The organism is Nitrosopumilus sp. (assembly GCA_029862745.1).
GTDB lineage: Archaea > Thermoproteota > Nitrososphaeria > Nitrososphaerales > Nitrosopumilaceae > Nitrosopumilus.
The window spans coordinates 1-230023 of sequence record JAOTWS010000003.1 but is presented as its reverse complement, the minus strand read 5'-3'; the positions used below and the strand labels follow the sequence as shown (position 1 = coordinate 230023).

The window sequence follows — 230023 nt, the reverse complement described above, 5'->3', positions numbered from 1 at the left end:
TACATCGTCAAGTGGCAATCTTTCAATTTCTGACATTGATTTTACATTCACTTTATTTTTTAGACCTTCCTGAACAAAAACCGGACATATGAAATCTTTTGAAGATAATGTTGTTTGTTGAACTAACTCTCTCATTTTATCTGATATTCTTAGTCTCCGAAGACGTCTAGTGGGAAATGACATACTGAAATTCTCTTTGGGTAAAATATAATCCTAGTCTAAACCAAAAAGTTTAGATTAAATATCTGCATGTCATTTTTTTGCATTGATCTTGGCAGTGGGAATTGGATCTGTGTCTTCAGATAGATGTGAACTAGTTGACCAAACCTCTCTCAATATCTTGCAAACAGTTTAAATCTTAAACACGTCAAAAATAGATGAAAGCGTAGGTCATCTAACGGTTTGGCATAGAACACGTCCTCGGTACTACATCCTGGATGATAACGTGTATGAGGTGAAACTCTGCATCAAAATTTGATGGGTAGTAAGAATACGTCCCTAACCTGATAGTGTATCTTTAGTGGGATGGGAATGTACGGTCAGAAATAATCAATGTCAATCAAAAATGATTATAATGATATTGACAAACAAAGAAGTGGATTTGACATATGATTCATCACTAAATCCTAAACTATTCTTTGACAAAGGCACGATTAGGATTGAAGATGGTGAACTCATACAAATACCGAGTACCAAATACGATGACAGAACCAAAAATCTTAGATCTTATGCTCTTAACTATCGAGAAATTATTGAGTATTTGAAAAAAAGTGATTTAGATTTTGTTGATAATGTACCTGATTTTATCCCATCTCCTGTGTTTCAAATAAACAATTTAGAATTACGAGATTACCAAAAACAAGCTATCAAAAATTGGGAAAAATCATCTATGAGGGGATGTGTTATTTTACCTACTGGTGCTGGAAAAACGGCTATAGGTATAAAGGCCATCCAAAAAGTAAATGCTTCTACACTTGTTATAGTTCCAACAATTGATTTAATGGAACAATGGTCAAATAATATCTCTAAATACTTGTCAACTACTATCCAAAATCAACAAAACATTTCTGTTGGGAAATTAGGTGGAGGTGAAGATGACCTTCAAGCAATTACTGTGGCAACATATGATTCTGCCTATCTTAGAACATCTTCGATAGGAAATCAGTTCAAATTCATAATCTTTGATGAAGTACATCACCTTCCTGCACCTGGATATCGCTCCATCGCAGAACAGTTTATTGCACCATACAGATTGGGTTTGACTGCAACAATAGAAAGAGAAGATGATTTGCATGAATTAATTCCGTATCTTACTGGTGGAGTTGTTTTTCGTCTTGGTTCACAAAAACTCTCGAATCAAAAATATCTGGCAGAATATGTTGTTGATACAATACAAGTCACCCTTACTACAGAAGAGCAAAAAGAATATGAAATCAATTATAAAAAATTCTTAGCAAACCTTAGACAGTTAGGATTCAATATTCCATCAATGCATAATCTTAAACGATTAATCATGATGTCAAATAAAAATAAGATTGCAAGGGAGGCAATGCTTGCAAGAAATAAAGCAAATGAGATTGCACTAAACAGCAAAGCAAAGATAGATGAATTAAAAAACATTTTACAACAAAATAAAAATACAAAGACTATAATTTTTACACAGAATAATAAAATGGTTTATGATCTCTCAAACCAATTCTTGATTCCATGTATCACTTATAAGACAGTAAAAGAAGAAAGGCAAAATGTATTGGATGGATTCAAGTCTGGTATGTATAATGCGGTTGTAACCTCTAGAGTATTAGATGAAGGAATAGATGTCCCAGATGCAGAATTAGGAATAATTATGAGTGGTACAGGTAGCGGACGGGAATTGATACAAAGACTAGGTAGAATTTTGAGACCAAAACAAAATGGAAGAAAGGCAAGACTAGTTGAATTGGTTTCAAAAAATACACGGGAAACAAATACCAGTGCAAAAAGGATTACTGCATTGAAAAAAAATTCTTCTGCAAATACAGGTTCAGAGTAATCTGAGAGTTGATACGATGTATAAAAAAATAACAAAACCGATTGAGGCTATATCCTAATGCTTTCATCTGAACTTTTGCGTACGAGGGTTAGTCAAGGCAAGATAATCCCCTTATTTTGTAATGTCGCTTTTGGTAACGGTACCGATTACGAACTTGCCAACAAACTTATTGTATTTTTTATTGATGCTCAAAAAAACATACAGCGTAAAGGTGACTTATTACAAAAGGTTAGGCTACTTGAATCTGAATATGATTACAAACTAGTACGAGGATTATTTACATTGTTGGAGAGGCGTTCTGTTTTTGGACGATTAGACTCATCATCTTCTATCCTGACCCCAATGCTCATAAGACAGAAATTGTTTGAAGAATCCTCCAAGCAAGGTTGGGCTTTATCTGATTCACAACGACAAACTATTATCCAACAACTTGCAAATCAGATGCATATCACATCTAATGAAATTGAAACCATGATGTGGAGTGATAAAGATGAGAATCTTATACTAACACGATTTGAGCCCATCACTACTAAAGATCTAATTTTTTGGTATAATCTTTCATTATTTCAAACTCTTCTTTTCAAATGTACTCGGTTGGAGTTTTATGTGAAAGGTGGTATTTATTGGAAACATGTTTTACGTAATGTAAAAAAATATGGTATGATGTATACTTTGGAACATAATTCAGGAGTTAAATCTGATGATGATTCCATAACATGTGTTTTAGAAGGGCCGCTTAGTCTTTTTAAGATGACTTATAGATATGGTGCATCGATGGCAAAATTATTACCTTCAATTTTAAATACACCAACTTGGAAAATCAATGGCTCAATAGTAAAAAAGACAGACGATGGACAAAAAATTTATTCATTTGAATTGAAAAATGATGATGCCCAAGAATTCCTTCGTTCTACAATAGAAACAACATATCAAAATAATGACTATGGGATAAATGATGACTATGTTTATGATAGTTCTATAGAAGCAGCATTTGCAAAGAGATTTTATCATCATTTTGATCAAAACGACAAGTTTGGATGGAAAATTTCTCGAGAACCTGATCCTTTGATAGCAGATGGCAAGGCTATGATTCCTGATTTTCTGTTTGAGCGGTTTGGACGAAAAGTATACTTGGAGATTGTGGGTTTTTGGACAAAAGAGTATCTTGACAGAAAAACTGCTAAACTTAAGGCATTATTTGATAATCATAAAAAAAAGAAAAATAGCAGAAGTATTGACTTGTTAGTTGCGGTAAATTCGGAATTGTCATGTTCTCAAATAGAGATGATTTCTAAATATCATGTTTTCACTTTTAAAAAAGATGTTCCAATAAAACCCATCCTAGAATACTTGAAAAGAATTGATACTGAAATTACTAAAGAAAAGATGGATGGTATTGAAATTAAATTAGATAAAAATAATTTGCAACTAATCTCTGTAACACAAATTGCGTTAGAACATGCTATTCCGGAAACTGCAGCTTTGAAGATTATCAATGCTAATTATCCTGATGCATACATTACTGTTGGTTCATATTTGATTTCAAAAGAAAACGCTGATATTGTAAATGCTTCTCTTGAGGGTATCTCTAAATTCATTCAAGCATGCACGATTATGAACTCACATGGTATTCCTGATTCATGTCATGCTGATTTGTTGTCTAAATTAGGATATGATGTAGTTTGGAATAGTTTAGATCCCGATGATGCAATAATAATTCAAAAATAATTAAATTTTTATCTGTAACTTATTTTCTTAGTGTAATCCTTAAACTTCATTTGTATATTGTATTCCTGGTGTGTGCCTAAAAGGTTATTTTATTTCATAGAACTACTAATCTTTGATAATCCATCTACAATAATGTGTGAATTACCTACTGCTACTTAATCATTACATGAATCTATCTAACTAGCATAGTTTTTCCCAAACACATACAAATACCAATGAACTAATTACGCACTATTCATGGATTATCTATAACTGAAATATGTCATACATTGTTTTAGATATATTTGAAATGCTCAAATCTTGTGTTAGTCAAAACAAATACTATAAACTGTAATTCTACTCTACGTTATCATGTTTTTTATAGTCGAATAGCTTACTTGCAAGTTCTACTACATACGGATTACCTGCTTCTGATGCTTTTCTTATGTTGTTCATTGGAGTTGAAACAATGCTTTCTACTACTGCTTTAGTTAATTCTTCTATTATTTTGATCTTCTTTTCATCTTTCTCATCAAGCATTTGAAGTGCTTTCTGTAATTCTTTTTCTCTTAGATTCTCTATATTCTTGAATACCTTTTTCACAAGTGGTTCTGCTTCTAATCTTTTCATTGAGGCTTCTAGTACACACACTTCCTCATTAATTATATTTTCAACTGCTTTCACCTTGTTTAATCTGGCATTCATGTTTTTTTCCACCATTTCTGCAATTTGATCCAAATTCATCAATTTCACCCCTTTTATGATTGCGACTTTCTCATCAACTGTTCTTGGATTTGATAAATCAAGAATCATCATTCCTTCCTTCTTATCTTTCATTGCCTGAGTTATTCTCTCATTTGTCACAAGAAAGTATGGTGCAGTAGTTGCAACAAATATCACATCATAATAATGAAATCCTGAAAGAATCTGCTCAAATTTAATTGGATTTCCTCCCATTGCTTCGCAAAATGCTTGAGATCTTCCAATGGTTCTACTTGTAACATCAAAATTATATCTACGTCTTTGTAGTGATTTTGCAACAAGGGTTGATACTTCACCAGTTCCAATTAGTAGAATTTTCTTTGTTTTTAATTCATCTATGTTTTCTTCTGCAAGTTTAACTGCCATAGAACCAACTGAAATACCTCCTGCACCAATTCCGCTTGAATTTCTTATTCTAGTTCCAATTCTAATTGCCTTGTCAAATAATGTGTTAAGGTGTTGCCCTGATGCTTTGATTTCCCTAGCTGATGTGATTGAATTTTTTATTTGTCCTAAAATTTGTTCTTCTCCAAGTACCATAGAATCTAATCCAGAGGTTAATTTCAATAAATGGTAAAATGCATCTTTATTTTCAACATATTCCATGTTTTCATGAAATATTTCTTCTTCAAGCCCAGTGATTGATGCCCATGTTTTTTTAATTTTGTTTAAATCATTCATTTTTGATTTTCCAAACAATTCTATTCGATTGCATGTTTGAATAATTACACACTCATCTAATCCTGAATGTTTTTTAAATAACTCATATGCATTTTCTATGTCTTTAATCGTAAATTGTTCTAGAATATGGATTGGTGAATTACGAAAAGTTACCCTTGCATTGATGATATTTTGATTCATTTCCAATTCCTCAATATTGTAATTGCCCGTTTTTCAGCTTTTTTCATTTGACCGTCTTTTATTAACTGATCAATATCATTGTCGGCCATGATGCTATGTAAATATTCTCTTCTTTGAGTTTGGGTATGGATCATTTCTTTTGCCAACTTTCTTGCGATATTTTGAATCTTGACTTGAGCTATGTCTTCTTTTGAAATTATTTTCTTGAATATTTCTTCTGATTTGGCTTTGATTTTTTTTGACATGATTGGACTTTGACCTCCTGTAAAAATTGCGATCTGAATAGTGCTTTCCAAATCAATTATTGCAGGATTTGAGAAGTCACTGTCTTCAGGATTATCTGAACTATATGTGATGATTTTTTTCTTTTTTGCAGCATTTATTATATTTTGATTTATTTTTTTATCATTTGTTGTTGTAATGATAAGATCTGGTTTAAATTTTGAAATAAATTTTACATCTTTAATTCTCTGTTTTTCAAATTTAATTTTTTTTGCTTTTGATAATTTGGCAATTTCTGTATTGATTGAATCACTAATTACTGTTATTTTACAATCTTGTTTTAACAATGAATTAATTCTTTTTTGAGCCTCTTTTCCGCCTCCGATGACAATTACTGTCTTATCGTGAATATTTAGATCAACTATCATCGATCAGATGGGCTAGAGTTTCTATTTATGTATTAAAAATCAAGGTGTAAAATACCAGCTACATTTTTAATTGAATAGGCAAGTTATTGTCATAGTGACTTCTATGGATGAATCTGATAAAGAACTCTTAAATGAAATTCAATGGACATTTCCTCTTGTGACTAGACCTTTTGATGCTATTGCTGAAAAATTCAACACTACTCCTGAAGACATCAAAAATAGATTAAATAAACTCAAAGAAATTGGGGTTCTAAGACAATTGAGTGCAATATTTGATACTCGTAAACTTGGTTACACCAGTTCTCTTGTTGCAATGGAGATTGAAGATGATCAATTGGAAAATGTCGCAAATCAAATTAATCGTCATCCTGGTGTTAGTCATAACTATGAACGAGATCATCAGTTTAATCTTTGGTTCACTTTGGCTGTTCCACCTGGTTCTGATTTGAAAGAAGAACTTGCTAAATTCAATGTTCTTAAAGGAATTAAAAAAGTTAGAATGCTTCCCACTTTACAATTGTTCAAGATTGGTGTAAAATTAGATATGGTTGATGATAAGAAACATGAGGTTGCACCAACAGAGGTAAAAAAAGAGATCAAAAATATAAAATTTAAAGCTACTGAAGAAGACAAAAAGTTTATCCGTGAATTACAAAAAGATATGGCAATAATTGACGAACCATTTGTAAAATCTGCAAAAAATCTTGGTATTACTGAAAAAGAGTTATTTGAAAAAATGAAATATTATGAAGATATAGGTGTGATGAGAAGATTTGCTGCTATCTTAAGACATAGGCAAGTTGGGTTTACTGCAAATGGTATGATTGTTTGGAAAGTACCTGAAAATAGAATTTCTAAAGTTGGTGAAACCTTAGGGTCTTTTCCACAAGTAAGTCACTGTTATGAAAGGCCAACATATGATGATTGGCCATATAATGTATTTTCAATGATTCATTGTAAAACTCATGATGAGGCAAATATGATGGCAAAAACAATTCAAGAACAAATACATGTTGATGACTATAAGATTCTCTTCAGTTCACGCGAATTTAAAAAAACACGTGTGGAATATTTTGTAGAGAATTCATTTAGTTTGGAAGAAACAATATCTTCTTAGAATTCATTTTCATCGTGACCTACTATGTGTACCGTGCAAAAATATTGATCATTCATGTTGCAATAGTATAGGGAATCTCTCCCACAAGCATTACATGGCGGTTTCTTATCTTGTTTTGACAATTTTGTGTGGTATATTTTACTTCTGCTAGTTATGCTTGAATCTTTGTAAATTCGTGTTAAATTCGTATAATATTCAGATTCTCCAGAATTTAATGGCTGCTCATTTTTTATTTTTTTGATAATTTGTTTCCATTTTTTGTAATTGCCTATTTTGGCAATTTTCATTCCTTCAATTACTTCTAATGTTTTTTTAAAATCTATTGGGCTGTCCATTTACAAATTAATTTGCTTGAGGTGTTGCCTTTAATTCATAGGAAGGCCATGTATTGTACAGCTCTTCAATATCTTTCATGTCTGATGCTGGAATGTAATTGCCCTTGGTCATCTCTACGTAATTTGTTATCTCTTCTTCACTTATTACTGTAGGAAATACTGATGCAAATCCTTTCTTTGACATGATAAACTTCATTGCTAACTCTGTAATTGTTAATCCATTTCTCTGTGCAACTGGTTTGAGTTGTTCCACTTTTTCCAATGATTCTTTAATCCATTCACCTTTTCTTACTGATCTATGATCTTTTTCATCTATCTTAGTATCTGCATTAACTTTTCCAGTTAGAATCCCTGATGCCTCTGGAACTCTGACTAGGATTCCGACATTCTTTTCTTCAGCTTTTCGCATTAATTCATTTCCTGGGGTTTGCTCTATGATGTTATATACTGTTTGAACTGCACTGACATTCGGTCTGTCCATTGCTTCAAGACCTTCTTGTGTCCATCCAATTGCAGGGCCTAATGCAACTTGGTATGTTTTGATTGATTCATCTGCAATAAACCTATCAAGCACGTCAAAAATGGAATTGTCTCTTATGTGTCTCAATTTTGGATTGTGTAATCCATACATATCAAGATGGTCTGTTTGTAATCTCTCTAAACTATTTTTTAGTGCTTTTTTTGTAAATGCTTCATCAAACTTCTGTGGAAGTTCACTATGTCCAATTTGTTCAACTTCTGAAAAATCATATCCATATTTTGTGGATATGACAATTTCGTTTCGCATATCTTTGAAAACTTCTCCAATTAGCTTCTCACTTTTTCCTTTCCCATACATATCACCTGTTTCAAAAAAGTTGATTCCCAAATCATATGCTTTTTTGAGCATCCTTTTTGCTTCTTCTTCTTCAATTTTTTTACCCCACCAATCAAGTGCAATCGACCACGCACCAAATCCCAATTCTGATACTTTGATGTCTGTTTTACCTAGTTTATTGTATCTCAATTTTTACTCTCCGACTGTTTTGAGTTTGTCTCTATATATTTCAAAACTGTTTTTTTAGTTAAAATTTAAACATTTATGTCTATCCAAGATGTATCCTTATGATATTTTAATTAAGGTGAAAATTCGTATTTGTTTATTGGTTTATCCTAAACTGGAAATAAGCGGTACGATATCTTTTCTTACACATACGATCATTGGGATGTCATTTTTGACATATGATGATACTTGAGTTTCTCTTAAATCCATGATGAGATCTTGGAAATCTCTGATGTTGTCTACTTCAAATGCTAGCATGAAATCCTCATCATGTATGCCAAATGAGTATGTTGTGTTGAGTATTATTTGTGGATATTTTCTACTTACTTCAATATGTTCATCCATTATTTCTTGACGTTTTTCTTTTGGTAGAAGATACCATTCTCTTGTCTTTGTAAATGGATATACGATGACATGTTTCTTTGATTCATTTCCTGTAATAAATCCCTGAGCTTTTTGTTCTTGTATGTACACTGATGGTCGTGTACATGACAAATATGTTCTAGATGGAACTATGTATTTCCCAAACACTGTTTTGTATATCTTTTCAATCACAATTTGGATTTCTTCAACTGATTTTGATACAAACCAAAACAAAAAATCTGCGTCATCTCTTAACCCTAAATTTGAGTATGATCTAAACATTATTCCTGAATTCCTTATTACATTTTCGACTTCTTTTGCGGATTCTTCTTTTGCAAGATCTGCCATCCATCTCCATTTAGGATCTACTTTGAAAAATGAGAAATTGAAATAATATTGATTGTTATCGTCTGACATACTCTATTCCATTTTGAAACCCTATTTAAATAAAAAACTTGATTCTCTATTACCAAATCTCTATTGTCCTCTTTTGTGATTTATAGACTAATTTTATTTGATCTTGTGATGATGACACTCCTAAATGATTTGTAATTTTACTAATAATTTCTTTATTTACTTTGTCTTTGAGTAGTTTTAATTTTATACTAATGTTTTTTTCAATTTTCTTTTGTTTCTAAAAATTCTTTGGATAATTGATATAACTATTTGCGAATTTTTATTCTAAAAAATCATTTCGGTTAAATTTGATTATGCTGTCTGTTCTAATACCCAATCGTATCCTTCAGCTTCTAATTTATCTGCAAGTGAAGCATCACCTGTTTTCAACACTCTTCCTCTGGCAAACACATGTACGTAATCTAATTTATCTAAGAATTTTAAAATTCTAGCATAGTGAGTAATTACGATAACTGTTGCATCCTTGCTTGACACTTTACTAATTGCTTTAGCTACTGATTGTACAGCATCAATATCTAATCCTGAATCTGGTTCATCTAAAATTGAAATCTTTGGTTTTAGGACAGCCATTTGTAAAACTTCTGCACGTTTTTTCTCTCCGCCTGAGAACCCTTCGTTTAGGTATCTTGAAAGGAACTCTTCTTTTAATCCTACTTTTTCGAGATTTTCTTTTAGATATTTTTGAAACTCTCTGACTGTAATGAATACTTCTCTGTCTTCTCCTTGAAGTGCTTTACTTAATGAATTGTATGCTGTTCTTAGAAAGTGAGAGAAGCCTACGCCTGAAACTTCAGTTGGGTATTGAAATCCTAAGAATAATCCTTTCTTTGCTCTTTCATCTGCTGTTAAGTCTAAGATACTTTCACCATCCAATAATATGTCACCTTGTGTGACTTCATATTTTGGATGCGCAAGTAATGTATAAGCTAATGTGCTCTTTCCTGAACCATTTGGACCCATTATGGCATGTACTTCTCCTGGACCTGTTTTCAAATTAACTCCTTTTAGAATCTCTTTACCTTCTCTTGTAACATGAAGATCCTTGATTTCTAGTACTGCCATATTACAAATTATTTTGTTTCTCTATATAATACCGACGAAATTTAGCTAATCCTAATCACACCGAATAGTGCCCTTTATCTACTAAATTGCAAAAAAATCATAATTTCATATGTTTTCAACAAATTTTTCCCATAAGCATAGCATGAAAAATAAGTTTAGCAAAAAAAGATTATTCCTAAATTTAGATGTGATACAAACTCAAATTCACGTTATTGCAACCTAGATTGTTTTTAGATCATTTCTAGAATCCTTGGTGATTGATAGGGATGAACGAATTATTCTTGAACCTTTTATTCTTACTTTACAATAACATGATATGCAAACCACAACAGTCTGGAAATGTTATCGATGTGACATGACATTCAAGCAGGAGCCAATATCTGTCATCCATAGAGACATTTCACATCATCCAATCAAAAAGATCAGAACTGTCTTGATTGCATAGTTTTATCTTAAATAAACTATATCTGTAATTTTGTGAAGCAGATCAAGATTTATCTTTCAATATTTCTATTTTTCCTCCTTGTTTGGTAAGTGGCTATTTTGATTACTCTATGAGATTTTTTATGAACAATTTATCAGTTCTACTTGTTCCTTTTATGACATTTTGGTATTATGCTTAGTATGGAAATAGGCATACCAATACCATGTCCAAAATGTAATGGCAAAATGTATTGTGTATCTTATGATGTAACCTTAAATGTTCTAAAAAAGAGAAGTTGGCAAGTTTGTAAGAGTTGTAACTATCAAATTAGTACAGAAAAGTTCAAACAGTCAATATGTTGTATTTGATTTAATTTGTTTTTAATTGAATTCTCCAGATTCTAATAATGATTATTAGATGCAGGACGGTGTTTGATTTAACTGAATCTTGAATTGTGAATATCTTATTGGATATAATTCCAATTACTGATAGTATTGATGTTTACATTTTTTTACAGTATCTCGATGATCTGGTATTTGAAGTGCATTAACATATCAATATCTGTCACCAAATCTTTCTGGATAAGAAATGTTCCACATTTGGCAGACTTTATTCTGTCATTAACTCTAAACTAATACGATTTAGAATTAGGATATGCCCAAAAAGTGCGTTAAGTTTGAATGAATTTTTGATTTTTAATGTGATTTTTGTGATGAATGCATAAATCCTAACGTGCATTCTTAATAAAATGAAAAGAGAGGGGTGGGTGTTAATATTTGGCCAGAGACGGTCTCAATGTTATTTTGAGCTTGTAGCATGTTAGAATTTCTTTACATCTGTTTCTGATAGTAACTTCTGTAACTCCTGCAATACTTGAAACGTCTCTTTGGAGTACGTTTTGTCCAAGCAAGGCAGATGCCACATATAGGTATGCTGCTGCAATTCCGTTTGGAGCTTTTCCATCTGCAATACTACTACCTTTAGTTTTTTCTGCAATCTCCAAGGCAAGTCTTTCAACTCTTACCTCGGTTTGTGTCATGTTTGCTATCTTTGAGATATATTTGTCCATGGTTACTACTGGAGCAGTTAAATGACCCATCTCCATTACCATGGTTCTATAGTATCTTGCCGCAAGTTTTGTTTTTGATTTAACATCTTTAGATGGACAAATTCCGCGAATGATTTCTTCAAGAGATCTTACTACTTCACATTGCTTGCATGCCATGTAAATTGTAGCCGCAGTAATGCTGGCTACTGATTTTCCTTTTACTTCTATATGGCCATCCAAACCTCTGTATATCATAGAAGCTGTCTCTAACACATTCTTTGAAAGATTAAGACCATTACATGTTTCACCCATTTTTGTTAAAACATTTGCAAGCCTTCTTTCTCTTGGTGATGAAACTCTTACTCTTTGTTGCCATTTTCTGAGATTGTGCATTTGATTTACAACATCGTGATTTAATGTTTTTCCACTAAAATCCTTTGTACTGATTGAAATCTCAGTTGTTATTCCCAAGTCATGTTGAGAATAAGTTGTCTGGCCTGTCGCTCTTGCAAGCTTCATCTTGTCTTCAAAACTTGAACTTATTGTTTCTGGACCAAAATCTGAAATCTGATCATCGACTACTACGCCGCAACCAGAACAGATTATTTCACCATTCTGCATGTCATCTACTAATGAAGATTGACATTCAGGACAGCTTTGTTTTTCTAGTATGTTCATTTTTGTTTTCTCCTAAATTTTTTTGGTTTATTTACAGGAGATTCTTCTGATGCGAAAACATTTTTGCCAATGTACTTTTTGATGCTATTTGTTAATGGCATTGCTGAAGCAAATGGTCTTTTTACTGGACCTATCATTTCCATTACTTTTGCAACTCTAGTACCCTTTTCGTCACAGAGTATCTGTCCTTCAACTAGTTCCTTTGATAGTTGAATGATTACCCTTCCACTGGCGGCTAGGTGCATTATTTCGCCTACCTCCTGCAATTAGCATTCTTAATTATGGTACTATTATCATAGACTTCTGTCAACTTTACTTTATCTAAGAGCTAGATTTCATTTTATTTTGATTGTTTCGTTCTCTTGGCAACTAATTTTTCTGAAATTTTGTTAAGAATTTTTGTCTTGGGGGAATTTTTTGGTATTATAACATATCCTGACCTCACAAATGGTCTTTTTGGATACCTTACTTTGTCGTTTGATTCTGTAATTTCAAATCCTCCTGATGTTGTGGCATCCATTAATTCTTTCAATGAGGGGTCATAAACACATTTTTCTAACCCTAGTCTTCTGCCTTTTGATTTTTTTAAATTCTTGTTGAAATAATCCAACCAGATTACGACATGCTCGTAATCTTTCATTTTATTCCTTTAGTAAAATTGCGTTAACTATTCCGTTTTGTCCGGGCTTTGAAACCACTTTGCATTTTCCCTCTTGCGTCTCTAAGATTGCCCCTTTTGTAATGATGCCTCGTCTTTTGTAATCATTGTTTGTTGCATTTTCTAATACTTTGATGATTTTTGATTTTTTTACCTTGTCTCTACCTGTTGCTAAATTGACAAAATCAATTGTTTTCAAAGCTGTTTTTTTATTATTCCCACGAACCCGTCTTGTTACTGTTATTTGGGCGCCATTAACAGGCTCATTTGGGTATCTATCAATTTCATATTTTCTTCTAATTCTAAGCGGATGCCTTCTGCCGCCTGTAATCTTACTAGTTGCTAAATTCTCTACTGATTTTCTCACAGATTCGTGTCTTACTTACTCTAATTTATACAAAACGCAAAATTTAGCCATAAATTAAAAAAAAACTCAGTTTAGTTTTGTGACCATTTCTTGGCTAGTTTGTCTATTTGCAGTCTTTCTCACCTTGGAGAATAATCTTTGTTTAAGATCTTCTACATCTCCTTGAATTCCAAAATACTTTTGGAATTTTTCAGTTGTCATGTAAATTTTTAATCTTCCTACATTTTGATGACTGATGTAATCTAACTGTCGTAATTCTTTTAGATGCGAATATACTCCAGACCCTCTTGTTTCTACAAGCTGTTTTGATGATATAGGTTGCATATATGCAATATATGATAGCGTCTTAAGTGTAGCATTTGGAAGAACAGGTTTTGAAGCATACTTCTTAATTGTTGCACTGTACTCTGGTTTTAGTTGCATTACATACGATCCATCTGGAAGAATAACAATTTCTAGTGCTTTAAATGCTGATTTTGTTTTTTTCATAATGTTCTCTAGCAATCCAATGGTTTTTGTTCTTGATTCTGTACCTGATGCTCTGATTATATCTTCAATTTTAAGAGGTCTGCCTGCTGAATATAGTGCAGCCTCGATTCTTGCTGTTGCCTCATCGGTATTTTCAATTTTTGTCAACTATTTATGTCTCCTCTAAATTCTAGTTAAACTATTCCTTCATTTTTGATCAGTTTGTTAACTCTTCTTTTACTAAGATAATCCTAATATCTTCATCACTTTGCTCCAAGTCTACTTTCTGATCTCTTGCTAAAAACAATGCTGCAAAGAAGCATCTGATAGAATCTACCTGATCTAATTCAGCAATGATTTCTTGAAGTACTCCAAACCCTGTTAATGATATTTTCTTCATTATCAAATCCTCGTACTTCCCAATTATACTTTCAAGTGATATGAAATAATCTTGGAAATCTGGTGCTTCAATTGGCTCAATTCCTATTCCTTTGTTTCTTCTTGATTGAGGATTTGCAATTGTGCCAATAAGATTTTGAAGCAATCCTAACAAATCATCTAATGATACTGGATATGTTGATTCATGCCTGTATGGAATATCTATTAGTTCTATATCTACGTCTGTTCTTTGACGCATTGGTTTTTTCTCCATTGCCGCTTTTTGTAATGCAAAAATACTTTCAACTTTCATCCTATAAATCAAGGACGATGACAATGCTGCCATTCCTGCAACTTTGAGATCTTTCCTATCTGTCTTTTCAAGAATTTTCATTAATAAATTCAAAATCTTGATTAGATCAATATCCCAAACATCTTTTTTTGCATTAGATAATGGACTGAATAGAATGTTTATTGGCTCTTGAGAAATACTAGTAGGATTTGGTACTTCACTCACATTTCTACTCTATGTTTATTCAATAATATCTAAGGGCTCTATTTTTTTCTCATTTCCAGTCAACTCTTATATTATCAATATGAAAAATTAATTTATGAAATCTGCTAGGATTACAGGCCCAAACGAACCTCTTGCTGTATCTTCAATAGAGACTCCAAAGCCTCATGGTGATCAGGTTTTAGTCAAAGTAAAATCTGTGGGAGTTTGTCATAGTGATCTACATCTTTGGGAAGGTGGTTATGATCTTGGAGATGGTCAATTTATGAAAGTGACTGATAGAGGTGTAAAATATCCTGTAACTCCTGGACATGAGATTGTTGGTGTTGTTGAAGATTTTGGTAATGATGTATCTGGAATTTCAAAAGGAGATGAAGTTTTGGTATTTCCTTGGATTGGTTGTGGAGAATGTCCTGCGTGTAAAGTAGAGAATGAAAATCTATGTGATTCCCCCAAATCTTTAGGTGTTTTTCAAGATGGCGGATATTCTGATTATGCTATGATTCCTAATTCTAAATATTTAGCAAATCTTGATGGTGTTAATCCAGATGCTGCAACTTCGCTTGCATGTTCTGGACTAACTGCATACACTGCAATTAAAAAATCAAATCAAAACTCTCCAAAATTTCTTGTAATTGTTGGTGCTGGTGGACTGGGATTAATGGGTGTACAAATTGCAAAGGCTATCACCAAAGCCAAAATTATTTGTGTTGATTTGGATGATGAGAAATTGGAAACAGCTAAAAAAATGGGAGCTGATTTTACAGTTAACTCCAAAGATTCTGAGACGGCTAAAAAAATTCTATCTATCTGTGATAATAAAGGTGCAGATAGTGTTGTAGATTTTGTAAATGCACCACCAACTGCAAAACTCGACTTTGCAATTCTTAGAAAGCGAGGTAATCTTATTCTTGTTGGTTTGTTTGGGGGATCATTCGAATTATCTCTTGTAACAATTCCTCTAAAATCTATCATGATTCAAGGTGCATATACTGGGAATTATCGTGATATGGTAGAACTGCTTGATCTTGCAAGAAAAGGAATCATAAACCCTGTAATTTCAAAAAGATATACTCTTGATGAGGCAAATACTGCCTTGGAGGATCTTAAGGCACGAAAAATAATTGGACGTGCTGTAATTAATCCCTAGTTTAGTGCGTTATTGCAAAATCTTGTTGCCTAAAAAATGCATCTTCTTAATATGCATAAAACCGATTTGTAAAATTTTATCCAGTCTTAATCTAATTTCTTAAAGACAAAAAATTCACTACAAATTAAGTTAAAAATATAATCATTTAATTAAATTTTAAAAAACCCTGTCTGAAAAAGACAAGGAGAAAATTCTACTATTCGGATCCTTTTCTCTTCTTTTCTTTCTCAGTTTGTAATTTAGCTAATTCTAATTCTTCATTAGTATGTTTGAATTTCTTCATTCTAATTATGCTTGGAAATTTAGATATAAAAACTGCACATATTGCAGATCCTAAACCTATGCCTGAAAGTCAATACCCTACTGAATAAATTGGTTTTTTCCCCTCTATTCCAAGATTCAAATTTTTTATCGTGATCTCTGCCATTTTAGTTCTAGTTTCTTTTGTAGAACTCCCTATATGGGGTGCAAGAACGACATTTTGTAATTTTACTAATGGGTGATTTCTTCTGATTGGTTCCTTTTCATAAACGTCCAATCCTGCACCTGCTATCATTTTTTTCTTTATTGCTGTAACAAGATCTTCTTCGTTGATTACTTTGCCTCTTGCTGTGTTGATCAAAAATGATGTTTTCTTCATCTTTTTAAAAATTTCTATATCTAAAAGATGCTCTGTTTCCTTTGTATAGGGTACATGAATTGAAATGACATCGCTTTGAGTTATCAATCTTTCAAATGAAACATATTTTGCATTCAATGACCTCTCTTTACTTTTTGAAACATGCTTTCTGTTATGGTAAATTAATTTCATATTGAATGCTTTTGCTCTTTTTGCTAGTGTTCCACCAATTCTACCAAGACCTAAAATCCCAAGTGTTTTCCCTTGAAGATCAACCCCTACATAATCAGATGCACCATAAATCACATTCCATTTTCCTTTTCGAATAATTCGATCTCCTTCTGAAACTCTTCTTAAAAGATCAAGCAACAATGAGAATGTTAAATCAGCTGTCGCATCAGTAAGTACGTCTGGAGTATATCCTACACGAATTTTGCTCTTTTTTGCATATTCGACATCTATGTGATCAAAACCTACACTATAGGTACTGATAACTTTAAGATTTTTTGCTAATTCTATTGTTTTTTTGTCAATTTTATCGTATGGGAAGCAAATTAATCCATCAATCTCTTTGATCTTTGATTGAAGTTTTGATTGAGGAATAGGAATTTTTCCAGAATGGATTTCTATCTGATATCTTTTTTTTAACTCATTTAATGCAAAATCGTGTAAAGTTCTTGTAAGAAAGACTCTCTTTTTCACTAGTCTTGAGATTTATCTCAAACCATTTATACGATTTCTTTGTAAATTATACATGTCTTCTAAAGTTGAAGAAGAGGAATTTGCTATATGTGTTGAATGTGGGAACTCTATTGAAAAATGTATGTGTGTATGTCCTTATTGTGGTGAGCGTGATAAATGTGAATGTGCATTATTTGATGCTGCGACAGGTGGCTAGGAAAGTTAACCGGATACTATTAATTTTCAGGAAATGGTATACTTTCTATGAGTTCTATTGATTTTTCTTGGTTAATTGGAGGTCCACAAGGAAGCGGTGTTGAATCTGGCGCAAATGTGTTCTCAAAAGTTTGTGCTGCGATGGGTTATCAAGTATTTGGTAAAAGAGAATTTTATTCAAACATCAAAGGAGAACATAGTTACTTTACAGTCAGAATAGCTGACAAAAAAATTCATTCAAACATTAATGATGTGACCCTGATGGTATCCTTTGATGCTGAAACAATCTTTCGTCACTTCAATGAGGTTGCATCTAATGGTGGAATTATCTATGATTCCGAGTTGGAGGGTATTGATACTGAAAAAGTTCACACTCTTGATGCACCATTTAAAGATAGACTACACCAATATCTTGAATCAAAAAATAAACCCTTTACTATAGCCGGAGTACTTGAAATTGCTAAAGAAAAAGGCATTACACTTTATCCCGTGTCTTTTAAGAATATTCTTGAAAAACTATCTGAAGAAGTAGGTAACCCAAAGTTGCGGGGTCTTGTAAGAATGTATAATGTGCTTGGAGTTTCTTTATCTTTGGGATTAATCAAAATGCCTGCTGATCCATTACTCAATTCACTTGATGATATATTTTCAAAAAAACCTAAAATTGCTGAAATAAATAAACAAGCTGCAAATTATTCCTATACTTACGCAAAAAACAATTTTCAAAATTTTAATTATACGTTAACTGGAACACAAAAAGAATCTGGAACTATACTGGTCCAAGGCTTTCAAGGAACCGCTTTAGGGAAAATGGTATGTGGTTGCAGAATGCAGTCATACTATCCAATTACACCAGCTTCAGATGAATCTGTTTATCTTGAATCCAATGAAATTTTGGAAATCATCGATGATAGACCTGGGTCTACTGTTGTAATTCAAACAGAGGATGAAATCTGTGCAATAGGAATGACTATCGGTGGCGCATTAACTGGAACACGTTCTGCAACATGTACTTCTGGTCCTGGATTTGCATTAATGACTGAAATGCTAGGATGGGCTGGGATTAATGAGGTTCCTGTTGTTATAACAAATTATCAAAGAAGCGGACCTTCAACTGGACTTCCAACTAGACATGGTCAAGATGACCTACTTTTTGCAGTATTTGCAGGACACGGTGATTTCCCAAAAATTGTTTATGCTTCAGGTGATGTTGAGGAGAGCTTTTATGATACTGGAAATTGTTTTAACTATGCAGATATTTTCCAAGTTCCTGTAATTCACATGATGGATAAGTTCCATGCAAGTTCTGTACTTACATGTGATCGATTTGATCCTCAAAAAATTTCAATTAACCGTGGTAAACTCTTAGAAAAAGTAGATAATGACTATAGACGATTTGAATTTACTGATGATGGGGTGTCTCCTCGTTCTAGATTGGGGATTGATAATGGGGTGTTTTGGAATACTGGTGATGAATCCGATGAGTATGGTCATATCTCAGAAGACCCTGTTTTACGTGTAAAAATGATGGACAAAAGAATGTCTAGATTGGATTTGATCCTAAAACAGATTCCACAATCAGAGCAAGTCATATCATTTGGTGTTGAAGATTATACTGTCATTTCCTGGGGTTCTGCCAAGGGTCCTATATTGGATGCAATTGATATGCTCAAAAAAGAAGGAATTTCAATTGGGTATATCCAGCTAAAACTAATACATCCATTTCCAGCATATTACGTTAGTACATTATTAAAAGATACTAAAACAATAATCGATATTGAAGCTAACCATTCAGGCCAGCTTGGAAAAATATTCAAACAAAATGTTCAACGTGATATTGATTACTTTATCTTAAAATACTCTGGAAGAGCAATGACTAGTACTGAAGTTTATGATTCACTTAAGAAAATTATTGAGAATAAAGCCAACAAACGGGAGGTTCTAATGCATGGCGCTTAAACTTGCTGATTATAAAACAGATGTACATAATGATTGGTGCCCTGGATGTGGAGATTTTGGCATAGTTAACGCTATCCAAATGGCATTAGCTGAGATGGGAATTGAACGTGACAAGGCTGTTATGTTTTCTGGTGTTGGCTGTTCTGGTAAGACTTCACATTTTATCAACACTTATGGTATTCATACATTACATGGACGAGTTTTGACCTTTGCACAAGGTGCAAAGATTACCAATCCTGAGATGACAGTAGTTGCAGTGGGTGGTGATGGTGATGGTTTGGGAATTGGTGCTGGTCACTTTGTTGCAGCTGGAAGACGAAATGTGGATATGACTTACATAATTTTTGACAATGGTGTTTATGGTTTAACAAAAGGACAAGCATCTCCTACTCTAAAACTTGGAGAAAAAACAAAATCTCTACCTTCTCCAAATACAAATTCTAATGTTAATCCAATTGGTTTGGCAGTTGCAAGTGGTTTTACATTTGTAGCTCGTGGATATTCTTATGATGTTAGGCATCTGAAAGATCTAATAATTAAAGCAGTAAATCACAAAGGTCTTTCATTTCTGGATGTTTTACAACCATGTCCAACATACAATGATCTTAACACTAGAGACTGGTATGCTGGAGCCGATTTAGTTGAAGAGGCGCAACAAAGGCATTCTAGAATTTATAAACTAGAAGAGCAAGGATATGAGCCAACAGTTCATTATAATTCTGAAGTTGAAGTAAACGAGAAACTGTCCCAAGCACTGATTAAATCCCTTGAATGGGGAAATAAAATACCTATAGGCATATTTTACAAAAATGAACTAGTCTCGCCATATACTGTGAGGTTACAAGATAAAATTCCTAATTATCTTGAAAACCCTCCTGCAAAACAAAATATTTCTAAAAACGGTCATCCTAATACTGATATTTCAAAAATATTGGATTCGCTAGAAGTTTAAACTGTTGTCTTTAACCTAATAAGTTATAGGCAAGTTTCATAGAACAATATTTTGCATTTGAATATCAATGAATCTAATAAAATATTTAGAAAATCCATTATCAAAGGATTTTTTGAACCTCAACTTGTTAATCTTGATTTTAAAAAATCTGCAGTAAAACACCCTACAATAAATGATGATGGCTTGATGCAATCTGATCTTCTTCATGTATTTTTTGATATAGATACTGGGTCTGATTACCCCGATGGAGATGAATGGTTTATTGTTGAAATGCTTTTTCCTCATGATGTAAAACTCCCTGATAACTTGAAAGGCATAGATTATTTTACCACTCTTTCAGTTGGAGATGGGAAAAAAACTTTCTGGCATCATCGTGAATTAATTCGCTACAAGTACGGAAAATCAAAAAAATTGGATGATGCACTAGAGTTTTTAGAATCAAAATACAAAGAACTTCATGGATTATTAGAACCATTACAAAAAGATCTCAAGTGATCTCATTCCATGAATTTCCTCTGAATTCAAATTTCTTATTTTTGGATGTTGCTGTATTCAGACGCCATCTAATTGATTCCGAATCAAACTTGTAGATTATTTCTGTAATCTCTGATGGTAATTTTTTCGGATCTAGATGATATGGTAATAATTCTAAAACAAAATCAATTTTTTCCATGGCATTATCAAACCATTGTCTATCTTCAATATCTATTGTAAATACGATTCTAGGACTCCCAGAAAAATTAATTCTGATTTTCAAAGCATTACCACTACCTCGTCTACGTTTCATCTCTTTGAAAACTGCCTTGACTTTTTCCCATCGCTTAAAATCAAACCATTGAAAAAATTCTTCATTAAATGGAAGCGGAATTTCCATATCTAATGAACTCACAAAATTATCATCATCAGAATCAATTTCTTCTTGAATTATAGTAAAATGTGAATTTAGAAATCCATAAAGAACTTCAATCTCCCATGGCGAAATTCCATAATATCTTAATGTAGTTTTCAAATCTTCAGTCAATAGATAAAAATCATCAAAATTGTAATTAAATCTTCAGTAGTAATGAAAAATAGTCTAAATTCACCTTAAAATTAAAATTATATGTAATGATGTGATAATTCGGATATGAAAAAAGAATATGTTGTAAAAAGTATTGACTCTGCACCTGATGGAGCACCATATGTAGTGATCTCTTTGTCCTCAATTAAAGATCTTAAAGAAGGGACTCAAAACCCACCATCACCTTTCGGTGCCCCAAAAGTAATGGGATTTACAAACATGAATGACATGATGAAAGATCTAAATAAGATGATGTCAGGAATGGGTGGTGGATTTGGAATGCAGTCAGGTGTTACTCAATTAAAACTTGAAATGCACGAATACAAAGATATGGGTCTCTCAGTTGGAGATAAAGTCTATCTAGAGCTAAGTAAGGCTGAAACTCTTGGTGTATAGATTTTACCAGATTGTGTTAAAATACTTCCAACCGTAGAAAGCAGTAATTGTTCCAATTACAAATAACATTGGTTTCCATGCAAATACTGGAATGCTTGGTGTCGCTAGTTTAACTTTGTAGTTGTCAACTATTGCATGGATGTTTTTCTTAATTTTGTTATGCCAAATACTATATTCTACTTGATATTTTTTCAGAATTTCTTCTACTTCATAAACAACTGGAGTTCTTTGAGAGAACAAGTGTTGCAGGTAATCTCTTGAAACTTCTACTTCCGCATGAATTCCAATCAATCCTTTCTTCAAATCAACCAATCTTATATGCATCTCCCATGGTTTTTTTAATTTTAGATTGAGACCATTTCCTATTTGTCCTGGTTGTTTATGTTCAAACTTAACTTTGGTAAATCCTTCTTCTTTGAAAATTTTCATTAATTCTTCAAAACTTTTTTTCACAACAATGTGTAGTTGTTCTACGCCTTCTTTACTATCTGCATCAATCTTATGTTTTAATCCATCAAAAAATGAAATTGTCTTGGGATATGTTGTAATATATTCCATTGCTAATTCCAGAAAATACCAATATTTAAAGCAGAAGTAAATAGGCAGTTAACTGCTTGGAGGGTTTGACAAACCTCTTACATATACACATTGATCTGGTGATATTGCAGTCTCTGATGGTAATATCTTTTTGTCTGTAAGTTTTGCCTCTGAATTTCTTACTATGGCAAATGGTTTTGATTCTCCTCCCTCACCCATCTTGTGATTTCCAATTGTTGCAAGATTGTCTACTACTGCCTGGAATGTAACCTTTAGCGGGTTGCCCTCAAGATCTTTTTTTGCTCTCATATCCAAAACTGGTTCAATTCCTGCACAGGCAACTGCAACCCCTGATGTACCGATTCTTGCAGGCATTAGTCTGCTGTCTACTAAAATAACCCCAACATGAATGAATAATTTTAGAAATACCTTTCTACGAATTTGTTCTGCAATAAGATATGGGTCATTTGGGTATAGTATCACACTGCCTTTTTTTGCATTTGACTTGTCAATTCCAGCATTTGGCGCTATTATGTTATCTGAAGATGTAATTACAAATCCTCCTATTCCGCCAAAAATTTTATCTGATTCCCTAACTATGACCTCTGCAATTTCTATTTTTAACTGATATTTTTTTGAAATCTTCATACCTTGCTCAGACACTCTGATCTTTTCTAATTCTACAATTCGTCCCTGTGAATTTGAAATGTATTTTGTTGAAATTACTATGACATCTCCTTCTTGCAATTTTGTATTGTTTTTATCTAGTGTATTTAACAATGCATCAAAAACATCAAATTCTGATTCCATTCTGTCAGCTAAAAGAGGTATTACAGTTAGGCTCATGATTATTTGATATTCTTCTTTTCTTTTTACTGTTATGAATTAAACTTCAAAATTATGACCTGTTGAGGAATTTTTATTATGATGAATACTACAAAATTCTAATTGTTTTTTGTATTGTTGGAGGTCTGTTTATGATTATTGAATGGGCTAAGTCTGATTTTGATGTATACAGGATCTTTTCTTGCAACAAATGTAATGTCTGATTATGAAATTCCTCAGTTTCTAGTATCTTTCTCCCTTGCACTTAGTTCATGACTGTTAGAGGAATCTGTGTTTTTTGGAATCCAATATTTTTTGTCTGGCAACTCTTTCCTGCTTATTGGCACTGGATTTGTTTGGTCTGTTGCTCATTTATTTAGTTCAGGTAACTTTACAGTTGAGATTCTGGCATATGGAATATTTTTGCTGATTGTGTTAATAGCCTTGATGTGAATAATCATAATCATAAATTTAGGGTTTAATGTCTGGTAGTGTAGTAAAAGCAGAATTTACATGCCTGATAATATCTTGAACGTTTACATCTCTTTCGGCAGATATTAAGACAAGATATTCATTAGTTGGAATACTTATCATGGTAACATTACTTCTTCTTGAAACGATATAGTCTACAGACCCTAAGTGTTTATCAAAATCTTTTCTCATCATATATTCTAACATTAACTGAACATACATCCTACGATTCTCTTTATCTGGTAGCAATGATGTGATTCCTTCTTTAAAGTCCCCTGCAATTTTCCTTCCCATTTTATTTAATACTCCAACAAATCTAATCTTTGGAAGACCTAAAACTTTGTGACAAGCTTGCTCTAAATTTTCAATTGAAGACATGATATTATATCCATAGTACATAGATAAAAAGAATATAATTTCATTATCAAATTAAATACAATGTCTAGAAATTAATTTTTTTGATTTTTTTACCCCTTTTTGAAATATTTAAAATCTTGTTTTTATACTTTGAACTTCTTTTCAATTTTAATTGAAATTTAATGCTTTGGAACCAACAAAAATAGGCATAAAAATAAGCGTGGTTATCTATAATCCGTATTTTTTCCAGGATATCGATGTTTCTGATTTTATATATTTCGTTATCCATTTTAATACCAAAAAATAAACTATTGTCCAAAAATTGATACCAAAGAAAAGTATCATTTTATCTGTAGTTTTAAACAAAGATCAGAAATTTCTAAAGAAGCATTTGATATTCACCAATTCCAAAATATAGAGCAGCCTTAAATCAAATACTTTAAAACTATTTTTTTTGAAGATGGATAAAACACTAAGTTCATAATGAAAAGTAGTTAGAAAGTATTCTATACGGATATTTGTTATGGAATTAATTTTCAATTTTTTATTTGTAGGAGGCGGTCTGGCTATGTTATACTTTGGAGCAGATTGGTTAGTCAAGGGCTCCATTGCCATCTCAAACAAACTAGGAGTAAGTCAATTGGTAATTGGATTAACTGTAGTAGCTTTTGGAACCTCTGCTCCCGAACTTGCAGTGAGTATATCCTCTGCAATACAAGGCCTATCTGATGTTGCTTTAGGGAATGTAGTTGGAAGTAATATTGTAAACATTGGAGTAATTCTAGGTGTTTCAGCAGTCATTAGCCCAATAATAGTTTCAAAATCTACAATTAGGAAGGAAATCCCCTTGATGATTGGAATTTCATTTCTGTTATTTGCAATAATTCTAGATGGTAAAATTGATTTTATAGATGGTGTGTTGCTTGTTGTAGGTATTATTATTTTTACATGGTACAGTTATCGTAGCTCAAAGAAAGATGCTGATATTGAAAAAATCCCTGTTGCACAAGTATTACAAAAAAATGTCTTTTCAAAATCCATTATATTTATGATGGCCGGTTTATTGCTCTTAATTGGAGGATCCTTTCTTACTGTTGACAATGCAGTAATTATAGGAACAAGTTTTGGAATATCAAAATTATTCATGGGATTAACAGTAGTTGCAATAGGAACATCATTGCCAGAATTGATAACGTCAATAGTTGCTGCACGAAAGGGGCATGCAGATCTTGCTGTTGGAAACATTATAGGAAGTAACATCTTCAACATCATGGCAATACTAGGAATTTCATCACTAATTTCAGGTATAACTGTTAGTGAACAAGTACTAATTGATGTAGGGATAATGTTGGCATTTAGTCTTGTATTAATCCCAATAATGCGTAGTGGTTTTATCATATCTAGAAAAGAAGGTATTTTTCTGATTGCAGGATATGTAGGTTATGTAATATTTTTGTTTTATAGACAGTAATTGTTTATTGTTGAGTGCAAATTTATGTTAAATTTACTTTGAATTCTTAAATTCTAAATTAATTTGATAACTAGACTTCAGAGCATTATAGTCTAATTGCAAATATTATCTAATTTGAAAATTATACCATATTCAACTCTGGGAAACTTATCTAGTTATCTTTACTTTGAAGTCCTGAGCACATATGCATTGAATAACTATGGAATAGTTAACATTATTTCTTTATTCTCTTAGTTGATTTTCCTGATAATATTGTCTGAATCTTGTGCGCTCTATTGCAAGTAGGTATGATCTGTTTCTTGTCTTTAACATGGAATGAATTTCGTTAATTACTGGTATTTACCTGATCTTTTCTTGTCTTCTGTGAGGAATGTGTGTGTTATTCAAGGCAGTCTCTCTAAAAAGAATGTCCTATTGATTTTTTTAAGCATATTTTGGATGTAGATCTCATATATGACATTCTTGAATCAGACACAAGTCGATTCTGTAAAGCTTTTAATCTGTAGAACAAGTTTTTTTAATTATGAATATAGTTGAGAAGATTCTTGCACGTTCGTCTGGTAAATCCAAAGTGTCCCCTGATGATGTCGTTTTTGCCAATGTTGACAAGGTTATGATGCATGATGTATCTGGTCCAGGTGTAATTAAGGTCTTTGATAAACTAAAGAAACATGGTATCTCAGTTGATAAACTATGGAATTCTAAAAAAGTTTGGGTAGCTGAAGACCATTTTGTTCCTTCAGCTGAAAAAATATCTGCTGAAAATATTGTCAAATTGTCAAACTTTACAAAACAATATGGGATTGAAAAACATTTCAAATACGGAATGGGTCAGTATGGAATTTGTCATACTATATCTCATGAAGAGGCAATGGTAATGCCTGGTGATGTTTATGTTGGTGGTGACTCTCATACAAACACAACAGGAGCACTAGGTGCTTTTGCATGTGGATTGGGGCATACTGATATTGCCTATGTCTTATTGAATGGAAGAATTTGGTTCAAAATTCCAGAAACTTTTTACTTTAAGTTAAATGGCAAATTGCCTGATCATGTTATGGCTAAAGACTTTATTTTAAAAATTATTGGCGACATAGGAACTGATGGTGGTGCATACAGAACAATGCAATTTGGAGGAAGTGGGATTGATGAAATGTCTGTTCAAAGCAGATTAACCATGTGTAATATGACTACTGAAGCAGGGGCAAAAAATGGAATTGTCGAGCCTGATCAAAAAGTAATTGATTATCTTACTCGTAGAGGTGCTACAAATATTAATTTGGTAAAAGGCGATGATGATGCTGAATACGAAAAAATATTTGAATATGAGGGATCTGAGATGGAACCAATTGTTGCAAAACCATTTTCTCCTGCAAACATCTCAATTGTAAGAGAATCTCCCTCTGTTGAATTAGATAAATGTTATATCGGTTCTTGCACTGGTGCAAAATACGAAGATTTGGAAGCTGCTGCAAGAATCCTTAAAGGAAGAAAAGTAAAGATTAGGACAGAAATATTACCTGCGGCAATCTCGATTTATCAACGTGCCATGGAAAATGGATTATTGAAGATTTTCCTAGATGCAGGTGTAACTGTTGGACCACCTACATGTGGAGCTTGCTGTGGTGCACATATGGGAGTGTTAGCAAAGGATGAAATATGCATTAGTACTACTAACCGAAATTTCCCAGGGCGAATGGGTCATGTTGAATCTCAGACTTATCTTTCATCACCTTTAGTAGCTGCAGCATCTGCAGTAACTGGAAAAATCACTGATCCGAGGGATTTGAAATGAAGGGCAATGTGATAAAATACGCACAGGATAACATAGACACTGATGTGATTATTCCAGGGCAATACCTAAAAGTACATGATTATACAGAACTTGCAACTCATGCAATGGAAGGACTTGATCCTAATTTTCATTCAAAAGTAAAAGAAGGTGATTTTATTTTATCTGGAAAGAATTTTGGTTGTGGTTCATCACGAGAACATGCTCCTATTGCTTTGTCTCATTCTGGAATAAAAGCAGTACTTGCATTATCTTTTGCAAGAATCTTTTACCGAAATGCAGTTGATGGTGCATTTCTATTACCAATCGAAATTGAACAAGACGCATATGATGAAATTTCAGAAGGCGATGAAATTGACATTGATATATCTACTAACAAAATTGAGAATATAACAAAGAACAAAATATACAAAATGAAGCCCTTTTCAGAAATTATTGGAAAAATAATTTCTGCAGGAGGTCTCTTCAAATACCATCCAGATCGAGATTGAAATGGGAAGGACTCTATTTGAAAAAATCTGGGAATCTCACATTGTTGTTGAAAACCAAAACCATCCCTCTTTAATTTATGTGGATAGACACCTAGTCCATGAAGTGACATCTCCTCAAGCATTTGATGGTTTGCGCTTGAACAACAGAAAAGTTCGTCGACCAGATCTCACTATTGCGACCATGGATCACAATGTTCCTACTAATGATAGGTCTCTTCCAATTTTAGATCAAACTTCTGCAATTCAAATTCAGACGTTGGAAAAAAACTGTAAAGATTTTGGAATAAAATTGTTTGATATTAACAGTCCTAATCAGGGGATTGTACATGTAATTGGCCCTCAACTAGGAATTACTTTGCCTGGAACCACTATTGTCTGTGGTGATAGCCATACTTCTACACACGGAGCATTTGGAGCCCTTGCTTTTGGCATTGGAACTAGTGATGTTGAGCATGTATTGGCATCTCAAACTTTGTGGCTAGAAAAACCTACTCCCTTTGAAATTAGAGTTGAGGGAAAACGAAGGAACCCTCATGCGGTAACTGCCAAAGATATCATATTGTCTATTATCAAGCATATTGGAACTGGTGGCGGTACAGGTACTGTGATTGAATACCGTGGTGAAGGAATCACTGATCTTTCTATGGAACAGAGAATGACGATTTGTAACATGTCTATTGAAGCAGGTGCCAGAGCAGGTTTGATCGCACCTGATGAAAAAACATATGATTATCTTAGAGGCCGAAAATACACCCCTAAAAATTATGAATCTCTAATAGATTCATGGAGAGATGTTTTAAAAACTGACAGTGATGCAAAATTTGAAAAACAATTTATCTTACATGTTGATGATATTGCACCTCAGGTTAGTTGGGGAACAAATCCTGGAATGACTTGTGATGTAACTGATTCTGTTCCCTCTGCAGATGACTTCTCTAAAGGAGATCCAAATCAAAAAAAGGGAGCTGAAAAAGCACTTGCATATATGGATCTTATACCTGGAACCCCTCTTGAGGATATTAAAATAGATAGAGTGTTTATTGGTTCATGCACTAATGCACGGTTAGAAGATCTTATTGAAGCATCCAAAGTAATCAAAGGGCAGAAAATTTCTCCACATGTCAGAGCTATGGTTGTTCCAGGATCACAGATGGTAAAAAAACAAGCCGAAGAGATGGGTCTTGATAAAATTTTCATTGATGCAAACTTTGAATGGCGTGAATCTGGTTGTAGTATGTGTCTTGGAATGAATCCTGATATTTTATCCCCTGGTGAAAGATGTGCCAGTACATCAAATAGAAATTTTGAGGGTAGACAGGGAACTGGCGGGCGTACACATTTGGTAAGTCCCGTGATGGCAGCAGCAGCCGCAATCAAAGGACATTTTGTTGATGTTAGAAAACTGGATTTGAGTTAATATGGAATCCTTTAAAAAAGTGACAAGCGTTGTAACACCACTTGATAAGATCAATGTAGACACTGATCAAATTATTCCAAAACAGTTCTTAAAATTAATTCAAAAATCTGGATTTGGGAAATTTTTGTTCTTTGATTGGAGGTATGATGAAAATCAAAATAAAAGGCCTGATTTTGTATTAAATAATTCTCAATACGCTAATTCTAAAATTCTTGTAACTGGTGATAACTTTGGATGTGGGTCAAGCCGAGAACATGCAGTTTGGGCTCTGCTTGATTATGGTTTTTCTGTAATTATTGCCCCTTCTTTTGCAGATATTTTTTTTAGTAATTGCTTCAAAAATGGGGTTTTACCAATTTCTTTGGATGAAAAAACAGTTGAGAAACTTCAGCATGAAGTTAGACAAATTACAATAGATTTAGAAAAGCAACTCATCATAACTCCTTCTGAGAAAATATCATTCAAGATTGATCCTCACAAGAAAAAAATTCTCTTGGAAGGATTAGATGATATTGCACAAACTTTGCAATATGAAGACAAAATAACTGAATTTGAGAAAAATTCTAACATTCCATCTATTTTGATTGATAATTGAGTAAAAACTTGTGATTTCTAGTAGTAGAGCATACCTCGTATTTATTTTGATTATTTTTTGATGTTTATTTTATTGTGGTTTCAGTGTTACCCATTTTTTGTTCTTTTCTATATTCCATCTTTAACCAAATTGGCGTTATGATGGTTGTAACTGCTACCATAATTATGATTGTTGAATACACTTCTGAAGTTAAAACTCCTGCAGTGACACCGACTCCAGCAACAATCAGTCCTACTTCCCCTCTTGAAATCATTCCTATTCCAACTCGCATTCCTTGTCTCTTACTTTTCAAAAACATCATTGCAGGAAGTCCACACCCAAACAACTTTGTTACAACTGCAACTACGATTATTACACCACTTAACATCAAAATATTCAAATCAACTGCTCTAAGGTCTACCTGTGCTCCAATTATTGAAAAGAATAATGGTGCAAAAATTAAACCAATTTTTCCGACATAGTTTTCTACTTTTTCAAATACTTTTGTAGTGGACAATGCCATTCCTACTGCAAATGCTCCTACAATGGGTGAAAGTCCTATGGATCCAGCTAACGCTGCTGCGCCAAAGAATGATGCAGTTGCTATCCCTTCAACACTACCCTTTGCTTTCCAAAGCCTTGGTGTAATTATTTTTGGGATTATGACTACTGCTACTATTAACATTATTGCAAAGAATCCTAATACTTGCAAAATTGTAAACATGATTTCAGAAATGTCAATGTTATCTATTCCGCCGTCAGATCCTGCAATAGATGTTACAACTGATAATACTGCTATTGCCAAAATGTCATCTACTACTGCTGCACCAATAATGAGTCTTGCCTCTGGTGTTTTGATTTTACCAAATTCACTCAATACTTGAATTGAAATTGCAATACTTGTAGCTGTGAGTGCTGTTGCAATTAACATTGACTGTAATGCGTCAAAACCAAACATCTGAAAAACAACAAGACCTGCAAAGAATGGGACTACTACTCCAAGTGTACCTACTGTAAATGATGCTTTTCCGCCTTTGAGAAATTCTTTTGGTGTCATTTCTAATCCTGCCATGAACAAAATTACAATTGCTCCCATTTCTCCAAGTATTCTTATTTCATCGTTAATCTGCAGCAGTTGTTTCCCATCTATAACGAAAAATCCGCCTAATGCAAACGGACCTACAATCATTCCTGCCAAAAGCTCTCCTAAAACAATTGGAAGTTTTAATCTGAGGAAAAGTTCAGCCATGAGTTTAGCTGCAAAAAGAAGAATTCCTACACCGATAATTGTTTCAATTAAGTGAGCCTCTGCTGCCATCTTTCTCTTATTATGCTTAAGAAATCTATCATATAAGCTAAATTAGGTTAAAAATTATTTTGTTATTATTAAATTAAGCAATTTTTTTTGAGTTTACAAAAACTCCTTTATTTGAAACTATTCTTCCTATCTCTTGACTTAAAATTTTGTATTTTTTGAACGTTGATTTGATCCGTGTAACCTGATCTTTTGGTGCAATTACACAGAATCCAACTCCCATGTTAAACGTCTTGTACATTTCTTCATCTTTGACTCCTTGTTCTTCTACTAATCTCATTATTGCTGGTGTTTTTGGTAGAGAATCTATCTCGTAACCTATTGTTTTTAGTCGTAATAGTTTGGTAAATGCACCACCTGTGATATGTGCAAGACCGTTAATTTTACATTTTTGAATCATTTCTAGAACTGGTTTTGTGTATATTTCTGTAGGTTTTAACAATGCATCTCCTATGGTCCCAACTCCTTTGACTTTATCCTTTACAGAGTATTTTCCAAGAATCGCTTTTCTTGCAAGTGAGTATCCATTAGAATGAATGCCAGAACTATTTGCACCTATTATTATATCTCCTGGTTTTATTTCCTTTCCAAGAATCATGTCTTTTTTTTCTAGTAATCCTACTACCATTCCTGCTAAATCAAATGCAAATCCCTTCCCTTCAATCACATCTGGCATTATCGCTGTTTCACCACCAACTATTGGCATCGCAGATTTCTTTGCACCTGTTACTAATCCCTCCATAATTTTTTTAAATATGGTTACATCGTTTTTGTTTGCAGCTATATAATCTACAAATGATATTGGTGTTGCACCGATACATATTATATCGTTTACATTCATTGCAACACAATCAATCCCTATCGTATTGTATTTTTTCATCATGTTTGCAATTACTACTTTGGTTCCGACTCCATCAGTATGTGTTGCTAAAAGTTTACCCCCTGGAATTTCTACAATCCCTGCATAATGTCCGAATCCATGTGTTATCTTTGCTTTTCTTTGAAGATTATGAGTTGATGCAATTAATTTACCAATTACTTTTTGACTTTGTTTGATTTTAGAAATATCTACACCTGCTTTCTTGTAGGTTAGTGTCATAGTTTGATGCGTATTTGATATGAATAAAAGAATTTGCCTATTTTAAATCACATATACATTCCGGCTATCTCTTCTCTATGTTCTACATATTTCTGAGATAATTTACTAAATTCTGAATGAATCCTATCTTTATCTTTTCTTAGCTCTGATGTATCGATCTTCATATCATAGAATTTGCTAAGTGCTTCAATTAATGTTGCAGCTGCGGCAGAATCTGGTGATACACTATTTGCTTTTGCTAATAACGTTAAACCTTGAATTTCCCTTACTAGACATTCATTTAGTATGCCTCCTGGTATACCTGTGATGAATCCCTGTGGGATCATTCTGATGTCTTTTTCTGCCATAGTTCTTACTAGATCTTCTTCAGCTGCACAATATGCCTTATCATCGTGTTCTGTACTTGCAACTCCATCTAAAATCACTATTTCTTTAGAACCTTTTTGCTCTGCCCAATCCAAAATTGAAGATACTAGTGAATACAATCCCTTCATGTGCAATGTTATCTCACAAATTATCGTACAAATTGTTCCTTCTTGATTTGCATAAAATCTGAATGGATGACGTAATCTACCTCTCATAAAAACTGTTGATGGTGGAAGATACTTTGATCTCATCACTCCGATCTCTGACATTTTTAACTCTATAATTATATGGTTTATCGCAACTGGGCCTACAAGACCTGCACCTACAAAACCTGCAAAAATTATTGGACTCTTTAATTCTATTTTCTTTAACTCAAATACTTCTGCTTCTGGAAACTCTCTTTGCATCTTTTTACTTTTTTTATTATGTTTAATTGCTTTAACCACTAACTTTTGAATGCTTTGAGTCAGTTGCTTTTCAGTACTTTTCTTTTACTTCTACCCAAATTTCAGTTTATACATGATCAAAATTAAATAAAAATTAACATTCCAATCTGGCTCTATCTTACAATGCTAATTTTTGGAATTGTTTTCAAACAGTTGCACTATTTTGGTAATTCTCTTTATGTATAAAGAGATTTAACATGATCCTTCCTTTGTCTGTAATCGTGTATATCATGTTTGATCCAACTGCTTCTTTTTTTATAAATTTGTAATCCACACATAGATGTAGATAGCTTAGGAATGATTTTTTCATTCTGATTTTTGATTTTGAATACAAATCAGAAAATGTCATGGGATTTCCTTTAAGCTGATACAATAATTTTAACAGTGACAATGTACTGTAATCTCTTGTCCTTGCTTTTACTGCATCGAGAATTTGCTCATCTCTTTTTATGATGAAATCCTCGAATTGATCTGCTACCTCTAGCGGGACATATGTTAGTCTTGCTCGCATCATACCGTATAGTACGGTACATTACCTTATTAGTCTTTAACTTGAGTTTTATTGATCTTTACATCTGATTTTTTTATACCTAATTTCATTGATAATTGTGTTTTTGCTTAATTGCGATCTAATTTTTATGCTTGATAACAACCTACTCTCATAAATAGGGCTTTTTTTTCAAAATTATTTGTGAAAAAAATAGAGGCTGTGAATAACTAATGATCTAATTTTCTGCCTCATTACTGTGATTTTTCTTTTGTAGCAATATCATATGATTCCTCTATATTGGTGACAAATATTTTACCATCACTTTTTTTACCTGTGTGAGAAACTCTGATGATCTCTGTGATTACTTCTTTGATCTTAGAATCTGGAACTACGGTCATTACCACATCCGTTGAATTGAACTCAATTTGATGTCCTCCTATTTCTGGACGTTCGCCTTCACCTTGTCCTAATGATTGAATCATTGTTACTCCTTCAACTCCTATTTTTCTAATTGCGTTTACTACTTGTTTTGAAACTTCACTTTGAACAATAGCTTCTACTTTCTTCATAATTTTTGTCTTCTAATCTAGATTTAAAAAGGTACTTTAGATTTGCCGTATTTTTTATTTAATTTGAATGTAAACGCTGAAATATTGCTAAAATTTCAGGGTATAAGGAGATAAGTCTTGAGTGAAAAATATGACCAATTATGTGAGCAAGTCATTCAATTAGATCCCATGATTCGATTTGCAGGTATTGCAAATAGCAAGGGTGAATTGATATCAGGAGGTCAAAAAGATAACATTGATCAAATATTGAGTACTGATGAGATGAAGATGTCAATTCATTATGCCTTACAAAAACGAGATCTTTATACTAATTTGGCATATAGAATTGGTCATGAAAGATCTGCTATCACTGAATATGATAAAGTTTCTTTAATTAGCATACCAATTAATTCTAATGATCTGTTTATGATTAGCACTGAACCTAGAGCAGATTATTTAAAAATAATTGATTATGTCCATTCTACTCTTGAATCTTTAAAAGATCCAAAATAATTATCTGTCTTACCAAAATCTGTAATAAATTGTATCTGAGACACTTTTACGATTGACTGGAAATGCTAGACTTGTAAAATAATTGATTATCATTTCATTTAAACTACCATGCATTGAAATCTTCTTGTGGAAATTATTCTAAATGGCGTTTTGACAATAGTTGGAATTGCGATGTTATGTTTTGGTGGAAACTGGTTAGTTAGTGGCGGTGTAACTATTGCAAAAAAATTCCGTATAAATAATCTTATTATTGGAATGACTATTGTAGCATATGGGACTTCCACACCTGAGCTTGCAGCAAGCATTGCCGCATCTGGAGAACACAGTGCAATTATTTTGGGAAATATAGTTGGAAGTAATATTGCAAATATTGGACTGGTGGTAGGTTTAGCTTCAGTTCTTGTCCCATTAGCGGTAAGCAAATCTTCATTAAAAAATGACATCCCAATCATGTTGGCCGTTTCTTTCTTACTCGTATTGATTTCAATTGATGGTGAAATTTCACAATATGATGGAATTTTATTACTTGGTGTGTTGGGTGTATTTGCATTTTATACTTACAATGATGCAAAAAAACAGCGAGAAAATAGTCTTGAAGAAATTGTTTTAGAAAAAAATAACATTTATTTGAAATCTGCAGGTTTTATTGGACTTGGTATTGTTCTTTTGTATGTTGGTGCTATGCTAACAGTTGACAATGCAGTGATTTTGGCAAAAGAATTTGGCCTATCTGAAAAAATTATAGGTTTAACTGTAATTGCAATTGGGACTTCTCTGCCTGAACTAATCACATCTATGATTGCAATAAAAAAAGGTCATACTGATATTGGTGTTGGAAATATTATTGGAAGTAATATCTACAATATTTTAATGATTATGGGTGTAGGTGCTGTTCTTGGTGGAGTGATAGTATCATCTGATGTCTATATTGATTATGCTATCATGATAATTTTTAGCGCATCTCTATTAATTGCATTAAAAACTGGGTTCATCAATAGGACTATGGGTATATGTTTGACTATAGGTTATTTTGCATATCTTATTGTTACTTTTTTCAAATAGCATTTTGCTTCTCGCACTAAATATTGTTGACTGATATGTTTTCTACTTTAATTGATGGTGTTATTGATGGAAGTGATGCCCATTGAATTGTATTTCGTGTATTGTCTCCGATTTCTGAAATGTTTTTCAACAATATTGGAAGATTATGTATTATTCTCACTGATTTACATGCTCCTTTGATTTCACCGTTCTTGATTACTCTGATTCCACTTCTGGCTGTACATGAAAAATCTCCTTTGATTGGATTAATTGCATATGTGTACCATAGTCTTCCTACAACTAGACCGTGTTTTGTATTTCTTATCATTTCTTCTTGTGAACTATTTCCAGAATCAATTTTGAGATTATGTGGAGCTGAAATTGGTATTGGTTCTGAACTCCTCCCCAATGGAGATCCTATTCTTAAACCATTTCCTGTAGATTTATCCCCTTCTTTATAGCTGTCAAAAAGATTTGAAAAAGTATTTTTGAAAACCCCTTTCTCAATTAAATTATTTTTCCTAGTTTCCATACCTTCATCATCTATTGATTTAGTTCCAATTCCTTCTGCAATATGTGGATCATCAATCATGGTAAATTCGTTAGTTGCAATATCTTTCTCAAAATCCTTTGAAAAACAACTTTTTTTTTCTGAAACTGTTTTAAAATTAAAATTTGGTGCTACAACAAATGCAAGTAATTCTCCAACAGAATACGGTTCAAAAATTATCGAATATGTTCCAGAATCAATTTTTTGTGGATTTATTGATTCTATACACATATTTTTTGCATTATTTCCGATTTGCTCTATATCAAAATTTACTAGTGTTCTTCCACAATCATATCCAATTCCTGATACTGGTGTTCTTCCATGTTCTGATTCTGCATTTATGATTCCTGAAATGTATGTGGCTTTCTCCTCATAATACAATCCGTTTGAATTTCTTAATTCAAAATCTTCTGATACAATGTTAAGTGATCCTGTAATTGTGTCTATTTTATTATTATTGGATGAATTTATCATACTTTGTGCGATATCAATTACTTTTGAACCTGAAATCTGCTCTAATTCTTTATCAAACGTTCCCTTGAGTATTTTATGATGTACTGAATACGGTAATCCTTTCCAAAATTCTCTGGATTTAAGATTTGTCAATGATTTTAATCCTTCATCTATTGATTTTTCTATCTCTTTTTCATTTGTAGTTTGAACTGCTGCAATTTTCTTATCTTGGATTAGTCTGATCCCAAAATCTCTGTTAAAATTTTCTTTGATTTCTACAATTTCTGAATCTGTAATTCTGACTGTGATGATCTTTTTTTTAACACTTGTTATTTCACATTCATCAACTTCTCTTTTTTGTGAATGTTTTAATGCCTTTTCTAAGGCAGACAATTACTCGCCTCTTGGATTTTTATATTTGAATTTTTTAATTTTTATTAGTTCAACATACGAACCAAACTGCGAATTTTTTACTTTGTCCAATTTTTCATCCGTTTCATTTTCGTCCTCAAACTTTTTTAGAATTTCATAATGTGTGTTTCTTTCAGCTGGAATTCTTCCAATCTCTCTTACTCTTCTCTTAATCTCTTTTGGTCTTAACAACTGACCATGTTCGGATCCTGCTGATGTTGAAATACTTTCATTGATTAGTGTTCCTCCAAAATCATTTGCTCCCCACATAAGTAATAACTGTGACATTTTTTGACCCTCCTTTACCCATGACATTTGAATATTGTTAATGTGATTATTTAGCATAATCCTTGCAATTGCATGTGTGAGTAATACATCATTACCACTACCGCCCTGTCTAATTCCTTCATGTATTTGGTGTTTGTACATTGGTGCTTCTATATGAATAAAATTTAGAGGAACAAATTCTGTAAATCCTCCTGTTTCTTTTTGAATCTCTCTTAATTTTACAATATGTTTTACTCTGTCTTCTAGTGTTTCCAAATGTCCAAACATCATAGTTGATGTGGTGTTAATTCCTATCTTATGTGCGGTTTTGATAACTTTTTCCCAATCTTTGACGCTAATCCTTCCTGGGGATATCTTATCTCTCAACTTTTGATCAAGAATTTCAGCTGATGTACCTGGAAGTGTGTTTACACCTGCTTCCTTCATTCTTTTAAGAAAATCTTCTATTGATGTATTTGATCTTGATGCTCCGTATAAGATCTCCTCTGGAGAAAACCCATGAATATGAATATCTGGTATTTCTTTTTTGATTTCTCTACAAATATTTTCGTATAATTGACCATCCATATCCGGTGGTAGTCCTGCTTGGATGCAGACTTCTGTTGCACCTAATTGATATGCTTCTTTTGCTCTTCGTACAATCTCTTCGGTTGGTAGAAAGTAGCCTTCTTCTTCTCTAAAATCTCTACTAAATGCACAAAACCCACATTGTTTGATACAGACATTTGTAAAATTGATATTTCTATTTACTACATATGAGACAATATCTCCTACTCTTCTCTTTCTTAATTCATTTGCAACCATTCCTACTAAATGAAAGTCTAACCCTGTAGTTTTGTATAACTCCAATCCTTCTTCTGTTGACACTTCTTTTTCTGATAATGCCTTGTCTAAAATTTCAGATACAATTGGGTCTGCATTTTTAAAAAGTGCTTCTATGTTATTTATCATTTCCAATACTCCTCTTTTACTAGTCCCTCATCATTTTCAATTGTTATCATCTTGTCTCTTAACTCTTTACTAATAAATGAAAAAAATTCGGGATATACTGGGAATCTGCATTTTAATTCAAATCCTACTTTTTTGGAATTCTTATCGACATCATTGATTTTTGGCCAAGAAAATTCAGGATTTACAAAATCTGGAGTAAGTGGTGAGATTCCACCCCAATCATTAATTCCAACTGATAAGAAACTCTGATATGATCTCGGAGATAAGTTTGGTGGGATTTGTATGTTCATTTTTGGCATGATTATTCTTGTTAACGCAACCACTATCTTGAAATATTTTTCATCAGCTGATGGTTCATTTTTCATTAAAGTGTCTTCTTTAGGTTGAAAATTTTGTAAAATAATTTCTTGAATATTCCCATATTTTTGATGTAAATGTTTTATTGCAAATATGGAGTCTATGATTTCATGCATCGTCTCTCCTATTCCTACTAGTATTCCTGTAGTCATAGGTATTCCTAATCTTCCAGAGTTCTCTAGCACTTCTAATCTTGCTTTTGGTCTTTTACTTGCTGCCAAATAATGCGGCATTCCTCTTTTTGTTAATCTCTCGCTAATGTTTTCAAGCATTATTCCCATTGATACATTTGATTTCTTTAACTCCTTCATCTCTTCAAAATTTAAGTTTCCTGCATTAGTGTGAGGGAACAATCCTGATTCCAATGCTAGTTCTGATGCATGAATTAGATACTCTGCCGTTGAACTAAATCCATTTTTCTTTAACCAATCTCTTGCTTCTTGATATTTTTGTTCTGGCTGTTCACCTGTAACAAAAAGTGCTTCAGTGCACCTGTATTTTTTTGCAAGTTGTAGTAATTCTGAAATTTGTTGTTTTGACATTAGAGAAAGTTTTTGTTCTCCTGGCTCAGATTTGTATGTGCAATATGAACAGGTATCTTTACAGAGATTAATTATATTGAAAAATGCTTTTTTCGAAAATGTAACTGAATTCTTCTTGAATTTCTCTCTCAATTCCTGCGCAGTAGAAAAAAGTTCATCAGGATTCTCTATTGAATTTTTATACACTTCAATGATGTCTTGCTGTGAAATTTCTTTATCCTCTAAAACACGACTTAATTCCTCAGAGTCTAAAATAAGATCATTCAACAGAAAGGATTCTTACAAAGTGGTATTTATGCTTGTTTTGTTTTAATTACCATTTGGTCTTTCTTGAAGTACTATTATTACGTTTGTTGTTCTACTGTCTCTGAGTATTTCTAAAACCATTTCATCCCCAACTGACTTTGATCTTTGTAAGTGAATCAGTATGTCGTCAATCTTTCTGACTTCAATTTTGTCAACTGATAAAATAATGTCTCCTCCAATTGGATATTTTATTCCTTCCACCTCAATAGTTTTCTCAGATCCGATCAAACCTGCTTTAGCAGCTGGACTATCGTCTACTACAGTTACAACTAAAAATCCTATGGCATCTTTGAGATTCAAAATTTTTGCTAGATCAGGATCTATGTCTCTTCCAGCAATCCCGATCCATGGATGCTTGTATTCTCCTTTTTCAATCAGTGTTGGAACAATTTTGGCAATTGTTTGCGATGGTACTGAAAACCCTACACCTGTAAATTCCCCAGTAGCTGATTGAATTGCAGTGTTTATTCCTACAACATCTCCTCGCATATTTAGTAGTGGTCCACCTGAATTACCAGGATTAATGGCTGCATCTGTTTGTATTACATCTGGAATTGAATATCCTAAACCTGAAGGAAGTAATCTTCCCAACTGACTTACAATTCCTGAAGTCATAGAACCTGATAATCCAAATGGATTTCCAATTGCAGCTATCTGTTCTCCAACTTTAAGATTTGATGAATCTCCTAGTGAAAGTGGGTGTAAGAGACTCAAATCTGCATTTACTTTGATCACTGCAATGTCTGTATATTCGTCAACACCGATGATTTCTGCATTATATGATCTACCATCAAGGAATGTGACTGCCATTTTTACTGCATTTTTAATAACATGAGCGTTTGTTATTATATGTCCTTTTTTATCAAACACAAAACCTGAACCAACCCCTCCTACTCTCTCACTTGTATCATTTCGTTGTACATTGACTCTTACTACTCCTGATTCTGATTTTTCAAAAATTTCAATTAGCGATAACCCCGAATAATTTGGCGATATTTCTGCTAATGCACTAGATGTATTTTCTTTGCTAATTACAATATCTGATTTTTGTGATATTGGCGGTGAAACAAATAGTGCCGCAACAATGACTACAACTATTGCTGCTCCAACAACTCCACCTACAAATACACTTGATTTGTCCACGATTTTTTAATTTCTTGTTTTCTATCTAAAAGGCTTGCTATACACTGATTGAACTTTGAGTATGATCTTTCATTGAATAATTTCTTCCTCTCCATGAAACTGATGATGATTTTTTTGCCTGAAGTAATCCGCTCAAAAATCCTAAAACCACCACCAAACCTCCTAATGGGGCAAATAATGCATGGATTAATCTTAATTCGAGTAAAAATTTGGTTTCAATAATTGCAGCCACATAAATCAAAAATGATGCAAGAGCTGCTGCAACACAAAGCATTTTTGCAGATATTGTTTCTGCAGGTAAAAGCACTGAAGTTACAAATATTGGAAATGGCACAAACAACAAAAATAATGTTGCAAAGAAACTTCCTATCGCAATCTTTTCACTTTGAAGATACAGAGGAACCATTAATCTTTTTAATGCATTCCATAACGTGATTTTATCTCGTGCCCAAACAGCATGAATAAGGTGCTCTCCTCTAACTATTTTTATTTTATATCCAAGATCCTTTGTTTTTTTACCAAGTGCACCATCTTCAATAATTTCGTGTTTTACTCCTTCATGCATTCCTATCTCATCATATGTATTTTTTTTCATGATGAAAAAACTTCCAAAGAAATATGCTGTTTTCTTTGAAGGATTGTTTACATTTAGTGCAGAAAATCTAGTGTGTAAAAATGTGGATATCATTGGAAGTGATATTTTTGTCCAAAAATCAAATGTTAACATTTTTGGAATGGTAGACAATGCATCTAAATTAAATGAAATTAAATGTGCTACTGCTAACGATATGGTATTTTTAGAATGTTTTGTGTCTGCATCTGTAAATAACAAAAGTTCTCCAGTTACTTTTCTATATCCTTCCATACATGCCCAGTTTTTACCCATCCATCCTTCAGGTTTTGGTCTTGCAGACACATGAATTATTTTGGAGTTTTTCTTAGCATATTGGCAAATTATTTTTCCTGTAGAGTCCTCTGATGAATCATCTATTACTATGATCTCATAATTTTCATAGTCTTGTTCTAACAATGATTCTAAACATTTTCCTAGAAACTCCTCCTCATTTCTTGCTGGTAGAATAACTGAAACTTTGGGAGTTGATCTGGACGTATTCTCAAATTTATCTAGATATGGTGTTAATTTCACTGATTCAATAATGGATTTGATGAGAAATATCCAAGCTCCAGAAATTCCAATTAAAATTGCCGTTAATCCATAATTGAAAAAATCTAAAATTATTTCCATATATTATCACTCTGCTTCTTTTTTGATGCTTTGCATTGCTTGTTCTGTACCACTTTTGATGTGATTTTTTATAATTCCTGTAAACATTCCCATCATACCTGATAATTTGACATCCCAAATTGTACGAAGTAAAGTTTTTTCTCCTTTAGGCATTAACACAATAATCTTTTCTCCGTTTATGATGCCTTTTGTAAATTTGACTATTATCTTTTCTTTTGGTTCAAGTTTAACCTCCTGTAGGCATTTTTGATCTCTGAAAACTATTGTAACTTCTCTGTTGATGATGTTTGCGTCTTTGGATATGTTTCTAACTTCTTTTGTTCCTTTCCAAAACTTTGGTTCATTATCCATGTCTGAAACAATATCCCACACTTTGTCTACTGAGGCATTAATTTCCACCTCAACTTCTATTGTAGCCATGTTTTATACTAATTCCGCATTAAATATATTAGATTCCTGTACGACTTGTAGTAGACTGTGATGGGCAACATGCCTAAAATCCGGAACAGTAACTCCAGTTCCAATGGCGTTTGCCACTCTTCCGTCACAGTCACTTTAAATTTAAAAGAAAATGAAACCTACAAAATACATGCCAAAAATTGAAACTTTTGATGGTGCTGGGTTTTGGAAAAATGCGTATGCTCATCAAAGAGGGAAATTACTAGCAAAAGTTCATGTTCCTGAAGACCAAATAATCGAACTTGTCAACAAAAAATACATGGAAATGCCGGCAGCATTAAGATATGAAATTGAAACTTCTGGGATTAACAAAAAGGAATTACAATAAATTGGAAATTGATTTTAAGCGGGAAAATTAGGGTTTATTATGTTGACTATATCGTATGATGACTTTGCAAAGATCGACATTAGAGTTGCAAAAATCATTGCAACTGAACCCATAGAAGGTAAATCCAGGATCGTTAAAGGTCTAATTGATTTGGGAAATGGTGATCAACGTGATGTGATAATTGGTGGTGCACAATACTATAAACCTGAAGATATTGTGGGTAAAACCGTCATTGTTGTTGCAAATCTTGAACCAAAAAAGATGGCGGGAGTTGAATCAAATGCAATGTTACTGGCAGCTGATGTTGATGATAAGCCCTTTTGGTTAACTGTGACAGAAGATGTTCCTCTTGGAAGTCCAATAAAATAATTTATTTATTTTTTGAAAAGTAATTTTGAATAGTCTAATTCCAAGATCAAGATTGATCTTGGTTTGTACCTTGTCTATGTTGCTATGTGTTAATTCTTTGAGTTTTAATTAAATAATATAATATTGATTTTATGCGATCAGTCATAAATCATCAAATCTTTTTCTTCGAGTAACGCATGCAAATTATTTACTGATCTATATACATCTGGTTCTTGTTTAGCACCTGTACAAACAAGTTTCCCTGATGAAAATAACAAAATTACTGTTTTTGGGTCTAGCATTCTATGAATTAGTCCCGGAAACTGTTCTGGTTCATACATGCTTCGTGGCAATGTTCTTGCTGCTTGCTCTAAGTGAATCTTTCCACCTAAATTGATTGAAGCTACAATGTTTTGAATTGTAACTACTGCGTCTTTTTTTACTTTGATGCCTCCTTTTCTGAGTTTCTGCACAACTGTTTTCACTGCTTTTCTTGCCATTTCTTCAGATTTGGAGCCTGTACATACCATTTTACCTGATGTGAAGATCAATGTTGCCGTTTTTGGAGTTTTTAGTCGAAAAACCAGTCCTGGAAATTGATCTGGATGATACTCCACATCTGGAAATGTTTTTGTAATTTCATTCAAATCCATTTTTTGCATAACGTCTGCGGATGCTACAACATTTTCCACGCTTATGATAGGTTTTGTTTGTGGCATATTCGGATTTTTTTATATTTGAACTATAATAAAAGCACTCGCCATTATTTTGACTCTTGTTATTCATTTTTTACTATTTTTTACCCTTCTGACGAATGGTTTAATTTGGAATTGGCAGGTGATGAATTTAGTGAATTTTACAAATTTTGATTTTGATCAATTGTTTGCAATGAATGATGAAACAAATCCTATAATGATGCTAATTTGGATCCTTCCAATAGTTCTTTTTATTTTTTATGGTCAAAGAATTCAATTACTTGTTACTTCTAATGAACTCAATAAAGCAATCAAAAAACTAGATGGTTTTAGATCCGAATCTCGTTCTGAATTAATTAATTATGTAAAAAATAATTTGAATCCAAAGAATGATCCTACAAAAAAAATTGATCAATTTTTAGATTATTTTACAATCATGCCAGTTGATATGGATCCTAATGGTATAGTTGACAAAGTTAGACATACTGTTAGATCAAGAGAGGACTATAGTAGAGAACATGTAAAATTACTTTCTCCAGAAATCAATAATTATGAATTAGCCAAAGTTCAAACTTTACTTGAAATATCTTCCTCATTACAAATGATCTATAAAATAATCAATCACATGTTTCTGACTGCAAAAAAACAAAACAATTATCCGCTGATTTTACCTCTACAGATGATTCTCCCATTCATAATGGAACAGGCAGAGGCCATGAGGGATGCAATTTCTCCATTTAAACTGGGTCAACCAATTGGAGATGGAATAGGTCCAATGGTTGTCGGAAAAATGATGTTAAATAATTCCAAAGAATCAATCGCATTTCAGACCAGTCTTGCAAAAATTGATTTCGAGGATAGAACATTATTTCTTTTAAAAGCTGAAGGACCTAGCTCTACAGTGGGTAGGCCTGCTGATGCATTGGAAAATCTTATTTCTAGAAACAAACTTGATGCAATAATTATGATTGATGCTGCATTAAAATTGGAAGGTGAGGATTCCGCATCTGTTGCAAGAGGTTTTGGTGCGGCAATAGGTGGAATTGGAACTGAAAGATTTCAGATTGAAGATATTGCCACATCTCATCAGATACCAATCTTTTCTATTGTGATTAAACAATCTGTAAAAGAGGCAATAACTTTGATGACAAAAGATATAGCTGATACTGCAGATAATGCCCGCTCACAACTCTATGAGATGATTCGCGAAAATACTAAACCTGGCCAATCTCTGGTGATAATTGGTGTAGGTAATACAGTAGGAGTTCCACAATGAATTTCTCAAAGAAAAAAAAAATTGTTATGGCATTTACTGTTGAAAAATGTACTAAATGCAATGCTATGAAAAAACGAGCATTCTCAGAGGGTGATACATTATTCACTATGTCTTCAAAATGCATTTCATGTGGTAATCTCACTAGTATTGAAAAAATATTTGGCGAACCTTTAGATGGATGATTGGATTATTTTGTTCTAAATTTTACATTACATGAAGGACAAAACCATGATATGCTCTCTCCTTGTTCTTTGAACATAAATCCCCCACATTGCGGACAAGGTCTTACTTCATCACTCAAATTATCTCATGTACTTTTGTATTTTTATTGGATCTGAGTTGTAACTGTTGCCCCGTTTTCATTGGGTATGAATGTATGTTCTGCTTGAGCAACTTTTTGTTCGTTTACTTCGATCAGAATTGGATATGCTTGAACAGCTTTCTTGTTAATTAACACATGTAATAATTCTCTTGCTTTCTTTTCTTCCCAATCTTTTACTAGCCATCTCAAAGCAAATGGCAGCATGTTAAAATTATTCCAAATAAAATCCAGAAGTTTATCTGCTTCTTCGTTCTTTGTTTTCTTTCGTGAATTAAGCGCAAAAATATTTTTTATTTTTCCGTTTCTTACAAACCCTCCTCCTTGTTCTGTTGTTACAAATGGTTCACATGCATAGGCTGAATTCTCTGAAAGTGAAAATCCCCCAATTGACCAAATATTTGGAATTGATTTTCCCGCATGTATTGTGTATTGATCCAATGAATGTCCACTAAGGTTTGCAATTGGTTTGAACCCTCTTTTTTTAATTGTAGTTTCTATGGTACGTCCAATATCGCTTGCCTTGACTCCTGTTTTTACCATGGACATTGCATTTGCCAATGCCTCTTCTGCGGCTTGAACTAGACTATCAAACTGTACGTCGTAACAGACAGTAACCGCAGTATCTGCAATGTACCCATTAATTTGTGCACCAAGATCAATCTTTATCAAATCTGTGTCTTTGATCGTGATAGGATCATTTGGCTCTGCAGTATAATGTGCAGCAACCTCGTTGATACTTGCATTTACTGGGAAAGCACATCCTGCTCCTCTTTTTTTAATCTCATTTTCAACTTCCTCACAAATATCATAAACTGACTTGCCAACCCAATTCTTTTTTCGAACCATCTCTCTTACTTCTGATGCAATCTTACCTGCCTTGATATATTCCTCGATTACCATATTTTCGCTTTTTTAACTACCTTTAAAATGATTATCTACCGATTTGATTTGAGTTATTATATGCACCTAACCTCCACATTGGGCTTAATTTGAGGCTTCCCTTCAACTTGTAAATTCAATCTTTTAAATTCAGTATTTGAAATACTAGATATTTGTTAAAGATTTGGTAATATTTTTTTGTAGGTTTTTGTCATTGATTGAGGGAATTATGTGATTTTCGGCAAGCTTGTTTTTTGGTACAGTATTGGCAATTGCTAAAGCAGTAACGTATAATATTTCTAGAGTTACCTTTTGTATCTTCAAATCTAATATTGACCTCATCAGATACGGAAAAACCAGGGCATTATTCACCTTGTTTTCATATCTGAAGCTTCCAGTAGCAACTACACTTGCACCATATTTTTTTGCCATATTGGGATCTATCTCAGGTTCGGGGTTTGTAAGTGCAAATACTATTGGACTTTCATTCATCTCTTTGATCATTCTAGGTTTTAGGAGATTCTTGATTCCAGATACTCCGATGAATACATCTGCTTTTTTTATTACATCCTCAAGATATCCTACTTCTTTTTGATTTGTAAATTGCGCAAGTTCTAGTTTGTATTTGTTCATGTTGGTTTTTCTTTTTTTATGTATTGCTCCTTTGGAGTCTAGCACAATGATATTTTTACAGCCAGCAAAATTTAACAGTTTGGCAATACCATACCCTGCAGAACCTGCACCAACTATTACTACTTTGATCTCTGATATTTTTTTACTCATTATTTTTAGCGAATTTATCATGGCTGCTAGAACCACAATCGCTGTTCCGTGTCTGTCATCGTGGAACACTGGTATTGATAGTTTTTTTACAATTTCATTTGAAATATCAAGCACCTTTGGTGATTCAATGTCCTCTAGGTTTATTGCACCAAACATAGGTTCTATCGCAATTATTGTATCGATGATTTTTTTCTTGTCAGTAGTGTTAAGGCATATTGGATAAGCGTTAATTTTTCCATATTCTCTGTACAACACTGACTTTCCCTCCATTACAGGCAACGCCGCATCCGGACCAATATCACCTAGTCCTAAGATTCTAGTTCCGTCAGTAATTATTGCAACATTATTTCCCTTGGTGGTTAAATGATATTTCTGATTGGGATTGTTAAGAATTTCCTTACATACTGTTGCTACGCCTGGGGTGTAAATGAGTTGCAAATTCTCATTTGTTATTTTGGGAATTTTGCTTTCAATGTAGATTTTACCTTTTAGTTTTTTGTGAAGTATGATGGCATTTTTTGTCATATGTTAACTAAAATTTCAATGCTAATGAATTTTTTATCTATGATGAGTGATCTTTTAAATCCCTTTAATTTCCAGGCAAGTATGGATTATGTCTCCATAATTATGGCCACATGCATGTAATGATCAATCGAATTTGAACCATGAAATAATAGTAAATTTTATTGGCATGAGATTGGGATTATTACAATTCATTAGATTGATACATTTTATTTCTTAAAACTCTAAAAACAGCAATAATATCTTCAAAATTTGCTCAAATTATTATCTGTGAAGCTTAAATTGGGCAATTTTTATGGCATACTGGGATCGTGGTCTAGCTTGGTATGATTCTGCGTTTGGGACGCAGAGGTCGAGTGTTCAAATCTCTCCGATCCCACCATTTTGTTATCTTATAAAGAAATTATCTTCTAGATTAATTGCCGAGCAATGAAGATGAGTTAGAGTAATGACTTTAAAATGAAGTAAACTAATGGCACTGAGCTCCGGCATGTTTTTATCGATTTGACATCATTTTGATTTTATTGAAATTTGAAAGGCGAGAAATTGTTTTGATTGTAGGTCTCTTTCTATTTATGATTGGTCTGATTCCATTCATGGCCCCTGTTTATGCAGCTATCATAGTAATTCTTATGTATTTTGGAATTAAACTCTACGTTGGAAAAAAGCGCAAATCCATACGTGCAGATGTAGGTGAGGGCATATGTATGGAATGTGGTTCTAAAATTATCAATAAGATGTGTTCAAATTGTGATTGCTCCAAAGAATAATTTTCTTAAGTGTCTTAAAACTAAAAAATTAGATTATTTTTTTATCCTTTTAAAATATGTGATTACGACGATAATGGAAATGTCTATGTACATACAAATCAAATTGAAGATGCAAAAAAACCTTTAAAATAATACTTGTACTATATTGAAACCAAAATCTTAGATACAAGAAAATCCTTTTTATATCAATTCAATGCCTTATTAAAACTACCAAGAAATACTATTTAGCTAATTTGCTTGTAGTGCGTAATTTCTCAGTTATGCTTTGGAGAATAATATATGTAATTCATTCTTTTTGGATAAATTCTTTTAATACCCACAACAAATTGACGGTATGGGAAAGAGAAACAGAAAGACAAAACCTTCTGAAAACTCAAAAACCAAGTTCATAATAATTGGAATAATTGCAGTAGTGATTGCTGTGGGTATTACTGCAGCTGCAATGAATCCAGATTCGATCAAGGCAGACAATCCTAGAGCCACCAAACTATCATTAGATACAAGAAATGGCTCTCCTGTTCTAGGAGATCTATCCTCACCTGTCACCATTATAGAATTTGGTGACTATCAATGCCCGTTTTGCAAGAGATGGAATGAGAATACCAAACCTGTAATAGTGCAAAACCTAATTGAAACTGGCAAGGTAAGTCTCATCTACGTTGATTTTGCCATTATTGGGCCAGACTCTATAACCATCCATGCTGGAAGTTATTGTGCAGCGGAGCAAGATCTATACTGGGAATATCATGATTTTGTATATGCAAATCAGGGACATGAAAATGATGGTTGGGCAAATTCGGAGAATCTAAAGTTGTTGGTGACTGGAATTAATGGTCTTGATGTAGATTCATTCAATGAATGCCTTGACTCTAAAAAATATGAGCAACAGGTAAATGAGAACAAAAAAATTGCATCAGATGCAGGGGTAAGATCTACTCCAACATTCATCATAATTCCTCAAGAGGGACAAGCTGAAATGATAACTGGCGCACAGCCATATGGAACATTCAAGGTACTTGTTGATGAGATGCTTGGATGAAATTAGATCGTTATAAAGAAATTCAGGCTTTTGATTGTGTTTCATTTATTGGATTAAAATCTTTAACTGAGTCTGGTTTTTTACCAATCCTTTGATTTTATCTAATATTTAACGCCTTTTCTATTCGGATCAATCCTACGTGTCATCTAAATACCAAAAAATTGTAATTTAGACATGAAAAATCCACAAAAAGTCATACAATTGAGGTCAACTTTAACAACAAGCTCAACTTTTGCTCAATTCCATTCTAAAATGAGGCTTTTAAATCATCTTATCAGGAAGCAATAATGAATCGTAATCTACCTTTAGTATTTTGTCTTTTTTTGCTTGTGGGAATTATCGTACCTGTATATGCTCAAACCGCTGATCATGTCGTAATCAATGAAGTAGATATCAATCCACCAGGAAATGATTCAACATCTATTACTGAATGGGTGGAACTCTATAACCCTACAGATGCTAATGTTGATTTGGGTGGTTGGAAAATTGCCTCGACTACAGTTTTGAAAAAAACAATGACCATACCAAGTGGAACTGTAATTAAATCTGGACAATTTTTAACTTATTCTTATCAAAATCTTTGGTTTACTGATTCTAATGAATCTGTTGAACTTAGAGACAAAAATGGTGTTGTCATTGATAAAACTTCTATACTTACTGATATCAAAAATGATTTTACATCTTGGCAGAGAATCTATGATGGTTATGACTTGGATACTTTAACTGATTGGAAATTCGCAAAATCAACTGCTGGTTCATCTAATGGCAAATTTGTTAATACTCAAGAATCAAATGATGTTACTGTCTCTGTTTCATCTGAAAAAGATTTTTATCTGTTTGGTGAAACTGCTATAATTCGTGGTAGTGTATCTGAACAAGTTTTTATTGTGAAACCATATTTTCAACCTCAACAAATTACCATCACTATCACTGGTCCAAATTTTAACAAGGTTATGACTATGTATCCTGATCTTAATCTTAATTATAAAGCAACACTTAGTCTACGACAAGTTTTAGGAATTTATGAAGGAATATACAATGTATCTGTCACATATGCCGGTGCACATGCTAGTACTGACTTTTCTGTAGGTTATGAAACTCCTGATCAAGTAATAAAGGCTGAAGATTCGCTTAGCATATTCACTGATAACTCGCAATACATTCCAGGCCAATCAGTTACAATCACTGGAAATGCTTCAAACATTATCCCTCTTGAGGGAATGAAATTGATTGTAAAAAATTCTAACAACAAAGTTGTATCTGTTGGAAATCTATATCCAACTAATGGTGAATTCAAAACTACTTTCTATGTATCCACAGTAACACCTGTCTATGGAACTTATGAAATTTATGCTGAATATTCAGGTAAATCTACCTCTGTTAATTTTGATGTAGTAGAGGATATTAAAGAATCTGTACCAATTTCAATTTGGACTGATAAGGTAGCCTATGCTCTTGGTGATCAAGTCAAAATTACTGGTAGACTAAACCAGCAATGGGTTAACACTTTGGATTTGGAGATTGTTCAAACAAAACAATCTTCGATAGGAAGTTCTTCTACTGGCAGCAATTCTGGATTTAAGATTTCTGATGGTGTGAGAATTATGGGTGATGGATCATTTGCTTATAGTTTTACAATTCCAGACAATAAATTACGATTAGGTGATTATAAAATCACCGTTTCAAAAAGTATTGGTACTGCAACTAGTATTATCCATGTAGTTTCCAATCCTGAGAGTTTTGTAGATTCTGATTCATCATTGACAGTTAATTCTGATAAAGAAGTTTATGAACCTGGAGATAAAATGGTTATTAGTGGTTTCATAAAAGATCCACTCAGTAATTCAAGTTATAAAACCGGCGTACCTGTAAAAATTTCTATTTCACATGAAGATGGAACCCCGTTAAAGATCACGGCTTTATCTGGTACACAAACAAAATATAGCGATGACGTGGCTGTTGCATATGTTTTTACAGCAATTCCTGAAACATCTGGAAATTATTTGCTTAATTTAGATGTGACAAGAAGTGTATTTACAGAAGGAAACTATGTCATAAAATCTCAATTTTCAAATCATGTTGCAACAAAAACATTTTCGGTAATTAATCCACTTGATTTGAAAGATGGTGCAATAATATCTGTTGATAAAGACGTATACGGTCTAGGTGAAACTGTTCATTTAACTGGAATTATGCCTCCTACAGGTGCTGCTTCCGTAACTATTACATTGACAAAACCTGATGGAACAAAAGTTCTTTCTGGAGCCACTATTGATAATCAACGTTTCTCCTGGTCTTGGACTGCGCCTGTTGCAGAAAAAGTACAGAATATCAAAGTCAATACGGGAAAAGATGTAGTCAAATCTAATTTTGGAGTTTACAAAATTAAAGTATCAACTAGCAGTGAGAGCACCTCTCTTTTCTTCAAAGTCTCCGAGGATCCAGAAAATGATACTCTAAGTACATCTCCTCTATACGTAACTACTGAAAAATCATTGTATCAGGCAGGAGAAAAACTCAAAGTTGTAGGAAATGTTCTAAAGCGTACACAAGGTGATGAGGGACTTGTTGTTACTCAGCGAGTTACAATTAAGGTATTGGATGGTTCATTCCCAGCAAAACAAATTTACGAATCTGCTGTTTATCCTAATCAGGGTGGAGAATTCACCAGTCTCTTTGAATTACCAATACCAGTATTCCCTGAAGGGACATATTCTATAAAAGCTCTTTATGGAAGTGCACGTAGTGAATCAACTTTTAGTGTTGCAAATGATTATGCACTTGGTGTTGACAAACCCGTGACTCTTTTACTGTCTACCGATAAAACCCAATACTATCCTGGTGATGTAGTGGAAATCAATGGAAAACCAAACAAGTTGATCTATATTGAAAAATTTGATGTTAGTATAATCAAAAAATCTGACTCACAAATTACTTGTGGTACATTTAATTGCGGTAAACATACTGGCCCTGTAACTACAATTCGCCCAAGTTCTTCTGGATCATTTACTTATCAATTTGTAATTCCTGACACTTTTTCTGCAATTGGCTCTTATGAGATAACAGTTGATTCCGGTTTTGAAACTAAATCTATTTTATTTGATGTTGTAGAAAAACCACTAGCCATTAAACCTAGTACTGTAATTGAGAGGGAAAATAGAATCTCTGAAAATACGATATCTATATTGACTGAAGAAAAAACTACTGATATTGCATCTATTGCGCCTAAAGTACTTGCTGGTTCCTTGATAACTTCAGTACGAGGAGATGAATCATTTGTAGATCTTAAGGTTTCTACTTCCAGTGGAATCTGTGTTATTGGTCCTAGTGATAATGATTGCTTGGTACATGAATCTACTAGAACTCCTGGACAAATCTACCAAACTATAGAAGTTGATGGAAATCATCTGAATGTTAGATATAGTGGTTCAGATGCACGTCTTGAAAAATTTAGTATTTTGCCAGAGTCTTCTGATGAATTTTTACCCAATGAAACTTGGACTGTTGAAATACTCAAAGATGATGATCAGATTTCACGGTTTTATTACAAGATAACGTACAAAACTTTAGAGTAAGTTCAAAATAGTTCTTATCTAACTGTTGATTAAAATGAAATTACAAGTTTTAATGTTTTATCAGGATGATCCAAAAAAATGTACAGCAGCTAAAATGGTTAAATTTGGACTTGCTCAAAATATTAAAAAAATTAGTCGTAAGGGATTAGTTTTGGATCCATTCTCTGAAAAAACTTTGCTGCCTAAAGATAAATCATTAATTCACTCCATTGTTGGAATTGATTGTTCTTGGAATCTAGCTGATCAGGCATTTTCTAAAAAATTTGCTGGTATTAAAAGAAAACTTCCACCACTCCTTGCCGGAAACCCTCTTAATTATGCAAGACTAAACAAATTAACTACTGTTGAAGCATTATCTGCTTCATTATTTATTTTAGGTTTTAAAGAACAAAGTTTAGAATTACTTAACAAATTCAAATGGGGTCACACTTTCTACGAGCTTAATCAAAATCTATTGGAGGAATACTTGAAACTTGATAATGAAGATCAAATTGATGGTATTCTCAAATGTTATGGCTTATTGTGATTTCGTTTTTTTAGATAGATCAAAATTCCTAAAATACTTATAATTGGTATGATCCAAATCCAATTCTCTGAATTATTTTCAGAGAATTTTATATTGCCATTCGTCTTTTCTGGTATCTTTGTATTATTGTTAGTTACAAGAAAGCTCGATTCATAAAAATCAGGTTTTAGTATTGAATTTGAAATTGCAAATATCTTGATATTGTTTGCACCTATCTCTAAATTATATGTGCTTTCAGAAGGGATGTTAATGATCACATTATTGTTTGTAACTTCAAGTGTTTCTGATTTGATTTTTTCTCCTTCAGAATTTGTTAAAAAATATAATACATAATCAGAGTTTTCGACATTGACTATCAAATTAAGTATCTCTCCTTTTTTAATTATTTCTTCCATCTCTATTTTTTTTATAGATGGGAGTTGTGGTTTTTCAAATTCAGACCATTTCCCTATTTTAAATGGATAAGAATCATCATCAAATGTCGTAACTTTGATCGTTCGTGATTCTGGTGAATATGAATCTAGATAGAATGGACCATTACTGATAACTGCATGATTTTTTTCTTCAATCCATTTAATTGATGTATCATATCTTTTTTGGTAATATTCAAAATTTTGATTACTTTCTTTTAATGACTGTGGTATGAATTTTGAATTTTTAAATTCTAGTAAATAATCTCTGATAATCTTTGCATCGTTTGGAATTATTAATGATAACCAATTCACATTTTTATTAGTGGATTCTGATCTTGAAAATGAAACTTTTCCATCAATTACTGCCTTTTCCATGGCTGATGTAATTTCCCATGGTACTAAACTCCATAATACTGCCCAATCAGCTATCTCACCTTCATCAAAATGCCAATAATTGACGTAAACTTCAATTGTATCCTCATCAATTGGGTTTATTCCAATAAGTGTCTGAATACTTTGAGCTGCTCTAGGAGTGAACTCTGTATCAAACGTTTTATCATTTTCATCAATCTGGGTCCCCCACTCAATTGTAAAATAAAGTGAATGTAAAATATCATGTATGTCCATTTTTTCTCCATTATGCCAATTACTAAAATCAAAATCAAATGTTACCTTACTTGTTGCAAGTGTTCCTTCTTCCACATTTCCCCATTTTTGTAATAACGGATTCCATATTTTTGCTTCCTTGGGAACACTCAATTTATCATTTGGACCTGAAGTTTCAACCTGCCATTTTGTTCTGACTGGAAATGTTTCACCAGTAAATGGATGCTTGAATGTTGCAGGATCTGAGACAATATCCCAAATATGTCTACTGTAGCTATCTGTTAGTCCCATTACAGGATTCCAAGCGCCTTGATAGATTTGTTTTACACCTATTTTTAATTCACTGTGATCACTTTTTGCATTAATTGGAGTAAATCTGCTTGGCACCCCTGCTCCAAAATCATTAACAATTCCGCTGATTTTTTTGTTTGCAACATATTGATCTATTTTGCTTGCTACAAAAATTCTTACACCTTCGTTAATTCCTTCTTTAACAGCTTTCTGGATTATCTGTGATCTTTTCTCTGATGTTTCAAAATCACTGGTGTATATTTTTTGAGTAAGTTCATCTAAATTTTTATTTTGATAATTCCAAAATGACGGATTATTAAATCCAGGCATATATGAAAACCAAGGTGAATACATTTGTCCTAGCCCAACAGAATCATACCGTACAAATGCTGAATGCCCCCACCCTTCTGTGTATATATTCCATTTTAGTTCAGCTGGGTCTGAACCGTAAACAACAACAAATGCTTTATTTAAATCCCCGAAATCTTTTTTTAATGTAAATCCAATTTTTTCTAATTCTGCTGCTAATACTTCGCCAATTGCTTTTCTAATTGGATCGTCGCTTCTGATAAAAATTTTAATCTCTATTTGTTTTTCATTAATTTGCCATTTATTTCCAATTTTTATGGCTCCTTTCTCATTTAATATTTTTGAAATTACTTCATTTGCAAATGTGGGATTATACTTGAAATTAAACATCTCAAGTTGTTCAATTACTGTTAGATATTCTGGATCTGAAGGGTTGTAGTATGAAATAATTGGTGAACCATACCCTCCCATTAACTCGTTCACAATTAATTTTCTGTCTATTAAATAATTAAGAGCAAATCTTATCTCCTTGCTTGAAAATGGATTAAATTCTTTAGACTCTGCAGGGTTTACCAATATACTGTATGACCTACCAGTTGAATCAAATACCTGCAATCCTTCACGTGCTTGATGATTTTCTAATCTGTCTGGAGAAATTCTGTCATAATATATATCGAGATTTCCGTTTCGCACTTCTTCTAATGCTGTATTTTCATCTAAATACTGAATGAATTTAACTGAATCAAAAAATGTGGCTTTTTCTGCAAATGATTCATTGTATATGCTAAATGTAATTGAAAGTGCTAGTATGATCACTAGCAATTTTTTCATAACCCTGTTTTCTAAAACATATAATAAAACCTATATCATAATACCCCGATGTTATTAGGACTAAAACCTATATTTCTAATGTGAATCAAAACTTACAATTGAAAATTTATCCAAAAATGATTACTTGTTTGAATGGAATAATACAAGGTGGAGTGTCTACACAAGATTTCTCTGCAGTCACAAAAATGAATTTAATTGATTCTGAAATGATTTTAGATGAATTTATCAAAAATAATATTGGAACAAAACAAGATAACACATATTATTTTGAAGATGGAGATAAATTAAAAATCGCCATTGCTTTGCTTGAAAAAGGTTCCCCTATAGATGAAGTATCTGTCTCTTTAGATTGGAAAGATTTTGAAGGTTTAACTGCAGAAATTTTATCTTCAAAAAATTTTGCAGTAATAAAAAATTTAATTCTAACTAAACCTCGAATGGAAATTGATGTTGTTGGAATCAGGTTAGGTATTGCAATTTTAATCGATTGTAAACACTGGAAACGCTATAGTGTCTCTTTATTATCCACTGCTGTAAAAAAACAAATTGAAAGAACCAAACATTATATTTCTAAAACCCCCGGTGCTATGGCAGTACCTGTAATTGTTACATTGTATCAGGATAAAATAGATTTTATTGAAAATGTTCCAATTGTTCCTATTTTTCAACTATCCTCATTTATTGATGAGTTTTATGGAAATCTTGATCAAATGACTACTATAGAAAAAGACTCGTTATGAATAACAAGAGACTTCCAATAACAAAACTCTTTGTAATTTTTAATGAATTATCTAATGCTTTAGAATAATCTTCGTATATGGTCTGACCCATAACTTTTACTTCGCTCTGACTTTCTAAAATCTCAAATTTTGCTATTGTGATCGTTGCTTCAGCTTTTTTTGTAATCTCAAGAAACCATTTTGAAAGTTTGTCTGCACTTGTGATCAGTCCTAATTGATAGTATCCATTTCTATTCCGTGCTTTAACAGGGGCATAATGTGTATCTGATGTACAGATCTCAAGTAATTGATAATTATTATTTGCAAAATTCTCTATGATTTTTTCTCTTACCCCGTTTTCCATATTATTGGCATCTGCCCACCCAAGAAAATATTTTTTATTATTGATTTTAAGACAAACAATACCTAGTCCTCCTAATCCCAAATCTTCTGCCCACACATCCATGTCATCAGAATTTGCATAGCCAAATTCAATGGGAAAATTATCTTTTGTAATTAGAGTATCTAGACATGATTTTGCGGCTTTTAACATGTCTTGACCATCTTCTTTAGAAATCTCATCACCCATGGCATTATGGCAGTCTACTATCATTATTCTAGAATAATTTCGATTTTTTGCATATTGCTCAATCTCTGTTTTCATGTAGCTTGGAATGTCTTCCATTCCATGTGGTGATAATGATAAAAATAACAATGGATTATTTCCAAAAAGTAGTCCAGTTACTCTTGCCTTGTTAATCTGCACTGTTACTGGCTCTGTACATTGTACACCTTCTTCCTTGATTTCATTATTTTCTAAATTTTTGAGATAATTCTCTACTTCATTTCTTGATGGTAGGTTAAGAGAATGATCTGAAATACTATGCATGACCATTGCTGATGATGACAAGTTTTTGTAAATTAGATATGGGATGTTACTCCCTCCAACTGGATGATAAGGCCCCGGATGTATTTCTGGTAGCACCATTCGAAATTCATTTCCGTTCATTTGTGATGATAGTTTTATCTGTGATGTTGATACCTGGGTTTCCTTTGAATGTTGTTCCATTAATTTCTCAGCATCTTCAAAATCATTTCCTTGTGATGCAAGATATGCTTGAATAGTTTTATGCGTACTTTCCATTCCCGGCCTTCCTGCTCTATCTGTTAAAATTGACCACACACTTGCAATTATCATAAAAGATACTCCGTAACCTAATCCAACTGGCTCACTCAATATTGTAATCCACATATCTTGTGGAATTAACATCAAATACATTGCTAGGGGCTGAATAAAACAAATCGCCCAAGCTTTTTTGAGACTGACTCCAAGAGTTGTTGTGTAAATTCCTATTCTAAAACTAGCAAACAAAAACATTCCAAAAGTTATAAAGAATAATTCAATGTCTTTTGATAATACCACACTTGAAAGTAGTCCCATCATAAGTGTGACTGTCCACAACATGTTTCCAAAAAGAGATGAGTGTAATGATTTCGAATATTCTTTTTTCTTTGTAAATTGTGTGTCTAATAACTGTGTTAAAAATAATACTCCTAAAACTAATGGTAATCTATACCAATTTTCTTCAAATCCCAAATAACCCAAATAACCAAAATATATGCCAAGAACTGTTACTGCTGCCACTATCAATGATATTGCTAGTGAAAAATAATGTGATGATGGATTAACTAGAGTAAGGGAAAACCTGTTATGTATGTTTGAAACGTCATCTGACTCTTTTTCCATTTTCTCACGGAGATAGGAATACATCAATTACCCATGAAACTACAATTAAACTAATTGGAATTGATACCACTATTTTTGGATCTATTTTAAATCCCTTTGTCTCATCCTCAAAGAACCTCATGAGGCCTCCACTTGATGCTGGCAGTGGTGCTGATTTTTTATTGCTACTCATTATGATTCGTCATCAAGAATTTTAACATAAAAACTTTATTCATGAAGCAAAATCTGACCTTAAGTTCAATTTATTCTTAATTTTACTTGATCTGAGTTCGAGTTCTGGGGTATTCTGCTTACTATTTTTGGTTAGAAATGGATCAGATAGGTATAGATTCAAAATCAAAATATTTAACGATTAATCAGACAATATTGTTGCTAATTTAGTCAATAGCCTTATGCGACAATACGTGTTTTAAATAAAGTCTAAACATTAGAAGTGATAACACTATCAAAACTACTGCAATGCCAAAAGATACGGAGTAACTTAATGCACTTGAAATAAATCCCGCAGTCAAAGAACCTAACAATATCCCTATTCCAATCATAAAGCTATTCACACCCAAGTATGTACCTTCAAATCCTTGTGGAATGGCTTTGAATAAAATTAGTGAATTTGAAGTACTGTATATTGAAAATGCTGCAACCATCAAGCATGAAGATATTACTGCCGTAACAAATGATTCTGTACCGATCACTTGAGGAAAAATCACGGCAACGATTAAAACTCCTAACACTCGTGGAATATACGCTAGTTGTGTAGCCCTCTCTTCAGAGATTTTTGCAATTAGTCTAGGAACTAGAAAAAAGATTGCAAGTAATGTTATAGTTTGAAGCATATACACTAGAAAAACTTGCGAGTCAGTAAAGTCATATTTCTTTAAGAATGGAATAAATGCAGTAAAGTATGTGTTACTACCAAAATAAAACAAAAAATTTGCAAAAAATAAAATTCCTATCTCATGTGAAATTTTACCTTTGAAAATTGAAATTATGTGTTTGAAATCCTGAATTTTTGGAACTCTTTGATATACTACTTGAAAGTGATATCTGTTATAGTTGAAAATATGTTTTAGACCATAAATTGAATGCAAAATTGTCTCTCTTTCGATAAAGCTCTTCTGTTCTACTAGCATACTTAGTATTGCAGCAATAGTGCTAGACATAGCACAAAAAATAAAGTATGGTCTAAGATCAAAAAATGAATCCCATAATACCCCTACAAGAAATGCTAAAAGGCTACCCAAGCTTGCAATAATTGAAATCCTTGAAAACAAAACACCCCATTGGTTATTTGGAACAGACTCCATAACTAAAATCTGAGTTACAGGATTTTTCCCAATTATGAAAAATCCCAGAATTGCTGATAGGATGAAAACAAAATTAATTTCAGATACAAAATACATGGCCAAGCTAGTTGCAGCAATTACTGAAAAACAAATTATCAAAATTCCTTTCTTTACTTGATATTTATCAATAATTTTACCCCAAAAAATAGAGCCTAATGAAGAAAATCCATAATGCAGTCCAACTACGAGTCCAACATCTACTACATTTCCTCCAAGAAATAAAACAAACAAAGGAATTGCAATGTGCAACCCCTCAGCAGCAATACTGGATGGAATTATAAACAGCATCCAATTTTTCTTGTTGGAAATCATAATATTATCAATTTAAATTGAAAAATTGTTTTTGATACTAGCTAGTCAATTTTATGGGACCAATAAACAATGCTTTGTCTAGTAATAGTAGAATAAACAACAAGATTTTAAAATATTATGTTTAAACAATATTGATCTATCCAGATTTGTGTATGTTGTACTTTTGAACCTTTTTGATTCCTCCTCTCATTACTGAGTTAGATGGGTGATTAAAATAATTCCAGGTTCATTTGGAACGAAACTTATCATGGCAACATCTTCTCCCAAGACATTATTTTTTATCTCCAACTGATTTGGGATATTACCATTAACCGTAACTGCCATTTTTGATGAAACAAATTCGTTTGGTATATACAATATCACATAATGTGGACTATCTATTGAAAATGAGATTATCCCAATTTTAGGTATAAATTCAAAATTAGATATTATTGCAGGACTTCTGATATCAATATTTTTAGTACCTTCAATGATCTGTGGTTGGAACTTCTCTCTGATATCCTTTGTTAGAGGCGCATATTCGTATCTTTCTGAATCTTGAATCTCTAATAACAATCCCTCTACACAATAATTCATTGCGTCTGCATCTTTAATTAGATTGCACAGTACTTTGCCTTTTTCAAAATTATGTCCAGTAAAAAATGCAAGCGTAGTTCCAGTGGACCTATTACATTCTACATAGTCATTTCTTTCTAGTTGTACTTCATTACAAAGATTAGAGATCACATCATCAGACATTTTGTTTTTTGTAAGCATGTTGTCTGTATGCTGCATCATGACGCCTTTCCCACATAAAATATTTTGATAAAATGATAATTCATGACATGTTTCCAGTGAAGACTCTATATCACCTTCAAAATAATGTACAAAACCATGTCCCAAACCATGAATACAGTCTTGATAGCTTGACGAACCTATCAAATCATCACATATTGTTTGATATGAATCTGGAAAAGATACTCTGGATTCATTAATGCTGTGGAAATAAGATGCCAATACTCCGTGGAAATAACCCCCTCTGCACATAGTACCGTCCATCCCTTGTAGGCTTTTTCTTACGTCTCTGGTTTCATTATATGCAGTATGACCAATTACATGTGATACAAAATGACAATCATCTATTGCACCAATTTTAGATAATGCTATAGATAGTTCTAGTGCATCAGAGCTGTTTTTTTCATTCTTTACAATCTTGCCAAAAAACTGAGAATAACAAACAAGATGACTAGTACTATTGACCATCTCAGCACAGATGTGTATGTCCTGAAGATATTTTGTAGCCAACTTTTCTGAAGGTGGTACAGGGATTGAATCATCAATATCTACAATACCATCATTATCGTCATCAGGGTCTCCGGATGAACCAATTCCATCAAAGTCAAAATCAATCCATTCTAGCTGGTCTAAATCAAACTGATCAATAAAATCTAATACTCCATCATTATCATCATCAGTATCACACTCGTCTCCCAATTTATCAAAGTCAAAATCAAACTGATCCAAATTGGCATTTAAAGGGCAGTTGTCAATAGAGTCCATTACACTATCTTTGTCAGAATCTGCAAAGGTTGTAATTTCAAACCAAGCAAAAAATGATACTACTAGGGTAAAAACAAGTAAAATACTAATTTTTTTATCCATTATAAATATAGGCATCATGATACGCCTAAATGCGATTTCAGATATTTTAACACATTGGATAAATTCTTTTTAATTAAACACTAGATGCAGTATTTCTATTCTAAAAGAATGTACTCGTTGTAGTCATTGAAATTTTTCTATCAGTTGGGGGATCAACCGTAACATATATTGGCATTTAGAAATTTGATCATAAACTGACAAAAAAGATGACTTCCAACTATTATGGCATAATTGTTCTTAATGCTTACTAGATTAATACATTGATTCTCCCTTAAAAGCAAATTTCTAAAACAACTTAGAGAAAATAAACATACAAAAAATAAACATACAAAAAATAATTGCTTGAGAATTAAGATAAAACATCTGACAAATTAGTATATTAGAATTGTGGAAGAAGTTGAAACCAATATTTTAAAAAATTATGTTAATTGAAGCGTTTCATTTTTTCATTAATTTTGGTAGTTGTAGTAACGTCATTTAGATATTATATGATGACCCATCAGACCAATCAAAGTTTTTAGACATATCAGAAGGATGACGAATTAATTTTAAATGTCGAGAAGGTAGAATTAATATCTGAAAAAATTCTAAAAAATCAGAATATAATGAAAATTGTATTAAACACTCGAGATTCAGAAATTATTGTTTTAGATTATTTTAATGAATTAATTCAAGAAATAGATACGAAATAATCTATCTATGATCTTATGGGATTTGCAATTGGCATAGTCATTTATGGAATATTTGTTTTTTATTTTTATCGATTCTCATCTAAACGTGATATGTTTTCTCTAAATTTAGAAAAGAGAATCACACAAGGAAAATTCAAATCAACTGGTAAGAAGGCATTAGTAGCACCTAGAATAATAGGATTTATTGCAACAAATTTCTTTATCTTTCCATTTGTAATTTTTTTGTGGTTTATTGGTTACTTATCATTTATGTCTATGTTCGTTCAAACTATGCCACCTTTACAATATTTCTTGTTTCAAGCGAACTAATCACTGCAATTAGAATTTCAGCGTATTATAGCCAGATGATCATAGTATCAAAGTTTAAAAATTAGTTTTTTTTAATTTGCCATAATTAAAATTCAAATCTTTAAAATTCTGAACCATTTTTGGGATAATTTGAGATTAACTCTATTTGCCTTTAATTTTCTCTATGGTTTCTAATGTCAAATTAATGGTTTTTAGAATATTTTGCTGCTTTTCATAATCAGGTTCTACCTCTAATTCTTTTGATAGTGTTTCTACCTTTTTTTCTAATGTTTTTTGGATTGACGATTTTTCTCCTTCTGAGGCCTTTTCCATACGAATTTCTTTTTTCTTAGGCTCACGCCCACAACTGATACATAAGGCATACCCTTCTTTTATTACTCGTACACCTGAGCAATATGGACAAGGTTCACTAAGTAGTGTTGCTCCGTTTAACAACATTTCTACAGCTTTTTTTGTAAGATCTTTTGACAATGTTTCACTATGTCTCTACACAACTCAATTATTTCTATTTTCCATTTGATATTCAAACAAGGCTTAATAGTGCGTATAATTGAAATTAGTTAGAACGAATGGCAGTAATTTGTAATACCTGTGGTCTTCCAGAAGATCTATGTGCTTGTGGTGAACTTGCCAAAGATAGTACTAAAATTATTATTCGATTGGAAACTAGGAGATTCAAGAAAAAAGGTACTATGATTGAGGGATTAGATCCTAAATTAAATAACTTGGAAACTGTTGCAAAAGATCTAAAAAACAAATATGCCTGCGGTGGAACTGCCAAAGATGGGTACATCTTTTTACAGGGTGATCATAGAGACACAATAAAAGATACCTTGATTCATTTAGGTTTTGCAGAAGATACTATAGAATTGCATTAGAATAAATTGCAAAATTCAAATAAAATATTTCAATTTATAGCAATCCCATTCACTACTTTCTTGTCTTTGATTTTTGGGTTATTACTCATTTCTTTTCCCATAGGAATTTATGTTTTCTTTGAAAGTGAAATTGGTGAAGATATTAATTTCGAATATCCTTTAACCCATTTAGTTCTCTTCAAAGATACTGTTTTTTATCAATCCTCAACTGATGTTAGTATCGGCGACATCTTTGTTATTTTGTGGGTTTTCTATCTTGTATTTTTCGTAATTGCCCTGTTGGGGCCCCGACATGGGTTTCTTAAAACCATGTCTTTGATGATATCTTTTGGAAAATACGATGATAGATCAAACTATATGATTGGTGTGACTAAATGGCTATCTATTTTGGTCCTGGTGTCAATACTGATTAATTTTGTTCAAGAACAATTTGAAATTAGTATTGTTCCGCCTATGGCCGAAAATGATCTAATTCAATTTTTTTATGTTAGTTTGGCACCTATAATAGAAGAATTTGGATTTCGCTTAATTTTATTGGGTATTCCATTGTTTGTTTTTTATTCCACTAAATTTTCACTGAGGTATTTTTTGAGTTGTTTGTGGACCCCCAATATTTTAAATATTCATAACGGTAAAAAAGCAATTTTTCTGATTATTTTTGTAGGAGTTCTTTTTGGTTTTGCACATATTGCATTTGGTGAATCTTGGAGTGAAGGAAAATTTGTTCAAGCATCTGTGAGTGGAATTATCCTTGGTTGGGTCTATCTGAAATATGGTTTTGTTGCTTCACTTTTGATTCATTGGGCAACAAATTATTTTATATTTGCATATGCTACTTTTCTTTCACAAATAAATTTTATTTCTATTGAAGAAGCATTTTCTCATTCACTTATGTCTTATCTGGAAATATTGTTATTGATGTCAGGAATGTTGTCTCTGAGCATTATGTTTTTGTATAAACTTTATTCTAAAAACTTCGTTTAGAGGTTTAATGCTACTTTCAAACCTTTGTATCTATTTCTAATTGTAACCTCTGTAACTCCTGCAGCCTCTGCTACGTCTCGTTGTGTTTTATTTTCCCCATTTGTAACACATGCAACATACAATGCTGCAGCTGCTAATCCCATGGGGTCTTTACCTGCAGAAATTTTTTGTTCTTCGGCTGTCTGTAAAATTTTTGTTGCTTTCCTTTTTGTTTTTTCAGATAATCCTGCCTTACTGGCAATTCTTGAAATGCATTTAATTGGATCAACTACTGGCATCTTTAAATTTAATTCTCTTAACAATAATCTATAGCACCTTGCAATATCTTTACGTTTAATGTTACTTGCATATCCTATGTCTTTTAAGGTTCTTGGTGTTTCTGTGTCTCTACATGCTGCATATAGTGCTGAAGCAATCAAGGCTGAGATTGAACGTCCTCTGACTAGTCCTTTTTCGAGAGCTTTTCTATAAATGTAAGCAGCTTTTTCAATAACTGAATCACCCACAGCTAGTTTGTCTTTTAATCGGTCTAATTCACTAAATGCTTGTCTAAAGTTTCTGTCTACTGGTTCATGTACCTGACTTCTGCTGTCCCATGTTCTTAGTCTCTCTATGGTACTTTTCATGGCAGCAGTTAGTGGCTTACCCGTTGCATCTCTGTTTTGTGGATTAATCACAGTGGCTAACCCCATATCATGCATGGCAAGTGATGTTGGAACTCCTGCCCTACTTTTGTTTTCACCTTCATTTGAAAATGACCTCCACTCTGGACCTGATTCTTCCACCTTATCAGTAATAACAAATCCACATTTACCACAAAAATTTTCACCTGTGTTGGCGTCTGTAACCAGTGTTCCCTGACCACATCTTGGACATTTATCTTTTGGATTGATTTTTCTAGCCATTTTCTCTCTCAAAACCTTTTATGGTAATATTTAAGATTTACTAATTCATCCCTTATAACCTTGTTGATGATCGGACGTTAGAATTCATGGTGGTGTTCTAATGAATATTTTTGATTATAATGTGTAAAAGTTATTGTAAAATAAACTTTCTAAATCGCCATTTCCTAACATTATACTTACATTCATTATGAATATTTGTATTTCTTGACATCAAATCATTTTTTCTATTTTTAAATTGCAATGGGATTGTTATCTGTATTCTGGCTTATGTCGCAAAATATACATTTTTTCTGATTTTATGAGTGTCTACATAGAAACAAATTATTTTGATTTATCTCTGATTGATTTTTGAATTTCATCAAAGGCAGCTTGAACTTCGGTTACTGCAGCACCATCTTCTAAGGTACTAACATCACCAATTTGTTCATTATTTCCAATAGCTTTTAACAGCCGTCTCATTATTTTTCCACTACGCGTTTTTGGAAGTTTTGAAACAAAATAGATTTGTTTTGGTGTTGCAATTGCACCTATATTAGATCTAATTTTATCTGCTATTTCGTTTTCCAAAAGGTTGGAATCTTTCGTAATTCCGTGTTTTAAAACGACAAAAGCAATAATCACTTCACCTTTTAAATCGTCTGGAATTCCACATACTGCAGCTTCTGCAACATCCTTATGAGATACAATACAACTTTCAAGTTCTGCAGTTCCAATCCTATGACCTGCAACTTTTAAAACATCATCTGCACGTCCTAGCAACCAAAAATACCCATCGTCATCTTTGAGTGCATAATCTCCGGAGTAGTAGAAGTTTTTGTATTTTGACCAGTATACCGAGGAATATTTTTTATCATCATTCCATAATGTTAAAAACATCCCAGGCCATGGGTTTTTGATTACTAAATACCCTTTTGTGTTAGAAGAAACAATATTTCCAATGTCATCAACTACTGCAATATCTACCCCTGGAATTGGTTTAGTTCCTGAACCTGGTTTTAATTGAATAGTCTCTAATCCAGGTAAAGGAGAAATCATCATACCTCCAGTTTCAGTTTGCCACCAAGTATCTATTATCGGACATTTTTCTTTTCCAATAGTTTTAAAATACCATTTCCAAACTTCAGGATTTATCGGCTCACCTACAGTTCCAAGTAATCGCAATGATGAAAGATCAAAAGAATTTGGAATACTGTCACCAAATTTCATAAACATTCTTAGTGCAGTTGGAGTTGTGTAAAAAATTGTGACATGATATTTTTGTAAAATATTCCACATTCGTGATGCATCTGGATAATCAGGTGCCCCCTCATAGATTACTTGTGTTACACCATGAAGTAAAGGTGCGTAGACAACATAGCTGTGACCTGTCACCCAACCAATATCGGCAGTACAAAAAAATACATCAGAATCCTTAATATCAAATGCCCATTTGAAAGTAGAATGTAAGTGTGTTAGATACCCTCCAGTTCCATGTAAAACCCCTTTAGGTTTTCCAGTAGTTCCAGATGTGTACAAAATATAGAGAGGATGTGTACTATCTAGTTTTTCTGCATCACATGAATTAGAAACATCTTTCATCAAATCACTCCAAAGACTATCTCTCGAATTAAGTGTGATTGTATTCTTGGTTCTCTCTACAACAATAACATGTTGTATGAAATCACAGTCTTTGATTGCATCATCTATGACTTCTTTGAGTTTAACAACATTTCCTCGTCTATATCCTCCATCTGCAGTGATGACGATTTTTGATTTTGAATCAATAATTCTATCTCTGATGGATGTAGAACTAAATCCTGAAAATACCACAGTATGTATTGCACCAATTCTTGCACATGCTAGCATTGTAATGGGTAATTCTGGAATCATTGGAAGATATATTGTAACTCTGTCTCCTTTTTGGACACCTAAAGATTTGAGAACATTTGATAATTTTTGTACTTGAGTGTACATTTCACGATATGTGATGATACGAGATTCCCCATTTTCTCCTTCCCAAAGAATGGCAGGTTTGTTAGCATTTGCCTTTTGATGGATATCTAGGGCATTATATGATGCATTGATTTTACCCCCGACAAACCATTTGGCAAATGGGTATTTCCAATCTAGAATTTGAGACCATGGTGAAAACCAAGTTAGATTCTTTGCCTGCTCGCCCCAAAAAGACACAAAATCAGAATCCGCCTTTTTTCTTAAATCTGAATCATTTTTTCCAAGTCCAATATTATATGTCTCAGACATCAAAAAGTGTATGAACTTAGATCTTTATAATTAATTAAATTTAGTTTAATTTTCTATCTTTATCACGCCTAATTTTTTCATAGGAATATAAAAAGTAGAAATCCAGTATCAATTGAACTATAGAAATATCAGAAATCCACAATTCTTGAATATCATAAACTAACAATGTTCTGTTCTAATTGATCTAATGATGAATCCAACAGAATGATTTCTTCTGTTTTTAATTATCTCCTATATTTTGTCCCTAGTTTGTTTTTCTAAGAATATAACTTAATCCTATTCTTGAACCTTTTTGTGGATGATTCTCAACATTCAAAAAACTTACTCCGATTTCTTGTGGAAGTCTAGGTATTCTTAAATTAAAAATCTTATAGATGCTATCCAAAACCTGAATTGTACTTGCACCAGAGTTAATGAGATGTTCTAACTCTAAAATTGAAAATCTGTTGTTTTGTACCGATGACCAATCAGTTACCCATTTTCCTACAACAAAATCAGGTCTTATCATTCTTAATTCATCATGAAATGGTGTAAAGTCATCGAATCTGAACAAATTCTCGTTTGTAGAGACTTCAGAATATCCTTGTATAATATTAGAAAAGTTGTAATGCATTTGGTATTCTCCACTTCCATCATAATCAAAATCAAAGACTTGGCTTCTAGGAGTTACAAATGAATCTGAAACAAGTACCCCCTCCCATCTTCCAATCATCTCATCTTTAGTAGGAGTATGACTAAACTCATCATTATAGAATAAAGTGGTAAGATCGTCTTCACCCATAAAATCAATTGGATATGTTCTAGACATGCTAAAATCAAATAATTGTTGCCCACGACCAAACGAACCCAAAAATGCTTTTCCTAGAATATGGTTTTCATCCACTATCTTTAATATGTCATATGCCTGGTTGAATGGTGTATCTTCATATTCAAGATGAATAACTTTTCCATGTCCTGCCAATTCTTTTTGTTTTGCAATGCTTTTTGCAAACACTGGAACATTAAACGGCTTTGTAACACCGCTAAATGATTCGGAGTTTAGTCTTCTAAATCTCTTATAAAATCCTCCAAAAATCCTTAATCCAGTAGTTGTAATATCTGCATTTCTACCATAAAATCCCTTCCAGTAGAGATTATTTGAAATCATCAATGTACCTTTATCAAAATACCAATTCTCTCCAGGAACAATTTCATTTGATACTGAATTTTCTAGACTATCAAATAATTCCGGTTTGTGCTCTGTGACTGAAAACATCTCGCCAATAGTATCTGATAAACAATTTTGTGTCTGAGATAAATTACAAGTGTTTCCAAGTGAATGAGGGATAACAATATCTGAAGGCCAATTTGCAAGTATCTTGTTTGCAGTTAATGCCCCAAGTGCCATCACAGTTAACTGAGGATTCACTCCAAGAGCAGTTGGAAAAACACTTGCATCACATACATAGAGATTCTTAAATCCAAATACTAAACAATTGGAATCAACAACTGCCTTTTCTGGATCATCCCCCATTCTATTTCCACCTTGTGGGTGTGCTGAACCTACTCTAAGACCGTCTGGATTCTCCCTTACTGCTTTCTCTAGTTTTGGAATATCCCATATGCCTCGAAGTTCAGGTACATCATTGTGTGATGTAACTACATAATCCGCACCTATTTCAAACCACATTCGTGCAAGTAATGCCATGCCTCTAGACATGTCATCTATCGTATCATTTGTTAATTCGTATAACACTTTTGGATTGCCTCCAAAAGTTTTTATGATTTTACCTACCGAATCATCTCTTACCATTACTCCTGCAAGTGTATAGTTATTGAATTCTGCCATTAGCCTTGCATGATCCAAACCAAAGTTTGGTATGGCAAGTGCCATTTGAAATATTGGCAAGAATATACTTTCAATTAAAAAGCCTCCTCTGCGAATATTGTTTGTAACTCCAAATTGGTGACATGTATATGACATTGGAATTCCTCTATTTCCGTAGATCTTTTCTTTAAAATGACCCATAACAAATGGTGCTGGGTGCAATGCTAATCCATTTCCAATATTTTTGTTGGCCACACCTGATTTTTGCAGTAGATTTGAAGATGCTATTGCACCTGCACTAATCACCACTACCTGAGCATTGACTCTAATACGATATTTTTCGTTTCCTGTGTTGTCAATAAATGAACCTTCAACTCCAGTTACCACTCCGTTTGAATGAACGAGCTTATTTATCTCACAATTACAATATATAGTAAAATTCTCACTAGTTTGCAATGCATCATGGATGTATGTAACTAGCATACTTTGTTTTGTATCATAATGACACCCTAAATGACAAAACCCACATTGCACACATGATTGAAGTGATGGATCAGTCCAGGATGGACCACAATTTCTATCATTCACACGATGTTCAGTAATTGATTCACCATTGACTTGTATCTCTGAGCATGCTTGTCGGAGTTTTTTTGCGTTCTCATTTAATTCATTCTCTGTTACCTTTGTAACATTAATTCTTGATGATACTTCATCATTTGCATAATCCCATTCTTCCTTTGAGATGTTCACCCCTAAATTATTCCATTGTTGAATTACAAGTTCTGGAATTCTAAAACACACTGCATCATTAATCACAGTGGATCCTCCCAGACAAGAGCCTTGAGCTATGGCAATTTTCAGATTTGATGTGAAGTTGGCCCCACTATTCTTCCACAGTAGTGAGATCATGTCATTTTCTAGTTGATTCATAGATTCACCATCATAGTAACCTCCTTTTTCTAATAGGACAACTGTTTTACCTGCTGCAGCAAATTTTTCTGCAAGTATTGCTCCTGCAGCACCTGATCCTATTACACATACATCAACATCTCGGATTACATCTTTTTGAATCACTTCGTATGGTTCTGCCCTTTTCTCAAATTTGTCAATACCGTAAATGGTATTTGTCATGATCCATTATCCCATTTTAATTTATGAGTGTGCTGATTACGCCAGGGATAGCGTTCTACTTGTGGCCCATCATATTTGATAAGGTTCCATTTACTCTCATTTGTGTAGAGCAGCCATGCATTAATGGTCTGAGTTAACAGTCTAAAAGAATTTCTAACATTATCTGTTAAATCTATGCTATCTCCAACTCTTGCAAATGCTGCTATTCTTTTGATATTTGCAGCATCATATGGACTATCATCAAAAGAATTCTCCTTTTGGATAGTAATATCAAAAGTTAGATTTGCAGCATCATTTGGGTTTGATGGACTCTTTGTTTTTGTTGTGTGGCATATTACTCCTAATTCGTTTCTTACTATTACAAACAGCTCAGGTTTTCCTTCAAGCCAATTGTCTCTATATGCTTCATCGATAAAAGTAACCTCGAATTTCCCAGAATCATCAGTCCAAGAAGAACCCAAGAGATCATTTATTCTATCATCAAACCAATGTTGATCGTTATCTAAAATTTCAACATAAAATTTTAAATTATTAACATTGTGAATTTGGCCTCTTACCGTATATTCTGCCACAAATCTTTTAGTCGTGCAAAGTAATTAAAAATTATGTTTCATTTTTCATACAGGCAGGAAATATACGATGAAGTAAAAGAATCTAAAAGATATTATCTTTCTTGGAAAAATAAAGAAAGAATTTGGGATTACAAAGATTGCAACGTCAAAGTAATTGGAATGAATGATAATAAAGCAAGAGTAATCGTTAGAAGAAAAAAATCAGGATATTCAAAATTTATGAAATCTGATTTTGAGGTTAATCTTATGTTGGGATTTATTATATCAAATGTACAAAAAGAGACAGTCGATCATCAAAATATTCTTGTCTTTGATTTAGAGCAAAGTAATGATAAACATCATAGAGATCTAAAGGATGTAAAAATATGGTCTGATTATGAACATGAAACAGAAGATCTTTACAATACCATACTTCAAGAAAGAAACAATGAATCTGGCACAAAAATAATAGAAGCAGATTACTTGGAAAGGAATACTTCTATGATTCCAGTAATATATCAGCCAAAAATTGATGCTTGGGAGAATTTTCTTAGAGAGATTCACGTGCATAAAGAAAATGATGGATCTTATGAAATAACATTGGTTTTTCAAGATGAAATTTTAAGGATGCATGGAATTTTAGATGGTATTTACAGATATATACGATTATTGAAATACAAAAGGATTGTAGATATTGAAACCTTTTCTTTTAAGGACAATCAATTCTTCTTTGATAATATTTACAGTGGGAAAAGTAATCTTTTTGAAGACACAGTTCATAATAAAAAAATAATTCCAGTAAAATACTATTTTCAAGATATGAATCATCCTGTAATTTTTGTAAACACATCAAACCATGCATTAGCACCACATGACAATAATCATGATCTGTGGAAATGGGAATATATTCCATGGAATAAAAAAATCCCAATTAAACTTGGTACTAAAACTAGATCTGAAGTAGAATCTTTTTTCAAGAAAAATAATTAGAATCAAATTTGGTTCATACAAAAAATATAAAAAATTTTTAAGAAAATATAAATAGGAATATTACTTTTATTGGCTTTTGATATAATCTTTCAAATCTATTACTATGATCTTTATTGTATGGTCTGTGTTCTCAATATACTTATCATCTTCATTCTCAATAGTTGAGGTCTATTGAATATGTATAAAATCAGAAACCAATATGACATTTGGCAAATTAGATTCTGTAAAATATTAAAAAAATAAGTTAAAAAAATTACTGTGCTTCCATTCTTGATAACCAATCATTGTCATTGTCATCATTTGATGTTTCTGGTGTCACCTGTTGGGGTGGTTCTGGAAATTTAACTGTGACTTCAGATGAAGATTTTGGTGTTGGTTCAACTTTAGCTTCAATTGATTCTGAATGTCTAACTACTGGTTCTGTTGGTGCTTCCGGAAGTATTGTCTGAACTAATTGTTCTGGTTCAGGAGTCTTCAGGTATGAAACGGCTGATTCTTGGATGTTTGGTGTAGGAAACGTCATTTCGTGTTCTTCTAATTCAAGATCTGAAATCCTTCTCTTCACATTTGCGATTTCTGCTGTTTCGTGTGTTACATGCTCAATTACCTCAGTTGTGCATGATTTCACGGTTTCAAATATCGTGTCTGAGATTTCGTTGCTCTTGTATTGCACTTTTGCGTCAAACAATAACATTTTTGCAGACTGCATTTGTTCTTCTAACTCATTTAATCTTGTCTCAAGTATTGCTTTGATCTGATGTTCTGTTTTATCCAATGATACAAGTTTTGACTTGTATTTTTCATGAATGATTTCTGCATCCTCTTTCATGTCATCATTTTCTGAAACAATATCTATCAATGCCTTTAGACGACGTAGAGTTAATTGTTTTTCACGAATGAGTTTTTGTGAGTCTAACCTCCATTTAGGAATGAAGATAACAATATCCCCTTGGACCACTAATTGTTCATACTGGACTTGCTGTAGTCCTTGAGAACCGCAGTCAATACCAACGGATTGAATACTACCGTCAATATCAGTTATTGTTCCTATGACTTTACCCATGAATGTTCCGTACATGTCTTTGACGTTCTTACCGATAAATTCGATATCGTCGTTTGTCATATGATTGACTCATGATTTTTGTATAACCGACAAAGTGTAAGTAATGTTTTTAGTTTTAGTTAGATTTTTTTAACAAAATTGCTGTAAATGGAATTTTAGTAATTTTAAAATTAAAAGACATAGTACCAGTACCATGATTCAAAAAGAAGAACTTGAGCAAATTTTGAATTTCGTCGCAAGTAGATGGTCTGAAATTACAAAAGATCCTGACAATAAATCTTTAGAGAGTTTACCAAGTGATTTTTGGATGAATTCTGTTGGAGGTAAAACTGCAAAGAAAGGTTTTTGGGTTACTACATTGATGTATACCGAAAACGAATCTGATGCAGCAAATTTCAAAGAAGTATTGTTGAGATGGCAAGCAAAAGGACAAAACAAAGATAGAGATAAAGGCCCAGATCTAATTCAAATTGGAAAAAAGAAATAGACTATTAATAATTGAGAATCACCGTATCGATATTGTCAGAATTTTCAATTAAGGAAAAAAAAATCTTATCCGATCACTTTTCAAATACTGACGATGACGTTTTTGCAATCCTCACACCAAGACAGGTTGATCGCGGTGCATTGATGTCTAGATATAGTCGAACTGACAAAAGCATGAGACAAATTTTTCTTGATGAGTTTTTACAAAATAAAAATAGGGGAGATGAATTTTACGATAAGGTACTTTTAGAATACGGAGATGATTCTGTTGCAGAATTAGGAGAAGCCCAAATTGCCATTGAGGGCCTGTCAAATATTGCAGTAAAAAAAATTGAAGATAGACGAATAGGATTATCATATCTAGAAAAATCGTCCAGATATGTTGCATGGAATAAAAAAGAAAACGGAAAATATCGATTTTACAGGGATCCTCAAATCATGAAATCAAGATTTGCAGATCTCTATGAAGATAGTTGTAATTTTTCATTTGATATTTATTCAAAAAATATAGAACCCATGGTTAACTACGTTAGAGAAAAATATCCTATAGAAAAATATAATTTCAAAGATTCAAGGGACGGAAAAGAAAAATTATTTTCTAAATTAAAAAATGAGGATGATATAAAATCTGCCAAAATGATTTACAAGGGTTCGACGAAAGCTAAATCTTTAGATATTCTCAGAGGATTATTACCTGCATCAACGTTGACCAATGTTGGAATAACTGGAAATGGAAGAGCGTTTGAATACCTTCTTACCGTTTTAGGATCATCTGAACTAAGAGAAGAACAAGATCTAGCCTCAAAAATTAAAAAAGAATTAGATACAACCATCAAATCTTTTGTCAGGAGAGCAGATGACAAATATGGAAAAGTATTTCAAAAATATCTTAGAAACATCAAAAATAAATCTAAATCAATTATTGTAAACGAAATTAAATCCAAATCAAAGGTTGGTGCTATAACAAAACTAGTAGAATATGAATCAGAAACCAGTGCAATAAATAAAATTATTGCAAGTATGATTTATGATCAATCACCAAGTACATCATATCAAGATATCTTATTACAAGTAAAAAAAATGTCGAAACAAAATAAGAATAAAATTATTGAAACATTTGCAAAACTTAGGACAAATAGACGTCACAGACCGTCAAGAGCATTTGAACATGTTTATTACACATTTGATCTGTGTAATAACTTTGGAATGTTTAGAGATTTTCACAGACATAGAGCGCTAACCCTACAAAGACAGTTGTTAACAACAGACCATGGGTTTAGTATGCCAAATGAAATTACAATTCTTGGCATAGAGAAAGATTTCAAAGAATGTATGGAGAAGACTAAAGATGTATTTAAAAAAATCAGACAAAAATATCCTGAGCAAGCGCAATATGTTGTAAATTTTGGATACAATTATCCTTATTTAATGAAATTTAATCTTCGTGAAGCATGCCATCTGATTGAATTGAGAACTGTACCTCAGGGCCATATTGATTATAGACAAGTAGCACAACAAATGTTCAAACAAATAAATAAAGTACATCCAAATTTGAGTAAAATTATGAAGTATGTTGATATGAAAGAATATGATTTAGAAAGATTTGAATCCGAAAAAAGAACCGAAGAAAAAAGAAAGAAACTAAAATAATAGAGCAACTAACCATTTAGATAATAACAATGACCGAAAAAATTGAAAAAAGACCAGAAGAATGGAAAAAGATTCTAACACCAGATCAATATGAGATATGCATTAACCATGGAACAGAACCCCCATTTTCTGGAAAATATAACAATACTTCTCTGAAAGGCACTTTCAAATGTGTGTGTTGTGGAGAAGAACTTTTTTCATCAGATACAAAGTTTGATTCAGGCTCAGGTTGGCCAAGTTTTTGGAAACCATTGGATGAAAAGAAGATAGAATATATTTCAGATACCGCATATGGGATGATTCGCACAGAAGTTAATTGTAACAAATGTGGGGCACATTTAGGCCATGTATTTGATGATGGGCCAAAACCGACAAATCAGAGATACTGTATTAATTCAATTTCATTAAAACATGAAAAAGATGAAGACGTGTAATCTGCCCAACTAGGAAATGGGTATCTTTGTCAAACAATATTCAAAAATTATTAATAAAACACAATTAATGATAAGAAAATCAAGAGAAACAAAATGAGTCAAAATTACAAAAGGAATGAAATAATTTGAGAATAATATTATGTGGTTTTGGGATTGTAGGTCAAAGTTTAGTTAAATTATTTGATTCACGATCAGAGGATCTTTATGCAAAATATGGATTAAAACCTAGAGTTGTAGGCGTCTTTGACAGTAGGGGAAGTGCAGTTGATTCCTCTGGATTAGAATTTAACAAACTTGTTGAAGTTAAGAAAAAATTTGGAACTGTAAAAAAATATTCTGACAAAAAAAACTCCATGTCTGGAGTAGATATGTTAAACAATGTCGATGCTGATGTATTGATTGAAACAACTGCAAGTAATTATAAAGATGCAGAACCTGGCATGACTCACATTACAAGTGCTATGAAGAAAGGTATGCATGTAATTTCAGTAAATAAAGGTCCTTTGGCATTGGCATTTCCGTCCTTACTAGAACTGGCAATGTATAATCAAGTAATGTTCAAATTTAGTGGTACCGTTGGTGGAGGAACACCAATTCTTGATTATGCCAAAAATAGTCTGAGAGGGGAAAGAATAATTTCATTTGCAGGAATTCTAAATGGAACTACAAATTACATTTTATCAAATATGTCAACAGGATTATCATTTGAAGATGCATTAAAAGATGCAAAAAACAAGGGGTATGTAGAGGCTGATGAATCTTTAGATTTAGATGGGTTAGACGCAGCAGCTAAACTGGTAATTCTTGCAAACTGGGTAATGGGAATGAAAGTAATAATGCCTGACATCAAATGTACAGGTATACGAAAAGTAACATCTGAGGATATTAAAAATGCTGCCAGGAATAACTGTGCTATCAAATTAATTGCATCATGTAACAAGGATCTAATTGTGTCGCCAATAGAAGTATCACGTGATGATCCTCTTTGTGTCAATGGAACATTAAACGCAATTGCTTTTACATCTGAGCACTCAGGCACCCAGACAATTATTGGCAAAGGTGCAGGAGGTATGGAAACTGCCAGTTCAATACTCAGAGATTTACTGGATATTAGACAAGAGATTGCAAGAGATTGAAGTCCAATCTAATTTCAAAGAGTGAAACATCAGAACTCTTGAAAACAGTTTCAGAAAAATGGGGAATTAAATTCCCTAAAATAAAAAATGTTAAAGTACATCAAATTCTAGATGATGCACAAATTATCACGGGTGCAGGAATAAAAATATTGAAAGTTAATGAAGATTACTTGCCATTTTTGTCTGAAACTGAAACATTGCAAAAATTCCCGAATGTAATGGTGGATATGGGGGCTGTGAAATTTATGTGTAAAGGCGCTAACGTGATGAGGCCTGGAATTAAGAAATACACAGAGTTTAAAAAAGATAGTTTAGTTTGTATTGTTGAAGAATCACAACATAAATTTTTAGCAGTTGGAAAATCTTTAGTTGCCAGTTCTGAGTTAGAAAATATGGAAAAAGGAGAGGTAATAAAAAACATCCATTATATCTCAGATAGATTTTGGGAAGTTGGAAAAACAATTTACAATTAAATCCTTTTTTATTTTATCTAATACACCTGTAGTTATTTTTGGTAAATATCATTTTCAAATAGATCTGCTTATCTTTATTTCACTACCAAAACTTTCTACTAAATCAAAAATTTCAAATAAAATTACATCAAAATTTTTTGAATTTAGTATTCTTTATTGTTTAATAATTATGTTTAGTATATCTTGTTGTGTGACTTGTTATCTGATTTAATTCCAAATGTACCGTATCACGAATCTCCAAAAATTATTCAATTTCATTATTTTTGTGATATGAATTACAATGATGGTAGTTTTTTTTGCATTGATAATCAGTTGTCTATTTTTAGAAATAATTTCCCTGTCTTCATGTTTGGTTTTTTTAATTAATTCTAAATTATTCATGTCTGAGAAATATATTATATCCAAACAATTAATTTTTTGTAATATCGCCAACTAAAAACAACATGATTTGTAAAATTAATGATTATGATTATTTGATCTGTTCTGTAAATTCATTGATGCCGTCTTTAGTGATGACTAAAATATCGATACCATCGCCACTTGCTGAATCTCTTAGTGCTGCTGAACGAACTGCCCGCTTTGCCAAATCAATTGCTTCATCTTGGCTCATGTTTGGTTTGTATTGCGGATCTAATACTCCCAATGCCATTTCAGCACCTGTTCCAACTGCTGCATATTCATCAGGAAGAACAGAACCTAATGGATCAAGTGTATACATTATTGGTTTATCAACTATTCCTCCCACAATTACCTGGGTCAATAATGGGAAATACCTTCGTTCATACATCATATTTGACATCATTTTAGCAACAGTGTTTGGCGGAATATCTCTTTTGAGTTCCATTTTTCTAATTTTTGCTAGAGCTGCAATCTGTAAGGTTAAGATTTGCATATCTGCTACAAGTCCAGCACAAGTTGCACCTACTTTGGGAGTGATGGGAAATGTTTTCTTGGTAGATTTACTTACTAGGAAGTTTCCAAATGCAATCCTTTTTTCACTAGCAAAAACTACTCCTTCATCAAAAGTAATTCCAACAGCAGTTGCACCTGGCATATACATTGACATAATTCAAATAATTTTGCCGCATAATAAAGGGCTTTCTACATTTGGTGCCTAATTTACGGGTAAGATAGTTATACTAAAAATCTATCCAAAAAAAATTGACTACTGAAATTAGAGAAAAAATTTTAAACGATGTAGTGATCATGGGTGTAAGATCAGCCATTGGTGTGATCTTCATTGTTCATGGTATATCTGAATTTAATCCAGGGTTTACAAACTTCTTAACAAATAACCGCATATCTGATGAGATGCAGATCCCACTTGTGCATTAGCAGAGTTAATTCCAGGTATTTTATTAATAATTGGTATTCTTAGTAGATTATCTGCATCATTACTCTCAATAGTAATGCTGGGTGTAATTTTCATCATCAAAGGAGATCAGAGTTTAAACGGGAATGGAGGAGTTGAAATTGATTTGATTTTACTTGCGTCATCACTAGTAATCATGATAGTAGGACCTGGAAGAATCTCACTTGCACATCTCATTAAAAAAATTACCAAGATGTCTTCATTGACTGATTCCAAAGTTATGCATGATTAAACACATACATTTTGTTGTTTTCCTTAGTAAATCAACTCTGGCAAATTCATTAGGCGAATGAATTCTTGAAAACATGTATGTACTTCCTATCGAAATGCAGGGGGCTTTAAGAATTTCAACAAATGGATGCATTGGACCCGTTCCAGCATTTGAAACATTAAGGATGGATTTCCCAAAAGACTTGTCAGCTGCATCTTTTACTTGAGCAACAAAGGGATGAGAAGAATCTGTTCTTGCTGCTGCTTCACCATGAAAAACTTTAATTTTAACATCCGAGAAACCTTTTGATTTTAAATGGTTTTTTAACCTTGAAACTTGTTTTTTAGGATCCATTTTTGGTACTAACCTAAAATCAATTTTTGCCAAAGCTTTACCTGGAAGAACAGTTTTAGCACCATCCCCCGTATACCCAGATGCAAACCCTGCGATATTACAAGTTGGATCACTCACCAATGCCTTTTTTGCACCTAATCCTTTTTTATTACCTACAAACGATTTAATCCCAAATTCTTTTTTGAAGATACTTTCATCAAAAGGCTCATTTTGAATTATTTCCAAGTCATTTTTTGATAAATGTGTAACTTCCTTGTACCAATCTTTTATGAGAATTTTTCCATCAGAATCTCGCAGTGTTTTAATTGCTTCAATTAATCTCCATGCAGGATTTTTTATCAAAACAGCCAAACTAGAATGAGCATCTCGAATAGACTCACTTATAGATAATTCTACAAATAGTAATCCTTTCATCCCTAGTCCAATTATTGGTCTATTTTTTACATCTACATATCCAAATTCCCAGATAACACCATTACATGAAAATTTCTGCTTGTATTTTTTCAGATATTCTTCAATGTGTGCGCTTCCTGTTTCTTCTTCACCTTCAATCACAAATTTTATGTTGCATGGGACATCATCCGTTGTTTTAAGATATGCTTCTACTGCTTTGATCCTTGTAATTAATTCCCCCTTGTCATCAGTTGCACCTCTTCCAAAAATCTTATTTCCTTTTCTAGTTCCACTAAAGGGAGGGTTATCCCACAGATCAAATGGTTCAGCAGGTTGGACATCGTAATGATTGTAAAACATCATAGTTTTTGAAGGATTTTGTTTTGATTGTATTTCTCCATATACTATTGGTGCAACACCTTTTCTTAATCGTAAAATCTTCGATTTAACTCCTGTTTTTTTTAGTAATTTATGAACAAGTATGGCGCATTCTTCAATTCCTTCATTTTTTGCAGACACGCTTGGTTGTCGAATTAAATCTTGTAAATCTGAAATAAGTTCGTTCATGTGAGAATCTATGTGTTTAAGAGTATTCATCAGAATCACAAGATTTTGTCAAAGGGTTTCATTACAGTTGGAATTTCATCCAATAAATCCATCGAGGTCATATGTAACCCAACTTTTTTCTGAACTGCTTTTCCTGTCAAGCCATTAATGAAAGCAGCAGCAGCAGCAGATTCTAATGCATTACGATTTTTTGCTAATAGCCCAGCAACTAATCCTGACAACACATCACCAGTTCCACCAACAGTCATGGCAGGAATTGTTTTTTCATAAAGATAGGTAGTAGTACCGTTTGAGATTATATCCATTGCACCTTTTAGTAATACTACAATTCCATTCTTTTTGGCATTTTTTTCTACTACTTTGATCCGTTCTTTTTTTGAATTGGGTGGAGCTTCTCCAAATAGTCGTTTAAATTCGCCAGCATGCGGTGTCACTACAACATTTTTGTCTGCTAAAAGTGGCAAAACTTCAGGGATTAGAGCACTTGCATCCAAGGATAATCTAACATCTCTATCTAAGAGTGATTTTACAAAATAAATCAATGCATTTTTGTCTTGTATTGCAAGTCCCATCCCAATCGTTGCAGAATGCAAACTATGTGGCAAGACTCCTAATAATTTAGTTACAGCACCACGAGTTAGTTTTTGATCAACTAAAGGAATGACTATGAGATTTGGGGAAATAGCACGTGTTGGAGTTACGTTGATTTTTGGAACAGATGTATAAACAAGATCAGTTCCACATCTCAGTGCAGCTATTGAAGATAATATTGGTGCACCATGGTAGATATAACTACCACCCACAACTAGAACAATTCCGTTATCCCCTTTTCTAGAAGTGGATTTTCGTGACGGAATGAATTTTTTTACAATTGTTAACGTGAGATTTTTTTGTACCATTATAACATCTCTAAAAAAGATGTATGAATAAATCTTGTTTTGAACTGTTGCTAGGCTGATTTTTTTCTTACTTTCTTTTCTTTTTTTCCGGTTACCTTTGAGGCTATTTTTTTATTAATTTTATTTGGAGTTTTTTCTGTAGAAAGATCCTTTGGCTCTGGTGTTTTTTCAGTTAGTTTTCTTAATTCCCTTCCAAAGAAGGCTTTTCTTGCAAAACAAAGGTATGTTGTATGACCAATACCTTGAAAAGAATGTCTTGTTTTTCCTTCTCTGGCCTCAATTGTACGTAGAATGTGTTCAGTAGACTCTATATCGGTGAACTCGTTTTCAACTAATGTCATAGTCAATTTCTCTAATTGGTTCATGGTTGGGCAAATGGCAAATACACTCCCACTGCCTTTTAGCATTTGTCGTACTTTTGGAATTATAGTCCACGGATCTCCTAAATCGATTAATGCAACATCCATTTCTTCCAGCGGCATTATTTTTGTAGTCTTTAGATCCAAGTTATGTTGTGTTACATATTTTGAAACTCCTGCTTTTTTGATATTTTTTTCTGCAATCTTTATGAAATTTTCATCAACATCAAAAGTGTAAACATGTCCACGTGGTTTTACAATGTTTGCTACAAAAGAAGTCAATGAACCACTACCTGTTCCAATTTCAACAATCTTTTGCCCGTCACCAATTCCAGATCTTGCAACAATATATCCAAGATCTTTTGGGTAAACGATCTGAGTTCCATGTTGTATTTTCATTACATAATCATACATCGTGGGTTTCAGAAGATAGACATACTTGTCCTTGTTTGTAATTAATCTGGACCCATACTCCTTACCAATAGCATCAGAATGTTTAATTACGCCAATATGGGTATGAAATGATTCCTTTTTTGAGATTTTAGCTAACCATTTTTTTGAATTATTATAGAAAAATAGTACAGGAGAATTATTCTTTATTTTACCCATGAATTTTTCCGAAAATTTTTTAGATAAGAATCTACTGGTTGCTTTTTACTTTTAGATAAAAATCGACATGCTTAAGTTTATAATTTTTTAAGAAAATCTATGAATGAGATCCATGTTTATTGTAACACTTGTAACAAAAAAGTAAAGGCGATAATTCTAACCATACACGATAAAGAATATGATGAATCCACCAAAAGTTACAAGAGATACGGCATGGTCCGAATCCTTCAGCATCGTATAGGATTCAAAAATAACTGTGACAACACATCACAAATTAAAGCATTAGTGGAATCAGACTTCATGGATGACAACGGGGTAATGATTTAGAATGAATTATATCAAAAATTAGGTTAAATTCAAATTGTTATTTACTTTCAAAAATTATGAGATATGCTGATGATTATTTCAACGGGTTCTCTCTGATTTTCCTCAAATGTGATGAAAATTGCCGAATTATGAAGCAATTTCTTGTTTAAACTATTACCTCAAGAAATATTATAAATACAATAGAGCAAGTTGAACGTTTAGAAATTTAACTTAAAAGTAATTTTTTTTGGCCCTGTTTTTTTATCATAAACTAGTGGTTAGAACAGAACATTGAGTCAGAGACATCTCGCGGTGTTAGCTGGAAGAGCCCAATGCTCAGATAAACTAGTTAATACATTTCAGAGTCTCCAAAGTAACGGGGACTGACTTTTTTTACAAGATGTAGAAAACATAAAATCTTTGTGAATACGATCTTTCAAATAATCTTGTCAAACAGTATTTTAATACCTATAACTATCTTAAACTAAATTGACAGAAATTCAATTAGCTGGATCAGGTGGATGGGTACATGCAGAACTTGATGACGAACAAGTAATAAAATCAAAACTTGTTCCTAATATTGATAAACATTTTTTGTCATCTCTTGAAAAACTGGATACTGCAAAAATGTTGAAATATTTTTGCAAACAATGTGATTCTGAATTTAAGGGTCCTACCAAAATACAAATTGAAGAACAACCTAATGAGGAAGTTGCAGATGGACTTACTTTGATAGAGAGAGGTCAATACACTTGCCACAAATGTAATTCGATCATCGGAGAATATAGGGTATTCCAGAAAAAGGATGGATAAAGAGAAATGAATTCATAAATATTTCAAAAATTTTATTATTTTTATTATTGACTATGCGCATTCAATAAATACAGCATTTATGTACGATTATCATGTCAAATATGAAATGCGTATCATGCGGAATAGGTTTCTTTTCCCCAACAGGCTCAGACAAATGTTCCAAATGCGCAGGAAATGAATCTCAAGGACATGGTGGACATGATTCCTGTGGTTGTGGACACAGCCATTAATTCCTTTTTTTATATCATGCATATATTGAGCAAGTACTGATTAATTTCATGGCAAAAACATCAGAACAAATGAAAACCCTTGTTGAAGATTTTATAAAGATCACCAATATCAATTATGAAGATCAAACAGAAAAAATCAGAGAGAAAAGTAAGATAGTAGAATGGCAATTTCATGTAGGATCAAACATCATAGTTAGTAAAAACGCCAATAGGTCTGACAGAATTCATATCAATGTTAACATGAGATTTCCCCCGGATGATGCGAAATTGCTTGTAATGAAAAATCCATCATTTTCAAAAACAATTATGGAAATAAGTGAGATTTGTACGATATGTGGTATGGGGCATCAATGGATAAAAGATAATGAAAATATCGTAGGGCTGGCATTGTTTTCACATATAGATGAGCAGGTTCTAGACAGAATCTCATTTCATAATACGTGGGATAATGTTGCAAGAGTTTCTGGACATGTTCAAAAGATACTGCGTTCAAATTTCAGCGGATTCTCATCCCACAATAATACAGTAGACCAAACCATTGACAAATCCATGTATGGATGAATATACAGGAGTCAGGGAACTCTGTAAACTAATTTAATTAGATATTTACACCGAAATGAACATACACAGGTAAAAAGCACTCAAAATTAACATGATTTCTTTTGATCATAGAGTTCTGAGTGAATATAGGATAAAAATAGCAAAAATAGAAACACTATCCAAATCAATAATGTCACATCCGGACCCAAAAAGTATGGAATCTCGTGATGCATTAGATTTTCTTGATGTTTTGATCGATGAGACTGACAAATTTTACAAAAATAACAGTGAGATTCTATCAAATAATGGGAAAAGGCCACATACATGTTCACGATTACCTGAAAACAAAAGATGGGTTGAAAACATAGAAAATTTTTATGAAAAAAACCCATATAGAAAATCACGAAAATGATTTTCGTTTAAAATTCAATATTATCCAGAACGTAAATGAAATTTATTACACCGATTACGTTTTTCTTTAATATGTTCAGGCTAATGTCTATATCTACAAATATCCCATCTCTGATACATTACAATAATTAAATTCAGTATTTTTAAAATATAACAGATCTAAGTTTTTCTTTAACGTTCATCTAAATTTTTAATACATTCAAAGTATTGTTATATCATTTTCTAATTGGTACTATCAATTGTGATGTATTATAATGAAAATGAAATTGCTCATCAGGAGAATAGTGACACTTTATACATTGAAATTTAATTGGTTCGTTACATGAAAAACATTTTCTTTGAATTTGTAATTCGTCCCACACTTTCTACATAAATCAATTCGCATATCTCATATCACATGAAAATTTCATTTAAACTAATTGAAAATTAGAGTGACCTAATTAGCATAAGCTAATGAATACAAGAATATGTTCTCATTATATAGAATGAGAATTAACTTTCAAATATATCTGAACAATTGTGTCAACGTATTGATAATTATTAGAAAAATTTATAGATTTTAAATAATTTTTTATTTTGTATGTTTATATTATTATAAGTTTTTCAATGCTAAAGTCATACATTTTCATAATTACTGTCATTTAACAAAACATTATTCCTTGAATAGTCCACATCAATTGCAATTATCACTGGTTTGTCTTTGATTTTTTTTACATCCTCTAAAATCTTTGAAAAATCTTTAGTAGACTTTACGACAAATCCTACTGCTCCAAAACTTTCAGCTAATTTGATAAAATCAGGATTTGTAAATTTAGTAAAAACACTTTTACCAAATTCATTCTTTTGTTTCATTGAAATCATTCCCAAGTCACAATCACACCATACTATTGTAATGACTGAAAGTTTTAGACGTACTGCCGTTTCAAGCTCTTGTATGTTCATCAAAAACCCCGCATCACCGCACATCGCCACCACATTTCTGTTAGGGTGAACTATCTTTGCAGCGATGGCTCCAGGAAAGGCAAATCCCATTGAACAAAAACCATTTGGAATTATGCATGTATTTGGCTGATATGTTTTGTAAATTTTAGAAATCCAAAGTTTGTGTGCACCTACATCAGATAACACAATATCCTTTTCGCCTAATGCATTGCGAACATCGATTACTAACTTCTCAGGCTTTATGGGAAATGCCATATTATGATTAAATGAATCCCTTCTTTCATCTACTTCATTAATAATTTTTTTAAATAATTTGGGAATTTCTTTTCTTGGGAATGCATCTAATTCTGGATTTGTTTTTTTTTGCAGTTCTAATTCTTCCAAAATGGCATCAACTGCATATCCAATATCCGAAACGATCTCAACCATTGGTCTGTAGTAAGTATATACTTCAGAGGGAGTAAAATCAATATGTATTATTTTCTTGCTAAAGTCTAAATTCCAATTCTTTGGACTATATTCCACGAGATCAACACCTACAGCAATTACCACATCAGCTGATTTCATTGCAAGCAAAGCATGATCCGCATCTTTAATTCCAATAGTGTGTAAATGCAGAGGCGAGTCATCTGAGACTACACCTTTTCCCATAAACGTGTTCATGGCAATAATGCCTGTTTTTTCTACAAATTTTCTTATGTGGGGACTGGCATTTTCACGAACACATCCATTTCCAAGAAAAATCACGGGATTTTTGGCTTCAAGAATTATCTTTACTGCTTGTTTAATCAACTGTTCATTTGGTTCAGATCTAAAAACTGGTTGTGGTTCTATTGGTGGAATGTCAGCATCTTTCTTTGCAATATCTTGCGGTAATTCAATATGTGTTGCGCCAGGTTTTTCTTCAAGTGAAATTTTGAATGCTCTTCTTACGATTTCTGGAATGTTTTGAGGATTACGTATTGACCAGTTCCACTTGGTGATAGGTTTGAACAAAGTAATTGCATCCATGTTTTGATGAGATTCTTTATGTAGTAGATGAGAATCAGTTTGACCTGTAATTGCAAGTAATCTTGATCTGTCCATGTTTGCATTGGCGACCCCTGTAACAAGATTAGTAGCGCCTGGACCTAAAGTTGCAAGGCATACGCCTACTTTTCCGGTAAGCCGTCCATACACATCAGCCATAAAAGCAGCACCTTGTTCATGACGTGTTAAAATGAATTTAATTTTAGATTCAGATAATGACATCATAAAATCAGCATTTTCTTCACCAGGAATACCAAAAATGTATTCAACACCCTCATTTTCCAGGCATTTAACAAACAAATCAGAAGCTTTCATTGTAATGTCTCAGCAAATTTATTCTAATTTTAACATATTTTTTACCGTATAAGGATTGACATGGTATTTTTTTATACAAAATTATTCTAGATATAACTTGATAAAAGAAAATTTAGAATTCAACCAATTAACTGAAGTTTTTGAGAGAAATATTAAACAAATTCTTGATAATTGAGAATTCTTTTTGCCTTTTTTCATCAAAGATTTTTCTGATGTACATAGAGAATATGCCAATTAACTCAAGAAAGTATTTAAAGTGGTACACAAACTGTTGAAGAAAATTAAATATTACACCCGATAATACGGTAATCAAACTATGTGAAAAACATATTAATGAATTTTCAAAGATATGTTTGTCACATATAGATATGTCTGAAAACACTATGGCAAATCACTTTGAAACATATCTGTCATTTATTATCATCTAGAATGAACATATGATAAAATTTACAGATAGTTATCGAAAACTGATTTAGTTACAGAAACCAAATGATCGTGGATTAAATGAGATTGAATTAGAATACCTTGTATTAATCGGAGTTGGCCTAATAATGCATTATCTGTCACATTAATGGTAAAGGCTGAGACAGAGTGGTTTGGTACTAGAAAAACATCTGAATGGTTCTATACAGCCGGTCGAACCATCAAAACTGGATTAATTGCATCATCTATCGTATCTGCTTGGACATGGGCTGCAACTCTTTTACAATCCTCCACTGTAACTTATGAATTTGGATTGGGAGGTGCTTTTTGGTATGCTGCAGGTGCCATTACTGAAGGATTTGCAGTAGGTGAAGCATTATCTGAATGGATTGGTTGGGTCATCGTTGTTGGATTAGGTATGGTTTTTGCCGTAATTATCACAATTGAGGTAAAAATCAAAGTAAAGTATCTTGGTGTTAGCCAAACCTCTGAGATGTTTAATACTGCAGGAAGAACCATCAAAACCGGTCTTACTGCTGCAGCCATTGTTCCAGCATGGACATGGCCGCTACATTGCTTCAGTTATCTACTGTTGCTTATCAATATGGGATCAGTGATCCATTTTGGTATGCAACAGGAGCATCAGTTCAGGTTTTATTATTTGGGATTTTATCTCCTTTAAATCCATCACATACACCTTTACACGAAAACCCCATCATTTATCACCCTCAAAAGATTTGTGACAGCAAGGACACATTGAATATCTAGAAATTAATTCTAGATCACATATAATGCAATATTTTCTAAATGTATTATTTCCTGAGTTTCTAAATTTTGCATTTGCATCATAATATCCACAAACACTTCTACAAGAATGCTCACTCATGAAATTCCACCCCCACATCAAAAAATGATCTGCGATACTTACAAAATACATAGTAGTTTTGAATGTGAACCGATATGTTACCGCAGCTGACATAAATTTTACTTGCAGGGTTAACCGTTTTTTTATCAAATTTTAATTGATTTTGTTGAATGCATTGTATTTGCATATTCTTATTAGGAATTATTCCTAATTAAGTGTTTTTACTTATCACTAATTATTATTAATAACTAGTAACTATAAATAATAAATAAGAATAGAATAAGCATGCAGCAATTAGAAGATCTAGTTATATTGCTACGTAAAGAAGGATTCCGAATTACACCACAAAGAATAGCAATAGTAGATTATCTTTTAAAAACCGAGGATCATCCCAGCGCAGAGCACATTCACAAGACCATTCAAAAAAAATATCCCATGATAAGTCTCTCTACAGTTTACAAGACACTTGATCTTCTAAAAGAGAAAAAATTAGTAAGTGAGATTGAAGTAAAAGGGGAAACAAGATTTGATGTACATACAGATGAGCATCTCAATCTAGTTTGTATGAATTGTGGTAAAATAGATGATGTTGATGAGGATTCACTAAAAGAGATCCAAAATAGAGCTACAAAAAAATCAAAATATCTTATTGTAAAGAGTCGTTTTGAACTGTTTGGTTATTGTACTCGTTGTAAATCTAAATTCAATTAGATTCTATACAGAACAAATTCTGTAATGATTAAAAACTCAAAATTGATTTATAAAAATTCTATATTTAATGAGTGTATGCAATTTTCAAGTTTGATGAATGTGTTCATTTTATGATTTACCTCATTTCATTTTATTTGGCATTCACGTAACTACGGGAGATAAATGTCACCAAAACAAATAGAAAAAAGATTGTCTCAACATGTAATTGTGATCTCATTGATATCAGACGTGGATGTTGTTATTTCCTTCAGAGTTATACCTTGGAATACTATTCTAATCCATATTACTGAAACTGTAGTAGTGCTGGCAGTTATAGAATATGATGTATGAAATAATCTCAATGCGGTGAAGTATGGTAGTAGCAGAATGTAATACTTAGGTTGTGTATATCGTATCTGTCATATTTTATGTTTCTTCAATTGAACTTAATGAAAAATATGACCTAATAAATAACATAGTTAATATGGTTCAACCATAATTTGTAGTTTTTTTTAAAAAGCAAAGCACAAATTAAAAATGGAGTTGATCTATATTCAATCACATCTATCTTTTAATTGGGATTTTGTTTTATCTTAGTTTTGTTTATATTAAATTCTGTATTAACCAGATTCATCTTTGATAACCATGTTGGTCTGTATTCTAAGTAGAGTATAGCAACATTGTTTCTAGTGTTACATTGTATCAGGAGCAGTTATTCCAAGAAGATCAAGTGCTTTTTCTAAAGTAATCTTAAAGGAATACACCAAACATAATCTACAATTTTCAAGTGATTCATTACCAATATCTAAAACCTTAACATGTTCATAAAACGAGTTAAATGAGACTGCCAAATCATGACAATATCTTGCAATGACCTTTGGTGACAAATTATTTGCAGCATCTCGAACTTGTATATTAAAAAGACCTATATTTTTAATCAACCCTATCTCAGATTCTTCCTTGAACAATGAATAATCAACGTCAATTGATGGTATTCTGTTTGATTTCTCTACTATTCTGGATGCCCTTGCATGAGTATACTGAATATAGGGAGCAGTGTCTCCTTCCAAACTTAAAGACTTTGTCAAATCAAATGTGATTATTTTATCCAGGTCTTGTTTTATCATCTCGTATCTCAAGGTTCCCACCGAAACATGATGTGCAATTTTCTCTATTTCAAAAGAATCCATTTCAGGATGTCTTTTTTGGGTCTCATGTCTTGTTTTTTCTTTTAGCCATTCATATACTGAATCTGCATTAACATACACACCTTTTCGCCCAGACATCTGCGCTTGTTTTCCATCAGTGTCAAATCCGAGTGTTTTCGCAGTATCAGTGCTAAGTGTTACAGATTCATAACCTAGATGGACATATGCGTCTGGAATTGATTTGAATTTGGCCATCAAGGCAGTGATAATTTTTTGCAGTCTAGCCTGACGAGAATCAATTACAGTGACAACTTTTTTTCCAGTAAAGTTTTGACTGTTGGGCTTGTCTCGATTAAGTGTGGTCTGCCATAATGTTTGCAAATTAGGCTGTTCCTTATCATATTTTTCATAATTGAAAGGATCTTCAATCAATCCTAGCTTCCATGCAGCATATGGTATGTCTTTGGCGATGTATGTGGCAGTGCCATTGCTTCTAACAATTACTTTGTCTTCTTCCTTACCTTCTCCACGAATAACCCAGCAGCCAGAATTTTTACCATCATTTTCAAACTCTATAAGATTCATCTCTTTTAGTTTTTGAAATATTTTATCCCATAATCCTGAGCGAATTATTTGAGATTCAAAATTTAGACAATCATAAAATACACCCAAATTCCAGCAAGTTTCTAATTGGTCTGATAAAACTCTCTTGGTGATTTTATCTGCAAATTTTGCAATTTCAGAATTTCCTTCTTCTAGTTCTTTGAGGATATTTTTACGAATCTCCTCAAGACTGGGATCTGATTCATATTTTTCAGTGGTTTTTACATAGACATTATCTCCACAGTAATGATCAAACTTTTTCCCATGGGGGGGCTCTAGATTAAATCCAAAATGTTTGAATCCTACTATAATGTCAGCTACTTGAAGACCAGAATCATCAATATAGTTTAGGACATTAACTTTGTACTTTGCTTTTTTGAGGATTCTTGAGACTGTATCTCCGATGATTATGTTTCTTATGTGTCCTATGTGCAGAGCCTTGTTGGGGTTTACACTTGTATGTTCTACAACTATTGAAGAGTCATTTCCAATATCAGCATCTCCAAAAGTTTCAAGGCGTGATTCAGATAATATCAATTGACTTAGTTTTTCCCAATTGGCAATGAAATTCAGATATCCTGAAGTATGTGCTTCAGGTTTTAAAACAAGTGTACTGGTACAACCCAAATATCTTTCAGACAACATTATGGCAATATCTTTAGGCTTTTTTCTGAGCTGTTTTGCAAGCAAGAAAGAAATGTTTGAACTAGCATCCCCAAACCCTGGATTTGCAGGTCCAACCGAATACTTTACACCTGATATAGAAAGTTCCGAAAGTATCTTGTTGAGATTGTTCTCAATCTCATCTATGATGGCCTTGAACGTCATATTGTATATCTGAAAGTCTGGATGCTAATTTATCTTAGTATAATGATTTTAATTGGTTGTTGGTTGGATATGCTAAATACTATTAAATATTTCATGAATTTGAAGTCTGAATCAGGACAATAGCATATTTTGATAGTTAAACGTTAATGAGAGCTTATCTATTCGTAGATTTTGTAGAGACTATCAAGAAATTACTGAGAGAAAGCTTGATCATAATGATTGTTTATTTATAATTTGAATAATTACCTAATGTCATTTTTCTCCCTTTGTAATTAAAACAGAACATTTTGCATGTCCTACAACACCATTTGCAACACTTCCAAGCACAATCTTTCTAAAACCTGTTCTGCCGTGAGATCCCATCACGACCAAATCAATATCATGGCTATTTGCATAAGATACTATTGCTTCTGAAGATGAAGGATTGTGAATTATTTTTATTGAGAATGGTATGTTTTTGCTCCTTGCCTTGTCCTCAAGTTTTTTAAGCTTTGCAGCAGCAATAGCTTCCTCCTCGTCTTGAATTTCCTGCATACGTGTCATAGACATCCCAGCAGAGTCAGATATTTTTGATTGTATTACGGTCATGCCTATTATTTCTGATTCAAACTTTTCTGCAATTTCTAATGCTTTTTCAAATGCTTTTTCAGAGTACATAGAACCATCAAACGGTACAAGTATTTTTTTCAATGTAATTAACTTCGTTTTTTGGAATTTATATCCTTTGCATGATTTTTAAATTCATAAAATACCTAAAATCCAATATCAAAATCAAATCCACCACCGTCATCACCAATATCTCCTTCTCCACTTGCATCTTGAGGAATGTCCTGAGGCGGGATAAAGCTGACCATGGTCATTCCTAGCATGCTAAACATCATTGAAAACATCACCATGTCTAAAATCCCAAAAAACATCATCTCCTTGAAGGAAATCTTGTTTTCATCCATGTATTTCTGGAGTTTTTGTTTGTCTCCTGACTTGTATAATTGTGCCATTTGATTCCACTTTCCCTCCAATTCATGTATTCTATACTCTAATTCTTTTACTCCTTTCTCAGTTGTAATGATCTCCACTTTCTTCCCAAATAACCCCTTCTTCTCTTTTACATCTATTAGGCCGCGAGACTCTAATTTTTCAAGAATGGAATTCAGTTCAGATGGTTTAATTTTTGCAACCTGGCAAATTTTGTTAAATGATTTCACTCCTGACTTGATCGTTCCTAAAACAATTACATCTTTTGGCTCTTCGTCCATGGTTTGAATTCTATGATTATGGCTAAAAACATTTTGAATGATCTAAGTTACTTTGTGTTACATTATGAATGATCTAAGTTACTTTGTGTTACATTATGTTGCTACCCGTGTCTATCATGATAATATAACAATAACTTGTCATATGATGGAAGGGTAAAATCAAGACTGAACAAATCAGTTCTAGTTTTATTTGCAATATTTTTTTCTGATTGTGTTTTACTTTATCATCTACCTATGTCGTAGGGATCTTAATGTACAATATAAGCCATAGAACAAACATCGACATGATAAGTATTCCAATTTTTGGTTATGTTGTTTTAATCTCTGTAAACCCAAATGAGAACTGTGATGCAATTGCAAATAGTTCAATAAATATTTTTGAAGAAATCCTCAAAAAAACATAGCATTTTTAACATAAACAAGTTCAAAACTTGCCATAAAATGTGGTTTTGGCATATGTTATTTCATGTGGTTGAGCCAAAATGCCTAACAGTTGCAAAAAATTTAAAGAAAACATCTGCATTTGATCTTCCCTTCAGCATGTAGACACTCACAATAATTTTCTCTCCAATACAATCTGAAAATAATAAATGATCTTGAGGAACAGCTGGACAGAGCAATCAAAAATAAAGAAAAATATCCCTTATTGGCTATGTTGTTTTGACATGTATTCTTTGGCGGCTTTTTGCATCTCTTCAGGTGACATGTCTTTTTTATGTGTAGACACCATCCATGAATGTCCAAATGGATCAATCACACTTCCACATCTATCTCCCCAGAATGCATCCATTAATGGCATTACTGGTTTGGCACCTGCTTTAACTGCTTGATTATAGACCTTATCTGAATCCTCTACATACAGGTGAATTGTGGTCGAAGTACCTCCTACTGTAGTTGGAGAACTACAACCCATTTGTGGGAATTCATCACTCATCATAACAAAGGAATCTCCAATCTGAATCATGGCATGCATTGTCTTGCCATCTGGAGTAGGCATTTGATAGATCTCTCTTGCATTAAATGCTTTTTTGTAAAACTCTATTGCTTCTTTGGAATTACTCAGAACAATTGATGGAGTCACAGTGTGGAATCCGTCAGGTATTGATTTTGTCATGAATAGAAATACAAGGTATATGTTAAAAGATTTTACCCTATTTGCTGAGATCTAATTATAACATTCGCGACCGGGAAAAAAGAATAGAACAATACATCATGATAGTAGAAATTTATGATGTTGTAGAACTGATCAAGATTTTACAAAAATAACCCTATGGATATTCTAATTTTGGTCAAAGTTAACATGATTTTATTTTGGTTAGCCAAAAAAAAACTCCCAAGCAACCTATACTTGAACTCAGTTAGTTATAGCATCCTTTTACGATATTCAAATTACTTAAAATATTAATGTGAATCTTTTTTGCTGCCAAAACCATCTAATAGATATCATTATGTTAATTCCCAATTTCTTGACGCTAATCTATCTAATGCTTCAAGAAGACCATCCCCTGAATGAGCAGAAACTGTTGTCGTGGCTTGTGATTTTACCTGCTCTGAGGCATTTCCTAACGCAATACTTGTATTTGCCACTTTAAACAGTGGAACATCAGTTGCACTGTCACCTATGGCAATAACATCATCACGTAAAATTCCCAATTTCTTCATAATCTTTGAAAACCCATAGCCTTTGTCAATGCCATGAGAATTAATGTGATATGCATATTGACTATCAGATAATTCTACTTCGATATTGTTTTCAGCTAAAACACTTCTTGCAAGATCAAGATCAAATGTTCTCTGTAACACTACCTCAGTCATCCTGGGAAAAACTGGTTTTTCTTTCACATTTTCAATATTGTTTTGAATTACTTTTAATGCATTTTTGCATTCATCTATGTTTCCTAACATCATATGTTCATCAGAATTTAGAGTGATGCATCCGCCGTTCTCACCAACTGCAATTTTTGTAGTTCCGCCAAATACCGAAAGCAAAAACCCTTCAACTGATGATCTACCTGTTACAAAAATTACATTATGGCCCATGTTAGTTAAATGTCTAAGTGCTTCAAGTGCACCAAGATGAATACGTCCACCACCATTTTCAGTTATTGTGCCGTCAATATCTACTGCAAATGTTCTCTTTTTCACAAGAATCATTTTTTAAACTGGATAATATTTGCTACGTAAAGAAAACCAATGTTTAGGCTTTGTGTATTTGAATCTTTTTTGAAATTTTTTCAGACAATAAAGCTGCAAAAATACCCATCAATATAGCTGGAATCACTGTGAGTGAAAATACTTTACCAATTAATTCAAAATAGACAAAATAAATTAAACTTGGAGAAACAAGCTTTCCAAGTAAAACTTCATTGAAAGTATACATCACATAAGGATAGTAAACCATGTAAAATATAGATCCAAGTAATCCTCCTACAAAAATACAAGAGATTTTAGATTTATTGAATCTCAAAATTATATCTGATATTACAAAAGGAATTAGATTCAATGAATAGAACTGGATCGAATCAAAAAGTGCAAAATTGGGCATGATTGCAGTCGAACTATATACTAGCAAAAATAGGCTTCCAAGAATACTCATAGTTCCAAATTTAAAATCAGATAATCTGAAAACGAAAAACATCGAAATAGATATTAAAAAAGGATAGCCCAAGGAAGCAACAAAAAATGCAAGTATTGGATCTGGATTAAATTCAAAAAAATCTGTACTAGAAAATGGTAAAGACAATGAAGAGAGGATACCAGAACCCGATAACCAAACAGGAATGACTACTAAAATTACTAAATACTTCAAAATTGAATTAGTATTGCTATTTTTCAAATATCTTGAAATCCCAATCATGGGGCCGACACTGCATAAAAACATCCCAGTGATCAACGTAAAATGAGGTGGACTTAGTAATCCATCAAGACCAAAATTAGAATGCCACGCAAAATCAAAAGGCCCTGCTCCTGTAAGTAATGCTATTCCAATCAACTTGATCTTTAAAGGAAATTTATACAATTCCTTAAAACGATCTAAATTTTTCCATCCTGTAAACGATAATACAACGCCAATTAGAGATATTAAAACTCCAGAATACATCAGGGCATGTGGTGGGGAGAAAAATGATTCAGGCTTGTTTAGTAAATGATTTGTTATATCCCAACTTCCACCAATAGTTACCAATAAGATTCCAAGACTTGTAAAAACACTTCCGAGAATAAAAATATGCTCAGAATAAATTTGAAGAAAACTTAATTTATTTTTTGATTTCGTAGACATGAATATAATCAGCATTTATAGGATATTATGGGTTTACGTTTACTGAATAAACTAAAACATATTCATCTTGATGATCTAAAAATCCAGAATCAGGATAGTGTGAAAGATTACTTGTATGTGGAATATCTATTGATTTGATATACATTGTAAAAATACCTAATTTTTCAGGGGTAATAATCAGTCCCAAATGATTTTTTATTCCAGGATATGTAGGCCTAGTCATAGCCTCAATAGATGGGTATTTAGAAAAAGTTGATTCCACCCCACCACTGTATTTGGCACTTATTTTATCTCCTATTGAGATGTATTTAGAGGACTGTGTAAAATCATAAGTTGCAATTTCAACTACATCCATTTCAATTAGATCTGGAAATGCTACAGAAACAATATGAATATCACCATAATCTCCTTTGTTCTCTGAAATAACATTTAGTCTAAATGAATCCCCAAAAGAGATATCATGCTCGCTTAAATCTACTTCCAAGTATGGTTGTGGTATTAGTTGTTCAGTCGAAAGAAATTGTTCAGGTAAAACAAAAAGAGCCAAAATAAAATACAATATAATGAAAAATCCTATAAAAATAAATAACAATAATTTTTTCACATAATCTCACGCTCATTAACTGTTAAAAAATGATAAGATGATATGTTCATGAGACACCAAAGATCAAAACATGAGGTACAATAGTGGGGAAATACTGTTGAAAATATGGTAAGAAAGGGACGTATAAAAGAAATTTCTAGAAAAGTATTATTTACAGATGAATCTAGACAATTCAGAATTTTCTGTTGGGATTTTGAAAGAATGAGAGAAGTTCAATTTTCAGAATTTTTAATTCAATCAAATAACTTTCAGATGATCCTCATTAATAGAATCAAGAAAATAAAAAAAGTAATACGGTTTTATTTGAAAAGAATGTTATGGTTGGTGAATAATATTGGGAATTCCTGAAAAGATAAAGGCCATTCAAGATGAAATGGCAAGAACTCAGATCAATAAAGCCACTGAGCATCACATAGGTCTGTTAAAGGCAAAAATTGCTAAACTTAAAAGAGAACAAGAAGCTGATGTAGCTAAGAAATCTGGGATTAAGCAAGATGGATTTGATGTAAGAAGAAGTGGCGATGCAACAGTTGTGTTTATTGGATTACCTAGTGTTGGAAAATCTACGCTGTTAAATAAAATGACAAGTGCAAATTCTACAGTTGGGGCTTTCCAATTTACCACTCTTACAGTTGTGCCAGGGATGATGGAGTATAGAGGTGCAAGAATTCAAGTTTTAGATCTTCCTGGAATTATCAAAGGTGCATCTACAGGCAAGGGATTAGGAAAAAGAATTTTGTCTGTTGCAAGAAGTGCTGATCTTGTATTGCTCATACTAGATGTATTCCAACCTTTTCATGAAGATGTCTTGGTAAATGAATTGGGAAATATTGGAATTAGGCTTAATCAACTACCTCCGAACATCACAATAGAAAAAGCATCTATGGGTGGAATTGCAATTGCCCAACAAGTTAAACTGACAAAAATTACTGAGAAGCACCTTAAAGACATCTTACATCTTTATGGATTAGTTAGTGCGCGTGTAGTAGTAAGAGAAGATCTTACATCAGAACAACTGGCAGATCATATTGCTGGAAATGTAAGCTATTCAAAAGCACTGACAGTTTTAAATAAAATTGATTTAGTGGATCAAGAATTTCTAAAAGATTTGAAAACAAAAATAAAATCAGATGTAATCGAAGTATCTGCAAATTCAAATACAAACATCGATTTACTCAAAGAGAAAATATATGAAAAATTGAAATTTATCAGGATTTACATGAGGCCTAAAGGAGAAGAAACAGATTTCAAAGAGCCATTGATTGCAAGAGAAGGAGATACGGTTGAAGATATTTGTAATAAACTTCATAGAAGATTGAAAAAAGAATTTAGATATGGTTTAGTCTGGGGTAAAAGTGTAAAATTTGGAGGACAAAGAGTAAGTCTAAATCACATTTTACTAGATGAAGATGTATTAACAATTATCAAAAGAAGAGGAGTATAATTTAATTAAAAATTAGGAAATAGATCAAAAATTTAAGTTGGATAATTAATACCTCATAAAAATAAAAAAGATCTAATATTTGTTCTAATCAGATCTAAATATGAGTACAAACTATAAAATAATTCTAAAATGTATATTCAAATCGTTCTCATTACATGATAAAGATAGTATATTTGAAAATAAATTTTGAAATTTTAACGATCATAAAAAAAATTGAAGAAATTATTACTTCATAATTTGTAATCAATTTGTGTAAATTTTTTTAGTTTAACCACTGAAAAACAATGAAAATACCGATTCTGTATGGCTATAAAGAGAAAAGCTGCAACTAAACGTAGATCAACATCTAAATCTACTGCAAGAAAAACAGCAACACGCAAAGCAGCTCCAAAGAGAAAAGCAGCAACACGCAAAGCAGCTCCAAAGAGAAAAGCAGCAACACGCAAAGCAGCTCCAAAGAGAAAAGCAGCAACACGCAAAGCAGCTCCAAAGAGAAAAGCAGCAAAAAGACGATGATAATATCGTTAGTAAATTAACAATCGTCCAATCGATGACGAATTGTTTTCCTTTTTCTAAATCTTTGTTAGTGTCAACTAAAGATATTTCAAATCATAACTGTTGTTTGGAATTTTGAGTCCATATATTAAAAAATATATTAAATTTAGAAATCAATATTTTTAGAATATTTTAAAAATAAAAATATTAACCCAAATCAAAATTTTAAAATAAAGATAATTATTCACTTTTGGGACTAAATAATGCATTACAAGTAAAAAATTTAAAAAAACTGTTTGAAAAAATCAATAAAGATAACTCATCAATTTAATTTGTTCTTCCGTTGAAATCATATTTTTATTTGTTAGAATTTCTAACAAATCTTTGAAAAGTGCTTTTTGTTCGGGAGACATTCCACCTGATGGACCTTTTTCTCCTGGCGGACCTGGCGGACCTCTTGGACCTGGCGGACCTACTGGACCTTGTCCTCCTACTGGGCCTTGATCACCGCTAGGCCCAATAGAACCTGTTGGACCACGTTCTCCCTGCGGACCTTGAATCCCCTGCGGACCCTGCGGACCTTTCTCTCCCGAAGGTCCTGTTGGACCACGTTCTCCCTGCGGACCCTGCGGACCCTGCGGACCTTTCTCTCCCGAAGGTCCTGTTTGTCCTGTTGGACCTTTCTCTCCAATTGGACCCTGCGGACCTTTATCGCCTTTTTCGCCTTGTGGTCCTGGTACTCCTGTTAACCCTTTAGCTCCTGCAGGACCCTGCGGACCTTGTGCTCCCTGCGAACCTTTCTCTCCGATTGGTCCTTCAGCACCTTTAACGCCTTTCTCTCCAATTGGACCCTGCTGACCTTTATCGCCTTTTTCGCCTTGTGGTCCTGGTACTCCTGTTAACCCTTTAGCTCCTGCAGAACCCTGCGGACCCTGCAGACCTTTCTCTCCCGAAGGTCCTGTTTGTCCTGTTGGACCTTTCTCTCCAATTGGACCCTGCGGACCTTTATCGCCTTTATCCCCAATTGGACCTGTGGAACCTGTTAATCCTTTATCTCCAGATAATCCTGTTGGACCCTGCAGACCTTTCTCTCCAATTGGACCTTTTTCGCCTTTATCCCCAATTGGACCTGATGGACCTTGAGTCCCTTTTTCTCCTTGAACACCAGATAATCCTGTTGAACCTTTATCACCTGTTGGACCTGTTAATCCTGTTGGACCTTTATCACCAATAACTCCCTGCGGACCTTTATCCCCTTTTTCTCCTGGAGACCCTCTTAATCCTGTTGGACCTTTGTCACCCGATAATCCTGTTGGACCTTTATCGCCTTTCTCTCCAATTGGACCTTTCAATCCTGTTGGACCTTTATCGCCTATTTGTCCTGTTGGACCTTTATCGCCTTTCTCTCCAATTGGACCTGTAACTCCTTTATCTCCTTTATCTCCTTTATCTCCTGTAACTCCTTTATCTCCTGTAACTCCTTTATCTCCTGTAACTCCTTTATCTCCTGTAACTCCTTTATCTCCTGTAACTCCTTTATCTCCAATTGGACCTGGTGGACCAATTGGACCCTGCGGACCTTTATCTCCTGGTGGACCAATTGGACCCTGCGGACCTTTATCTCCTGGTGGACCAATAACTCCAGTCGGACCTTTATCTCCTGGTGGACCAGGTTGACCTTCAGGACCTCTACTTCCATAGGAATGAGAAGACTCAGTACTTGTTTTCGTAGAACGCTTGACTGGTTGATCCTCGATAGATTTAGTTTCTGTTTGAGATGGCGATGATCTTGCTAAAGGGACAACAAATACAGAATGTAATGAAGAGAATTGATCATTGACTATAATCCAAATTTTATCCAGACTTGCAATTGCTGAAGGAAGTGGATTAGATGGAGATCCAAGGGTTTCAGAAAACATCCCTTCTTTGACCCGAAGATGAAAATTACCTTTCCATAAAGACGAGAATTGCTTTGTTCGGATTACCTCATCTGAAGGCTTACTTTCAGTAATTGCAATTTGGACTTCGTAGACACCTGATTGCTTGAAAGGTGCCTGTCCTTGAATTTCTATTCGTGGCTGAGATGACACAAACGATTGTGTATATTTCAAGTATTTTTGTATTTAGATCGCTTAAACTCATCCCAAGTTTCAGATATGTGCCATTAGGCTCAATTAAGATAGTATTTATCTAGATAAAAACACATTTTGTCCTAGTGAAAAAATTATTTAGAAAAAAATCAGAGAAAGTAGCAGAGAAACCAGAGAAGATCGCTAAAGAAGAGACAAGTATTGTTGATTCAGATTACAATCGTAAAAAATTATTCAAACGTGGAATCAATTTAATGGCAGATGAAAAACTTGAAGAAGCCATAGAAGTTTTTGAACAGGCATTAAGAATTGATCCTAATAACATAGAAACTCTGATGAAATTGGGGTATGCCCGATTCCACATTGATGATCATAGTGAGGCATTGAAAATATACGACAGAATTTTAGACATAGATGTAACAAATCCCGAAGCATGGAATCTAAAAGGATTAGTCCATTATGAACAGAAAAATTATTCTAAAGCATTAGATGCAGTTCAGAAGGCAATAGAATCAGATCCAACATATGGGATGGCATGGTATAATCAAGCATGTTTCTTATCTTTGTTAAATCAAGTACCAGAATCATTAGAGTCATTAAAACGCTCAATTGAGATTGATGTTAAAAATGCAAGAAAATCAATTAGAGATAAGGATTTCATGAATGTGAAAATTGAAGAAGGTTTCAAAAGAATTCAAGAAGTTGTTGTTTTAGAATCTATTAGACAAGGATATCATACATTAGGTGCAATTGTTTGGACAACATTTTTAGACAAAGCTGATGCAGATAACGCTTTAAAGAAATTATTAGAAAAAGGATTAATTGTTCAAAATGAAAAACGTGATGGTCTAAGTAAAATTCCAATTTATGATCTTGCACCAAATGTTGCAGAAAAAATTGGTAAAGAAAAGAAAGGTTTGTTTGGAATTACAAAAAAGACATTACCAAAACCTGTTAAAAATTTGAAAGAACTAAGCCAAGCTATACATGCCGTTAAAGAATCTATTGAAGGAGAAGACATTGAAAAAACCATCGAGATTTTTGATGTGTTCATAGATCCTGCAAAATCAGGAGAACAAATGATTGAAAATTTCTTTGATGAACATAGAGAGATTAGATTATGGAAAATACGATTGAAAGATAGGGGCAAAGACTATTTGATTGAAAATAAAGACAAGATGTTGGTTCTGTTTGATAATATAGAAGGTACTGTTACGAAAAAACTCCGGAATGAAATTTCCTCTTAATTACTCTGCAGATAAATCCCAATAATTTGCATCTTCTTGTTTTTCTGTGGGTTTCTGAAGATTTTTCCATTCCTTAAAAGAACGAACGTATAATTTTGTATTTGGTAGTCCTACAGATTTCAAGGCATAGTATGCCAAACCTGACAATGTACCCACACTACCACAGTAAGTGATTATCTCTGAATCCCCAGTGATGCCTCGATTATCAAATAATCTTTTCATATCGTCTTTGGAACGCAAAATCTTATCTTTTGTTGCCAGAGTTCGATAAGGAATGTTAATGGCATTTGGTATATGTTGTTCAAGAAAATTCAATCGCTCTCGATTATCTACTAAAATTACATTATCTTTTGTTTTTGCATTTTCTAAATAATCAGAGGTGGCCAATATTTCGGGATGTAAATGCATAGAATGCTCTTTACTTTGAATGTCAGGAATTTGAGAATCCGTTTCTAATCCCAGGGATTTCCAATGACTGTATGTAGTTTCAAGCAATGTTACATTAGAATGTCCTATGTATTCTAATGTCCAAGCAACTCTTGAAGCCAAAGCACCAAATGTATCGTCGTAGACAACTACTGGGAGTTCATCATCAATACCCATTGAAGTTACAATTTTTAAAACTTGTTCAGGACTATCATCAGATAAGAGAGTTGCTAAAGGTAAATTTACAGAAGTAGGGATATGACTTTGTTTGTAATCTCCTTCTCTTCTAACATCAATTACTCTCACACTTTTATCTCTAATTTCTGATCGTAAAGAATCAACATCTGTTGTGATTTTGCCTGATTCTGTCAAGCAGCACATTCACCCTTTCCGGTTTTTGTATGATAACTTGTATCGCTACCATAGTCCAGATAAAAGTCCGGATCGTTTTCTTTTGTAGGTGGAATGATCAGTGGCTCCAATATTTTTTTAATATCATTAATGGATTTTATAGCCGAATCTTCATTTCCATTTATAATTCTATGAATCCATGATTTTAGAGTATCATCATCTTTCTTGTTTTGTTTGAATGTTTCAATAATTTTTAGAATTACAGGTATCACTCTTTTTGCAGGAACTCTAATACATGTTACACCCAACATAGTATCGCCGTCAGAACGTCCGCCTAAAGACATTTGATAATTTGGATACATGTCTTTCCCAACACGACCCCCTCCGCCAAAGAATCCTATAGTTGCAATTCCATGTTGCCCGCAAGAATTAGGACACCCACTAATCTTAATGGATGAATCACTTAGATCGTTATCTTCATCAAGTTTTAGTTCAAGAAACTTTCTTTGAATTTCTTTTGCTAGTCTGTGAGAATTTGTCAGAGCAAGATTACATGAAGTAGTTCCAGAACATCCAATAGGGGCCGTCATGGTTAATGCACCCGATTTTGCTAGCCCAACTTCAAGTAGTTTAGAATATAGGCGTGGTAAGTCGTCCTCATGAACATATCGCAATGCAACATTTTGTACAAACCCACATCTCGCCTTTCCCTCAGATGAAAATTCACGAATAATATCAGCTAATGCATTAAGTTGACTTGCAGTGATATCTCCTGCTTCTAGAGTGATAAATACAGAACAGTAATCAGTTTGAGATTGTTTAACAGTGTTTGTTTTTACCCATCTAGCAAATCCGTCTGGTGTGGGTGCGCCACTCTCATCAGAAATTCTAATCGGTCGTTTGATTTTATCTGGAGTGAGGTCAACATCTAGTTGAGTTATTATGGATTGAGTAGCTCTTACCACCGCACGTTCTTTGAAAACAAGGTTTTGAAATTTTTCCCATCCCATATCATTTACCAGATAGCGCATTCTATTTCTTGCAAGATTTTTCCTATCTCCTAACCTATCAAATATCCTCATTACAGCAATAGAAGTATAAAGTAAATCTTCATCAGGAGTAAATTCCTCCAATTGATGTCCAACATAAGATTTGTTTCCCAGTCCACCCCCAAGAAATATCTTAAAACCACGTTGGGATGAACCATCAATATTTCGAATTTGTGGAATTAACCCTACATCGACCATTCTCACCATCCCATGTTTTTCACAACATGTAAAATTAAATTTGAATTTACGTGGAAGGTTTTGGGCCATTGGATTTCTTAAAAAGAACCTTGCAGTTGCAAGTGCATACGGAGTTGAATCAAATTCTTCGTTAGTACAAACACCTGATAATGGACTGCACATTACATTTCTAACAGAGTTACCACATGCTTCTCTTGATGTTAATCCTACTTCAGACAGGCCTCTAAAAATTTCTGAAACATCCTCAAGAATTACCCAATGAAGTTGAATGTTTTCTCTAGTTGAAAAATGTGCACTGCCTATAGAATACTGTTCGCTGAGTTGAGATATTTTTTCAAATTGATTTGGATAAATTTCCCCTGCAGGTAGTTTTATTCTGACCATCGCATAATCCCCAGTCATTCTGGTACCATATGCTCCATGTTGAAGTCTAAATCGTCTAAAACTAGCCTCATCATATTTTCCTTGGCGGAACAGTTTTACAGTTTTAGCAAAATTGTCAGCTTCCTCAATTCTAGCCCAATTAATTTTGGGTTTGGTGGAATCTGGTGTATATTGTTTAAGATCAGATGACGTCAATACAATGAAATTTCTTTTAGTTTGGTTATAAATTTTTGATATTTGGGTATTTTAGGAGAAATAATTTCATCAAAGTACATAATTTTCCTATTCTTACACATCATGAGTAATCAAAATTATTAGTGTGACCTAATTTTTTTTAAAAAAAGTTGTGGGAAAGTATTAATTGTTCACGAAAGGAAACAACGCCATGCAAAAAGTAACCATTGCAGAGCAATCATCTAAAATATTTACAGATGTACGTGAAGTCGAAATTACACGTGCAATAGCAAACGAATTTCATGAGGTATTAATTGATAGAGCAGACTCCGATGTCATCATAATTGGTGCAGGACCTGCAGGGTTAACTGCAAGCAGAGACCTTTCTAATATGGGTTTCAAAGTTCTTGTCATTGAACAAAATAACTATCTGGGAGGAGGTTATTGGTTAGGTGGATATATGATGAATCCAGTAACTGTAAGAGAACCTGCGCAAAAATTTTGGGATGAATTAGGTATACCGTACAAAAAAGTTGCAGATGGATTATACTTAACGCCTGGACCTCATGCCGTATCAAAATTAATTGCAGCAGCTTGTGATGCAGGTGTAAAATTTCTTCAACTTACAAAATTTGATGATTTGGTATTAAAAAATGGTAGAGTGACAGGAATTGTTGTTAATTGGATGCCCGTTTCAGCACTACCACGTAATATTACCTGTGTTGATCCAGTTGCACTTGAAGCTAAAATGATTATTGATGCTTCAGGTCATGACTCTGTGGCTGTGAAGAGACTAGTTGATAGAGGCCTGACAAAATGGAAAGGAATGGAACCAATGCATGTTAATGATGGTGAAGAACATGTTGTACATAAAACAGGTGAAGTTTACCCCGGATTAGTTGCAGCAGGAATGTCAGTTACTGAAACTCACGGATTGGCTAGAATGGGACCTACATTTGGTTCGATGTTGTATTCTGGAAAAAAAGCAGCTGAGATTACGGCAGCAAAAATCAAAGAGTTAGAAAGATAAGCTATTGAATCAATATCCTTCTTGTTGAAAATTTCAAAAATTATTCTTTATGATGAGCCAACTGTTCCTGAAATTCAAATAAAAGAATTACAGAAATTTATTACAAATACATTTCCAGTATTAGTGGAGATAAGGGATAATTTCTTCAAACATAATGATAAAAAACGATCTAAGAATATTGCAAGTGTCAGAATATTTGATTTAAAAAATCCATTTCAAAAACATATACCAACAATTGAAGAAATAAAAATTGAAAGTGATAACACGGACATGTCAGAAAATGATCTAAAGATATTATATGATGGCTTTGAATTTTGTAAAAAAATTATTGATTTCATTCCAATAACTGAGAATAATGCTGACATATTGCATATTATTTTTACAAATAAGCTCATATGTACATTTGATGATGGCGATTTTAGATATCATGCACGAGCATTAATAGGATCCAACCCTGCAATTATTTCTACTACTGGAATAATAGAGGCGCCTGCAAAACCAAAAAAGTACTATTTGGAATTACTAACAAATTTCTCTGATGAAAAAATTGAAGAATTAAAGAAAAAATACCGAGGAGAGTTCTTAGAATATCATGATTCAAGATTATTTAAAATTGTAGAGGGATATATTTTACAAGCAATCATGTATTATGAAACAGGTAATGCCTTTTGTGATAATTCAGATTGTAGATTATATAACGCACATTGGCAAAAAGATCTTTTTCGCACTCAAATCGAAAATAATTTTTTTTGTGATGTACATCAGCAAATATTAGATGGGTTCAAAAATTAGAAAAAACAGATCTTAACTGATCTTTGATTATATGTGATGATTCTTTTAATAATATTGATTCAGATTCATTAAGATCAAGAGTTTGAATTTCAGAAACACCGTTTTTATTGATTTTAACAGGCACTCCCATTGCTACATCACTCTCACCATATTCTCCTTCAAGAACGATAGAAGCAGGTATGGTAATTTCTTTTAAGTTATGAATAGCTTCTACTACGTCATAGGTTTGTTTGGCAATGCCAAACTGAGAACGGCTTTTATATGCTCTTAGTCTTTTCCAATAGTTTCGAATGTTGTTGGTCATGGTGATTTTTTCATTAACGTCAAGTATAGAAGACAACTTACTACCATCAACAGAAACGCCTGAGAATATGGGAACCATGGAGTCACCATGCTCGCCAAGAACCAACGCGTTAGAAATAAAGGATTGTGGTATGGAAAATTTTTCTGAGATTAAGTATCTAAATCTGCTTGAATCCAGACTGGAAGCAATTCCAATTACTTTGAATCTGGAAAACAAAGTTTCCTTTTGAAAAACATATGTTAAAACATCAAGAGGATTTGAAATCACTAAAACAATGGCGTCTGGACAGTATAGTTTTATTTTTTTTGCAATATCTTTAATGGTGGTTGCCTGAGATATAGTATTTTCATATCTATTATTTTGATATGCCCCAGTGCTTGCGGTGATTATGATAATATTAGAACCCATGATTTTAGAATAATCTGATGTTCCTTGAATGGAGAACTCGGAATTAAACGGAATCGTATTAGAAATATCTAATGATTCCCCAATTGCTTTGTTTTCATTACGGTTAACTAGTAAAACATTGTCTAAAACATGAGACATACATAAAAATGCAATAGAAGTTCCGACTCGACCGCTACCTATAATTGAAATCAATTATATCACAAAGGTTTACTTTACAATAAGTACAGGACATCTTATTTTTTGCGATACACCATTTGCAACACTGCCTAAAAGCAGCTTATCGAAACCAGTTCTCCCATGAGAGCCAATCACAACAAGATCATGCTTGCGAGATTTTGCAAATGTAACAATATCTTTAATCACTGATTTTGAGGCAATAATATTGGAAGTAATAGAGACTTTATTTTTAATTGCAATTAATTCCAGTTTTTCGAGATACTTTTTTGAAACCTTCTCTTGTTTTTTAATTAATTCGGAATCATCTTTTGCGTCATAATATTTGTGATGCCACGCATCACCTTCAACACATGTCAGTATTACAATTTTAGAATTATATTTTTTTGCAACATCTACTGCTACTTTAAAGGCTCTTGTAGATTGACTAGATAGATCAAAAGGCACAAGAATATTCTTAAACATAATTTTCAATACTCCTTTCTCTGAATATTGTTTTGAGATTTATTCACATTCAAACCATCTGTGTTGGAAGTAATTATTCTTTCAATAATTATCAAACATGGTTTTCAACAGTGACATCATCAGAGACATATTTATGAAATTAACATGATAAAGTAAATCTGTGGATGTAAAAAATTTAAAACTATCCAAATTAATATCAAAACCAATCACAGTAAATTCAAACATAACTCTTATGAAAGTAAGAGAAATCTTACTAAAAAACAAGACAAAACGAGTAATAATTTTGGACAAGAAGTTCCCATTGGGAGTAATAACTGAGAGAGATATTGCCAAAAAAATTTATGAATTAGGAACAAAACCAATTGACTCGGTAAAAGCAAAAGAATTCATTCAAAAAAAATTATTTACACTAACTAAGGAAAATTCAGTTCAAGAATGTGCAAAAATGATGAAAAAACATCGAATTAGTCTAATAATTATTATGAATAATGATAAAACATTTGATGGGATTGTAACAGAGACAGATCTTGTAAAAGCATTTCTCATAAAAGAGTCAACACAAATAAAAATTTCTAAAATAATGAAAAAGGAAGTGGTTACTGCAGAACCAAGTGATCCTATATTACATGTTGAAAGTTTATTGATAAAATATGGAATTTCAAGAGTAATCATAAAAAGAAATCAGAAACCCATAGGAGTAATCACCTTCAGAGATTTTGTTCCTGCAAAAATTCCACAATGGATTGCAGAATCAGCAGATCCAAAAGAAGTACAAGAATATAAATTCAAAAAAGGTTTAAAAGAAATACATTCAAATCAAATGAGTTATCTATTTCCGTTTCATGCCACAGACATAATGTCATCAAATCTAATTTCAATAGAAATGAACAAAGATGTAAAACTTGCAATAACACTTATGATAAAATATGATATTAGCGGACTTCCGGTAGTACATAAATCAAAACTTGTGGGAATTGTAACCAAATCAGACATTGTCAATATATTGGCTGAATAGAAGTGTATTAAGACAAAAAATAAACTGATCAATAGTTATAAAGTCTCTATTTTACAATTAAAATAGGCTTTTTGGATTTGTGTAATACATAATTAGAAACACTTCCTAAGAAGATCTCTTTAGCGGAGCCAAGTCCACGTGCACCAATAACCACCAAATCGATACCATTTTTAGAATTATTTGCAAATCGAGCAATGTCGTATCCTGGATCTCCTGATATTGCTTTCCCAGTTAATTGAATTCCTCTTTGTGCTGCCTTACCTTTTGCATCTTCAAGGATTTTTTTTACTTCTGTCATGGAATTGAAGTCAAGAAACCCAAGAGGATGAATTGCATGTATTCCAGGTACTGATTTTACTGCTAATGCAGTTATGGTTCCTTGAGATTGCCTTGCAATATGAATGGCCATATCTAAACCACGAAGTGAGTTTTTTGAGCCATCAAGTGGAACAAGTATTTTCTTAGTCTTAATTCTCACAAATTATGTCAATGTCTTTTGGATTTTAAGGCTATTGTGATTATCTAGATTGATTTTCAATTTTGATAATTTAGAATTGATATCATATAATTGAAAAAAATGTATCATGGCATGAACAGTACCTTTGTAAATCAAATAATGAGTAAAAATGTGTTAACTCTGGATGGAACTGTTTCATTACAGGAAGCTGCAGAAAAAATGAAGAATCTAAAAGTAGGTTGTGTGATAATCTTACACAATAAAAATCCAGTTGGAATTATTACCGAGAGAGACTTTGTTACTAAAGTGGCTGCGGAGGGAAGACCGTTGTTCACCGCAATTTCAGAAGTAATGTCGTCTCCATTAATCACAATTGATTCTGAAGAAACAGTTTGGGAAGCATCTGAATTAATGAAAGAAAAGCAAATTCACAAACTTCCTGTCAAAGAAAACGATCAGATTGTTGGAATCGTAACAACTACAGATATTGTAAAAATATCTAGTGTAGGATCAGATTCTGAAATGCGTAGAATCTGTGATCAGATACTTTTGAGAATGAAAAACAAGTAATCAAAAGAGATATTCACTTAAATTATTGAAATTAGTAGGGCTATCACCATGATGGCCGCAGATGCTGGTGCAACAGTATTAGAAACAAACGATGATAAACCCAAAACACCTGACAAAAGTAAAACAAAATTTGATGTAGTGATAATTGGTGCAGGGCCTTCAGGATACACTGCTGGAATTTACTGTTCAAGAGCAGGCTATGATACACTAATTTTATCTGGATTACTTCCAGGAGGCCAGTTAGTTAATACAACGGAGGTCGAGAATTACCCTGGTTTTGAAAATGGAATAATGGGTCCAGATTTGATGATAGACATGCGAAAGCAATCTCAAAGAATGGGAACAACCATTATTGATGATGAAGTAGTAAATGTTGATTTGAGACGAGCCCCATTCAAAGTTTTAACAGCATCAGAAGAATACGAAGCACGAGCAGTGATAATAGCAACAGGTGCAAATCCTAGAAAATTAGGACTAGAAGGTGAACAGACGTTTGGAGGTAAAGGTGTTTCATATTGTGCAACATGCGATGGTCCGTTTTTTAGAAATCAAGAAATTGTAGTTGTAGGTGGAGGTGATTCAGCTATTGAAGAAGCAACATTCCTAACAAAATTTGCAACGATTGTTCATCTAATACATCGTAGAGGTGAATTACGCGCAAGTAAAGTAATGCAAGAAAGAGCATTTAACAATAATAAAATCAAATTTCATTGGGATTCAGCCGTTACAGATATCAAAGGGGATCAAAAAATGCAACAAGTAATTATAAAAAATCTAAAAACAGGTGAAGAGAAAACACTTGATGCTGGAGGTTTATTTGTTGCAATTGGACATGAACCAAACACAAAGTTATTCAAAAGCCAAATTGAGTTAGACGATGAAGGTTATGTTGTTTTAAAAAATAAGACATATACAAACATAGAAGGAGTTTTTGCAGCTGGAGATGTACATGATAGAATTTATAGACAAGCAATTACAGCTGCAGGATTTGGTTGTATGGCGGCAATAGATGTAGATAAGTATCTAACAGAAAGTACCGATAAACAGTAATGAAAATTGCTCAATGTAAAAGATGCTTGAATAAATTTCACAAGAAAGACATCTACACAATCCAACAATTTCAATATAGAATGTTGCCAACGTACAAGTGGCCTTTAGAATTTTTTGAAAAGTTAGACATTAGTGAATGGGATTCATTTTGTGAAGAATGTATTATGATCTATTCCAAAAAATCTAAAGACACATGGAAGGAACTCATCACTTAAACTCTTTATTCTAATTAATCAAACAAATGTTATGAGTCGAGATCCGGAAAATATCAAAAAATCCGTAATGGAATTCGATGAAAAACTTACAAAATTAGGGATGAACCTAAGTGAAATTCAATTCAGTTACAAAATAGAGGAAAAAACATCCAAAAATTACTGGCAAAAAAGAATTGATGATTTTAAAAAATATTATAAAAAAGCATTAGAATATTACAATCAAGTCTATGCAATGATGAATTTAGTGAATATAGAAGAATCACAAATGTTTCTATTACGTACAAGTAAATTTCGTCAATTAGCATTAGTTTTGATAGAAATTATGGAAAAAATTAAGGAAAATCCGTCAATCATAGATCCAAAGGATAAACAACAAAGTCAGTGGAGTAGAAAAATTAAAAATGAAATTATTGAACACAGTAACAAATGTTTGAAACATGAAATGGATATGAATTCTTTGTTCAGAGAGTTTTATGAGACAAATTTAAAGAAAATGATGGATTCTAATCAGTAAGCTAATTCTGACATGTACTTGGCATCTTTTAGAGAATTATCAAATTCTTCCTCACTCATAATGTTTTGAGATGTGTAAACACTTTTGAATTTTCTTCCATCATCTGCAAATATCCCTACCGCACATCTGTTTCCTTCAATGGGATATTTTTTCATACACGCATAAACTGCTGCTGAGGATGGACTAATTAACAATTTATCTCTTGCAAAGATTTCTCTTATCACTGAAAATGCTTCATTGTTGTCTACTGAAACCCAATCATCTACAATCTTTTCTCTTTTTAGAAATAAATCTGGTTTAGCAGATTCTTCAAAATTTCTCCACCCCTGAATCAAATGATTCTGTTGTGGTTGACAACCAATGATCTTAACATTGGGATTTTTTTCTTTAAGAAAAGTTCCAATTCCAGTAATTGTGCCACCCGTGCCAACACCCGTAAAGAAATGAGTCACTTTACCGTTCGTCTGTTTCCAAATTTCAGGGCCTGTTCCTTTATAATGTCCAATAAAATTTGCCTCATTTGCATACTGGTTTGGTGAGTAATACGTATCCGGTCTAGATGATGCAATGGATGTTGCAAGTGCAATACTTTGGTCAGTCCCAGATCCCACTTTTGGACATAGATCATCACTAGTTTCAAAGATTTTAGCACCCAGATTTCTAATGATGGTCTTAGTTTCATTACTAGCTTTTTCTGGAATAACTATCTCAACTTTATAACCTAATAACTTTGCAATTCCAGTTAGTGCAATCCCAGTATTTCCAGAAGTCGGTTCAATTATTATGCTTTTTCCTTTTTTTAAAATTCCTTTTTCTTCACCATCTTTGATCATCCAATACGCTGCTCTGTCTTTTACAGAACCAAATGGATTGTGACCTTCCAATTTTGCAAAATATTCTATGTTATCATGAGAAAGAGAATTTAATTTAACAAGTGGGGTATTGCCAACCCGATTTAGTACCTCTGTATCATTGACAGCAGTCATGATTTTTGGTTATTTCACCTTTTTAATCTGAAAAGTAACAACATCTCCATCTTTAGACATGTTGACTAATTCGTGACCATTTCTTGTGACCCATCTGGATATGTCATCTTCAGCTGCAGGATCATCTGCAGACACGGTTAATGTCTCTCCAACTTGCATTCTTTCAATTTCGATCTTTGTTCGGAATACAGGTTCAGGACAAAATAATCCAGTTGCATTTAATTTTTTTTCAGTTGATTCAGACATTGATATCTATTTCATCAAAGGCGTTTTGTCATATTAAAATCTATACGAGTTTTGACTGTACAAATAATCAAACATTCATCTATTTGTAGAGTACAATAATTCATCAGTATCGTGATATAACAAACACCGGATTTCTTCTGGATACGATGTTTTTTGGTCGGTAATTCTTTGGAAGATTATCTGTATTGATGAATATCTTAATGTTATTGTTCTTTTCATTTAATTTTGTAATTTGTATTATTTGGAGGTTAGCACTGCTACAGATAATATAAAATCTGATGGAATACTTGATCCTATAACATTCAATCTCTTTGCTTCTATTTTATTTTGAATCTAATATTTTTCTAATTTTTTCTGCAATCTCTGGTTTTTCTTTTTGTTCTAAAAGAAATTCTAAATCTTCATTATTATCTACATCCCACATTATTCTTTTTACAAAAACCATTGCAACATTCAGTGTATGCTCTTTGGCTTTATTCATGTGGATTTTATAACTATCTTCATCATAATGTGTCTCCATTAAATCTATAGGCATTCTTGCAAGAGCATTTGTCCCATCAAATCTTCTTGAAGGAACAATAATTGCAAAATTTGGTGGTGATTTGTAGTTTAACATAAAATCAATATCTTGAGTTTTGATGTATGGTATGTCTTGAGGAAATACAATTGAGGCATGAAAATCATTTTCTAAAAGGTATTTATCTGCAAGTGCAACTGCCTCATTAACACTTTTTTCTTTTTCATCAATGATATTTACCGTGTTAAATTTTTTTCCAATTTCTATTGCTTTTTCTTCTTTTGTCACCATAATTGTTTTTTCAATTTGCGGTGATATTGAAATTGTATGCAAAATTTCCTCTAACATAACTTTACATAAATCCTCAATTTTTTGTGGATGTATATCTAAACGTGTTTTAGCATTAGAGAATGTCTTTACAGGAATAATTGCGGCTATTTTCAAGTTATACGTGTACTTGTTTTAAGATGAAATTGGCTAATGCTTCTTCGGCCAGTTTATTTTTCATAGTAATTTTTGTCTCAAAAACCTTCATATCTAAACTCTGAATTTTTTTTATTAACATTCTATCTTTTACATCAACAATAATGTTTGAACAAACATCAGAATACATCTTTGCCAAACCATATGCACTTGATTCTATTCCTGCTGCTTGCATATATTTAGCTGCAGGTCCACTGATTGCGTCATCTCCAATTAACGGACTTATTGCAACAACTTTTTTCTTTATTTTTGATAATTCCTTTCTGATTCCTTTGATCTGAAGCATTGGACCTATTGATGTTAATGGATTTCCTGGAGCTATGATTATCATATCTGCATCATGTATTGCATTTACAGCTTCAGGATTTGGGCGAGCTTTATCTGCGCCGATATATTGAATTCCTAATACTGGATCTTTCCCTCTATGCTTGACCCAATATTCTTGTAAATGTAATTCTCCTTTGTCTGTAGTTATTCTTGTTTCAATACTGTTATCTGTTACTGGAATAATGTTTGCACTAACTGCAAATTTTTCACATATCCATTTTGTTATGTCGCTAAGATTCTTACCATTCTTTAACATGTTAGTTCTTATGAGATGAGTTGCAGCATCTCTATCTCCAATTCTGAACCATGTCTCTTCTCCAAAAACTTCCATCTGTCGCAAAAAATTGAATGTATCTTTTTTCATTCCCCATCCTCGTTCCTGATCGAGTAAATCTGCTAACCCGTAAACAATGGTGTCTATATCTGGACATACATAGAGTCCATACAGCCAATAATTGTCTCCAACATTACTAATTACGTTTATTTTGGATTCTTGGGCTACTAGTCCTCTGACTAATTTGACTGAACCTGTTCCTCCTGCTAAGACTGTAATCATATCATTTCCTCTAAAACCAAAAATATTCTAAACAATACTCCATATTACTTTTTCAAAAAATACCGATCTAGATAATTAGGATAAGTTTATTACTGTAATTTTCAGAATTTTGTTTGTGTCTAAGGCTGTAATTGTAACAGTTTTACTTGCAACTCTTTTAGTAGTGGGTACAAGTACATCTGTGTGGGCTGCCCAATTAGATGCTAGAATTAACCCTAATAGTGATACATCACCATTTTCAATGAATTATCAAAAGACAATCTTCATTGAATATCCAAACGGTGGTCAATTATATGATGAGTTACATGAAAAAACCTGGACTCTTAGTGGTACTGCAGACCTTTCAAATCCTGGTGTTCGGGACTTAATGAAAAGATTAAATGAAAATATTGCTGATGCTGGAAGTCAAGCAAGAATTTCTGATCTTAATGTCTTGTATGATATTCATCTTAAAGGTAGAACAATTAACACTTCTATTGATTATAAAGTAATTCTCAAAGGAACTCTGGTTGATTATGTAATCACCAAAGATCAAAGTCGAACACTAGTTGATTTAGGGTGGAGAGGACTATCTACAAATCAACAAATTGAAATTGATGGTGTAGATATTAACCACCCAATTAACATGCTCAAAGTAGAAGAACCTTTGATATACAATACAGTAATTGGTACTGATGCCGAAGAAATTTTAAGTAAAAATATGATTAACGCTGATTTTATTGCACAACAGCCTTTAACTAACTGGCATTTCTTATTTGATCCTACAGGAATCAACGTGGATGCTGGAACATTTGGTTTAGATGAAGAAATATCTGGTTTTGTTGTATCTAGCTGGACTATGGGTGAAAGCAGTATCCGCGAAGGAAGACAAGTTGAACGAATCTTTACAGCCGAAATTAATGCTGATGAAAAATATACTATTAGAACAGTACAGTCTGCAGATCAAGGAAACTTGGCTGCAATTGGTTTTGGTGCATTAGATATCTTAGATGGTGTAGAAATTGCCGGTATAACCCCAACTCCTCCAGCAGGTTATGCTACAACATCTACTGGCGACTTTCCAGTTATGATTGTTTATGGAATGGCAGGACTTGCAGCTGTTGCTGGAATTGCATTCTTTTTTGTAAGTAGCAGATCATTGAAAAATGAGAAACAAGGTCAACAAGGAATTGATCCTAATAGGTTGGTAGGATATCAAACTAGTGCATCAGCTGGTGGTTATCAAACTAACAGAGGTGAAGCTCAATTAAGGGATGAGTCTGATTATCAACAAACACGAAATGTCTATGAAACATCCACACAACAAAGCCCACCCCCACAAACTACAACTCCTTCTACTGAAGATGAAGCTGCATGTGGTTGTGCTGCATCTGCAGAGATAGGTTCAGAATGCGACTGTGTAATGCATGGGTCTTGTCTTTGTGACGGAACTTGTAGATGTAGTGCTGACTTATGTAAAGAACAAGTTCGTTCCATGAGTTAGACTCTGGATTTTTTAAAAAAAGTTATGTGTGCTGGGAGTAACCCTCCTTCTGTTTTCACGATATTTCGCTTTGCAGCCTACCTGAACTTAGTACAGGTACTTTGAGTTCTGTTTGGCCTTGCTCCATGTGGGTCGGCTTTTTTCATTCCTTTTATGGAAATCTCAGGTTTTGCCATCATTGTGCGCCATATTGGATTCTTTTCTGCTCCGTTGCCAATCATCTCTGATTATTTATCTCCAAATCACATTTCCTGTAGGGAGGGAGGAGTTTCCTCTGCCGTGGCAGCATTTCGTGCTCCAGCTCACACACTTTGATCAATTCATTAATCGGATTTGAATATTACTTTGCCGGTTTTGTACCTATTATGAATAAAGTCCCAAATTCACGTTTCCATTTTTTTCTATTCTTCAAATCTCTAATGTTCTTGGTGCTTACTCTAAATCCTGCATTCTGAAAAAATAATTTCCACTCTTTTTTTGAATGTAAATGCATCTTAATTTTCATCATCTTTGCCCATTTTGCAGTTGCCTTGTTATCTGTGTAAAAATCAGTCCCACAAAAAAATTGTCCACCTGGTTTTAATAATTTAAATATTTTTTTTAATGCTGTGTCAATTGAATCTGTATAATATAGTGATTCCATTGAAAAAATAAAATCAAATTTTCCTTTATATTTCATAGATTCAATATCTGTGTGGATGAACTCTTCTTTTTTATTTACTATTTTTTTCCTAGCCTGAATGATCATTTTTCTACTTTTATCGATCCCAATAGCTTTTTTACAATTTTTTTTATTTACTATTTTTCTTACCACCCATCCATTTCCACATCCGACATCTAGAAATGTAAATGGTTTATCAAATGGTATTTTTTGTAAAAACTTTAGAACACTATCTCTATGTTCTACTTCCATTAATTCAGCCCTTCCATTTTCAGCCCATTTGTCAAAAGTTTTTCTAACCTTGTCCATATTCACTATATTTTTTATTTCCAATATAATCTTCGGCTTTATGATCTTTGAGATGAACAACTTCCATGTGTTTCTTGTATCTAACTTTCAATAATTGGTTTTGAAATGAATTATCTGATGAATCATCTCTATATTGTGGTGATAAATTAGTTGATAAGTCTAAACACTCTCAATGCATAAGACTAAACAGAATAATTTGTAAATCATATGTATTTATCCTCCGTAACAATATATCTTAATTTACACGTCTTACTAGATTAATTATTCATACTGTCAAAAACCAAATTCAATAGTTTTCATTTGATGGATCACGTCTTAATATGATAAAAAAATACATTCTTAGTCCAGATTGTTTAATGAAGTGTTATAACACGTATTTGGATCTGGTATCTATGTGAATCATATACAATATCTAGATGTTATCGTTGCCCCATTGATGTTTGTTAACTATCTTCCTTTAACTAGATTGAATAATTGTCTAACTGCAAGTTTTGGATGATGCGTTGCCAACTTAACCATGTTTGTTAATCCAAACTCTGCTTTAATGAAATCAATAAATTCTTCTGGTTTTAATTCTTTTATTATGTTTAATTCTTTATCCCAATCACTATCTGTCAACTTTATCCATCTATCCTGAACTTTTCCTGCTGAATTAATTTTTGACTCAATTTCTTTTCGCCAAATTACTTCATATGGGTAAAGTGCTTTTTCATCTGTTTTTCCAGATTTTATCGCATTTGCTGATATTTTTCCTGCTACTCTCCCGTATTTTATTGCGTATCTAATTCCTTCTAATACAAGTGGATTTGCTTGTCCAGCTGAATCCCCAACTAAAATTAGATTATTAAAAACTGTTTTCCTTGACAATCCATCATTTGGAATTAGACCATAATGAAATTCTATCGGAGTTATCTTTCCTAATTTTTTTATAGGTCCTATTTTTTTATCCATCAAGACTTTAAGTCTTTGAGTAGGGTCTACATTTGATTCTGGTTTTCCTACGCCTACCCCAATTCTTACAATATTGTTTCCTAATGGAAAAATCCATGCATATCCTGCAGGTGAATATTGTTCTCCCACCATTAGATACCATGTATTTGGATCTACATTCTCTGCTTTTACTTCATATTCTGCTCCAGCACCAAATCTCTTCCACTGCGTTACAAAACCCATTGCCTTACTCACTATTGAAGTAAACCCCGTAGCATCAATCACCACTTTGGAATAAAAAATCGTTCTTCCTTTAGGACTTGAACCTTTAACTCCTTGGATATCCCCATTATCATTTTTAATTACTGCATTAATGTTGGTCTTGACAAAAATATCGACCCCTAATTTCTCTGCTTCATGTGCTAACCATCTGTATGTTTTTCTTACATCTAATACTGCAGCTCTTGGAATTGAATCACTAATGGTTACTTCATTATTTGGAGAACAAAATGAAAAATTTTTGATTGGATTATAACAATCATCTGGTATTCCAAATTCTTTGATATTTTGAATCCAAGTTACACCGCTTGTTCTAACAGTTTCTGCAATCGCATCTTCCTTTTCAAGTAAGGCAACTTTTACTCCATCTTTAGCGGCTGCAAAAGCTGCTGATGATCCTGCTGGCCCTGCCCCGACAATTACTAAATCATAATGATATTCTTCTGACAATTAATCTAAATCAAAATTATCTAGGATATAATTTTGAGGTTTGGTGAATGTTATTTTTTCAATACTGGATTACCCTCACTGTCATTTTCTCTTTCAGAATCAAAAGTTTCCATATGTGAAGGATCTCTGTGCATATAGCTATGAGTTTTACCTTCGCTTTTTCTGCAAAACTTTGAATGGATTGTCTCTTCTATCTTTAATGTGGTCTCATTTTCGTGAAATAGACGTTTTCCACAGTCAGGGCATATCAATTCAGGCATAATCCTGTTTATCATTAAATCTATTTAGATGTTTCAAACTCTGAATTCCATCTATTTGAGATTTTCAATCCTAAACTTTAGATGCTAAGTAAACCATAACTCCATATGGATGAATCTGAATTACTATCTTTTACTCTGTGGTCTGCAATAACTGGAATTATCATGGTAGTTACCAGTCTAAGCTACAAGGCATATTTAGGTAAAGATAATGATGAGATCTCTTCCTCTTGAGAAGAAAAGTAAATGTGTGCTTGCAATTGTAAAAAGTTTCAAACTAAATTCTACTATATCTGTTTTATCTAGTGTTATACATCACGATTCCATAATTGATGAATTTGTATTTGGATGCATTATCTTAGATAGTGATATATCAAATATTACCTTAAAGATACCATACGATCTTGGAAGGACTATTATTACAAGGTATTATTCATGAACCCACATTTGTATTACACTTGTTGTCAAATTTAGTTTTTGAAAAATACTCATCATCCTTCTGAAGCTGTTTTTCCACCATCTACATTTAACACAGTCCCTGTAACCCAATTTGCTTCATCTGATGCTAAATATAGAACTGCATTTGCTACATCTGCTGGTTCCCCTATTCTTGCAAGTGGTAATCTTTCTTCAAGAACTTTTCTAGCTTGAGGATCATCAAGGTACGATTTTATCATTCCAGAATTAATGATTCCTGGATTTACACAATTACATCTAATATTTTTTCTTGCATATTCCACTGCAATTGATTTTGTAAACATTACGATTGCTGCTTTCGTTGATGAATATACTGCCAAATGAACTCTCGGGATTGCACGTTCACTTGAAATAGATCCTATGTTTACAATGACACCCTTTTTAACATCTGACATTTTTGGAATAACTGCTTTTGTCATATTAAACACTCCTAACAAATTGACATCTATGAGTTTTTTTATTTCAGAATTTTTCATTTCATGAAAGTGTATGGGATCATTAATTATCCCTGCATTATTTATTAAAATGTCAATTTTTCCATATGTGTCCATGATCTGATTAACTGCCTGCAATGTTTGAGATTCATCAGTCAAGTCACATGAAATTGATGCTGTTAGTGCTTCTTTTCCAACCTCTTTTCTTGTTTTTTCCAATTCTTCTAAATTCCTTGCAATTAGAACTACTTTGGATCCCTCTTCTGTAAACCTCCTTACAATTCCTTTACCAATATCACTGGATGCTCCTGTAACGATGGTTACTTTGTCTTTTAATCTCATACTATACTATAGAATTAGTAACTTATAGAATTTTTGTTGAATTCCACTCGTGATCTTGATTTATTTTACATTATTGATCTTTTTGATATATTCTATAATACTTGTATAATCCATATCCCCAAATCCTGCTTTTACTGCATTTTCATAGATCTGCTCTGCTTTTTTGATCATTGGCAATTTAACATCTAATGATTTGGCCGCATCTGTCATTGTACTTATGTCTTTTTTAAGATTTGCAAGTGTAAATGTCACATCATATTTTCCATCTATCATCTTGTACGCTTTATTTTCACTCATACCTGTTTTGAAATATGTAGAGTTTAAAATCTCTAGAAATATTTTTGGGTCTACATTTGCTTTTTTAACCAGTATGATTCCTTCAGATAATGCAAGCGCAAGCATTGTGATCTGTAGATTCATAGCTAACTTGATTGTATGTGCTACTTCGTTTTCTCCTAAGAAAAAAATTTTATTTGCAATTTTTTCAAAACTTTTTTTACATTTTTCAAAACTTTTTTTATTTCCTGATATCATCATGACCAAATGACCTTTGATCGCAACATTTGGTCCTCCCATAACTGGTATGTCCAGTTTATTGATGTTGTATTCTTGAAACCTTTTTGAAATATTTTTGGACTCTAATGGATCAATTGTACTCATATCTGCAACAATTAGTTTGTCATGATTTCCTTTAACGATACCGTCACTTCCAAATGATATTTTTTTGACAGCTTCTGCATTTCTTACTATTATTATAACTAGCTCTGAATTTTTTGCAACCTCTTTTGGAGATGATACTATCTTTACCCCCTTTTCTTTTAATTGCAATGTTTTATCATTTGTTCTATTATATGCTGTTACAATAAACCCTGAATCTACTAAATGTGATGCAACTGCACTCCCAAGCATTCCTAGTCCTATAATTCCAATTTTTTTCATTACTTGTGATTCACCATTGTCACTTTTTTTAATGCCTTTCTTCATTTTGAATTTCCCATTGACTATTGCCAAATCGTGATGCGATAAATTCTAGTTGACCTATTGTTTTTTCACCTCTTTTGACTTTGGCAAAATCAAATTTTTTCATCCGTATTACTTTCTCCTTTGGTTTATATCCTCCCTCAATGATTTTAACCTTGAATCTTTTACTTGCTTTGATTATCATCTTTCTTGCAGTATGTACATCTCCCATCCATGAAAACATTTCAAAATCTCCAAAATTCTTAGTAGAAATACTATATCCATACAATCTTGCTTCAAGTTTCATTGATTGAGATTTTGATTGTTCATTTAACCATGATACAACCTCTTTACCGTGACCTTTTTCCACTCCAAACGTCTCTGAATCGCTCATCTACTCAAACATCCAATATCAATCAATAATAATAATTTTCAAATTAATGTTAAACTAAAATATTGATTTGAATGTAAATTTTTATGCTTATAATTGACTGTAAGGATGTGATTTCTATTAAAAGTGAATTATTAGTTTATGTTGCGGATCAAGTTGCAGCAATACCAACTTTAAAAAATAACCAATTTACTTTGTCAACTTTAAATGATGACGAAATTCTTGATACTAATTTAGTCATTTCTGCAATTAAAGAATTTTTGGATTTTATAGGCGAAGGAAGAAATTTTGCAGTAATCGCTAGTAATAACATGATAAAGATAACATCTGTCTCTGGAAGAATAATAGAACGTGATGACCAAAATAAATTTGAAATGTTTTCATGCCCTCATTGTGGTTTTATAACTCAGTATGAAGTCGAACTTACTACACATATGAAAATTCATTATCTTTAATTTCTTTTGAGTATTTTCAGTCTGATTCTGATTTGAACTTTTCCTCTTGTTGAAAAAGAATATCTTAAAATCTATTTTATATTCTAAACTGTAAGGTGGTAAGGATCTTTATATGCATCATCTACAAGAGTTTAATATGAAAAAAAGTGGTGACGGAGTTACCAAAGTTTATTGTGAAAAATGTGATCTTGTTTTTAAATCTAGAGAGAAATTTGAAAAACACCTTGTTAGCCATTCCTCAAATATTGTATATGACGTGTGTCCTGTAGATACTGCAATTGCAAAATTTCTTGATTTGTTCAAACGAAAGTCTTCTCGTAATTTGGAATAAGTTTTTTTAACCAACTTAGTGTATTTTTAATTGTGAATAAAAAATTCTTAATTTTGGGCGTGATTATTATAATAGTTGCAGTTGCAATACTTGCATCTTCTTCAACTCCTGAAACTGTTAATCTTGATATAACTAGAACTCATGGTACTATTTCTACTTCTATGGGTTCTCCAATTTTGGGTAATCCTTCAGCACCTATTACTATTGTGGAATTCGGTGATTATCAATGTCATCAATGTTACAATTGGTATCATAATACAAAACCATCTATAACCCGTGAATATATTGATACTGGAAAAGTAAATCTTGTTTTTGTAGATTTAGCATTTCTAGGAAATGATTCTCCAAAAGCTGCACAAGCATCATATTGTGCTGAGGATCAAGGACTTTATTGGGATTACCATGATCTTCTTTACAATTCACAGGAACCAGAAATTGATGGAGGTTGGGCAAATTCTGAAAGACTCAAAGCATTTGCATTTTCGTTGGGGCTTGATATGAATTTGTTTGACAGTTGTCTTGACTCTGAAAAATACTCAAAGCGTGTTCAGTATAATATTCAACAAGCACATGAGCATGATGTGAACGGAACTCCTGGATTCTTTATAGTAAGCTCTGATGAACAACAACAAATTAGAGGCGCTCAACCATTTACTGTATTTAAACAAATTCTGGATCCTATGATCTAAATGATACAAACAATCAAACTCGTGTTTTCAAATTTGATGTATCTAATTATTTCATTTACAATTTTTGTATCAATGCTAATTGTTTTACTTATTTTGTCTGAATATGTATTCTTAGAACCTTATGTTGTGAGTCATTTGCCTCCTGGAACTGAACTTGGGTTGCTTCTGATTGTGACACTTTCGGCATTGTCTGCTTTGGTTATTCCAATGAATATCTTTCGAATCAGTATTCTTAAAAGTTCAAAACAAAAAATGAGTGGTAGCATTCTTGGTTCAGTGGTTGGAAGTATTGCAGGTGCATGTAGTTGTGGACCTGTTGGATTTGCAGTAATCTCTACATTTGGTTCAATTGGCGCAACAACCACTGCGTTTCTCACTAATTATGAGATCCCAATCAGACTAATTGCTATTGCTGTTCTTATTGTGACATATTTTACTACTGTAAAATCACTCAAAATTGAATGTAAGATTAACTCATGATGTATTTGAGTTATCTTTTTGCAAATTTTGTAGTTTGAAACACATCTTACAGTAGTCTGAATAGCACTGTAACGTTCATTAAATTCAGATTTAATGCCCTAGAAAAAAGAATGAATTTGATAAAATTAACTATGTAAATGATATCATCACAGTCAAATCATTATTCTTAATGAATTATTTTTTAAAATTCACAAAGTTGAGACTTTTATTTGCCTTTTTTTGAGATGAATTTAATGCGGAATTGGAATCTTATTTTTGGGATTTTTATTATTTCTAGCCCTATCATTTTCTCAATAATTGCATTTCCTGATTCAGTTGCTTGGAGTTGGAATGAAGGTCGTGGTGGTTATTTCTTTGCTCTAGTTTTCATAATTGCAGAGCTTGTTGGACTAAAAATCATTATTTCTAAGAAACGATTACTCTCTGTAATTCCATTATCTGCTCTTACTATTGTTTACCTTATTTCATTAGAAATCGGTCTTAGAGATTACATTATTGAATCTGCAAAATTGTTTGATGTACAATTAATCTATTCATGGACATGGATGTGGGATTTCATTGTGATGGCTATTTTTGTAGTTGTTGCCTTGAGTATTTTCTTTGGCAAACGTTGGATTCGAATTGCACCTGCTGGTCCTATATTTTTGATTGGAACAGGAATTATTCTTTCACTTGATGCCTTTTTTCCATATGATACACTCGGTCCTTTACAATACATTGTCCCATATTTTGTTCAAGCCAATGTATGGCTAATCACGGTACTTGATCTAGGAACTGCAGTGGGGAGGGATAATGTCATGTTTTTACGTGGAGATCATGGCTCTATGGCACTTCAAGTTTTTTGGCCATCAGCTGGAGTTCACAGCATAATTATTTTTTCGTTGGTGATTGGAGCATTTATGTTAAAACTAAATATCTCTAGAAATAGAAAAATTATTTATTTTGGTTTAGGAATTATTGGAACAATCACTGTAAATTTAATTAGAATTTTTTCCTTATCCTGGTATGCGCTAAAGGTAACTACTGACCCTGTAGCATGGGAAGAATATCATAAAATTGCAGGAGAGATAATGTTCTTGCCTTGGTTATTTGCATTCATCCTTGTTGTAATGATTATAGAGTCCAGGCGTCTTAATCGACTTGATAAAAATCGAACTTAGAAATAACTTGTAATCTCTCTTTGACCTTGTACTTCTGACAGATCTGAAACTTTAACTCCTAGTCTTCTGATTGTGATTATTTGATTTTCCATTGCTTCCTTTAGTAATTGATCCGCATTTTTTTGTAATTCTTCTAGGCTTGTTGTAGGATTTCGCAGCATTTTTGATTTTGATCTATTTGATAAATCTGATTGTACAAAGTATATGCCAATTGATTTGAACATTCGATTGTTTTTCATTAATATATCATGTACTTCTTTACATAATTCTGTAATGTTTTCTGATAAAAATTGATAATCTTTTGAATCTTTTTTTAATGTTGTAATTTTACTATACTGTATGCTTGCTTCTCTTTTTTTAACTGGTTCATTATCTATTCCTCTTACTGAGTTGTAGATGAAAATTCCACTTTTTCTTCCAAACTCTTTATTCAGAGTAAATATGTCTAATTTTTTCAAATCTTGGATTGTCTCCAAATTCATCGCTGCAAATTTTTCATCTGTCTTCTTTCCAATTCCTGGAATGACTCTAATTTTCTGTGGTTCTAAAAATGCCTCTATTCTATTTGGAGGTACTATAGTAAGACCGTCTGGTTTGTAAAAATCAGAAGCAATTTTTGAAACTAGTTTGTTTGGTGAAATTCCTATAGAACAACTAAGTTTCACTTTTTCTCTGATTGAATTTTTTATTTGTTGAGCAAGATGACCAGCTTTATCAAAATCTTTTGTTACTCTTTCTGTTACATCCAAATACGCTTCATCTCTTCCTACATATTCAAAAATATCTGCGTTGTTTTTCATTATCTCCATTGCTTTCTCAGATATTTCAGAATAATAGTCAAAATCTACGGGCAAAAATATGGCATCTTTTCTGTCTTCTAGCCTTTTTCTTGCAAATGAGATTGGAATTCCTGATTTTACCCCATATTTTCTTGCAGTATAGTTTGCTGTTGCAATTGCTCCACTATCTCCACCTCTATCTGAAAATACACACACACAAACAGGTTTGGTTTTTAGTTCTGGGGATCTAATCTCTTCACATTGAGCATAAAAGTAATCAAAGTCTATGTGGAAAACTACTCTAGTTTCCAATACTGTTCTACGATGTTTTGGTTATTACTATATTACGTATTCATCTAAATAAAATCAATAAAATAAACCAAGATCAAAAATAAACAGATGATAATTAAGATCTAATAATTCTTCATTACAAACTAGTCTCAAAGTTGTCAAAAATCACTACAAGATTAATGTTTAGACATTTATATGATAATCTTATTTCGAGTAATTTTTCGTAATAAGTGCCTTTGTAGAAACTTCTACGGACTAAATTTTCGGCGATAAAATGAAATGTATGGGTTGTCAAATATCTTTCCTTCATCCTCATCCTCAATGTTTCATTCATTTTTTTTGACCTCACAAATTATAATACATAATTTAGAAAGAATTAATCCAAGGTTACATGTTGTTTCTAATATCAGAATCTCGTATTTTGAAAATTCAATATACAATCTTTATTAGAAAAAAACCTAATAGAATAGATAGATATGGAAAAAAACCAAAATTCATCACAAAATAGAATATCTCAGTCAGGTGCTGATCTGCTTAATGCCCTAAAAGTTAGCTTTGATTTTTGGCATAAAAATTACATTGATGCCCCATTAAATTACCCTCTAATCTGGAAAAAAGCATTGGATTCTAATTCTGAGATTTCAAAAATGATTGAAAAGACATGGAGAAATACCATAAAACAAGGTACAGAAATTCAGATGGACCAATTCTTGGAATATTGGTCACAAGCAATACGAAAATCTAACTTTGAATTGGCCAAAAAACCGATACAAGAATGGCAAGCATTTTGGGAAAACACCACCACCGAACAATTTAAGATATATTCTGAAGTCTTGAAAGTATTGGAAAAATATTGGAAAAACGAACAAAGAAAAAGCATAGAATAACTAAAGATTAAGATGTCATACATAAATCAATAATTACAATTTAAATGGTTTCATTAACAAGAATTATCTATATCTATATTCCTAGTTCTTTTTTATAATTAATTCATCGAATCCCTTACTAATTAACGGTGTATCTAATTGCTTGAGTTGTTTGTAAATTACAGATAATGGAAATGGGTCACGTCTACTTTTTTGTCTTTTCTCAAGAATTATCTGAGAAGTATTCATGAAAACTCCTCTTATCTTTGATTTGTATCTTTTACCAAGTTTAATATGTTGTTTACGGATTATTTCAGTCAGATTCGTGTCATCAATTACCACGCTGATTCCTTTTTGGAGATACTTCTCTATGCACTCAAGCTCTTCTTCTCTATTATTAAAATGAGATAATGCTATGCGTTTATGCTTAAAATTTAATTTAATGTATGTAGTTTTTCCGCTTAAAGCAATCCCGATCATTAAAATATATTCTAATTGAGACATGGTGTAATAAAAATAGTTATTATAATATGATGTTTTTGAATATAATGAATAATCTTTGTCAATTATTAATTTGAGTCTAAAAGATCTACTTCCACTATCTTTTAGCTCTACTCCTGCTGTAAGTATACGAAAAGAAAACAAGGTGTGGGTTGCAACAAGTATGCTAATTCACTACTTGGAATCATTCACAGATTCACTTGTTGTTACAGAAAAAGATGAAAAACCTATTGGAGTAATTGGAGGTAAAGAAATAATTGAGAGTATTTTCAAAAACCCTTCATCAGACTTTTTTGATAATATGACTGTAGAGCAAATTACAGATGAAGATCTGGTTATACTCTCAGACAAAACTACTTTGAAAGAACTTTTGGAAAAATGGAAGCAGACTAGGAGAGCATTTTCAATCATTCCTAATACTTTAGGTGGGTATTCTGCAATATCTGCAAGAAAAATACTTGAAATTGGCGCTAATTGTGTTACAGATTTCACCATATCGGAATTACCTAAAAAAGAAATAATCACATTTGAAAAAGATAACACCATAATGGATATCATCAGTTTGATGTTAGAAAAAAAAACCCGTAAACTACTTTTAAAAGATACAAATTATTTTGTAAGTGATCGCTTACTCATTCAGAGTATTGCCCAAGAATTCAATTTTTTTAGAAATATAAAGTTCTTAGAATTGCATATTGAAGAATCATTGAAATTTGAAGAAGGCAAAAAAATTTCCAAAAACTTGAATTTGGCAGATCTTTCAAAAATCATGTATTCTATGTTACATCCATGTGTAATTTATCATGATCAAGTTGTTACTCCATGGGATATTTGCATGGCATTACAATCAGATAGAATAGAGTTTTTAGGATAGCATATCTCCAAAGTAAAGATCTCTACTATTTGATTATGACTACGATCATACTGATTGAGAATTTATCTCATCTTAAATAACGAATATGATGTTTTCAAATTATGTATAATACAATTCTTGTACCTCATGCTGGAACTGAAGCAGGTGATAAAGCATTAGAACACGCAATTTATCTAGCTAGTACTTCATCTAAAATTATAATTTTACATATAGTAGAAGAAATACAATATCCTCCATCATTTACTCTATCTTCATCTGAACATAAAAATCTGCTAAAGAGTATAGATACTGCAAATAAGGAAATGAGGGAAGATATGGCGAAAAAGATGGAAAAATATGCCCAACAATGTAAAGAAAAAGGGATCCCATCTGAAGTCATTGTGAAAATTGGTGATGCAGCTGAAAATATCTTAAGAGTGATTACAAATCAAAAAGTGGATCTTGTAGTAATGTCAAAGAGAAGAAAACTAAAAGGAATAAAAAAATTACTATCTTTAGGCAGTGTTTCAAGAAAAATAGTTGAAAATACATCATGTCCTATATTTCTGTTAGATATTGAGAAATTATGATTTATCTAATTATGGTTTAAACAATAAAAATCCTAAAAGAATACTCAAACCAATAAAAATTGTTATTGTGATGATCATATGTTGTTGGGCTTTTTCTTTTTCGAAAAATTTTCTTGGGGTTACCCCACCAATGAAAAAAACTATCATCATTCCCAGTACTAAACCAATAATGTTTGCTCCAGTGAGTGTCAGTGCGTTTGAAAACATATCGAAATTTAACAATGCGATTCCAATCCCTGCAACTGTGGCTGGAGGCACTAAAGCAGCTGCAATTGCCACTCCGACCAGAATTCCTGGAATGTTTGTAGTCATTGCAATACCTCCTGCAAATCCTAATGCAATTGCCACTCCTAAAAATACTGGCGAGATTTCTGTTCTAGATAAAATTTCATTTGTTATCGGCAAGTCCGTAAACTGGATTGTGATTGCAGTCAGGAGTGCACCTGTACCAATAACTGCCACCAACAAAATCATACCTGAAATTAATGACTTGATCATCTTGTCGGACTTTCCAACTGCTGTGTTGAATGAAAATGCCGATATTGGACCAAGTAGCGGAGATATAAGCATGGCTCCTATCACAAGCGAAGCGTTGTTTGCAAAGAGCCCTGCAGCTGCAACACCTGCTGCAATAACTATCATGAAAAGTAGATTCTTGTTAAAACTTACACTTGGCTCTATTATTGACTCATACTCTTCAATCAATTTTTTCTTTTTTACCTTGACTTGCTTTTTTTCGAGTTCTTTTACATAATTTGAAAGGTAGTCAGAAAGAGTTGCTTCTATTGCAAAACTAGTCACATACAATTCTTTTCTCCTAGTATCTATCATCTTGTTTAATTCATTTGCCAAACCACTGGATAATGAATCAGGGCATATTCCGGTATATCTCAAAAGCTTTTCGTCTTCTGCTAAAGTTAATTCAGAATGAAACGGAATTTTATATTTTTTAAAGGTAAACTCTACGCTTTGACTTTGTTGCTCATAACAAATAACTTCGATTTTTCTCAATTCCTTGATTTTCTAATCCAATTAATATTATATCTCTATTGATTAATCAAAAATTCCAATATATGATATTCATCATTTACTTTATCAGTTAGATATCGAAGATTTAATTTTTTTCCTTCAACCTTTTCATCTTAACTTTTCTTAAAAAATGATACAATTGATTAATTTTCAATACAAGTAATTAACGTAATCTTGCAATCTGTTTTTTACAAACTCTATATGGCATCTTTTACACCTATGCCGTTGTAGTTGCATTATATGGAATCAAAACATTCTTAGAACTAAAGTCTAGATTTACTTTTTATACACATACACTATATCTGAATTTAAACCATGACTAATTCCAAAATTTATTACTTCTCAAAACTAAATCAAAATGTACAATTAATTCTTGAATTAATATAGAAAAAATACTGTTGAATAATTGACTCACTTCATCTAAATACTGTCTATATTCACTTTTTTTATGGAATATCCTGTTTCTGCTGACGAAAAAGGTGTAAACATAAAACCTGAAAAAATGGAAAAAGAAAAACTTTATCATTGTATTTTTAAGAATAAAGTAATGTTGATTTTCAAAGATTCTCAAGATGTTCTGAACTGTTATGAGATAGAAGAGACAGCTCTAGTAGATAAAATTAGAAAATGTGGTAATAATGATGATCTTGAAAAAATATTTGACGACTATCTTAATGGAAAAACCTGAAAAATTAAATAAAAGCCAAAGAGCATTTCGTTATAATAGGAATTTAAAATTGAGCAACAATAACAAATCAAAAGATGCAGAAGATATTTTATCTGAGTTTGGTTCTAGACTTAAATCCGAACCAACATCCGAACCAACATCCGAACCACAATTTACTGCATCAAAAACTACTGTTGATGACTTTTCAAAACCTCGTGATAAAAACTATTTTTCTGATTCACCACATTCTAACGAAGAACGTGATGTGATTTTTGTTGGTATTAAACCCATAATGACTTATGTTTCAGCAACTCTGACTCAACTTTCTACAAGGCCTACAGTTACAATCAAAGCCCGTGGAAAAAGAATCACACAAGCTGTTGATGTTTCACAAATGATAGTTAAACGAATGGACTCAGTAGGGTATTTTGTTAGTGACGTGAGAATCTCATCTGACTCTTTAACTTCACAAGATGGAAAACAACGTAACGTCTCAACAATGGAAATTGATATTTCAAAAAATTAATTTAAAGAATTTAATTATAATTGCATTTGGAATTTTTATTGTTGGGTTGTTGATTAATTTTAGTAGTTATTCATGTTCTCCTCAACACATGTTGATAATTAATGATATTTTTAAATATGAAAAATCACTCAATCCTGAATCTTGTGAATTACTTGTTAAAAAAATTAATTCATTTAACGAAACATGTGAACCAAAAATTGAAATTTTGGATTGTGGTTAAAGTGAAATGTCTACTAAAAACATTATTCCAAAATAAATCAACATGATGCTTAACCCCGACATCATGAATTTGTAACTCTTACTTGATAAAATCTTAACACTTTTTGATGCAAGAAAGGCTACTACTCCTAACCACGCAAAATCCATCCATATGTGTAATGCAAATACAATTAGTATACCTGTAAATGCCCAAACTAGCATAGCATCTGAAATTAATTTGAATCCTATTGTTAACCACCATATTATAAAAAATGGGTTAAACAGACTTAACAAAATTCCTATGATTAATGGATCCCTGTTTAGTTTTGATTTTGTAACTTTCTTTTTTTCAAATATTGTTTTTAATTGTAGTGTTCCAAAAATAAAAAGTACAATTGCGCCTAAAATGGATATCGCTATTCTGAATTCTGGAAATGCTTCTAACGAAAACACTCCAATCCCAAGTAAAATCACTAATGGTAATTCTACTATGGCATGTCCTACTGCTATTTTGATTCCTGTTTTTACACCTCCTTGGATTCCTGATGAAATATTTGCCACAAAAAGTGGTCCTGGCATCATAACTCCTGATGCTGAAATAACCATCACCATAAATGCAAATTCAGTGATCTCGACCATTCTTTGTCCTTAGTGTTTAATTAATAATGGAATAAAGATAATGAATTTTTTCACTGATACATTGTATCTTTGAGATTCTTTGATTCTATCTGTGCTTCTTTTATTAACATCTCGGCTTTTTCTGCCTCTTTTTGTAATGATGAAATATCACATAATGCTCCTGGAATTAATTTGGACATTGCCACACAAAGATCTGCACTTGATTTAAAATCAGGACCTGTTCCATCAGAGTGAAAAATAATTACAATCACATCTTGATTTGAAATACTTCCTTCATTTAGCAACATTCCAGGAATTCCTGGAATGGTACCATTCTCTAATACTTTCAAACCTGCTTCTTTGATTTTTGTTCTTGCTGTGTTGGTACTTCCAATACCTATCATCTCTTCATCATTTAATGATTTTACTGCAACACTGCTAACAATTAACCCAATATTGTGTTTTTTTGCCCATTTTAGCATTGTTTTAGCGGTGATTCTTTGTAATGATTGATCAATTGTAAGATATGATAAAAACACAGCTAATTTCAAATTCTTATTTATAAAAATCCTGGTCGGAAAATTTGGCTTTCCATTTTTTACTATACTGATTGGAGGGAAACTTTCTGAATCAATCACACCTGCTAATTCAAACTGTGATGTCTGTATCATTGATTCTGTTGCTATTGCACTGCTAAATCCCATAGATGGAAAACCATCTATCAGATATCCACCATCTAAATCTATTTTTATTAATTCGTTAATTTTAATTCTTGGAAACAATGACTATATTTTTACATTGATCAAATAATAGTTTTTATCTAAATATGAACTATTTTTGTAATCCGGTTGACATGATATCTTTTACAAATAAAAAAACCTTAAGCGTTTTTTCCACCATTATCTTTGATATAATTTTTAACCATTTAGTGAATTTACTGATTGAAATCATCCCTATTGAGATAATCCGTAAAATTTTTCCCCGATGATATATCTGAATCAAATTTCACATCTTTAACTGAATGTCTATACATTATCATAATTTCATTCGATGCCAAGTATAATATCTTGTCTTGTGACAATTTTTTTATTTGTTTAAGAAAACTTTAAACCCGCCTAATAATACCATTTTTTGGTTGACAGATAGAATTAAAGTTGCATTGGTGGGGATAGGAAATTGTTTTTCAGGGTTAATTCAAGGAATTGAATATTATAGAAAAAACCCCTCTCAAGAAGTTACCGGAATTATTCATGATAAATTAGCTGGATATGGAATTCATGATATTGACTTTGTATGTGGATTTGATGTAGGTGAAAATAAAGTTGGAAAGTTACTCCATGAAGCAATTTATGAATTTCCCAACATGGTTAACTGGATTCCTAAAGATGAATTACCAAAAACATCTGCAAAAGTATATGAAAGTCCAATATTGGATGGGGTTGGATTATGGGTTGAAAACAGAATTAAACCTATTACAAGTACAAAAAACCCAGAACAAATAGCTGAAGATGTAAAAAAAATACTCAAGGATACTGGAGCTGAAATTATTGTATCGTATTTACCTGTAGGTTCTGACAAAGTCACTGAATTCTGGGCTCAAGTTTGTCTTGATACTAATACTGCTTTTGTAAATTGTATTCCATCCTTTATTGCATCTGATGAAAAATGGGCAAAAAAATTTGAAGAAAAAAATATTCCATGTATTGGTGATGATATAAAAGGACAAGTTGGTGCAACCATTGTTCATAGGACTTTAGCTAAATTGTGTAGTGACAGGGGAACAAAAATTGAAAAAACATACCAAATCAATGTTGGCGGTAATACAGATTTTCTTAACATGAAAGAACAAGATAGACTCATGTCTAAGAAAATTTCAAAAACTGAAAGCGTTCAAAGTCAACTTAAGGAAAGACTAGATGATGATCAAATTTATGTAGGCCCATCTGACTTCATACCATTTTTAGGTAATACTAAACTCATGTTTATGAGAATTGAAGGTCGTCAATGGGCCAATATTCCATATAACATGGAGGTTCGTTTAGAAGTTGATGATAAGGCAAACTCTGCAGGGATTGTAATTGATGCAATTAGGTTAGCAAAAATTGCTCTTGATAGAGGATTAGGAGGACCAATTAAACCTGCCAGTGCATATTTAATGAAGCATCCGATTGAGCAAACATCTGATATTGCTGCAAAAACTGCATGTGAAAAGTTTGTTACTGGCAATTAATCACTGAAATCTATTAGAATCTGAAAATCTGTTCCTTCTGCTCTGTTCATATTTTTCAAGTGTAAATTCTCTTGTAACTCCTTGCTCTCCGTTAAGTCTGGTGATTTTTGTTGTAATTATGTTGCTCTTTTCAGTTAAATCTACCACGATACTGTTTCCTCCAAATCTCATATTTTCCACATTTGCTGCTAGGATTGGTATTCTATTTTCAAGTGCTCGAGCTTGAACATAAATCTGCCATGGCTCTATACCCTTCTTTACAATTCTACTTGGTGCAAATAGAACTTGGGCCCCTTTTTTTGCTAATGTATTTGCCACATTAGGGAACACCATGTCATAACAAACTATGATTCCAAATTTACAGGCTGTGTTGAAAATTTTAGCCTCATTTCCAGGTTTCACGTTATCTCTTTCATGGCCAAATGGGTGGATTTTCTCTTGTTTGCCTATAAATTCGCCTTCAGGGCCTATAATTGGTGAAATAATTGATGTTTTTTTGTTTTCTGTTTCATAAAATGCTCCTGGAATGATTGTCATTGAATACTCTTTAGCAATTTTTTTAAATTCTGAAAATTCTAAATTAAAATCCCTGATCTCATTATTTTTTAGCCATTGTTCTGGTAAGCAGACAATTTCGGCATTATTTCTTCCTAATTTTTTAAGAATCTTTGAAACTCGTAAGACTCCCTCCTCATTTGTATCACATGATGTAGTTTGAATTAATCCTAATTTTATCATGAGTATGTAATTTTTATTTGGTAATTATAGGTAAGTGTAAACATCAAATTTTTTAATAAAAACTCATTCAAATAACATACCGCTACGAAAAATATGATAACATAACAAGAAAAATTATGCAATTATGTCAACTAAACTTGTTAACTATCGATTATCCTACGTAATGAGAAATACTTCCTATTGGTTCACGTTAAAAAAGTTGAGATCTATGGTTTCAAATCATTTGGATTTAAGAACACTACTGTACAGTTTGAACCTGGTCTTGTCTCGATCTCGGGTCCAAATGGTTCTGGAAAAAGTAACATTTTGGATGCAATAATTTTTGCGATGGGCGAAAATAAACCCAAAATTATGAGGGTTGATAAACTACGATCTTTAATTCATGATATTGATGGAAATCACCGCGGTCCAAAAATGGCAAGATCTAGCGTACATTTTGATAATTCTGATAGAAAGATCCCCTTAGATTCTGATATTGTTGAAATTACTAGAGAAATGGATGAAAATGGTGAAAACATATACTATCTAAATAAAAAGAAGACCCAAAGAAATCACATTCTTGATCTTCTTGACATGGCAAACGCTGGTCTAGGTCAACTAAATGCAGTGCAACAAGGAACTGTTACTAGGATTTCTGAATTCACTTCTGAAGAAAAAAGACGCACCATTGAAGATTTAATCGGATTATCTTACTTTGATGAGAAAAAAACTGAATCTATAAAACAATTAGATGATGCAGATAGGCGATTAGAGATTGCTCTGGCAAAAATGGGTGAAATCAAAAAAAGAATTGATGAACTTGAAGAAGAAAGAAATCAAAAACTACGTCATGATATTTTGGAAAGAGAGTTAAATCGTTACAAGGCAATATCTGCAGCCAATAAAATGAAGGTAATTTCAAGCAAAAAAGACTCCAAAGAATCTGATTTGCGCCAAATAACTACTGAAATTGTAAAACTTAATAGTGAGCGTAATGAATTGAGGGCTAAAATCAACGAACTTGATACTGATAAAACAAAACTGATGGCTAAGGCCAATGATTACAGTCAGGCAAAAGCTTCACTAGATTTAGAGATTAGTTCTGCAATGGAGCAGTATGAAATTGATAACAGTACAATATCTGCGTCAAAGAAAAGATTACAACAAATAGATTCTAGACTTCCAGAAATCCAAGCTGAATTAGAGGAAATTAACGCTACAAGAGGTAACATAAACATACGTCTTCAAGAAATTAATGAGTCCATAAATGAAACCAATCTAAGGAAAAATAAAATTAATGAAGATTTACAAATAATTGATACACAGAGAAATAAAATTTTAATTGAGCAATCAGAAGCTGCTGCTAAAAAATCTGAAATTGATAATAAAATTAAATCACTGACCCGTCAATTGAATGATGCAGATTTAAAACTCTCCAAGCTTGATCATGAGAGAGAAGAGTCAAAAACTAAAATTAATACAAATTCTATGAAGTTCTCTGATCTAGAAAGTGATATTGCTAAATTGACTGGATATCAATATCAATTAGAGTCAATGCTCAAAAATCATAATGATACAATATCTGAATTAAAATCTAGGATATCAAAACTACATTCAAGAAAATCTAAAATTATCAATGACTTGGATGAATTAGGGTTGATTCTAGAAAAATCTAGTACAGCTGCAAATCAATATGAATCAAAAATCAAAACAGTGAAAGGATTCATGCATGAAGATTATACTGTTGCAAAATTAAAAGAAGATTCAGAAAAACTAGGAATTATAGGATTAGTATACGAAATGATTTCATGGGATAAGCAATATGAGCGTTCAATATTGGCAGTGAGTTCTGATTGGATTAAAGCAATTGTTGTAAAAAATTTTCCAACATTGCTTGAAATTGCAGAATTTGCAAGAAGTAAAAATCTTCCAAAACTAAAAATCATTCCATTGGATGCTATCCCGAAATTCAATTTGACACTCCCAAAAATATCTGGAATTGTAGGTGTCCTTTCTGATTATGTCATTTGTAATGATGATTACTCTGCACTCAAAACGTTCCTATTTGGGAATATTATACTTGTAGACACACGGAAAACTGCATACAAAATGTCTCAAATGGGTTACAAAACAGTAACCACGAATGGTGAGTATTTTGAAGCAAAAGGTGGAACTGTAGTTATTGATATCAATTCAAAAATTTCTAAACTAACAAAGCTAATTTCAATGAGTAGTGACATCGATGGTTTATTCCAATCAATTAACTTAATCAAAAAATATGTACAAAAGAAGAAACATTCATTGAAAAAATTGGATGATTCTATTCAATATTACACTGAACGACTTTCACTTTCAGAAAATTCTTTAACATCTACAAATGAAAATTATTCTAATTTAAAATCTAGAATAACATCTGCAATTAGTATGAAGGGACAACTCACAACACGAATATCTGAATTAACTTCTAGAACTAATACTATAGAATCTGAGATAAAAACAACTGAATCTCATATTGAATCTTTACAACAACGTATTGCGATAGTTGAGGAAAATTATGCAGGCGGTGAACAGGATCGTATTGCAAATGAATTGTCTAAAATTAACATGAAAAAATCTGATATTGAAAAAATGTATACCACTATCATGAATGAATACCGTGATAAATCGTCACAGCAAACTACATTACAAACTCAAGACAAGCGAGAACAATCTCAATTCAGTAGTCTTTCAAATGAAATTGATTCCCTGAATCTAGAGCATCAAGAATTAGAACTTAAAATTCAAGAATTAGAAAAACAAAAAAATTCAAAAAGTGAGGTTCTTATCAAATTAAGAGAAAAAGAACAAGATCTTATATCGACATCTGGTTCTTCTATTAGCCATCTTAAAGAATTTGATGATCAGTTAAATATTTTCAGAGAGCAGGCAACTGATCTCACAAACCAAATTAATATTTTGGAACGCCAATCCGATTCATTAAAACGTGATCTTCATGATTTGGTTGAAAATGAAACCAAATTACAACAAATCCTTACTGCTTTTGGATTCAATAAAAACATGGATACTTTTGATGTTGATCCAATTGTTCAAGGTTTAAGTGCTGAACTTTCCTCCCTTAACGCATTAAACGCAAAAGCTCCTGAGACATACCTTGAGGTATCTTATGGTTATCGGTCAATGTCTACTAGAAAGAATTCTCTTGAAGAAGAAAGAAATTCTATTGTTAAATTTATTGAGGGTATAGAAAGAGACAAACGACAAACATTCTTAGATGCATTTGATAAAGTCGATAAAGAAATACGCCTAATTTTCAACAAAATGACTGGAGGGAATGCATGGTTAGAATTACAAAACGAAGATGACATATTTAATTCTGGAATCTCCTATCTAATTCAATTCCCAAATAAACCTAAAAGAGAGTCTACATCGATTAGCGGTGGTGAAAAAACATTAGCTGCAATTGTATTTGTTCTTGCATTACAAAAGCTAAAACCATCTCCCTTTTACCTTTTTGATGAAGTAGATGCACATCTTGATGCTCCTAATTCTGAGCGACTTGCAAATATCTTAGAGGAAAGATCCAAAGAAAGTCAATTCATTATGGTGTCTCTAAAAGACTCTGTTGTACAAAAAGCTAAATTGATTTATGGTGTTTTTCCAAAAAATGGTGTTTCCAATGTTGTCACTTATAAGGATAAGCGTATGCAATCTGTTAGAACAACCTAATCTAATTTTACATAGCATGCAGAATAATGATCGTTGTTTATTTTTTCTAAATCTGGTTCTTTAATGCATTTTTCAATCACATATGGACATCTTGCCCTAAATCGGCATCCTTGATAAACATCTATGTCTGTTGGTCTGTTTATTCTGATTTTTCTCTCTCTGTACAGATTTTCTGGGTCTGGTTCTGAAATTGCATCAATTAATGCTCGTGTGTACGGATGTTTGGGTGCTAATAACACTTGGTCAATGAGTCCAATCTCTACAATTTTGCCCATATATAATATCCCAATTCTTTGCCCAAAGTATCGTGCAGTTGTCAAATCATGTGTGATGTAAATAAATGAAATGTTATATTTTTTTTGTAATTCTTGCATTAACTCTAACATCTCTGCTCTGATTGACACATCTAGCATTGAAACTGGTTCATCTGCCAAAATCACTTTTGGTTTTAATGCCAAAGCTCTTGCTAAAACTACTCTCTGTCTTTGTCCTCCTGATAACATGTGAGGATATTTATTGATAATTTCCTCAGCTGGCTCTAATTTTACTTCATGTAACACTTGTATCACTCTTTTCAATCGTTCTTCCTTGTTTCCAAAATTATGAATCTCTAGAGGCTCTGATATGATGCCCATTATTTTCATTCTTGGATTGATTGAGTCATAAGGATCTTGATGAATCATCTGACAGTTCATTCTAATTTTATCTATGTTTTTCTTTTTATCATTGATTTCTTGCTCATCATAAAAGATTTTCCCAGAATCTAACTCGATTGATTTCAGAATTAACTTTGCAATTGTTGATTTTCCAGAACCAGATTCACCAGCCAATACAAAAACTTCGCCTTTTTTAACAGCAAATGATACATCATCAGTCGCTCTAACTGTTGAAGATTTTGAATCAAAAATCCCTTTTTTTGTAAAATATTTTTTTAAATGTTCTACTCTCAATATCTCATTCATTAGATTTCATTTAATAACGAAGTATATCAAGAAAATGATTTACACGTAATGTACAGCATAAAGCATTTATGTTGAATAAAGACCAGATTTAAACTTGAACGATATAATTCAAAAAAATCTTCACTATAAAAAATATGTTCTAGATTCCAAACTTCAATATTTTAAACCGCATTCTAGTACTATTGAAAAGACTTTTGCAGAAGAAATTTTTTCTAGTCTTAATAGAGACTCTAAATCTATCAACCCTAAGTTCTTTTACGATAAAAAAGGCTCAGATTTATTTGAAAAAATATGTTCCTTGCCAGAATATTACCCAACACGCACTGAAATCAATATTCTCAAAAAATTACAGACTAAATTATCTCTATTTTTAGATGATTCTTTTCAATTAGTTGAGCTTGGAAGTGGCGCCTCTGTTAAAACTCGACTAATTCTTGATATTTTTACTAAATTTCAAACAAAAATAGAATATTTTCCAATTGATATATCTGAAATTCTTACAGAAAGCTCTGAACAGTTGCTCAAAGATTACGATGGTCTGCATATTACCGGAATAATTGATACTTATGAAGGTGGTTTAAAATTCCTCAAAAATTATAACAACAAAAAAAATCTGATCTTGTTTTTAGGTTCTAGTTTTGGAAATTTCACTCCCACTGAAGGGCACAAATTCTTACAAACAATCTATTCTGTGATGAAATCTGATGACTTGTTTCTGATTGGATTGGATTTAGTTAAAGATAAACAAGTTTTGGAGTCTGCATATAATGATTCGGAAGGAATTACGACAAAATTTAATCTTAATGTTCTTTCTAGAATTAATGATGAGCTAGATGCTGATTTTAACCTAAATAATTTCTCACATTATTCTATATACAATACAAAATATCAGAGAATTGAAATGTATCTTAAATCTCTAACAAATCAATCTGTTGTCATATCAAAATCTAACTTCTTGCTTAATTTAACAAAAGATGAATTAATTCATACTGAACACTCTCACAAATATAGACTGGATCAAATTTATAATTTATTGAATGGTGTTGGATTTAAAATCAAACATACTTGGTTGGATGATAATGATTATTTTTCGTTAACTTTGGTATCTAAAAATTAGATATCTTCTGCACACCTAAAACCTGAGAACAACCATCGTTCATCTAATCTGAAGAAATTTCTATAACTTCCTCTGATTGACATGTTTGGAGTTGCAAAAGAACCTCCTCTCAAAACCTTCTGATTTGTAAACCATTTATCATTATACTCATCAAACCCTGATTTGAATCCAGGATACCCATTAAACTCTGAGGAAGTCCATTCCCAAACATCTCCAATCATTTGTTGACATCCAGACGGACTACTGCCTTCAGGAAATGTTCCAATATCTGTACATTTCCAATAATGTGATTCAAATAAATTACATTTTTCTATTGTTGGATACTCATTCCCCCATGGATAGATTGTTTTATCTTGTTTTTCTTCATTCCAGCATGCAGCCTTCTCCCATTCTGCCTCTGTTGGTAATCTTTTTTCTGCCCATTTACAATATGCGTCTGCTTCATAGTAACTTACATGGGATACTGGTTCATTTGGATTTATTTTTCTAATTCCTGAAAAATCTCTTATGTTCCACTCACAATCAATTTTTTCCCAATACATGGGGGCTGTCCATTGATTCTTTTTTACTTTCTCCCATCCATCAGATAGCCAATACTTGTAAGTATCATACCCTCCATCTTCCATAAATTCTAGGTATTGCTGATTTGTTATTGGATACACATCAATTTTGTAATCATTAAGAAATACTTTGTGTTGGGGCAATTCAATATCATAACAAAACTCTTTTCCATTATATCCAAGAATATACAATCCACCCCTTATGTGAACTGATTTCTTTTCAACTTCGGGTTTACTCTTAATTTCATTTTTTTTTTGAGGCTTGTATTGTTCAGCCAATAAATGTTGTAAATCATATACTAATAATTCCTGATGTTGACATTCATGATGAAATCCCATTATAATTAATTTCATCTGTTTGTCATTCAAAGTTTTGAACTGGATGAATTTTTCAACTCTTTGGTTGATTATGTTAAAATATTGAAAAATCTGATCAATTGTTGGTCTTGAAACCACCCCTCTTAATCCTTTGTCATGAGGAACACCGAATTGTTGATAGTATGAATTCAAATACTCTGAGTATTCTGTTGAATAAAAATTATAATTTTTATCTATTTTACTCATAATTGCTTCATAGATCCAACTAACATGTCCTATGTGCCATTTTGGTGGACTCATAAAAAATGCAGTTTGAACTACAAAATCGTCTGTTTTTAAATTTCTAACTATCTCCAATGTTCTATTTCTTGTTTCTCTAAATTGCTCCAAAAGTGATTTCTTTTCTTCCAATTTAGTGGTAGTTGTCAACATTTCAAATTAACATTTTCCATTATTATGTCTGACTCTATTTTTGATATTAATAAAATAACAAATACACCATGAGTTCGTATTATATCTAAATCTCTTCTAATACCCTCTTGCAAAAACTGGAATTGAAATACTTTGTTGGTTACAGTAGATGCATTTTTGATTTGCATTTTCACTACCAAATGGTAATACTCTGATGTCTGCACCTGTTTCTTCTTTAATTTTTTCTTCACATTCCGTTTTTCCACACCATGGGGCATTAAAGAAACCTCCTGTCTCAATTTTTAATTTAAATTCAGTATAATCTGAAATATCGATAGAATTTACTTTAGCTTGGATTTTTGCATTTACGAACATTTCCTTTTGGATTTCATTTAAAATTGTAGCAATTGTTTCAATTTCTGAAAAACCTAAATTCAATTTTTCACGATTGTGTCTTTTTGCTATCACCACGCTTTCTTTTTCAATATCCTTGGGACCTATCTCTATACGGAGTGGAATTCCCTTTAATTCACCATCATTGAATTTGTAACCTGGGGATAACCCTTCTCTGTCATCTACGTATACTCGAATTTTTTTTACTTCCAGATTTTTTTTTATTTCTTCTACTTTTGATAATACTGCATTCATCCCTTCATCATTTTTGTAAATTGGAACAATTAGCACTTGTATTGGCGCTACATTTGGTGGTAATACTAAACCTTTATCATCACCATGTACCATGATCATGGCACCTATTAACCTCCATGATATACCCCATGATGTCTGCCACGCAAAATGCTCCACATTATCCTTATCGGCAAATTTCACTTCAAATGGTTTTGAAAAATTCTGCCCTAGAAAATGCGATGTACCCATTTGAAGTGCTTTACCATCTGGCATTATTGACTCTATAGTGGTTGTGTATACTGCACCTACAAATTTTTCCTTCTCACTTTTCTTTCCTTTAATAACTGGAATTGCTAATTCCTCTTCTACTGTCTTTTTGTAAATCTCTAATATCTTCATGACTTCTTTCTCTGCTTCTTCTTGTGTTGTATGTACCGTGTGACCTTCTTGCCATAGAAACTCTGATGTTCTAAGAAATGGTTTTGTGGCCTTAATCTCTGCTCTGAGTGCTGTATTCCAAAAATTAATTTTTAGTGGCAGATCTCTCCAACTTTGAATCCATTTAGAATACATTGTGTATGCTAATGTTTCAGATGTTGGTCTTAATGCAAGTCTATCTCCTATTTTATTAGTTCCTGAATGAGTAACCCAAAATACTTCTGGATTAAATCCTGCAAAATGTTTCTTTTCTTTACCTAACAATGATTCTGGAATTAGTATTGGAAGAAACCCATTTTTAATCCCGTTCTTTTCAAATTTTTTGTCAAATGTCTCTCTAAGTGATTCCCAAATAGAATACCCATCTGGTCTAAGGACAATAAGGCCCTTAACTGGCGCATAATCTGCTAATTTTGCTTTAAGAACTACTTGTGTATACCACTCACTAAAATTATCATTTTTTGAAACTGTAATCCCAATATCTTCTTTATTCAAACTAAAATTCCAAGATTTAATTAACTAATGAGCTTTTCGTGATAATTTTGAAAATAAAGTTCTGTGTTGTTATAATTTGTCTCCTTTACAGAGTACTTTTCCCATGACCCTGCTTTGGAAATTTGGGCATACAAAACATTGAATGAACTGAATATTTTCTTTTAAAACTGGACATTCTACAAATTCCTGTTTCATTTTTTTAAGCATTTTAGGACTCACGCCTTTCAATTTTAATTTCCCTTTATCATCCATCATACCTGATGCTTTTAATTCTACTTTGACATCTTCTGGTAGTTTTTGCTTATCTTCTGTTTCTTTGATTACTACCTCATATTTGTGTTCTAATTCATCCATGCTGTTCTCAAAACACCCTGTGATTTATTATTACCGTTTTTCTGATTCGAAAAAGTTTAAACTTTAACTTATGAAACTAAAAAGAGGTTTGATTAGTTCATCTGCTTTTATAGGATGATAAATTCACAATACATGAAAAATCATTTTAATTAAGTTAATCTAGTTGGTAAAACAAAGATTGGGGAATCTGTATCTTCATTTTGTCTCTTACTTTTCGATTTATTATTTATTTGGGAAAAAGTCTCTATTACATACTTCCGACTATATCCATGAGTTGTATTTTTTTTTGCCTATTTCATTCTACTATTATATCTGCAAACCACTCTTGATCTTTTTCATGAAATTCATTTTCAGTAAATGAGTCAGAGTCATGTTCAATATACCATTTTACTTTGTAATCAATACCATCTAATCGTATCTTGTCACCTTTCATTGGTGAATTTGGATTATCTCCAGCAAAAGCTTCATAGAATGTAGATCTGTCTTTAAATGCACCTAGAAACATGTCTTTTTGAAAGATCCTGTATCTCATTTCCTTGTATTTTATATTACTGATAAGTGATAATTGTTTTTCTACAAAATTTGTGTAATTTATGGGGTTTTATTTTTTAAATATACATCAATCCTGACAAATTTACATGCATGTTATTCTTTGAGGTTTAACTGATTATTGTAATTTTACTTTTTACCATTTTACTGAAATTCTTAACTTTAGCATATTACAAAATCTTTCAAAGATGTCTTGCTAGCATTTGCCAATTCTAAAAAATAATTTGGCAGTATATTGGATTAGATTTACGTATCAATGAATATGATCTAACTGTACATTCTGTCTTTTTCATACTTACAATAAACACTTGTCTTGATGAATGTGTGCTTATTAATATCACCGTAAACGTGTATGATATATTGTACAAGTAATTAGACTGGAATGTTATATTGATTTAATTTTATTCAAAAATAAAGAAATCCATAAACAAATGTTAGATATCTCTACAAATTACTTTTTATTCCACAATTACACAACAATAACGACAGCAATCAAATAATCCCAAACATTACAAAAACAACATCCTATTTGTAATGATTAGTTGCTATTTGCAACTAAGTGGTTTTGGTTTCTGTCTATTTTAATGACCGCGTTACCTCCAAATCCTTCACATCTTTCAGATTGTCTTGATGATTGGGAATCTAGATAATTATTATTTCTCTACATGGATGTGATTTTTCTCATAGGATGGTTAGATGAAAGAAAAATAAATTATTTTTAATTAATTTGATGCTTGGTTGGAATTGACTGAAAACAACAATCAAAAATTAACGTAAATCTTATCAAAGAGATAAAATAACTTTATTTGAATTGGAGTTACATGACTATCTGCTTTTGTTGGTATTGTTGAAATCACCTATTTTGGCTTTTGTCTCTTTCAAATTTACTCATAATCTCAAAATAAAAAGATATGTTAAACTTAGTAAATTGACATCTAGAACTAAAAATTCCATAAATTCAAACCCACCGATCTATATTTGATGTTGATTCTACATGACCAGTTTCATTACAAAAATATCCTTAGGTTGAAAAATAAATCAAATGACGACATGTGACTATAGTGCCCATTTAAAACACTTCACTTGTTAAGAGTTAATTGTTTGGTTGTAGAGTAAGGAGATCAAAATTCTTTTGGAATTTTGATAATGGATGAACTGTTAAAACAAAAAAATGACACTACAGTATCATTGTTGAATAGATGTAATGTGGAATCTTTGACCGTTGAGGAACTTCAAAAACTACGTTGAGAAGAAAATGAACACTAGATTTTTGATATTTGCATTTGTGTTCTAAGTAACATCAATTATATTTTTGATACCTGGTGTATCTGCTTGCCTTTGTGATGAATTAACTGTGGAGCAAAGAATTAATCAAGTAGATGATGTCTTTTCAGGAACAATAAAAGACAATCCATGGAATTTTTCAGATGACTCTTGCAACAGGTTTTGATGTTCATAGAGTTTGGAAAGGTGATGATATTTTTCCTATAATTAAAAGCGGTTTTGTTACTGTATCTACTGCAAAAGTCAGTACATCTTGTGGGGTAAATTTTATCCAAGATAAAGAATACTTGATTTATGGCAAAATAGATGGAAATAATTTACAAAATACCATATGTGATGGTTCATGATTTTTGGATGGTAGAAATGATGATGTTGAAATTCTTGAAACTATGGGTTCAACTCATGTTTTTATTGATGCTCGAGAGATCAAATTTTCACAATCTCATGATTGTAGAGGTCCAAGACTGCATAGTGTAGGAGGAATGTGAATTTGGGAAACTTGTACACAATATCTTTTTGCCCCTTGGTATTGCTTTGCCTATTGTAGGTGTTTCTGTGTTTTTTCTTTGGAGAAAAACAAAATGAAAACTAGTTTTCAATATTTCATATTTTCCCGATCAGAAAAATCTAGTTAAAATTTGTAAATCCTCTGTCTCATTTTTTGACAAAACCTTGAGTTTAGCTCGCAAAACTTTAGACACTACTTAGTTTTTGTTAGATTCTTGTTTATGCTCTTTGCGTCTTTTCTGTTTAGCACCACCACCAATATTATGTCCACTTGGTAATTTCTTAGTCATATCTATTATTTCCCTATCGTTCATGTATACCTTTGTAGTTTCTTTTTCTTGATACTTAGATTATTTGGATAGTCAAGGTTAGTTTCTAAACTCAATTAGCATACTTTCCAGTTACTGTATATGAATATCTTCATGGAACATGTTGATAACTTTATATTTTTTCAATCTTGACTTCAACAATGAAAATTAATCTCATTCTTGTTTGGATATGTTGATCGCTATTTAATCACGAAAAGTTTACTCCCAACTTTAATATAATTAGTAAATTTCCCCCAAATCAGAAGTCTATTGCTAATAATTTTTGATGTTGAAGGTGTTTTATATGATGAAGAATATTTGCCACTTTTGGCGGAAAAACTCCACAAAGAAAATGAAATTTGGGAAATTACTAGACAAGGAATTCAGGGAAAAATTAACTGGGAGGATGGACTCCGGACAAGAGTTGCGGCCTTGAAAGGTATTGATGAAAAAACTTGTCAAGAGGTATCTGACGCATTACCTATTATGACTGGTGCAAAGGAAGCATGTAGAGTTCTAAAAGCAGCTGGATGGAAACTCATGGCCGTATCGGGTGGATTTGGACTAATGATGAATAGATTACAAAAAGAATTAGACTTGGATTATGTTTATTCTAACGATTTAATATTTAAAGATGGAAAACTTGAAGGAGTGACAATCCATGTTGACTCTGATAAATCAAAATCTGCAAAAATCAAAATTGCTGAATGGGGTGAGAAAAAAGAAGATATTGTTTGTGTAGTGGATGGCGCAAACGATGTAAAATTATTTGATATTTGTGGATTGGGTATAGCATATCGTGCTCAAGATATTGTTAAAGATTTGGCTACCACTACTTTGGAAGAAAAAGATCTCTCGAAGATCTTGGATATTATCAACAAACATTACAAGTTAGAATTAGAAACCCCAACCATTGCATAAACAATTTTTTAGTCCCTTTTACTGATATCTTTTACTTGCAAATTATTCCTATTCATATAGAAAAAGAGATTGTTTTCGCCGACGATCTTTCTGATTTAATTTTAAAATCTCAGGAAATCAAAGATGGTGACATTATAGTAGTTGCACAAAAAATTATTTCTAAGCAAGAAGGAAGATTGATCAGGTTATCTACTGTTACTCCCTCATTACTTGCAGAAGGAATAAGCTCTCAATATAAAAAAGATCCTAGGATAATTGAGTTAATCTTATCTGAGTCAAAACGAATTATCCGTATGCGTAACGGTATACTTATTGTTGAATCTAATAATGGTTTTATTTGTGCAAATGCAGGTATTGATGAGAGTAATGTAGAACAAGGATATGCTACTTTGTTGCCCAAGAATTCTGATATTTCTGCCCAAAATATTCGTAATGCTGTTTTACAACGAACTCAAAAACATATTGCAGTGATTATTTCTGATACCTTTGGTCGTCCTTTTAGAATGGGTCAAACAAATTGCGCAATTGGTGTTTCTGGTTTGAATCCTATTTTAGATTATGCTGGAACCTTTGATTCTTTTGGTAATATTTTACGAGTAACTGCAATAGCAATAGCTGATGAACTTACATCTGCTGCAGAATTAATGATGGGTAAATCTTTGAAATGTCCTTTTGTGATAATACGCGGTTATCAATTTAAGATTGAAGAACACATGGCAGATGAATTGATTCGGCCTGAAAATGAAGACCTCTTCAGATAATTTACTTCAACAAGATTATAATCTAACATAGAATATTTCTATTAATATGCCAATTAATGCTGAATTACATTGTCATAACTCCTTTTCAAATTTTCATGTTGGAGATAAAGAACCCCCATACGATTGTAATATTTCGATCAAAGATCAATTAGAACAATCCTATAATTTGGGATTAGATGCAATTTTCATAACAAATCATAACACTCTTGATGGTTATCATCAGTTATTGGAATACAAAAACAATCATGCCAAATTCAAAAATATTAGTGTCTTTCCTGCAGAAGAAATTACCGTTGATACTGGTGCTCATGTCTTAGCATATGGAATTCATAGCGAAATCCAAGCAGGAATTTCTCTTGACGAAGTGCTTGATAAAGTTAAAGATCAAGATAGTGTTTCATCTGCTCCTCATCCGTTTAGCCTATTGGATGCACTTCGTGATAGCGCAAAAAAGTGTGATATGGTTGAAGTTTTTAATAGTTATAATGTAGATATTCTCTCAAATGCACGTGCAACTCAATTTGCACTTGATAATAATATGATTCAAGTTGCAGGTAGTGACTCTCATGTTTTATCTACTCTTGGCAGATGCGTAAATGTAATTGATTCTGATAATAATCTTGATGATATTTTACATGCGATGAGAAAAGGAAAAATCAAAATCATGCAAACTGGGTATGCCTTAGAAATTGAAACCCTTGATCATCTTCGTTATAAGATTAATAATTCTAGAGAGTACATGTTAGATTATATCTCAGAGCACTATCCTAACCTAAAATGGCTTTTTACATTACTACTTAGAATCTATGATTCAAATCAAAATAGTCAAATGTGGTCGTTATTCTATAAAGTTGCCCTTTACTTCATGAAGAGAATTTCAGAAAAAATTAACTTTCAAAATCAGGATCCTTCTTTTATGAAAGAGCGAAATTTGACTACTATGTTAAAAATGGCACTATAATTAACGGTAAAGAACTCAGATTAGTTATATCTATGATATGTTTATTATAATGAGAATTGCAAACTTACATTCTGCTGACCTGTGAACCTGGTCATGAAAAAGAAATTATCATTCATCTAAAAAGTATGGATGGCGTCATTGAGGTAAATGGTATTTGGGGTAAATATGATATTTTTCTCAAAGTTCATCATGATGCAGAATCAGGGTTAGATAGAATAATTGAAACATTACGTCATGTTGAAAATATTACTAGTACATACACCATGCCTATTTTATATGGTCAAGGAGGTTCAATTGAAGATTAAGTTAAAATTTCTGAGGGTGTAAATATTTTTGATCTGCACTGAATTTTTATTCAAAATTGAAAAGTAACTACCTGTTAACTAAATCTGAACTTTGTGAAACATCGATTCAAAATAAGCGTGATGATATGTGGGTATACATAAACTAGATATTTTGATCTTTAGATGTCTATAATGAGAGAATACTTCATTAGAATCTGGTGCATTATTTGTGGATATACGATGAGATATGTTTTTCATGGATTGTAAAAAATATCATATCTGATGGACGTTAATATGCAATATTATACAAATGAATAAAATTTTTGATAGTTTCTATTTATTTTATTTCAATTCTCTCAAGTTTATGGCAGAAAGCATTTCAAACATTTTCTTTAATCCATTATATTCTGATTTTGAGTTTTCATCTAATAAGTTGTATTCTTTTTCTTTTATCTTGTTTAACTTATTGTTAGCTTCTTTAAAAAAAATCTCATATTCTACAATTCTCTCATCATTCATTTGTGTCAAATCAAAAATCACAGTGTTACTTCCAAGCAGATTGTTACTTTGATCATAAAGGCTTGAAGCATGAAGTAATCCTGGAAATGTTTCTCCATTTTCTTTTTTGAATGTAATTTTTCTATTCATTACCTCTCCTGTAACAAACCATGTTTTAAGTGAGTTATTCATCACCTCCCATGATTCCTTTGGTACATGTTCAAAAATTGATTTACCTATAATCTCTGATTTGGTGTATCCTAGATTTGTTGCATATGTGGAGTTACAATCTAGAATAATTCCTATGGAATTTATTCTTCTCCACATAATCGGTGCATCTTTCAGTATTTTTCTTGCTTCTGTTTGAGGCATTTTTTGAAATTAGATTGACTAGTTATTAAATTGAAATATTTTCAAAACCATTGATCTAAATTTTGACTCTTTTTTTCTAGTGCTTTTTTTAGTCGATTTAAAGTGGATTGAATTCTATCTTCTGAAAAACTTCTTTCTTTTACAAGATAGTTTGTGATTTTTTCGTATTCTACTTCGTTGAAGATTATTTCATCAACATCTGATACTTTGGGATTTAGAAATATTTGTCTAATCTGTTTATAGTCTATCTCTTGCAATTGCTCTTGAATTTGGGGAATCTCCTCTAACCTTGAATATTGTTTGATTAGCTTCATTGCAGTTTTTGGGCCAATTCTTTCAAAACCGTTTGGATTAAAATCAGTTCCAATTAAAATCCCAACATCAATTAATTCTTTTCTAGTTATTCCTAATGCATCGAGTGTTTTCTGTGTATCGATAATTTCTGGAACAATATCTATGTATGTATTTCTATTTGGTATTTTTCGTCTTCCGCTATTTGTAAAATTTCTTATTAATCTTTTTGCTCCACATAAAATGGAGTCAAAGTCTTGACTTGCTGAAGCATATGCTTGACCTGTTTGTGTAAGATGTGCAGCTGTTGCTTCTCCTTCTGATGGTGCTTCGATGTATGGTATGCCAAAATATGTTAAAAGTTCTTTTGATTCTTTCACCATCCCATCTTTCATACTAGTTGTCTGTTGCGCGTATTTTCTTGCATCTTCTATATTCCCAGCAGCAACTGCTTTTTCATATTTTATTGTGGCGTCTTTCTTGATCTGTTTTCTTCGTTCAATTTCAGCCGTTTTTAATGACGGTGGTTTTCCATCAAAAACATAAACGGGTTTTATGCCTAGAGATAGAAAATTAACATTCCTGTATAAAAGACCGCTGAGATGACTAGTTATTCTTCCTTCTGAATCTGATAACTGTAATCCGTCTGGGCCCCTGATGCTTGCAAGAAATTGATAAATTGCATTGTATGCGTCAATTGCAATAATTTTAGTTGAAAATGCGTCTAGTGTTGTTTTCTCTTTGACCACTAAGTCTTTTAAGTTCAATCCCATGAACTTTGTTGTATATTTGTGCTTTTTTGTGTTTGTTCTTCATTTATGATCGATATTTTTTATATTGTTGAATGAAAAAATCAATTTTAATATTAAAATAATTAACTAAAAATCACAATGGTGTTATTTGATTTGCCATATTATTTGGAAGATAAAATTTTTGAATTAAAATTTAATTCAGAAAATATGCTTTCTAGAATCACCTCATACTTTCCTTTATCAGAATCAGAAAAACAAGAAATAATTTCTATTTCGGGCAAAGATCTCTCTGATGGATTTTATTCTATTTTCACTGATAACATCTCTGAAGAAGAGTGGAGTAAAAACAAAGAGCAAATCAAAAAGAAATTCAAAGATGAACTCTTTGATATTGACAATGTTTGAATTATCTGTATTCTGATTTGCTTTATTATGGAGAATATTTCAGTCTTAATGCCGGGATAGCCAAGTGGTAAGGCGGCCGTCTCGAAAACGGCTACGTGAAAGCGTGCAGGGGTTCGAATCCCTTTCCCGGCGTACTCATACCTTGATATTATGGCATCTCTTTCATAATACAATGTTCTACTTTTCTTGAAAAATCTATACCAAAAATTCATCGATCATTAATTTCGTTGTGGTTGTGGTTCAAATTTACTTGGGAGCACAATATGCTAGGGGTTGTAGTTAAGGTAGGTTTTATCATACACACGTGAAAAATAATTCCAAAATATAGAATACTATTTTTTGAAAAAAATGATGTAAAAAATAGCAGACAAAGAGAAAATGTAAAAGCCAAATCAAAGAAAAAATGATCTAACAATGTAATCGTAGTTAAAAACTAAAAAATTAATTAACTAGAAAATCATTCCTAAGCTGTATAGATTGCTTTTTGGGCTCTATCTCTTTTACAGATAGTACAATACTCCTCTGGGGAATTACGATTAATTGGAGTTAAACAATCATGGCAATATTTCATGATTACTAAGTGTTAAACCACATATATTAAGAAAACAAACTGAATATTTCAAAGATATTGACATATTTCTCTTAAAAATAGAATATTACCTTCTAAGTGTGGTTTTAACCGGTATCTAGAAAAATTTTCTCAATATTTTTAAAAAATATTCTAATTTTTAAGTACACATGAACATCCTAGAAAATCACATATTCTGCCTGATGTGGTTTTTCTGTGCCACGAATATTTATGCTCACAAATTGGGCAATCCATATTTTCGTTGGTTTTATCTTTATTCAAGCAGATGAATAAATATCTGAGATTATAATATTATATGATTCGTTTGTTGGCTTAATTTCAATGCCTTGTATGGATTTCTTATTGTAAGTCCTGGGCAACATCATAATTTTTTGTAAACACCACTGATTGGATTGTCGATCAACCCCATACATTACATTACTCAAGATAGTCATGCCTGGCTTGAGCAGTTTATGTTTTATCCATGCATACCTGCTTCCGATTTTCTATCTTGTTTAATCAATGATCTTATTTTATACTCACAATGTTTAAACTAACTTTATTCCCAACAGAATTATGACTAAAGAAACAGAATTCAAGATTCATGAATCTAAAATTACAATTTCTGAACTAATATTGCATTTCAGAGAAAAGTGTAAAATTTGTGGTCATCATCGAATAATGCATAATGATTTAGGTGTATGTGAAGGTGTAATGAACAAACCATGTACTTCCGGTTGTGATGCCTTTGACCCTGAGTGATGTGTGTTTGAATTTATGTTCTTTGTAATTCTTTAATAGACTCCTTTCTATATATTGCTCATGGATTCAGAACACAGTGAAGAGAAAATTTATCCTCAAGGTTATACACCAGAAATAACTCTTGACTCTTCAAATGATAATACTAGGAATCAATTACTTGATTTTATTTTAAAATCTGGTCCTTCTGAAGTTGTGGATACTGACTTGTTTGCCGTTATGGCAAAACGACGTTCCACAAGAAAATTCTCTGATAAACCTGTTGAAACAACAAAAATAGATAAAATTATTGCAGCGGCAGACACTGCTCCTACTGCAGGAAACTATCAAGGATTCGAGATTTTTTACATAAAAAGTCCTGAAAAGAAAAAACTACTTGTTGATGCATGTAACAAACAACCCTATGTGGATGCACCTGTTGTATTGGTTTTTTGTAAAAATCCTTCTAGGGTAAAATTTGACTTTCCAGAATACATCCTTGCAAAATTTGCTATACAGGATGCCACACTTGCTGCAGGTTACTCTCAGCTTGCATCTCAGGCATTGGGATTAAGCTCCATTTGGATTGGAATGTTTGATGAAAAAAAAGTAATGAATGCAATTGGTACTGATCTTACTCCATCATCCGTACTCTGTATTGGATATCCAGAACAAACAAAATTTCCAAAACCAAGAAGAAACCTAAAAGACTTGGTACATGTGGTTTGGTAATTTGTCAAAACATTCATCTTTAAATAATAACAGATTATTGTTTATTTCATGACTGATGCTTATGTGATGTTGAATTGTGAATTGGGAACAGAGTCTGAAGTTATAGATCAACTGAGGGCATTAGATTATGTTGTTGATGTTTTTGAGACAATAGGGACTTATGACATGCTAGTAAAACTACAGGCAGAAAATTTTGAAAAAATTAGGGAGATTGTTTCTTGGAATATTCAAAAATTAAAAAATGTTCGTTCAACCTCAACTTTAATAAAAAAAGATAATTAAACTACTGTATTCCAACAATACGCTTAAGTTCATTATTGAATGCAAAAAATTATTGAATGAAAATAAGTCAAAATCTATAAAAAAACTTGAAAAAAAACTTGATATCCAAAGAAAACAAGCATCAGAAGATTTAATCAAAGAAAAACTAAACAAGAAAAAATTAGATTATGATACTGTCTCTCTTATTCTTGAAGTTTTTGATAAATCAAAGTTTCAATGGCATGAAGAGCATTTTGATGTCTTTGATTCAAAACCTGATTATTTTAGAGATAAAATATTACCTAAAAATAATCGAGAATGTGTCATGTTAGGAGTAAGATTAGGGACTATGAGGAGTAAAATAATTTATAATTTACGCGATATCCCACTTACAGAAAGACAACGTTATGACATTGATGATCTAATCTGGAATTTTATTTGGCATTCATGGCATGAAGCAAGAACTATCTATGACTGTGAAATTAAAGAAAAATCTGATTTTAATTCTAAATGAATGTTTGATTTTATTTTTTAATATTTAATTAAGATTAGATTCTTATTCAATTCAAATGAGTACTGAAAAAAATGAAATTGAAAAACTAATTGATAATATGATTATTGGTGGAGATGAATTGGTAAATAATCTCAAAACGGTACTTCCAAATTCTTTAACTGAATCAATTGTGATGTTTCATGAATCAAATGTTACAAATCTAAAGAAAATTAAAAAATTTCTTAACCAGTAACCCCAAAAGTATTGATTACTATAATTTATGCTATATCTTTTTTAACCATTATTTTACAATTGTGATATGAGTAGATCTAGAACTGTCTCTATTACTGTAAAAAGGAAAACAGGGGATGCGTTTGATAGTATTTTACAACTGCCGTCAAAAATGATGCCTGACGCAAAAATAACTGATGATGGTTGGTGGTCATTTAATGGCCCTCACGGTTTATCCAAACTAAAATTTTATGAAAACAAGACTTTTGGAATATTAGACCATCAGTATGTTGATGAGGAGTCTACTTGGGATATACCAATGCGCGTTGTTTCAAATGGCGCCTTTTCTGAGGTTGTAATAACGTTAAACAAACCTGATGAAATAACTGATGAACAATTTGATCAAAGAGTATATGAGCTTGGTGAAATGATACATGCAATGAAAAATATTTTAGAATCTTAAAATCAGAATTTTATTCTAGTGAAAGTAAATGTAACACAAGTTTTGGAAAATACTATGCATTTCTTGAAGATGAGTTGGGAATATTTTGTACTCTGCAAGGATATAAACAATGATGATTGTTTAAAAAATATACCAAAACTAGGAAATTTTTTGTCTATATGAATTTTTTTCGTTTACATTAACTATGCTCATATTATACTGAAAATATAAACAGATGTAATTTTTTTACATTAGAATCTATTTTTTATTTATTATTCTCATCAGAATCCTCATTTTGATTTCTACTTGGACCTACCATATCTTCAGGTTTTACTTTACTATCCCAATCTCCTTTAACTCCTTTTACCAATGCAACTACTCCTGACCCAATTAATATGATGACTAAGCCAAAGAATACTGTTTGATCAAATATCTTAGATAAACAATTGATTTCTATTGGTGGCATGTCGTCTGAATATTTGTAACAAGTACCAAACTGATCTGATTCCATAGTTGCGGCCTGATAATCATGTCCAAACATTCCAAGCACCAAAAATCCTACAAAAGTTAAGACTATACCTATTATGATAAATCTCATGTCACTCATAATCTTTTTTCGGAATTTATCCTATTTACAGTTTAACTCTCTGTTTTTCTAGTGTTATTCTTCAAGCAAAACTTTGAGATTCTCAAGCGATGTCTCATAAAAAGATCCAATAAATGCAAGAAAACCAACAAATTCTTTTTCATACATTTTTTTACTGTTTAGATAGGATTCCCATGTTAATTCCACTATCTTTTTGGGTTTGACCTTCATTGAAATAGTTGCAACATATGCTCTTAACGGTAAGCCTTCAGTTGCAATATATGTGAAATACTCGCCATTTTTCCATGCTACTACATGCTCTTCTATTTCACTACCATCTTCGAAAGTTATCAATCTTATTGCTCCAATACCTCTTTTCTTTTTAGATCGGTACACGGTCTTTTTCACATCTACTACCCATGTTGGTAACCCGACAATATTGCTAATTTTTCTCCAAACTTTGTTTTTTGAAGCTTTAATCCTAATTGTCTTTTTCACTGTACCTGTATGAAATGATTTATCTCCAAGTTTTACCATTTCTTTTATCGACATTCCATGAATTTTAAATTTTATCTGTACAATCATTTTTAATCCCCTGAGGTTAATAACATCAAATGGTCTTTGGATGGGGTAAAAAGAAAAATCAAGATAATCATGAAGAGCCACAACTTCAAAATAAGATAATTTCTCTCTCAGATGTTCCTAAAATCGTAACTAAACTTTGTAAATTGAGAGAGTCTCAAACATTATCTACGATAAAAAATATACGCGATCAAACCTCTTCGTTAATTGATGACCTGATAATAATTGGAAATGTTCTTGAAAAAGATAATCTAAAAGTAGATGATATTGATAAACATCTTGCCATCATTGTGGTTAGAGGTAAAACCCAGGTAATTGATGTTATTAAAAAAGACGTAACATCACTACCCAAAATCACCTCTATAGATGATGCAAAAAAATTGGACATTACATTAAACCAGATTCTCAAAAAAGTTGGAGATGTTTTGGGGCGACAAACCAGAGTTATTCATATTTTTGCAAAAAAATATGCTGCTCAACTAAAAGATAATCTTGAAGTTATGAACACTAACCACTCTGAAATTCACAAAATACTACATAACTTTGATGCTACAACATTCACATCTGATGAGATTCTTAATTCATTAAATCAAATTGAAAATCTAAAGAACAACCGCATTGAACTCTCTAAAAAAATTATTGAAAATAAAACTTCTCTAGATTCTTTGATCGAAAAAATTACATCCATAGAAAAATCAATCGAGCAGATAAAATCTTCTAATGATTACAAATCATATGTTGATTTGAAAAATGAATTAAGTGTGTTTTCAGCTAAAAAATCTAAAATTAAAAATGAAATTGAGTCACAATTTACAAAAATTTCACGTCCTCTTAGTAGGTATGAATATATTTCTTCACTAGATAAGGATCAAAAAAATATTCTGTCTAAACTAATTGAGAAACCATTTGATGTTATGCTTCCTTCTAACAAGGATTCCATAATTATTATTTTAGAGAATGTTCGAAAAGGAATTATTTCAGGAGAAATTTCAGTAAAAGACATTGACAAAACATCTTTACAGATTACTGAGACTGAGGAATATCTTGATACGTTTGTAAACAATGTTTCAGAGTTTTCTGAAAAATACGTAATGATGAAACATAAAATTAATTCTCTTCGACCTTCGGATTTGGATTTACTTGAGAATAAATTGACAAAAAATTTCTCTGTTAAAGATGATCTTGAAGTTAAATCTAGAACCCTTCAAGAGGAAATTGATTATACTGACTCAAAAATTCCACAACTCATATCTGAGATAGAAAAAAAAATAAAATTTTTTTCGAATATATCTTACACTATCTTACCATCTCAAAATTAAATTAGTTTAAACTAGATGATGATTATGATTTTTAAAAAAAAATATTTTGAGCGAAAGGTATTACTTCAAAAAGATGTACTTGATAGCATTATCTCCTATTGTCAAATGAAGCATCCTAACGAAGGAATTTTGATTTTAAAAGGCAAATCAAAACATGGTGAGATTAAAATTGATGGGCTTGTGATTCCACCTTTTAATTATAGCGGTCCTACATTTGCAGGATTTCCACATTCCTTTTTACCCTTTGATTTGAGCTATGTCGGAATAGTTCATTCTCACCCAAGCGGTTCGGCCGAACCATCTGTAACTGATCTACATAATTTTTTTGGATTGGTCTCATTAATTATCAAGTCTCCATATAATGATGATTCTATTTTTGCATGGGATAGTAATGGCGATCCCATTTCCCTTTCTATTATATGATATTTCTAAAAAAATACTAATGATAGAAAAATTAGAAAAAACTGAAATTATTTAGATATTATAGCAATAAATCAAAAATAATGTCTCTCATGTGTATTGAATTGTTCTGCCATTTTCTCTGGTGACCTTATTTTGAATCATATCTCTATTTGCAGCAAAAATTTATCGATCAGATTGTAATAAGGCCTTTATCGATGAATCTTGATGATCTATCTATGGATAAGATCTTAATGATTTATAGCTGGGGCTGAAAGTGACAAAGCTTTATAACCTTTTTCAAACAAATTTGACTGTCTTGAATCCTCAGCTTAAGCGATATTACATTTTTTTAGGTGCTTCACTGGTATTTAGTATTGGATTACAGATATTTCTTAGTTATCTGGGGGTTCCATGGTTTATTAGTATAGGACTAGTAATGGCAATTTTCATTATATTGCCAATGATAATGAGAAGACGACAAATGAGTCGTATGGGGAATTATGATGGTGGTTCTGGAACTGGTGGCGGATTCTTTGGAATGGGTTCACAAGGTGGATCTGGTGGTGTGCGTTACGTCTGTCTTGTATGTAATAATAAACACAAGGGTGGTACTTGCCCACGATGTGGTTCCAAGATGCAGCGTGCAGATTTCTAGATTAAAATGTCTCTAGATGATATTCGTAAAAATGTAATCTTTCACAATTCTGTAGACGTTTGGATTGCAGCATGCACTGAGAAAAACAAAAGTTGGAAAAACCCTGAGGATTATAAAAAATTCATATCTCATTTACTAAAAAATAATTTGAACCTCAAAGCGTTTAATCTGTGTGCTCATGAGGCTGGAGCAACTGATGAAGATAAGGTAAAATTCACTGAAATTTTATCCGAAACTAAAGATGATCCTAACTCTCTTACTTATACCATCAAACTCAATGATTCTGCTTTGAATCTAATTCGTAGTTATAATTTTTAATCATCTCTTTAATTTTGGATTTATAATTACATCTAACGCACTTCCGATAAATACGAAGGCCAAACCTGTTATGGCAATCATTATTCCTGGTGGTATTATCCACCACCATAATCCTCTTGCAGCTGCTCCAAATGTATTTGCATCATGTAAAATTTGACCCCATGTTGGAAATGATGGATCTCCTAATCCTAAAAAACTGAGACCTGCTTCTGTAGTAATTGCTGCTGGAACTGAGATTGCAATACTTGCAAATGCATATGGTAATAATTGAGGTACAATATGTTTGAGGATTATTTTAGAATCTTTTTGACCCATCATATTTGCAGCATCTACATATCCGCGAGTTTTGATTTGTAGTGACATACTCCTTGATACTTTGGCTATTCCCACCCATCCAAAAATCATCAAAAAACCTACCATTAAAAATATGCTGTTGCTGATTGTTACTGAAAGTATTATTAGAAATGGTAATGCTGGTAATGCATATATGACATCATTAAATCTCATCATCACCTCATCAGTTTTTTTACCTTTGTATCCTGCATATACTCCATAAAGTAATCCTATTGTTACAGATGCAATTGATACAACTAGTCCTATAAATAGTGCAAGAGGAGTACCCCATAGAAGACCAATTGCCAGGTCTCGTCTTAATTCATCAGTTCCCATCATTCCAAAGGTTTTTCCTCCGATAATTAGTTTAGATTCGTTAATTTGTGATTCGGATTTTACTCCATACAACTCTATAGAAAAAATATAATCTCCCTTTAACGATTCATTTATTTGAGTTTTTGAAAAAACAATGTCTTCCACAGATAAATTGTCTAATGTGAATTTGAATTTCTCTGATTGCAATGACAAGTTTTTCTTTATCATTCTATCTGTTGAAAATATTTTTTCAGAGTGTATCGTTATTGAATTAGAATAAGGCAGTGATGTAGATAGTAATTTGATTTTGATACCGTCAGGTCGAATGATTGACATTTGTAATAGTGGTGAGCCCGTATATTCTGATGAAAATATGTAAATAAAATCATCTGGAAAATCATCATAGTTAAAATTAAATCCAAATTGATGTGAAGTTAAAACTATTTCATCCTGGTATGTATTCTGTATATTTGGTTTCTCTAAAATCATATGTTCTGGAATCTTCTCGATCATGAACATATTTACCCAAATTGGAATAGCAATTTTTGGATATGTAATCCAGCTTTTTGGATTATTCCACTCTTGAAAAGTTTCAACAGGAATTACAATAATTGCAGTTATTGATATTGCCACAAGAATAATTAGAATTGAAATCCCAGCAATCCCCATCTTGTTTTTAAGAAATTCCTCTTTTATCTCCTGAGGTGTTATGTTACTCATTAACCTGTCCTCACTCTCGGGTCAAAATATCCATAGAGTAAGTCTGCAATGAATATGCTGATCAAAAAGAAAATTGTAAGCAAGTATGTGGCACCAATAATTACTGGTAAATCCATTACTGATATTGCTTCAAAATACAATCTTCCCATGCCTGGCCAGTCAAATACTGCTTCCGTGATGATTGCACCTCCAAGTGAACCTGATAAGCTTAGTGCTAAAATTGTGATAATTGGTGGCGCTGCATTTTTTAGAGCATGTGTGTATATTATTTTTTTCTGATTCACCCCGATTGTTTTTTTGGCCATGATGAAATCTTCTTGCATTATTCCAATCATAAAATTTCTGACCATATAGGCCCATGATCCAAATCCTATCATCACAATTGTAATTAATGGTAATGCCATATGATATAACAAAGATCCAATGTACCAAGGATCTGACAATGGAACATCTGGAGTTGCTCTTGCTGGAAATATTTGATATGTGAACGCAAATAAGAAAATCATTAACATACCTATCCACCATACTGGAAAACTGGAACTGATTATTGCAAAACTTGATGTAATTCTGTCTATGGTAGAACCAATCTTACTGCTGGATAAAGCTCCTAAAAAGATCCCGATTATGGATATGATTATTGTTGCAGTCGTAAAAAGTAAAACAGTTCTTGGCAATTTTTCAAATAGTATATCTTTAACATCTGATGAACCTAAATCACTTGTAAGAAATGTGGCATGTCCAAAATCAAGAAGTAATATCTTATACATTGCAATGCCTATTCTTTGAGGAGAATACCATGGTTCGTCTAACCCTAAAATCTTGATTCTTTGATCTATCTGAGTCTGAATGAATATCTCAAACTCTTCAACTGATGAAAAACTTTGTGCTGTTGATGGATTTTCTGTGATTTCAGTTCTTACTTGAAATGCAATTCCTTGTTTTAGTATTGTATCCATGTTTGAGCCTACAAGAACAATTGTAATCAATAATGTGATCATCAATACTACAAACATAGTTGCTATTCTTGTGACGACATACCTTTTCATGCCCAATAATCTCAGATTATGAAATTACTTTATAACATAGATGTTTTCCCACAGTTTAATAACCTCATAATCTATTCGAACTTTAGAAAGACATGTCCTTTGATAGAGAAAGAGAAATGTTTACCGCAAAATGCGGTGACTGTGGAAATGATTGTCAAGTTCCATTCAAACCAAAAGATGACAGACCTGTTTATTGCAGAGAATGTTTCCAAAATCACAAGCCAGCTCCAAGATCTGGTGGTAGATTTGGTGGAAGATCTGGAGGTTATGGTGGAAATGATAGAGGTTCCAGATTTGGTAGAAGAGATGATAGACCACGAGAAATGTTTGATGCAAAATGCGGTGACTGTGGAAATGATTGTCAAATACCATTCAAACCAAAAGATGACAGACCTGTTTATTGCAGAGAATGTTTCCAAAATCACAAACATAGTTAAAAAATTGTTTTGAGTAATTTTCAAAACTCCTCACTTTTCTGATATGTAACACAACAAAATTACGTTTAATCCAAGTGTACAAAAATATGACTATTCATAAAATAACAATTATCATATCATATGACCAATTACAGTATCTATTTTTTTCACGACTTTTGATGATATTTTTGACTGCAATATCCTTTTTTTATTCAATATTTCCCATATTTTTTCTGTCTGTATGTTTTAACATGATTATTCCAAAATATATGGCAGATACCTACATGTCCTCAATTTTATAAAACAAAGACTTAGTATCTCTTCTCCATGCCATATTTTATTGGTAATGCTACCTTCAAGAGGAAAAATAACACTAGGAATGAAAGTTCGAATTATTCAAAAACAGGATCAATTTACAGGTAAACTAACTGATGGTATTGTTAAGAGAATTCTGACTTCTAGTAATTCACATCCCTATGGAATTAAAGTTGAATTGGAAAACGGAAAAATAGGACGCGTTCAAAATATTATTTAAATAATAAAAATAGAAGATAGTGAAACTAATTCTAGACTTTATCTGATTAGAAAAGCAAGGCTCTCCGTCATATTCTGATACGTCATTATATCCTTTAACTATTTTATAAAAATATGTATTATCTCTTTTATATTGAAAATATTATAATTTAGTTTCTCTCTTTACCTATATGGTAAAAAAGAATTCTTTTGATCCTGATAGGTTAGTTTTAAGCAAGCAAGAAATTCTTGAATTTTGTGACCGTGTATTAGAAAAATGGAATAAAAACCCAAAAAAAAATGCTAATAATGTTATTGCAATGACTGCAGTTAAGGCAAGTGTGATATGGACTGATGATGAATCTCTCAGGGCAATATGGAGTGAAATTTTGAATTGGACATTTGAACTCCTATATGAGAATGCCATGGCTTGTAATAATAAAGAATGGACAAATGTTAGGAAAAAATTAAAGAATAAAACATAACCCAATTTTAATAGTATTATGAGTGCTAATACTATCAAAAAAGCAAAGAAACTTGTTGAAAGTGGTGGTGTGGTAAAAATTGATGATGATTTGTTTCAGATAAAATCTTCATCTGATCCTGAAAAATCTTATTTTGTAACTTCTGACACATGTGAATGCCCTGGATTCAAGAATTTTTACAAATTTCATCATGGTAAGGGACTAAAGGCAAATTGCTCTCATTTGGAGGCAATTATAATATTCAAGCAAGAAAACACACGATAGTTCATTTTATATCTTCTGTATCTATTTTTCCAACATATGTTTTATTTTTTATAACTATGATGGGACGCAAAATTAATCCTGGGTATTTCACCATTAATTTAATGAGTTGATTATCACTCATTTTGGTTTTTTCTAAACCTAATTCTTTGTACATCTTGTCTCTCTTTCTGAGCATTTCTATTGGTTTTTTTCCTGTTTTTTTGATGATTTTTTTAAGTTCTGTTTCTGAAAATGGATCTTTGAAAAAGTCTCTTTTTTCAATATCTTCTTTCATTCTTTCCAATTCTGTAATTGCTTTTTTGCAAGTAACACATGTTGACTTGTGGTATATTTCCAACTTAGATTCTATATTTAATTTGGGTTAAAAATTGTTTAGAAAAATAAAAAACACTATCTAGTACAACAATAGTTTTTCAATGTTTTCTGATTTTTGCAAACTTGCATTCTTTGCAAACTTGCTCTGTTCTTTTTCTAAAGAATGCATGCTGATTCATAATATGCATTTTTTGTCATATGTGGTAACCCTATCATATCATGATGTTGATATCATTCACAGGGATTGTCATAATTTAGAAAGATAAGATAAAGTATGGACAAAAAATCGATATTTTTCACCTTTATTTGAGTAATTATGGTGTTTTTAAAGGATAAAATTATATCAAAATCTGTCACTATTACTTCTTAAACTACTAAAATTACTTTATCATGATCATGGACTTGGAAAAATTCAGCAATGATGTAAATGATATGACCAAAAAACTCTCAGATAATCTAAAAGAAAACGACATTCCAAAACTAAATCATGTAAAACAACAATTAATTGATATGTATAAAAAAAATCTAGTTAAAATCAATCATTCTATTTTAGAACTAATCTGTGCAAACAATCTGATTTCTAGAGGATATTCTGTTGAAGTTGAAAAAGATATCTCCGATATTCTGGTTTGTGATATCTATGGAAAAAAAGGCGGAGGTAATACCATCATTGAAATTGAAACTGGTTTTACGCCTCCAGAACATGCTATGGATACTATAGATTATTTCACTGCCAGAATTATGAGTAAAATTGCTAGATATAGTCAACACTGCTCAAAATTTTCCTTGGCAACACCTGTTGTTGGAATCTTACCTATCTCTAAAATTTTCTTATTGCCTCCAGCTGCTCGTAATAGAGATGAAGTCCAAAAAATCAAAATACTCTGTGACCGTTATTATAAAAATCCAGTTATACAATATGATGATATTCTAAATGCTCATCTACATTCTATCTATTTGATAAATATAGATAAAGGATTTGCAAAGGAACTTGACCCACAAGGGTATGTTGAATTAACTGAAGATCTTCTTAGACGAAGCGAAGTAGAATACTGAATTCTTTATTAACTTGGAAAAAATTCAAATTCATCTATAGTTTACAGTTTGTAATATGATTTGTGCAGCATGTGAGAATAGAAAACACTTTGAATGTATTGATTGTATGAATAACCACAAAACTCATCTTTGTAGCTGTGATTGTCATGATGAAAATACTGAACCCCACGAAGTCGGGAAAACTCATTGATTTTATCTCTTAAATTTTTGCTCAATTTCTTGAGCCATTATTTCTAATTGATTGATATCTCCTAATTTTCTATATGTTAATTTCTCGATTGTTTTGATAATGCTTATTGCCGATCTATATTGTGGAATTTCTGGTTCATTTAATTCCCCATACATGCCTATCCCTTGAATGTTGTTTTTCTTTGCAAATCCTAGAATCAAGCCATTAAATCCTGTAATTATTGATTTTTGAGGTGTGATGTCTATGTTCAAACCCTCCATTTGTTTTGTTAATTTTTGAGATGTTGTAGTGATGTATGTTTTTGGATTTTTTTCAAAAATCCTACTAGTGTGAAAACCACCTAATGTGTAGATAAATTTGGCATCATATTTCTTTGATATGTCTATTACATCTTGGCACAAAGTGTTTAATTCACTATTACTTTGTGGTTGACCTTTGCCGCTACCAAATACTATCAAATCATCGGTATATCTATACTCCCAACTTTCATCTGGCAGCTCAATATATCCTCCATTGTCTATCACATATGTTGGAAATGATGTTTTTGCAATTCTGAATTTTTTTGTTTTTAATGATTTGTTAATGAAATTTATCACTATATTTCCTACATTTCCCATATCCTGCATTGCTGCAATTATGATTGGTTTTTTTACGTCAGGTTCTATATCTTGAATAAACTCCATATCTTTTCTGAATTCTAATGAATTTTAAACATATGTCATGATTAAGATATCTAAATCCAATATTGGATTCTTGATAATTGCTTGTAAATTAATGCATGTGAAGTTTGTCGTATCTGTTTGATAAATTATTTTTTAATGCTTTGATTCTTATTCTATCCACTCTTCTTTTTGTTTTGCTTACAGCATTGTTTAATTTTGTAAATTCATCTTAAAAAAACGATATTATTGAAAACTAAAAATAAATCCTTGTCTTTATTATATTATTATATTTATACTTAAAATTAGATCTTTTTGACTTAATTTTTGTTAATAAAGCTGCAAATGTGAATTTTGGCCCAAATAGTAAACCTATATTATATTTTAACTCTTGTATCTTTTCGTACTATTTTTTAATGATCGATAAAAATATCAAGATTCATAAGGCAAAAAAACTTTCTATCGACAAATTATGGAAACAAGGATGCAAAATATTGGCACATTGGAGTATGTTCTTGATAAATATTCCAAAATCTGGAGTTGGAAAGTTACAGGCGATCGTGCAGTTGGCATGATTTCACGACTTGTTCCTGAAGCTTGGTATGGTGAAAATGTAAATGAGGTCATTATTCCGGACAGTACTGAAAACGTAAAACAGATTAAACTTATCATGGACCGATATCCGTTAGAAATTTTATCAAAATCAACATGGCAACGAAAAATTGTGAAAACATATGCTCCAAAACCCACACTGCCTCTAATTAAACACAAGCTAAAACGTGCAAAAACTGGTGAACAATTTAGAGGAAAACTATTAAATTTCCAAAAAGAAGGCCTAGACTTTTTATTAAAATCTTCTGGCAATGCATTGCTAGCTGATGAAATGGGTCTTGGTAAAACTGTTCAGACATTATCATATGTTTCTACAGAAAAGCAAACATTTCCTGTACTTGTAATTGCACCCCTTGTTACTTTGAATAATTGGGAACGTGAGATTGAAAAATTTTTAAAGAAAAAAAGCAGAAATGGAAGGATAATAGAAACCAAGTCTCCCAGTGTTACAACTATTAGAACAGGAAAATCACAAAATCTTCCAAAAACTGATATTTACATCATAAATTATGAATTACTTTTCAAACGATACAACGACTTAGCAAAACTTGGAATAAAAACCATAGTTTGTGATGAGGTTCATAACCTTAGATCAAAAACCACTCAGAAATACAAATCTGTTAAAAAATTAGCTGCTCTAAATTCTATTTCGTATAGGATTGGTCTTTCTGGCACTCCTATTTACAATCGTGGTTCTGAAATCTGGCCAATCATTGATATTCTAAAACCTGGATTGCTTGGAAGTTTTAAGGAATTCTGTGAATATTTTTGTTATGTAAATGAAAAAGGAAAAGCAATTGTTTTAGAAAATAAGCGTGCTTCTCTTAGAAATGAACTGCAAAAACATGTTATGTTACGAAGAAAAAAGTCTGATGTTCTAAAGGAACTGAAGGATAAAGTTAGATATAAAGAAGTAATAGCAGCTGACACTGATTTTTATATTGATGAATTAAATAAAATCTGGAAGAAACTAGAGGAAGAGCAAAAAGGTGCAGAGTCAGAATTCTCCAAATCTGCATCATATAACAGAGCAATTCAGAGTGAAAGACAAATTGCTGGACTTGCAAAACTTCCACACGTGATCAATTTTGTTAAAAACATTATGGATATTGAAGAAAGTGTCGTAGTGTTTTGTCATCACAAAATAATCCATAAATTACTTAATGAAAGTCTTCAAGAATTTTCACCAGTTACTATTATTGGAGGACAGTCGGATGCAAAAAGACAAGATCAAATAGACAAATTTCAAAAAGGTGAATCCAAATTAATGATTGCTGGTATACGAGCTGGAAATGTTGGAATCAATTTAACTCGAGCAAAATATGTTATTTTTGCAGAACTTGACTGGAGTCCTGCTATTCATAGGCAAGCTGAAGACAGACTCCATCGAATTGGTCAGAAAAATACTGTCTTTGCTTACTATTTAATTGGAAGTGGGACTCTTGATGATCACGTGGCAAATATTTTGGTAGATAAAAGTTATGAAATTGATGCAATTATGGATGAATCCACTGAAAATTATGAAAATAAAGACAAGGCAGAATTAATTTTGGCTCAGATACAAGATAAACTTCGTGCAAAATAAGATTTATCAACGCGCTAAAGTATGTGTTGATTTTTTTGATCAATGAATTCTGTAATTCTTATTTCAGTTGTAGTTGATAATAAAATATTAACATGTATTGTAATGTGTATATATCATGTATTCCTTGTTGAAAACTTGATTAAATCTGTGACTTGAGATTCAATGTTAAATCACTCAGGATTAGAAATCGTTCATACTAGTATTGATGAATTTAATTATTAAATCACGTTACATTTAAGTTCAATAATTCACACAAATCTTGTACTTGAAAGAAATAGAAAAATACCATGAAAAAATGATTAAACAAAAAGAAGAATTTGTTAAATGGAAAAACGAAGAGGGTGATTCTGACTTAATATTTAATCAAAAAGATAACAAGAAAAAGGAAGATTCGTAAAAGTGGTGTTATGATTTCAAACGGTTCTAAGTCAATTATGCATTAAGATTAATACCTCATACACTACTAAGGAGTATGAATAAAACCTCAAACAAATCAAAAGCATCTCAAAAAAATAAAAATAATAAAACAATTCCAGAAAATTTACAGAAAAAACAATACTTGGAATCTTATAACGAATTAAAACAATCAATAAATGATAATTCTATCTAGATTCAAAACATATCTCTGTTTAGTTTTGATAACAATACCTGAAATTTGTGAAAAATAATTAATTTCCTATATGTTGTTTATTTACTAAAATTAAATCTCTAGTTTTTCTTTTAATTGAGATAATTTCTCTAAAATGATTTCTTTTCCTTCTTGACTCATTTCTGAGCCTTGAATTTCTTTTACAATTTCATCAATTAAGCCTAAGATCTCTATGCCTGGTTTTGACTCTTTAAATTTTATTTTGTCAAATCCTTCTGAATCTGTCTTATCTATTTCTTCAATTCCTTCTGGAAGGATCTCATATACTCTGATAATTTTTTCTTCTTGTCTTTGTGGTGACATTAATACAAATTGATTCATTCGTAATTTTTCAATATTTTCTAGTAATTCATCTTTAGACAGTCTTAGAATATCTATGATTTGCTCCATACTACAAGATTTTATCTGAAGTAGACGCAGTATTTTTGCCCATACTGGAACATTTGTACTCCACAAGATTTCTTTAGCAAGATCGGTAATTGAAAACGAACCATCATTATTTTGTGAAATTAGTTTTCTATCTTTTAGCGATGCAAGAGAATCAAGTAATTTCCCTACCCCCAGTCTTTTTAGTGCTGAATTTTCTAAATCAGTTTCATTAAATGTTCCATTTTCCTTAATTGCTAATTGTAAAATTTCTAAATCAATAGTTCCTAATTTCCTCATATTTTTACTTGTTTTTCAAGAATATATGTGGATTTTAATTATTTGATTTGTGGTAAAATACGAACTACCCAGATTACCCTATGAGTATGATGATCTAGAGCCATTTTTAGATACTCAGACAATGCAAATTCATCACCAAAAACATCATCAGGCATATGTTGATGGGTTAAATAAATCTCTTATCGAAATTGGTGGTGCATCACACCCGCAATACATTTCATCTATTCTTTCTGATCTGAATTCTGTTCCTGAATCTAGCCAAAACACAATTAATTTTTTTGGTGGGGGTTTTGAAAATCATAGATTATTTTGGGAAACAATGATACCTAACGGCGACGGAACTCCTGGAGGCAAATTAGAGGATGCAATTGACGTTTATTTTGATAATTTTGAGAATTTCAAAAAAGTTTTTTCTAAAAAAGCAATTGCAATTCAAGGTAGTGGTTGGTGTTGGTTAGTTTTTAATCAAACATATAATAAAATTGAGATTATGACTACGGAAAACCAGGATAGTCCTTGGACTACTCAAAAACTCCCCTTATTGGGATTGGATGTTTGGGAACATGCATATTATTTGAAATATAAAAATGAACGATCTAATTATGTTGATGCATGGTGGAATGTTGTTAATTGGGATTATGTTGGAAATAGATTTTCAGAACTTGCTGAATAATATGGATTTGGACAATACTTTCACCAAAAACTCTATTTTCATTTAATGAATAAGATTCAGATTTAACACATTTCTTACAATTTTATTTCTTGTTTACAGTGTGATTTACAACTGATTATTTTACAGATGTGGCAGGACATCAAAAACCAAGGAACTTCTACTCTAAGCGCTTCTGCAGAAGATTATTGATGTTGTAAGTTCATCAACATTTGCAAGATTGATTGCAAATTTATCTACAGTACATTTGTATTAATTCAAAAATGACTTGGCATGTTAAGGCCCATTGTGGATTCTTTGTCCCCCCAATTGATTGTAACTATATTGTTAGTTGTCCATTTATCCCTCTATTAAAAAAGATCTGTTTTTTATTCTTTACATTTGTTAATTATTTTAAAAGATTTATTACATATTTTTAGAAAATCAACTATGTGCTTTATCTTTGAGTATGAGAATAGTCTTACATGAGTATATCTGGAATGTATAAGTTGAATTCTCAGGAATATGATGAGAATAAAATCCATCAAGCACTTGACATGCTATATGTTGATAGAAAAAATGAGTTCCGTGAATTATCCCATGTACTATTAAGTGAAAAAGCTATGAAATCAATGCCCCATTGGAAAGAATTTGTATTGAATTTCAGTTTGGATGTTGAAGACGCTTTTAAGACATGGTCTGGTCAAAGCTCTTTATCCAATAGCTCCCCTCAAAAAGCATTGACAATTTTAAGACAACTTGGGCACAATAAAACATCTATGAATCAACTGGCTCACTTGTTAAATATGTCATACAACATATCTTTGGAATTCAAAGAGATCTACAAAAGACTCAAATAAACTTTTTTTATTTTTTGATCTTATTATCTAAATTTAACTATGATTCAATTGGATGTCTTAGATGAACTTTGTGTATCTAATACACTCAAAATATTTGATTCAAAAAAAATAATGAACTACAATTACCATTCAATACAAAAATATTTTTCAATTACAAAAAACAAGAATTATGGATTTGTATTGACATTTCCCTGTTTTTTTGGGTTGCTCATCTTAGGAATAGAGATCAAAATATTTCATAAACTTATTGATATTTTTGGTTAGACGTTCTTTGATTTTTCATTATTCGACCTACACTCAATGTTACTCATGCCTTGTTTCTACAAGTGGTTCTCCATACATAGATCATAAAGTTCACATGAAAATAACAAAGGTATACATCACATCTAAAAATTAATATGTTTACAGTAATTTTTAAACCAATTTTATTTTCGTTTTACACACTAAAACTGAGTCTTTCAGTGTTAATCGGCAATTATTTCGTCAGATGCTAAATTCATTTGAAATTAATTGAGATTAAATTCAAAGTGTTTTGACATTATCTAAAATTTTTACATTAATAATTGTAGAATAGTAAGATCTATAAACCAAGATCTTTTTGTTGTTATGGAATGTCTAGCATTCTTAAATTATGGGAAGGGGTGATTGAAGAATTAGAAGAAGATACCTGGTGTGAAATTTCTTGATACATTATAGTTTTTATCTATTTTTTACTCAGTATCAAAAATAGATTTTTAAAAACATCAGTTAGAGATTTTTATTGAACTGAGACCACATTTTAGCATATGATTCTATCATGGTATGGGCATAGTTGTCATATGATTTGATTGCATTAACTCTCATCTTGATGTATCCATCAAAAATTTTTGAGGCAATATCCAAATTCTCAATATAGTTTTTTCTCATTAATTCCGAACTTTCCTTTATTTGTTTCAGTATACCTTGGTCTATATTCATTTTGTCAAAGAATTCCTTTTCTGCCATGTAACAAGTTCCAACCATATCATCGAACCTATGCAGGTATCCAGTGTACAGTTTGGAATAGTTTTGGAACAATGTGGGCATAGTTGATTCTATCTTTTTGATTATCTCTGATGTGTCATCTTTTATGATGTCACATATTGACAGTTTCCTTCCCTGTTTGTTGGATTTGGATTCTCGGTCTTTTCGATTGCTTCACTCATACCTAAGTATGTATAATCAAAAATAATAATAGATGAGCACATTCTCAAACGTGGGTTTTATGCAGATAAAACAATATATGATTAATTTGAATGTTCTTTGAGCCACTTGCCAACCTCAGGCCAAAGTTTTTTGTGAGCAGTCTTACTAATACACAATCCAACGTGACCTGTTGGAAATTCCATAGTTTGTTTATCAGTACTTGCAATTACATCTGTAATTGTTCTACTTGATTCTGCTGAAACTAGATCATCATTTGTTCCAACTATGTTCAATACAGGTATTGTGATTTTTTTTAGATCAACAAGTTTCCCTCCTAACATCATCTTATTTTGGATGAGCATATTATTTTTGTAGATATCGCTTATGATCTGTTCAAATGCTTTTCCAATAATTGGAACACTGTCATAAAGCCATGATTCCACTGAAAAAAACTGTATTATTTCTTTTGTACTTCTAGGCTGACTAAAGTAAAATTGGTATTTTAAGACTGCCTCCAATGGATTACGTAGTATGAATGCGATGTTAAGAAAAGATGATGGTACGTTTCCAAAAGTATTCACAAATTGTGTGATATCAAGAGTCTTAAGCCACAATTGAATGAAAGTCATCGTGACATAACGGCAATTACTGGAAAGGAATTGGAACAATACTCTAATGACAGTCTAGTGGAAGTTGCAGATAAAACGGATGTGTTTGCAAGGGTATTACCTGAACAAAAATTTCTGCTGGTAAAGGCATTGCAATCCAAAGGCAATGTGGTTGCTATGACCGGTGATGGAGTTAATGATGCACCTGCATTAAAACAGGCAGATATTGGTATTGCAATGGGCATTTCAGGAACCGAAGTTGCAAAGGAGGCATCTGATGTGATTTTGACTGATGATAACTTTGCATCAATCAAGGCAGCAGTTGAAGAGGGGAGACGAATTCTTGATACTTTGATCAAGTTCATTGCTTGGACACTTCCTACAAACTTTGGGGAGGGATTGGTAATACTAGCATCTATTTTTACGGGTATATTGATGCCTATTATTCCTGTTCAGATTTTATGGATTAACATGACTACTGCTTTGGCATTGGGGATGATGTTAATTTTTGAGCCAAAGGAATCAGACATCATGAAGCGCCCTCCCAGAAAACCATGCTCTCCAATTCTTACCAAGGACTTGATGGTTCAGATAATTATCGTAAGTGCATGTATTTTGTTCTCAGTTTATGGCTTGTTTGAGTGGACAATAAATGATGGTGCTTCTATATCTGAGGCAAGAACAGTTGCAGTAAACACAATTATTATGGTAGAAATATTTTATCTAATTAACTGTAGGTCTCTGACCAAATCAATTTTGGGAATTGGGTTTTTTTCAAACAAGTTTATTTTTCTTGGAATTGGAGTCATGGTTCTATTACAGATTGCTTTCACATATGCCCCAGTAATGAATGAAGTTTTTCACAGTCATCCAATCAAAATGGATTCTTGGTTGAAAATAATTGGAGTTTCCTTTGCCATATTTTTGATAATTGAAGTAAAAAAACTCATCAGCAGCAAATTAAATTTAATTCAAAAGACACAATAGAGTTTTAAATTATTCGTATTGCTTTTGCTGATAAAAGTAGATTCAAAACATATAGTCCTTGATATTAATTGAAGATATAATGACACGTGATTAGATGAAGATCATCAATTCATGCTAACATTGTGATTCTGTACTAGATTTTTCTGGTAGCAGGTGTATCAACTTGTGTATTTGTTCTACTTGGAGATAGACTGAATGTTGGATGTGATAAGATGGATGGTGAATGTATTGAAAATCTTACTAGTTAATTCTTTGACAAAAGGACAAATTACATGAAACCATTGCCTGAAGAATAATTTACATCTTATTGTTAAGAATTGACACACAGTTTGGTTTTAGAATTTGGTATTATCAACAAAAATCAAAATCTAAAAAACAACAGCTATTGGGATATTCACTAGGTACACTTTAGCTTAAAATTAATACCGCACCTTGAAAATTCTTTGAAATATCTTCAATTGTACTGTGATAATGTGTTTTTTCATAACGAGTGGCAAATTTTTTCTTACCCATTATTATCAAATCTATGTTATTTTTTTCCGCAAATTCTAATATTTCATGTGATGCAACATTACTTTTAATTATTTTAAAATTAGGTGAAACCTCATGTTGGCTAGAATACTTTTTAAGTTTGATATGTTCTTGTGTCACTAAATTATGTTCATTGTCAAAATCTTGTTTGTTTGTTTTGGTTTTGAACAAGCCAAACGTCGAGCGTTCTTCCAGACATGTCAAAACCGTTATTTTTGATTTTGTTAGTTTTGCTAATGCAATCGCCTTCTTGAATGCCTTTTGACTACCGGATGTTCCATTATATGGAACCAACATGTGCTGAAACGTTACACTCATTTATTTTCCACATCAATTAACAAGACGGGACAGGATGTGTTTTCAACGATTTTTCTGGAAACGCTTCCTAGTGATAATAGTTTCCTCACTCCCGTCAGTTTTCTTCTCTTTGCCATTACTACAAGATCAACTTTTTGCTCATCTATTGCATCAAGAATTATCTCTGCTGCATCACCGACTACAACTTTAATTTGAGATTCAATGTTGGAGTCTTTACATTGCTGCATTCTCTTTTCCATTTCTTTTTCCATACATTTTCTAATATCCTCATTTGCCTCCTTTATGCTGTTAAACATATTTTCTCTTTCAGATTCAGATAGTCCAAATGATCGTGGGTATTGAATCTCTTCTACAATATGTAACATGATAATTTTAGCAGATGTGTCTTTTGCAGCATGGATTGCATGTTTTAATGCCTCATCACCAGCAGAAGTTCCAGCATGTGGAACAAGAATAGTCTTATACATGTATACATCGATTACACTACAATAAATAAACTCTATTTTTTAGATTAGTATTTTTGTTGTTATCAGTATTGTAAACAACGTAATCAAGCCAATTGCCATGACATTGAGAACCATACCATGTTTTACCATTGCTTTGATTGGAATCTGTGCTTTTTCATAGATGAGAGCATTTGGTGGGGTTCCCATAGGTAATAGGAATGCAAATGATGTTGCAACAGTTATCGCAAACAAAACTGGTAATGGAGTCCATTCGTTTAGCATAGCCATTGTTCCAACTATAGGGATGAAAATTGCAGCAGTGGCAGTATTTGATTTGACGTTTGTTAGAAACATGATCATTGCAACTAGCGCAAGAATTACCACCTCAAAAGGATAATCTCCAACAAATGAAAGAGCATTGGCAATCCAATTTGCTAATCCAGAATTTACAAATGCCAAAGATAACGCAAATCCCCCACCAAGCAAGAACAATAACCCATAGGGAAGCCTTTCAATTCCTGCCCAGTTCATCAAGCTTTCAGAGCGGGTTTTTGGCAGAACAAAGAGAGAAATTCCTCCCAAAATTGCAATTACTGAATTTGTAATAAAAGAATTCTCTGGTTGCCATAATGGCATGGTGAACATCAGTATCATCACTCCTAACAATACAGCAAGCACTGTTTTTTGCTCCATTGTAATTTTCCCAATCCGTGATCTTTCAAGCAGTAATGTTCTTTTGATTTCAGATGTTGTCTCAAAATTGCTTTTTCCAATTTGTGAAGTCATGTACAGCCCACAAAGAATTAGCATTGATATTGCAAGTGGCACTCCAAGCATAGACCATTCTGCAAATGTTACTTTGTGCGAAAACATCTCTATCACTGCTGCAGAATAAAGCAAGTTTGGTGGGGCTCCAATTAAAGTTGCTACACTACCAATAGATGATGAATATGCAATGGACAACATGAAAATAACTTTGAATTTTATTGTAACAAAACTTGTTTTAGATAATGCTGTGAGAATCACTCCTGCAATTGGAAGCAATATTAGAACAACTGTAGTACTCATTACCACCGTGGATAACAGTGCAGTTGTAATCATAAATCCCCACACAATTTTCTTTGGAGAATATCCAAATACCGATATCAACTCATATGCAATTTTTTTATGCAATCCTGATTTTTCAATTGCCAGTGCTATCATGAACATTCCAAGTAATAACACAATTATTGGATGCATATATTCGGCTGCGATTTCTTTAATAGATAATATCCCAAATGTTGGAATTAATCCCATAGGTAGTAAGGCCGTTGCATAAATGGGAATGGCCTCTGTAATCCACCAAGCAATCATCCATACAGAAATTGCAAATACTGCTTTTGCAGTATCTGGCATTCCTTCAGGTGTGGGCATTAACAGGATTAGAAAAAATAGTATAGGTCCTAGACCCATACCAAATTTTCTTAAATTAAATTTCATTTTAAATGATAACTCATCCGATTGGGTAGATTTGAGACTTTTGTTTGTAGGATTTCATTATTTTGAAGTTATCTTAGTTTTCACTCATCAATTGGCTTTGACTCAAATTTCGTAGTCGATCTTCCTCTACTTATCACATCAAAAATATCAGCATCCAGACTTTCTTCTTTTTCTTTTGAATGATCAATCAGTATGGCATTTAGCAATTCATTTCTGAAATTTTCTTTTTCAGTAACTTGGTGAATTGGTTGATACCATTTTGGATATGTTTTTTCAGTCATTTAGTTCGATAATTTTCTATTTTAAGCGTCTGTAAATTTCTTTGAATTCAGATGATAGATTGTATGCTATGTTTAGTAAATGTGTTAATTGATTCATTGATGTTTTTCCATTTCCAACTTTTCTTAAAATTGTTAAAGCTTTTTGTGGGGAAGTTCCAGATGGTGGCTTTTGACCCGTCCATGTTTTAAATGAATCACCCACATCCAAACTAAAATTTAAAATGAACTCTTTCCAGTTTGACATTTCTTTTAGTGTCTTTTCTCCAAGAATCACTTGAGCTAATTCTTGAAATTCATTTTTTCTATCTGTGTAAAGAATTTTGATGGCTTCGTGGATTTTTTCTTCAGAATACTCTACACTTTTTAGCATATACAACCCCTCAATATTCATAATCTTGAATCATCATATCTACAATTAAACTAATTTAATATTCTCATACGTGAAAATGAAATTAATTTTTTCAACCAATAATTATTCTAGGGATTAATAAGAAAATCTTATTTGTGTTTAACATGGATTTGAAAAATATTTTGGTATCTTATGATGTATCTGGATTCTCAAACCGAGTTTTCAAAATAGCGAGGCTGGGATAAATCATTATTTTATAATTGAGAATCATATGTGCATGTTATAACTAAAAGAAAATCAAAACAATCCATATGACTTCTCTTGATAAGATGGGGATGATTATTGCAGTAGTAATAGTTGCTGCAGCAGTTGGGTTTACCATGACTGGTGGAAGCGGAGCTCCATCAGACATTCCAGTAAAAGTTGCGCCAATTATAGATCAAGCAAAAGATATCAAAAAAGACATAGAACCTGCTATTGAAAAAATTAAAGAAATAACAAAAGAAAGCAAAGAAATTTTGGAAGAAACCAAAACAGCTACAGAAAAAGGAATGAAGGTGGCTGAAGAGTTGACTAGTTCCAAGGCTACAGTTAGACTGGTAAGCATCCCTGAAGGAACATCTTTTACTGGATGTGAAGAATATGACAAATGTTATGATCCTTCATCTCTAATAATTTTCAGAGGAGGGGAAGTAATTTGGAAAAATGATGATTCATCAGCACATACAGTTACCAGTGGAGATATCATTAATGGACCAGATAAAAAATTTGATAGTGGATTGATAAAATCTGGCAAGACATTTACCCACAAATTTGAAGAATCTGGAAAATATGCTTATTTCTGCATGATTCATCCTTGGGCAAATGGTTCAGTCACTGTAAATTAATGTTGAAAAATGGTTGATGTGATTCAAAACGCTCTTTAAAGGTGTATTAATTGTAGCAGGAATTACTTTGATTGTTATTTCTGTAATCATTTTATCTTCATAATTACGGATATAAAATATTTACAGAATTATTTTTAAAATTGTTTTGACCTATACTCTCTTTACTTAAAAATCCCTGTGAAAACTTGAACTCATTTTCTCTATTCTGGTATAGTGTTTCTAGAGATTTGGATATTTTTTCTGTGTATTATAGTATTTAATATGATATTGCAACAAAAAATATCCTTGTAGATATGGTTGCACTAGAATCTTATTCTACGTAAATTGTACCATGATTCAATTTCTCCAACTAAAAGAGAAAAATTAGAAAAAAAACTTAAAGAAATCCGTTTGGTAATTAAAAAATTAGTATGATATTTTGACAGAATGGATATATCATATATGACTGAAAAAAGGAACAATGAAAAAATTGTAGATATTGCATCTATGTTCATCATGTTTTGATATGCCCCAAAATTAATGAAAAACCCAATCACATTAGATTTTCAAGGGTTTAGTTAAATAGATATGATTTGCAAAATATTTCGTGAGAAAAGCATTATTTATGAATATTTTAGTACCTCTTGATGGTTCAAAGTATTCAGAAAAAGCACTTCTACATGCGTGTGATATGGCAAAAAATTATCAATCTCGGTTAATACTTTTGTATGTTGTTGAAAAAACAATTCCTCTTAATTTGTTGGATAGACTAGAATATTTGAAAATGTTACGAAAAGTTGGAAACAAGGTTTTGATTAAAGGAAAGAACATAGCCACTCAGCACGGTGTAGACTCAAAAATAATTCTAAAAGAAGGAAACATTACAAACGAAATTATTAAACTCGCAAAAAAAGAACAATGCAATCTGATTGTTGTTGGAAGTAAAGGTCTTGGTGCAACAGCAAGGTTTTTTCTTGGAAGTGTCTCAAATAAACTTGCAAATAATTCACCTTGCTCTATTCTTATTGTAAAGTACTAGTTTTAAAATTTTATTTTTCCTGAATGTTCTTTAGCATTGATTTTCTTACCAAAATTGCGATTCTGTAATATGTTGCTAAGGCTATTATGTCATGATATTTCACTGTGTCTTTCTGGACATCTTTTTATTCTTTCTTCAAATGTCTTTTTTTCTTTCTTTTTTAGCAAGAATAAACTCCATAAAAATAATCAAAACTTAAAAATTGCTTGAAAGTATATGGTTTTGTATGGACTTTATGTTAGAGGAGGAATTGATTGATTTGATGACCTTCTGTCTTCAAAACCCAGATTCTGAAGAAATCGCTGAAAAACATAAAAGAATCACCGAGATTGGTCATGAATTGTATGCTGATGGCGGTATCGATGCATTGGAAAATTTCTCTTTTGTGTTAAAAAATAGAATTACTGAAGAAATAGAAAAGGATCCATCCACTATGTGGTATCTGTGGAATGGCCTTACTGATGAATGGCAGTATTGAATTTCACTAATCTGAAATTTATCCTCTACCGATTCTGAAAATGGCTGTACTGCAAGTTGGGCAAGTGCCCTTAATTGCAGGTTTTCCATTTTTCATGGTGTATGGTTTGGAGCCTTTGATTTCACGTTTATCTCGGCACTTTACACAATATCCTATTGTCATATCTTTAATACACTCGATGTCATATTAGCGAGAACTTGTTGATTTTTTTTCACTAATAGACAAATCTAAGATCTTAATTATTGTATTTTATATCATTATTTTTCATTGGATATTTTTATGAATAATTCATTAGAACCTCTTATATGTTAACATATTTTTTAAAATAATTTTTTTATTGAATCTTTTAACTTACATTGATTTTCAACGTTATGTATTCAGTTAATGCTTTATGATTAACCGGAAATCCCTCCCATACAAAAATCTCTGCAATAAATTCTCCTGATTCCTTTGGAACCCATGATAATGATGGATTAAATTTTTGTTGTGGATCTAATTCACCAACAACCCATCCAAAAAAAACAACCATGTCGTTTTCATTTTTGATCTGAACAAGATACGCAAAATTCTGAGATTCTTCTTGATTGTTTATGACATAAGCTGAAATCTGTATTTGTTGATCAACATTAATTGAATTTCCGATTGGGGAGCCAAATGCATTCACTAATTTTGGATCTAGGATTGATGCTCTTTCTAATTCAGTCAGTCCAAATGATGGAATAACACCAATTGGAGCAATTACTAAAATTACTAATAACCCTACACCCTTACATACCACAACTTTTTGGATAATTTTTAGTTAATAAAGCGTTTCTGAACATGTTTTATTTTTTAGACTGCAAATTTTAGAAAATTTCTAGGTTGTTAATAACGGTACTTTTTTTTGAGATGATTTTACCTGGATTGAGTATGTTGTTTGGATCAAAGAGTTTTTTCATCTCTTTGAATATTCCATAGTTCTTTCTTCCGTATTGTTTTTTGACAAATTCTGAGCGTGCAAGACCATCGCCATGCTCACCAGTAATAGTTCCATCAAGTTTAATGATTTCATTAAAATATTCTTTTGCAATATTTTTAATGATTTTGATCTTTATTCCATCTGAAATTAACCTCACATGCATATTGCCATTGCCAGCATGTCCATAAACAATAGATACTGTCTTGTATTTTTTGTTTATTTTGTTAAGTAATGAAAATACTTTTGGAAGATTATTCAAAGGAACCGCCGCATCTTCAATTACATGTGGAATTCTTTTTCCTTTTTTTATTGTTTTTAAACTATAATGTAGTGATAAATCTCTATATCGCCACCACTGTTCTATCTCATATTCTTTTTTTAATTTTTTAACAATTTTACCTGTAATGACTGATTGTAATTTCCTTTCTTTTACTAAAATATTTTCATCATATTCTACATAAAGTAAACATTTTGTATTTTTAACAAATTTGAATTTAATCTGATCAAGTATAAATTTGTCCATAAATTCAATTGTTGATGGATTTGTTTGGTTAATTTTCATACATTCTCTTGAAGCATCTGCAATTGAACAATATCCTAATACAAACAGAATTCTTCTTTTTGCTATATCTTTTATTTTTATTTTTGCTGATAAAATTACTCCCAACGTCCCTTCAGATCCTATTATTAACTTGTGGGTGTCTCCAATTGATTTTACTTTGTCAATTCTATATCCAGAAGAATTTTTTGATGTTTTAGGAAATTTTTTAGAATCTATTAATTTTGTAAATTCTATAATTTTATTTGAAATGTTTTTATTTTCTGGTAATGTTATCTTTCTTGCATTCCCATCAACAAATGTTATCTCTATGACATTGTCTATGACGCTACCATATTTTAAACTCCTACTCCCACTTGAATTATTTCCTAGCATCCCACCTACCGAACAAAAAGAACCAATTGATGGATTTGGCGGGAAAAATTTCTTTACTTTTTCTAGTCTTTTATCTAGCTGCCCTTTAATTACACCAGTACCAACCAATGCATAATTTTTTGAGATTTTAATACTGTCAAACTTTTTCATGTCTAGTATGATTCCTCGATTTAGTGCACTACCCACAAGTCCAGTCCCAGCACCACGTGCAGTGACTGGAATTTTAAATTTTTTTGCAATTTTTATGACATTAATTACATCTTTTTCATGCTTTGGAATAACTACTACATTTGGGATTATTTTGTATGAGCTAGCATCTACCGAATAAAATTCCTTGAATTCCTTACTGGAAAAAACATCTCCCTGAATTTTAGACTTTAATATTTTGAGAACTATTTTTTTCATATGCTGAACTTAAATTTTAATTCGATAATAATCCCATCTTTCAGGATCAAACTGTGTAACAAATTCTGCTTGCTCTTTGTTGATTCTAGATTTGATAACATCACGTAATGCAAAGCTCGTCAAGAATTTGTATTTCATAGCGTGTGATTGCATGATAAACATATGGCGCATCTCACTACCTCCTTTTAGTCCCCAATACCCCATCTTCAATGCTAAGGGTTCTAAGAATATTGTATTTTCGAGACCATAATTTTCATCTCTAATCTCTTCACGTAATCGGTATTTTTCAAGTGGACCTCCTTTTGAGAATCCTATGATTTCGCCATTTTTGTCATTTAATCTTAATGTATTAATTATTAATTGTGGATCCTTGATTGATTTTTCAAAATTTGCTTTCTCAAATTGAAGTGGTGTTGGCAGCTCTAAAAAAATTTTATATAATGACTTTATGAAATTTGGATCTTTTCTTGTAATCATATTTTCAATTATTGGAATTAATTTGAAATTATTATATGATACATTTGCCTGAATCGAAATTTCCTGTTGTCTTATCCTCATAAATGATAATACGGTGTCAAAAAAATTCTTCCTCATTTCTTTTGAAAGAACTTTTAAAATTTCTTTTACCATTTCTGTCTCCTTGTTTAACAATTCTTCAAAATATGCAACTGAACTTCTTACAATTAATGACGGTCTCCATGCAAGTGCATGTGCATTCATTTTAGCCATCCCCATTGCTTTTGAAAAATCTCCTAGTGCATAACCACTAATTCTATCTATTACTGATAGATACCAACCTATTTCCATAATGTGCTGTTGGTATTGTTCATCATTTCTTGTTAATTCTGAATTGTAAAAACATTGTTTAATCTGTTCTTCTGCATTTTTTTTAAGTTCACCACTCCAAGGATATGTGGTCCTCAAAATCAATACTTTAACAATTTCTAAATCAATGTTTGCAGTGGTAATTAATTGACTCAATTTTCTATCAGTTGAGATAAATTTTAGAACATTTTCTTCATGTGGTTTGTCTACACTTTTCTGAGGATCAAAGTCGTGAAACAATGCTGAAACATATAGATATTTTATATCCTCTTCAGTTAATTTGATCTTTTCTTGTTTTGATGCTAAAAGTGATACATATGTTACTTCTAATTCGTGATTGATATTATGATATCCATAATAATCTGTCCCAAGACCCTGGCTTTCAAATAGGTCTATTGTATAGTCTAACATCTCAACATAATGATCATCACCCAATCCCATTTCTACCATCATACTGAGAATTTCATTTCTCATTGAATGAGTATTTGCAAACTGCTGCAATATACATGAGAATGAATCGCTGGTTTTAAAGATGATCTTTGCCCTAGAATCCATTATTTTTATTGATTTTCACGAAACACTCAATAGAATTATGATTGGATATTTCTTAATGTCAGTTAGTCTTGATTTACTTAAAAATTTGATGGATTTTAATAAAAATGGTTCTCCAAAATACCGACTTTTCATAAATGATGTATCTTATCCTGTAAATGATGTATCTATTACTCACTCCTCTGTTCCTGTCAATGAGCCAACCACTCGTGGTGGCGTATATTTTACAGATAAATTTGCCTTCAAAATGAAAGGTGTGATTAATGATCTATCTATTGTTCCATTACTTACCAAAAAAATGCTTGGTCCTAATACTGAATTTGGAACACTAAAAATTACTACGGTGCTAGAACTGTCAGGAAAATCTATACCTCTAGAGATATCTACAAATCTTACAAATAGTGTTCAGACCCCAAATTCTATTGAATTAAGTATGATTATTGTTAATCTAGAATCTGTCTAACATACCTTGAAATATCTGTCATATTTTTCTCGACGTTCTTTATCTGATAACACTTCATATGCTTTGTTTAAGTTTATCATCTCTTCTTCAGAATTTTCTTTTGTTTTATCTGGATGAGTTTTTTTTGCTAACTCTCTAAATTTTTGTTTAATTTCGTCTGGAGTTGCATTTTTTGTAATTCCTAAAATCTCATAATAGTTTGGCAATTCATTGTTTATAGATGCATTACGAAATTCTTTATCCTCTTTTGTGTTGTATCTATTTCCAAATTCTTCATAATCATCACTCCAATCTGAGTGATATTTTTCAAACGTTTTATCTTTTTTAGACTCCAATTCGTTTTTGTCATACGATGTTTTTCTTCTCAATATGATATCTCTTGCTAAAAATAATACTATACCTAAAACTACTATTGAAAAACCTGTAAATAACATGATTTTTTCTTCATCAGTTACCTCTAATTCCATTTCTAATTCATTATTTTGTGCATTGGATACTTGAATTCCACCGACAATTAGTAAAATTGCAAAAATCCAAAATTTATTCATTTTATGGGTCCTATGTTAATCTGAAATCTTCTTTGGTTGTATTTAGTACTACGTGGGTGATTGTATTTTCAACATTTGGTATTACTGCCAAGGCTTTAACGAATTTACTTAATTCATCTCGCTCCTTAAATTTTGCTACAATTATTGTGTCTGTTGAACCTGTGATATCATATACCCCACATACGTTTTCAAATTTTGCTATTTCTTTTTCAATATCAACAATTTTATCATTTTTGGCCATGATTTCTATAATTGCAGTTAAGGAATATCCTATCTTTTCGTGATCTATAATTGCAGTATATCCTTTGATAATTTTTTCTTTTTCAAGTTTTTTAATTCTCGATAGAACTGTTACAGTTGAGATTCCTAATCTTAGGGCTAACTGTCTGGCTGATTGCCTTGCATCCACTAACAAATTTTTGAGAATTCTTTCATCTATTTCGTCTAATTCCATACAATATAATATCAAAAAATTTATTTAAATTTTAGCCTAATTCTTGTAAATTTGTTTAATCTATTTAGTTTATTTCCTGCATTTCGATTTCAAATTTAATACAAATGGTGTTTTTTATCATTTATGGATTCAATAACCTCTCTTGTTGAAAAGGGAAAATCTTTGATGGATGACGGGAAATTTGATGATGCATTAGGATTCTTTGAGCAAGCACTTCTTTTGAATCAAGATGACCCAGATCTTTGGAATTACAAAGGTGTGGTATTAAGAAGTTTGGGCAGGTATGAAGAATCAATGGAATGCTTTAACAAATCTCTGGAAATTGATCCAAGAGATAAACACGCATCTTGATTTTGTATGTTGTTCTTTTGAAAATGTCTGACCTGTTAATTTTTAAAATCCATAAAACTCAGACCATTGACTTTCTAACTTGTATATGATTTTCCATGCAAATCTATCAATATTGATACTTAAATCGGTAACGATTAAAATAATGTATCTTCCAATAGGAAAACTCATTATTACAACTTTTTCTCTTCTAGATGCAGAATATTTTACTCTTCCTAGACTTGAATCAAAGCCTTGTCTGTTTGTGACCCTATGTGCTAATTCTTGAAACATTTGTTTTCTTTGCTTATCTGTTTCTAAAGGAATCACTCCTTTTTTAAAATCACCTGCTATCAGTTCCCCCGAACTATCAATTAGACCACAAAATCTAATTTCAGGTTCTTCTAAAATACTCTCTATCTTCTTTTTTATGTCTTTAATTGAAAAATTATTTGGCATGTAATATTTGAATACCATTTTGTACTATTATTACTTAGGAGATCAGTATAAAACATCTATAAAAGATTATACAAGGGATTACAAATTATGATGCCTGCTGTAAATTTTTAACTTTGTTGACGTTAATTTAGATGATATCTAAAAGTGGATTATAGTATAACCAAGATGTTAATTCCAAATCAATAGATTTCTCTATATGTTAGAATCAGTGACCCTTTCTAAACATAACGTTAGACAAACAATTCTAGCCAAAGAAGACTATATTATTAACAATGCTCTCTCTCACTCAATGGGTGTTCAAATTGATGAACTACTTTCACAGGCTTATGAATTTGTAGAGGATGGTAATTACTCTGATGCTTTGAGAATTTATAATTTAATACTCAAAGAGGAACCTGATAACATCAATGCTCTTTTGGACAAGGGAGCAACTTTACAAAATATGGGAAAAATTAAGCAAGCAATTTCTTCATTTGATAAGATCCTGGCTATAAATCCGGATAATCTTAATGCGTTACTAAACAAGGGTGCTGCATTACATTCTAATCAAAAATATCTTCAAGCCATAGAATGCTATGATAAGGCTTTGAAGGTTGACAAACGTTGTACTATGGCTTTTGCTTATAAAGGATTATCATTAGGTGAGATGGGTAAACTGCAAGACGCAATCAAATATTTCAAAAAAGCTCTATCTATTGACAAACATTATGACTTGGCTAACATCTCAAATAACACTGCTCAAGATTTACTACGATCAATCAAAGAAGAAAAATCTAAAATACGGTAACATCACCAGGTGCAGGCCCGTGTTCAATCTGTTTTTCATTCTTTTCAAAGAAATCAACATGTGTTGATTTTTGATGATCTCTTAATTTTGCAATGTTTTCAAAACCTTCGTGACACAAATAGCATTTTGGTTTATGTTCATCAACTAATGGAAGTACCATGATATTTCTATCATGACTGACTACTTATCTCTTAAGACTAAGGAATATATCATAATGAGTAATACTTTGTGGTATGTTGGAACATCTAGTTAAGGATTCCCAAGCCCTTGATCGTGCTCTTGCAGGTGAGGAGCTCTCTTACAATGATGGCCTAGAATTAATGAATTATGATAACTTGCATTTACTTGCAGCTGTTGCAGATGATGCTCGAAAAAAACTAGTTGGGGACACTGTCACGTTTGCAGCATCATATTACATGAATTACACTAATGTCTGTGCTGCTAGTTGTCAAATGTGTGCATTTTACAGAAAAGATGGTGCAGATGATGCGTACACATTAACTCCTCAAGAAATTGAACAAAGAGTTCGAATTGCAAAACAAATGGGTGCAACCGAAGTTCATATTGTTGGAGGCTTTCATCCGAAACTTGCATTGGAATATTATGAAGATATGATGAAAGTAATTAAAAAAAATCATCCTCAACTCAATATTAAAGCATTAACTGCAGCTGAAATTTTCTATTTATCAAAATTAACAAAAAACTCCACTAAAGAAGTTCTATCTCGTCTAAAAGATGCAGGTCTTGATTCAATGCCTGGTGGGGGAGCAGAATTATTCCACCCTGATATTAGAAATAAAATTGCGAGAGGAAAGTGTACTGGGCAACAATGGTTAGATGTAATTGAAGAGGCACATAAAATGGAAATCAACAGTAACGTGACTATGCTTTACGGTCATATAGAAAAACCTGAACATATTGTTGATCATCTTATCAAAATTCGTCAATTACAAAAGAAAACTAATGGTTTCTTAACTCTAATTCCTTTAAAATTTAGTCTTGATAATACTGAATTGGAGCAAGAAAACCTTGTAAACAATGAATGCTCATCTGTTTATGATCTAAAAATTATTGCATTATCTAGATTGATGCTTGCAAATGTTCTGAATAATATCTCTGTATATTGGGTTGCATATGGAAAAAAACTTGCGCAAGTTGCTTTGTCAAATGGAGGTAGTGATTTGGTTGGAACTGCATTTTCTGAAGAAGTTTACCGTGCTGCAGGAAAGCCTACTTCCTCATCAGTTGAGGAATTAGCAACAATGGTAAAAGAGATAGGAAGATCTCCTGCGCAAAGAAGTACTCATTTTAGAATATTAAAAAAATTCTAATGATTTTTTAAAATAAATTTAAAAATTTTAGAATATATTGTTAGATGTATTATGTGAAAAAACATGATCAACTGTTGAATATGTTGATGGATTTTAATGATAAAATTTGATTTACAACCGTTGGATAAAAATATGGAGATTTTTTTTGCAATACTAAATGCTACGATATAAAAAATTTGACTTTCATAAGTGATCCAAAAAAGACCTTCAAAGTGATTAAGTACTTGGGAGGAACGCTCAAAAATTATTGATAAAGTTGGAAGATGTCTTTATATAATTACAACATATGAAAAGATAAATCGTATTATCATCTAGTTAAATAACAAACATGTTTTATTTTTCATCATAAAAAATAATACGTTAAAAACTTTGAGCAAAAAAAGATATGGGTAGTTAGTCGAAATGGGTAAAATCATGTCAATTACAGATTTTGTAAATTTTTCAAACTAAATCATTTGTTACAATTTTATGTATTTTCTAATTGAATCTATTTTTTCTTCCATACTAAGATCTTTATCTTTTCTTGAATCAATTTTGATTATAACTTCTACTCTTGCAATCCCTAGATTATGAACTGTATCCATCATTTTCTTTGTAGCTGTGTTGATTATATCGATACTATTTGATTCTAAAATTGTTCCCATTGAATTAATCTCAAATCTGAGATTCTCTATGTTTTGTATCGATTCTATTGCTTTTGCAATGTAAAAACTAGCACTAGTAGTACGTGTAGCTATTGGATATATGCTAATTTCAGCCTGAATCAATAATATTGTATTACTAATTTAAGATTAAAAAGTTTGAATTATTCTACTGGCTTTTTTTCTTCTCTTTTTGTACTGCCTTTCTTTCTTCTTGCTCCAAAACTAATTAAAACTAACAAAAATCCTATTCCTATTAGAATTCCTGATAATGTGTTATAGTCTTGAATTTCTTGTTGTGCAATCATTAAATCAATTACTTCCTCTTCAGTCATTCCGGTTTGGCCTGCTGGCATTGAAGCGCTGTTGATTGTAACAAGTATGATGCCTACGACTATCATTGCAGTTCCACCTATCAGCATTTTTTTATCTAAAAGAACCATTTCTGATAATAATCTCACTCCGTCATATATTAGATATGTTAAATTTTTAGATATTTGTCTGTCATTATTATGCTGGAATCTTGATTTTCTTCTTATTGATATCTATCTTCAATATATGGAAAACTAAGATCTATTCATCATACTATAATGATCACAGTTAACAAAGTTGTCTCTATGCTTGATTGCTTCGTGTCTTTTAGATACAAATTATTTACCCAAGTATTTGGGAAATAATATTTTGTATTATATAAGCTAATTTTATGGATTTAAGTTTTTAAATTCAATACATTTTGAATCAAATTCATTAAGATACTGTTTGGCATTAATCTGAGAATCTATAATGTATAATTCGCATGTTTCAGCATCAATTAATGTACTATTGTTGTCATTGTTATTCATCAATTGTAATCCAAAAATCCCTGCTAATATAATTATCAAAATTATTGCAAATTTACTGGAGTAAATATCCATTATTTTTATTCATAATTTTGAACTTAAGAATATTGTTAATTAAATAATTCTAATTCCTGAAGTACCTTTCCCATCAAATGTTTCCATCTCCGCATTGCTTCGATATCATGTGGTCTATTATCTTCTAATTCTTTTTTTTGTTTTAGCAGTTCTTGATGTCTTTTCTCATCAATTTTTATCTTGACCATTAAACACTACAATATTATCTGATATGAAATCATTTCGATGATGAAATTAAAATTATATTTTAATTGTAATCTTTAGCCTAAAATATCTTAGTGGTTGATGTGCAAATATTTTACCATAATTTACCTTGTTTCTTTAGCACAGTCCTTGCACTTTCAGAAAGGGTGTCCAATGTATGAAGATCATAATTTGCATCTGCAAATCTAGTTGATGTCAGAATTGCACCTTCAAAGTTTGCATGTCTGAGATTAACTTTACTCATGTTAGCTCCAGTTAAATCTACATTTCTTAAATCTGTATAAAACAAATCTGCACCTCTAATATCTGCATCTTGAAGATTCGCTCCGTACAATTCGGCATCCCATAATTTTGCGTTTGAAAGATTAATCCTTCTCATATCTGCCCCTCTTAATTTAACATAAAATAATATTGCATCACTCAGGTCAGCTTCGCTCAAATTAGTGCAGCTAAGATCTGCATTATGGATATCTCTGTTTTTGAGATTAACTCCATTCATATCTGCATCTGAGAAGTTTCTTCCAATCAACTCTTCATATTCAAAATTAACTTTGGAAAGATCACGTTTCCTAAATGCCTTTGAAGAATTCATTGTGTAAACTATAAAAAATAGTTAATTTGAATTTACATAAACTTTCTTGGATAATTCTTAAATCATTGTTGTTATATGGGTAAATTCTTTTAGTTGAAATTTTTTAGTATCATATTACTGATGTTTAGTAAAAGATACTGAGAAAATAATACCTAGTATATTTTGCTAATAATAACGTCCCTTATAATCATGGTTGTATTTTGGTGTGACTAATCACAGAAAAATCCTCTGTCACACTTAGAATAATTCTAGATGATTTAAGAAGAGATGAAATCAATTAGTGAATTGTTTATCTACTAAATAATCTATTACGATTCTTATGAGTTATTACGAAACAGATTCAGATAACTATGAAATCGAGGATGACAGCATAGAATATGATGCAGATTATGATTCTGAGGATTAATTCTAACCCATGTGTTTTTTCTATTTTGGTTACTGTCATTAGTGAATATCACCAAATAGATTTCTTATTGTGTAAAAATTGAGTCTATGATTAATTGATGAATTTCAGCATTTAATCTATAATCATTCCATGAATTTTTTATGTTTATTTAGATCTTTTATCTCATCTCTTTCTTAATATTGCTTCTACTTGAGGATCTCTGCTATGTGAAATAGGACTATTAAAGAGATCTTAGGAATCTGTGATTTCATATGTGATCATTGCTTAAAGTAATTGACTTTGTAAAGTCAATGCATCAGGAGTAAGTAAGAGTTAACCATTATAGTAATAATCCGTTTGTTGTTCTTGTATTAGTTTATGGCGATATCTCTATTTTATGCCGAATTTTTTGATGATTATATAGCAAAGGAAATAAAGCGTTGTCAATATAGAAAAAATACTTGAAAAATTGGTTATGGTTGCTTGTGATCTTAGCTCTGCCAGCCGTATTTGCATATGCTGAGACTAGTACTGTTGAATTGACAATAGTGGATAGTAATGAAGATCCAATAAATTCATGGGGCATGTATGTTGAAATCTTTTCAGAAAATGATAGAAAAACACCAATTCTAAAAATGGAACAACCAGTAAACCCTAGTAAAATATCCCTAGAAAAAGGAAAGTATGTCATTAATATTTACAGGCATGACATGTTTGTTGGATATCATATTTTAACAATTGATGATTCAACTAAAAAAATTAAAATACCTATTGGAGACCTGGGAGGGACTCTTTTTACAATTTATTATGATGATAACAAGCCAATCCAAGGAGCCAAAGTTGAAATCTTCTCTCATAAAGGAATAAAATGGGCAGAAGATGTTACAGGAAATGACGGAAGAACTGAAAGATTTTGGTTACAAATTCCCAATGGTATTAACGATTATTATTCTGCAAAAATATCCTTAAGTGAAGAAGTTTCATACACTGTTCCTAAATTCCGTTTTGCCCAGGGACTTAATAATGAGATTATAAAGACCCCTTGGAAGTCCGTAGTAGATGATCTAATAAAGATACAACTTTATAAAAATATACGAGAACCTATTTCAGGTTATGATGGAGAATTTGCTATCGAATTATACAATAATAATAATGATAAGGTAACTCAATCAAAAGTAGATTCTCATGGTGAAGCAACGTTCTCAAATGTTCCTGTAGGTTTTTACTTTTTACGTGTACTGGATTCCTCAAACTCTGAATCCAAAGTCTGGGCAATAAAAGAAATATTAGTTCATAAAAATATGGGTGAAATAAAAATTTTTGAATCAAACGACCAAAACATAGACTATGAGATTAATAGCATTAAAAATAAGTCTGAAATTGAATCCCCTGATGAAACATGTAACTGTGTGGCATTTAGATTAGACAATGTACAAGATTATTATCTTATTGATGTACAAGAAGAATTGATCAATCTATTTCTTAGTAAAGATGTGCCTCTTACTGTAGGGATTATAGGAGAAAATTTTGGTAGTGATGCAGAACTAACTAATTTCCTAAAAACAACCATATCCAAAAATGACAAACTTATTGGAATTGGTAATCATGGTGGTACCTCTGACATTACAACTATGAATAAGGATGAACAGCTTGAGCTTATCAGAAATACTAATAACAACATATCTGATTTAATTGAGAAAAAACCCTCTGTTTTCATTCCACCTTTTGGACGTTATAATACTGATACCATTTCTGTGTTAAACCAAGAAAATATACAATATATCAGCTCTGTTTCATCATTTGATGTTGCACCTTATCCTCTCAAAGATGAGTCTCTGTTTAGGTTTCCATCCACAGCTTCTACAGGATATATTGAGCAAGGAAGAGCATGGTATGGTATTCCAGCAAATCAAACAATGAATGATATTAAATTCAGCGTACGGGATTATGGATTTGCAGTGGTGTTGCTTCATCCACATGAATATTCAAAAAGAAGTGGATGGGTTTTTGAAAATCAACTTGATGTTACTCAGTATTTTGAACTTGATGAATTAATAGACGAGGTAAAGAATTATGGGTTAAAGATAGTCTTAATTGATGATATAAACACAGAGACACGTCTTTTCTCCATCCCGTCTATTCCAAATTGGTTTAAAAGTACTACTTCATGGTGGGTAGAAGATAAAATCAATACTTCTGGCTATCTTAGATCAATAGAATATTTGATTGAGAAGAAAATTATCCAAGTGCCACAAATTGATATCGATATACAAGATAATAATAAAAATACTCTCCCTGTGTTTAAAAACAATGCAAAATTATGGGTCCAAGACAAAATGTCTGACAAGAAATTCATTAATGAGATTGAGATTTTAATACAGCAAGACATAGTACATCAATTTAAAAAATCAAGATAGTCTTACTTTATAGTGATTTAAGAAATAGTCTCTTTTCACATCTCTGTAAATCTTCTAAAATGAATATCTTTGAATAAAAAATAGTGTTTGTAGGTGCTTGCAGTTGGTAATTTATAATGATGAATTTGAATCAAAATGGCACACATTTTTTTAAGAGATAAATAATTTGAATTTAATTTATTTCATATGTTATAATAAACAAAACCATATTTGATTATTGAATAACTGTAAAATCATATCTTGAATTCTAAATTATTTCCACGTGTTGCAAAAATTGATGATTGTTAAAATAATCAGATGAAACCTTCTGGAGGTGTAGTCAACTTCTTCCTTAACATCTCTCATAGTATGAATGAAATGAGATCAGGATCTCCACTGACAATCACAAACCAGTACTTAATGTTTTCAATGCAAAATTCCCACACTTTGGACACCGATGTTTTTTCAATAATTCTGTATGAGTTTGTATAGATTTTTTAGAATATGTGATGCGTTCCCCACAATCTTCACATACACCAGGTATGTCTCCTTTTGGAATCATGTCTTTTTAAATTCTGTGTTAACTTAAGCGTATTGTCTATTCTCAAAAGAATTTAGAATCTATTAACTATCAAACCCAATAGTTCTCATACCAAAACAAGGCTTGTTTCCTTTACTCCAACATTTACAAGAACAAGAAACAGCCTTTCCGGTTTCCAAGTCTTTAACAACTTTGTGAAAAACTCCCACTCTAATTTCTGATTCAATCGATATTATTTCATATCTATCAGGTTCCTGATCATAATCAACCATGACTGTAATCTGATAATTATGAACTTAAGCTTGTTGAAGTTTAGAATCTAATCAATATTTTTTCATATAATTGAATATGTGTACATTCCAATCCCAATTAGCATCAATAAACTGATAATTATTGCCTTTTTATCATTTTGTGGTAGTTTCAATACGTTTCGAAATACACTATGAACTTAAGTGTATGGTTTTAGAATCTATTTACCAAACAATGCAATTTTGATAAAAATCCAAAAACCCATTCTGAATTAATGTATATTGCATTTTGAACACCGATTCACTTCCTCATGATTTTCTTTTTTTGTTTTACGATTTTCAAAAAATACAAGATATTTTTCTAGTTCAGATATAGTTGATTTTTATTGTTTTAAGAATTACGCATAGTTACCTGATTTCCTACAGAATGATGGATTCCAACCACTAATTCTAATTGGGTAGTAATTATCATCAAAGTTTCACAAGAAAGACATAGAATTGAAGGCACATAATCTGCATTTGCTTCAGAAGGGCCAATTGTAGCTAAAACTGCATCATCTTTAATGTCTGATCCATCACAATTCACACATTTAGAAGGTTTATGGGCTACACGTTTTATTTTATTGATGTAATAATGAACCAAGATAGAAAAACTATTTCATAGGGACTCTTAAATTAACTGGTTTTTTATTTTTTAATTTTTAAAAATTATGAACTTAAGCTTGTTGGAGTTTAGAATCTAATCGTCATTTAGATGATAATCTTTTCAAAGAACAACATCTTCTGAACTTTTTCACTCAAGATGTCCTATTTTGCCATCAACTGCTATCTTTGCACCGACTCATCATTTAGCAAGTTTTCTCTGATCAGTTTATTTTTGATTTTTTTCATCTTGACTTTAGATGTTTCTTCAGGATCTCCAACTTCTTTGAAATCCATTTTTTCATATCGCCATCTCATAAAGATTCTAAGCATTTTCTTGCAATCCTATGACGATTACAGTATCTTTTTTCAAATGGATGAACTTCTATTATTTGTGAATTTTTATGTATGAATTAACAAACACAAATTTGGGGTATAAATGGAATCAGACAAATCCTTCTGGAGGTTTCTGAACAAATACATTACAAACAAGCGCATCTGTTTTTGTATCTCTGTATTGAACATTGCATGAAACAAATTTGCCCTTTAATGCACGTTCCAAGTCTTCTTTTGTAGTTTCTTCATACTGAGGCTGTTCAGGATCATCAATTTTTCCAATTATTATTTTTTCAGTTTTTCCATAACTTTCTTGATTGTCTTTCCTAGTGTGACTTACTAATAATTCAAAAGCATTATTTGTCAGAATCCCGATAACTGGACCGCCTATACCATCTCCCATATTTAATAAAATTTTTTAGTTCTATAATTACTTGGTGGCTATACTGATCTCAAAGTCTGGAACTAGTTTCTTTTCTTTTGCCATCTCAAATAATCTTCTGATTGATTCTTCACCTGAATCTCCCATGTTTACAGTTATTTTATTAACATACATTTTTACAAATTTTTTAATTAAATCACGTGACTTTCCTCTTGAGTACTGCATTGCATATTCTATGGCATCATCAAAATTTTTCAAGCCAAATTCAATTGATGCTTGTAGATATCTATCAAACTTTACAATGGTTTCCATGCCTATCTCTGTTTTCATTACATTAATCCCAAGCGGAACTGGTAATCCATTTGTTGTCTTATCCCACCATTCTCCAACATCTAGAATTTTGATATTTCCTTCTTGCTCATATGATAATTGTGTCTCATGAATTACTAATCCTGCATCAACTTTGCCTGATTTGACAGCATCTGGAATATCACTAAAATTCATTTCTATATGATCAAATTTTCCTATCATTAACTGCAGTAACAAAAATGCTGATGTCATCTTTCCTGGAATTGCAATTTTACATTTTTTTAAGTCATCAATTGACATTTGCTTTGTTGCAGTAACTATAGGGCCATAACCAATCCCAAAACTCCCTCCACTTCTCAAAATTGTATATCCTGGAATGTATGCACATGCATGAACTGAAACCGCTGTTACGTCAAGCTGAGGATCAGTTGCTTTACGATTTAACTTTTCAATATCTTCTATCACATGATTTACTGTAAAGTATGGAGATGGGACTTTATCTGTAAACATTCCATAAAACATGAATGCATCATCAGAATCAGGAGTGTGTCCTACAGAAATTTCCATATTTGATTTGTCAATGGTCGTAATAAAAATCAAAACCTGAAAAAACCGTTTTTCTAATATATGTTAAAAATTATTCATTACTATGAATTCTATTGAATCTTTTGAAAAAGACATCGAACTTCAATCATCTTTTTTAAAATTGTTTAAAACACAAAAACCCCTCTCACAAAGTCATCAAAAAAATACTTATTTTTCAGGAAGTGGTGATTCAATGGTATCTTCATTACTTGCAGAATCTTTTTCTGGTGGAATTGTAAAAGCTATGGATCCTCTAGATCTTTACAATAACAAAAAATTAGTAAAATCAAAACATGTTTATTTTGTATCCGTTTCTGGAAATACCATATCTAATATCAAGGTAGCAAAGAATGTGAAAAAATCAACTGCAATAACATCAAATCCTAATAGCAGACTTGCAAATGTATCTGATGAAATAATTCAACTCAATTTTCCTAGTACCGGCCTATTCACTGCAGGTAGTATTACTTTTTTGGAAACTGCACTTACATGTATTTCCTTGGTGAAAAAAATTATAATTCCTAATGAATCAATATTCCAAAAAGCAAAGTTTGATGCAAAAAAAGTCAAGTTGTCTAAAAGAATATTTGTTTTGGGGAATATGTTTACTTATCCAATAGCAATGTATTGTGCAGCAAAATTTTATGAAGTCTTAGGATATGATGTGCACTATTGCAGAATTGAGCAATTCTCCCATATGGAACTATTTTCAGCAAAAAAGGGAGATACTGCCATAATACTTGAAAATAATAACCATCACAATAACCAACTAGGAAAACATCTTAAAAAAATTGGCATGAACGTGGTTCATCCAAATGTACCTTTAAAGAAACTAGATCAGATAATTTTTTGTGCCATTTTCTCTCAGATGATTGTATTGTATGAGGCAAAAAAGAAAAATCTTAAAGAATGTCATTTTGTAATTGCAAAAAATATCCGTAATGTATCTGATCAAATGATCTATTAGAAGGCTAAGGTTTAATACCTGAAAACTTTGGTTTGCGAATATGGCAAAATTCAAGTCAACTGCAGAGGTTATGAAAATTATCAAGAATAAAGCAAATATTCGTAACTTCGGTGTTATTGCTCACGTTGACCATGGTAAAACTACTATGAGTGATAGTCTTTTGGCAAACTCTGGAATTATTGCCCCATCTGCCGCAGGAAAAGCTCTGGCAATGGACTTTGACAAAGAAGAACAACAAAGAGGAATTACAATTTATCAAGCAAACGTAACCTTACTCTTTTCTCAAAAAGGTCAAGAATACGTCATTAACATGATTGACACACCTGGACACGTAGACTTTAGTGGAAGGGTTATTCGTAGTCTTAGGGCTATTGACGGTGCTGTAGTTGTATGTGATGCAGTGGAAGGTATTATGACTCAAACTGAAACTGTAACTAGAATGGCACTTGAGGAGAGAGTAAAGCCGGTTTTATTTATCAACAAAGTTGATAGATTAATCAAAGAACTCAGATTAACTCCTGAAAAAATGCAACAACAACTTGCAGATGTAGTATCTAACTTTAATCAATTAATTGACACCTATGCAGAACCTGAATACAAAGAAAAGTGGAAGGTATCTATTCAGAATGCAAGTGTAACATTTGGTTCTGCAAAAGACAAGTGGGCAATAAATGTAGATTTGATGAAGGAGAAAGGAATCACCTTTAAAGACGTAATTGACGCTTATGTCAACGAAAAAATTGATGTCTTGGTTGAAAAAGCACCTTTAGCTGATGCAGTGCTTGGAATGGTTGTAAAACATCATCCTGCTCCACATGAAGCAGTTCAGTATAGAATTCCACAAATTTGGAAAGGCGACTTAGAGTCTGATGTTGGAAAAGCACTTCTTGCATGCAGCGATGATGGTCCCACAATCATGATGATTGTAAACATGGTATTAGATCCTGCTGCGGGTCCAGTTGCAATTGGACGCCTATTTTCTGGAGTTGTTAAAGATGGTCAAACAATCAACATTATTGATTCCAAAAGAGAAGGAAGAATTCAATCAGTTAATTTTTTCATGGGCAACCAAAGAGAACAAGTAGGCGAACTTGGGGCTGGAAACATCCCTGCATTGTTAGGATTAACTGAAGCCAGATCAGGTAATACCCTATCTACAGTCAAAGGAATTCCAATGTTTGAAGGTGTCAAATATGTCTCAGAACCTGTTGTCCAAATCGCAATTGAGCCAAAGCATCCTAAAGATTTACCAAAGCTTGTAGAGATTTTAAAACAACTTACAATTGAGGATCCAAATCTTGTTGTAAAAATTGATGAAGAAAGTGGAGAGACTATAGTTGCTGGAATGGGTGTGTTGCACCTTGATGTTGCAACACATAGAATTCAAGATGCAAAATGTGAGATCATTACATCCGAACCACTGATTAACTATAGAGAAACTGTCAAGGGTTCATGTGAGCCAATCATGGCAAAGTCTCCTAACAGACACAATAAAATTTTCATGAAAGTAGAACCACTAGAACCAAAAATTGCCCACATGCTTAGAACAGGTGAAATTAGTGATATGAAGGACAAAAAAGTAGTTGCTGATTTACTAAAAGAGGCTGGATGGGATACTGATACAATTAAGAGAGTTATGAAATTTGACTCACGTGGAAATGTATTAATCAATGGAACAAAGGGTGTTCAGTTTGTACAAGAATCAACTGATTCAATTAATTCTGGATTTGAAGAAGTAATGAAGGAAGGACCTCTATGTAAAGAGCAAATGAGAAACTGTAAATTTATCTTCACCCACTTTGTTCCACACGAGGATACTGCACACAGAGGATTGTCTCAATTAGGCCCTGCTTCACGTAGGGCATGTATGGGCGCATTACTAACTGCCGGTACTGCTGTTTTAGAGCCAACACTGGCAATTGAGGTTCGTGTCCCAACTGATCTAGTTGGAAACGTAGCTACTGTTCTTTCTGGTAAACGTGGTAAAGTGCTAGACATGCAACAAAAAGGTGCATCAAGTATTATTGTCGGTGAGATTCCAGCTTCTGAGACATTCACCCTGTCTGAAGAGATGAGGGGTCAAACAGCAGGACGCGCAACATGGAATACCTCATTTAAGGAATGGACTGAAGTTCCAAAATCTATGTTAACTGCAGCAGTTGCAGATATTAGAAAAAGAAAAGGATTGGCCCCAGAACCACCTGGTGTTAACGAGTTTATCGACAAAGAATAAAAATAGAAACCTCCCCTTTTCATGCTTATGTTTGCGCTATGTTTTGAAGAGATTACGTCATAATGAAAAGAATGGTGATTTGTTGGAGAATGTTAAAATCAAAATAACATTGATATTCATGAGAATAGAATTGAATACCATAAAAATAATGCAAAAATAAAACATGTCTCTGTAGAAATTGGTTAATAACAACTTAGAAGTAAGGCATAACACAAACCATTCAGTCATGTTAAATAACTTTTTATTCTTTTTATAGTGAAAATATATTGATATGATCTTCGAAGATTCTGAAGCCGCTCCTATTCCATTAGACATTGCTGAATATCTCCCCCCGTCCCGTTAGACACTTTACCGGAACAACTCCCACCTGATTTTTTAACTATGAAGGTAAAGAATTACACTGTAGAATTTTCAGGTCGTACTAGTTCTTATTGTGTAGGGGTGGTTGATATAATTGACTCGACAAAAATCTCAGCGCGGTTACCTCTTGAAAAATCTGCAAAATACTACGAAATTTTTTTAAACGTTATGGCCAGAGTGTTAAATCGTTTTGGGGGAATGATAGTGAAAAATGTTGGCGACAGTCTCTTATTTTATTTTCCAGAATCTTCCAAGGGTAGACGATATGGATTTATGACTTGCCTTGAAGGATGCCTCGCAATGCAGGATGCTCATAACTTTGTTTGCATGTGTGCACAAAAGGAAAAATTACCACCTATTAACTATAGAATTAGTTGTGATTATGGACCCGTCATGATTATGGATGAAAATCAATCACATGGAATAGATATGATTGGACCCCTTTGAACATGTGCTCAAAAATAAATCACCTTGCAACAAAAAATGAATTTATTATTGGAGCAGATTTGTATGAGTCTACAAAAAAATTACCAGATTATAATTTCACATTAAAAGGTGAGTTTAAGGGTGATCTCCCAAGTGGTTATTCTATATATGGGGTTACTAGGAAATAGATCATAGCCATGTTAAGGCATTTGCAATGCTTTCTAATCTGAAAAAATACTAGTTTTGAATTCAGCTATACTCTTTTTCAGAATCCATTGCCATCTGGCTAACCATTTTTCTATATACCTCAAAATATTGAAGATTCTTTGATATTTCTTCCTCGTTTTTATTTTGGATGTATTTCTTTGTGATTTGTTCACTCATGGTGAATAATTTAAAAGAAAAATCAAAAAGAGATGAGGTTTAAAAAATTGACCTTTTACAGTTTCTTCATAAGCTGTCTAATATAGAAATACTCAAAAATAATTTTTCATTAGATAGCCATCTCATATTTTAGGCAGTCTTTACGGTTAGGCTTAGCACCGACAGAATTGTGTGATGTCAAGATAACTATATGATAGACCTAACCTCATTGTGGAATCATAACTAGGCACGATTGAATAACTGGTCTACTTATACACGGTATAACAAGTGTTTGAAATCATGTTAATTTTTTCCAATAAAATGAAGAGGATGTAATTTATAACCAATCTTTTTAAGAAAATTTATGGAATTTAATCCACTTGTTTTTATGCACAACATGGAAGATTACATCCTATGATCTAAAAAATAACCCATAGTGTATAAGGTTAGGTGTGCTTTTTCATACTCGATGTCATCAGATCCATCATGTTTTTATTCAACGAGCTAAATATTTTGGTGTTTTCACTGAATACATCAAATATCTTTTTTGATGTTTCAGTAGAATCAAAGACAAACTTGTTTTGATTTTGAAATGCCTTGGTTGCCTTCTCCACAATATTGTGAATTTCTTTCACTGTTTCTTCAGGCATGCTAAAATTTAAACCTGCTTTGGTAGCATATTCTTGCTGTATGGCAATAGACGAATTAATTACATTCTTCCATGCGTTAAGATAGCTTTTCTGAATATCAGTTGCTATTTGATGGTAAACTGGGGAGGATTTATCAATTTCATTAAAAAATTGTTCAGTATTATTCTTACATTCTGTAAAAATATTCTTTGATTCGTCTATAGTTTCTCCCATGTAATGTTAATGGTTTTACTGATAAATAAGCTTGATCTAGAAAATTGATAACTATTTTTGTATGGCTCACTGAGATTATAAAATGTTAATGATTTTATTTAGAGTTGAAATAGAGCGATTTTAATTTGACCGTATTTTTGAGTCTATCTAAAAGTTAACATTGAATTTGTTTGTTTGAGAAATGTTATAACATAAAGTATGTTTGTATTTTATGAATGAAATGGATTGTTGTTTTATTTGTATTTTTTTTATTTTTTCCACTGAATTCATTTGGATTGACATCTGAAATTCCTGATTGGGTGAAGAACAATGCAAAATGGTGGTCAGCATCTCAAATCTCTGACAAAGATTTTCTTAAGGGGCTAGAATATCTTATTCAAAATGGAATATTGCAAGTTCCAACGAACACAAAAATTGATTCATCTTCAGAGCAGATTCCCTCATGGCTTAGAAACAATGCTAGTTGGTGGAGCCAAGGGTTGTTATCTGATGACGATTTTGTAAATGGAATACAATATCTGGTAAGTAATGGAGTTATCAATGTGCCACAAAATAATTTATCTTGTTTGGGAAATGGCTTATGTATTTCTGCAAGGATTGAAAGAATTGTGGATGGTGATACCATTTACGTTGAAGGATACAAGATAAGATTATCGCTTACAAACACTCCTGAAAAAAATGAACCAGGATTTTTAGACGCAACTGAATTTACAAAAAAACTCTGTCCCGTTGGGTCTGTTATCACTGTTGATCAAGATGACAAACAACAATACGACGAATATGGACGACTCTTAGGAAAAGTGCATTGTAATGATAAGATTCTAAATTCAGAATTACTCTATAATGGACATGCAAATATTTTATCAAAATACTGTGCATCTAGTGAATTTTCTGATGAATCTTGGGCTCAGAAATACGGATGTGGGGTACAGTATGAATCAAAACCCATTCAAAATACTCCTAAAACAATAAAAAGTGTAGGTAATTGCGATCCTTCATACCCTGATGTGTGCATCCCGCCATATCCTCCAGATTTAAATTGTAAAGATATACCATACACAAAATTCAAAGTTCTTCCACCTGATCCACACAGATTTGATGGAGACAAAGATGGGATTGGTTGTGAATCATAGTTTTAATTATTTGTATCTTTTAGAGATCAGAAAATTATTGTAGCATAAAATTCCTCAAAGAATATGAATATTTTATCTCAATAAAAGGTTCGAAGATAACTCTAAAGTTTCTCATGGATAATGACTTGAACTTTTGTTAAAGCTAATTCAAGTTCATCTGGCAATACTATCAATAAACCGGACTCTTTTCCAACATTTTTACAAACCCCACTGAAACTATGATAATTCTGAGCATGACAGTCATCTTGAGAATAGAATTCAAAAGAATCTTTTTTTAGATAATTTTTGAATTCTTCTTCTGAAGGTACAAAATAGACATCAAATCCAATATTTTTATCATTTAATGAGACAGAATATTCATAAGAAGTAGTTTCATTGCTTGTACAAATTGGAATAAATTGAACAAATCCTTGTTTTGCATATTCTTTTTGTTTTTCAGCATCATAGTTGAAATTTAGATTATTTGGAACGATTGTCACATACGGATCATCATTTAACTTTGTTCCTTTAATTAAATCAATTTTGCTGCGTAAACTATCAATTATATAACGATATGAAACAGGCTTCCAATTTGAATCACAGTTACTAAACTCATGTTTTAGTATTACAAATGATTTACCATGTTGATATTGTAATTGGTTTGAATTATAATTGGAAAATAATGAAATATCTGGTGACTCATTATGGAAATCTTTTTTATTGGATTTAGATTTTGTATCTGACCATACATTTGTTACATCAAACAAAATATTTCCTGCATGCTTCCAATCTTGCTGTAAATGAACATACACAGAATATTTGTTGATATCTTGATCATAAAAAGAATCAAACAAAATCTCTCCAAATAAGGCATTTGATAAAATTAAAATAAATGCAGTTATGGGAATTATGACATAAAAGATCTTTTTCATCAAACCACCAAAATACATAAAAAAATACAAATTTGACTCTAATATTCCATTCTAAAAAACAGATGAAATGATGTTGGAGTTCATTCTGAGTATCAGGGGTAGAAAATGTGTGTACGTGGTTATTTCTGAGCAAACTATGATCATTACTTAAACCCTTTTTTTTATACTCAGAAGGGGCTATTGTTCAAAAGAAAATAACATGTTTCTGGGCGTGATTTTATGCTATGTTGTGAGATAACTATAACATAACGGAAGTTAGTTTGTTGGAAATTATTTAAACATTATATTGGTATTATTATTCTTGTGGATTTGGTAATACGAGAATCAACTGAGAATGACATCCCGTCAATTCTTAACTTACTCTACGAACTAGAGCGACCTAGACCCATGGATGACAACGAAATAAAAATATTCACAAACAAGATTCAGGATTATTTTTTAGATTCTCACAAAACTATTCTAGTTTCAGAAACAGAAAACGAAATTGTGGGGATTGTAAGTATTATTTATCTTCAAAGACTAAATCGTGCTAAATTGGAGATGTATATTCCAGAATTGATAGTAACAGAGAAATTCAGATATTCTGGAGTTGGTAAAAAGATGATACAGCATTGTATTGATATTGCAAAAAAGAAAGGTTGCTATAGGATAAGATTGGAATCAGGTAACCAAAGAAAAGAATCTCACATATTTTACAAAAGTATTGGTTTTGAGCAATCTGCATTATCTTTTACTAAATACATATTGTAACCTTCCTAGGAAAATAAAATCATGACCGTATAAAATTCTCAAACGTTATCGTAATTCCCTCTTTTGAGTCATCTAACTAGTAGATAAACTGGAAAAACAATCAGTGCCAAAAGAAAAGACATTCCTCCAAACGGAATATTTCTTAAGAATTCTACATTGGGATATAGAATTATCGTGCAAATCCAAAGCACTCCAAAAATTATTGACGTTATTACAACTATTTTTAAAATTTTCTGTATTACTTGAAATTTCATTTTACTAGTAATGACTTTAGCATGATCATAAACTTTTTCAGTAAATCAATTTTGATCGTAATTCAAGTCATTATTGATTTTTTGTTGACAAAAAATAGAGATGCTATTTTTGCCACTAAACAGATCTTCTTTTTTAATGAGTGATTCTATTATGATGTCTAGAGGAGGATCTACATTATGATTTGTTTAATATTTCTAAATCAAATTCTGTAAATAAAAACGGATCATTCATAATCTTATGTGCTCAAAGATTTTCTAATCTTTTTAGATATTTCAAAACCTCATAATTGTAATTCCTGTGAATTTTATTGGAAATGATTTATGGGGTTTTGATGATCCCTCATCAATCACCCATGGTGTGTTAGGTATTTTGTCTTTCAAAATTTGTATTTAACTTCGATGGATGAATTCTTAGTGGGGTGATATTTTTTAACCCAAGATTTTTTGTTTGATATTTCAGATACTGCAATGATTTTAATGGATGAATGGCGATTTTAAGTAAATTATTGGATAAATAAGATTCATGTCTAGTTATTTATTCAGGTTGTTTCTTTCAATAAATGATAATGGGCTTATTGTACACCAAATTTCATCTTGATTTTGATGATGAACAATGGAGACAACTCTCTAGTAACCCAATTGTTTTTCAGGCTCTAAAAAATGATGTGACATTGGAAATTGAGGATGTTTCTCATAAATCTTATAAATTACATTTCAAAGAAAATGGCAAGCTTAACATGTTCAGGGTCACTGGAAAGTTTCGTTTGACTTGGAATGACGATGATCTTATTTGATTTTATGAAATAATAAAGGGATATTTTGAATAAATTCATGTCTTTAGAAACCAAAATTAGACAAATTACTGCAAATTTTGAAACTACTTCTTCTGATGAATTCTTGGAAGTTCTTGAACAGATAAAGCCTTTCTTTAAAAGTCCCTTGATCTCGGAATATCTACAAGGAAAAATCCAAAAAATTCTGGATGCAAAAAATCAGGTGGAAAAAAAGAAACAATGCAAGACTCTAATGCCTTACCTTGATTGGTATTTGCAGGGATTGTAGTATTTTATGAATATTGTTTTATTTTTATTAATGCCTTTTTGATAACCACTTTATCTTTTCTGGCTTCTTGCATGTTCCCAATAATTTTAACAAAGTATTCTTGACCCGTGTCTTCTGCCTTACTAATATCTGATTGATAACATAAAAGTGCTTTTTCTAAAAATGAAATATCTTCAATTAAAGAACGGGTTAATTTTATATCCGTAAGATTATTTTGGATTTTTTGAATCATCTTGTCAATTTCTGGAATTGTTTTTACTGCTTGTTGATTCAATACCGATGCAAACATTGCTGCGGCATTTTTTAATTCTGGACTGTTACTTATCGTTCTTAATCTGTTTCTATAATGCTTTAGTGATTTTAGAATGATTTCATAACCTCCTTCATCTTTAAGATATATTGCACCTAACCATACTTTCTCAGACATTTCTAAATATGAGTATATTTAATTATAATTTAGTTGTTACAATTAGGCATTAGTATTATTGCTTCTTGATCCTAATATATGATAAAACCCTATAGTAGATGTTGAATTTAAAAAATGAGTTTGGTATGACACACCTTTTGGCGACCTGCCCTAACTGTGATGTAAATACATTGTATTGTGGAAAAATCCCAACAGCTATTAAAAATTTAATGAATAAAGAAGTATTATTTTGTAAAAATTGCAAGTTTGTAGTATCTGTAGATGAATACAAGAAAATTTTATCTCAAGTTTAAATGTCAAAATTTTCTTTTACTTGTGGTACGTTTCTGTTAATCAGATATAGTAGAATCCCTGCTAAAGTAACTCCCATACCACTTAGACCTACAAATGTCCCAGTGTTTTTGATTAGTCTTAATAGTTGATCTTTCTGACCTATCTCAACTGAGTAAAACATTACTAGTCCTGAAATGAACATCCCTATTCCTATTATGATGATTAATGTGCCCGTTTTCATGTTTGAAGTCAGTTTTTCTAATTAATAAATAACTAGACTAAAAGTAATTTTTGAATCTAGTCCAACTGAAAGAATATCTAGACAAAACTATCTTTTTGATTATTTTAAATATATATCAATATATGAAATCTGAATTATTTAGAACGTTCTATAGCTTATATTTGGTAAATTGAGGTTTTGAATTTAGATATGACAGCAAAGAAAGTCGATCTTCTTAAAATAGTTCAGGAGATATCAAACCTGGATCCTAAAATGAGATTTGCAGCAGTAATTGATTCAAAAGGTAATGTTCGTGAGGGTATCATGAAAACTGGAAAAACAAGTCTTAAAAATCAAAAAGAAGAGGAATTATTCTGTAAACAAATCGCACAAAGAAGATCCATGAGAAAAGGATTTGATAAGTCTCTAGGTAAAGTAAGATACGTTCATGTTGAAAGAGAAAAAGTATCCCAGCTGGTAATCTATACAAAAAGAAACATTGTATATTTTACAATGGAGCCTGAAATGACAATTAACAAAAAACTAATGTTGATTACCAAAGTAAAGAAAATTACTGTTGACATCTAGATGTAATTTTAAAATAAATTTTCTAAATGTTATGGCTTTTCACAAGTATATTGGTGATTCTAAGATGTTTGAGTATGATAAACATTATAGAAGATGTCAACAACAGAACATGCCGTTTATCAAGGCTAAAACTAATCCTGTTCATGGGAATTACTATGTCCAAATTGATTTGATGACTTGTGATTATGATCTTACTATACAGGAGCAGGATGAAATAAAAAAATTAATCCAAAAAGAAATCAAATATGTTCAATCAAATCTAAAATTTGAATTTAATGGATTCAGTATTACTAATGAACTTGCATGGTTTGATGGTGTCTCATCTGAACACGTAGATAGTTTTTGTAATAGGCTTTATGATTTAACACAGAATAAACACAATTAAAATCGTATCAAATTTTTTAGAATTTTGTCTATTACTTGAATCTCTTCCTTTCTTTCTTTAATTGTTGTCTCATTCCATTCTTTTGCAAATTCTGATTTTTTATCTAATTTTTCTAATTCCTCAATGTATTTTATTAAATGAATTTTGTAATTATGAAGCGAATCCAGATGCTTATTGTGATTTTTTTCAGCAGGTGTAGTCATCCCACTATTCCTCTCTTATCTCTGGAAACATATCTTTAATTCTTTTTTTGTCTTTTTCCATAGCGTCAATTCTATTATCTAGATGGCTTTTGATAGCAGGCTCTTTTTCTTGGTCTTTTTCCTCTTTAATATCTGAAATAATTTTACAAAGCGATCTATAGTATGCTATGTGGTTTTTTTTGGACTCTTCAGATTTATCTTCTTCTTTAATATCCATGAAATCATTGATTTCTTTGAAAATAAGTATCTGTCATTTAAGGTCTGTTTACACTAATATTGAAATTAAATCATAAAATTATATGAAAATACTGGTGGATGAAAATTTGGATGGTATGGATGAGCGACTTAAGAGCCTTGGATATGATGCTTATAGCGTACGAAAATTACAGATGGATGGGAAAAAACTTGGTTCTGATTATTCGATAATCAATTATGCTCGTGAAAATGATATGATCATTATCACAAAAGATACTGAATTTCGCAAAGCAAGTGAAGAAAATGATTTTCCACTAATATTACTTGATGATGAAGAAATCTTAAAAGTTATTGTAGAAAAATTAAAAAATTTTTAGTTTATGTTATTTGAATTAATTTGTGGTATATTCAAATTTGCAAGTACATCATTTAGAAAATCCTTTTCTGACTGATGTACGATGCTATCTATGATCACTTCCCAGCAATCACTAATCTTACGAATTACTTGTGAGAACATTTGATCTTTTTTGAATGAGGGATAATAGGATAAGAGCTTCATGACTCCATCTATTGTTTGTACCATTTGTATTTGGTGTATAGTTGATCTTAGCCTTTCATGAAACGAAAAATCCCCCTCTATACTTATTTTCTTGAAGTTTATTATTTCGTCAAAAATTATCGTAATTTCATTGTGTATTATTTTGAGTTGATTATTTACTGATTCATGGAGATTAATCAATTTATACTCAATATGTGATCTGTCGTAGACTTTTTTCTCAATTTCTCCTGCCTCTACTAATTGACTTATTTCTCTGTAAACTGTTTTTTCACTGCCTACCTTTTCAATTACCCTTTTGGCAAGTTCTGTTCCACGAATTTTTCCATTCTCATTGAGAATTCGAATAATTTCGATTCTGATTATCTCTGAATTTTTGTTCATGGGTTTCTCCTAGAAGTCATTTTCTGTATTTTTCTAGTACTGCTTTGCCACCTATGTCATTAATCTCTCTTGCTAATTGTTCTAAAATTGCTATCCCTTTTTTTATTGGTTCTTTTTCCAGATTTTTGAGTTCAAGGTTTTTTTTCAGTGTACGTTTTTCATTATTTATAAAACTTAACAGACTTACATTTTCTCCCATATTGAGATTAACAAAAAAATCTATGTATTCTGAGGCTGATTTTATACCCATGAAATTAGTCTTTTTTTCTAGTATTTGAAGAGCATCCATTAATCTAGGTTTATTTAGATTTTTGATGTTATAATAATATGGATAGCTGTGATAGACGTATTCGTGCTTACAAAAATGGAAAAACTTTTGATCAATGCAAAGAAATTGCTGAATCTATGAATCCTGATTTTAAAAAACAAATCAAAGAAAATGGAAAAGTATTATGGACAGAAATATTAGACCAAGTAGATCATGATGAATTAATCTACAAATTAACTCTGAAATTTCTTAGACGCGATGGTTATGATATTGGAAATCATAATATTCCTGAAGTAAAATTACCTCCTCTTTAGGAATCCATCTTACAACTACCGTCATCATTACGCAATTTTTTTGCCATTAGATATGGTGTAATAAGCAAGACCGGAATTGATATTGCAATAAATAATGTCTGCATCTGGGCCAACGCAATTGAAAGTGCAATTCCACTTGCAGTTCCAACAAATACTGACAAAAATGTTCCTGCACAAGTGGGGCATGCGATGAATAATCCTACTGCAGCTCCAATCGTACTCATTCCTCTTCCTTTTTTTGAAATTGCGTAGGCAGTTACTGCTATTGACGTATTTAATGCAACAAGATACGACACAATTAACTGTAATACAAGATTAATTGGGATTATTTGTAATCCTATGTGTTCTGTTAAATAAATTATTATCTTTGGCATGTATCCTGGAGCATCACAACATGGTGCAATAAAGCCTGATGGAATTATTGCACCATAATGAATTGCAAAATTAACTTCAGGTTGATATACTAAAGTTCCAGATATTAGCGAAAAAAATATCCCATATGTGATAAATGTTATACTAAACACTTTCTTTGATTTTGAATTATTTGCAACTATTGCAATAATTGTTGTTAAATCTTTTTCTCCATTTTTGACTTTTTCTTTTTGATATTTGTATATGCCAAACCCAATTGCACCAAAAGATACAATTAATGTAATATAAAACCCATATGCTATTCTTTGTATGGTCTCAATTGCACTAGGTGTGATAAGTTCTGGATCTTGATATCTGTTAAACATTAAAAATAAAATTGTGATTGTCACAAATCCCACTATGATCAACTTTTTACCTTTAGTTTTACTTTCAAACTTGCTGACCATGATTCTTAGTTTTTCCCTACAAAATTAAACCCTATCTTACAAAATATGATTCTGTTTGAACTTGAGAGGTAACATGTTATAGTATTATAGCAATAATCTATTCTAGCTAAGTTTAGGAATAAAGATGTAGATGATGGCAATTATCTCTAATCTTCCAAATATCATTAAAAATCCAAGAATAATTTTTGTTCCTGAATCTGTGTCTATGTCTATCACGCCTGCTGATAATCCTCCTGTAGTTATCACACTTATTGCCTCAAAGAATGCATTTTCAAATGATACATCTTCAGTAATTGCAAGATGTGCACCCGTTATTACTGCAATTATTGGCATTGATGTTATGATAATCATGGTTGTAATGATTTCTTTTTTTGTATGATCTGACAGTTCTGCTCTTTTTATTTTATTGAAATATCTTCTAATGTTTATTAAATGAAGTAATCTGAATATTTTCAATCCACCTGCGGTTGAAAACCCACATCCTCCAATGATCATCAAAATTATCAAAATTATGTGTGCTCCACTATTAAGATCTCCCAGACTTTCTTTCTGCAACCCTGCTGTTGTACTAGCTGATATTGAATAAAATACACTATCTAATGTATCCAATCCACTAATCATACTGAATAAAATAATGGCACCACCTAGAATCCCAAAATATGTTAGTACCTCCTTTCCTAGTTTTGGTGCAAGGAATTTTTTTCTTACAAATGCATAATGGAATGTAAATGGTAAAGCTCCTAAAATCATTCCACCCATTAAGATTACATGCTCTTGCCAAATTAATTCCTCAAGAATAGTTGATGTAGGTAAGAATCCTCCTGTTGCAAGTGTGCTCATAGATAGTGAAAAATTATCAATGATATTTCGCTCTCCAAAGAAATATAGTAATAGCGCTATAATCACTATGTATACTGTAAAGATGAAAGTAATAGTTAGGAATAATTCTTTCATGTGAAGAGTTCTTCCAGATATGAAGCCACGCATTGACTGAAGTTTTGATTCTGGATAAAATGCTGTGATTACTAGATAGATGAAACTCATTCCTCCTACGAGCTGAGTATAACTTCTGAAGAATGTAAAACTCTGAGTCAAATTTTCTGGCTCATGAAATATTGATATTCCCGCAGTTGTAAATCCTGCGGCACTTGAAAAGAAAGCATTTGCAAATGCTTCCCCTTCAGTTTCACCGCTTGGAAGTACATATAGATAAGGAATTGTTCCAAACAAAATTAATAAAAACAAGCTAGAAAAAACCAATATTGACGCTTGATGTAAGTTAAGACTTGCTTTTTCCCCATACGAATTTAGAAAAAACCCTGTAACTAGTAATAGAACAGTTGTTAAATAAATCCCAGTTGCAATCGTTGTATCATCCAATATTGTTGCCACTATTGCTGGAACCAGTAACAATACTCCTGCAAATTGTAAAACAAAACCAAGATTACCTAGAATTGCTTTTACTGGAGGACTTAAGAGACGAGGTGCTGTACTTGTTGCATCTCTTATGATATTTGCAATTGTGCCTTGAAAAATCATGCCAACTACTTCATTTTTCTTTGATATGATTGGTAGTTTTCTTATATTATTGTCTCTCATTTTATGTAGTGCATCCTGTAATGTGGATTTTTCATTAATTGTGATCAATGGTGTACTCATAATGTCTTTTAATTTGGTAGCTTCAGCATAAACTGAAGCATCACTTACTTTACTCAGAATGTCCTCATCTGTAACTATTCCAATTGGGTGTCTTTCTTCATCTGTAACGATAATATCATCTGTTTCATAATTGCGCAGCATACTAGCTGCCACTCGGGTCAATACATTTTGATTAAGAATTAACACATCTTTGTCCATATAATCCGTAACATACTTGCTTAGAACATATGATATGGCCCGTTCTGGATTTGTGGACATAAAACTAACCAAAGTTATGGATTTTAAATAATTTGGGTTTGTGCATAAAAAATGATCGTATCATAATTATTTACTTTTTCCTCTTCTGCACTTGGATTCCAAAGTTTGCTATCTTTATAAGTATTAATTGTAAAATTTATGCGTAATACAATGGATATCGCGCAAGCTCAAGAACCAGATTATGAATCGGTCAAAATTGATTATGTTGGGTTTGTTGACCCATATGCAGTTGAAGGCATGGTTGTTTTAAAGGCTGATAACGGTAGAGAGTTTCACATGAGAGCTTTTTCTGGCGAAGTTGCCCGACATATCTCGAGTTTTGGGGATACTGAGGGAGAACCTATTCCATCAATTTATAGAATGATTGAAGAAATTTGTGAGCAAAGTGAATTGATTCTTGTCAAAGTGAAAATCTACGAAAGTGGTGAAGTTTTAAGAGCCAATCTATACTTTACAGGAAAAAAAGACATTGTATTAAGAAATTATCGTGCATCTGACGCAATGGCATTAGGAGCATTTTACAACATTCCAATACTTGTTAGAAAAAATCTACTAAAAGAAAGTATGGGTGTATAGTTCTATCATAAATTAGATTGGTTTTTTTCATAGTATGATTATAATTTCTCATGAATGATCAGGAACAACTTATGGATAATCTTCTAAATGTAGATCTTGAAATAATCGATGTAGTACGAGAACTATATCGAGAAAATTGGGATTCATTCACCCTAAAACAACAAATTGTAGATTTACTAAAAATTCGTGATGAGATGGTACAGCAATTAATGTTATCTAAAGATGATAATCATAATTGTGACTATGGTCAGAACCATTAATAATTAATTTAATTATTCAAAAAATTTATCAGGAAACATATTCTTAATTTTATTCAATTCTAATTGATATTTCTCAATTTTTGTATTAATTTCCCTTAATTCTTGTTCTTTAGCATCTTTGGCTCTTTTTTCAAGTAAAAAAATTTGATTTGAAATAGTTTTGTACATTATTGAATACTCTGGAAATTTTTTTGGAAGGTTATTCATTTATTATATTGGGTATCTATACTAATAATACTGGTTATGACATCCAACTATTCTTAATACATGTGACTATCTTTGAATGGGGTTATTATTTTTACAGATCCTATTGCTGCCCAGATGCCATCTAAAATTTAAACTCTTTTTTTGATGAACAAAGAATGTTCATGGCTTACCATCTCTAATACCTAGACAATCAATAAAATTCTACATAAATTACTCAAGTAAGAAATAATGATTCGGTTATGATTTGATTATTCTAGTTGACTGGTATTTTTCTTCTAATCTTTCTTTTCCCCTTAAACAATCATGGACTCAGGGTTTTTGAATGCTCAACATATTTCCACACATAAACCCAAATATAATAGTCATAAATTTAGTTGGCAATCAACATTACTTATAACTACAAATGTTAGTAGCAAAAATTTGAATATGTGCTTCATAATTCGGCAAACTCATCATCTCTCAGTTATAGCTTAGTTTGTGGTTAATCATCAGCAAATTTCATACTGATCTATATTGTATATTATCATTCCATCCAAAAGTTTAGGAACCTTTTTGATATGATGTTACATTATCTTAATATGGTTAATTTTGAAAAATTATATCATAATGTTGCATTGCATGTAATTGAGCGATGTCATGGTGCTATCAAAATCACAAAACATGGAAAAATTATTGAAGTTTATGATACAAAACGACATATTTGGAGTGATGGGCTTGCGGGCCTCATTATAAAAGAAGAATGTAGAAATTCAAATCTTAAAGATTGGGAGTTTGCAAATGTTCGAGGGTATGTGATACGGGAATTACTTGAAAAATCTAAAAATTAGTATTCTACCCTTCTGATCAAATGAGGCTCTTTCAACATAATCGTGTCGTCCTTTATTCCAGATAATTCAACTTTTCTGAGGTTCTGATTTGTTATCACGATTAAAGCTTCACATCTAGTGCAAAGAATTGTTTTTCCATTCGATCTCTTTTCTCTGATGATGCCTTTTTCTAATCTATCCTCCTTTTGGCATGTAGGACAAAGTTTTGGCTCATTTTGTATGATTATTATTTCTTTAACAAAAATTATTTTACTCATACATCGTTGTAAAATATTGCTAAAAAAAGAGTTTGTATTGTCAACTGGCATCCAGCAATTTTGTATCAAACATCAAACCGTTTTAATTATTTGACACAAAACGTCGAGTATTCAACATATTCCTCAATCTAGCCAATTGACAAGAACTGTATAGATTCACTAAAAATATATTTTTGTGCTTAGATACACTTTCTCAAGCTTTCATTAAGCACTTTAGATTAGATAAAAACCACATTTTTTTACAGTATTTTCACATGATACATTCTAATTTTTTTATCTACATTACCATCCATTATTATGATGATTCTTTTTGCAGCGAAATAATTTCCACTAATCTTCTACCTGATAGATGAATTGATTCCTTCTTAATGCTGAATACTATAATCTGAATTTTAATCATACATTATATGTTGTATCAAAATTTACAACATTTTGAGGTATTTTATATAATAAATAATAAAAAATCTTAAATACTAATTTATCTTACACTAATTAATGTCGTTAGTTGTAAAATCTGGCGATTAGATTGCGCTACCCCGCAGAACGAAAAAGGCATTCAGTCGTTTAACGAACTGAAAACGAGAGGAAATCTCTCATTGTTCTGCAACAAAGGGGTTGGCGCCTTTTTTATTTTCTTTGATTGATGATTTAGTGTCTTGTTGACTTCACATCTCGGTTTGTAAAAAATAAAGAATTCTTTTTCTATTTTTCTCCATCCCAAATTCTGCATGTCTTTATTTTTGGCATGACTTCCATTTTGTGTTCTGGACATTCTGTCAATTTTATATCAATTTACAAATTAAACTACTTTACAAGTAATGTTGATTTTAAAAATTATTTATAGAAATACGGTGACTTTTAGATTTTTTATGTGTCTCAGTTGAATCTTTTCTTAAATTATCTTTGCAAATAATTTAGTCATTCCTAAAAATCACTATGTTACTATTTCGTCTAAACGGCCTTCTTCTTGAGCATGTTTAATCTCCATTGCTATTCTTCTACCCACTCCAAATGTTTCTCCGTACTGATATTTTGTATATGGACTTGTTGTTGCAACTATTGGGTTTCCAGGAACTCGTAGAGAGACGTCGTACACTACTAATTCTAAATCTTTTGTGATTACACTTTGAAGTGAGAATGGTCCTATAATTCCTGGTGCATATTCTTTTTTAACTGCAGCCACAAATTTATCCCCTATTTTGATGACTTTTTCTAGTAATGATTCCCTGATGCTTGCAGGTGTATGTCCTACTTCTATATTTTGTAATTCCACATCAATATCCAATTGTTGTCTTGCAGGTAGTGCGTTGTAATCATGAATATTGGTTTGTAATCTACGCTCAATCCCTATGAAATCAACTTGATCTGAAATTGGAGTGTGAAAGAAGTTAAAATTCATGTATGTTCCTATTGCTAATTCCTCAATGCTTGCTCTCTCAAGATCTTTTCTTGCAATAATTCCTTGCTTAATTTTTGCTTCTGATTTTTCTACAAAATCTTTGTAGGATGAAACTGTAAAGAATGCTCTTTCAAGAGGTCTATTTTTTTCTTGAACCTTTACTATGCATGGTTTGTTGATATTTTTTGGATCCTTGAATAATTTTGGATATTTTATTCTGGCTTTTTCTAATAGATAGTATTGTCCTTTCTTTGCAGTTCGCTCTTCAGCCTGGAATAATTTTCTATTGCCAAAAATTGGAACCTTGAATGAATTTTCTATTATTTTGTAACCCAGATAAACTGTAAGCGATCTGTGTGGAACTATTATTGTATTTGAATCTCTTAATTGTTTTTGGTATTTGGCTGATGCCATTTCTTTGAATTTGTTTAAGACTATTATCTCATCTGCAATTCGTCTAAATCTTTGATATGGCCCTTCTCTCCCTTTTTGACAAAAAACGATAGTCTGGAAGTTTTCATCTTTTGCACCGTCCATAATTTCTAATGCAGAATGACTACCAAGAACTCCAATTTTTACGTCTGAATACTTGTTTACTATATTCTTGATATCAGAACTCTTAATCACAATATGATTAAATTTTAGGATCTAATATAGCTAATTTTTTGATTTCATTGATCGGCATAAATCAATAGATTTTTTCAATTGAAGGTTTTACTCTAACTGTGTTTTACCATTTTGAACTCCAAATGGCTGGAATTATTTTACTAACGGCTATGGCAGCTGGTGGTTTGTCTTTGTGGTTAAAACGAAGAAAAGCACAAAATGAATCTGAGCGTAATGAAAATGATGTATCTGATAACTCCTAGTGGTAAACAAGTTATTTTGTATAACAGATAAAATACTCTTATCTCTTAAGATTGCTATTGAAATTAATCATTGGCATAACGGGTAGTACTGGTGTAATATATGGAATCAGGATACTTGAGACTCTAAAAAAGATGAATGCTGAAACTCATTTGATAATGTCTAAATGGGGCGAACAGTGTATTTCCATGGAAACAGAACATACCGTTGATTATGTGAAATCATTGGCAACCAATATTTCTGATGAAAAAAACATGGCTGCAAGTATTTCCAGCGGTACTCATAGAGTTGATGGAATGATTGTAGCACCATGTAGTATGAAAACATTAGCTGCAATTGCAAATGGGTATGATGATACTCTAGTTGCAAGAGCTGCTGGAGTTACAATTAAAGAATCAAGAAAATTAATTTTGATGGTTAGAGAAACCCCATTATCTGCAATTCATTTAGAAAACATGTTAAAGTTATCCCGATTAGGTGTAATCATTTTACCTCCGGTTACAGAATTTTATACCAAACCAAAATCAATTGATGATATTGTAAACCATGGTGTTGGAAAATGCCTAGATCAATTTAACATAGAGCACAATTTATACCCCCGATGGGGTACTTTCTAAAACACCATTGATCAGATTCTCATTTGAAAAAATAGTTAATGCAAAAAGAGAATATGTTTTTGAAATTTTTTCTAACTTTGAAAATTATCAGAAGTTGTTCCCACAGCATTTTCCATCAATTAGAATTCGTTCAGTAAGAAATGATGTTTCAGTAGTTGAAGAACATTTCAATCTAGGAAGTAAAGAATTATTGATTATGGCAAAGCATGTTTCTAAAACTCCTGTATTACATGAAGTTTTTGTAATTGGAGGGGATGGGAAGGGTAGTCACATCCAAGAACAATTTATAGATGTTTTAGAAGGTACAAAAATTTTAGTGGATGTGAATTTAAAACTAAAAGGAAAAATGAAGATCCGTGGATTATTTACAAAAAATAAGTTTCAATTGGATTATGAACATATTTTAAATGATTTTATAAAAAGTGCTGAAAACTAATCTTATTTTGATTCTTTATCGTTTATGGGATTGTCTATTTTTCCCTTGAAGTCGTTAAGTTCTTTTTCACCCTCAATTTTGCCTTTCTCGAATTCTCCTTTTGCCTTTCCAAATGTCTTGGCAAGCTCTGGAATCTTTTTTGCGCCAAAAATCAAAACACCAATGACTACTACTACAATGATAATTTCGGTTCCTTGCATGCTTGATGTTAACTGATTTGAGATTTAAGTGTTCAACTTCTTACGCTCTATGCGCTCTTTACGTTCAATCACTACCATCCCTGCAATGTAAAGTGCCATCATTGGAATTGAAATAAACCACATTGTAATTCCACTCCCATCAGGGGTGATCACAGCCCCAAAAATCACAATTACTACAATGGCATACCGAATATTCTTTCTCCAAAAACTTGAATCTATTATATCTGATGCAGATACAGCATACATTACAATTGGAAGCTGGAATGAAAATCCAAACGCTAATAAAAATTGTAAAACAAATGTTACAAAATCCATGATGTTGAGAAAAGTTACTAGCCCAGCTGATTCTCCATATCTGTATAAAAATTCTAGAATATATGGAATTACAAAATAGTAAGAAAACACACAGCCTGCAATAAACAATCCTAGCGCTGGAATTGAAATACTTCTACTAATCTTGACTTCCTTTTCTTTCAGTGCTGGTTTAATGAAACTAACTAATTCTATAATTACTACTGGCATCCCTACTATTATTCCAACTAGTGCAGCAATGTACACTTGAGCAAAAAATGCCTGTCCTGGTGCAGTTTGAATTAACTGTACATTTTCTGGAACTAGATTTTCCTTCATATGATATGTGATTTGAGCTGAAGTATTGTTTAGTGGATCAAGTATTGGATAATACAAAGTAGTTTGCTCTATTTGAATTGGTTCTAAATGAAATGACAAAAGACATGCTGTGATAATCCCAATCACTAATACTATCCTGATTACTCTTTTTCTTAATTCTTCTAAATGTTTGCCAATATCTTCTAATTCTGACATCGGTTATGTTTGTGTTTTATGCTATATCAATTAAGTGGGAATTGGTAATAGTTTTGCTTCTGGAAGCCCAGCCTCTTTGAGTTGTTCAGCAGTTATGCCCTCAAACTCTAACGAAATAATTGCTTTAGTATTAAACTTGGATTCCATTTCTTTTGCTAAATCACTTATTTCTTTGGCAGAATAGATTTCTTTAGAATCTTTGAGAAACACTCTTTCTCCTTTCTCCATCTCTTTACCATTGAATTTACCTTGTAAGAAATTGGTTATTGAGGGAATCTCTTTTCTGTCAATATTGTTGTGATAATAACAGATCCCCTTTACTGATTCATAGTCGTATGCTGTACCATTTTTGTACATAAAAACTCCGATAAACTGTGCTTCACTTTCTGGCTCTCTGATACACTTGATCTCCCAATTAAGTAGATTGCGTACATCATATGTGTATCCAGATAATTCATCTGATGTGATCTTCCAATACCTCATCCTGCCTTTTGCCATTATGTGTTTATTTAGAATAATCATCTATAAATTCCAATATCTATGTGACTGGTAAGAAAATCTTATTTTATATGAAATGAGTGTATTACTAGCATGACGTAGAGCGTATTGTTGTATTGAATTCTACAAATACGCAGAATCTCATATTCAAGCAAAGATTATAAAAAAATCAAAACTCTGAGTTTTTCATATATCTTGCATTTATTTTTTAGAACTAATTTTGGTAAAATACAAGGTATGATGTAAAAAATAAAGTTATTTTGGACTGATCTTATTTCTAATTAAATGCCATCTGATCAAAAAAACCCATTATATCCAATTAAGATTGATGAATATCCAAAACTTTTTGATTGTGTATTGACTAAAACGGGACTGATCTATTTTCATACTTTGAAAAGAAATTACATTCTTGGCAAAGATATGAGTTTGGATGAATATAACAAACTTCGACTACTGTATGTCTATTATGCAACTGCAAATAGAAACCCTCAAGAGATTTTTGCATGGCAAGATATTTGTATTACACTTGATGATAATGGAATTTTTGAAAATGGCACGTACAGTTCAAAAGAAGATTTAAAAAATAAGTTACTCATTATGAAAAATCCTTGCTATGAATCAGGTCTTTACAGTAAATATGTTGAATATATCAAAAAGAATATGAATTTCAAGTAGCCGGTACTGGGCGGTGATGTCTTTAACAATACAAGTCCTCAGAACCGGATACCTACTGTATATCTCAAAATAAGTATAAAAGCGTAAAATTATTCGGAAGATAGATTAACCTCAATTTTATTTTTTAATTATAAATGGCAATTTTTGATGTTCATGTAACGATTGAAAACAAACCTGGTATTAGTGATCCTGAGGGAGATACAATTCTAAATGATCTTGTTCTTAAGGGATCTAAGAAAACAGTTTCAAAAATAAAAACTGCAAAGATGTTAAAATTCACTATCCAGGAAAAAGATAAGAGAACTGCTCAATCTAAAGTGCAAGAAATATGTGATGAATTGAGAATCTATAATCCTATGGTAAGCAAGGTCACAATCAATGTTTTTGATGGTTAGGTTTTTTCTGATTCTTATTTGTTGTGGTATTTATCAAGTATACAAAGAAATTTTGCCAAACCTTTGTCTGAGTTGCCTCTACTAAATTATTATTTTTAGGCGCATCATTTTCTTTGAGAATTATTATACGTCTAGCACTTTTCTTACTAAGATCTGCAAATATGGATTTTTTTATGATATCTTTAATAATATCGATCAATCTTTTTCTACCCATTAAAATACACTAACTAGATTCAAATTAAATATCTGAGAATCCAAACATAATCGTGAAAGTTGGAGTTGTAGTTTTTCCTGGTAGTAATTGTGATCGTGATATGTACCATGTTTTGAGCGATGTCTTTAATTTAGATGCCAAGTACTATTGGCATGAAAAAGGTCTTCCAAAAAATATAGATGCTGTGATTCTCCCTGGGGGGTTTTCTTATGGAGATAGACTCAGGGCTGGAGTGATTGCAGCTCATAGTCCCATTATCAAAGATATACAAAAAATGGCAAAAAAAGGAATCCCCATCTTAGGTGTATGTAATGGATTTCAAATTCTTGTAGAGGCAGGATTGCTTCCAGGGGTTTTACTCAAAAATGAATCATTAAATTTTATGTGTGAGTGGACAAACTTGATTGTTGAAAATAATACTACATCGTTTACAAATCAATTCAAACTACATGATAAAATTCCAATCCCAATTGCAAATGGTGAGGGACGATACTATGTTGATGATGATACGTTAAAAAATTTAAAGAAAAAAAATCAAATTGTTTTTAGATATGATGTTGTGATAAATGGCTCCTCTGATAGAATTGCGGGTGTGTGTAATGAAGATGGAAACGTGGTTGGTATGATGCCCCATCCTGAAAGAGCTGTTGAATCTGAAATTAATCCTATTAATAATAAACCTTCATCGCTTATCTTTGAATCTTTATTGACAAAAGCAGGTGTTAATAATTGAGTCTGGAACCTCAAGAACTGTCAGATTTGAAATTAAAAATTGGGCGAGATCCGACTTCTACTGAATTACACATTGTAGCAGCCGAGTGGTCTGAGCATTGCTCTTACAAATCATCCAAGAAACATCTCAAAATGTTACCCATGATAGGACCTTTAGTAATAAAAGAAAAAGGATATGATTCTGGAGTTTTAGATGTTGGTGACGGTTATGTTGTGACTGCACATATTGAAAGTCATAATCACCCTTCTGCAGTTGAACCTTATGGTGGAGCTGCAACAGGTGTTGGTGGTGTAATCCGAGATATTTTGTCTACAGGAACTAGGCCTATTGCAATTTTGGATGGATTGCGTTTTGGAAATATTGAAAAAGATCAACATGCAAAATGGCTTTTCAAAAATGCGGTTTCTGGTATTGCAGACTATGGGAATTGTTTAGGAATCCCTACCATTGGAGGGGAAGTCGAATTTGATGATTGTTATCAAAATTATGCTTTAGTAGATGTTGCGGCTATTGGATTTGGAAAAAAAGAGAATTTAATCAAAAACCATGCAAAGAAAGGAGATTTGGTGATACTACTTGGAGGTTCGACTGGAAGAGATGGTATTGGCGGTTCTCAGTTTGCATCTGACTCTTTGGAATCTGAAGATAGATCTGCTGTTCAAATTCCTGATCCTTTCATAGAGAAATTGATTATAGATGCAATACTTGAAGCAAGAAATCAAAAATTAATCCATGCAATGAAGGATCTTGGTGGTGGTGGATTATCTTGTGCAATTTCAGAGACAGCTGATGCACTAGGTATTGGAATAGAGATGGATGTTGAGAAGGTGCATACACGTGAATCAGACATGCATCCAGATGAGATCATGGTTTCTGAATCTCAAGAACGCATGCTTATTGTAACAAGTAAAATCAAATTAAAAAAATTACAAGAAATTTGCAAGAAATTCAACATTGGGTGTTCTGTAATTGGTCACGTGAAATTTGATAATCAGATGCACATTAAAAAAGGCAAAAAAACATTTGCAAATCTACCTACAGATGTTGTGGCAAATGCAACTTTACTTGATTTACCATCAAAAAAACCTATGTACATAGAAACAATTGAAAACGAACACAAACTCAAACCAATCAATGATTATTCAAAACTTATGATGAAATTCCTTGCATCTCCAAATATTGCAAGTAAGATTTGGATTTATGGTCAATATGATCATGAAGTTGGGATTCGAACTGTCACTAAACCTGGACGTGACGCATCTGTTTTACGTCTAGATAATGGAAAATTTCTTTCTGCAAAAATTGATGGAAATCCTAAACATTGCTATATCAATCCAAGAGAGGGTGCAATTGGTTGTTTTGAGGAAGCATGTAGAAACGTTGTATGTACTGGTGCAAAACCAATTGGGATGCTAGATCATCTTCAATTTGGCAGTCCTAAGGATCCTGAAATATTTTGGACTTTTTTGGAATCTCTAAAAGGTTTAACTGATTTTGCTAAGTTTTTTAAAATACCCTGTATTGGCGGTAAAGTAAGCTTATACAACGAAACTCCAGCAGGTCCAATAAAACCAACACCTGTAATTGGTGTTTTGGGTTTAATTGATAAAAAACCATCTATCCCTCAAAAAATCACCAACGATGACTGTCTTGTAATTATCGGGAATACTAAAGATGAGCTTGGTGGATCTGAGTACTTTGAATATGTGCATAAATTCATCGGAGGTAAATGTCCTGTTGTTAACTTTAAAGATTCAAAGAAAAATATGTCTTCTGTACTAGAAGTAATTAATGATAATTTGGTAAAGGTTGTACATGATTGCTCAAAAGGTGGTCTTGCAGTTGCAGCATCTGAAATATGTATGACAAACAATATTGGTTGTAAGGTATATTTGGATAAAATACCTGGCGAAAAACTTCCAGTTGACCGAATTTTATTTTCTGAAAGCCATTCTCGTTATTTACTTGTATTAGAAAGAAAAAATCTCAAAAAACTTGAAAGTCTATTGAAAAAAAATAAAACTTCCTTCAAGGAAATAGGTAAATTTGGAGACGACAAGATTCAATTTATCAATTCTACAAAACTCATTATAGATCTAAGAGTTGATAAAACTCAAAAAATTTGGTTAAACTCATTACGAGATTTGGTTCTTCATGGTTAAAAATTGTGTATATGTTTAACTTTTGGTAGAGTTGAATCATGGAGAATATTAAACTACAAATTATATATCTTAAATAAGTAAAATATCACTCTAGTTGGAAGACATTTACTAAGAAGAATTAATGCCAACAAAGCCTAAAACATTTCTCATCGTACTCTCAGACGATCATAATGATTTCTAGAAAAGAAGAGAAAGAAAAATATTTCGGTTAACAATTTAATATTATGATTTGCTTACAGTCAGTTTGATGGTTTGCCGTCTCCAAGTCAAGCTAATACCTAGTGCAATCACATAAGCAGAAATACCAATTACCATTGCATAAGAGCCCCCATAAACAATGCTCAATATTACTGTTAGAACTGCGCCTAATACTGAAAATCCGCCATTAATTGCCCACATCCAAGGAATGAATGTTGGAATATGTGATTTTACCAATCTCATTCCAGTTGGCATTGGCATTCCCATGAGAAACCCAATTGGGAACAAAACCCCAATGCTCATTACGGCTTTTAATACAAATGGTTCGGCAATTGCAGTATGAATTAATGGAGTTAGTAATAATACATAGAATATACCCATACCTATTATTCCAGATATGGACAAAACTAGATTCTTGGTATTCAACTTGATCATTTTTGCACTCACCAAACTTCCAATACCGCTTGATAGTAATATTGTAAAGAGCAATAATGCAAAAGTCATAGTTGGGTTTCCCAAAAATAAAATTAATTTTTGCAATAAGGCTAACTCTATTAGTATGAATCCAAATCCTAATACTGCAAAATAAAGAACAACACTCTTTGTTGTGAGTGTACTATTATTTTTAACATCAATATCTCTGCTTCTCTTTAACCAAATATACGGTAAAATCAAAAAAATTCCGGCAATCCCTATACTTAGATACAGTAATTGCTCTAATATCAAAGGAAATGGTTTTTCAAAGGAAAGAAAATAAGGACTGTCATCAGTTACAGGATAAGCTTTTGTTGGGAACATTGTATAGAATTGCTCAAGAGTTATCTCTTCATTTAGTAATTTTGCATATGGTTCAACCATTACTTGTCCTGGTATCAACATAGGCTTGTAACCATTAGTTGAAAACGCATCGGTAAAGAATTTGATTTCATTATCCGTAAATGGTTCTTTGGAGAAAATAGACATGGTTACACTAGGATCTTCTTCGATAGATTCAGAGCTAACAATTATGATGTGTTTGTAGGCATCATTTTGAGAAACCCCGTTATTTTCCAACAAAGTAACAAACGTTGAAACAAATCTAGGTGTATCAATTAACCATCGTATTGTAACTATTTTTCCTGTGTCTGTCAGATGATCATAGTATTCTTGAAATCCTTCAATGGTGTATAGAAAATTCTCTGAAACCCCTAAACCTCCTGAAGATACAGACGCCCAGGTATCGACAAATGGAATGTAAATTATATCATATTTATCAATGGAACGAGAAACAAAGCTTCTTCCTTCATCTACGTTTGCATTTACATAAGGATGTGTGTATAGGTTACCAGCTTTTTCACCGTATCTTTTTACAGTTTCAACAATCATTGGATTTATTTCAACAGTGGTAACATCTGTATTTCCACTTGTTATTGCCGCAATGACATCTCTTCCACCACCAGAACCTATAATGAGTGTCTTAGGATCGTCCATCATGGTAAAAGGTAGATACTGCATCCATGATGATAACTCTTGCCTACTATTAGCAGAGCCATCCCATGATATGATATTAGTTCCAGCACCACCATCGATGAATATTTTTGCAACAAGACCCTCGCTGGCACATTGTGGTTGACCAAATATAGGATCTAAAGTACTAGAATCACAATTATTTGTAGGTCCTTCAACTACATCAATTCTTGAAAAAGAATTCCACTGTGTTTTAACAATCTCTGTATCTGGATTTTCTCTGAGAAAAATAGGTAGATCTTTTTGAGCTCGAGAATCAGTTGGGATGGAAAAAATCTGACTTGTTTCATTTACTAATAATAATATTAATGCAAATGTAATTATTGCAAGTGAAATTAAAATCTTTTTTTTATTTTTTGATGCCGCTGAAAAGACAATTGCACATACTGCCGATATTACTCCTACTAAAAGAAGCGTTCCTTCTCCTCCAAAAATGCTTAGTAATGCAACAACAGATAATGCACCTAATGATGCACCAATCAGATCAGATGCATATAGTTTTCCTGCAACATGTGCAAATGCACTAAATGCTGCAGATATTATAATTCCAACAAAGAAAAATGGAACTGAAAAAAGAAGCATAAATAATGGCAGATATGTGATGTCTGATGCCAAAAAATGCATTACAAACAGCGATAATGGCAGAACAAATACAATGCCTATGGATGATGTAATGGTAAGATTATTTGCCCAATTTTCTTTGATTTTCTTTAATCTGTAATGAACCACAAGTCCGGATGCCCCCAATCCTATTAAGGCAACAGATACTGCGACAAATGCAAAATGATACCAGATTGCTGCTGAAAATATTCTTGTTAGTGCAATCTCTAGAACAAGACCTGAAAGCGAAGCAAGAAAGATACCTGCAAACAATAATCTACGATTTATTGATGATGGAACAAGTCCCTGAGAAGCCAAATGGTGACTAGTTTGGGTGTCCGTATATTACTTTTTCAATTATTTCTAGAATTACCTATTCTGAAGTGTTATTGAAATAATCCTAAAATTCTTTTAATTCTTGATCAAAATATAATAATATTCCACAAAATTTGAATATGGTATTAAGGAAGAATTTATTCACACAAATCAAAATAACATAATTACTATCAGGATTTTGTTATAATGATGATTATGATCCTCCAACAAGTATTGATTACTTTTTGCTTGCAACATTTACCTTGATAAAATATTCTAAATCATTATTTATTGTAATTTATACTGAATTATCTTTTTGGCGAATTGTATAACCTGTTTTGTTAAGTTTTACACCATTTAGATAAACTAATTAATTTTGTAAAATTTTTGTTAAGATTATTAAAATCTGTTTTCTTGAATAAACTGCAGATTTTTTTAAATTGTATTGTTTGGATTTTCTTTCTGTTATAATGATCTTGCAGATTGGAAATTTGTAGATGTTTGTCTAGTTGTAGTTTGGCATCAACAGAGTACCTCTTTCTTGAAACCTATCTTCAATACTGTTATAGATTTTTTCCATCAATCTTACTCCTATGATTGATGATTTTCCTCACACATTTACTGTAAATATTATTGATAAATTGAATTTCATTGACGGGTGTTAATTTAAGACTATAGTCGAATTTTGCGATCAAGATCAGCGTTTTTATTGTGAAATATCTCATTATTCATTATTGATATCTGAAATTTCAGTGTCTATTTTGCGATTAATGATTTACGCACGTCTAAGGAGTGAGAATAAATTTGGTTAAAGAAAATTGTGGTGTTGTAGGAATCTTTAGTCTTACTGGAACCAATGTTGTTCCAATGGTCATTGATGCATTAAGGGCCCTTCAGCATAGAGGTCAAGAAGCTTGGGGGCTTGCAATTCCAAACAAAGCTCCGCTTAAGAGATTGGGACTAGTTTCTGCAGCATCATCCGAATTTAAGAAAATTTCAGAAGAGTATGCATCCCCTGCAGTAATAGGACATGTTCGCTATTCTACAATGGGTAAGAGTACTTTAGAAAATGCACAACCTCTCAAAGTAAAGGATCTATGTATCGCTCATAATGGAACAATTGCAAATGTACAGGAATTATCTAATCTGGTAGGAGGATGTTCATTTACTCCACAAAATGCGAGTGATACCCTTGTTGCTGCTCAAAGACTTGTTTCACTGATCTCTGAGAATGGTGGAATGGGAAAGGCATTATCAATTCTTAAAAATGAAATGATTGGATCTTATTGCTTTACATTTATTTCAGATGATCATTCTGTTTATGCTGCACGTGATCCAAAAGGATTTCGTCCAATGGTTTTAGGCCATAAAGAATCAGATAATACGTACATTGTTGCATCTGAATCTTCTGCAGTATCTGCAGTTGGAGCACAACTACAACGAAATGTACGTCCCGGTGAACTAATTAAGTTAAGCAAAAATGGATTAGAAACTGAAATGTTTTCAGATGATCCTTCTCGTGCACATTGTTCTTTTGAATTTACTTATTTTGCACATCCCTCAAGTAACATGGAGGGAACAAACATCTATGTTGCAAGAAAAAATATTGGCCGATTCTTAGCAAAAAAATTTCCAATAAAAGATGCTGATTTGGTAATACCTGTTCCGGATTCTGCGAGACCTGCTGCATTGGGTTATGCACAAGAACTTGGTATATCATTCGATGAGGGTCTACTTAAAGACAGATACAGTAAGAAAGGCCCACTGAGAAGTTTTATTGAACCACACCAGTCTGACAGAATAGAAATCAACCGATGGATTATCCCCATTAAAGAAATTATTGAAGGTCAACATGTAGTGGTAATTGATGATAGTTTGGTTAGAGGGACTAGCTCCAAGGCAATTATTAAGGCACTTCGAAGAGCAGGTGCTAGAAAAATCAGCATGGTGATAACATACCCTCCAATCAAATTTCCATGTTATGCTGGAATTGATTTTCCATCACAGGAAGAACTAGCAACATTTTCCAATGGACAAGTGATGACTCAAGAAGAACTAACTGAGATGGTTAGACAAAGTATTGGTGCTGACTTTTTAGGTTACAATGATGCAGAAAATCTTGCAGCTGCAGTTGGTATCCCAAAGGACTCAATGTGCTTTACATGTTCATCTGGTAATTATGAATCTCTTGGAATCACACCTGAATTTAGAACCAGAGAGGAAATGAAGGGTGAGTAAGATGCAAATTACATATGTTCTTATAAAAAATGAAACAATCATGAAATAGATATTGTAAGTGAACTTTTAAAAATTGATAGTCAAAGAACCAAATGATATTTTTTAGTAAGTGTAATATTTTTGTAAAAATTAAAGTAAATTTGTCCTTAATCTTGGATATTCTATTATCTATTAAAAAATCTGAATCTTTCTTTAAATATTACGATTATGATTTAATGTTATGCAAGCAATTTGGAATGACACAATAATTGCAGAAAGTGATGAAACCATAGTAGTTGAAGGAAATCACTACTTCCCATATGATTCTATAAAAAAAAAATTTTTTAAAAAGACGGACTTAACCACTATTTGTGGATGGAAAGGTAAGGCAAATTATTATTCAGTTGATGTAAATGGAAAAATTAACAAAGACTGTGCTTGGTTTTATGCTGAACCCAATGATGCTGCCATGAAGATTAAAGGTATGGTTGCATTTTGGAATGGTGTGAAAGTAAAGTGATCATTCTTAATTATTAGAAAAGAAAAAAACCATTGGTGAACCCATACACTGTACTCATTGCAGCAGGTATTGGTACCATTACAGTAATGGTATTGGTTTTCAGCGCTGATGTCTTGAAATTGTCTATGCCAACTCAAGAATATGATATTTTTGTTGATCCTATTTTGGACAAACAAAGTTTGTTTGTCGTGGGACGTGTGACTATCCAAAACACTGGTTCTCAACCATTAACCAATGTTCATGTAAACTTTGGGGCAGGTGACACATTAGAATTAGGAACGCTTAATGTTGGAAAAAAGATTATAGTTTCTCCCCCTCCTGAGAATCCTATGGAGTTTGTAATGATTAGTGCAGATAATGATATTTTTGTTAGTAAGGCATATCGAGAAATGCCTAAGATGGTTGGAATGATGGGTTCATAATTCCGAGCAATTAAATTCAATTAAATGGTAAACTGGCTGTGAAATTCCTCACTTCAGGCAAGGTAAAGGATTTGTATGCAATGGATGATAATACAATACTTTTCAAATTCTCTGATAGAGTTTCAGCATATGATGTAAAATTCAATGAAAACATACCCCAAAAAGGTAAGGTTCTATGCAAATTTGCAGAGTTTTGGTTTAATGAATTACACGTACCAAATCATTTTGTAAAAAAGTACTCTGATACTGAAATTATTGTAAAAAAGATGCAGATGCTTCCAATTGAATGTGTAGTTAGAGGTTATTTTTATGGTAGTCTAGTAGATAGATGGAAAAATGGTGAGGTTATACTTCCAGAACATACTGATACAACACTGGCTGCAAAATTATTAGAACCATTTTTTGATCCTACTACAAAATCTGAACATGACATTCCACTTAGTAAATCAAAAGCGTTGGAGATGAATCTTGTAAATGAAGAACAGTATATTTGGCTAAAGAAAACATCTATTGATATTTACAAAAAAATGTCTAAACTTGCAGATCATGCTGGATTTATCTTGGCGGATTTAAAATTGGAATTTGGAGTTTTGGATGGTCAAATCACATTAGGTGATTCTATTGGTCCTGACGAGTACAGATTATGGCCAAAGGATTCCTACCAAATTGGAACAACACAGGAGGCATATGACAAACAGATACTACGTGATTGGTTAACTGAACACGGTTATCAAAAACAATTTAATGATGCAAGAAGTGCAGGGAAAGAGCCTATTGCACCCAAAATTCCAAAAGAAATTATTTCAAAAATGACTCAACGTTATGTTATTGCATATGAAAGACTTAGCGGATGTACACTATGAGTAATTGTTTACTTTGTTAACTGCTAGATAACCTTTAACTCGAATTTTATTTTTGATCACTTGCCAAATACTTCCTTATTGGGTCATTTACAGACATATCTCCCAGAAATTATCCTTTATTGATATTTTATCAATTTTCTAATACCGTTATAATCTTTGTAATACCTATACTATACTTATTGTAATGGTACATCTAAAAGTAGTTGCACTATGATATTTTTTGTACTAATAGGTATTAATTTAGTAGTGGTACCATAAATGTTAAAGTAAACAAAAAGTAATGCTATTAGACAAAAAAATATGATACAGGGATCTTTTAGATCAGATTTAAAAGGTGTTTTAGTATGTCAACGCTGCTAGAAAAGCAAATCAAAGTTAATCGTATTGTTACGACAAGTATTGGACATGCACGTGCAATTGAAGACCCTGCACGTGCAAAAATTGTGGAAATTTTATATCATCAGACACTTTCTGCAGACCAAATTTCTACTGCTCTGAAAAAATCTGGGTATAAAAAAGCACTTACAACAGTACGCCATCATTTGGAGATTTTAAAAGAATCTGGTTTAATCGAAATTGCAAGAATTGAGGAATCTAGAGGTGCCATTACTAAATTTTATAGCACGTCAACAAAGCTACTTGATTTTCAAATGCCTGTGGATTTTGACTTAACATATTCAAAGGTAATTGATAATACGTCTACAAAAATTGAGAAAATTCTGAAAGGATTGACACCAAAAACCATCAAATCCAAAGGAAAAACATCTGAAGAATATTCACAATATCTGGTAATGGAAATTATGAACAGGGCAATGACAAATGTGCTTGAAAAATCTAGCACGAAATAAAATGATTATTTTTATTTTTGATATTTGTCATTATGTCGGTGAAAATCGATCAGAATTTTTAATCTTTAAACATCATAATGATCGTAAAATGCTTCATTATTTATCAAAAAACACTCAAAAAACAATTAGCTATGTGATGTGAGAAAATTATGGATGATAAAGTTATAAAATTATTTTCAGAAAAAAATCTTGTTTTTATTGCCACATTGATGAAGGATGGCTCTCCACAACTATCTCCTGTTTGGGCAAACTATGAAGATGGATATGTTTTAGTAAATACTGCTGAAGGGCGAGTTAAACATAGAAATGTTTTACGTGACCCACGTATAGCAATATCTGTTGTATCAAAAGACAATTCCCTTGATATGACCACAATTCGTGGTATGGTTGAAGAATTAATTCCAGATTATGAATACAAACATGCAGACAAACTAACAAAGCAATACATGGGTCGTGATCATTATCCATTCAAACGAGAAGATGAAAAAAGAGTAATTCTGAAAATTAAACCTGAAAGAATCTTTATCTTGCCTGAATTACAGATGAATGACTAGTAATTCCTATTATTTCTAAATTCGAATTTAGAAATATTCTTTAATAAAATAATAAAAAATAGAAAAAAGATAGTAAAGACAGTTTAACGTCTACGCCTAACTGTCTTTCTCTTTGGAGCTGCTTTGCGTGTTGCTGCTTTTCTCTTTGGAGCTGCTTTGCGTGTTGCTGCTTTTCTCTTTGGAGCTGCTTTGCGTGTTGCTGCTTTTCTCTTTGGAGCTGCTTTGCGTGTTGCTGCTTTTCTCTTTGGAGCTGCTTTGCGTGTTGCTGCTTTTCTCTTTGGAGCTGCTTT

At 32.1% G+C, this 230023-nt stretch carries 269 protein-coding genes, 2 tRNA genes and 1 other RNA gene (1 of these 272 cut by a window edge); 133 read left to right on the top strand and 139 right to left on the bottom strand.

The genetic code is table 11. The annotated features are described in order from the left end of the window. Nucleotides 1-183: the start of a porphobilinogen synthase gene (hemB, locus tag OEM44_04745; protein ID MDH3516108.1), read on the bottom strand. The gene continues 798 nt to the left of window position 1, outside the view; the window shows 183 of its 981 coding nt (coding positions 1-183); the start codon lies at nt 181-183; its stop codon lies off the left edge, out of view. A gap of 337 nt (nt 184-520) precedes the next feature. Here hemB and OEM44_04740 point away from each other — a divergent pair, with 337 nt between their 5' ends. Further along, nucleotides 521-2032 carry a DEAD/DEAH box helicase family protein gene (locus tag OEM44_04740; protein ID MDH3516107.1) on the top strand — a complete coding sequence of 504 codons (1512 nt, stop codon included), beginning with the start codon at nt 521-523 and terminating at the stop codon, nt 2030-2032. Between the two features lie 57 nt (nt 2033-2089). After that, nucleotides 2090-3760 (top strand): DUF790 family protein, encoded by a 1671-nt coding sequence (locus OEM44_04735; protein MDH3516106.1) that lies wholly within the window; start codon nt 2090-2092, stop codon nt 3758-3760. A 336-nt stretch (nt 3761-4096) separates the two neighbouring features. On the opposite strand, the gene hemA is transcribed toward OEM44_04735, so the two are convergent. Together hemA and OEM44_04725 are read right to left on the bottom strand one after the other, a co-directional pair. Next, nucleotides 4097-5362 (bottom strand): glutamyl-tRNA reductase, encoded by a 1266-nt coding sequence (gene hemA / locus OEM44_04730; protein ID MDH3516105.1) that lies wholly within the window; start codon nt 5360-5362, stop codon nt 4097-4099. Then, complete coding sequence (locus OEM44_04725) at nt 5359-6012, bottom strand: bifunctional precorrin-2 dehydrogenase/sirohydrochlorin ferrochelatase (protein MDH3516104.1); 654 nt, start codon at nt 6010-6012, stop codon at nt 5359-5361. Before OEM44_04725 ends, hemA begins: the two co-directional genes overlap by 4 nt. Nucleotides 6013-6115: 103 nt before the next feature. Between OEM44_04725 and OEM44_04720 the strand changes: the two genes are divergently transcribed. Beyond that, nucleotides 6116-7129, top strand: a complete 1014-nt coding sequence (locus OEM44_04720; GenBank protein MDH3516103.1) for an Lrp/AsnC family transcriptional regulator — start codon at nt 6116-6118, stop codon at nt 7127-7129. On the opposite strand, the gene OEM44_04715 is transcribed toward OEM44_04720, so the two are convergent. The 4 genes from OEM44_04715 to sufC form a co-directional block, all read right to left on the bottom strand. Then, nucleotides 7126-7464 carry a hypothetical protein gene (locus tag OEM44_04715; GenBank protein MDH3516102.1) on the bottom strand — a complete coding sequence of 113 codons (339 nt, stop codon included), beginning with the start codon at nt 7462-7464 and terminating at the stop codon, nt 7126-7128. The two genes, OEM44_04720 and OEM44_04715, sit on opposite strands and share 4 nt — an antisense overlap. 7 nt (nt 7465-7471) lie before the next feature. Next, nucleotides 7472-8470, bottom strand: a complete 999-nt coding sequence (locus tag OEM44_04710) for an aldo/keto reductase (protein ID MDH3516101.1) — start codon at nt 8468-8470, stop codon at nt 7472-7474. A gap of 141 nt (nt 8471-8611) precedes the next feature. Continuing rightward, the gene (locus OEM44_04705) at nt 8612-9286 is read right to left on the bottom strand and encodes a chlorite dismutase family protein (protein ID MDH3516100.1); all 675 of its coding nucleotides are present in this window, start codon (nt 9284-9286) and stop codon (nt 8612-8614) included. 291 nt (nt 9287-9577) lie between these two features. Further along, a complete protein-coding gene (gene sufC / locus OEM44_04700) occupies nt 9578-10348 on the bottom strand; it encodes a Fe-S cluster assembly ATPase SufC (GenBank protein MDH3516099.1) in 771 nt (256 codons plus the stop codon). A 316-nt stretch (nt 10349-10664) separates the two neighbouring features. On the opposite strand from sufC, the gene OEM44_04695 reads away from it, so the two are divergent. Further along, the gene (locus tag OEM44_04695) at nt 10665-10793 is read left to right on the top strand and encodes a hypothetical protein (protein ID MDH3516098.1); all 129 of its coding nucleotides are present in this window, start codon (nt 10665-10667) and stop codon (nt 10791-10793) included. 748 nt (nt 10794-11541) lie between these two features. On the opposite strand, the gene OEM44_04690 is transcribed toward OEM44_04695, so the two are convergent. The 6 genes from OEM44_04690 to OEM44_04665 form a co-directional block, all read right to left on the bottom strand. Further along, complete coding sequence (locus tag OEM44_04690) at nt 11542-12498, bottom strand: transcription factor IIB (protein ID MDH3516097.1); 957 nt, start codon at nt 12496-12498, stop codon at nt 11542-11544. Then, on the bottom strand, nt 12495-12764 hold the full coding sequence (locus OEM44_04685) for a Gar1/Naf1 family protein (protein MDH3516096.1): 270 nt from the start codon (nt 12762-12764) through the stop codon (nt 12495-12497). The genes OEM44_04690 and OEM44_04685 overlap by 4 nt, the downstream gene beginning before the upstream one ends. 74 nt (nt 12765-12838) lie before the next feature. Further along, on the bottom strand, nt 12839-13138 hold the full coding sequence (locus tag OEM44_04680; GenBank protein MDH3516095.1) for a hypothetical protein: 300 nt from the start codon (nt 13136-13138) through the stop codon (nt 12839-12841). Between the two features lies 1 nt (nt 13139). Next, nucleotides 13140-13523 carry a 30S ribosomal protein S8e gene (locus OEM44_04675; protein ID MDH3516094.1) on the bottom strand — a complete coding sequence of 128 codons (384 nt, stop codon included), beginning with the start codon at nt 13521-13523 and terminating at the stop codon, nt 13140-13142. A 66-nt stretch (nt 13524-13589) separates the two neighbouring features. Further along, nucleotides 13590-14159 (bottom strand): SMC-Scp complex subunit ScpB, encoded by a 570-nt coding sequence (locus OEM44_04670; protein MDH3516093.1) that lies wholly within the window; start codon nt 14157-14159, stop codon nt 13590-13592. 49 nt (nt 14160-14208) lie between these two features. Further along, entirely contained in the window at nt 14209-14886 is a 678-nt protein-coding gene (locus tag OEM44_04665; protein MDH3516092.1) for a chromosome segregation protein ScpA, read from the bottom strand. Nucleotides 14887-14980: 94 nt separating this feature from the next. Between OEM44_04665 and OEM44_04660 the strand changes: the two genes are divergently transcribed. Then, complete coding sequence (locus OEM44_04660) at nt 14981-16033, top strand: alcohol dehydrogenase (protein MDH3516091.1); 1053 nt, start codon at nt 14981-14983, stop codon at nt 16031-16033. Between the two features lie 352 nt (nt 16034-16385). On the opposite strand, the gene OEM44_04655 is transcribed toward OEM44_04660, so the two are convergent. Further along, nucleotides 16386-17354 carry a D-glycerate dehydrogenase gene (locus tag OEM44_04655; protein ID MDH3516090.1) on the bottom strand — a complete coding sequence of 323 codons (969 nt, stop codon included), beginning with the start codon at nt 17352-17354 and terminating at the stop codon, nt 16386-16388. A 52-nt stretch (nt 17355-17406) separates the two neighbouring features. Between OEM44_04655 and OEM44_04650 the strand changes: the two genes are divergently transcribed. The 4 genes from OEM44_04650 to OEM44_04635 are packed head-to-tail and all read left to right on the top strand — an operon-like array spanning nt 17407 to nt 20955. After that, entirely contained in the window at nt 17407-17550 is a 144-nt protein-coding gene (locus OEM44_04650) for a hypothetical protein (GenBank protein ID MDH3516089.1), read from the top strand. 47 nt (nt 17551-17597) lie between these two features. Continuing rightward, a complete protein-coding gene (locus tag OEM44_04645; GenBank protein ID MDH3516088.1) occupies nt 17598-19508 on the top strand; it encodes a 2-oxoacid:ferredoxin oxidoreductase subunit alpha in 1911 nt (636 codons plus the stop codon). Next, a complete protein-coding gene (locus tag OEM44_04640; protein MDH3516087.1) occupies nt 19498-20460 on the top strand; it encodes a 2-oxoacid:ferredoxin oxidoreductase subunit beta in 963 nt (320 codons plus the stop codon). Before OEM44_04645 ends, OEM44_04640 begins: the two co-directional genes overlap by 11 nt. A gap of 51 nt (nt 20461-20511) precedes the next feature. Next, complete coding sequence (locus OEM44_04635) at nt 20512-20955, top strand: hypothetical protein (GenBank protein ID MDH3516086.1); 444 nt, start codon at nt 20512-20514, stop codon at nt 20953-20955. Here the strand turns inward: OEM44_04635 and OEM44_04630 are convergent. Next, nucleotides 20948-21481: a hypothetical protein gene (locus OEM44_04630; GenBank protein MDH3516085.1), complete on the bottom strand. Its 534-nt coding sequence runs from the start codon at nt 21479-21481 to the stop codon at nt 20948-20950. The two genes, OEM44_04635 and OEM44_04630, sit on opposite strands and share 8 nt — an antisense overlap. 105 nt (nt 21482-21586) lie before the next feature. Here OEM44_04630 and OEM44_04625 point away from each other — a divergent pair, with 105 nt between their 5' ends. Further along, nucleotides 21587-21916: a hypothetical protein gene (locus tag OEM44_04625; protein MDH3516084.1), complete on the top strand. Its 330-nt coding sequence runs from the start codon at nt 21587-21589 to the stop codon at nt 21914-21916. Between the two features lie 3 nt (nt 21917-21919). Here OEM44_04625 and OEM44_04620 read toward each other — a convergent pair whose 3' ends face one another. The 3 genes from OEM44_04620 to OEM44_04610 all read right to left on the bottom strand — a co-directional run bounded on the left by OEM44_04620 (nt 21920) and on the right by OEM44_04610 (nt 24127). Beyond that, on the bottom strand, nt 21920-22474 hold the full coding sequence (locus tag OEM44_04620; protein ID MDH3516083.1) for a hypothetical protein: 555 nt from the start codon (nt 22472-22474) through the stop codon (nt 21920-21922). 48 nt (nt 22475-22522) lie between these two features. After that, on the bottom strand, nt 22523-23299 hold the full coding sequence (locus OEM44_04615; GenBank protein ID MDH3516082.1) for a coenzyme F420-0:L-glutamate ligase: 777 nt from the start codon (nt 23297-23299) through the stop codon (nt 22523-22525). A 450-nt stretch (nt 23300-23749) separates the two neighbouring features. After that, nucleotides 23750-24127, bottom strand: a complete 378-nt coding sequence (locus OEM44_04610; GenBank protein ID MDH3516081.1) for a hypothetical protein — start codon at nt 24125-24127, stop codon at nt 23750-23752. Nucleotides 24128-24629: 502 nt separating this feature from the next. Between OEM44_04610 and OEM44_04605 the strand changes: the two genes are divergently transcribed. The 5 genes from OEM44_04605 (at nt 24630) to leuD (OEM44_04585) (ending at nt 29872) form a co-directional block, all read left to right on the top strand. Then, nucleotides 24630-25577 (top strand): calcium/sodium antiporter, encoded by a 948-nt coding sequence (locus OEM44_04605; protein MDH3516080.1) that lies wholly within the window; start codon nt 24630-24632, stop codon nt 25575-25577. 523 nt (nt 25578-26100) lie between these two features. After that, nucleotides 26101-27372: a 3-isopropylmalate dehydratase large subunit gene (locus OEM44_04600; GenBank protein ID MDH3516079.1), complete on the top strand. Its 1272-nt coding sequence runs from the start codon at nt 26101-26103 to the stop codon at nt 27370-27372. Then, nucleotides 27369-27860, top strand: coding sequence for a 3-isopropylmalate dehydratase small subunit (gene leuD / locus OEM44_04595; protein MDH3516078.1), 492 nt, complete (start codon nt 27369-27371; stop codon nt 27858-27860). The genes OEM44_04600 and leuD (OEM44_04595) overlap by 4 nt, the downstream gene beginning before the upstream one ends. 1 nt (nt 27861) lies before the next feature. After that, nucleotides 27862-29277 (top strand): 3-isopropylmalate dehydratase large subunit, encoded by a 1416-nt coding sequence (leuC, locus tag OEM44_04590; GenBank protein ID MDH3516077.1) that lies wholly within the window; start codon nt 27862-27864, stop codon nt 29275-29277. A 1-nt stretch (nt 29278) separates the two neighbouring features. Then, nucleotides 29279-29872: a 3-isopropylmalate dehydratase small subunit gene (leuD, locus tag OEM44_04585; protein MDH3516076.1), complete on the top strand. Its 594-nt coding sequence runs from the start codon at nt 29279-29281 to the stop codon at nt 29870-29872. A gap of 64 nt (nt 29873-29936) precedes the next feature. Here leuD (OEM44_04585) and OEM44_04580 read toward each other — a convergent pair whose 3' ends face one another. From OEM44_04580 to OEM44_04560, 5 genes are all read right to left on the bottom strand, one after another. Further along, nucleotides 29937-31169, bottom strand: coding sequence for a cation:proton antiporter (locus OEM44_04580; protein MDH3516075.1), 1233 nt, complete (start codon nt 31167-31169; stop codon nt 29937-29939). A 73-nt stretch (nt 31170-31242) separates the two neighbouring features. Beyond that, nucleotides 31243-32265, bottom strand: coding sequence for a phosphoribosylformylglycinamidine cyclo-ligase (purM, locus tag OEM44_04575; protein MDH3516074.1), 1023 nt, complete (start codon nt 32263-32265; stop codon nt 31243-31245). A gap of 47 nt (nt 32266-32312) precedes the next feature. Continuing rightward, complete coding sequence (locus OEM44_04570) at nt 32313-33038, bottom strand: PAC2 family protein (protein ID MDH3516073.1); 726 nt, start codon at nt 33036-33038, stop codon at nt 32313-32315. A 184-nt stretch (nt 33039-33222) separates the two neighbouring features. Beyond that, nucleotides 33223-33591: a DUF4364 family protein gene (locus tag OEM44_04565; GenBank protein MDH3516072.1), complete on the bottom strand. Its 369-nt coding sequence runs from the start codon at nt 33589-33591 to the stop codon at nt 33223-33225. A 227-nt stretch (nt 33592-33818) separates the two neighbouring features. Continuing rightward, a complete protein-coding gene (locus tag OEM44_04560) occupies nt 33819-34136 on the bottom strand; it encodes a P-II family nitrogen regulator (protein ID MDH3516071.1) in 318 nt (105 codons plus the stop codon). 117 nt (nt 34137-34253) lie between these two features. Between OEM44_04560 and OEM44_04555 the strand changes: the two genes are divergently transcribed. Both OEM44_04555 and OEM44_04550 read left to right on the top strand, forming a co-directional pair. Next, nucleotides 34254-34628 (top strand): hypothetical protein, encoded by a 375-nt coding sequence (locus OEM44_04555; protein ID MDH3516070.1) that lies wholly within the window; start codon nt 34254-34256, stop codon nt 34626-34628. A gap of 126 nt (nt 34629-34754) precedes the next feature. Continuing rightward, nucleotides 34755-35690 carry a calcium/sodium antiporter gene (locus tag OEM44_04550; protein ID MDH3516069.1) on the top strand — a complete coding sequence of 312 codons (936 nt, stop codon included), beginning with the start codon at nt 34755-34757 and terminating at the stop codon, nt 35688-35690. A 16-nt stretch (nt 35691-35706) separates the two neighbouring features. Here the strand turns inward: OEM44_04550 and OEM44_04545 are convergent, their stop codons facing one another. Genes OEM44_04545 through OEM44_04520 form a run of 6 tightly spaced genes read right to left on the bottom strand, consistent with a single transcriptional unit; the run spans nt 35707 to nt 42336 of the window. After that, nucleotides 35707-37065, bottom strand: a complete 1359-nt coding sequence (locus tag OEM44_04545; protein MDH3516068.1) for a TldD/PmbA family protein — start codon at nt 37063-37065, stop codon at nt 35707-35709. Further along, nucleotides 37066-38322: a 5-amino-6-(D-ribitylamino)uracil--L-tyrosine 4-hydroxyphenyl transferase CofH gene (gene cofH / locus OEM44_04540; protein ID MDH3516067.1), complete on the bottom strand. Its 1257-nt coding sequence runs from the start codon at nt 38320-38322 to the stop codon at nt 37066-37068. Beyond that, entirely contained in the window at nt 38319-39488 is a 1170-nt protein-coding gene (gene cofG / locus OEM44_04535) for a 7,8-didemethyl-8-hydroxy-5-deazariboflavin synthase subunit CofG (GenBank protein MDH3516066.1), read from the bottom strand. Before cofG ends, cofH begins: the two co-directional genes overlap by 4 nt. Before the next feature lie 42 nt (nt 39489-39530). Beyond that, complete coding sequence (locus OEM44_04530; GenBank protein MDH3516065.1) at nt 39531-40670, bottom strand: trypsin-like peptidase domain-containing protein; 1140 nt, start codon at nt 40668-40670, stop codon at nt 39531-39533. A 37-nt stretch (nt 40671-40707) separates the two neighbouring features. Beyond that, the gene (locus OEM44_04525) at nt 40708-41916 is read right to left on the bottom strand and encodes a glycosyltransferase (GenBank protein MDH3516064.1); all 1209 of its coding nucleotides are present in this window, start codon (nt 41914-41916) and stop codon (nt 40708-40710) included. A 6-nt stretch (nt 41917-41922) separates the two neighbouring features. Next, complete coding sequence (locus tag OEM44_04520) at nt 41923-42336, bottom strand: SRPBCC family protein (protein MDH3516063.1); 414 nt, start codon at nt 42334-42336, stop codon at nt 41923-41925. Between the two features lie 169 nt (nt 42337-42505). Between OEM44_04520 and OEM44_04515 the strand changes: the two genes are divergently transcribed. Both OEM44_04515 and OEM44_04510 read left to right on the top strand, forming a co-directional pair. Next, on the top strand, nt 42506-42703 hold the full coding sequence (locus OEM44_04515) for a hypothetical protein (protein ID MDH3516062.1): 198 nt from the start codon (nt 42506-42508) through the stop codon (nt 42701-42703). A gap of 39 nt (nt 42704-42742) precedes the next feature. Next, a complete protein-coding gene (locus tag OEM44_04510; protein MDH3516061.1) occupies nt 42743-43072 on the top strand; it encodes a tRNA-binding protein in 330 nt (109 codons plus the stop codon). Between the two features lie 137 nt (nt 43073-43209). Here OEM44_04510 and OEM44_04505 read toward each other — a convergent pair whose 3' ends face one another. Beyond that, the gene (locus tag OEM44_04505; protein ID MDH3516060.1) at nt 43210-43770 is read right to left on the bottom strand and encodes a TATA-box-binding protein; all 561 of its coding nucleotides are present in this window, start codon (nt 43768-43770) and stop codon (nt 43210-43212) included. A 121-nt stretch (nt 43771-43891) separates the two neighbouring features. On the opposite strand from OEM44_04505, the gene OEM44_04500 reads away from it, so the two are divergent. Both OEM44_04500 and OEM44_04495 read left to right on the top strand, forming a co-directional pair. Next, nucleotides 43892-45022: a DUF1512 domain-containing protein gene (locus OEM44_04500; protein ID MDH3516059.1), complete on the top strand. Its 1131-nt coding sequence runs from the start codon at nt 43892-43894 to the stop codon at nt 45020-45022. After that, on the top strand, nt 45019-45204 hold the full coding sequence (locus tag OEM44_04495; protein ID MDH3516058.1) for a hypothetical protein: 186 nt from the start codon (nt 45019-45021) through the stop codon (nt 45202-45204). Before OEM44_04500 ends, OEM44_04495 begins: the two co-directional genes overlap by 4 nt. Nucleotides 45205-45347: 143 nt before the next feature. Here the strand turns inward: OEM44_04495 and map are convergent, their stop codons facing one another. Together map and OEM44_04485 are read right to left on the bottom strand one after the other, a co-directional pair. Continuing rightward, entirely contained in the window at nt 45348-46244 is an 897-nt protein-coding gene (map, locus tag OEM44_04490) for a type II methionyl aminopeptidase (protein ID MDH3516057.1), read from the bottom strand. A 144-nt stretch (nt 46245-46388) separates the two neighbouring features. Beyond that, a complete protein-coding gene (locus OEM44_04485; GenBank protein ID MDH3516056.1) occupies nt 46389-47531 on the bottom strand; it encodes an NAD-dependent malic enzyme in 1143 nt (380 codons plus the stop codon). Nucleotides 47532-47833: 302 nt separating this feature from the next. Between OEM44_04485 and OEM44_04480 the strand changes: the two genes are divergently transcribed. The 5 genes from OEM44_04480 (at nt 47834) to OEM44_04460 (ending at nt 53438) form a co-directional block, all read left to right on the top strand. After that, nucleotides 47834-47910 (top strand) — tRNA-Pro (locus OEM44_04480). A gap of 142 nt (nt 47911-48052) precedes the next feature. Beyond that, nucleotides 48053-48298, top strand: coding sequence for a hypothetical protein (locus tag OEM44_04475; GenBank protein ID MDH3516055.1), 246 nt, complete (start codon nt 48053-48055; stop codon nt 48296-48298). 334 nt (nt 48299-48632) lie between these two features. Further along, on the top strand, nt 48633-49337 hold the full coding sequence (locus OEM44_04470) for a DsbA family protein (GenBank protein MDH3516054.1): 705 nt from the start codon (nt 48633-48635) through the stop codon (nt 49335-49337). 287 nt (nt 49338-49624) lie between these two features. Then, nucleotides 49625-52912 carry a lamin tail domain-containing protein gene (locus OEM44_04465; GenBank protein ID MDH3516053.1) on the top strand — a complete coding sequence of 1096 codons (3288 nt, stop codon included), beginning with the start codon at nt 49625-49627 and terminating at the stop codon, nt 52910-52912. A gap of 34 nt (nt 52913-52946) precedes the next feature. After that, the gene (locus tag OEM44_04460; protein MDH3516052.1) at nt 52947-53438 is read left to right on the top strand and encodes a DUF367 family protein; all 492 of its coding nucleotides are present in this window, start codon (nt 52947-52949) and stop codon (nt 53436-53438) included. Here the strand turns inward: OEM44_04460 and OEM44_04455 are convergent. Then, nucleotides 53423-55888 carry an ABC transporter substrate-binding protein gene (locus OEM44_04455; GenBank protein MDH3516051.1) on the bottom strand — a complete coding sequence of 822 codons (2466 nt, stop codon included), beginning with the start codon at nt 55886-55888 and terminating at the stop codon, nt 53423-53425. The genes OEM44_04460 and OEM44_04455 overlap by 16 nt on opposite strands. Nucleotides 55889-56004: 116 nt before the next feature. On the opposite strand from OEM44_04455, the gene OEM44_04450 reads away from it, so the two are divergent. Continuing rightward, nucleotides 56005-56628, top strand: a complete 624-nt coding sequence (locus OEM44_04450; GenBank protein MDH3516050.1) for a hypothetical protein — start codon at nt 56005-56007, stop codon at nt 56626-56628. Here the strand turns inward: OEM44_04450 and OEM44_04445 are convergent. From OEM44_04445 to OEM44_04425, 5 genes are all read right to left on the bottom strand, one after another. Continuing rightward, the gene (locus OEM44_04445; GenBank protein ID MDH3516049.1) at nt 56606-58354 is read right to left on the bottom strand and encodes a DUF2070 family protein; all 1749 of its coding nucleotides are present in this window, start codon (nt 58352-58354) and stop codon (nt 56606-56608) included. The genes OEM44_04450 and OEM44_04445 overlap by 23 nt on opposite strands. A 4-nt stretch (nt 58355-58358) precedes the next feature. After that, nucleotides 58359-58526 carry a preprotein translocase subunit Sec61beta gene (locus tag OEM44_04440; protein ID MDH3516048.1) on the bottom strand — a complete coding sequence of 56 codons (168 nt, stop codon included), beginning with the start codon at nt 58524-58526 and terminating at the stop codon, nt 58359-58361. Between the two features lie 205 nt (nt 58527-58731). Then, on the bottom strand, nt 58732-60009 hold the full coding sequence (locus tag OEM44_04435) for an MFS transporter (GenBank protein ID MDH3516047.1): 1278 nt from the start codon (nt 60007-60009) through the stop codon (nt 58732-58734). A 189-nt stretch (nt 60010-60198) separates the two neighbouring features. Then, a complete protein-coding gene (locus tag OEM44_04430; protein MDH3516046.1) occupies nt 60199-61650 on the bottom strand; it encodes a thrombospondin type 3 repeat-containing protein in 1452 nt (483 codons plus the stop codon). Nucleotides 61651-62792: 1142 nt separating this feature from the next. Beyond that, nucleotides 62793-63122: a hypothetical protein gene (locus OEM44_04425; GenBank protein MDH3516045.1), complete on the bottom strand. Its 330-nt coding sequence runs from the start codon at nt 63120-63122 to the stop codon at nt 62793-62795. A gap of 98 nt (nt 63123-63220) precedes the next feature. On the opposite strand from OEM44_04425, the gene OEM44_04420 reads away from it, so the two are divergent. Next, a complete protein-coding gene (locus OEM44_04420) occupies nt 63221-63529 on the top strand; it encodes a translation initiation factor (GenBank protein ID MDH3516044.1) in 309 nt (102 codons plus the stop codon). 6 nt (nt 63530-63535) lie between these two features. Further along, complete coding sequence (locus OEM44_04415; protein ID MDH3516043.1) at nt 63536-64513, top strand: CPBP family glutamic-type intramembrane protease; 978 nt, start codon at nt 63536-63538, stop codon at nt 64511-64513. Here OEM44_04415 and tfb read toward each other — a convergent pair. The 4 genes from tfb to OEM44_04395 form a co-directional block, all read right to left on the bottom strand. Continuing rightward, a complete protein-coding gene (gene tfb, locus OEM44_04410) occupies nt 64510-65418 on the bottom strand; it encodes a transcription initiation factor IIB (GenBank protein ID MDH3516042.1) in 909 nt (302 codons plus the stop codon). The two genes, OEM44_04415 and tfb, sit on opposite strands and share 4 nt — an antisense overlap. 321 nt (nt 65419-65739) lie before the next feature. Further along, nucleotides 65740-67659 carry an acetate--CoA ligase gene (gene acs / locus OEM44_04405; protein ID MDH3516041.1) on the bottom strand — a complete coding sequence of 640 codons (1920 nt, stop codon included), beginning with the start codon at nt 67657-67659 and terminating at the stop codon, nt 65740-65742. 244 nt (nt 67660-67903) lie between these two features. Next, nucleotides 67904-70597 carry a GMC family oxidoreductase gene (locus OEM44_04400; protein ID MDH3516040.1) on the bottom strand — a complete coding sequence of 898 codons (2694 nt, stop codon included), beginning with the start codon at nt 70595-70597 and terminating at the stop codon, nt 67904-67906. After that, on the bottom strand, nt 70594-71169 hold the full coding sequence (locus OEM44_04395) for a hypothetical protein (protein MDH3516039.1): 576 nt from the start codon (nt 71167-71169) through the stop codon (nt 70594-70596). Before OEM44_04395 ends, OEM44_04400 begins: the two co-directional genes overlap by 4 nt. 33 nt (nt 71170-71202) lie before the next feature. On the opposite strand from OEM44_04395, the gene OEM44_04390 reads away from it, so the two are divergent. Then, entirely contained in the window at nt 71203-72138 is a 936-nt protein-coding gene (locus tag OEM44_04390) for a hypothetical protein (protein ID MDH3516038.1), read from the top strand. A gap of 253 nt (nt 72139-72391) precedes the next feature. Here OEM44_04390 and OEM44_04385 read toward each other — a convergent pair whose 3' ends face one another. Continuing rightward, complete coding sequence (locus tag OEM44_04385; GenBank protein MDH3516037.1) at nt 72392-73261, bottom strand: CdvA-like protein; 870 nt, start codon at nt 73259-73261, stop codon at nt 72392-72394. Nucleotides 73262-73394: 133 nt separating this feature from the next. Here OEM44_04385 and OEM44_04380 point away from each other — a divergent pair, with 133 nt between their 5' ends. The 5 genes from OEM44_04380 (at nt 73395) to OEM44_04360 (ending at nt 77380) form a co-directional block, all read left to right on the top strand. Then, the gene (locus OEM44_04380; GenBank protein ID MDH3516036.1) at nt 73395-73688 is read left to right on the top strand and encodes a hypothetical protein; all 294 of its coding nucleotides are present in this window, start codon (nt 73395-73397) and stop codon (nt 73686-73688) included. A gap of 32 nt (nt 73689-73720) precedes the next feature. Further along, a complete protein-coding gene (locus tag OEM44_04375) occupies nt 73721-75337 on the top strand; it encodes an FAD-dependent thymidylate synthase (protein MDH3516035.1) in 1617 nt (538 codons plus the stop codon). Nucleotides 75338-75366: 29 nt separating this feature from the next. Beyond that, on the top strand, nt 75367-75771 hold the full coding sequence (gene msrB, locus OEM44_04370; protein ID MDH3516034.1) for a peptide-methionine (R)-S-oxide reductase MsrB: 405 nt from the start codon (nt 75367-75369) through the stop codon (nt 75769-75771). Between the two features lie 125 nt (nt 75772-75896). Next, nucleotides 75897-76907 (top strand): homoserine dehydrogenase, encoded by a 1011-nt coding sequence (locus OEM44_04365; protein MDH3516033.1) that lies wholly within the window; start codon nt 75897-75899, stop codon nt 76905-76907. Beyond that, entirely contained in the window at nt 76904-77380 is a 477-nt protein-coding gene (locus tag OEM44_04360) for an RNA-binding protein (GenBank protein ID MDH3516032.1), read from the top strand. The genes OEM44_04365 and OEM44_04360 overlap by 4 nt, the downstream gene beginning before the upstream one ends. Nucleotides 77381-77849: 469 nt before the next feature. Here OEM44_04360 and OEM44_04355 read toward each other — a convergent pair whose 3' ends face one another. Beyond that, a complete protein-coding gene (locus OEM44_04355; protein ID MDH3516031.1) occupies nt 77850-78446 on the bottom strand; it encodes a proteasome subunit beta in 597 nt (198 codons plus the stop codon). A 95-nt stretch (nt 78447-78541) separates the two neighbouring features. Here OEM44_04355 and OEM44_04350 point away from each other — a divergent pair, with 95 nt between their 5' ends. Together OEM44_04350 and OEM44_04345 are read left to right on the top strand one after the other, a co-directional pair. Further along, complete coding sequence (locus OEM44_04350) at nt 78542-78715, top strand: hypothetical protein (protein ID MDH3516030.1); 174 nt, start codon at nt 78542-78544, stop codon at nt 78713-78715. Between the two features lie 35 nt (nt 78716-78750). Further along, complete coding sequence (locus OEM44_04345) at nt 78751-78984, top strand: hypothetical protein (protein ID MDH3516029.1); 234 nt, start codon at nt 78751-78753, stop codon at nt 78982-78984. On the opposite strand, the gene OEM44_04340 is transcribed toward OEM44_04345, so the two are convergent. The 3 genes from OEM44_04340 to OEM44_04330 are packed head-to-tail and all read right to left on the bottom strand — an operon-like array spanning nt 78952 to nt 82144. Further along, nucleotides 78952-80307: a M20/M25/M40 family metallo-hydrolase gene (locus OEM44_04340; GenBank protein MDH3516028.1), complete on the bottom strand. Its 1356-nt coding sequence runs from the start codon at nt 80305-80307 to the stop codon at nt 78952-78954. The two genes, OEM44_04345 and OEM44_04340, sit on opposite strands and share 33 nt — an antisense overlap. A gap of 5 nt (nt 80308-80312) precedes the next feature. Next, the gene (locus OEM44_04335; GenBank protein ID MDH3516027.1) at nt 80313-81176 is read right to left on the bottom strand and encodes an NAD(P)H-hydrate dehydratase; all 864 of its coding nucleotides are present in this window, start codon (nt 81174-81176) and stop codon (nt 80313-80315) included. A gap of 50 nt (nt 81177-81226) precedes the next feature. Beyond that, the gene (locus OEM44_04330) at nt 81227-82144 is read right to left on the bottom strand and encodes a tRNA (adenine-N1)-methyltransferase (GenBank protein MDH3516026.1); all 918 of its coding nucleotides are present in this window, start codon (nt 82142-82144) and stop codon (nt 81227-81229) included. Between the two features lie 99 nt (nt 82145-82243). On the opposite strand from OEM44_04330, the gene OEM44_04325 reads away from it, so the two are divergent. From OEM44_04325 to OEM44_04305, 5 genes are all read left to right on the top strand, one after another. Beyond that, the gene (locus OEM44_04325; protein MDH3516025.1) at nt 82244-82471 is read left to right on the top strand and encodes a hypothetical protein; all 228 of its coding nucleotides are present in this window, start codon (nt 82244-82246) and stop codon (nt 82469-82471) included. A gap of 468 nt (nt 82472-82939) precedes the next feature. Beyond that, on the top strand, nt 82940-83263 hold the full coding sequence (locus tag OEM44_04320) for a hypothetical protein (protein ID MDH3516024.1): 324 nt from the start codon (nt 82940-82942) through the stop codon (nt 83261-83263). A 92-nt stretch (nt 83264-83355) separates the two neighbouring features. Next, a complete protein-coding gene (locus OEM44_04315; protein MDH3516023.1) occupies nt 83356-83493 on the top strand; it encodes a hypothetical protein in 138 nt (45 codons plus the stop codon). Nucleotides 83494-83541: 48 nt separating this feature from the next. Further along, a complete protein-coding gene (locus OEM44_04310; protein ID MDH3516022.1) occupies nt 83542-84054 on the top strand; it encodes a hypothetical protein in 513 nt (170 codons plus the stop codon). Nucleotides 84055-84223: 169 nt separating this feature from the next. Then, a complete protein-coding gene (locus tag OEM44_04305) occupies nt 84224-84445 on the top strand; it encodes a hypothetical protein (protein ID MDH3516021.1) in 222 nt (73 codons plus the stop codon). Between the two features lie 614 nt (nt 84446-85059). On the opposite strand, the gene OEM44_04300 is transcribed toward OEM44_04305, so the two are convergent. Further along, nucleotides 85060-86730, bottom strand: a complete 1671-nt coding sequence (locus OEM44_04300; GenBank protein ID MDH3516020.1) for an acetolactate synthase large subunit — start codon at nt 86728-86730, stop codon at nt 85060-85062. 571 nt (nt 86731-87301) lie between these two features. Here OEM44_04300 and OEM44_04295 point away from each other — a divergent pair. Further along, nucleotides 87302-87835 (top strand): hypothetical protein, encoded by a 534-nt coding sequence (locus OEM44_04295; GenBank protein MDH3516019.1) that lies wholly within the window; start codon nt 87302-87304, stop codon nt 87833-87835. Nucleotides 87836-87868: 33 nt separating this feature from the next. On the opposite strand, the gene OEM44_04290 is transcribed toward OEM44_04295, so the two are convergent. Next, nucleotides 87869-88039 (bottom strand): hypothetical protein, encoded by a 171-nt coding sequence (locus OEM44_04290; protein ID MDH3516018.1) that lies wholly within the window; start codon nt 88037-88039, stop codon nt 87869-87871. A 264-nt stretch (nt 88040-88303) separates the two neighbouring features. On the opposite strand from OEM44_04290, the gene OEM44_04285 reads away from it, so the two are divergent. Together OEM44_04285 and OEM44_04280 are read left to right on the top strand one after the other, a co-directional pair. Then, a complete protein-coding gene (locus OEM44_04285) occupies nt 88304-88729 on the top strand; it encodes a transcriptional repressor (protein MDH3516017.1) in 426 nt (141 codons plus the stop codon). Nucleotides 88730-88891: 162 nt separating this feature from the next. Beyond that, nucleotides 88892-89059: a hypothetical protein gene (locus tag OEM44_04280; protein ID MDH3516016.1), complete on the top strand. Its 168-nt coding sequence runs from the start codon at nt 88892-88894 to the stop codon at nt 89057-89059. A gap of 341 nt (nt 89060-89400) precedes the next feature. On the opposite strand, the gene argS is transcribed toward OEM44_04280, so the two are convergent. The 7 genes from argS to OEM44_04245 form a co-directional block, all read right to left on the bottom strand. Further along, nucleotides 89401-91287: an arginine--tRNA ligase gene (argS, locus tag OEM44_04275; GenBank protein MDH3516015.1), complete on the bottom strand. Its 1887-nt coding sequence runs from the start codon at nt 91285-91287 to the stop codon at nt 89401-89403. Nucleotides 91288-91539: 252 nt separating this feature from the next. After that, the gene (locus OEM44_04270) at nt 91540-91977 is read right to left on the bottom strand and encodes a universal stress protein (GenBank protein MDH3516014.1); all 438 of its coding nucleotides are present in this window, start codon (nt 91975-91977) and stop codon (nt 91540-91542) included. Between the two features lie 62 nt (nt 91978-92039). Next, entirely contained in the window at nt 92040-92543 is a 504-nt protein-coding gene (locus OEM44_04265) for a hypothetical protein (protein ID MDH3516013.1), read from the bottom strand. A gap of 643 nt (nt 92544-93186) precedes the next feature. Further along, nucleotides 93187-93657, bottom strand: coding sequence for a VOC family protein (locus tag OEM44_04260; protein MDH3516012.1), 471 nt, complete (start codon nt 93655-93657; stop codon nt 93187-93189). 332 nt (nt 93658-93989) lie between these two features. Continuing rightward, a complete protein-coding gene (locus OEM44_04255) occupies nt 93990-94688 on the bottom strand; it encodes a phosphoglycolate phosphatase (protein ID MDH3516011.1) in 699 nt (232 codons plus the stop codon). A gap of 52 nt (nt 94689-94740) precedes the next feature. Continuing rightward, the gene (locus OEM44_04250) at nt 94741-95823 is read right to left on the bottom strand and encodes a hypothetical protein (protein MDH3516010.1); all 1083 of its coding nucleotides are present in this window, start codon (nt 95821-95823) and stop codon (nt 94741-94743) included. Between the two features lie 25 nt (nt 95824-95848). Then, complete coding sequence (locus tag OEM44_04245) at nt 95849-96370, bottom strand: hypothetical protein (GenBank protein ID MDH3516009.1); 522 nt, start codon at nt 96368-96370, stop codon at nt 95849-95851. Nucleotides 96371-96761: 391 nt separating this feature from the next. On the opposite strand from OEM44_04245, the gene OEM44_04240 reads away from it, so the two are divergent. Both OEM44_04240 and OEM44_04235 read left to right on the top strand, forming a co-directional pair. Further along, nucleotides 96762-97871, top strand: coding sequence for a GTP-binding protein (locus OEM44_04240; GenBank protein MDH3516008.1), 1110 nt, complete (start codon nt 96762-96764; stop codon nt 97869-97871). Nucleotides 97872-98174: 303 nt separating this feature from the next. Further along, the gene (locus OEM44_04235; protein MDH3516007.1) at nt 98175-98387 is read left to right on the top strand and encodes a hypothetical protein; all 213 of its coding nucleotides are present in this window, start codon (nt 98175-98177) and stop codon (nt 98385-98387) included. Nucleotides 98388-98671: 284 nt separating this feature from the next. Here the strand turns inward: OEM44_04235 and OEM44_04230 are convergent, their stop codons facing one another. Then, entirely contained in the window at nt 98672-100456 is a 1785-nt protein-coding gene (locus tag OEM44_04230; GenBank protein ID MDH3516006.1) for a collagen-like protein, read from the bottom strand. Nucleotides 100457-100581: 125 nt separating this feature from the next. On the opposite strand from OEM44_04230, the gene OEM44_04225 reads away from it, so the two are divergent. Then, complete coding sequence (locus OEM44_04225) at nt 100582-101703, top strand: tetratricopeptide repeat protein (GenBank protein ID MDH3516005.1); 1122 nt, start codon at nt 100582-100584, stop codon at nt 101701-101703. On the opposite strand, the gene OEM44_04220 is transcribed toward OEM44_04225, so the two are convergent. Both OEM44_04220 and OEM44_04215 read right to left on the bottom strand, forming a co-directional pair. Continuing rightward, nucleotides 101704-102510, bottom strand: coding sequence for a rhodanese-like domain-containing protein (locus tag OEM44_04220; GenBank protein ID MDH3516004.1), 807 nt, complete (start codon nt 102508-102510; stop codon nt 101704-101706). Next, nucleotides 102498-104306 carry a nitrite/sulfite reductase gene (locus tag OEM44_04215; protein ID MDH3516003.1) on the bottom strand — a complete coding sequence of 603 codons (1809 nt, stop codon included), beginning with the start codon at nt 104304-104306 and terminating at the stop codon, nt 102498-102500. The genes OEM44_04220 and OEM44_04215 overlap by 13 nt, the downstream gene beginning before the upstream one ends. 190 nt (nt 104307-104496) lie before the next feature. On the opposite strand from OEM44_04215, the gene OEM44_04210 reads away from it, so the two are divergent. Beyond that, a complete protein-coding gene (locus OEM44_04210; GenBank protein ID MDH3516002.1) occupies nt 104497-105315 on the top strand; it encodes a sulfide-dependent adenosine diphosphate thiazole synthase in 819 nt (272 codons plus the stop codon). 24 nt (nt 105316-105339) lie between these two features. Further along, nucleotides 105340-106107, top strand: a complete 768-nt coding sequence (locus tag OEM44_04205) for a hypothetical protein (GenBank protein ID MDH3516001.1) — start codon at nt 105340-105342, stop codon at nt 106105-106107. Here OEM44_04205 and OEM44_04200 read toward each other — a convergent pair. After that, nucleotides 106097-107011, bottom strand: a complete 915-nt coding sequence (locus OEM44_04200; GenBank protein ID MDH3516000.1) for a lactate dehydrogenase — start codon at nt 107009-107011, stop codon at nt 106097-106099. The genes OEM44_04205 and OEM44_04200 overlap by 11 nt on opposite strands. Nucleotides 107012-107026: 15 nt before the next feature. Then, complete coding sequence (locus OEM44_04195; GenBank protein MDH3515999.1) at nt 107027-107458, bottom strand: universal stress protein; 432 nt, start codon at nt 107456-107458, stop codon at nt 107027-107029. A gap of 160 nt (nt 107459-107618) precedes the next feature. On the opposite strand from OEM44_04195, the gene OEM44_04190 reads away from it, so the two are divergent. Beyond that, nucleotides 107619-108473: a CBS domain-containing protein gene (locus OEM44_04190; protein MDH3515998.1), complete on the top strand. Its 855-nt coding sequence runs from the start codon at nt 107619-107621 to the stop codon at nt 108471-108473. Between the two features lie 46 nt (nt 108474-108519). Here the strand turns inward: OEM44_04190 and OEM44_04185 are convergent, their stop codons facing one another. Further along, nucleotides 108520-108951: a universal stress protein gene (locus OEM44_04185; protein ID MDH3515997.1), complete on the bottom strand. Its 432-nt coding sequence runs from the start codon at nt 108949-108951 to the stop codon at nt 108520-108522. 111 nt (nt 108952-109062) lie between these two features. Here OEM44_04185 and OEM44_04180 point away from each other — a divergent pair, with 111 nt between their 5' ends. The 3 genes from OEM44_04180 (at nt 109063) to OEM44_04170 (ending at nt 111279) form a co-directional block, all read left to right on the top strand. Further along, nucleotides 109063-109500 (top strand): CBS domain-containing protein, encoded by a 438-nt coding sequence (locus OEM44_04180; GenBank protein MDH3515996.1) that lies wholly within the window; start codon nt 109063-109065, stop codon nt 109498-109500. Nucleotides 109501-109548: 48 nt separating this feature from the next. Then, the gene (gene trxB / locus OEM44_04175) at nt 109549-110550 is read left to right on the top strand and encodes a thioredoxin-disulfide reductase (protein ID MDH3515995.1); all 1002 of its coding nucleotides are present in this window, start codon (nt 109549-109551) and stop codon (nt 110548-110550) included. A 246-nt stretch (nt 110551-110796) separates the two neighbouring features. Next, on the top strand, nt 110797-111279 hold the full coding sequence (locus OEM44_04170; GenBank protein ID MDH3515994.1) for a hypothetical protein: 483 nt from the start codon (nt 110797-110799) through the stop codon (nt 111277-111279). Here OEM44_04170 and OEM44_04165 read toward each other — a convergent pair. The 4 genes from OEM44_04165 to cofD all read right to left on the bottom strand — a co-directional run bounded on the left by OEM44_04165 (nt 111273) and on the right by cofD (nt 114394). Then, complete coding sequence (locus OEM44_04165) at nt 111273-112265, bottom strand: cysteine synthase family protein (GenBank protein MDH3515993.1); 993 nt, start codon at nt 112263-112265, stop codon at nt 111273-111275. The genes OEM44_04170 and OEM44_04165 overlap by 7 nt on opposite strands. A gap of 9 nt (nt 112266-112274) precedes the next feature. Further along, entirely contained in the window at nt 112275-112511 is a 237-nt protein-coding gene (locus tag OEM44_04160) for a sulfurtransferase TusA family protein (GenBank protein ID MDH3515992.1), read from the bottom strand. A gap of 322 nt (nt 112512-112833) precedes the next feature. Then, on the bottom strand, nt 112834-113472 hold the full coding sequence (gene cofC / locus OEM44_04155) for a 2-phospho-L-lactate guanylyltransferase (protein ID MDH3515991.1): 639 nt from the start codon (nt 113470-113472) through the stop codon (nt 112834-112836). A 1-nt stretch (nt 113473) separates the two neighbouring features. Next, nucleotides 113474-114394, bottom strand: a complete 921-nt coding sequence (gene cofD / locus OEM44_04150) for a 2-phospho-L-lactate transferase (GenBank protein MDH3515990.1) — start codon at nt 114392-114394, stop codon at nt 113474-113476. Between the two features lie 115 nt (nt 114395-114509). Here cofD and OEM44_04145 point away from each other — a divergent pair, with 115 nt between their 5' ends. Next, nucleotides 114510-115877 (top strand): hypothetical protein, encoded by a 1368-nt coding sequence (locus tag OEM44_04145; GenBank protein MDH3515989.1) that lies wholly within the window; start codon nt 114510-114512, stop codon nt 115875-115877. Nucleotides 115878-115903: 26 nt separating this feature from the next. On the opposite strand, the gene rnpB is transcribed toward OEM44_04145, so the two are convergent. The 4 genes from rnpB to OEM44_04125 form a co-directional block, all read right to left on the bottom strand. Next, nucleotides 115904-116183: RNase P RNA component (gene rnpB / locus OEM44_04140), an RNA gene on the bottom strand. 34 nt (nt 116184-116217) lie between these two features. Then, nucleotides 116218-116847, bottom strand: coding sequence for a class I SAM-dependent methyltransferase (locus OEM44_04135; GenBank protein MDH3515988.1), 630 nt, complete (start codon nt 116845-116847; stop codon nt 116218-116220). 447 nt (nt 116848-117294) lie between these two features. Beyond that, nucleotides 117295-118506: an NAD(P)/FAD-dependent oxidoreductase gene (locus OEM44_04130; GenBank protein MDH3515987.1), complete on the bottom strand. Its 1212-nt coding sequence runs from the start codon at nt 118504-118506 to the stop codon at nt 117295-117297. 50 nt (nt 118507-118556) lie between these two features. Continuing rightward, a complete protein-coding gene (locus OEM44_04125) occupies nt 118557-118766 on the bottom strand; it encodes a hypothetical protein (protein MDH3515986.1) in 210 nt (69 codons plus the stop codon). 105 nt (nt 118767-118871) lie between these two features. Here OEM44_04125 and OEM44_04120 point away from each other — a divergent pair, with 105 nt between their 5' ends. Next, entirely contained in the window at nt 118872-118997 is a 126-nt protein-coding gene (locus tag OEM44_04120; GenBank protein ID MDH3515985.1) for a hypothetical protein, read from the top strand. Nucleotides 118998-119254: 257 nt separating this feature from the next. Here OEM44_04120 and OEM44_04115 read toward each other — a convergent pair whose 3' ends face one another. The 3 genes from OEM44_04115 to OEM44_04105 are packed head-to-tail and all read right to left on the bottom strand — an operon-like array spanning nt 119255 to nt 121370. Then, nucleotides 119255-120016 carry an SDR family oxidoreductase gene (locus OEM44_04115; protein MDH3515984.1) on the bottom strand — a complete coding sequence of 254 codons (762 nt, stop codon included), beginning with the start codon at nt 120014-120016 and terminating at the stop codon, nt 119255-119257. A gap of 60 nt (nt 120017-120076) precedes the next feature. Next, the gene (locus OEM44_04110; protein ID MDH3515983.1) at nt 120077-121000 is read right to left on the bottom strand and encodes an NAD(P)-dependent oxidoreductase; all 924 of its coding nucleotides are present in this window, start codon (nt 120998-121000) and stop codon (nt 120077-120079) included. Next, a complete protein-coding gene (locus OEM44_04105; protein ID MDH3515982.1) occupies nt 120984-121370 on the bottom strand; it encodes a hypothetical protein in 387 nt (128 codons plus the stop codon). Before OEM44_04105 ends, OEM44_04110 begins: the two co-directional genes overlap by 17 nt. A gap of 83 nt (nt 121371-121453) precedes the next feature. Here OEM44_04105 and OEM44_04100 point away from each other — a divergent pair, with 83 nt between their 5' ends. From OEM44_04100 to artG, 5 genes are all read left to right on the top strand, one after another. Further along, nucleotides 121454-121822 carry a C2H2-type zinc finger protein gene (locus OEM44_04100; GenBank protein ID MDH3515981.1) on the top strand — a complete coding sequence of 123 codons (369 nt, stop codon included), beginning with the start codon at nt 121454-121456 and terminating at the stop codon, nt 121820-121822. 136 nt (nt 121823-121958) lie between these two features. Continuing rightward, a complete protein-coding gene (locus OEM44_04095) occupies nt 121959-122153 on the top strand; it encodes a hypothetical protein (protein ID MDH3515980.1) in 195 nt (64 codons plus the stop codon). 32 nt (nt 122154-122185) lie between these two features. Further along, a complete protein-coding gene (locus OEM44_04090; GenBank protein ID MDH3515979.1) occupies nt 122186-122842 on the top strand; it encodes a DsbA family protein in 657 nt (218 codons plus the stop codon). After that, nucleotides 122843-123322 carry a hypothetical protein gene (locus OEM44_04085; GenBank protein ID MDH3515978.1) on the top strand — a complete coding sequence of 160 codons (480 nt, stop codon included), beginning with the start codon at nt 122843-122845 and terminating at the stop codon, nt 123320-123322. A gap of 233 nt (nt 123323-123555) precedes the next feature. After that, on the top strand, nt 123556-124482 hold the full coding sequence (artG, locus tag OEM44_04080) for a thaumarchaeosortase (GenBank protein ID MDH3515977.1): 927 nt from the start codon (nt 123556-123558) through the stop codon (nt 124480-124482). On the opposite strand, the gene dinB is transcribed toward artG, so the two are convergent. Beyond that, on the bottom strand, nt 124479-125573 hold the full coding sequence (dinB, locus tag OEM44_04075; protein MDH3515976.1) for a DNA polymerase IV: 1095 nt from the start codon (nt 125571-125573) through the stop codon (nt 124479-124481). The two genes, artG and dinB, sit on opposite strands and share 4 nt — an antisense overlap. 455 nt (nt 125574-126028) lie before the next feature. Here dinB and OEM44_04070 point away from each other — a divergent pair, with 455 nt between their 5' ends. Next, entirely contained in the window at nt 126029-126439 is a 411-nt protein-coding gene (locus tag OEM44_04070) for a hypothetical protein (GenBank protein ID MDH3515975.1), read from the top strand. Nucleotides 126440-126520: 81 nt separating this feature from the next. On the opposite strand, the gene OEM44_04065 is transcribed toward OEM44_04070, so the two are convergent. Further along, nucleotides 126521-126922 (bottom strand): ATP-binding protein, encoded by a 402-nt coding sequence (locus OEM44_04065; protein MDH3515974.1) that lies wholly within the window; start codon nt 126920-126922, stop codon nt 126521-126523. Nucleotides 126923-126992: 70 nt separating this feature from the next. Here OEM44_04065 and OEM44_04060 point away from each other — a divergent pair, with 70 nt between their 5' ends. Next, nucleotides 126993-127793 carry a CBS domain-containing protein gene (locus tag OEM44_04060; protein MDH3515973.1) on the top strand — a complete coding sequence of 267 codons (801 nt, stop codon included), beginning with the start codon at nt 126993-126995 and terminating at the stop codon, nt 127791-127793. Nucleotides 127794-127894: 101 nt separating this feature from the next. After that, nucleotides 127895-128362 carry a universal stress protein gene (locus OEM44_04055; GenBank protein MDH3515972.1) on the top strand — a complete coding sequence of 156 codons (468 nt, stop codon included), beginning with the start codon at nt 127895-127897 and terminating at the stop codon, nt 128360-128362. A 9-nt stretch (nt 128363-128371) separates the two neighbouring features. On the opposite strand, the gene OEM44_04050 is transcribed toward OEM44_04055, so the two are convergent. Continuing rightward, entirely contained in the window at nt 128372-129373 is a 1002-nt protein-coding gene (locus tag OEM44_04050; protein MDH3515971.1) for a TIGR00341 family protein, read from the bottom strand. A gap of 466 nt (nt 129374-129839) precedes the next feature. Between OEM44_04050 and OEM44_04045 the strand changes: the two genes are divergently transcribed. Continuing rightward, nucleotides 129840-130079 (top strand): hypothetical protein, encoded by a 240-nt coding sequence (locus tag OEM44_04045; protein MDH3515970.1) that lies wholly within the window; start codon nt 129840-129842, stop codon nt 130077-130079. Further along, entirely contained in the window at nt 130066-130584 is a 519-nt protein-coding gene (locus OEM44_04040; GenBank protein MDH3515969.1) for a DNA-binding protein, read from the top strand. Before OEM44_04045 ends, OEM44_04040 begins: the two co-directional genes overlap by 14 nt. Before the next feature lie 216 nt (nt 130585-130800). Here OEM44_04040 and OEM44_04035 read toward each other — a convergent pair whose 3' ends face one another. Together OEM44_04035 and OEM44_04030 are read right to left on the bottom strand one after the other, a co-directional pair. Beyond that, nucleotides 130801-131421 carry a LysE family translocator gene (locus tag OEM44_04035; protein MDH3515968.1) on the bottom strand — a complete coding sequence of 207 codons (621 nt, stop codon included), beginning with the start codon at nt 131419-131421 and terminating at the stop codon, nt 130801-130803. A gap of 50 nt (nt 131422-131471) precedes the next feature. Continuing rightward, a complete protein-coding gene (locus OEM44_04030) occupies nt 131472-132182 on the bottom strand; it encodes a PAC2 family protein (protein MDH3515967.1) in 711 nt (236 codons plus the stop codon). A gap of 353 nt (nt 132183-132535) precedes the next feature. Between OEM44_04030 and OEM44_04025 the strand changes: the two genes are divergently transcribed. Beyond that, nucleotides 132536-133630 carry an inositol-3-phosphate synthase gene (locus OEM44_04025; protein ID MDH3515966.1) on the top strand — a complete coding sequence of 365 codons (1095 nt, stop codon included), beginning with the start codon at nt 132536-132538 and terminating at the stop codon, nt 133628-133630. Here the strand turns inward: OEM44_04025 and OEM44_04020 are convergent, their stop codons facing one another. Further along, on the bottom strand, nt 133631-134368 hold the full coding sequence (locus OEM44_04020; GenBank protein MDH3515965.1) for a carbon-nitrogen hydrolase family protein: 738 nt from the start codon (nt 134366-134368) through the stop codon (nt 133631-133633). It lies immediately after the preceding gene. A 180-nt stretch (nt 134369-134548) separates the two neighbouring features. Between OEM44_04020 and OEM44_04015 the strand changes: the two genes are divergently transcribed. Further along, nucleotides 134549-138073, top strand: coding sequence for a chromosome segregation protein SMC (locus tag OEM44_04015; protein ID MDH3515964.1), 3525 nt, complete (start codon nt 134549-134551; stop codon nt 138071-138073). Here the strand turns inward: OEM44_04015 and OEM44_04010 are convergent. Further along, nucleotides 138070-139035, bottom strand: a complete 966-nt coding sequence (locus OEM44_04010) for an ABC transporter ATP-binding protein (protein MDH3515963.1) — start codon at nt 139033-139035, stop codon at nt 138070-138072. The genes OEM44_04015 and OEM44_04010 overlap by 4 nt on opposite strands. A gap of 94 nt (nt 139036-139129) precedes the next feature. Here OEM44_04010 and egtD point away from each other — a divergent pair, with 94 nt between their 5' ends. Then, entirely contained in the window at nt 139130-140152 is a 1023-nt protein-coding gene (egtD, locus tag OEM44_04005) for an L-histidine N(alpha)-methyltransferase (GenBank protein ID MDH3515962.1), read from the top strand. Here the strand turns inward: egtD and egtB are convergent. The 4 genes from egtB to OEM44_03985 all read right to left on the bottom strand — a co-directional run bounded on the left by egtB (nt 140149) and on the right by OEM44_03985 (nt 143887). Continuing rightward, nucleotides 140149-141459, bottom strand: a complete 1311-nt coding sequence (gene egtB, locus OEM44_04000; protein ID MDH3515961.1) for an ergothioneine biosynthesis protein EgtB — start codon at nt 141457-141459, stop codon at nt 140149-140151. The two genes, egtD and egtB, sit on opposite strands and share 4 nt — an antisense overlap. A gap of 99 nt (nt 141460-141558) precedes the next feature. Then, nucleotides 141559-143001: a proline--tRNA ligase gene (gene proS / locus OEM44_03995; GenBank protein ID MDH3515960.1), complete on the bottom strand. Its 1443-nt coding sequence runs from the start codon at nt 142999-143001 to the stop codon at nt 141559-141561. 69 nt (nt 143002-143070) lie between these two features. After that, nucleotides 143071-143355: a hypothetical protein gene (locus tag OEM44_03990; protein ID MDH3515959.1), complete on the bottom strand. Its 285-nt coding sequence runs from the start codon at nt 143353-143355 to the stop codon at nt 143071-143073. Between the two features lie 295 nt (nt 143356-143650). After that, the gene (locus OEM44_03985) at nt 143651-143887 is read right to left on the bottom strand and encodes a hypothetical protein (GenBank protein MDH3515958.1); all 237 of its coding nucleotides are present in this window, start codon (nt 143885-143887) and stop codon (nt 143651-143653) included. 1444 nt (nt 143888-145331) lie between these two features. Here OEM44_03985 and OEM44_03980 point away from each other — a divergent pair. From OEM44_03980 to OEM44_03955, 6 genes are all read left to right on the top strand, one after another. Continuing rightward, the gene (locus tag OEM44_03980) at nt 145332-145535 is read left to right on the top strand and encodes a hypothetical protein (protein MDH3515957.1); all 204 of its coding nucleotides are present in this window, start codon (nt 145332-145334) and stop codon (nt 145533-145535) included. A 3-nt stretch (nt 145536-145538) separates the two neighbouring features. Next, nucleotides 145539-145676 (top strand): hypothetical protein, encoded by a 138-nt coding sequence (locus OEM44_03975; protein MDH3515956.1) that lies wholly within the window; start codon nt 145539-145541, stop codon nt 145674-145676. Nucleotides 145677-146273: 597 nt separating this feature from the next. Further along, complete coding sequence (gene serB / locus OEM44_03970; protein MDH3515955.1) at nt 146274-146924, top strand: phosphoserine phosphatase SerB; 651 nt, start codon at nt 146274-146276, stop codon at nt 146922-146924. Between the two features lie 35 nt (nt 146925-146959). Next, complete coding sequence (gene cofE, locus OEM44_03965) at nt 146960-147685, top strand: coenzyme F420-0:L-glutamate ligase (GenBank protein MDH3515954.1); 726 nt, start codon at nt 146960-146962, stop codon at nt 147683-147685. A gap of 46 nt (nt 147686-147731) precedes the next feature. Then, on the top strand, nt 147732-148646 hold the full coding sequence (locus OEM44_03960; GenBank protein ID MDH3515953.1) for a PHP domain-containing protein: 915 nt from the start codon (nt 147732-147734) through the stop codon (nt 148644-148646). 56 nt (nt 148647-148702) lie between these two features. Further along, the gene (locus OEM44_03955; protein MDH3515952.1) at nt 148703-148951 is read left to right on the top strand and encodes an Lrp/AsnC ligand binding domain-containing protein; all 249 of its coding nucleotides are present in this window, start codon (nt 148703-148705) and stop codon (nt 148949-148951) included. A gap of 321 nt (nt 148952-149272) precedes the next feature. Here the strand turns inward: OEM44_03955 and OEM44_03950 are convergent, their stop codons facing one another. Together OEM44_03950 and fen are read right to left on the bottom strand one after the other, a co-directional pair. Continuing rightward, nucleotides 149273-149800, bottom strand: a complete 528-nt coding sequence (locus OEM44_03950; GenBank protein ID MDH3515951.1) for a PAS domain-containing protein — start codon at nt 149798-149800, stop codon at nt 149273-149275. A gap of 41 nt (nt 149801-149841) precedes the next feature. Beyond that, nucleotides 149842-150864: a flap endonuclease-1 gene (fen, locus tag OEM44_03945; GenBank protein ID MDH3515950.1), complete on the bottom strand. Its 1023-nt coding sequence runs from the start codon at nt 150862-150864 to the stop codon at nt 149842-149844. Nucleotides 150865-150981: 117 nt separating this feature from the next. Here fen and OEM44_03940 point away from each other — a divergent pair, with 117 nt between their 5' ends. From OEM44_03940 to OEM44_03905, 8 genes are all read left to right on the top strand, one after another. Then, the gene (locus tag OEM44_03940) at nt 150982-151248 is read left to right on the top strand and encodes a hypothetical protein (protein ID MDH3515949.1); all 267 of its coding nucleotides are present in this window, start codon (nt 150982-150984) and stop codon (nt 151246-151248) included. Nucleotides 151249-151298: 50 nt separating this feature from the next. Next, nucleotides 151299-151380: transfer RNA gene (locus OEM44_03935), tRNA-Ser, on the top strand. A 1012-nt stretch (nt 151381-152392) separates the two neighbouring features. Then, nucleotides 152393-152578, top strand: coding sequence for a hypothetical protein (locus tag OEM44_03930; GenBank protein ID MDH3515948.1), 186 nt, complete (start codon nt 152393-152395; stop codon nt 152576-152578). A 60-nt stretch (nt 152579-152638) separates the two neighbouring features. Further along, complete coding sequence (locus OEM44_03925) at nt 152639-153286, top strand: nitroreductase family protein (GenBank protein ID MDH3515947.1); 648 nt, start codon at nt 152639-152641, stop codon at nt 153284-153286. A 48-nt stretch (nt 153287-153334) separates the two neighbouring features. Next, a complete protein-coding gene (locus OEM44_03920) occupies nt 153335-153568 on the top strand; it encodes an Lrp/AsnC ligand binding domain-containing protein (protein ID MDH3515946.1) in 234 nt (77 codons plus the stop codon). A gap of 52 nt (nt 153569-153620) precedes the next feature. Next, nucleotides 153621-154061, top strand: a complete 441-nt coding sequence (locus tag OEM44_03915; protein ID MDH3515945.1) for a hypothetical protein — start codon at nt 153621-153623, stop codon at nt 154059-154061. Nucleotides 154062-154116: 55 nt separating this feature from the next. Further along, the gene (locus tag OEM44_03910) at nt 154117-154293 is read left to right on the top strand and encodes a hypothetical protein (protein MDH3515944.1); all 177 of its coding nucleotides are present in this window, start codon (nt 154117-154119) and stop codon (nt 154291-154293) included. A 66-nt stretch (nt 154294-154359) separates the two neighbouring features. Beyond that, nucleotides 154360-154734: a hypothetical protein gene (locus OEM44_03905; protein MDH3515943.1), complete on the top strand. Its 375-nt coding sequence runs from the start codon at nt 154360-154362 to the stop codon at nt 154732-154734. 244 nt (nt 154735-154978) lie between these two features. Here OEM44_03905 and OEM44_03900 read toward each other — a convergent pair whose 3' ends face one another. Together OEM44_03900 and OEM44_03895 are read right to left on the bottom strand one after the other, a co-directional pair. Next, entirely contained in the window at nt 154979-155311 is a 333-nt protein-coding gene (locus tag OEM44_03900) for a hypothetical protein (GenBank protein MDH3515942.1), read from the bottom strand. A gap of 63 nt (nt 155312-155374) precedes the next feature. Further along, the gene (locus OEM44_03895) at nt 155375-155836 is read right to left on the bottom strand and encodes an SRPBCC family protein (protein MDH3515941.1); all 462 of its coding nucleotides are present in this window, start codon (nt 155834-155836) and stop codon (nt 155375-155377) included. Nucleotides 155837-155913: 77 nt separating this feature from the next. Between OEM44_03895 and OEM44_03890 the strand changes: the two genes are divergently transcribed. The 4 genes from OEM44_03890 to OEM44_03875 all read left to right on the top strand — a co-directional run bounded on the left by OEM44_03890 (nt 155914) and on the right by OEM44_03875 (nt 158575). Beyond that, entirely contained in the window at nt 155914-157200 is a 1287-nt protein-coding gene (locus OEM44_03890) for an exonuclease SbcC (protein MDH3515940.1), read from the top strand. Between the two features lie 24 nt (nt 157201-157224). Continuing rightward, complete coding sequence (locus tag OEM44_03885; GenBank protein MDH3515939.1) at nt 157225-157623, top strand: Mov34/MPN/PAD-1 family protein; 399 nt, start codon at nt 157225-157227, stop codon at nt 157621-157623. Between the two features lie 295 nt (nt 157624-157918). Further along, complete coding sequence (locus tag OEM44_03880; protein MDH3515938.1) at nt 157919-158257, top strand: hypothetical protein; 339 nt, start codon at nt 157919-157921, stop codon at nt 158255-158257. A gap of 6 nt (nt 158258-158263) precedes the next feature. After that, nucleotides 158264-158575: a hypothetical protein gene (locus OEM44_03875; protein MDH3515937.1), complete on the top strand. Its 312-nt coding sequence runs from the start codon at nt 158264-158266 to the stop codon at nt 158573-158575. Here the strand turns inward: OEM44_03875 and OEM44_03870 are convergent, their stop codons facing one another. Next, nucleotides 158576-159943: an ABC transporter permease gene (locus tag OEM44_03870; GenBank protein ID MDH3515936.1), complete on the bottom strand. Its 1368-nt coding sequence runs from the start codon at nt 159941-159943 to the stop codon at nt 158576-158578. Next, the gene (locus OEM44_03865; protein MDH3515935.1) at nt 159943-160989 is read right to left on the bottom strand and encodes an ABC transporter permease; all 1047 of its coding nucleotides are present in this window, start codon (nt 160987-160989) and stop codon (nt 159943-159945) included. The genes OEM44_03870 and OEM44_03865 overlap by 1 nt, the downstream gene beginning before the upstream one ends. Before the next feature lie 92 nt (nt 160990-161081). Between OEM44_03865 and OEM44_03860 the strand changes: the two genes are divergently transcribed. The 4 genes from OEM44_03860 (at nt 161082) to OEM44_03845 (ending at nt 162667) form a co-directional block, all read left to right on the top strand. Then, nucleotides 161082-161426, top strand: a complete 345-nt coding sequence (locus OEM44_03860) for a hypothetical protein (GenBank protein ID MDH3515934.1) — start codon at nt 161082-161084, stop codon at nt 161424-161426. A 319-nt stretch (nt 161427-161745) separates the two neighbouring features. Continuing rightward, nucleotides 161746-161940, top strand: a complete 195-nt coding sequence (locus tag OEM44_03855; GenBank protein MDH3515933.1) for a YwbE family protein — start codon at nt 161746-161748, stop codon at nt 161938-161940. Nucleotides 161941-162109: 169 nt separating this feature from the next. Beyond that, a complete protein-coding gene (locus OEM44_03850) occupies nt 162110-162403 on the top strand; it encodes a hypothetical protein (GenBank protein MDH3515932.1) in 294 nt (97 codons plus the stop codon). A gap of 18 nt (nt 162404-162421) precedes the next feature. Beyond that, nucleotides 162422-162667, top strand: a complete 246-nt coding sequence (locus OEM44_03845) for a hypothetical protein (protein ID MDH3515931.1) — start codon at nt 162422-162424, stop codon at nt 162665-162667. Nucleotide 162668: 1 nt separating this feature from the next. Here OEM44_03845 and OEM44_03840 read toward each other — a convergent pair whose 3' ends face one another. After that, nucleotides 162669-163004 carry an arsenate reductase gene (locus OEM44_03840; GenBank protein MDH3515930.1) on the bottom strand — a complete coding sequence of 112 codons (336 nt, stop codon included), beginning with the start codon at nt 163002-163004 and terminating at the stop codon, nt 162669-162671. Nucleotides 163005-163378: 374 nt separating this feature from the next. On the opposite strand from OEM44_03840, the gene OEM44_03835 reads away from it, so the two are divergent. Beyond that, nucleotides 163379-164038 (top strand): hypothetical protein, encoded by a 660-nt coding sequence (locus tag OEM44_03835; protein MDH3515929.1) that lies wholly within the window; start codon nt 163379-163381, stop codon nt 164036-164038. A 192-nt stretch (nt 164039-164230) separates the two neighbouring features. On the opposite strand, the gene OEM44_03830 is transcribed toward OEM44_03835, so the two are convergent. After that, nucleotides 164231-164911, bottom strand: a complete 681-nt coding sequence (locus OEM44_03830) for a PAC2 family protein (protein ID MDH3515928.1) — start codon at nt 164909-164911, stop codon at nt 164231-164233. A 448-nt stretch (nt 164912-165359) separates the two neighbouring features. Between OEM44_03830 and OEM44_03825 the strand changes: the two genes are divergently transcribed. The 3 genes from OEM44_03825 (at nt 165360) to OEM44_03815 (ending at nt 167694) form a co-directional block, all read left to right on the top strand. Then, complete coding sequence (locus OEM44_03825) at nt 165360-167084, top strand: DEAD/DEAH box helicase (protein MDH3515927.1); 1725 nt, start codon at nt 165360-165362, stop codon at nt 167082-167084. A 265-nt stretch (nt 167085-167349) separates the two neighbouring features. Next, nucleotides 167350-167481 carry a hypothetical protein gene (locus OEM44_03820; GenBank protein ID MDH3515926.1) on the top strand — a complete coding sequence of 44 codons (132 nt, stop codon included), beginning with the start codon at nt 167350-167352 and terminating at the stop codon, nt 167479-167481. 75 nt (nt 167482-167556) lie between these two features. Further along, complete coding sequence (locus OEM44_03815; GenBank protein ID MDH3515925.1) at nt 167557-167694, top strand: hypothetical protein; 138 nt, start codon at nt 167557-167559, stop codon at nt 167692-167694. Nucleotides 167695-167784: 90 nt separating this feature from the next. On the opposite strand, the gene OEM44_03810 is transcribed toward OEM44_03815, so the two are convergent. Continuing rightward, entirely contained in the window at nt 167785-168399 is a 615-nt protein-coding gene (locus OEM44_03810; GenBank protein MDH3515924.1) for a hypothetical protein, read from the bottom strand. A 49-nt stretch (nt 168400-168448) separates the two neighbouring features. Here OEM44_03810 and OEM44_03805 point away from each other — a divergent pair, with 49 nt between their 5' ends. Together OEM44_03805 and OEM44_03800 are read left to right on the top strand one after the other, a co-directional pair. Continuing rightward, nucleotides 168449-169072, top strand: coding sequence for a superoxide dismutase (locus tag OEM44_03805; GenBank protein MDH3515923.1), 624 nt, complete (start codon nt 168449-168451; stop codon nt 169070-169072). 461 nt (nt 169073-169533) lie between these two features. Beyond that, nucleotides 169534-169908: a hypothetical protein gene (locus OEM44_03800; protein MDH3515922.1), complete on the top strand. Its 375-nt coding sequence runs from the start codon at nt 169534-169536 to the stop codon at nt 169906-169908. A 747-nt stretch (nt 169909-170655) separates the two neighbouring features. Here OEM44_03800 and OEM44_03795 read toward each other — a convergent pair. Further along, entirely contained in the window at nt 170656-170892 is a 237-nt protein-coding gene (locus tag OEM44_03795) for a hypothetical protein (GenBank protein ID MDH3515921.1), read from the bottom strand. 281 nt (nt 170893-171173) lie between these two features. Then, nucleotides 171174-171701, bottom strand: coding sequence for a hypothetical protein (locus OEM44_03790; protein MDH3515920.1), 528 nt, complete (start codon nt 171699-171701; stop codon nt 171174-171176). On the opposite strand from OEM44_03790, the gene OEM44_03785 reads away from it, so the two are divergent. After that, nucleotides 171687-172667, top strand: coding sequence for an HAD-IC family P-type ATPase (locus OEM44_03785; protein ID MDH3515919.1), 981 nt, complete (start codon nt 171687-171689; stop codon nt 172665-172667). The genes OEM44_03790 and OEM44_03785 overlap by 15 nt on opposite strands. 408 nt (nt 172668-173075) lie before the next feature. Here the strand turns inward: OEM44_03785 and OEM44_03780 are convergent, their stop codons facing one another. From OEM44_03780 to OEM44_03760, 5 genes are all read right to left on the bottom strand, one after another. Further along, nucleotides 173076-173516 (bottom strand): universal stress protein, encoded by a 441-nt coding sequence (locus OEM44_03780; protein MDH3515918.1) that lies wholly within the window; start codon nt 173514-173516, stop codon nt 173076-173078. Further along, nucleotides 173513-173983: a universal stress protein gene (locus OEM44_03775; protein ID MDH3515917.1), complete on the bottom strand. Its 471-nt coding sequence runs from the start codon at nt 173981-173983 to the stop codon at nt 173513-173515. Before OEM44_03775 ends, OEM44_03780 begins: the two co-directional genes overlap by 4 nt. 39 nt (nt 173984-174022) lie before the next feature. Beyond that, nucleotides 174023-175414, bottom strand: coding sequence for a DASS family sodium-coupled anion symporter (locus OEM44_03770; GenBank protein ID MDH3515916.1), 1392 nt, complete (start codon nt 175412-175414; stop codon nt 174023-174025). A 107-nt stretch (nt 175415-175521) separates the two neighbouring features. Beyond that, nucleotides 175522-175722 (bottom strand): hypothetical protein, encoded by a 201-nt coding sequence (locus OEM44_03765; GenBank protein ID MDH3515915.1) that lies wholly within the window; start codon nt 175720-175722, stop codon nt 175522-175524. Nucleotides 175723-175738: 16 nt separating this feature from the next. Then, nucleotides 175739-176113, bottom strand: a complete 375-nt coding sequence (locus OEM44_03760) for a hypothetical protein (protein ID MDH3515914.1) — start codon at nt 176111-176113, stop codon at nt 175739-175741. A gap of 269 nt (nt 176114-176382) precedes the next feature. Between OEM44_03760 and OEM44_03755 the strand changes: the two genes are divergently transcribed. From OEM44_03755 to OEM44_03745, 3 genes are all read left to right on the top strand, one after another. After that, nucleotides 176383-176958: a plastocyanin/azurin family copper-binding protein gene (locus tag OEM44_03755; protein MDH3515913.1), complete on the top strand. Its 576-nt coding sequence runs from the start codon at nt 176383-176385 to the stop codon at nt 176956-176958. Nucleotides 176959-177544: 586 nt separating this feature from the next. Continuing rightward, a complete protein-coding gene (locus tag OEM44_03750; protein ID MDH3515912.1) occupies nt 177545-177976 on the top strand; it encodes a universal stress protein in 432 nt (143 codons plus the stop codon). Nucleotides 177977-178238: 262 nt separating this feature from the next. Further along, the gene (locus tag OEM44_03745; GenBank protein ID MDH3515911.1) at nt 178239-178454 is read left to right on the top strand and encodes a hypothetical protein; all 216 of its coding nucleotides are present in this window, start codon (nt 178239-178241) and stop codon (nt 178452-178454) included. 18 nt (nt 178455-178472) lie between these two features. Here the strand turns inward: OEM44_03745 and OEM44_03740 are convergent, their stop codons facing one another. The 4 genes from OEM44_03740 to OEM44_03725 form a co-directional block, all read right to left on the bottom strand. Beyond that, nucleotides 178473-178616 carry a DUF5679 domain-containing protein gene (locus OEM44_03740; GenBank protein MDH3515910.1) on the bottom strand — a complete coding sequence of 48 codons (144 nt, stop codon included), beginning with the start codon at nt 178614-178616 and terminating at the stop codon, nt 178473-178475. A 184-nt stretch (nt 178617-178800) separates the two neighbouring features. Further along, nucleotides 178801-179232 carry a hypothetical protein gene (locus tag OEM44_03735; GenBank protein ID MDH3515909.1) on the bottom strand — a complete coding sequence of 144 codons (432 nt, stop codon included), beginning with the start codon at nt 179230-179232 and terminating at the stop codon, nt 178801-178803. A gap of 67 nt (nt 179233-179299) precedes the next feature. After that, a complete protein-coding gene (locus tag OEM44_03730) occupies nt 179300-180751 on the bottom strand; it encodes an FAD-binding oxidoreductase (GenBank protein MDH3515908.1) in 1452 nt (483 codons plus the stop codon). A gap of 9 nt (nt 180752-180760) precedes the next feature. Next, a complete protein-coding gene (locus tag OEM44_03725; protein MDH3515907.1) occupies nt 180761-182050 on the bottom strand; it encodes an HD domain-containing protein in 1290 nt (429 codons plus the stop codon). A 58-nt stretch (nt 182051-182108) separates the two neighbouring features. On the opposite strand from OEM44_03725, the gene OEM44_03720 reads away from it, so the two are divergent. Further along, entirely contained in the window at nt 182109-182591 is a 483-nt protein-coding gene (locus OEM44_03720; protein ID MDH3515906.1) for a hypothetical protein, read from the top strand. Here the strand turns inward: OEM44_03720 and OEM44_03715 are convergent. Both OEM44_03715 and OEM44_03710 read right to left on the bottom strand, forming a co-directional pair. Next, nucleotides 182588-183139: a DnaJ domain-containing protein gene (locus tag OEM44_03715; protein ID MDH3515905.1), complete on the bottom strand. Its 552-nt coding sequence runs from the start codon at nt 183137-183139 to the stop codon at nt 182588-182590. The genes OEM44_03720 and OEM44_03715 overlap by 4 nt on opposite strands. Nucleotides 183140-183149: 10 nt before the next feature. Continuing rightward, a complete protein-coding gene (locus tag OEM44_03710; GenBank protein MDH3515904.1) occupies nt 183150-183593 on the bottom strand; it encodes an Lrp/AsnC family transcriptional regulator in 444 nt (147 codons plus the stop codon). A gap of 123 nt (nt 183594-183716) precedes the next feature. Between OEM44_03710 and OEM44_03705 the strand changes: the two genes are divergently transcribed. Beyond that, a complete protein-coding gene (locus tag OEM44_03705) occupies nt 183717-183944 on the top strand; it encodes a tetratricopeptide repeat protein (GenBank protein MDH3515903.1) in 228 nt (75 codons plus the stop codon). Between the two features lie 42 nt (nt 183945-183986). Here the strand turns inward: OEM44_03705 and OEM44_03700 are convergent, their stop codons facing one another. Continuing rightward, nucleotides 183987-184379 (bottom strand): hypothetical protein, encoded by a 393-nt coding sequence (locus OEM44_03700; protein ID MDH3515902.1) that lies wholly within the window; start codon nt 184377-184379, stop codon nt 183987-183989. Nucleotides 184380-184668: 289 nt separating this feature from the next. On the opposite strand from OEM44_03700, the gene OEM44_03695 reads away from it, so the two are divergent. After that, nucleotides 184669-185166 carry a tetratricopeptide repeat protein gene (locus tag OEM44_03695; protein MDH3515901.1) on the top strand — a complete coding sequence of 166 codons (498 nt, stop codon included), beginning with the start codon at nt 184669-184671 and terminating at the stop codon, nt 185164-185166. On the opposite strand, the gene OEM44_03690 is transcribed toward OEM44_03695, so the two are convergent. Continuing rightward, entirely contained in the window at nt 185153-185326 is a 174-nt protein-coding gene (locus tag OEM44_03690; protein ID MDH3515900.1) for a hypothetical protein, read from the bottom strand. The genes OEM44_03695 and OEM44_03690 overlap by 14 nt on opposite strands. 73 nt (nt 185327-185399) lie before the next feature. On the opposite strand from OEM44_03690, the gene OEM44_03685 reads away from it, so the two are divergent. Continuing rightward, on the top strand, nt 185400-186497 hold the full coding sequence (locus OEM44_03685; protein ID MDH3515899.1) for a radical SAM protein: 1098 nt from the start codon (nt 185400-185402) through the stop codon (nt 186495-186497). A 458-nt stretch (nt 186498-186955) separates the two neighbouring features. Here OEM44_03685 and OEM44_03680 read toward each other — a convergent pair whose 3' ends face one another. From OEM44_03680 to OEM44_03660, 5 genes are all read right to left on the bottom strand, one after another. Further along, entirely contained in the window at nt 186956-187264 is a 309-nt protein-coding gene (locus OEM44_03680; protein ID MDH3515898.1) for an MTH1187 family thiamine-binding protein, read from the bottom strand. A 38-nt stretch (nt 187265-187302) separates the two neighbouring features. Continuing rightward, nucleotides 187303-187581, bottom strand: a complete 279-nt coding sequence (locus OEM44_03675; GenBank protein ID MDH3515897.1) for a hypothetical protein — start codon at nt 187579-187581, stop codon at nt 187303-187305. Nucleotides 187582-187839: 258 nt separating this feature from the next. Then, the gene (locus OEM44_03670) at nt 187840-188052 is read right to left on the bottom strand and encodes a hypothetical protein (GenBank protein MDH3515896.1); all 213 of its coding nucleotides are present in this window, start codon (nt 188050-188052) and stop codon (nt 187840-187842) included. A 35-nt stretch (nt 188053-188087) separates the two neighbouring features. Further along, the gene (locus tag OEM44_03665) at nt 188088-188240 is read right to left on the bottom strand and encodes a hypothetical protein (GenBank protein MDH3515895.1); all 153 of its coding nucleotides are present in this window, start codon (nt 188238-188240) and stop codon (nt 188088-188090) included. Between the two features lie 110 nt (nt 188241-188350). Next, complete coding sequence (locus OEM44_03660; GenBank protein ID MDH3515894.1) at nt 188351-188848, bottom strand: pentapeptide repeat-containing protein; 498 nt, start codon at nt 188846-188848, stop codon at nt 188351-188353. Nucleotides 188849-189694: 846 nt separating this feature from the next. Between OEM44_03660 and OEM44_03655 the strand changes: the two genes are divergently transcribed. After that, the gene (locus OEM44_03655) at nt 189695-191650 is read left to right on the top strand and encodes a polysaccharide deacetylase family protein (GenBank protein MDH3515893.1); all 1956 of its coding nucleotides are present in this window, start codon (nt 189695-189697) and stop codon (nt 191648-191650) included. 382 nt (nt 191651-192032) lie between these two features. On the opposite strand, the gene OEM44_03650 is transcribed toward OEM44_03655, so the two are convergent. From OEM44_03650 to OEM44_03630, 5 genes are all read right to left on the bottom strand, one after another. Further along, nucleotides 192033-192191 (bottom strand): hypothetical protein, encoded by a 159-nt coding sequence (locus OEM44_03650; GenBank protein ID MDH3515892.1) that lies wholly within the window; start codon nt 192189-192191, stop codon nt 192033-192035. A gap of 62 nt (nt 192192-192253) precedes the next feature. Beyond that, on the bottom strand, nt 192254-192442 hold the full coding sequence (locus tag OEM44_03645; protein MDH3515891.1) for a hypothetical protein: 189 nt from the start codon (nt 192440-192442) through the stop codon (nt 192254-192256). Between the two features lie 367 nt (nt 192443-192809). After that, nucleotides 192810-193004, bottom strand: a complete 195-nt coding sequence (locus OEM44_03640) for a hypothetical protein (protein MDH3515890.1) — start codon at nt 193002-193004, stop codon at nt 192810-192812. A gap of 501 nt (nt 193005-193505) precedes the next feature. Next, the gene (locus tag OEM44_03635; protein ID MDH3515889.1) at nt 193506-193799 is read right to left on the bottom strand and encodes a hypothetical protein; all 294 of its coding nucleotides are present in this window, start codon (nt 193797-193799) and stop codon (nt 193506-193508) included. Nucleotides 193800-193826: 27 nt separating this feature from the next. Then, a complete protein-coding gene (locus OEM44_03630) occupies nt 193827-194654 on the bottom strand; it encodes an ABC transporter substrate-binding protein (GenBank protein MDH3515888.1) in 828 nt (275 codons plus the stop codon). Nucleotides 194655-194736: 82 nt separating this feature from the next. Between OEM44_03630 and OEM44_03625 the strand changes: the two genes are divergently transcribed. From OEM44_03625 to OEM44_03610, 4 genes are all read left to right on the top strand, one after another. Beyond that, nucleotides 194737-195639: a sugar isomerase gene (locus OEM44_03625; GenBank protein MDH3515887.1), complete on the top strand. Its 903-nt coding sequence runs from the start codon at nt 194737-194739 to the stop codon at nt 195637-195639. Between the two features lie 40 nt (nt 195640-195679). Further along, a complete protein-coding gene (locus OEM44_03620) occupies nt 195680-197872 on the top strand; it encodes an elongation factor EF-2 (protein MDH3515886.1) in 2193 nt (730 codons plus the stop codon). Between the two features lie 381 nt (nt 197873-198253). After that, a complete protein-coding gene (locus OEM44_03615) occupies nt 198254-198679 on the top strand; it encodes a hypothetical protein (protein MDH3515885.1) in 426 nt (141 codons plus the stop codon). Between the two features lie 2 nt (nt 198680-198681). Beyond that, complete coding sequence (locus OEM44_03610) at nt 198682-198846, top strand: hypothetical protein (protein MDH3515884.1); 165 nt, start codon at nt 198682-198684, stop codon at nt 198844-198846. A 61-nt stretch (nt 198847-198907) separates the two neighbouring features. Here OEM44_03610 and OEM44_03605 read toward each other — a convergent pair whose 3' ends face one another. Then, the gene (locus OEM44_03605) at nt 198908-199042 is read right to left on the bottom strand and encodes a hypothetical protein (protein ID MDH3515883.1); all 135 of its coding nucleotides are present in this window, start codon (nt 199040-199042) and stop codon (nt 198908-198910) included. A gap of 425 nt (nt 199043-199467) precedes the next feature. Continuing rightward, the gene (locus OEM44_03600) at nt 199468-199884 is read right to left on the bottom strand and encodes a hypothetical protein (protein ID MDH3515882.1); all 417 of its coding nucleotides are present in this window, start codon (nt 199882-199884) and stop codon (nt 199468-199470) included. 275 nt (nt 199885-200159) lie between these two features. Here OEM44_03600 and OEM44_03595 point away from each other — a divergent pair, with 275 nt between their 5' ends. Beyond that, complete coding sequence (locus OEM44_03595; GenBank protein MDH3515881.1) at nt 200160-201017, top strand: thermonuclease family protein; 858 nt, start codon at nt 200160-200162, stop codon at nt 201015-201017. Between the two features lie 101 nt (nt 201018-201118). Here the strand turns inward: OEM44_03595 and OEM44_03590 are convergent, their stop codons facing one another. Beyond that, nucleotides 201119-201928 (bottom strand): hypothetical protein, encoded by an 810-nt coding sequence (locus OEM44_03590; protein MDH3515880.1) that lies wholly within the window; start codon nt 201926-201928, stop codon nt 201119-201121. A gap of 303 nt (nt 201929-202231) precedes the next feature. Here OEM44_03590 and OEM44_03585 point away from each other — a divergent pair, with 303 nt between their 5' ends. Further along, on the top strand, nt 202232-202678 hold the full coding sequence (locus OEM44_03585) for a GNAT family N-acetyltransferase (GenBank protein MDH3515879.1): 447 nt from the start codon (nt 202232-202234) through the stop codon (nt 202676-202678). A gap of 68 nt (nt 202679-202746) precedes the next feature. On the opposite strand, the gene OEM44_03580 is transcribed toward OEM44_03585, so the two are convergent. Beyond that, a complete protein-coding gene (locus OEM44_03580; GenBank protein MDH3515878.1) occupies nt 202747-202932 on the bottom strand; it encodes a hypothetical protein in 186 nt (61 codons plus the stop codon). A gap of 566 nt (nt 202933-203498) precedes the next feature. On the opposite strand from OEM44_03580, the gene OEM44_03575 reads away from it, so the two are divergent. Together OEM44_03575 and OEM44_03570 are read left to right on the top strand one after the other, a co-directional pair. Continuing rightward, a complete protein-coding gene (locus OEM44_03575) occupies nt 203499-203726 on the top strand; it encodes a hypothetical protein (GenBank protein ID MDH3515877.1) in 228 nt (75 codons plus the stop codon). A gap of 37 nt (nt 203727-203763) precedes the next feature. Further along, nucleotides 203764-203994, top strand: coding sequence for a hypothetical protein (locus OEM44_03570; GenBank protein ID MDH3515876.1), 231 nt, complete (start codon nt 203764-203766; stop codon nt 203992-203994). Nucleotides 203995-203998: 4 nt separating this feature from the next. Here the strand turns inward: OEM44_03570 and OEM44_03565 are convergent, their stop codons facing one another. Together OEM44_03565 and OEM44_03560 are read right to left on the bottom strand one after the other, a co-directional pair. Beyond that, nucleotides 203999-204421, bottom strand: coding sequence for a hypothetical protein (locus OEM44_03565; protein MDH3515875.1), 423 nt, complete (start codon nt 204419-204421; stop codon nt 203999-204001). Between the two features lie 289 nt (nt 204422-204710). Beyond that, the gene (locus OEM44_03560; GenBank protein ID MDH3515874.1) at nt 204711-204935 is read right to left on the bottom strand and encodes a hypothetical protein; all 225 of its coding nucleotides are present in this window, start codon (nt 204933-204935) and stop codon (nt 204711-204713) included. 189 nt (nt 204936-205124) lie between these two features. Here OEM44_03560 and OEM44_03555 point away from each other — a divergent pair, with 189 nt between their 5' ends. Together OEM44_03555 and OEM44_03550 are read left to right on the top strand one after the other, a co-directional pair. Beyond that, nucleotides 205125-205502: a hypothetical protein gene (locus OEM44_03555; protein ID MDH3515873.1), complete on the top strand. Its 378-nt coding sequence runs from the start codon at nt 205125-205127 to the stop codon at nt 205500-205502. A gap of 64 nt (nt 205503-205566) precedes the next feature. Next, entirely contained in the window at nt 205567-205887 is a 321-nt protein-coding gene (locus OEM44_03550; protein MDH3515872.1) for a hypothetical protein, read from the top strand. Here OEM44_03550 and OEM44_03545 read toward each other — a convergent pair. Further along, the gene (locus OEM44_03545) at nt 205884-206090 is read right to left on the bottom strand and encodes a hypothetical protein (GenBank protein ID MDH3515871.1); all 207 of its coding nucleotides are present in this window, start codon (nt 206088-206090) and stop codon (nt 205884-205886) included. The two genes, OEM44_03550 and OEM44_03545, sit on opposite strands and share 4 nt — an antisense overlap. 4 nt (nt 206091-206094) lie before the next feature. Continuing rightward, the gene (locus OEM44_03540) at nt 206095-206307 is read right to left on the bottom strand and encodes a hypothetical protein (GenBank protein ID MDH3515870.1); all 213 of its coding nucleotides are present in this window, start codon (nt 206305-206307) and stop codon (nt 206095-206097) included. A gap of 82 nt (nt 206308-206389) precedes the next feature. On the opposite strand from OEM44_03540, the gene OEM44_03535 reads away from it, so the two are divergent. Then, on the top strand, nt 206390-206662 hold the full coding sequence (locus tag OEM44_03535; GenBank protein MDH3515869.1) for a DUF5615 family PIN-like protein: 273 nt from the start codon (nt 206390-206392) through the stop codon (nt 206660-206662). On the opposite strand, the gene OEM44_03530 is transcribed toward OEM44_03535, so the two are convergent. Both OEM44_03530 and OEM44_03525 read right to left on the bottom strand, forming a co-directional pair. Next, the gene (locus OEM44_03530; protein ID MDH3515868.1) at nt 206659-207225 is read right to left on the bottom strand and encodes a hypothetical protein; all 567 of its coding nucleotides are present in this window, start codon (nt 207223-207225) and stop codon (nt 206659-206661) included. The two genes, OEM44_03535 and OEM44_03530, sit on opposite strands and share 4 nt — an antisense overlap. Nucleotides 207226-207241: 16 nt before the next feature. Further along, complete coding sequence (locus tag OEM44_03525) at nt 207242-207475, bottom strand: hypothetical protein (GenBank protein ID MDH3515867.1); 234 nt, start codon at nt 207473-207475, stop codon at nt 207242-207244. 77 nt (nt 207476-207552) lie between these two features. On the opposite strand from OEM44_03525, the gene OEM44_03520 reads away from it, so the two are divergent. Beyond that, on the top strand, nt 207553-207807 hold the full coding sequence (locus tag OEM44_03520; GenBank protein ID MDH3515866.1) for a hypothetical protein: 255 nt from the start codon (nt 207553-207555) through the stop codon (nt 207805-207807). On the opposite strand, the gene OEM44_03515 is transcribed toward OEM44_03520, so the two are convergent. After that, nucleotides 207804-208625 carry a hypothetical protein gene (locus OEM44_03515; protein MDH3515865.1) on the bottom strand — a complete coding sequence of 274 codons (822 nt, stop codon included), beginning with the start codon at nt 208623-208625 and terminating at the stop codon, nt 207804-207806. The genes OEM44_03520 and OEM44_03515 overlap by 4 nt on opposite strands. A 102-nt stretch (nt 208626-208727) precedes the next feature. Beyond that, nucleotides 208728-210542, bottom strand: a complete 1815-nt coding sequence (locus tag OEM44_03510) for a CBS domain-containing protein (protein ID MDH3515864.1) — start codon at nt 210540-210542, stop codon at nt 208728-208730. Nucleotides 210543-210692: 150 nt separating this feature from the next. Between OEM44_03510 and OEM44_03505 the strand changes: the two genes are divergently transcribed. Then, complete coding sequence (locus tag OEM44_03505; GenBank protein ID MDH3515863.1) at nt 210693-211118, top strand: DUF151 domain-containing protein; 426 nt, start codon at nt 210693-210695, stop codon at nt 211116-211118. 50 nt (nt 211119-211168) lie between these two features. Continuing rightward, entirely contained in the window at nt 211169-211378 is a 210-nt protein-coding gene (locus OEM44_03500; protein ID MDH3515862.1) for a hypothetical protein, read from the top strand. A gap of 12 nt (nt 211379-211390) precedes the next feature. Here the strand turns inward: OEM44_03500 and OEM44_03495 are convergent, their stop codons facing one another. Further along, complete coding sequence (locus OEM44_03495) at nt 211391-211585, bottom strand: hypothetical protein (protein ID MDH3515861.1); 195 nt, start codon at nt 211583-211585, stop codon at nt 211391-211393. 578 nt (nt 211586-212163) lie between these two features. Here OEM44_03495 and OEM44_03490 point away from each other — a divergent pair. Beyond that, the gene (locus tag OEM44_03490; GenBank protein MDH3515860.1) at nt 212164-212412 is read left to right on the top strand and encodes a hypothetical protein; all 249 of its coding nucleotides are present in this window, start codon (nt 212164-212166) and stop codon (nt 212410-212412) included. On the opposite strand, the gene OEM44_03485 is transcribed toward OEM44_03490, so the two are convergent. Together OEM44_03485 and OEM44_03480 are read right to left on the bottom strand one after the other, a co-directional pair. Next, entirely contained in the window at nt 212409-212669 is a 261-nt protein-coding gene (locus OEM44_03485) for a hypothetical protein (protein MDH3515859.1), read from the bottom strand. The genes OEM44_03490 and OEM44_03485 overlap by 4 nt on opposite strands. Nucleotides 212670-213603: 934 nt before the next feature. Then, complete coding sequence (locus OEM44_03480) at nt 213604-214695, bottom strand: formate--phosphoribosylaminoimidazolecarboxamide ligase family protein (protein MDH3515858.1); 1092 nt, start codon at nt 214693-214695, stop codon at nt 213604-213606. A gap of 299 nt (nt 214696-214994) precedes the next feature. Between OEM44_03480 and OEM44_03475 the strand changes: the two genes are divergently transcribed. Both OEM44_03475 and OEM44_03470 read left to right on the top strand, forming a co-directional pair. Beyond that, nucleotides 214995-215552 carry a UbiX family flavin prenyltransferase gene (locus OEM44_03475; protein ID MDH3515857.1) on the top strand — a complete coding sequence of 186 codons (558 nt, stop codon included), beginning with the start codon at nt 214995-214997 and terminating at the stop codon, nt 215550-215552. Between the two features lie 7 nt (nt 215553-215559). Beyond that, nucleotides 215560-215988: an SRPBCC family protein gene (locus OEM44_03470; protein MDH3515856.1), complete on the top strand. Its 429-nt coding sequence runs from the start codon at nt 215560-215562 to the stop codon at nt 215986-215988. Between the two features lie 2 nt (nt 215989-215990). Here the strand turns inward: OEM44_03470 and OEM44_03465 are convergent, their stop codons facing one another. From OEM44_03465 to OEM44_03455, 3 genes are read right to left on the bottom strand one after another with little or no spacing between them, the layout of a single operon-like run. Beyond that, on the bottom strand, nt 215991-216188 hold the full coding sequence (locus tag OEM44_03465) for a twin-arginine translocase TatA/TatE family subunit (protein MDH3515855.1): 198 nt from the start codon (nt 216186-216188) through the stop codon (nt 215991-215993). Between the two features lie 24 nt (nt 216189-216212). Beyond that, the gene (gene tatC / locus OEM44_03460) at nt 216213-217013 is read right to left on the bottom strand and encodes a twin-arginine translocase subunit TatC (protein MDH3515854.1); all 801 of its coding nucleotides are present in this window, start codon (nt 217011-217013) and stop codon (nt 216213-216215) included. A 30-nt stretch (nt 217014-217043) separates the two neighbouring features. Next, on the bottom strand, nt 217044-217511 hold the full coding sequence (locus OEM44_03455) for a hypothetical protein (GenBank protein ID MDH3515853.1): 468 nt from the start codon (nt 217509-217511) through the stop codon (nt 217044-217046). Nucleotides 217512-217796: 285 nt separating this feature from the next. Here OEM44_03455 and OEM44_03450 point away from each other — a divergent pair, with 285 nt between their 5' ends. Together OEM44_03450 and purS are read left to right on the top strand one after the other, a co-directional pair. Next, a complete protein-coding gene (locus tag OEM44_03450; GenBank protein MDH3515852.1) occupies nt 217797-218186 on the top strand; it encodes a hypothetical protein in 390 nt (129 codons plus the stop codon). A 134-nt stretch (nt 218187-218320) separates the two neighbouring features. Beyond that, nucleotides 218321-218581: a phosphoribosylformylglycinamidine synthase subunit PurS gene (gene purS, locus OEM44_03445; GenBank protein ID MDH3515851.1), complete on the top strand. Its 261-nt coding sequence runs from the start codon at nt 218321-218323 to the stop codon at nt 218579-218581. Here purS and OEM44_03440 read toward each other — a convergent pair. Then, nucleotides 218562-218795 carry a hypothetical protein gene (locus OEM44_03440; GenBank protein ID MDH3515850.1) on the bottom strand — a complete coding sequence of 78 codons (234 nt, stop codon included), beginning with the start codon at nt 218793-218795 and terminating at the stop codon, nt 218562-218564. The two genes, purS and OEM44_03440, sit on opposite strands and share 20 nt — an antisense overlap. Before the next feature lie 52 nt (nt 218796-218847). On the opposite strand from OEM44_03440, the gene purQ reads away from it, so the two are divergent. Both purQ and purL read left to right on the top strand, forming a co-directional pair. After that, nucleotides 218848-219528, top strand: coding sequence for a phosphoribosylformylglycinamidine synthase subunit PurQ (gene purQ / locus OEM44_03435; protein ID MDH3515849.1), 681 nt, complete (start codon nt 218848-218850; stop codon nt 219526-219528). Continuing rightward, complete coding sequence (gene purL, locus OEM44_03430) at nt 219525-221690, top strand: phosphoribosylformylglycinamidine synthase subunit PurL (protein MDH3515848.1); 2166 nt, start codon at nt 219525-219527, stop codon at nt 221688-221690. The genes purQ and purL overlap by 4 nt, the downstream gene beginning before the upstream one ends. A 222-nt stretch (nt 221691-221912) precedes the next feature. Here the strand turns inward: purL and OEM44_03425 are convergent, their stop codons facing one another. After that, on the bottom strand, nt 221913-224312 hold the full coding sequence (locus OEM44_03425; protein MDH3515847.1) for a hypothetical protein: 2400 nt from the start codon (nt 224310-224312) through the stop codon (nt 221913-221915). A gap of 801 nt (nt 224313-225113) precedes the next feature. Here OEM44_03425 and OEM44_03420 point away from each other — a divergent pair. The 6 genes from OEM44_03420 to OEM44_03395 all read left to right on the top strand — a co-directional run bounded on the left by OEM44_03420 (nt 225114) and on the right by OEM44_03395 (nt 229733). Then, nucleotides 225114-226547: an amidophosphoribosyltransferase gene (locus OEM44_03420; GenBank protein MDH3515846.1), complete on the top strand. Its 1434-nt coding sequence runs from the start codon at nt 225114-225116 to the stop codon at nt 226545-226547. A gap of 220 nt (nt 226548-226767) precedes the next feature. Further along, nucleotides 226768-227046: a DUF427 domain-containing protein gene (locus tag OEM44_03415; GenBank protein MDH3515845.1), complete on the top strand. Its 279-nt coding sequence runs from the start codon at nt 226768-226770 to the stop codon at nt 227044-227046. A 35-nt stretch (nt 227047-227081) separates the two neighbouring features. Then, nucleotides 227082-227468, top strand: a complete 387-nt coding sequence (locus OEM44_03410; GenBank protein ID MDH3515844.1) for a hypothetical protein — start codon at nt 227082-227084, stop codon at nt 227466-227468. 38 nt (nt 227469-227506) lie between these two features. Next, nucleotides 227507-228331, top strand: coding sequence for a phosphoribosylaminoimidazolesuccinocarboxamide synthase (gene purC, locus OEM44_03405; protein ID MDH3515843.1), 825 nt, complete (start codon nt 227507-227509; stop codon nt 228329-228331). Nucleotides 228332-228675: 344 nt separating this feature from the next. Then, nucleotides 228676-229179: a winged helix-turn-helix domain-containing protein gene (locus OEM44_03400; protein ID MDH3515842.1), complete on the top strand. Its 504-nt coding sequence runs from the start codon at nt 228676-228678 to the stop codon at nt 229177-229179. Nucleotides 229180-229328: 149 nt separating this feature from the next. Continuing rightward, entirely contained in the window at nt 229329-229733 is a 405-nt protein-coding gene (locus tag OEM44_03395; protein MDH3515841.1) for a PPOX class F420-dependent oxidoreductase, read from the top strand. Between the two features lie 83 nt (nt 229734-229816). Here the strand turns inward: OEM44_03395 and OEM44_03390 are convergent. Next, nucleotides 229817-230023: hypothetical protein (locus OEM44_03390; GenBank protein ID MDH3515840.1), on the bottom strand; the 207-nt coding region annotated here is incomplete at its 5' end.

What these genes read in the sequence shown, in the direction of transcription:
- OEM44_04735 (MDH3516106.1), top strand. Translation starts at nt 2,090, where the DNA reads ATGCTTTCATCTGAACTTTTGCGTACGAGGGTTAGTCAAGGCAAGATA.
- hemA (MDH3516105.1), bottom strand. Translation starts at nt 5,362, where the DNA reads ATGAATCAAAATATCATCAATGCAAGGGTAACTTTTCGTAATTCACCA.
- OEM44_04725 (MDH3516104.1), bottom strand. Translation starts at nt 6,012, where the DNA reads ATGATAGTTGATCTAAATATTCACGATAAGACAGTAATTGTCATCGGA.
- OEM44_04720 (MDH3516103.1), top strand. Translation starts at nt 6,116, where the DNA reads ATGGATGAATCTGATAAAGAACTCTTAAATGAAATTCAATGGACATTT.
- OEM44_04715 (MDH3516102.1), bottom strand. Translation starts at nt 7,464, where the DNA reads ATGGACAGCCCAATAGATTTTAAAAAAACATTAGAAGTAATTGAAGGA.
- OEM44_04705 (MDH3516100.1), bottom strand. Translation starts at nt 9,286, where the DNA reads ATGTCAGACGATAACAATCAATATTATTTCAATTTCTCATTTTTCAAA.
- sufC (MDH3516099.1), bottom strand. Translation starts at nt 10,348, where the DNA reads ATGGCAGTACTAGAAATCAAGGATCTTCATGTTACAAGAGAAGGTAAA.
- OEM44_04695 (MDH3516098.1), top strand. Translation starts at nt 10,665, where the DNA reads ATGCAAACCACAACAGTCTGGAAATGTTATCGATGTGACATGACATTC.
- OEM44_04690 (MDH3516097.1), bottom strand. Translation starts at nt 12,498, where the DNA reads ATGAACATACTAGAAAAACAAAGCTGTCCTGAATGTCAATCTTCATTA.
- OEM44_04680 (MDH3516095.1), bottom strand. Translation starts at nt 13,138, where the DNA reads ATGAAAGATTACGAGCATGTCGTAATCTGGTTGGATTATTTCAACAAG.
- OEM44_04660 (MDH3516091.1), top strand. Translation starts at nt 14,981, where the DNA reads ATGAAATCTGCTAGGATTACAGGCCCAAACGAACCTCTTGCTGTATCT.
- OEM44_04650 (MDH3516089.1), top strand. Translation starts at nt 17,407, where the DNA reads ATGTCTTCTAAAGTTGAAGAAGAGGAATTTGCTATATGTGTTGAATGT.
- OEM44_04645 (MDH3516088.1), top strand. Translation starts at nt 17,598, where the DNA reads ATGAGTTCTATTGATTTTTCTTGGTTAATTGGAGGTCCACAAGGAAGC.
- OEM44_04640 (MDH3516087.1), top strand. Translation starts at nt 19,498, where the DNA reads ATGGCGCTTAAACTTGCTGATTATAAAACAGATGTACATAATGATTGG.
- OEM44_04625 (MDH3516084.1), top strand. Translation starts at nt 21,587, where the DNA reads ATGAAAAAAGAATATGTTGTAAAAAGTATTGACTCTGCACCTGATGGA.
- OEM44_04620 (MDH3516083.1), bottom strand. Translation starts at nt 22,474, where the DNA reads ATGGAATATATTACAACATATCCCAAGACAATTTCATTTTTTGATGGA.
- OEM44_04615 (MDH3516082.1), bottom strand. Translation starts at nt 23,299, where the DNA reads ATGAGCCTAACTGTAATACCTCTTTTAGCTGACAGAATGGAATCAGAA.
- OEM44_04610 (MDH3516081.1), bottom strand. Translation starts at nt 24,127, where the DNA reads ATGTCTTCAATTGAAAATTTAGAGCAAGCTTGTCACAAAGTTTTAGGT.
- OEM44_04605 (MDH3516080.1), top strand. Translation starts at nt 24,630, where the DNA reads ATGGAATTAATTTTCAATTTTTTATTTGTAGGAGGCGGTCTGGCTATG.
- OEM44_04600 (MDH3516079.1), top strand. Translation starts at nt 26,101, where the DNA reads ATGAATATAGTTGAGAAGATTCTTGCACGTTCGTCTGGTAAATCCAAA.
- leuD (MDH3516078.1), top strand. Translation starts at nt 27,369, where the DNA reads ATGAAGGGCAATGTGATAAAATACGCACAGGATAACATAGACACTGAT.
- leuC (MDH3516077.1), top strand. Translation starts at nt 27,862, where the DNA reads ATGGGAAGGACTCTATTTGAAAAAATCTGGGAATCTCACATTGTTGTT.
- leuD (MDH3516076.1), top strand. Translation starts at nt 29,279, where the DNA reads ATGGAATCCTTTAAAAAAGTGACAAGCGTTGTAACACCACTTGATAAG.
- OEM44_04580 (MDH3516075.1), bottom strand. Translation starts at nt 31,169, where the DNA reads ATGGCAGCAGAGGCTCACTTAATTGAAACAATTATCGGTGTAGGAATT.
- purM (MDH3516074.1), bottom strand. Translation starts at nt 32,265, where the DNA reads ATGACACTAACCTACAAGAAAGCAGGTGTAGATATTTCTAAAATCAAA.
- OEM44_04570 (MDH3516073.1), bottom strand. Translation starts at nt 33,038, where the DNA reads ATGCAAAGAGAGTTTCCAGAAGCAGAAGTATTTGAGTTAAAGAAAATA.
- OEM44_04565 (MDH3516072.1), bottom strand. Translation starts at nt 33,591, where the DNA reads ATGATGCGAGCAAGACTAACATATGTCCCGCTAGAGGTAGCAGATCAA.
- OEM44_04560 (MDH3516071.1), bottom strand. Translation starts at nt 34,136, where the DNA reads ATGAAGAAAGTAGAAGCTATTGTTCAAAGTGAAGTTTCAAAACAAGTA.
- cofH (MDH3516067.1), bottom strand. Translation starts at nt 38,322, where the DNA reads ATGATAAATAACATAGAAGCACTTTTTAAAAATGCAGACCCAATTGTA.
- OEM44_04525 (MDH3516064.1), bottom strand. Translation starts at nt 41,916, where the DNA reads ATGGAAATAATTTTAGATTTTTTCAATTATGGATTAACGGCAATTTTA.
- OEM44_04520 (MDH3516063.1), bottom strand. Translation starts at nt 42,336, where the DNA reads ATGGCTACAATAGAAGTTGAGGTGGAAATTAATGCCTCAGTAGACAAA.
- OEM44_04515 (MDH3516062.1), top strand. Translation starts at nt 42,506, where the DNA reads ATGCCAAAAATTGAAACTTTTGATGGTGCTGGGTTTTGGAAAAATGCG.
- OEM44_04510 (MDH3516061.1), top strand. Translation starts at nt 42,743, where the DNA reads ATGTTGACTATATCGTATGATGACTTTGCAAAGATCGACATTAGAGTT.
- OEM44_04505 (MDH3516060.1), bottom strand. Translation starts at nt 43,770, where the DNA reads ATGCCACAAACAAAACCTATCATAAGCGTGGAAAATGTTGTAGCATCC.
- OEM44_04500 (MDH3516059.1), top strand. Translation starts at nt 43,892, where the DNA reads ATGAATTTAGTGAATTTTACAAATTTTGATTTTGATCAATTGTTTGCA.
- OEM44_04495 (MDH3516058.1), top strand. Translation starts at nt 45,019, where the DNA reads ATGAATTTCTCAAAGAAAAAAAAAATTGTTATGGCATTTACTGTTGAA.
- map (MDH3516057.1), bottom strand. Translation starts at nt 46,244, where the DNA reads ATGGTAATCGAGGAATATATCAAGGCAGGTAAGATTGCATCAGAAGTA.
- OEM44_04485 (MDH3516056.1), bottom strand. Translation starts at nt 47,531, where the DNA reads ATGACAAAAAATGCCATCATACTTCACAAAAAACTAAAAGGTAAAATC.
- OEM44_04470 (MDH3516054.1), top strand. Translation starts at nt 48,633, where the DNA reads ATGGGAAAGAGAAACAGAAAGACAAAACCTTCTGAAAACTCAAAAACC.
- OEM44_04465 (MDH3516053.1), top strand. Translation starts at nt 49,625, where the DNA reads ATGAATCGTAATCTACCTTTAGTATTTTGTCTTTTTTTGCTTGTGGGA.
- OEM44_04460 (MDH3516052.1), top strand. Translation starts at nt 52,947, where the DNA reads ATGAAATTACAAGTTTTAATGTTTTATCAGGATGATCCAAAAAAATGT.
- OEM44_04455 (MDH3516051.1), bottom strand. Translation starts at nt 55,888, where the DNA reads ATGAAAAAATTGCTAGTGATCATACTAGCACTTTCAATTACATTTAGC.
- OEM44_04450 (MDH3516050.1), top strand. Translation starts at nt 56,005, where the DNA reads ATGATTACTTGTTTGAATGGAATAATACAAGGTGGAGTGTCTACACAA.
- OEM44_04445 (MDH3516049.1), bottom strand. Translation starts at nt 58,354, where the DNA reads ATGGAAAAAGAGTCAGATGACGTTTCAAACATACATAACAGGTTTTCC.
- OEM44_04440 (MDH3516048.1), bottom strand. Translation starts at nt 58,526, where the DNA reads ATGAGTAGCAATAAAAAATCAGCACCACTGCCAGCATCAAGTGGAGGC.
- OEM44_04435 (MDH3516047.1), bottom strand. Translation starts at nt 60,009, where the DNA reads ATGATTTCCAACAAGAAAAATTGGATGCTGTTTATAATTCCATCCAGT.
- OEM44_04430 (MDH3516046.1), bottom strand. Translation starts at nt 61,650, where the DNA reads ATGGATAAAAAAATTAGTATTTTACTTGTTTTTACCCTAGTAGTATCA.
- OEM44_04420 (MDH3516044.1), top strand. Translation starts at nt 63,221, where the DNA reads ATGGCAGTAATTTGTAATACCTGTGGTCTTCCAGAAGATCTATGTGCT.
- tfb (MDH3516042.1), bottom strand. Translation starts at nt 65,418, where the DNA reads ATGGCTAGAAAAATCAATCCAAAAGATAAATGTCCAAGATGTGGTCAG.
- acs (MDH3516041.1), bottom strand. Translation starts at nt 67,659, where the DNA reads ATGTCTGAGACATATAATATTGGACTTGGAAAAAATGATTCAGATTTA.
- OEM44_04400 (MDH3516040.1), bottom strand. Translation starts at nt 70,597, where the DNA reads ATGACAAATACCATTTACGGTATTGACAAATTTGAGAAAAGGGCAGAA.
- OEM44_04390 (MDH3516038.1), top strand. Translation starts at nt 71,203, where the DNA reads ATGTTTCATTTTTCATACAGGCAGGAAATATACGATGAAGTAAAAGAA.
- OEM44_04385 (MDH3516037.1), bottom strand. Translation starts at nt 73,261, where the DNA reads ATGACAAACGACGATATCGAATTTATCGGTAAGAACGTCAAAGACATG.
- OEM44_04380 (MDH3516036.1), top strand. Translation starts at nt 73,395, where the DNA reads ATGATTCAAAAAGAAGAACTTGAGCAAATTTTGAATTTCGTCGCAAGT.
- msrB (MDH3516034.1), top strand. Translation starts at nt 75,367, where the DNA reads ATGACCGAAAAAATTGAAAAAAGACCAGAAGAATGGAAAAAGATTCTA.
- OEM44_04355 (MDH3516031.1), bottom strand. Translation starts at nt 78,446, where the DNA reads ATGTCAATGTATATGCCAGGTGCAACTGCTGTTGGAATTACTTTTGAT.
- OEM44_04340 (MDH3516028.1), bottom strand. Translation starts at nt 80,307, where the DNA reads ATGAATACTCTTAAACACATAGATTCTCACATGAACGAACTTATTTCA.
- OEM44_04335 (MDH3516027.1), bottom strand. Translation starts at nt 81,176, where the DNA reads ATGGTACAAAAAAATCTCACGTTAACAATTGTAAAAAAATTCATTCCG.
- OEM44_04330 (MDH3516026.1), bottom strand. Translation starts at nt 82,144, where the DNA reads ATGGGTAAAATAAAGAATAATTCTCCTGTACTATTTTTCTATAATAAT.
- OEM44_04325 (MDH3516025.1), top strand. Translation starts at nt 82,244, where the DNA reads ATGAATGAGATCCATGTTTATTGTAACACTTGTAACAAAAAAGTAAAG.
- OEM44_04315 (MDH3516023.1), top strand. Translation starts at nt 83,356, where the DNA reads ATGTCAAATATGAAATGCGTATCATGCGGAATAGGTTTCTTTTCCCCA.
- OEM44_04310 (MDH3516022.1), top strand. Translation starts at nt 83,542, where the DNA reads ATGGCAAAAACATCAGAACAAATGAAAACCCTTGTTGAAGATTTTATA.
- OEM44_04305 (MDH3516021.1), top strand. Translation starts at nt 84,224, where the DNA reads ATGTCACATCCGGACCCAAAAAGTATGGAATCTCGTGATGCATTAGAT.
- OEM44_04300 (MDH3516020.1), bottom strand. Translation starts at nt 86,730, where the DNA reads ATGAAAGCTTCTGATTTGTTTGTTAAATGCCTGGAAAATGAGGGTGTT.
- OEM44_04295 (MDH3516019.1), top strand. Translation starts at nt 87,302, where the DNA reads ATGGTAAAGGCTGAGACAGAGTGGTTTGGTACTAGAAAAACATCTGAA.
- OEM44_04290 (MDH3516018.1), bottom strand. Translation starts at nt 88,039, where the DNA reads ATGAGTGAGCATTCTTGTAGAAGTGTTTGTGGATATTATGATGCAAAT.
- OEM44_04285 (MDH3516017.1), top strand. Translation starts at nt 88,304, where the DNA reads ATGCAGCAATTAGAAGATCTAGTTATATTGCTACGTAAAGAAGGATTC.
- OEM44_04280 (MDH3516016.1), top strand. Translation starts at nt 88,892, where the DNA reads ATGTCACCAAAACAAATAGAAAAAAGATTGTCTCAACATGTAATTGTG.
- argS (MDH3516015.1), bottom strand. Translation starts at nt 91,287, where the DNA reads ATGACGTTCAAGGCCATCATAGATGAGATTGAGAACAATCTCAACAAG.
- OEM44_04265 (MDH3516013.1), bottom strand. Translation starts at nt 92,543, where the DNA reads ATGGACGAAGAGCCAAAAGATGTAATTGTTTTAGGAACGATCAAGTCA.
- OEM44_04260 (MDH3516012.1), bottom strand. Translation starts at nt 93,657, where the DNA reads ATGACAAAATCAATACCTGACGGATTCCACACTGTGACTCCATCAATT.
- OEM44_04250 (MDH3516010.1), bottom strand. Translation starts at nt 95,823, where the DNA reads ATGTCTACGAAATCAAAAAATAAATTAAGTTTTCTTCAAATTTATTCT.
- OEM44_04235 (MDH3516007.1), top strand. Translation starts at nt 98,175, where the DNA reads ATGGCTATAAAGAGAAAAGCTGCAACTAAACGTAGATCAACATCTAAA.
- OEM44_04220 (MDH3516004.1), bottom strand. Translation starts at nt 102,510, where the DNA reads ATGTGCTGCTTGACAGAATCAGGCAAAATCACAACAGATGTTGATTCT.
- OEM44_04210 (MDH3516002.1), top strand. Translation starts at nt 104,497, where the DNA reads ATGCAAAAAGTAACCATTGCAGAGCAATCATCTAAAATATTTACAGAT.
- OEM44_04195 (MDH3515999.1), bottom strand. Translation starts at nt 107,458, where the DNA reads ATGTTTAAGAATATTCTTGTGCCTTTTGATCTATCTAGTCAATCTACA.
- OEM44_04180 (MDH3515996.1), top strand. Translation starts at nt 109,063, where the DNA reads ATGAACAGTACCTTTGTAAATCAAATAATGAGTAAAAATGTGTTAACT.
- trxB (MDH3515995.1), top strand. Translation starts at nt 109,549, where the DNA reads ATGATGGCCGCAGATGCTGGTGCAACAGTATTAGAAACAAACGATGAT.
- OEM44_04170 (MDH3515994.1), top strand. Translation starts at nt 110,797, where the DNA reads ATGAGTCGAGATCCGGAAAATATCAAAAAATCCGTAATGGAATTCGAT.
- OEM44_04165 (MDH3515993.1), bottom strand. Translation starts at nt 112,265, where the DNA reads ATGACTGCTGTCAATGATACAGAGGTACTAAATCGGGTTGGCAATACC.
- OEM44_04160 (MDH3515992.1), bottom strand. Translation starts at nt 112,511, where the DNA reads ATGTCTGAATCAACTGAAAAAAAATTAAATGCAACTGGATTATTTTGT.
- cofD (MDH3515990.1), bottom strand. Translation starts at nt 114,394, where the DNA reads ATGATTACAGTCTTAGCAGGAGGAACAGGTTCAGTCAAATTAGTCAGA.
- OEM44_04135 (MDH3515988.1), bottom strand. Translation starts at nt 116,847, where the DNA reads ATGGACAAGGTTAGAAAAACTTTTGACAAATGGGCTGAAAATGGAAGG.
- OEM44_04125 (MDH3515986.1), bottom strand. Translation starts at nt 118,766, where the DNA reads ATGCCTGAATTGATATGCCCTGACTGTGGAAAACGTCTATTTCACGAA.
- OEM44_04120 (MDH3515985.1), top strand. Translation starts at nt 118,872, where the DNA reads ATGGATGAATCTGAATTACTATCTTTTACTCTGTGGTCTGCAATAACT.
- OEM44_04115 (MDH3515984.1), bottom strand. Translation starts at nt 120,016, where the DNA reads ATGAGATTAAAAGACAAAGTAACCATCGTTACAGGAGCATCCAGTGAT.
- OEM44_04110 (MDH3515983.1), bottom strand. Translation starts at nt 121,000, where the DNA reads ATGAAGAAAGGCATTAAAAAAAGTGACAATGGTGAATCACAAGTAATG.
- OEM44_04105 (MDH3515982.1), bottom strand. Translation starts at nt 121,370, where the DNA reads ATGAGCGATTCAGAGACGTTTGGAGTGGAAAAAGGTCACGGTAAAGAG.
- OEM44_04100 (MDH3515981.1), top strand. Translation starts at nt 121,454, where the DNA reads ATGCTTATAATTGACTGTAAGGATGTGATTTCTATTAAAAGTGAATTA.
- OEM44_04095 (MDH3515980.1), top strand. Translation starts at nt 121,959, where the DNA reads ATGAAAAAAAGTGGTGACGGAGTTACCAAAGTTTATTGTGAAAAATGT.
- OEM44_04085 (MDH3515978.1), top strand. Translation starts at nt 122,843, where the DNA reads ATGATACAAACAATCAAACTCGTGTTTTCAAATTTGATGTATCTAATT.
- artG (MDH3515977.1), top strand. Translation starts at nt 123,556, where the DNA reads ATGCGGAATTGGAATCTTATTTTTGGGATTTTTATTATTTCTAGCCCT.
- OEM44_04070 (MDH3515975.1), top strand. Translation starts at nt 126,029, where the DNA reads ATGGAAAAAAACCAAAATTCATCACAAAATAGAATATCTCAGTCAGGT.
- OEM44_04065 (MDH3515974.1), bottom strand. Translation starts at nt 126,922, where the DNA reads ATGTCTCAATTAGAATATATTTTAATGATCGGGATTGCTTTAAGCGGA.
- OEM44_04055 (MDH3515972.1), top strand. Translation starts at nt 127,895, where the DNA reads ATGTATAATACAATTCTTGTACCTCATGCTGGAACTGAAGCAGGTGAT.
- OEM44_04045 (MDH3515970.1), top strand. Translation starts at nt 129,840, where the DNA reads ATGGAATATCCTGTTTCTGCTGACGAAAAAGGTGTAAACATAAAACCT.
- OEM44_04040 (MDH3515969.1), top strand. Translation starts at nt 130,066, where the DNA reads ATGGAAAAACCTGAAAAATTAAATAAAAGCCAAAGAGCATTTCGTTAT.
- OEM44_04035 (MDH3515968.1), bottom strand. Translation starts at nt 131,421, where the DNA reads ATGGTCGAGATCACTGAATTTGCATTTATGGTGATGGTTATTTCAGCA.
- OEM44_04020 (MDH3515965.1), bottom strand. Translation starts at nt 134,368, where the DNA reads ATGATAAAATTAGGATTAATTCAAACTACATCATGTGATACAAATGAG.
- OEM44_04010 (MDH3515963.1), bottom strand. Translation starts at nt 139,035, where the DNA reads ATGAATGAGATATTGAGAGTAGAACATTTAAAAAAATATTTTACAAAA.
- OEM44_03990 (MDH3515959.1), bottom strand. Translation starts at nt 143,355, where the DNA reads ATGGATGAATTAGAACACAAATATGAGGTAGTAATCAAAGAAACAGAA.
- OEM44_03985 (MDH3515958.1), bottom strand. Translation starts at nt 143,887, where the DNA reads ATGAGATACAGGATCTTTCAAAAAGACATGTTTCTAGGTGCATTTAAA.
- OEM44_03980 (MDH3515957.1), top strand. Translation starts at nt 145,332, where the DNA reads ATGACTCTTGCAACAGGTTTTGATGTTCATAGAGTTTGGAAAGGTGAT.
- OEM44_03960 (MDH3515953.1), top strand. Translation starts at nt 147,732, where the DNA reads ATGCCAATTAATGCTGAATTACATTGTCATAACTCCTTTTCAAATTTT.
- OEM44_03950 (MDH3515951.1), bottom strand. Translation starts at nt 149,800, where the DNA reads ATGCCTCAAACAGAAGCAAGAAAAATACTGAAAGATGCACCGATTATG.
- fen (MDH3515950.1), bottom strand. Translation starts at nt 150,864, where the DNA reads ATGGGATTGAACTTAAAAGACTTAGTGGTCAAAGAGAAAACAACACTA.
- OEM44_03940 (MDH3515949.1), top strand. Translation starts at nt 150,982, where the DNA reads ATGGTGTTATTTGATTTGCCATATTATTTGGAAGATAAAATTTTTGAA.
- OEM44_03930 (MDH3515948.1), top strand. Translation starts at nt 152,393, where the DNA reads ATGACTAAAGAAACAGAATTCAAGATTCATGAATCTAAAATTACAATT.
- OEM44_03925 (MDH3515947.1), top strand. Translation starts at nt 152,639, where the DNA reads ATGGATTCAGAACACAGTGAAGAGAAAATTTATCCTCAAGGTTATACA.
- OEM44_03920 (MDH3515946.1), top strand. Translation starts at nt 153,335, where the DNA reads ATGACTGATGCTTATGTGATGTTGAATTGTGAATTGGGAACAGAGTCT.
- OEM44_03910 (MDH3515944.1), top strand. Translation starts at nt 154,117, where the DNA reads ATGAGTACTGAAAAAAATGAAATTGAAAAACTAATTGATAATATGATT.
- OEM44_03905 (MDH3515943.1), top strand. Translation starts at nt 154,360, where the DNA reads ATGAGTAGATCTAGAACTGTCTCTATTACTGTAAAAAGGAAAACAGGG.
- OEM44_03900 (MDH3515942.1), bottom strand. Translation starts at nt 155,311, where the DNA reads ATGAGATTTATCATAATAGGTATAGTCTTAACTTTTGTAGGATTTTTG.
- OEM44_03895 (MDH3515941.1), bottom strand. Translation starts at nt 155,836, where the DNA reads ATGGTAAAACTTGGAGATAAATCATTTCATACAGGTACAGTGAAAAAG.
- OEM44_03890 (MDH3515940.1), top strand. Translation starts at nt 155,914, where the DNA reads ATGGTCTTTGGATGGGGTAAAAAGAAAAATCAAGATAATCATGAAGAG.
- OEM44_03885 (MDH3515939.1), top strand. Translation starts at nt 157,225, where the DNA reads ATGATTTTTAAAAAAAAATATTTTGAGCGAAAGGTATTACTTCAAAAA.
- OEM44_03875 (MDH3515937.1), top strand. Translation starts at nt 158,264, where the DNA reads ATGTCTCTAGATGATATTCGTAAAAATGTAATCTTTCACAATTCTGTA.
- OEM44_03870 (MDH3515936.1), bottom strand. Translation starts at nt 159,943, where the DNA reads ATGAGTAACATAACACCTCAGGAGATAAAAGAGGAATTTCTTAAAAAC.
- OEM44_03865 (MDH3515935.1), bottom strand. Translation starts at nt 160,989, where the DNA reads ATGAAAAGGTATGTCGTCACAAGAATAGCAACTATGTTTGTAGTATTG.
- OEM44_03860 (MDH3515934.1), top strand. Translation starts at nt 161,082, where the DNA reads ATGTCCTTTGATAGAGAAAGAGAAATGTTTACCGCAAAATGCGGTGAC.
- OEM44_03850 (MDH3515932.1), top strand. Translation starts at nt 162,110, where the DNA reads ATGGTAAAAAAGAATTCTTTTGATCCTGATAGGTTAGTTTTAAGCAAG.
- OEM44_03845 (MDH3515931.1), top strand. Translation starts at nt 162,422, where the DNA reads ATGAGTGCTAATACTATCAAAAAAGCAAAGAAACTTGTTGAAAGTGGT.
- OEM44_03835 (MDH3515929.1), top strand. Translation starts at nt 163,379, where the DNA reads ATGGACTTGGAAAAATTCAGCAATGATGTAAATGATATGACCAAAAAA.
- OEM44_03830 (MDH3515928.1), bottom strand. Translation starts at nt 164,911, where the DNA reads ATGGAGTTTATTCAAGATATAGAACCTGACGTAAAAAAACCAATCATA.
- OEM44_03825 (MDH3515927.1), top strand. Translation starts at nt 165,360, where the DNA reads ATGGAAACAAGGATGCAAAATATTGGCACATTGGAGTATGTTCTTGAT.
- OEM44_03815 (MDH3515925.1), top strand. Translation starts at nt 167,557, where the DNA reads ATGAATAAAACCTCAAACAAATCAAAAGCATCTCAAAAAAATAAAAAT.
- OEM44_03810 (MDH3515924.1), bottom strand. Translation starts at nt 168,399, where the DNA reads ATGAGGAAATTAGGAACTATTGATTTAGAAATTTTACAATTAGCAATT.
- OEM44_03800 (MDH3515922.1), top strand. Translation starts at nt 169,534, where the DNA reads ATGAGTATATCTGGAATGTATAAGTTGAATTCTCAGGAATATGATGAG.
- OEM44_03795 (MDH3515921.1), bottom strand. Translation starts at nt 170,892, where the DNA reads ATGGCAGAAAAGGAATTCTTTGACAAAATGAATATAGACCAAGGTATA.
- OEM44_03790 (MDH3515920.1), bottom strand. Translation starts at nt 171,701, where the DNA reads ATGACTTTCATTCAATTGTGGCTTAAGACTCTTGATATCACACAATTT.
- OEM44_03780 (MDH3515918.1), bottom strand. Translation starts at nt 173,516, where the DNA reads ATGAGTGTAACGTTTCAGCACATGTTGGTTCCATATAATGGAACATCC.
- OEM44_03775 (MDH3515917.1), bottom strand. Translation starts at nt 173,983, where the DNA reads ATGTATAAGACTATTCTTGTTCCACATGCTGGAACTTCTGCTGGTGAT.
- OEM44_03770 (MDH3515916.1), bottom strand. Translation starts at nt 175,414, where the DNA reads ATGGGTCTAGGACCTATACTATTTTTTCTAATCCTGTTAATGCCCACA.
- OEM44_03765 (MDH3515915.1), bottom strand. Translation starts at nt 175,722, where the DNA reads ATGACTGAAAAAACATATCCAAAATGGTATCAACCAATTCACCAAGTT.
- OEM44_03760 (MDH3515914.1), bottom strand. Translation starts at nt 176,113, where the DNA reads ATGAATATTGAGGGGTTGTATATGCTAAAAAGTGTAGAGTATTCTGAA.
- OEM44_03755 (MDH3515913.1), top strand. Translation starts at nt 176,383, where the DNA reads ATGACTTCTCTTGATAAGATGGGGATGATTATTGCAGTAGTAATAGTT.
- OEM44_03745 (MDH3515911.1), top strand. Translation starts at nt 178,239, where the DNA reads ATGACCTTCTGTCTTCAAAACCCAGATTCTGAAGAAATCGCTGAAAAA.
- OEM44_03740 (MDH3515910.1), bottom strand. Translation starts at nt 178,616, where the DNA reads ATGACAATAGGATATTGTGTAAAGTGCCGAGATAAACGTGAAATCAAA.
- OEM44_03730 (MDH3515908.1), bottom strand. Translation starts at nt 180,751, where the DNA reads ATGAAAAAAATAGTTCTCAAAATATTAAAGTCTAAAATTCAGGGAGAT.
- OEM44_03725 (MDH3515907.1), bottom strand. Translation starts at nt 182,050, where the DNA reads ATGAGAAATGAAATTCTCAGTATGATGGTAGAAATGGGATTGGGTGAT.
- OEM44_03720 (MDH3515906.1), top strand. Translation starts at nt 182,109, where the DNA reads ATGATCTTTGCCCTAGAATCCATTATTTTTATTGATTTTCACGAAACA.
- OEM44_03715 (MDH3515905.1), bottom strand. Translation starts at nt 183,139, where the DNA reads ATGAATAAATTTTGGATTTTTGCAATTTTACTAATTGTCGGTGGAATT.
- OEM44_03710 (MDH3515904.1), bottom strand. Translation starts at nt 183,593, where the DNA reads ATGGAATTAGACGAAATAGATGAAAGAATTCTCAAAAATTTGTTAGTG.
- OEM44_03705 (MDH3515903.1), top strand. Translation starts at nt 183,717, where the DNA reads ATGGATTCAATAACCTCTCTTGTTGAAAAGGGAAAATCTTTGATGGAT.
- OEM44_03700 (MDH3515902.1), bottom strand. Translation starts at nt 184,379, where the DNA reads ATGCCAAATAATTTTTCAATTAAAGACATAAAAAAGAAGATAGAGAGT.
- OEM44_03695 (MDH3515901.1), top strand. Translation starts at nt 184,669, where the DNA reads ATGGGTGTTCAAATTGATGAACTACTTTCACAGGCTTATGAATTTGTA.
- OEM44_03690 (MDH3515900.1), bottom strand. Translation starts at nt 185,326, where the DNA reads ATGGTACTTCCATTAGTTGATGAACATAAACCAAAATGCTATTTGTGT.
- OEM44_03685 (MDH3515899.1), top strand. Translation starts at nt 185,400, where the DNA reads ATGTTGGAACATCTAGTTAAGGATTCCCAAGCCCTTGATCGTGCTCTT.
- OEM44_03675 (MDH3515897.1), bottom strand. Translation starts at nt 187,581, where the DNA reads ATGGTTCTTTTAGATAAAAAAATGCTGATAGGTGGAACTGCAATGATA.
- OEM44_03670 (MDH3515896.1), bottom strand. Translation starts at nt 188,052, where the DNA reads ATGGATATTTACTCCAGTAAATTTGCAATAATTTTGATAATTATATTA.
- OEM44_03665 (MDH3515895.1), bottom strand. Translation starts at nt 188,240, where the DNA reads ATGGTCAAGATAAAAATTGATGAGAAAAGACATCAAGAACTGCTAAAA.
- OEM44_03660 (MDH3515894.1), bottom strand. Translation starts at nt 188,848, where the DNA reads ATGAATTCTTCAAAGGCATTTAGGAAACGTGATCTTTCCAAAGTTAAT.
- OEM44_03650 (MDH3515892.1), bottom strand. Translation starts at nt 192,191, where the DNA reads ATGATTCCAAAAGGAGACATACCTGGTGTATGTGAAGATTGTGGGGAA.
- OEM44_03645 (MDH3515891.1), bottom strand. Translation starts at nt 192,442, where the DNA reads ATGGTTGATTATGATCAGGAACCTGATAGATATGAAATAATATCGATT.
- OEM44_03635 (MDH3515889.1), bottom strand. Translation starts at nt 193,799, where the DNA reads ATGGGAGATGGTATAGGCGGTCCAGTTATCGGGATTCTGACAAATAAT.
- OEM44_03630 (MDH3515888.1), bottom strand. Translation starts at nt 194,654, where the DNA reads ATGGAAATTTCTGTAGGACACACTCCTGATTCTGATGATGCATTCATG.
- OEM44_03625 (MDH3515887.1), top strand. Translation starts at nt 194,737, where the DNA reads ATGAATTCTATTGAATCTTTTGAAAAAGACATCGAACTTCAATCATCT.
- OEM44_03620 (MDH3515886.1), top strand. Translation starts at nt 195,680, where the DNA reads ATGGCAAAATTCAAGTCAACTGCAGAGGTTATGAAAATTATCAAGAAT.
- OEM44_03615 (MDH3515885.1), top strand. Translation starts at nt 198,254, where the DNA reads ATGAAGGTAAAGAATTACACTGTAGAATTTTCAGGTCGTACTAGTTCT.
- OEM44_03610 (MDH3515884.1), top strand. Translation starts at nt 198,682, where the DNA reads ATGTGCTCAAAAATAAATCACCTTGCAACAAAAAATGAATTTATTATT.
- OEM44_03605 (MDH3515883.1), bottom strand. Translation starts at nt 199,042, where the DNA reads ATGAGTGAACAAATCACAAAGAAATACATCCAAAATAAAAACGAGGAA.
- OEM44_03600 (MDH3515882.1), bottom strand. Translation starts at nt 199,884, where the DNA reads ATGGGAGAAACTATAGACGAATCAAAGAATATTTTTACAGAATGTAAG.
- OEM44_03590 (MDH3515880.1), bottom strand. Translation starts at nt 201,928, where the DNA reads ATGAAAAAGATCTTTTATGTCATAATTCCCATAACTGCATTTATTTTA.
- OEM44_03580 (MDH3515878.1), bottom strand. Translation starts at nt 202,932, where the DNA reads ATGAAATTTCAAGTAATACAGAAAATTTTAAAAATAGTTGTAATAACG.
- OEM44_03575 (MDH3515877.1), top strand. Translation starts at nt 203,499, where the DNA reads ATGGGCTTATTGTACACCAAATTTCATCTTGATTTTGATGATGAACAA.
- OEM44_03570 (MDH3515876.1), top strand. Translation starts at nt 203,764, where the DNA reads ATGTCTTTAGAAACCAAAATTAGACAAATTACTGCAAATTTTGAAACT.
- OEM44_03565 (MDH3515875.1), bottom strand. Translation starts at nt 204,421, where the DNA reads ATGTCTGAGAAAGTATGGTTAGGTGCAATATATCTTAAAGATGAAGGA.
- OEM44_03560 (MDH3515874.1), bottom strand. Translation starts at nt 204,935, where the DNA reads ATGAAAACGGGCACATTAATCATCATAATAGGAATAGGGATGTTCATT.
- OEM44_03555 (MDH3515873.1), top strand. Translation starts at nt 205,125, where the DNA reads ATGACAGCAAAGAAAGTCGATCTTCTTAAAATAGTTCAGGAGATATCA.
- OEM44_03550 (MDH3515872.1), top strand. Translation starts at nt 205,567, where the DNA reads ATGTTTGAGTATGATAAACATTATAGAAGATGTCAACAACAGAACATG.
- OEM44_03545 (MDH3515871.1), bottom strand. Translation starts at nt 206,090, where the DNA reads ATGACTACACCTGCTGAAAAAAATCACAATAAGCATCTGGATTCGCTT.
- OEM44_03540 (MDH3515870.1), bottom strand. Translation starts at nt 206,307, where the DNA reads ATGGATATTAAAGAAGAAGATAAATCTGAAGAGTCCAAAAAAAACCAC.
- OEM44_03535 (MDH3515869.1), top strand. Translation starts at nt 206,390, where the DNA reads ATGAAAATACTGGTGGATGAAAATTTGGATGGTATGGATGAGCGACTT.
- OEM44_03530 (MDH3515868.1), bottom strand. Translation starts at nt 207,225, where the DNA reads ATGAACAAAAATTCAGAGATAATCAGAATCGAAATTATTCGAATTCTC.
- OEM44_03525 (MDH3515867.1), bottom strand. Translation starts at nt 207,475, where the DNA reads ATGGGTATAAAATCAGCCTCAGAATACATAGATTTTTTTGTTAATCTC.
- OEM44_03520 (MDH3515866.1), top strand. Translation starts at nt 207,553, where the DNA reads ATGGATAGCTGTGATAGACGTATTCGTGCTTACAAAAATGGAAAAACT.
- OEM44_03515 (MDH3515865.1), bottom strand. Translation starts at nt 208,625, where the DNA reads ATGGTCAGCAAGTTTGAAAGTAAAACTAAAGGTAAAAAGTTGATCATA.
- OEM44_03510 (MDH3515864.1), bottom strand. Translation starts at nt 210,542, where the DNA reads ATGTCCACAAATCCAGAACGGGCCATATCATATGTTCTAAGCAAGTAT.
- OEM44_03505 (MDH3515863.1), top strand. Translation starts at nt 210,693, where the DNA reads ATGGATATCGCGCAAGCTCAAGAACCAGATTATGAATCGGTCAAAATT.
- OEM44_03500 (MDH3515862.1), top strand. Translation starts at nt 211,169, where the DNA reads ATGAATGATCAGGAACAACTTATGGATAATCTTCTAAATGTAGATCTT.
- OEM44_03495 (MDH3515861.1), bottom strand. Translation starts at nt 211,585, where the DNA reads ATGAATAACCTTCCAAAAAAATTTCCAGAGTATTCAATAATGTACAAA.
- OEM44_03490 (MDH3515860.1), top strand. Translation starts at nt 212,164, where the DNA reads ATGGTTAATTTTGAAAAATTATATCATAATGTTGCATTGCATGTAATT.
- OEM44_03485 (MDH3515859.1), bottom strand. Translation starts at nt 212,669, where the DNA reads ATGAGTAAAATAATTTTTGTTAAAGAAATAATAATCATACAAAATGAG.
- OEM44_03465 (MDH3515855.1), bottom strand. Translation starts at nt 216,188, where the DNA reads ATGCAAGGAACCGAAATTATCATTGTAGTAGTAGTCATTGGTGTTTTG.
- tatC (MDH3515854.1), bottom strand. Translation starts at nt 217,013, where the DNA reads ATGTCAGAATTAGAAGATATTGGCAAACATTTAGAAGAATTAAGAAAA.
- OEM44_03455 (MDH3515853.1), bottom strand. Translation starts at nt 217,511, where the DNA reads ATGGCAAAAGGCAGGATGAGGTATTGGAAGATCACATCAGATGAATTA.
- OEM44_03450 (MDH3515852.1), top strand. Translation starts at nt 217,797, where the DNA reads ATGCCATCTGATCAAAAAAACCCATTATATCCAATTAAGATTGATGAA.
- purS (MDH3515851.1), top strand. Translation starts at nt 218,321, where the DNA reads ATGGCAATTTTTGATGTTCATGTAACGATTGAAAACAAACCTGGTATT.
- OEM44_03440 (MDH3515850.1), bottom strand. Translation starts at nt 218,795, where the DNA reads ATGGGTAGAAAAAGATTGATCGATATTATTAAAGATATCATAAAAAAA.
- OEM44_03415 (MDH3515845.1), top strand. Translation starts at nt 226,768, where the DNA reads ATGCAAGCAATTTGGAATGACACAATAATTGCAGAAAGTGATGAAACC.
- OEM44_03400 (MDH3515842.1), top strand. Translation starts at nt 228,676, where the DNA reads ATGTCAACGCTGCTAGAAAAGCAAATCAAAGTTAATCGTATTGTTACG.
- OEM44_03395 (MDH3515841.1), top strand. Translation starts at nt 229,329, where the DNA reads ATGGATGATAAAGTTATAAAATTATTTTCAGAAAAAAATCTTGTTTTT.